198 protein-coding genes, 1 tRNA gene, 1 other RNA gene, 11 pseudogenes and 2 riboswitches (2 of these 213 cut by a window edge) are annotated in these 230686 nt (G+C 41.4%); of the genes and pseudogenes, 156 read left to right on the forward strand and 55 right to left on the reverse strand.

All coding sequences use genetic code 11. The annotated features are described in order from the left end of the window. The 4 genes from RCG24_RS18960 to RCG24_RS18975 form a co-directional block, all read right to left on the reverse strand. On the reverse strand, positions 1 to 115 hold the start of the coding sequence (locus RCG24_RS18960; protein ID WP_308077757.1) for a transglutaminase domain-containing protein. The gene continues 350 nt to the left of window position 1, outside the view; the window shows 115 of its 465 coding nt (coding positions 1-115); its start codon is at positions 113 to 115; its stop codon lies off the left edge, out of view. Positions 116 to 160: 45 nt separating this feature from the next. Further along, a complete protein-coding gene (locus tag RCG24_RS18965) occupies positions 161 to 922 on the reverse strand; it encodes an HTTM domain-containing protein (RefSeq protein WP_308077758.1) in 762 nt (253 codons plus the stop codon). A gap of 159 nt (positions 923 to 1081) precedes the next feature. Beyond that, a complete protein-coding gene (locus tag RCG24_RS18970) occupies positions 1082 to 1738 on the reverse strand; it encodes a DUF5819 family protein (RefSeq protein ID WP_308077759.1) in 657 nt (218 codons plus the stop codon). Positions 1739 to 1810: 72 nt separating this feature from the next. Then, a complete protein-coding gene (locus RCG24_RS18975; RefSeq protein WP_202653117.1) occupies positions 1811 to 2128 on the reverse strand; it encodes a hypothetical protein in 318 nt (105 codons plus the stop codon). Positions 2129 to 3671: 1543 nt separating this feature from the next. Between RCG24_RS18975 and RCG24_RS18980 the strand changes: the two genes are divergently transcribed. The 4 genes and pseudogenes from RCG24_RS18980 to RCG24_RS18995 all read left to right on the forward strand — a co-directional run. Then, positions 3672 to 6452, forward strand: a complete 2781-nt coding sequence (locus tag RCG24_RS18980) for a sigma-54-dependent transcriptional regulator (protein WP_308077760.1) — start codon at positions 3672 to 3674, stop codon at positions 6450 to 6452. A 97-nt stretch (positions 6453 to 6549) separates the two neighbouring features. Beyond that, a complete protein-coding gene (locus tag RCG24_RS18985) occupies positions 6550 to 6969 on the forward strand; it encodes a PTS sugar transporter subunit IIA (RefSeq protein ID WP_202653119.1) in 420 nt (139 codons plus the stop codon). Between the two features lie 17 nt (positions 6970 to 6986). Further along, entirely contained in the window at positions 6987 to 7457 is a 471-nt protein-coding gene (locus tag RCG24_RS18990) for a PTS sugar transporter subunit IIB (RefSeq protein ID WP_308077761.1), read from the forward strand. Between the two features lie 19 nt (positions 7458 to 7476). After that, positions 7477 to 7809: pseudogene (locus tag RCG24_RS18995) on the forward strand (PTS sugar transporter subunit IIC); the annotation flags it as partial. A 394-nt stretch (positions 7810 to 8203) separates the two neighbouring features. Here the strand turns inward: RCG24_RS18995 and RCG24_RS19000 are convergent. Next, on the reverse strand, positions 8204 to 9520 hold the full coding sequence (locus tag RCG24_RS19000; RefSeq protein WP_308077762.1) for an IS1380 family transposase: 1317 nt from the start codon (positions 9518 to 9520) through the stop codon (positions 8204 to 8206). 138 nt (positions 9521 to 9658) lie between these two features. On the opposite strand from RCG24_RS19000, the gene RCG24_RS19005 reads away from it, so the two are divergent. The 7 genes from RCG24_RS19005 to RCG24_RS19035 all read left to right on the forward strand — a co-directional run bounded on the left by RCG24_RS19005 (position 9659) and on the right by RCG24_RS19035 (position 15262). Further along, complete coding sequence (locus RCG24_RS19005) at positions 9659 to 10132, forward strand: PTS sugar transporter subunit IIC (protein WP_308077763.1); 474 nt, start codon at positions 9659 to 9661, stop codon at positions 10130 to 10132. Beyond that, positions 10110 to 10964: a PTS system mannose/fructose/sorbose family transporter subunit IID gene (locus RCG24_RS19010; RefSeq protein WP_235887935.1), complete on the forward strand. Its 855-nt coding sequence runs from the start codon at positions 10110 to 10112 to the stop codon at positions 10962 to 10964. The genes RCG24_RS19005 and RCG24_RS19010 overlap by 23 nt, the downstream gene beginning before the upstream one ends. A 38-nt stretch (positions 10965 to 11002) precedes the next feature. Then, entirely contained in the window at positions 11003 to 12064 is a 1062-nt protein-coding gene (locus RCG24_RS19015) for an SIS domain-containing protein (protein ID WP_308077764.1), read from the forward strand. Positions 12065 to 12260: 196 nt separating this feature from the next. After that, positions 12261 to 13271 (forward strand): SIS domain-containing protein, encoded by a 1011-nt coding sequence (locus tag RCG24_RS19020; RefSeq protein ID WP_308077765.1) that lies wholly within the window; start codon positions 12261 to 12263, stop codon positions 13269 to 13271. Between the two features lie 111 nt (positions 13272 to 13382). Beyond that, positions 13383 to 14033, forward strand: a complete 651-nt coding sequence (locus tag RCG24_RS19025) for an HAD family hydrolase (RefSeq protein ID WP_202651802.1) — start codon at positions 13383 to 13385, stop codon at positions 14031 to 14033. Positions 14034 to 14124: 91 nt separating this feature from the next. Then, positions 14125 to 14370 carry a hypothetical protein gene (locus RCG24_RS19030; protein ID WP_308077766.1) on the forward strand — a complete coding sequence of 82 codons (246 nt, stop codon included), beginning with the start codon at positions 14125 to 14127 and terminating at the stop codon, positions 14368 to 14370. A 46-nt stretch (positions 14371 to 14416) separates the two neighbouring features. Beyond that, a complete protein-coding gene (locus tag RCG24_RS19035; protein ID WP_308077767.1) occupies positions 14417 to 15262 on the forward strand; it encodes a VOC family protein in 846 nt (281 codons plus the stop codon). 137 nt (positions 15263 to 15399) lie between these two features. On the opposite strand, the gene RCG24_RS19040 is transcribed toward RCG24_RS19035, so the two are convergent. Beyond that, positions 15400 to 16119: a metallophosphoesterase family protein gene (locus tag RCG24_RS19040; protein ID WP_308077768.1), complete on the reverse strand. Its 720-nt coding sequence runs from the start codon at positions 16117 to 16119 to the stop codon at positions 15400 to 15402. A 42-nt stretch (positions 16120 to 16161) separates the two neighbouring features. Further along, complete coding sequence (locus RCG24_RS19045) at positions 16162 to 16440, reverse strand: excalibur calcium-binding domain-containing protein (protein ID WP_202651794.1); 279 nt, start codon at positions 16438 to 16440, stop codon at positions 16162 to 16164. A gap of 269 nt (positions 16441 to 16709) precedes the next feature. On the opposite strand from RCG24_RS19045, the gene RCG24_RS19050 reads away from it, so the two are divergent. From RCG24_RS19050 to RCG24_RS19065, 4 genes are all read left to right on the forward strand, one after another. Next, positions 16710 to 18287: a GW dipeptide domain-containing protein gene (locus RCG24_RS19050; RefSeq protein ID WP_202651792.1), complete on the forward strand. Its 1578-nt coding sequence runs from the start codon at positions 16710 to 16712 to the stop codon at positions 18285 to 18287. Positions 18288 to 18603: 316 nt separating this feature from the next. Beyond that, entirely contained in the window at positions 18604 to 20304 is a 1701-nt protein-coding gene (locus RCG24_RS19055; protein WP_202651790.1) for a pyruvate oxidase, read from the forward strand. Positions 20305 to 20416: 112 nt separating this feature from the next. Next, the gene (locus tag RCG24_RS19060; RefSeq protein WP_202651788.1) at positions 20417 to 20572 is read left to right on the forward strand and encodes a hypothetical protein; all 156 of its coding nucleotides are present in this window, start codon (positions 20417 to 20419) and stop codon (positions 20570 to 20572) included. 343 nt (positions 20573 to 20915) lie between these two features. After that, positions 20916 to 21647 (forward strand): polysaccharide deacetylase family protein, encoded by a 732-nt coding sequence (locus tag RCG24_RS19065; RefSeq protein ID WP_202651786.1) that lies wholly within the window; start codon positions 20916 to 20918, stop codon positions 21645 to 21647. A gap of 88 nt (positions 21648 to 21735) precedes the next feature. Here the strand turns inward: RCG24_RS19065 and RCG24_RS19070 are convergent, their stop codons facing one another. The 3 genes from RCG24_RS19070 to RCG24_RS19080 all read right to left on the reverse strand — a co-directional run bounded on the left by RCG24_RS19070 (position 21736) and on the right by RCG24_RS19080 (position 23270). Then, the gene (locus RCG24_RS19070; protein WP_202651784.1) at positions 21736 to 22650 is read right to left on the reverse strand and encodes a DMT family transporter; all 915 of its coding nucleotides are present in this window, start codon (positions 22648 to 22650) and stop codon (positions 21736 to 21738) included. Positions 22651 to 22805: 155 nt separating this feature from the next. After that, a complete protein-coding gene (locus RCG24_RS19075) occupies positions 22806 to 23072 on the reverse strand; it encodes a hypothetical protein (RefSeq protein ID WP_202651783.1) in 267 nt (88 codons plus the stop codon). Between the two features lie 3 nt (positions 23073 to 23075). Further along, entirely contained in the window at positions 23076 to 23270 is a 195-nt protein-coding gene (locus RCG24_RS19080; protein WP_202651781.1) for a hypothetical protein, read from the reverse strand. A 125-nt stretch (positions 23271 to 23395) separates the two neighbouring features. On the opposite strand from RCG24_RS19080, the gene RCG24_RS19085 reads away from it, so the two are divergent. Continuing rightward, positions 23396 to 23692: a hypothetical protein gene (locus tag RCG24_RS19085; RefSeq protein ID WP_308077769.1), complete on the forward strand. Its 297-nt coding sequence runs from the start codon at positions 23396 to 23398 to the stop codon at positions 23690 to 23692. Further along, positions 23689 to 23904 (forward strand): hypothetical protein, encoded by a 216-nt coding sequence (locus RCG24_RS19090; protein ID WP_308077770.1) that lies wholly within the window; start codon positions 23689 to 23691, stop codon positions 23902 to 23904. The genes RCG24_RS19085 and RCG24_RS19090 overlap by 4 nt, the downstream gene beginning before the upstream one ends. Positions 23905 to 24013: 109 nt before the next feature. Here the strand turns inward: RCG24_RS19090 and RCG24_RS19095 are convergent, their stop codons facing one another. Together RCG24_RS19095 and RCG24_RS19100 are read right to left on the reverse strand one after the other, a co-directional pair. After that, positions 24014 to 24409 (reverse strand): hypothetical protein, encoded by a 396-nt coding sequence (locus RCG24_RS19095; RefSeq protein ID WP_202651777.1) that lies wholly within the window; start codon positions 24407 to 24409, stop codon positions 24014 to 24016. A 127-nt stretch (positions 24410 to 24536) separates the two neighbouring features. Then, positions 24537 to 24707 carry a hypothetical protein gene (locus RCG24_RS19100; RefSeq protein ID WP_308077771.1) on the reverse strand — a complete coding sequence of 57 codons (171 nt, stop codon included), beginning with the start codon at positions 24705 to 24707 and terminating at the stop codon, positions 24537 to 24539. A 15-nt stretch (positions 24708 to 24722) separates the two neighbouring features. On the opposite strand from RCG24_RS19100, the gene galU reads away from it, so the two are divergent. Continuing rightward, positions 24723 to 25607 carry a UTP--glucose-1-phosphate uridylyltransferase GalU gene (gene galU / locus RCG24_RS19105; RefSeq protein ID WP_202651775.1) on the forward strand — a complete coding sequence of 295 codons (885 nt, stop codon included), beginning with the start codon at positions 24723 to 24725 and terminating at the stop codon, positions 25605 to 25607. A gap of 101 nt (positions 25608 to 25708) precedes the next feature. On the opposite strand, the gene sdhB is transcribed toward galU, so the two are convergent. From sdhB to RCG24_RS19130, 5 genes and pseudogenes are all read right to left on the reverse strand, one after another. Then, a complete protein-coding gene (gene sdhB / locus RCG24_RS19110; RefSeq protein ID WP_202651773.1) occupies positions 25709 to 26461 on the reverse strand; it encodes a succinate dehydrogenase iron-sulfur subunit in 753 nt (250 codons plus the stop codon). Between the two features lie 2 nt (positions 26462 to 26463). After that, entirely contained in the window at positions 26464 to 28227 is a 1764-nt protein-coding gene (gene sdhA, locus RCG24_RS19115) for a succinate dehydrogenase flavoprotein subunit (protein ID WP_202651772.1), read from the reverse strand. A gap of 24 nt (positions 28228 to 28251) precedes the next feature. Then, positions 28252 to 28866, reverse strand: coding sequence for a succinate dehydrogenase cytochrome b558 subunit (locus RCG24_RS19120; protein ID WP_202651771.1), 615 nt, complete (start codon positions 28864 to 28866; stop codon positions 28252 to 28254). A 191-nt stretch (positions 28867 to 29057) separates the two neighbouring features. Next, a pseudogene (gene aspA / locus RCG24_RS19125) lies at positions 29058 to 30513 on the reverse strand (aspartate ammonia-lyase). Between the two features lie 113 nt (positions 30514 to 30626). Next, positions 30627 to 31940 (reverse strand): anaerobic C4-dicarboxylate transporter, encoded by a 1314-nt coding sequence (locus RCG24_RS19130; RefSeq protein ID WP_308077772.1) that lies wholly within the window; start codon positions 31938 to 31940, stop codon positions 30627 to 30629. Positions 31941 to 32264: 324 nt separating this feature from the next. Here RCG24_RS19130 and RCG24_RS19135 point away from each other — a divergent pair, with 324 nt between their 5' ends. Both RCG24_RS19135 and RCG24_RS19140 read left to right on the forward strand, forming a co-directional pair. Next, on the forward strand, positions 32265 to 33533 hold the full coding sequence (locus RCG24_RS19135; protein WP_202651764.1) for a sensor histidine kinase: 1269 nt from the start codon (positions 32265 to 32267) through the stop codon (positions 33531 to 33533). A gap of 4 nt (positions 33534 to 33537) precedes the next feature. Continuing rightward, positions 33538 to 34458, forward strand: coding sequence for a response regulator (locus RCG24_RS19140; protein WP_308077773.1), 921 nt, complete (start codon positions 33538 to 33540; stop codon positions 34456 to 34458). 85 nt (positions 34459 to 34543) lie between these two features. Here RCG24_RS19140 and RCG24_RS19145 read toward each other — a convergent pair whose 3' ends face one another. The 5 genes from RCG24_RS19145 to RCG24_RS19165 all read right to left on the reverse strand — a co-directional run bounded on the left by RCG24_RS19145 (position 34544) and on the right by RCG24_RS19165 (position 39996). Beyond that, positions 34544 to 35125, reverse strand: coding sequence for a DUF6241 domain-containing protein (locus RCG24_RS19145; protein WP_202651760.1), 582 nt, complete (start codon positions 35123 to 35125; stop codon positions 34544 to 34546). A 342-nt stretch (positions 35126 to 35467) separates the two neighbouring features. Continuing rightward, positions 35468 to 36235: a 2,3-diphosphoglycerate-dependent phosphoglycerate mutase gene (gene gpmA, locus RCG24_RS19150; protein WP_202651810.1), complete on the reverse strand. Its 768-nt coding sequence runs from the start codon at positions 36233 to 36235 to the stop codon at positions 35468 to 35470. Between the two features lie 125 nt (positions 36236 to 36360). Further along, on the reverse strand, positions 36361 to 36516 hold the full coding sequence (locus RCG24_RS19155) for a hypothetical protein (RefSeq protein WP_202651759.1): 156 nt from the start codon (positions 36514 to 36516) through the stop codon (positions 36361 to 36363). A gap of 243 nt (positions 36517 to 36759) precedes the next feature. Beyond that, the gene (locus tag RCG24_RS19160) at positions 36760 to 38061 is read right to left on the reverse strand and encodes an NCS2 family permease (RefSeq protein ID WP_202651757.1); all 1302 of its coding nucleotides are present in this window, start codon (positions 38059 to 38061) and stop codon (positions 36760 to 36762) included. 234 nt (positions 38062 to 38295) lie between these two features. Continuing rightward, the gene (locus tag RCG24_RS19165) at positions 38296 to 39996 is read right to left on the reverse strand and encodes an N-acetylmuramoyl-L-alanine amidase (RefSeq protein ID WP_306792892.1); all 1701 of its coding nucleotides are present in this window, start codon (positions 39994 to 39996) and stop codon (positions 38296 to 38298) included. Between the two features lie 249 nt (positions 39997 to 40245). Between RCG24_RS19165 and galE the strand changes: the two genes are divergently transcribed. Next, positions 40246 to 41217 (forward strand): UDP-glucose 4-epimerase GalE, encoded by a 972-nt coding sequence (gene galE, locus RCG24_RS19170; RefSeq protein WP_202651755.1) that lies wholly within the window; start codon positions 40246 to 40248, stop codon positions 41215 to 41217. Between the two features lie 98 nt (positions 41218 to 41315). Here galE and RCG24_RS19175 read toward each other — a convergent pair whose 3' ends face one another. After that, positions 41316 to 41888: a 3D domain-containing protein gene (locus tag RCG24_RS19175; protein ID WP_202651753.1), complete on the reverse strand. Its 573-nt coding sequence runs from the start codon at positions 41886 to 41888 to the stop codon at positions 41316 to 41318. A 404-nt stretch (positions 41889 to 42292) separates the two neighbouring features. Here RCG24_RS19175 and RCG24_RS19180 point away from each other — a divergent pair, with 404 nt between their 5' ends. The 4 genes from RCG24_RS19180 (at position 42293) to RCG24_RS19195 (ending at position 47630) form a co-directional block, all read left to right on the forward strand. Further along, the gene (locus tag RCG24_RS19180) at positions 42293 to 44308 is read left to right on the forward strand and encodes a bifunctional 2',3'-cyclic-nucleotide 2'-phosphodiesterase/3'-nucleotidase (RefSeq protein WP_308077774.1); all 2016 of its coding nucleotides are present in this window, start codon (positions 42293 to 42295) and stop codon (positions 44306 to 44308) included. Positions 44309 to 44510: 202 nt separating this feature from the next. Then, positions 44511 to 45347, forward strand: a complete 837-nt coding sequence (locus tag RCG24_RS19185; protein ID WP_308077775.1) for a YitT family protein — start codon at positions 44511 to 44513, stop codon at positions 45345 to 45347. Between the two features lie 132 nt (positions 45348 to 45479). Further along, the gene (locus tag RCG24_RS19190) at positions 45480 to 46739 is read left to right on the forward strand and encodes a dicarboxylate/amino acid:cation symporter (protein WP_202651749.1); all 1260 of its coding nucleotides are present in this window, start codon (positions 45480 to 45482) and stop codon (positions 46737 to 46739) included. A 450-nt stretch (positions 46740 to 47189) separates the two neighbouring features. Beyond that, complete coding sequence (locus RCG24_RS19195) at positions 47190 to 47630, forward strand: ferritin-like domain-containing protein (RefSeq protein ID WP_202651747.1); 441 nt, start codon at positions 47190 to 47192, stop codon at positions 47628 to 47630. Between the two features lie 111 nt (positions 47631 to 47741). On the opposite strand, the gene RCG24_RS19200 is transcribed toward RCG24_RS19195, so the two are convergent. Next, complete coding sequence (locus RCG24_RS19200) at positions 47742 to 48020, reverse strand: hypothetical protein (protein WP_308077776.1); 279 nt, start codon at positions 48018 to 48020, stop codon at positions 47742 to 47744. Positions 48021 to 48486: 466 nt separating this feature from the next. On the opposite strand from RCG24_RS19200, the gene RCG24_RS19205 reads away from it, so the two are divergent. Both RCG24_RS19205 and RCG24_RS19210 read left to right on the forward strand, forming a co-directional pair. Continuing rightward, complete coding sequence (locus tag RCG24_RS19205; RefSeq protein ID WP_308079215.1) at positions 48487 to 49050, forward strand: transposase; 564 nt, start codon at positions 48487 to 48489, stop codon at positions 49048 to 49050. Beyond that, positions 49035 to 50573: a YifB family Mg chelatase-like AAA ATPase gene (locus tag RCG24_RS19210; RefSeq protein WP_308077777.1), complete on the forward strand. Its 1539-nt coding sequence runs from the start codon at positions 49035 to 49037 to the stop codon at positions 50571 to 50573. The genes RCG24_RS19205 and RCG24_RS19210 overlap by 16 nt, the downstream gene beginning before the upstream one ends. A gap of 243 nt (positions 50574 to 50816) precedes the next feature. Here RCG24_RS19210 and zupT read toward each other — a convergent pair whose 3' ends face one another. Continuing rightward, on the reverse strand, positions 50817 to 51635 hold the full coding sequence (zupT, locus tag RCG24_RS19215) for a zinc transporter ZupT (RefSeq protein WP_202653244.1): 819 nt from the start codon (positions 51633 to 51635) through the stop codon (positions 50817 to 50819). A gap of 227 nt (positions 51636 to 51862) precedes the next feature. On the opposite strand from zupT, the gene wecB reads away from it, so the two are divergent. The 3 genes from wecB to RCG24_RS19230 all read left to right on the forward strand — a co-directional run bounded on the left by wecB (position 51863) and on the right by RCG24_RS19230 (position 55129). Continuing rightward, positions 51863 to 52999: a non-hydrolyzing UDP-N-acetylglucosamine 2-epimerase gene (wecB, locus tag RCG24_RS19220; protein WP_202653255.1), complete on the forward strand. Its 1137-nt coding sequence runs from the start codon at positions 51863 to 51865 to the stop codon at positions 52997 to 52999. A gap of 292 nt (positions 53000 to 53291) precedes the next feature. Continuing rightward, positions 53292 to 53948, forward strand: coding sequence for a 5-bromo-4-chloroindolyl phosphate hydrolysis family protein (locus RCG24_RS19225; protein WP_202653245.1), 657 nt, complete (start codon positions 53292 to 53294; stop codon positions 53946 to 53948). Continuing rightward, positions 53945 to 55129: a toxic anion resistance protein gene (locus RCG24_RS19230; RefSeq protein WP_202653246.1), complete on the forward strand. Its 1185-nt coding sequence runs from the start codon at positions 53945 to 53947 to the stop codon at positions 55127 to 55129. The genes RCG24_RS19225 and RCG24_RS19230 overlap by 4 nt, the downstream gene beginning before the upstream one ends. A 576-nt stretch (positions 55130 to 55705) precedes the next feature. Here RCG24_RS19230 and RCG24_RS19235 read toward each other — a convergent pair. Further along, the gene (locus RCG24_RS19235; RefSeq protein ID WP_235887948.1) at positions 55706 to 56449 is read right to left on the reverse strand and encodes a M15 family metallopeptidase; all 744 of its coding nucleotides are present in this window, start codon (positions 56447 to 56449) and stop codon (positions 55706 to 55708) included. Between the two features lie 308 nt (positions 56450 to 56757). After that, positions 56758 to 56977, forward strand: a riboswitch (cyclic di-GMP riboswitch). A 59-nt stretch (positions 56978 to 57036) separates the two neighbouring features. Between RCG24_RS19235 and RCG24_RS19240 the strand changes: the two genes are divergently transcribed. Then, positions 57037 to 57201: a hypothetical protein gene (locus RCG24_RS19240; protein ID WP_308077778.1), complete on the forward strand. Its 165-nt coding sequence runs from the start codon at positions 57037 to 57039 to the stop codon at positions 57199 to 57201. Between the two features lie 213 nt (positions 57202 to 57414). On the opposite strand, the gene RCG24_RS19245 is transcribed toward RCG24_RS19240, so the two are convergent. Continuing rightward, positions 57415 to 58470, reverse strand: a complete 1056-nt coding sequence (locus tag RCG24_RS19245; RefSeq protein WP_308077779.1) for a multicopper oxidase domain-containing protein — start codon at positions 58468 to 58470, stop codon at positions 57415 to 57417. A 215-nt stretch (positions 58471 to 58685) separates the two neighbouring features. On the opposite strand from RCG24_RS19245, the gene RCG24_RS19250 reads away from it, so the two are divergent. Both RCG24_RS19250 and RCG24_RS19255 read left to right on the forward strand, forming a co-directional pair. Continuing rightward, positions 58686 to 58817: a hypothetical protein gene (locus RCG24_RS19250; protein WP_308077780.1), complete on the forward strand. Its 132-nt coding sequence runs from the start codon at positions 58686 to 58688 to the stop codon at positions 58815 to 58817. 447 nt (positions 58818 to 59264) lie between these two features. Continuing rightward, the gene (locus tag RCG24_RS19255; protein WP_202653250.1) at positions 59265 to 60545 is read left to right on the forward strand and encodes a UDP-glucose dehydrogenase family protein; all 1281 of its coding nucleotides are present in this window, start codon (positions 59265 to 59267) and stop codon (positions 60543 to 60545) included. A 242-nt stretch (positions 60546 to 60787) separates the two neighbouring features. Here the strand turns inward: RCG24_RS19255 and RCG24_RS19260 are convergent, their stop codons facing one another. Continuing rightward, complete coding sequence (locus RCG24_RS19260; RefSeq protein WP_202653251.1) at positions 60788 to 61411, reverse strand: LysE family translocator; 624 nt, start codon at positions 61409 to 61411, stop codon at positions 60788 to 60790. 398 nt (positions 61412 to 61809) lie between these two features. On the opposite strand from RCG24_RS19260, the gene RCG24_RS19265 reads away from it, so the two are divergent. The 3 genes from RCG24_RS19265 (at position 61810) to RCG24_RS19275 (ending at position 69171) form a co-directional block, all read left to right on the forward strand. Further along, positions 61810 to 64158 carry a 5'-nucleotidase C-terminal domain-containing protein gene (locus RCG24_RS19265; RefSeq protein ID WP_202653252.1) on the forward strand — a complete coding sequence of 783 codons (2349 nt, stop codon included), beginning with the start codon at positions 61810 to 61812 and terminating at the stop codon, positions 64156 to 64158. Positions 64159 to 64419: 261 nt separating this feature from the next. After that, the gene (locus RCG24_RS19270) at positions 64420 to 65976 is read left to right on the forward strand and encodes an Ig-like domain-containing protein (protein WP_308077781.1); all 1557 of its coding nucleotides are present in this window, start codon (positions 64420 to 64422) and stop codon (positions 65974 to 65976) included. A 213-nt stretch (positions 65977 to 66189) separates the two neighbouring features. Beyond that, positions 66190 to 69171, forward strand: a complete 2982-nt coding sequence (locus RCG24_RS19275; protein WP_308077782.1) for a S8 family serine peptidase — start codon at positions 66190 to 66192, stop codon at positions 69169 to 69171. Positions 69172 to 69209: 38 nt separating this feature from the next. On the opposite strand, the gene RCG24_RS19280 is transcribed toward RCG24_RS19275, so the two are convergent. Then, positions 69210 to 70139, reverse strand: a complete 930-nt coding sequence (locus RCG24_RS19280; protein WP_202656312.1) for a polyisoprenyl-teichoic acid--peptidoglycan teichoic acid transferase TagU — start codon at positions 70137 to 70139, stop codon at positions 69210 to 69212. A gap of 228 nt (positions 70140 to 70367) precedes the next feature. On the opposite strand from RCG24_RS19280, the gene RCG24_RS19285 reads away from it, so the two are divergent. From RCG24_RS19285 to RCG24_RS19370, 18 genes and pseudogenes are all read left to right on the forward strand, one after another. Continuing rightward, positions 70368 to 72248 (forward strand): hypothetical protein, encoded by a 1881-nt coding sequence (locus tag RCG24_RS19285; RefSeq protein ID WP_202656311.1) that lies wholly within the window; start codon positions 70368 to 70370, stop codon positions 72246 to 72248. A 261-nt stretch (positions 72249 to 72509) separates the two neighbouring features. Beyond that, positions 72510 to 73190, forward strand: a pseudogene (locus RCG24_RS19290) (serine hydrolase); the annotation flags it as partial. A 489-nt stretch (positions 73191 to 73679) separates the two neighbouring features. Further along, a pseudogene (locus tag RCG24_RS19295) lies at positions 73680 to 74156 on the forward strand (C39 family peptidase); the annotation flags it as partial. Positions 74157 to 74262: 106 nt separating this feature from the next. Next, a complete protein-coding gene (locus RCG24_RS19300; protein ID WP_202656309.1) occupies positions 74263 to 74979 on the forward strand; it encodes a polysaccharide deacetylase family protein in 717 nt (238 codons plus the stop codon). 62 nt (positions 74980 to 75041) lie between these two features. Beyond that, on the forward strand, positions 75042 to 76238 hold the full coding sequence (locus tag RCG24_RS19305) for a right-handed parallel beta-helix repeat-containing protein (protein ID WP_202656308.1): 1197 nt from the start codon (positions 75042 to 75044) through the stop codon (positions 76236 to 76238). Between the two features lie 224 nt (positions 76239 to 76462). Continuing rightward, positions 76463 to 79789, forward strand: a complete 3327-nt coding sequence (locus tag RCG24_RS19310) for a CDP-glycerol glycerophosphotransferase family protein (protein WP_308077783.1) — start codon at positions 76463 to 76465, stop codon at positions 79787 to 79789. Positions 79790 to 80181: 392 nt separating this feature from the next. Next, a complete protein-coding gene (locus RCG24_RS19315) occupies positions 80182 to 82902 on the forward strand; it encodes a CDP-glycerol glycerophosphotransferase family protein (protein ID WP_308077784.1) in 2721 nt (906 codons plus the stop codon). 15 nt (positions 82903 to 82917) lie between these two features. Continuing rightward, the gene (locus tag RCG24_RS19320) at positions 82918 to 84096 is read left to right on the forward strand and encodes a glycosyltransferase family 4 protein (RefSeq protein WP_202656305.1); all 1179 of its coding nucleotides are present in this window, start codon (positions 82918 to 82920) and stop codon (positions 84094 to 84096) included. A 119-nt stretch (positions 84097 to 84215) separates the two neighbouring features. Beyond that, positions 84216 to 85391 (forward strand): annotated as a pseudogene (locus RCG24_RS19325) (CDP-glycerol glycerophosphotransferase family protein); the annotation flags it as partial. A gap of 308 nt (positions 85392 to 85699) precedes the next feature. Further along, a complete protein-coding gene (locus RCG24_RS19330) occupies positions 85700 to 87949 on the forward strand; it encodes a bifunctional glycosyltransferase/CDP-glycerol:glycerophosphate glycerophosphotransferase (RefSeq protein ID WP_308077787.1) in 2250 nt (749 codons plus the stop codon). A gap of 147 nt (positions 87950 to 88096) precedes the next feature. Next, positions 88097 to 91681, forward strand: a complete 3585-nt coding sequence (locus RCG24_RS19335) for a CDP-glycerol glycerophosphotransferase family protein (RefSeq protein ID WP_308077788.1) — start codon at positions 88097 to 88099, stop codon at positions 91679 to 91681. A gap of 367 nt (positions 91682 to 92048) precedes the next feature. Beyond that, on the forward strand, positions 92049 to 93824 hold the full coding sequence (locus RCG24_RS19340) for an SH3 domain-containing protein (protein ID WP_308077789.1): 1776 nt from the start codon (positions 92049 to 92051) through the stop codon (positions 93822 to 93824). A gap of 213 nt (positions 93825 to 94037) precedes the next feature. Next, complete coding sequence (gene tagD / locus RCG24_RS19345; protein WP_202656301.1) at positions 94038 to 94436, forward strand: glycerol-3-phosphate cytidylyltransferase; 399 nt, start codon at positions 94038 to 94040, stop codon at positions 94434 to 94436. Then, positions 94429 to 95637: a CDP-glycerol glycerophosphotransferase family protein gene (locus RCG24_RS19350; protein ID WP_308077790.1), complete on the forward strand. Its 1209-nt coding sequence runs from the start codon at positions 94429 to 94431 to the stop codon at positions 95635 to 95637. The genes tagD and RCG24_RS19350 overlap by 8 nt, the downstream gene beginning before the upstream one ends. A 114-nt stretch (positions 95638 to 95751) precedes the next feature. Next, positions 95752 to 96582 (forward strand): ABC transporter permease, encoded by an 831-nt coding sequence (locus RCG24_RS19355; RefSeq protein ID WP_308077791.1) that lies wholly within the window; start codon positions 95752 to 95754, stop codon positions 96580 to 96582. Between the two features lie 35 nt (positions 96583 to 96617). Then, a pseudogene (tagH, locus tag RCG24_RS19360) lies at positions 96618 to 97403 on the forward strand (teichoic acids export ABC transporter ATP-binding subunit TagH); the annotation flags it as partial. A 110-nt stretch (positions 97404 to 97513) separates the two neighbouring features. Next, positions 97514 to 98245, forward strand: a complete 732-nt coding sequence (locus RCG24_RS19365) for a WecB/TagA/CpsF family glycosyltransferase (RefSeq protein ID WP_308077792.1) — start codon at positions 97514 to 97516, stop codon at positions 98243 to 98245. Positions 98246 to 98435: 190 nt separating this feature from the next. Further along, complete coding sequence (locus RCG24_RS19370) at positions 98436 to 99500, forward strand: glycosyltransferase family 4 protein (protein WP_202656296.1); 1065 nt, start codon at positions 98436 to 98438, stop codon at positions 99498 to 99500. Positions 99501 to 99611: 111 nt separating this feature from the next. Here RCG24_RS19370 and RCG24_RS19375 read toward each other — a convergent pair whose 3' ends face one another. Continuing rightward, positions 99612 to 100610 (reverse strand): LCP family protein, encoded by a 999-nt coding sequence (locus RCG24_RS19375; RefSeq protein WP_202656295.1) that lies wholly within the window; start codon positions 100608 to 100610, stop codon positions 99612 to 99614. Between the two features lie 228 nt (positions 100611 to 100838). After that, on the reverse strand, positions 100839 to 101474 hold the full coding sequence (locus RCG24_RS19380; protein WP_308077793.1) for a YigZ family protein: 636 nt from the start codon (positions 101472 to 101474) through the stop codon (positions 100839 to 100841). 253 nt (positions 101475 to 101727) lie between these two features. Here RCG24_RS19380 and RCG24_RS19385 point away from each other — a divergent pair, with 253 nt between their 5' ends. The 3 genes from RCG24_RS19385 to RCG24_RS19395 all read left to right on the forward strand — a co-directional run bounded on the left by RCG24_RS19385 (position 101728) and on the right by RCG24_RS19395 (position 105539). After that, the gene (locus RCG24_RS19385; RefSeq protein ID WP_202656293.1) at positions 101728 to 102870 is read left to right on the forward strand and encodes a sensor histidine kinase; all 1143 of its coding nucleotides are present in this window, start codon (positions 101728 to 101730) and stop codon (positions 102868 to 102870) included. 125 nt (positions 102871 to 102995) lie between these two features. Continuing rightward, entirely contained in the window at positions 102996 to 103679 is a 684-nt protein-coding gene (locus tag RCG24_RS19390; RefSeq protein WP_308077794.1) for a response regulator transcription factor, read from the forward strand. A 336-nt stretch (positions 103680 to 104015) separates the two neighbouring features. After that, a complete protein-coding gene (locus tag RCG24_RS19395; RefSeq protein ID WP_308077795.1) occupies positions 104016 to 105539 on the forward strand; it encodes an APC family permease in 1524 nt (507 codons plus the stop codon). A gap of 178 nt (positions 105540 to 105717) precedes the next feature. On the opposite strand, the gene RCG24_RS19400 is transcribed toward RCG24_RS19395, so the two are convergent. After that, the gene (locus tag RCG24_RS19400) at positions 105718 to 107586 is read right to left on the reverse strand and encodes a sigma-54 interaction domain-containing protein (RefSeq protein ID WP_308077796.1); all 1869 of its coding nucleotides are present in this window, start codon (positions 107584 to 107586) and stop codon (positions 105718 to 105720) included. A 302-nt stretch (positions 107587 to 107888) separates the two neighbouring features. Here RCG24_RS19400 and RCG24_RS19405 point away from each other — a divergent pair, with 302 nt between their 5' ends. The 7 genes from RCG24_RS19405 (at position 107889) to RCG24_RS19435 (ending at position 115441) form a co-directional block, all read left to right on the forward strand. After that, the gene (locus tag RCG24_RS19405) at positions 107889 to 108875 is read left to right on the forward strand and encodes a heme-dependent oxidative N-demethylase family protein (protein WP_308077797.1); all 987 of its coding nucleotides are present in this window, start codon (positions 107889 to 107891) and stop codon (positions 108873 to 108875) included. 25 nt (positions 108876 to 108900) lie between these two features. Next, on the forward strand, positions 108901 to 109419 hold the full coding sequence (locus RCG24_RS19410; protein ID WP_308077798.1) for a dimethylamine monooxygenase subunit DmmA family protein: 519 nt from the start codon (positions 108901 to 108903) through the stop codon (positions 109417 to 109419). 30 nt (positions 109420 to 109449) lie between these two features. Then, a complete protein-coding gene (locus RCG24_RS19415) occupies positions 109450 to 110424 on the forward strand; it encodes a PDR/VanB family oxidoreductase (protein ID WP_308077799.1) in 975 nt (324 codons plus the stop codon). A gap of 79 nt (positions 110425 to 110503) precedes the next feature. Continuing rightward, positions 110504 to 111997 (forward strand): aldehyde dehydrogenase family protein, encoded by a 1494-nt coding sequence (locus tag RCG24_RS19420; protein WP_308077800.1) that lies wholly within the window; start codon positions 110504 to 110506, stop codon positions 111995 to 111997. A gap of 164 nt (positions 111998 to 112161) precedes the next feature. Then, complete coding sequence (locus tag RCG24_RS19425; RefSeq protein ID WP_202656286.1) at positions 112162 to 113001, forward strand: DegV family protein; 840 nt, start codon at positions 112162 to 112164, stop codon at positions 112999 to 113001. Between the two features lie 166 nt (positions 113002 to 113167). Continuing rightward, a complete protein-coding gene (locus tag RCG24_RS19430) occupies positions 113168 to 114658 on the forward strand; it encodes an ATP-dependent helicase ComFA (RefSeq protein WP_308077801.1) in 1491 nt (496 codons plus the stop codon). 66 nt (positions 114659 to 114724) lie between these two features. Then, positions 114725 to 115441: a ComFC family protein gene (locus tag RCG24_RS19435; RefSeq protein WP_202656282.1), complete on the forward strand. Its 717-nt coding sequence runs from the start codon at positions 114725 to 114727 to the stop codon at positions 115439 to 115441. Positions 115442 to 115623: 182 nt separating this feature from the next. On the opposite strand, the gene RCG24_RS19440 is transcribed toward RCG24_RS19435, so the two are convergent. Continuing rightward, positions 115624 to 116118 (reverse strand): spore coat protein, encoded by a 495-nt coding sequence (locus tag RCG24_RS19440; protein ID WP_202656281.1) that lies wholly within the window; start codon positions 116116 to 116118, stop codon positions 115624 to 115626. 269 nt (positions 116119 to 116387) lie between these two features. On the opposite strand from RCG24_RS19440, the gene hpf reads away from it, so the two are divergent. Continuing rightward, positions 116388 to 116927: a ribosome hibernation-promoting factor, HPF/YfiA family gene (gene hpf, locus RCG24_RS19445; RefSeq protein WP_202656280.1), complete on the forward strand. Its 540-nt coding sequence runs from the start codon at positions 116388 to 116390 to the stop codon at positions 116925 to 116927. Between the two features lie 224 nt (positions 116928 to 117151). On the opposite strand, the pseudogene RCG24_RS19450 reads toward hpf, so the two are convergent. Beyond that, positions 117152 to 117835, reverse strand: a pseudogene (locus RCG24_RS19450) (Tn3 family transposase); the annotation flags it as partial. A 248-nt stretch (positions 117836 to 118083) separates the two neighbouring features. Between RCG24_RS19450 and RCG24_RS19455 the strand changes: the two are divergent. The 7 genes from RCG24_RS19455 to RCG24_RS19485 all read left to right on the forward strand — a co-directional run bounded on the left by RCG24_RS19455 (position 118084) and on the right by RCG24_RS19485 (position 126602). Then, entirely contained in the window at positions 118084 to 118971 is an 888-nt protein-coding gene (locus RCG24_RS19455) for a TetR/AcrR family transcriptional regulator (protein WP_308077802.1), read from the forward strand. A gap of 6 nt (positions 118972 to 118977) precedes the next feature. Beyond that, on the forward strand, positions 118978 to 119565 hold the full coding sequence (locus tag RCG24_RS19460) for a hypothetical protein (RefSeq protein ID WP_308077803.1): 588 nt from the start codon (positions 118978 to 118980) through the stop codon (positions 119563 to 119565). A 217-nt stretch (positions 119566 to 119782) separates the two neighbouring features. After that, positions 119783 to 119932 carry a type A lantibiotic gene (locus RCG24_RS19465; protein WP_308077804.1) on the forward strand — a complete coding sequence of 50 codons (150 nt, stop codon included), beginning with the start codon at positions 119783 to 119785 and terminating at the stop codon, positions 119930 to 119932. Between the two features lie 103 nt (positions 119933 to 120035). Further along, entirely contained in the window at positions 120036 to 123194 is a 3159-nt protein-coding gene (locus RCG24_RS19470) for a lantibiotic dehydratase (protein ID WP_308077805.1), read from the forward strand. A gap of 21 nt (positions 123195 to 123215) precedes the next feature. After that, entirely contained in the window at positions 123216 to 125069 is a 1854-nt protein-coding gene (locus RCG24_RS19475) for an ABC transporter ATP-binding protein (RefSeq protein ID WP_308077806.1), read from the forward strand. 41 nt (positions 125070 to 125110) lie between these two features. Continuing rightward, a complete protein-coding gene (locus tag RCG24_RS19480; protein ID WP_308077807.1) occupies positions 125111 to 126436 on the forward strand; it encodes a lanthionine synthetase C family protein in 1326 nt (441 codons plus the stop codon). Positions 126437 to 126470: 34 nt separating this feature from the next. Then, the gene (locus RCG24_RS19485; protein ID WP_308077808.1) at positions 126471 to 126602 is read left to right on the forward strand and encodes a hypothetical protein; all 132 of its coding nucleotides are present in this window, start codon (positions 126471 to 126473) and stop codon (positions 126600 to 126602) included. 178 nt (positions 126603 to 126780) lie between these two features. On the opposite strand, the gene secA is transcribed toward RCG24_RS19485, so the two are convergent. Next, positions 126781 to 129291, reverse strand: coding sequence for a preprotein translocase subunit SecA (gene secA, locus RCG24_RS19490; RefSeq protein WP_308077809.1), 2511 nt, complete (start codon positions 129289 to 129291; stop codon positions 126781 to 126783). Between the two features lie 331 nt (positions 129292 to 129622). Here secA and prfB point away from each other — a divergent pair. The 10 genes and pseudogenes from prfB to RCG24_RS19545 all read left to right on the forward strand — a co-directional run bounded on the left by prfB (position 129623) and on the right by RCG24_RS19545 (position 139091). Continuing rightward, positions 129623 to 130724 (forward strand): peptide chain release factor 2 gene (gene prfB, locus RCG24_RS19495; protein ID WP_202656266.1). Its coding sequence is split into 2 segments (ribosomal slippage): positions 129623 to 129694 and positions 129696 to 130724, totalling 1101 coding nucleotides; the frame shifts between segments, so codons are not numbered across the junction. A gap of 169 nt (positions 130725 to 130893) precedes the next feature. Continuing rightward, a complete protein-coding gene (locus tag RCG24_RS19500) occupies positions 130894 to 131763 on the forward strand; it encodes a YitT family protein (protein WP_308077810.1) in 870 nt (289 codons plus the stop codon). A gap of 57 nt (positions 131764 to 131820) precedes the next feature. Then, complete coding sequence (gene cccB / locus RCG24_RS19505) at positions 131821 to 132162, forward strand: cytochrome c551 (RefSeq protein ID WP_202656263.1); 342 nt, start codon at positions 131821 to 131823, stop codon at positions 132160 to 132162. A gap of 310 nt (positions 132163 to 132472) precedes the next feature. After that, a complete protein-coding gene (gene ftsE / locus RCG24_RS19510) occupies positions 132473 to 133159 on the forward strand; it encodes a cell division ATP-binding protein FtsE (protein WP_202656261.1) in 687 nt (228 codons plus the stop codon). Further along, positions 133149 to 134042, forward strand: a complete 894-nt coding sequence (ftsX, locus tag RCG24_RS19515; protein ID WP_202656259.1) for a permease-like cell division protein FtsX — start codon at positions 133149 to 133151, stop codon at positions 134040 to 134042. Before ftsE ends, ftsX begins: the two co-directional genes overlap by 11 nt. A 315-nt stretch (positions 134043 to 134357) precedes the next feature. After that, a pseudogene (locus RCG24_RS19525) lies at positions 134358 to 135814 on the forward strand (S41 family peptidase). A 361-nt stretch (positions 135815 to 136175) separates the two neighbouring features. Beyond that, complete coding sequence (locus RCG24_RS19530) at positions 136176 to 137369, forward strand: PDZ domain-containing protein (protein WP_308077812.1); 1194 nt, start codon at positions 136176 to 136178, stop codon at positions 137367 to 137369. 128 nt (positions 137370 to 137497) lie between these two features. Then, positions 137498 to 138526 carry a hypothetical protein gene (locus RCG24_RS19535; protein ID WP_308077813.1) on the forward strand — a complete coding sequence of 343 codons (1029 nt, stop codon included), beginning with the start codon at positions 137498 to 137500 and terminating at the stop codon, positions 138524 to 138526. A gap of 2 nt (positions 138527 to 138528) precedes the next feature. After that, entirely contained in the window at positions 138529 to 138792 is a 264-nt protein-coding gene (locus RCG24_RS19540; RefSeq protein WP_308077814.1) for a hypothetical protein, read from the forward strand. Continuing rightward, a complete protein-coding gene (locus tag RCG24_RS19545) occupies positions 138789 to 139091 on the forward strand; it encodes an EscU/YscU/HrcU family type III secretion system export apparatus switch protein (protein WP_308077815.1) in 303 nt (100 codons plus the stop codon). The genes RCG24_RS19540 and RCG24_RS19545 overlap by 4 nt, the downstream gene beginning before the upstream one ends. 194 nt (positions 139092 to 139285) lie before the next feature. Here RCG24_RS19545 and RCG24_RS19550 read toward each other — a convergent pair whose 3' ends face one another. The 3 genes from RCG24_RS19550 to RCG24_RS19560 form a co-directional block, all read right to left on the reverse strand. Continuing rightward, positions 139286 to 140350, reverse strand: a complete 1065-nt coding sequence (locus RCG24_RS19550) for an ABC transporter permease (protein ID WP_308077816.1) — start codon at positions 140348 to 140350, stop codon at positions 139286 to 139288. After that, entirely contained in the window at positions 140347 to 141072 is a 726-nt protein-coding gene (locus RCG24_RS19555) for an ABC transporter ATP-binding protein (protein ID WP_202656248.1), read from the reverse strand. The genes RCG24_RS19550 and RCG24_RS19555 overlap by 4 nt, the downstream gene beginning before the upstream one ends. A 258-nt stretch (positions 141073 to 141330) precedes the next feature. Continuing rightward, positions 141331 to 141936 carry a TetR/AcrR family transcriptional regulator gene (locus tag RCG24_RS19560; RefSeq protein WP_308077817.1) on the reverse strand — a complete coding sequence of 202 codons (606 nt, stop codon included), beginning with the start codon at positions 141934 to 141936 and terminating at the stop codon, positions 141331 to 141333. 292 nt (positions 141937 to 142228) lie between these two features. Between RCG24_RS19560 and RCG24_RS19565 the strand changes: the two genes are divergently transcribed. From RCG24_RS19565 to RCG24_RS19600, 8 genes are all read left to right on the forward strand, one after another. Next, the gene (locus RCG24_RS19565; protein WP_308079239.1) at positions 142229 to 142396 is read left to right on the forward strand and encodes a hypothetical protein; all 168 of its coding nucleotides are present in this window, start codon (positions 142229 to 142231) and stop codon (positions 142394 to 142396) included. Next, complete coding sequence (locus RCG24_RS19570; protein ID WP_308079216.1) at positions 142350 to 142712, forward strand: RrF2 family transcriptional regulator; 363 nt, start codon at positions 142350 to 142352, stop codon at positions 142710 to 142712. The genes RCG24_RS19565 and RCG24_RS19570 overlap by 47 nt, the downstream gene beginning before the upstream one ends. Position 142713: 1 nt before the next feature. Beyond that, positions 142714 to 142860, forward strand: a complete 147-nt coding sequence (locus tag RCG24_RS19575; protein WP_308079217.1) for a YezD family protein — start codon at positions 142714 to 142716, stop codon at positions 142858 to 142860. 139 nt (positions 142861 to 142999) lie between these two features. Then, a complete protein-coding gene (locus RCG24_RS19580; RefSeq protein WP_308079219.1) occupies positions 143000 to 144022 on the forward strand; it encodes a sulfate ABC transporter substrate-binding protein in 1023 nt (340 codons plus the stop codon). A gap of 21 nt (positions 144023 to 144043) precedes the next feature. Then, the gene (gene cysT / locus RCG24_RS19585) at positions 144044 to 144877 is read left to right on the forward strand and encodes a sulfate ABC transporter permease subunit CysT (RefSeq protein ID WP_308077818.1); all 834 of its coding nucleotides are present in this window, start codon (positions 144044 to 144046) and stop codon (positions 144875 to 144877) included. Between the two features lie 18 nt (positions 144878 to 144895). Beyond that, positions 144896 to 145753, forward strand: coding sequence for a sulfate ABC transporter permease subunit CysW (cysW, locus tag RCG24_RS19590; RefSeq protein WP_308079220.1), 858 nt, complete (start codon positions 144896 to 144898; stop codon positions 145751 to 145753). A gap of 13 nt (positions 145754 to 145766) precedes the next feature. Continuing rightward, on the forward strand, positions 145767 to 146798 hold the full coding sequence (locus RCG24_RS19595) for a sulfate/molybdate ABC transporter ATP-binding protein (RefSeq protein ID WP_308077819.1): 1032 nt from the start codon (positions 145767 to 145769) through the stop codon (positions 146796 to 146798). Between the two features lie 85 nt (positions 146799 to 146883). Continuing rightward, complete coding sequence (locus RCG24_RS19600; RefSeq protein ID WP_308077820.1) at positions 146884 to 147444, forward strand: putative ABC transporter permease; 561 nt, start codon at positions 146884 to 146886, stop codon at positions 147442 to 147444. Positions 147445 to 147489: 45 nt separating this feature from the next. Here RCG24_RS19600 and RCG24_RS19605 read toward each other — a convergent pair whose 3' ends face one another. Further along, positions 147490 to 148167, reverse strand: coding sequence for a YqjF family protein (locus RCG24_RS19605; protein WP_308077821.1), 678 nt, complete (start codon positions 148165 to 148167; stop codon positions 147490 to 147492). 91 nt (positions 148168 to 148258) lie between these two features. Between RCG24_RS19605 and RCG24_RS19610 the strand changes: the two genes are divergently transcribed. The 26 genes from RCG24_RS19610 (at position 148259) to hisIE (ending at position 174196) form a co-directional block, all read left to right on the forward strand. Next, the gene (locus tag RCG24_RS19610; protein WP_308077822.1) at positions 148259 to 148630 is read left to right on the forward strand and encodes an ArsR/SmtB family transcription factor; all 372 of its coding nucleotides are present in this window, start codon (positions 148259 to 148261) and stop codon (positions 148628 to 148630) included. Positions 148631 to 148649: 19 nt separating this feature from the next. Further along, the gene (locus RCG24_RS19615; RefSeq protein WP_308077823.1) at positions 148650 to 150716 is read left to right on the forward strand and encodes a heavy metal translocating P-type ATPase; all 2067 of its coding nucleotides are present in this window, start codon (positions 148650 to 148652) and stop codon (positions 150714 to 150716) included. A gap of 25 nt (positions 150717 to 150741) precedes the next feature. Then, entirely contained in the window at positions 150742 to 150963 is a 222-nt protein-coding gene (locus RCG24_RS19620; RefSeq protein WP_308077824.1) for a hypothetical protein, read from the forward strand. A gap of 119 nt (positions 150964 to 151082) precedes the next feature. Further along, positions 151083 to 151700 (forward strand): class I SAM-dependent methyltransferase, encoded by a 618-nt coding sequence (locus tag RCG24_RS19625; protein ID WP_308077825.1) that lies wholly within the window; start codon positions 151083 to 151085, stop codon positions 151698 to 151700. Positions 151701 to 151763: 63 nt separating this feature from the next. Continuing rightward, entirely contained in the window at positions 151764 to 152675 is a 912-nt protein-coding gene (locus tag RCG24_RS19630; protein ID WP_308077826.1) for a cation diffusion facilitator family transporter, read from the forward strand. A 205-nt stretch (positions 152676 to 152880) separates the two neighbouring features. Continuing rightward, complete coding sequence (locus RCG24_RS19635; protein WP_235888330.1) at positions 152881 to 153171, forward strand: YhdT family protein; 291 nt, start codon at positions 152881 to 152883, stop codon at positions 153169 to 153171. After that, complete coding sequence (panF, locus tag RCG24_RS19640; RefSeq protein ID WP_308077827.1) at positions 153168 to 154619, forward strand: sodium/pantothenate symporter; 1452 nt, start codon at positions 153168 to 153170, stop codon at positions 154617 to 154619. Before RCG24_RS19635 ends, panF begins: the two co-directional genes overlap by 4 nt. Before the next feature lie 301 nt (positions 154620 to 154920). Further along, a complete protein-coding gene (locus tag RCG24_RS19645) occupies positions 154921 to 155154 on the forward strand; it encodes a DUF2198 family protein (protein WP_308079221.1) in 234 nt (77 codons plus the stop codon). Between the two features lie 261 nt (positions 155155 to 155415). Beyond that, positions 155416 to 157392 carry an excinuclease ABC subunit UvrB gene (gene uvrB / locus RCG24_RS19650; RefSeq protein WP_308077828.1) on the forward strand — a complete coding sequence of 659 codons (1977 nt, stop codon included), beginning with the start codon at positions 155416 to 155418 and terminating at the stop codon, positions 157390 to 157392. Positions 157393 to 157593: 201 nt separating this feature from the next. Continuing rightward, positions 157594 to 160467: an excinuclease ABC subunit UvrA gene (gene uvrA / locus RCG24_RS19655; protein WP_308077829.1), complete on the forward strand. Its 2874-nt coding sequence runs from the start codon at positions 157594 to 157596 to the stop codon at positions 160465 to 160467. A gap of 128 nt (positions 160468 to 160595) precedes the next feature. Beyond that, complete coding sequence (locus RCG24_RS19660; protein ID WP_308077830.1) at positions 160596 to 160910, forward strand: magnetosome magnetite crystal formation protein family; 315 nt, start codon at positions 160596 to 160598, stop codon at positions 160908 to 160910. 44 nt (positions 160911 to 160954) lie between these two features. Further along, the gene (locus tag RCG24_RS19665; RefSeq protein ID WP_308077831.1) at positions 160955 to 162064 is read left to right on the forward strand and encodes a DUF4097 family beta strand repeat-containing protein; all 1110 of its coding nucleotides are present in this window, start codon (positions 160955 to 160957) and stop codon (positions 162062 to 162064) included. Between the two features lie 105 nt (positions 162065 to 162169). Next, positions 162170 to 162538, forward strand: coding sequence for a phage holin family protein (locus RCG24_RS19670; RefSeq protein ID WP_308077832.1), 369 nt, complete (start codon positions 162170 to 162172; stop codon positions 162536 to 162538). A 288-nt stretch (positions 162539 to 162826) separates the two neighbouring features. Beyond that, positions 162827 to 163756 carry an HPr(Ser) kinase/phosphatase gene (gene hprK / locus RCG24_RS19675; RefSeq protein ID WP_308077833.1) on the forward strand — a complete coding sequence of 310 codons (930 nt, stop codon included), beginning with the start codon at positions 162827 to 162829 and terminating at the stop codon, positions 163754 to 163756. A 222-nt stretch (positions 163757 to 163978) separates the two neighbouring features. Further along, positions 163979 to 164797 (forward strand): prolipoprotein diacylglyceryl transferase, encoded by an 819-nt coding sequence (gene lgt / locus RCG24_RS19680; RefSeq protein WP_308077834.1) that lies wholly within the window; start codon positions 163979 to 163981, stop codon positions 164795 to 164797. Positions 164798 to 164866: 69 nt separating this feature from the next. After that, positions 164867 to 165811, forward strand: coding sequence for a nucleoside recognition domain-containing protein (locus tag RCG24_RS19685; protein ID WP_308077835.1), 945 nt, complete (start codon positions 164867 to 164869; stop codon positions 165809 to 165811). After that, positions 165804 to 166448 carry a pyrophosphatase PpaX gene (gene ppaX / locus RCG24_RS19690; RefSeq protein ID WP_308077836.1) on the forward strand — a complete coding sequence of 215 codons (645 nt, stop codon included), beginning with the start codon at positions 165804 to 165806 and terminating at the stop codon, positions 166446 to 166448. Before RCG24_RS19685 ends, ppaX begins: the two co-directional genes overlap by 8 nt. A gap of 4 nt (positions 166449 to 166452) precedes the next feature. Beyond that, positions 166453 to 167007, forward strand: a complete 555-nt coding sequence (locus RCG24_RS19695) for an acyltransferase (RefSeq protein WP_308077837.1) — start codon at positions 166453 to 166455, stop codon at positions 167005 to 167007. Between the two features lie 419 nt (positions 167008 to 167426). Continuing rightward, entirely contained in the window at positions 167427 to 168599 is a 1173-nt protein-coding gene (locus RCG24_RS19700) for an ATP phosphoribosyltransferase regulatory subunit (protein ID WP_308077838.1), read from the forward strand. Next, a complete protein-coding gene (gene hisG / locus RCG24_RS19705) occupies positions 168592 to 169230 on the forward strand; it encodes an ATP phosphoribosyltransferase (protein ID WP_308077839.1) in 639 nt (212 codons plus the stop codon). Before RCG24_RS19700 ends, hisG begins: the two co-directional genes overlap by 8 nt. Before the next feature lies 1 nt (position 169231). Beyond that, complete coding sequence (gene hisD, locus RCG24_RS19710; RefSeq protein ID WP_308077840.1) at positions 169232 to 170509, forward strand: histidinol dehydrogenase; 1278 nt, start codon at positions 169232 to 169234, stop codon at positions 170507 to 170509. Positions 170510 to 170771: 262 nt separating this feature from the next. Beyond that, positions 170772 to 171359 carry an imidazoleglycerol-phosphate dehydratase HisB gene (hisB, locus tag RCG24_RS19715; RefSeq protein ID WP_202656221.1) on the forward strand — a complete coding sequence of 196 codons (588 nt, stop codon included), beginning with the start codon at positions 170772 to 170774 and terminating at the stop codon, positions 171357 to 171359. A 95-nt stretch (positions 171360 to 171454) separates the two neighbouring features. Continuing rightward, complete coding sequence (gene hisH, locus RCG24_RS19720; RefSeq protein WP_308077841.1) at positions 171455 to 172081, forward strand: imidazole glycerol phosphate synthase subunit HisH; 627 nt, start codon at positions 171455 to 171457, stop codon at positions 172079 to 172081. Then, positions 172078 to 172809 carry a 1-(5-phosphoribosyl)-5-[(5-phosphoribosylamino)methylideneamino]imidazole-4-carboxamide isomerase gene (gene hisA / locus RCG24_RS19725; RefSeq protein WP_308077842.1) on the forward strand — a complete coding sequence of 244 codons (732 nt, stop codon included), beginning with the start codon at positions 172078 to 172080 and terminating at the stop codon, positions 172807 to 172809. The genes hisH and hisA overlap by 4 nt, the downstream gene beginning before the upstream one ends. Beyond that, the gene (gene hisF, locus RCG24_RS19730; RefSeq protein WP_202656218.1) at positions 172806 to 173567 is read left to right on the forward strand and encodes an imidazole glycerol phosphate synthase subunit HisF; all 762 of its coding nucleotides are present in this window, start codon (positions 172806 to 172808) and stop codon (positions 173565 to 173567) included. Before hisA ends, hisF begins: the two co-directional genes overlap by 4 nt. Continuing rightward, positions 173564 to 174196 carry a bifunctional phosphoribosyl-AMP cyclohydrolase/phosphoribosyl-ATP diphosphatase HisIE gene (hisIE, locus tag RCG24_RS19735; RefSeq protein WP_202656217.1) on the forward strand — a complete coding sequence of 211 codons (633 nt, stop codon included), beginning with the start codon at positions 173564 to 173566 and terminating at the stop codon, positions 174194 to 174196. The genes hisF and hisIE overlap by 4 nt, the downstream gene beginning before the upstream one ends. Positions 174197 to 174276: 80 nt before the next feature. On the opposite strand, the gene RCG24_RS19740 is transcribed toward hisIE, so the two are convergent. Next, positions 174277 to 174432: a hypothetical protein gene (locus RCG24_RS19740; RefSeq protein WP_202656216.1), complete on the reverse strand. Its 156-nt coding sequence runs from the start codon at positions 174430 to 174432 to the stop codon at positions 174277 to 174279. 72 nt (positions 174433 to 174504) lie between these two features. Here RCG24_RS19740 and RCG24_RS19745 point away from each other — a divergent pair, with 72 nt between their 5' ends. The 7 genes from RCG24_RS19745 (at position 174505) to RCG24_RS19775 (ending at position 181100) form a co-directional block, all read left to right on the forward strand. Further along, a complete protein-coding gene (locus RCG24_RS19745; protein WP_202656215.1) occupies positions 174505 to 175998 on the forward strand; it encodes a tetratricopeptide repeat protein in 1494 nt (497 codons plus the stop codon). Positions 175999 to 176141: 143 nt separating this feature from the next. Further along, positions 176142 to 177092 carry a thioredoxin-disulfide reductase gene (gene trxB, locus RCG24_RS19750; RefSeq protein ID WP_202656214.1) on the forward strand — a complete coding sequence of 317 codons (951 nt, stop codon included), beginning with the start codon at positions 176142 to 176144 and terminating at the stop codon, positions 177090 to 177092. A 212-nt stretch (positions 177093 to 177304) separates the two neighbouring features. Continuing rightward, positions 177305 to 177763, forward strand: coding sequence for an 8-oxo-dGTP diphosphatase (locus RCG24_RS19755; protein WP_202656213.1), 459 nt, complete (start codon positions 177305 to 177307; stop codon positions 177761 to 177763). Between the two features lie 11 nt (positions 177764 to 177774). Continuing rightward, positions 177775 to 178668: an RNase adapter RapZ gene (rapZ, locus tag RCG24_RS19760; RefSeq protein ID WP_202656212.1), complete on the forward strand. Its 894-nt coding sequence runs from the start codon at positions 177775 to 177777 to the stop codon at positions 178666 to 178668. Further along, the gene (yvcK, locus tag RCG24_RS19765) at positions 178665 to 179633 is read left to right on the forward strand and encodes a gluconeogenesis factor YvcK family protein (protein WP_202656211.1); all 969 of its coding nucleotides are present in this window, start codon (positions 178665 to 178667) and stop codon (positions 179631 to 179633) included. The genes rapZ and yvcK overlap by 4 nt, the downstream gene beginning before the upstream one ends. A 197-nt stretch (positions 179634 to 179830) precedes the next feature. Then, on the forward strand, positions 179831 to 180790 hold the full coding sequence (whiA, locus tag RCG24_RS19770; protein WP_202656210.1) for a DNA-binding protein WhiA: 960 nt from the start codon (positions 179831 to 179833) through the stop codon (positions 180788 to 180790). A 52-nt stretch (positions 180791 to 180842) separates the two neighbouring features. Next, positions 180843 to 181100: an HPr family phosphocarrier protein gene (locus RCG24_RS19775; protein ID WP_202656209.1), complete on the forward strand. Its 258-nt coding sequence runs from the start codon at positions 180843 to 180845 to the stop codon at positions 181098 to 181100. Positions 181101 to 181290: 190 nt separating this feature from the next. Here the strand turns inward: RCG24_RS19775 and clpP are convergent, their stop codons facing one another. Beyond that, the gene (clpP, locus tag RCG24_RS19780; RefSeq protein WP_202656208.1) at positions 181291 to 181893 is read right to left on the reverse strand and encodes an ATP-dependent Clp endopeptidase proteolytic subunit ClpP; all 603 of its coding nucleotides are present in this window, start codon (positions 181891 to 181893) and stop codon (positions 181291 to 181293) included. Between the two features lie 205 nt (positions 181894 to 182098). Between clpP and RCG24_RS19785 the strand changes: the two genes are divergently transcribed. The 14 genes from RCG24_RS19785 to ssrA all read left to right on the forward strand — a co-directional run bounded on the left by RCG24_RS19785 (position 182099) and on the right by ssrA (position 196452). Continuing rightward, positions 182099 to 182170: transfer RNA gene (locus RCG24_RS19785), tRNA-Arg, on the forward strand. A gap of 176 nt (positions 182171 to 182346) precedes the next feature. Further along, the gene (rpoN, locus tag RCG24_RS19790) at positions 182347 to 183669 is read left to right on the forward strand and encodes an RNA polymerase factor sigma-54 (RefSeq protein ID WP_308077843.1); all 1323 of its coding nucleotides are present in this window, start codon (positions 182347 to 182349) and stop codon (positions 183667 to 183669) included. Between the two features lie 114 nt (positions 183670 to 183783). Further along, positions 183784 to 184035, forward strand: a complete 252-nt coding sequence (locus RCG24_RS19795) for a glutaredoxin family protein (protein WP_308077844.1) — start codon at positions 183784 to 183786, stop codon at positions 184033 to 184035. 132 nt (positions 184036 to 184167) lie between these two features. Next, positions 184168 to 185190: a sugar-binding transcriptional regulator gene (locus RCG24_RS19800; RefSeq protein WP_202656205.1), complete on the forward strand. Its 1023-nt coding sequence runs from the start codon at positions 184168 to 184170 to the stop codon at positions 185188 to 185190. 48 nt (positions 185191 to 185238) lie between these two features. Beyond that, entirely contained in the window at positions 185239 to 186246 is a 1008-nt protein-coding gene (gene gap / locus RCG24_RS19805) for a type I glyceraldehyde-3-phosphate dehydrogenase (RefSeq protein ID WP_202656204.1), read from the forward strand. A gap of 187 nt (positions 186247 to 186433) precedes the next feature. Then, positions 186434 to 187621 (forward strand): phosphoglycerate kinase, encoded by a 1188-nt coding sequence (gene pgk / locus RCG24_RS19810; RefSeq protein WP_202656203.1) that lies wholly within the window; start codon positions 186434 to 186436, stop codon positions 187619 to 187621. 154 nt (positions 187622 to 187775) lie between these two features. Next, complete coding sequence (gene tpiA, locus RCG24_RS19815; RefSeq protein WP_202656202.1) at positions 187776 to 188537, forward strand: triose-phosphate isomerase; 762 nt, start codon at positions 187776 to 187778, stop codon at positions 188535 to 188537. Next, positions 188530 to 190062 carry a 2,3-bisphosphoglycerate-independent phosphoglycerate mutase gene (gene gpmI, locus RCG24_RS19820; protein ID WP_202656201.1) on the forward strand — a complete coding sequence of 511 codons (1533 nt, stop codon included), beginning with the start codon at positions 188530 to 188532 and terminating at the stop codon, positions 190060 to 190062. Before tpiA ends, gpmI begins: the two co-directional genes overlap by 8 nt. Before the next feature lie 43 nt (positions 190063 to 190105). Continuing rightward, positions 190106 to 191404, forward strand: a complete 1299-nt coding sequence (eno, locus tag RCG24_RS19825; protein ID WP_202656200.1) for a phosphopyruvate hydratase — start codon at positions 190106 to 190108, stop codon at positions 191402 to 191404. Between the two features lie 154 nt (positions 191405 to 191558). Next, positions 191559 to 191792, forward strand: coding sequence for a preprotein translocase subunit SecG (secG, locus tag RCG24_RS19830; RefSeq protein WP_202656199.1), 234 nt, complete (start codon positions 191559 to 191561; stop codon positions 191790 to 191792). A 142-nt stretch (positions 191793 to 191934) separates the two neighbouring features. Then, the gene (locus RCG24_RS19835) at positions 191935 to 192681 is read left to right on the forward strand and encodes an alpha/beta hydrolase (protein ID WP_308077845.1); all 747 of its coding nucleotides are present in this window, start codon (positions 191935 to 191937) and stop codon (positions 192679 to 192681) included. A gap of 29 nt (positions 192682 to 192710) precedes the next feature. Further along, complete coding sequence (gene rnr, locus RCG24_RS19840; protein WP_308077846.1) at positions 192711 to 195050, forward strand: ribonuclease R; 2340 nt, start codon at positions 192711 to 192713, stop codon at positions 195048 to 195050. Positions 195051 to 195480: 430 nt separating this feature from the next. Next, positions 195481 to 195948 (forward strand): SsrA-binding protein SmpB, encoded by a 468-nt coding sequence (smpB, locus tag RCG24_RS19845; protein ID WP_202656196.1) that lies wholly within the window; start codon positions 195481 to 195483, stop codon positions 195946 to 195948. Positions 195949 to 196092: 144 nt separating this feature from the next. Further along, positions 196093 to 196452, forward strand: a transfer-messenger RNA (tmRNA) gene (ssrA, locus tag RCG24_RS19850). Between the two features lie 468 nt (positions 196453 to 196920). Here the strand turns inward: ssrA and RCG24_RS19855 are convergent. Next, a pseudogene (locus RCG24_RS19855) lies at positions 196921 to 198276 on the reverse strand (IS1182 family transposase). Between the two features lie 1036 nt (positions 198277 to 199312). On the opposite strand from RCG24_RS19855, the gene RCG24_RS19860 reads away from it, so the two are divergent. The 4 genes from RCG24_RS19860 to RCG24_RS19875 all read left to right on the forward strand — a co-directional run bounded on the left by RCG24_RS19860 (position 199313) and on the right by RCG24_RS19875 (position 204682). Continuing rightward, positions 199313 to 200161, forward strand: a complete 849-nt coding sequence (locus tag RCG24_RS19860; RefSeq protein WP_202656194.1) for a sialate O-acetylesterase — start codon at positions 199313 to 199315, stop codon at positions 200159 to 200161. Positions 200162 to 200461: 300 nt separating this feature from the next. Then, positions 200462 to 201778 (forward strand): IS1380 family transposase, encoded by a 1317-nt coding sequence (locus RCG24_RS19865; protein WP_308077847.1) that lies wholly within the window; start codon positions 200462 to 200464, stop codon positions 201776 to 201778. A gap of 782 nt (positions 201779 to 202560) precedes the next feature. Beyond that, positions 202561 to 203916: an RNA-guided endonuclease TnpB family protein gene (locus RCG24_RS19870; RefSeq protein ID WP_308077848.1), complete on the forward strand. Its 1356-nt coding sequence runs from the start codon at positions 202561 to 202563 to the stop codon at positions 203914 to 203916. 292 nt (positions 203917 to 204208) lie between these two features. Then, positions 204209 to 204682 carry a tetratricopeptide repeat protein gene (locus RCG24_RS19875; protein WP_202656192.1) on the forward strand — a complete coding sequence of 158 codons (474 nt, stop codon included), beginning with the start codon at positions 204209 to 204211 and terminating at the stop codon, positions 204680 to 204682. 160 nt (positions 204683 to 204842) lie between these two features. On the opposite strand, the gene RCG24_RS19880 is transcribed toward RCG24_RS19875, so the two are convergent. From RCG24_RS19880 to modA, 3 genes are all read right to left on the reverse strand, one after another. Beyond that, positions 204843 to 205244: a type II toxin-antitoxin system death-on-curing family toxin gene (locus RCG24_RS19880; RefSeq protein WP_202656191.1), complete on the reverse strand. Its 402-nt coding sequence runs from the start codon at positions 205242 to 205244 to the stop codon at positions 204843 to 204845. Next, positions 205241 to 205492, reverse strand: a complete 252-nt coding sequence (locus tag RCG24_RS19885) for an AbrB/MazE/SpoVT family DNA-binding domain-containing protein (RefSeq protein ID WP_202656190.1) — start codon at positions 205490 to 205492, stop codon at positions 205241 to 205243. Before RCG24_RS19885 ends, RCG24_RS19880 begins: the two co-directional genes overlap by 4 nt. A gap of 347 nt (positions 205493 to 205839) precedes the next feature. Beyond that, positions 205840 to 206652: a molybdate ABC transporter substrate-binding protein gene (modA, locus tag RCG24_RS19890; protein ID WP_202656189.1), complete on the reverse strand. Its 813-nt coding sequence runs from the start codon at positions 206650 to 206652 to the stop codon at positions 205840 to 205842. Positions 206653 to 206807: 155 nt separating this feature from the next. On the opposite strand from modA, the gene RCG24_RS19895 reads away from it, so the two are divergent. After that, positions 206808 to 207743, forward strand: coding sequence for a helix-turn-helix transcriptional regulator (locus RCG24_RS19895; protein WP_202656188.1), 936 nt, complete (start codon positions 206808 to 206810; stop codon positions 207741 to 207743). A gap of 398 nt (positions 207744 to 208141) precedes the next feature. Here the strand turns inward: RCG24_RS19895 and RCG24_RS19900 are convergent, their stop codons facing one another. The 7 genes and pseudogenes from RCG24_RS19900 to RCG24_RS19930 form a co-directional block, all read right to left on the reverse strand. Further along, positions 208142 to 209419, reverse strand: a complete 1278-nt coding sequence (locus RCG24_RS19900; RefSeq protein WP_308079108.1) for an IS110 family RNA-guided transposase — start codon at positions 209417 to 209419, stop codon at positions 208142 to 208144. A gap of 343 nt (positions 209420 to 209762) precedes the next feature. Then, entirely contained in the window at positions 209763 to 210185 is a 423-nt protein-coding gene (locus tag RCG24_RS19905) for a VOC family protein (RefSeq protein WP_308077849.1), read from the reverse strand. 52 nt (positions 210186 to 210237) lie between these two features. Then, entirely contained in the window at positions 210238 to 210945 is a 708-nt protein-coding gene (locus RCG24_RS19910; protein WP_308079223.1) for an ABC transporter ATP-binding protein, read from the reverse strand. Beyond that, positions 210945 to 211172: pseudogene (locus RCG24_RS19915) on the reverse strand (ABC transporter permease); the annotation flags it as partial. The gene RCG24_RS19910 and the pseudogene RCG24_RS19915, both read right to left, overlap by 1 nt. Further along, positions 211172 to 212326 (reverse strand): annotated as a pseudogene (locus RCG24_RS19920) (ribonucleotide reductase N-terminal alpha domain-containing protein); the annotation flags it as partial. The pseudogenes RCG24_RS19920 and RCG24_RS19915, both read right to left, overlap by 1 nt. Further along, on the reverse strand, positions 212323 to 212682 hold the full coding sequence (gene nrdI / locus RCG24_RS19925) for a class Ib ribonucleoside-diphosphate reductase assembly flavoprotein NrdI (protein ID WP_202656186.1): 360 nt from the start codon (positions 212680 to 212682) through the stop codon (positions 212323 to 212325). The gene nrdI and the pseudogene RCG24_RS19920, both read right to left, overlap by 4 nt. Further along, positions 212679 to 212903 carry a glutaredoxin family protein gene (locus RCG24_RS19930; protein ID WP_202656185.1) on the reverse strand — a complete coding sequence of 75 codons (225 nt, stop codon included), beginning with the start codon at positions 212901 to 212903 and terminating at the stop codon, positions 212679 to 212681. Before RCG24_RS19930 ends, nrdI begins: the two co-directional genes overlap by 4 nt. Positions 212904 to 213019: 116 nt before the next feature. Beyond that, a riboswitch (cobalamin riboswitch) is annotated at positions 213020 to 213199 on the reverse strand. 227 nt (positions 213200 to 213426) lie between these two features. Between RCG24_RS19930 and RCG24_RS19935 the strand changes: the two genes are divergently transcribed. The 8 genes from RCG24_RS19935 to RCG24_RS19970 all read left to right on the forward strand — a co-directional run bounded on the left by RCG24_RS19935 (position 213427) and on the right by RCG24_RS19970 (position 221986). Beyond that, on the forward strand, positions 213427 to 213702 hold the full coding sequence (locus RCG24_RS19935) for an AbrB/MazE/SpoVT family DNA-binding domain-containing protein (RefSeq protein WP_202656184.1): 276 nt from the start codon (positions 213427 to 213429) through the stop codon (positions 213700 to 213702). Beyond that, the gene (locus RCG24_RS19940) at positions 213695 to 214117 is read left to right on the forward strand and encodes a type II toxin-antitoxin system VapC family toxin (RefSeq protein ID WP_308079224.1); all 423 of its coding nucleotides are present in this window, start codon (positions 213695 to 213697) and stop codon (positions 214115 to 214117) included. The genes RCG24_RS19935 and RCG24_RS19940 overlap by 8 nt, the downstream gene beginning before the upstream one ends. A 334-nt stretch (positions 214118 to 214451) precedes the next feature. Continuing rightward, entirely contained in the window at positions 214452 to 215201 is a 750-nt protein-coding gene (locus tag RCG24_RS19945) for an SAM-dependent methyltransferase (protein WP_202656182.1), read from the forward strand. 308 nt (positions 215202 to 215509) lie between these two features. After that, positions 215510 to 215755, forward strand: coding sequence for a hypothetical protein (locus RCG24_RS19950; RefSeq protein WP_202656181.1), 246 nt, complete (start codon positions 215510 to 215512; stop codon positions 215753 to 215755). A 299-nt stretch (positions 215756 to 216054) separates the two neighbouring features. After that, positions 216055 to 217224, forward strand: a complete 1170-nt coding sequence (locus RCG24_RS19955; protein ID WP_202656180.1) for a saccharopine dehydrogenase family protein — start codon at positions 216055 to 216057, stop codon at positions 217222 to 217224. 110 nt (positions 217225 to 217334) lie between these two features. Further along, positions 217335 to 218789 carry an aldehyde dehydrogenase family protein gene (locus tag RCG24_RS19960; protein WP_308077850.1) on the forward strand — a complete coding sequence of 485 codons (1455 nt, stop codon included), beginning with the start codon at positions 217335 to 217337 and terminating at the stop codon, positions 218787 to 218789. A 119-nt stretch (positions 218790 to 218908) separates the two neighbouring features. Next, the gene (locus RCG24_RS19965) at positions 218909 to 220609 is read left to right on the forward strand and encodes a sigma-54 interaction domain-containing protein (RefSeq protein WP_308077851.1); all 1701 of its coding nucleotides are present in this window, start codon (positions 218909 to 218911) and stop codon (positions 220607 to 220609) included. A 114-nt stretch (positions 220610 to 220723) separates the two neighbouring features. Beyond that, on the forward strand, positions 220724 to 221986 hold the full coding sequence (locus tag RCG24_RS19970) for an MFS transporter (RefSeq protein WP_202656177.1): 1263 nt from the start codon (positions 220724 to 220726) through the stop codon (positions 221984 to 221986). Positions 221987 to 222135: 149 nt separating this feature from the next. Here RCG24_RS19970 and RCG24_RS19975 read toward each other — a convergent pair whose 3' ends face one another. From RCG24_RS19975 to RCG24_RS19985, 3 genes are read right to left on the reverse strand one after another with little or no spacing between them, the layout of a single operon-like run. After that, positions 222136 to 224118, reverse strand: a complete 1983-nt coding sequence (locus tag RCG24_RS19975) for a methyl-accepting chemotaxis protein (RefSeq protein WP_202656176.1) — start codon at positions 224116 to 224118, stop codon at positions 222136 to 222138. Further along, on the reverse strand, positions 224115 to 224270 hold the full coding sequence (locus RCG24_RS19980; RefSeq protein ID WP_308077852.1) for a hypothetical protein: 156 nt from the start codon (positions 224268 to 224270) through the stop codon (positions 224115 to 224117). Before RCG24_RS19980 ends, RCG24_RS19975 begins: the two co-directional genes overlap by 4 nt. Beyond that, positions 224267 to 224422, reverse strand: a complete 156-nt coding sequence (locus RCG24_RS19985; RefSeq protein WP_308077852.1) for a hypothetical protein — start codon at positions 224420 to 224422, stop codon at positions 224267 to 224269. The genes RCG24_RS19980 and RCG24_RS19985 overlap by 4 nt, the downstream gene beginning before the upstream one ends. Before the next feature lie 530 nt (positions 224423 to 224952). On the opposite strand from RCG24_RS19985, the gene RCG24_RS19990 reads away from it, so the two are divergent. From RCG24_RS19990 to RCG24_RS20015, 6 genes are all read left to right on the forward strand, one after another. Then, positions 224953 to 225729 (forward strand): enoyl-CoA hydratase/isomerase family protein, encoded by a 777-nt coding sequence (locus RCG24_RS19990; protein WP_308077853.1) that lies wholly within the window; start codon positions 224953 to 224955, stop codon positions 225727 to 225729. Positions 225730 to 225876: 147 nt separating this feature from the next. Next, entirely contained in the window at positions 225877 to 226758 is an 882-nt protein-coding gene (locus tag RCG24_RS19995; RefSeq protein ID WP_308077854.1) for a 3-hydroxyacyl-CoA dehydrogenase, read from the forward strand. Between the two features lie 12 nt (positions 226759 to 226770). Next, the gene (locus RCG24_RS20000; protein WP_308077855.1) at positions 226771 to 227964 is read left to right on the forward strand and encodes a thiolase family protein; all 1194 of its coding nucleotides are present in this window, start codon (positions 226771 to 226773) and stop codon (positions 227962 to 227964) included. A 27-nt stretch (positions 227965 to 227991) separates the two neighbouring features. Then, positions 227992 to 228762 (forward strand): electron transfer flavoprotein subunit beta/FixA family protein, encoded by a 771-nt coding sequence (locus RCG24_RS20005; protein ID WP_308079225.1) that lies wholly within the window; start codon positions 227992 to 227994, stop codon positions 228760 to 228762. Between the two features lie 14 nt (positions 228763 to 228776). Further along, on the forward strand, positions 228777 to 229751 hold the full coding sequence (locus tag RCG24_RS20010) for an electron transfer flavoprotein subunit alpha/FixB family protein (protein WP_308077856.1): 975 nt from the start codon (positions 228777 to 228779) through the stop codon (positions 229749 to 229751). A gap of 394 nt (positions 229752 to 230145) precedes the next feature. Continuing rightward, positions 230146 to 230686: the 5' portion of an enoyl-CoA hydratase/isomerase family protein gene (locus tag RCG24_RS20015; protein WP_308077857.1), read on the forward strand. It continues 230 nt past the right edge of the window; only the first 541 of its 771 coding nucleotides appear in the window; it begins with the start codon at positions 230146 to 230148; its stop codon lies beyond the right edge, outside the window.

Consider the following 230686-nt stretch of genomic DNA (forward strand, 5'->3'; position numbering starts at 1 on the left):
CTTGTTTAGGTTTTACTGATTGGTTCATTCCTTCTTTAGGAAGCATCATCCATAATTCTACCTTATCGAATAATGTGTTCTCATACCAATAATCGATATTTATTGATTTCTTCAATCCATTTTCACCCCCATTTAAATTAAATACTTGTTAGTGTTAATTTCAAACTGACTTTGAAATAGGTTCTATGATTGTTTCTTCTTTTTTTCTAAATTTCAACATCTTTTGTCTGGAAAATGAGTATATTTTTTTGTAATCATTATCACTTATAAGTACTGTATCAATCAATACCATAGTCAGTGAGAAACTCACTAATCCCATTACGAATGCTATACCAAAATGCATTAGTACAACAAAAAATAAAGCAATGTATTTTGTTATTCTATTGAATAATAAAAAAGGGAAAGCAACTTGCAATATCACGGTGAAGTAAGTTATAAATACTATCAAAATATCAGAAGAGAGAATTAAATTACTTATCCAAGGTAAATTGAATTCCTTAACTTGTAAAATGTAATAGATAGCAGTACCATTTTGCCATTGTTCACCCATAACCTTATATAAAGATGAATTTAAATATACAACACACAGCTGTACAATTATTGAGAGAATACCCATATTATGAAGTATATTGGAGTAAATATTATCTTTTTTATTCTTCCTCAGGTGTTTATCTATAGACAGATATTCATTGGTCTTAACAAATATTAAATAGATGGATATTATAAGCATAATATTATTTCCACCATCTAGTATAGAACCATTTTGATGGTAGATTGAATATAGGAAAATGAAATTTAATATAGTCATAATTTTTGTTTTAAAGCCCAAAGTAAACAACATTGCTATTACAATTCCTAAATGGAAGATGAATTCAAAGTATATAATGGAGTCACTAAGGCTGAATAGGGTAAACTCTCCCAATTGTTTAGAATAATCCGTATTAGTTAAACCATTAGGCCCCACAAGAACTGTCGTTGTGAATAGTTTATGGCATATGAATAGAGAATTATGATGCCAAATCCTACCCTTAAAATACTAGCACCTATTAAAGATCTTTTAATTGAGGCGAATCTTATTATATTATCTAACACTTACAATTCCTCCTTGCACAGGTTCCCAGTCATATGTAATATAAGATTTTTGTATCTTGTAATTTTTATCATTTCTTTTTGAAAAGGGAATTGGTTCTTCTCTTAACACTCGAATTCTAATTTTGTGAATATTTTGTTTCTTGAATTGTTTTTCTACGTAAAAATATCCAAAATTATACAATTGATGTTTTCCATCCTCTTGATAATGTTTTATCTCTTTATTTACATTATTTTTCTCAACTTTTGATTGCTGATGATCTAATTCCTTCTTTCTTTGCTCAATCTTATCAAGTAACTCATTTGAATGAACAGATTGCATAAATGCGCTAGTTCCTATTCTTACTAGTTTATTTACCGGAGAGAATCTATTAGTATGATTAGCTTCGTATAGAGGAGTAGAAATGTCTATCCATTTTGATTTTTTTCCAGATGGGTCCTTCACTTGTATATAAACGTAGTAATTATTTGATAATGGGTTTGGAGCGAATAACTTCCAATTTTGGGTAAACAGCGGTTCCATGTAAAAGACATTGAGATTATTTAATTTATTTTTAATTGGATTAAATGGAAGTACATAAAGCGCTGTCATAGTGAAATGAAAGAGAAATACTACGCAAACAACTACAAAAAAAATCTTAATTCTCATAATCTATTCCTCTCTAATGTTATAAGAGTAGAGCCTCAATCAAAAGTAATTGAGGCTCCTAGCTTTTTATGATTAATCAAAAGCTAATTCAGAATCTTGTGGTACATCGCTAGATTTGGCCCCTATTCCTGTGATTTTTGAGTATGCATCAGCGCCCGCTGCAGCTGCAAATCCAACTGCCACAGCTTTACCAACTGCTTTTGCGGCTTTTACTCCTGCTTGTGCTACTCTTGCTGCTTGACCAATTGCTGCTAAAGCAGGAAGGTATTGTGGTTCAGCAGATGATAATTCTTGTGCATCCTCGAAGTTTTCGTGTTCTACCATTTTTACATCTGTTGTCGATGCTGAAACAGCAGAGACACTAACAAATGTGGCAAGAACAACAAGCATAAGAATAAGAAACTTTTTTACTGGAAATAATCACCTCCTAATACGATAATTACTAATTAATATACTACATAAATACCTAATAGTAAAGTATTTCCTAAAAAGTTTAAATTTCCCATATAATACTGAACTCTCTAATTTTGAAGCGCCTATAATAATCATATAACTCGAAGCCGTTGATACTATTACTGGTTTCAAGTATTTATTCCCTATCTTTGTCATATTTCAGATATGGATTATTGTGGTAAAATATAAGTATCTATAGTTTTTGTATATCGTGTGGGGGAGATCATATGTTTCTTAGAAAACAAAAAAATAAAAAAACAGGTTGAAAACATATTTGACTATCGTACATAGCTCTCGTGATAATGCCACCCAAAAAACCAGAGCAAAAACAATTGAATCTCTTGGCTACCTAGATGAATTGGAAAAACAATACGATGATCCAATTGCTTTTTTTTGAAGAAAAAGTCAAACAAATGAATGAACAATAGGATATGGATCGTTCGCCTATTACCTTAAGCATCAATAAAGCAGAACTCATTCAAATGAATACATAGATCGAGAAAATTTAGGCTATGCTGGACTGAGCAAAATCTATCACAAACTATATAAAGGGTAAAAAAGAATCCTCAATTAAATTTAAAGGTATTTTAGTTGGACTTGCCTTAATATTATTTCTAGTTTTCTTTAGGGCCGGGCTATTATGCCAAAGCGAATAATGTGCTCTTGCTTTCAAAGATAGACTGGTCGACTTTCCAAATCAATGCTTTGTCTCGCTTGTCATTATAAGGCTATTAGATCGCCACTTGAAAGGAAAGTATTCGGTTACTGACGTGCTTGATATTCTAAGAAAGATCTCCTACAGCCAAATACAGGAAAGTTATTATTTATTTGATCATTATGATGAGGTGCTTTCCGATATAGATATAGAAATGGGCATCGATTTGAAGAAAATTCCAATTATTGGGTGGGATTAAAAATTTTTAGGGGCTGTCAAGGAGGATTTACACTACAACTACCTGACAAATAGAAACAGTCAAGAAACCAGTATTCATGCGGTATCGAGGCTGTTTTGTTTGTTATAATCGCAAAAGTAAGGATGTGAGATGTCCTTTACTAGTGGATTTGGAAGGGTTACCACCTAAAACCTATCGATTATAAAGACTTTTTCTGTGCATAAAACAATAAAATTGAACATTGATAGTATCTTTAATGGTGAAATTATATTAATGAAACATTAGTGTTCAAGTAAGCATGACTTTCTAATCAGGAGATCATTTTTTGTTTGAGTTGGATATGAAAATATTGAATTTTCGGCGGGTAAATTCGTAAAATAGACGGGTAAACTCACATTTTTGACGGGTAAAATTGAAAAACAGACGAGTAAACTCACATTTTAGCTAAAAGCGAAAAAGAGTCAGGCACTAACCAATGGAGTGCCTGGCCTTTTTCTTTAGCACTTGTGCTAAGATAAAATAGACAGTTTAGAATGATCTCTTTAAAAAGTCATACATTACGATTTTCCACTTCCAGGGGTGAAAATATGAACTTAAAAGCGAAGTTACTTGCGTTTTTAGATCAGGAGACGGAAAGCTTTGATATGAACAAACCCTCCGATCGCCTAACAGCGAGTGTCATGTCGGATTACTTTTCTGTCAAGCGCAACACAGTAAGCCATTACATTAATCAATTGGTAGAAGAGGAAAAAGTAATCAAAGTTAATACAAGACCCGTCTATTTTTTAAGCCGAGCCAGCTTTGAACGAAAATTTTTTCCACTCCCAATTCATCATTTTCATAGCTTTCAGGAGATGCTGGAGTTTAAGCCAGAGACAAAGGATGAACAAGATATTTTTGACCGCTTAATTGGTGCGGAAGGCAGTTTGAAGCGAGCCATTGAACAGATTAAAACCTCCATTTATTATCCGGGCAGCGGTCTGCCGTTGATTTTGGTTGGTCCAACAGGGGTTGGCAAAAGCTTTACAGCCGGCCTTATCCATCGTTATTGTGTAGAAAAAGGAATACTTGCGAAAGACGCCCCGTTTATCAGTTTTAATTGTGCCCAATATGCCAACAACCCCGAGCTGATGTCCAGTCATTTATTCGGCTATGTCAAAGGTGCCTTTACCGGTGCTGAAAGAACGAAGGACGGTATGCTTGCAGCGGCTGATGGAGGAATTTTATTTTTGGATGAAGTCCATCGCTTAAACGCAGAAGGGCAGGAAAAATTATTTACCTTTCTTGACCAGGGGGTTTTCCGCCGCATGGGTGAAAGCGAAGGAAATCATCAAGCGAATGTTCGGCTGATTTTTGCAACAACGGAAAATCTAGAAGAGAACTTCTTGCCTACCTTTCTGCGGCGGATTCCGATTCGAATTGTTATTCCAAGCTTGGATGAACGTGGTAAGCAAGAGAAGCGGCAATTTATCTACTTGTTTTTATTAAATGAAGCCAGAAAATTGCGCAAACCGATTAGAATTACCAGCCGCATTCTTGATGCTTTGACCAATTATCATTACTCCGGGAACATGGGGGATTTGAAAAACACGATTCAATATATTGCCGCTTCCTCGTTTGCAAAAAACCGCGAAGCGGAAGAAGTCCAGATCATGTTACAGCATCTGCCGGACCCCATTTTAGAGGAGGCCCTGCACCATACGGATCATAAAGTAAGGCAGAATCATGATATCCTGATTAAACCTGATTCAACCCTTGAGCAATTATATGAGACAAGCCTTACGCAAGTACAATTAATTAAGAAAACCTTTGAACAGATCTTGTGCCTGTATGAGGAATGCCACGCGAAAAAATTACCAGTAACATTTAATGAGCAAAAAATATTTCAAGAAATTCTCATTCTCCTTGATCAACTTATTTTTACCAATAGAAAAGAAGATGCCGGAGTCAGACTGGAACTAACCACCATTAGTGTTCAAGAAATCATTCAATATTTAGAAAATAACTACCAGGTCAAATTTAATGGCAATAGCATCTATGCGATTGCTCATTTTCTCTATTACAAAGGTCATTCCGTGATGAGATGGTCAGAGAAACAAGAGGCGGCCATAAATAAGCTGGCCCACTATATGGATCGGTTTTATAAGGTGGAGCAACAGTTGGCGAAACATTTTGTCCATTTGTTGGAAAGTAAATTGGAGGTAAAGCTGGAGCAAATGGATGAAATCTTTCTATCTTTCTATTTGCGAAGCGTCGCCATTGAACAAACGAACCAGCAGGTGAAGGCGCTTATTTTAGCACACGGCTATGCAACAGCAAGCAGTATTGCCAACGTGGTAAACCGAATGCTAAAGAAAAATGTGTTTGAGGCCTTTGATATGCCGATTGATATATCCGTACAAGAAATTGCAGCGAAAGTATTCAATTATATTGATCATCATGATGTCTCAAAAGGACTCGTTCTGTTAGTCGATATGGGTTCATTGAAGGATATTTATTCTCAATTCAAAAATTATGTCAATGGCCCGATTGCGATTATTAATAATGTTTCTACGCAAATGGCCTTATTTCTCGGCAGTATGCTGGAGAAGGATTTATTTTTGGAAGAAATGATTGAAAAGTTAAGACAGGCGAACCAAACAGAATATAATATTATTTATCCGGAAAAAGAAAAGGAAAAAGTCATTGTCACCACATGTTTAACAGGAATGGGGACGGCAATACAAATCCAGAAATTACTGGAGGACAGTATTCCCAAGGACTTATCGATACAGGTTTCAGCTTACGATTACCACCGCTTAAAGGAACTGGGGACTTCGGAAGCGATCTTTCAAAGGTTTGATGTTCTTACGATTGTAGGAACTGCCAATCCCGGTATAGAAGATGTGCCCTATCTCTCGATAGAGGATATTATTTCCGGAAAAGGCGAAGCGACCATGCGGAAAATCTTCCTGCCGATCATGGAGGAAGGGCGGTTTAAAGAAATCAATGATAACTTGGTCCGTAATTTCTCTCTGCAGCGGGTGATTGAATCGATCACGATACTTGATTCGGAGAAAATTCTCTCCCATGTGGAAGAATTTATTCACCGCTTGGAAATTCGCCTAAACCAACGTTTACCCAATGATAAAAAAGTTGCCCTTTATGTCCATGTGAGCTGTTTGGTTGAAAGGTTAATTCGCCAAGCCCCAATAGAGAATTATAACAATCTTGAGGAATTCGAACAGTGTCAAAAGGAAATGATAAAAATGATAAAAGAAGCGTTTAGTGTCATAGAAAACATTTATAATGTCAAAATTAACACCGCTGAAATCGGATACATTTACGATTATTTAGTTGCAAAATCAAGCCTTCATGAAGATTTTTAAAAAAAATAAAAGCGTGCCACTATGGTTGGCACGCTTTTTGCATTAATAAAAGTGTAGAAAGTAAAATTTATCAATCATACAAAAGGGGGTGAAACAAATGAGATATATTTTGTTGGCCTCACACGGCAGGCTTGCCGAGGGAATGCTTCAGACCGTAGAAATGATCATGGGTGCCCAAAGGGATATTTGGACATTGAATGCTTATGTGGAGGAACAGGTTGATCTTCATTCCCAGATAAGAGAGGCGTTACAGAAACTTGGTGGGGACGACGAACTCATTGTTGTAAGCGATATCTTTGGCGGCAGTGTTAACAATGAATTCATGAACACGCTGGAAGATAAGCGAATTCATTTAATAGCAGGCATGAATTTGCCGTTAGTTATTGAACTAATAACCTTAAAACATATAGAAATGGATACGAAGCAGTTAATCCAAACAGCTTTAAAAAATTCAAAAGCTTCCAATAAATATTGTAATGCAACAGTGGCAGTAGATTTTGAGGATGAGGAATTTTAACGGGAGGATGGATTGAAATGATTAAATTGTTACGTGTAGATCATCGTTTATTGCATGGACAAGTCGCTTTTTCATGGACAAATAACTTAGGGGCTGACTGTATTTTAATTGCCAATGATGATGTACCGGTAAATGAACTGCGAAAAACAACGATTAAGCTGGCAAAACCTCAAGGTGTCCGCTTGGTCATCAAAAATATTGCGGATTCCATCGAAGCGTTAAAGAGTGGTGTGACCGATAAGTACAAGCTATTTATTGTCGTCGAATCCGTAGCTGATGCTGAAAAACTTGTAAGCGCCTTTCCGGAAATTAAACATGTTAATTTAGGTGGTATCAAGGCTAAAGAAGGCACAAGAAATATTTCAAAGGCAGTCAACCTCCTGCCTGAAGAGGAAGAACTTGTGAAAAAGATGATTCAACAAGGCGTTGAAGTTGAAATTCGCCAAGTACCAAGCGATAAAAAAACACTCGCACAAAATGTGTTATAAAAAATTTGTTTAGGGAGGGATCCCCATGTTAATGACTGCATTACTTCTTGGCTTGGTTGCTTTTATTGCTCAAAGTGATTATGCGTTAGGAACAAGCTTGATTACCCGCCCGCTTGTAACAGGGTTACTAGTCGGCCTTGTGATGGGTGATGTTAAAACAGGTGTAATTATGGGCGCGACTTTAGAGTTGGCGTTTATTGGTTCCTTCTCCGTTGGCGCAGCTATTCCGCCTGATGTGGTAACAGGAGGTATTCTCGGGACTGCATTTGCCATCTCCTCAGGGGCAGGAACGGAAACTGCCTTATTATTAGGCTTGCCAATTGCTACCTTAACACTTGTTTTGAAAAATGTTTATTTAGCCTGAATTATTCATACCTGCACATTAGTCAATAAAAAGAAATCTAGAAATTCAATTTGGTGCACAATTGCCATTAATTTATTTGTAAGTTACCTATTCATGGAAATCGCTAAGTGGCATGTCTTAAAATGTTAGGTTTTTGAGCATACTACTCCCTTGGTCTTGAAAGTTGTTTTTAAATATTGGCTGCATTACATTTGTCTGTTGATTTCCGTTCCGGGCGCTTGCTTTCCGCAGGGAGGAAGTCGAGCCTCCTCGGCGTTCCGCCTGTGGGGTCTCGACTTTTCCTCTACATCCCGCAGGAGTCAAGCGCCCTCCACTTCAATCAACAGTGTGTAAAAATCAAAATCGCACATTAACACAGCCCAAATTAGATAGCAGATAAGTTTTATTCCAGCTTTAGCAGTTGAATTCTCTGTAATACTTTCCAAAAGAATTCTTGGTACACAAAACTGGAAGACAACTTAAAGTAAAGTGATCGTCCTGATTTCACTAATTTACTTGCGACCTTTATCAGTCTTGTTCGAATGGTTTCGATTTGTATGCTTTTTTGTCCCTCTGGAAAACAAAGCGTACGAAGCCAATTTGTTAGGTTATATGCCAACAAGCTCAACATCATCTTGGATTCATTTACTTGAAAAGAATGGCTGTTCATTTTATCCAAACCAAATCCATTCTTAGCTTCCTTGATATAGTTTTCCATTGTGCCTCTTTTTTTGTACGCATTCACGATATCCTTCGGGGAAAATGCGTCTATCAAGTTCGTTACAAAAAATGAATTCGTGAAAAACAATTCGCCCGCAGGGCGAACAGATTGGATGATAACTTTTCTAGGCTTAGACCATGATTTTGCTTGATATTCGGTTTCCTCATAATAAATCTCTGGTTTTGTTGTATCGGCTGGAATGGAGGCAGGATGTAGTTCATCAGCGAGACGTTGCAAATTGGCATTTGATTTTAAACGAATCACATAATAAACCGACTCTTCCTCACACAAATCATACAAAGCTGGAACAGCAAAGCCACTATCCCCTCGTAGGAATGGGACAATCGCTGGGAATTTCTCATTATAATGTTCGATAAGAGGCTTGACAAATTCCACGACACCGTTGGAAGTATAGACATTTCCCGGTCTTAGTTGGGCCTTTAAAAAATCACCAGTTATTCCATCAAAAGCAACCAATGGATGGAAACCAACTGTTCCGTAATGAGAATTGTAAGATGTGGATTCCTGTTTTCCATACGTATCGGCATGTGTAGAATCCAAGTCGATAATAAGTGCCTTAGACTCTCTAATTTGATTCACTTTGTCTAAAAGTGCTTGATTAGCTTGATTTAATTGCACAATAGATTCCTTATCAAACCGTGCAAAAAAGCGGGATAAGCTAGGTTGGGAAGCTAATGCTTCTGTTCCAATGATTTGCGTAAACACGGGATCCTTCGTTAATTGATCAGCTGCATCATCTTCGGAATATCCAGCAACGATTTGATAAATCTTTTGACGAAGCAAGTTTTCATTCGAATGAAAAAAGTAGAGTCTTTCGTCTTTTAGTTGTAGGTATTTAGTTAATGTCTCTGAAAACCCTATTTTCTCATCGAATTCTCTAAAAATGAATTCACCGGTATCAGAAGAAAGGGAACCTCCATCATTTGACAATTTAATTTGACGATTGAAATTTAGGGTTAATTGCGGTAAAGTAGCCATTATAAGAATCCTTTCTGTGGTTATTTCGTAGTTGTTTTAACCTTATCAGAAATGGATTCTTTTTTCATTTATTAAGTGCATTAAAAATCGACTGAAAAGCTGATTAAATAGGAGAAAGCAGCCTATTTCAAAAAAACTGTGAATAATTCAGGTTTAGGACTCTTCTTACCTGTTTTATCCCACAAAGCGGATAAATATGCGGAGGAAGGAAATACCCGTGGAATTGAGGCCATGCACTTAATCGGTGGTTTTGGACTTTCCCTTATGCTTGCCATTATTGTAGCCGTTTCATTCTTTGCCGGTAGTGACGCGATTAAACATATCCTGAATGCGATTCCGGACTTTGTTCAAAACGGTTTGCAAATTGCAACAGGCATCCTTCCAGCTCTAGGTTTTGCGATGTTAGCCCGATTATTGATTAACAAAAAAGTTGTCCCATATTTCTTCTTAGGTTTTCTTATTGTTGCGTATTTAAAAGTTCCGATAACGGGTATTGCCCTTCTTGGAGCCATTGTATCAGTAATTATGGTGAATATAATGAATAATCAGAAGGTCAATTTAGCAGCCAATCAAGGAGGAGTGGTGAGTGATGACGACGATGAAGACTTCTAATCAAGAACCAGTTCAGGAAAAGGCAGAAGAAATCGAAATTAGTAAAAAAGACTTGAACCGGATTTTCTGGCGGTCCTTTCAGATGGAATTTTCTTGGAACTACGAACGACAAATGAACATGGCCTATACGTATGCAATGATTCCCATTTTGAAAAAATTATATAAGAAAAAAGAAGATTTAGCGCAAGCATTAAAACGCCATCTAGAGTTCTTTAATACTACTCCGCATATTGTTACGTTTATGCTGGGGATTTCAGCTGCAATGGAGAAACAAAATGCTGAGAATAAGGATTTTGACTCATCATCGATTAATGGTGTCAAGGCCTCTTTAATGGGACCGCTGGCGGGATTAGGTGACTCGTTCTATTGGGGAACATTACGGCTGATCGCAACTGGTATTGGTACTTCACTTGCCCTTCATGGGAATATTCTTGGGCCAATTTTATTCTTGCTTGTTTTTAACGTTCCACACATTTTGCTGCGTTTTATTTTTACGAGACTTGGTTTTAAAATGGGGACTGACTTTTTACAACGTCTCCAACAGAATGGAATGATGGAGAGTTTAACGCTTGGAGCCGCGATTCTTGGGTTAATGGTCATCGGAGGTATGAGTGCTTCGATGATTAGCCTCAGTGTTCCGCTGAAGATCGGCAGTGGGGATGGCGCAACCAAAGTTCAGGAAATATTAAATGGGATTATGCCTGGTCTCTTGCCATTAGCAGCGTTCGGCATCATTTATTGGTTGCTGGGGAAAGGGTATAAGGCCACTACCATCCTAATCGGAATCGCTGTAGTTGGCATATTAGGAGCATGGACTGGGATTTTGGGATAAAAAAAGAATAGAAATAGGTGATGATTTTGCAAGAAACAATGATGACCTATATACATGAAGAGCCACAAGTATGCAGGGAAATAATTCATAATGCCGACAATCGGCTGACCGTGTTCAAACAATTGGTGCAAGCAAAACAGCCGAAGACATGGTTAGTGCTGGCGACCGGGTCCAGCGCCAATGCAATGCAAAGTGCAAAATACTATATGGAAAAAAACGCTGGTGTATCCATTGAAATTCAAGAGCCGTTCAACTTTGTTCATTATGAAAAAGTGAAGCCGTCGATTGATTTCGTTCTTGCTGTTTCCCAAAGTGGCCACAGCTATTCAACGATTGAAGCATTAAAAAAGGTTCATGCTGGGGGAAAAGTACCGACCGCTGTGATGACCTCCAATTTGGACAGCCCGATTACGGCTTATGCCAATACCGTGATTGATATTGGCTGTGGAGTGGAGAAAGTGGGGTTTGTCACGAAGGGATTTACTGCTACAGTTCTTACTTCCATGTTAATGGCGATCTATGCAGGGGCTGCTTTCGGGACATTAAGCACCGAAAAAGTAAGCTTAGAAATTAAAAAACTTAGCAGCTTAATCGAGCACATTCCAACGATCATTGATCAGACGGAAAGCTTTTATACTCAGCATGCTACTGAACTAACTGCCATTCCACGCTTTGCGATAATCGGTTATGGTCCAACTGTCGGGACAGCTAAAGAGGGCGAAACAAAATTTACGGAAACGGTTCGCATCCCTACCCAAGGATTTGAACTGGAGGCCTTCATGCATGGTCCGTATTTAGAAGTGAACCAATCCTATGGACTCATTTTTATAAAAACAAAAAGTCTCTTGGCCGATCGCGCTGAGATGCTAAAGCAGTATTTAAACAGATATACCCCTCATTGTTTTTCGATTTCCACCGATTTGAACAATGTGGATGAAAAGACATTGAACTTAGAGCTGGATGTTGATGAATGGATGAGCTCGTTAATTCTGGCGATTCCATTGCAAATCTTGGCCTATCGAATTGCTTCAGGAAGAGGCATTGATTTAAGCATTCGTATTTTTGATGATTTTGATAAAGTGTTAAAAAGTAAAGTTTGATAGATTGAAAAGCATTAAGGAAAGTACAGCTGTCTTACTCTTCGCCGCGCAAACTCTTCGAAAAAGCTATCGCTTTTCCTTCGGGTGATAGGCGTTCCTGGAAAAGACGATCTCCTTTCCTTAATGCAATGTCCAGGCTGCCGAAGCTTTCCCTGTGGAGCTGGACAAAATGAAGGAAGACTTGGAGGGATTCAACATGTTAAAATTCGATAAAGATATTTATATGGAAAATGGCCGGATTACCTATGAAACCCGTGAACAAATTGAAAGAATTGCTGACGAGATTTCGGCTGAAGGCTTTAAAAATATCTTTTTCATTTCAGTTGGCGGATCGATTTCCATCATGTGGCCAATTCAGGAAATGTTAAAGCAATTGACTGACATTCCGGTCTATACTGAGCAGGCTGGAGAAATAATCTTAACAGGACATAAACAATTGACGAAAGATTCACTTGTCATTATGGCTTCAAAATCCGGCGATACGAAAGAAACGGTAAAAGCAGCGGAATGGTGTAAGGAACAAGGAATTCGTATTGTATCATTAGTGGGCACTCCGGGAACTCCATTGGAAAAGGCAAGCCGCTGGGTGATTCCAAACAAGGCAAAAAACGGCGTTGAATTTGAATATATGCAACTATTTATGCTTGTCTTTAAATTACTCGATAATGCTGGTGATTTTCCGGAGTATAAACGATTTGCTGATCAACTTGGAGCTCTTCCGGAAAATCTATTACTTGCGAAGGAAAAATTTGAGCCACTTGCTGACGAAATTGCCAAGACTTATTATCAAGAACCGTACAATATTTGGGTTGGCGATGGGGAAATGTGGGGCGAAGTCTACTTATTTTCCATGTGCATACTGGAGGAAATGCAATGGGTTCGCACAAAAGCTGTTTCCTCTTCGGAGTTCTTTCATGGTACACTAGAATTAGTCGATAAGGATGTACCCGTATTCTTAGTAAAAGGTGAAGGGAAACGACGGACGCTAAATGAGCGTGTTGAGAAGTTCTGCCGGCAATATACTGATAAACTGGTGATTCTCGACACGAAAGATTACGAGTTAAAAGGAATCGATGAGGAGTTCCGCTGGATTTTGGCACCAACGATTTCTTCTACTCTGTTAGTCGATCGGTTAGCTCGCCATTATGAAAAATATACTGGACATGATTTGGACATGCGCCGCTATTATCGACAATTTGATTATTAATAGGATAGCTACTTTTGATGAAGGTATTCTAAGATTTTGATGCATTGCGCATCATGAAAGAATAGGCAGGGAGTTGATCTCTCTGTCTTTTTTCAACAAGGAGGCTGAAAAATGAAAGATGTAAAATTAGTAATCTTTGACATGGACGGACTGCTGTTTGATACGGAGCGTCCCTCTTATGAAGCGATGAGACGGGTGATGAAAAGACGAGGTTACGAGTTTCCAATCGAACATTATAAGCCCATTATTGGGGTAGCTGATCATGAATGCAATATGATTATGAAAGAAATATACGGCTCGGATTTCTCCTTTCCTGCGATCGTGAAGGATTATCGGCAGGAGTTTGATAACATCCTCCGTGAAGAAGGGCTTCTGATAAAGCCGGGGGCGAAAAACCTATTAGCTGCTCTTGATCGGAAAGGAGTAAAAAAATGCATTGCCTCTTCGAGCAGCAGGGCTACCATAGAATACTATTTATCGCTTACCAGTTTAACAGATCGCTTTGACTATTACGTAAGCGGGGAAGAAGTTGAGAACGGAAAGCCAAATCCTGATATTTTCCTGGAAGCCTGTAAACGCGGAAAAGAGGAAACGGCTGCATCCCTCGTTTTAGAAGATTCACTTAACGGCTTAAGGGCTGCAGTCAGTGCCAAGATTCAGTGCATTATTGTCCCTGATCTGATCGAACCAAATGAGGAAATGAAAACAAATGCCTATCAAATCGCGGACGATTTGAATCAGGTTATTGAGCTGATTAAGTAGGAAAAGTCAGGCAGCAGCCAATAGGATTTGGCAGGCGGCCTGGCTTTTGCTTTTTCTTACAAACTATTTTTCTTGATTTCCTTTTGGTGGTTTGACTGTTGCGATTGCTTTGACTACTTCAGATCTAAAGGAATCTATCCGAGTCTGTGATATTAGCAATACTGCTATACCAGTGATTGGCGTAGTTGACTTGGTTGTTCTAAGTAAGGCAGTCATACCACACTTTGGAACAAATCAGCTTTTAGTCTCTAATTGGAAAAAACAATTAATACTTGTTGCTTTACATTTATCTCAATTTAAAATATTATTAATTCAAGATAATAGTATTTCTTTTTAGTAACTAATATATAATAGTGGAAAACAAAAAGGGGGTAAACAATAGCATGGAGAAGTTTCACCAGAAACCGACTGTTTTTGTTGGTGAGGTTAACATAAACGTGAAAAACCTTGAATCTGCCGTTTCTTTTTATCAACAAATGATTGGCTTTCAAGTATTGGAAAAGTCTCACCATCGCGCCGTTTTAACGGCAGATGGTCAAACTCCGCTGCTGACACTCGAACAGCCGGTAAATGTAATCGCAAAGGAAAAGCGCACGACAGGTTTATATCATTTTGCGATTTTACTGCCTTCACGTACGGACTTTGCGGCATTCTTAAGGCACCTGCTGCAAACCGGGTACCCGCTCGGTGCCGCCGATCACTATGTGAGTGAAGCACTATACCTGAATGATCCGGACGGCAATGGGATTGAGGTATACCGCGATCGCCCATCGCATGAATGGACGTGGAAAAATGGCTTAGTTGAAATGGCCACAGAACAGCTTGACGTCGAGGCGATTTTGGCGGAAAGTAACGGCCAATGGAGCGGCCTGCCGGCTGGAACTGTGATGGGACATATTCATCTTCACGTGGCTGACTTGCCAACAGTGGAGGAATTTTATACTAATGGCCTTGGCTTTAACGTGGTCAGCCACTATCCGCAAGCTGTGTTTCTGTCGAGTGGAGGTTACCATCATCATATCGCCATCAACACCTGGCAGGGTGTCGGCGCCAAGCGGCCAGCGCAAAATAGTATAGGGTTAAATTGGTTTTCGATCATTTATCCAGATGCGGCTGCTAGAGACGCCGTTGTGAAAAAACTACAACAGCTTGGGGCGCCCGTCGAGGAGGAATCCGCTTATTATTTGACCAGCGACCCGTCAGGTAATCGAATCCGGCTTGTCGTATAAATTTTTTTAAAAGTAAAAGCAATGCTGGGGCACTCTTTTAATAATGCCTGGCATTGCTTTCGCTTTTTGTAAAAGGAAGTTGTTTTAATCATACATCGATTATGAACCAGCTAGAGTCGTGGTTGTTGTTTTTTCTATTACAATCTTCCATTGCGAATGACGTTAATCATCATGTCGGTATTGGGATAATCGACTTGCTGGTAAAGTTTGCTGACTTTTTCCGTATCGTAGGAAACGCGTTCAATCGATGTCCGCAAGTTTCCATTGGTAATCTCTACTAAACCGTAAGAGGCCTTGGCTAAGCCGTCGAATGGGAGACCAACGCTGCCGATATTCATGATCATTTTTCCACTAAGGTAACGGATATATGGTGTATGAATATGGGCATACATGTAAACTTGAGCGTCTGCTGCTGCAAAAAATTTCTGCTCCAACTCCTCATCACTTGCATGTGGTGGAACCACCTCAAATAAACTTGAGGGAGTAGCGTGAAACGCGGTTATGTTTACATCATCATACCTAAAGTTTAGCTGTTCGGGCAATTGCTGTAAATAATCGATGTCGGATTGGGTTAGATTTTCAACCGTCCATTGCCGCTCTTTATTCATTAGCTCCAAAGCTTTGTCGGGTACTTCTCCTTCGCGAACGCCGCGGACAACCCATTCGTCGGCGTTTCCTTTGATCACATCAGCATTTAAGGAGCGAACTAATTCCAGGGAACGCTTCGGTTCCGGACCACGATAGCAAATATCACCTAAAACACAGATTTTATCAATTGATTTTTTTCGAATATCCGTGAGCACCGCATCAAGGGCAACGGCGTTCCCATGAATATCGGAAATAAACGCAATTTTCATGAGTCATATGACCTCCTTTGAAAGAATCTATTTACTATGTCCTTAACGCTCACATGCGATACCGTCTTTGTCGCGGTCTTTCGTTATATTGGCATTATAGAGCGCCTTGGAAACAAATGGCCTAAACTTTGTTTTTCCGCCTTTGTTTTTCACCTTGGAAGACTTGGCCACACCGCCTTTATACACCTTGTTCATCTCCTTGCAATTTTGATACTTCACAATCTTCGTTTTCGCCTCAACAACGTGAACAGATTCCGACATACCATAAGATGCCCCGGCAACAACGCCAAAAGCAAGAAAAACTTTTAAAAATCGCTTCATTCCCATCCCCCACCTTATTCATATAATCATGCTATTTCTCCCACCATCATAAATAAAATTTACAATATTTTCAATATGTTTAAATGAAAATTGGTGCCTGACACCACAGAAATACATGATTCCACCCCAGATGGACACTTTGTAAAAAACTTACATAATCTCTGCCGTATGATGCTTTTCGACATTTTTTGATAGAGTCTTACACCATGCCCTTTGTAGTAGTATAATTGTCACTAGAAGTCTATTAAGCTAGTAATGAGGGAGGAAACATGAGGAAGGCGGTCTTCTTAGTTTTGGCCATAATGTTGGTGGGGTTTGTTTTCCCGGCTCAGATGTGGGCTGCTGGAACATCAAGCTTCAAGGTAAATGATTATATAATGGATAATGGTCTGGAATCTGCGAAGGTAGAATATCAACATAAGAGTATTTTTCCAAAGTTTAATTATCGGTACGGGTACGGTGAGGTGGAGGGCATCGTCGCCCATGAAACCGCCAATGATAAGTCCACGATTAACGGTGAAATTTCTTACATGTTGCGAAACTATCGGAGAGCGTTTGTCCATGCCTTTGTCGATGATCGGCATGTAATTGAAATCCATTCCCCAAGTTATGGTGCATGGGGTGCCGGCTCCGTTGCCAACCAGCGTTTTGTCCACGTGGAATTAGTCCGGGTAAAAAAGTCTGAAGAAGCTAAATTTGCCAAATCAATTAATAATTATGCCACGTACATAGCCTCCATACTTTATCGTTATAATTTGCCATTAATTGATGCAGAAATGACAGGCAGCGGTACGTTATGGTCCCATAATGCCGTCAGAAAATTTCTGGGAGGTACAACCCACGAAGATCCTCATCAGTATTTTAGCAGCAGGGGATATAGTTGGGGTCAGTTTGTCCAGTTAGTCAAAGCGAAATATCAGCAGCTACCAGCCAAGACAGCCAATACCAGCCGCTTAGGTCAAATCCGCAGTAGCAGTGTAAAAATTTTGCAAAACTATATGGATAGTCAGTCTGCTGTGGCGGCAGGGGTCGGGCATACCGGAAAGACGTATTTTATAAAAAAAGTAGCCTTTGCTCAAGGACAGATTTATTACCAGCTTAGTGAGCAGCCAAGCAGTACCAACGGAATGGTTGGCTGGGTAAAGGCTGAGGATGTCATTTCCTATCCGAATAGAGTTGTCGATCAAAAAGAAAAAATATTATACTTTACCGGAAAAGGCAGCGCCTATAGCAACGCCTGGGGAGCGAAAAAAGACGTCATTTATGGTTCACTTTCTACCTATAAAGATCGGCAATTTAAGATTAATAGAACGGAAACCGTTGGCAGCGATCTATGGTATTACGGAAGTTTGGACGGGAAAAAGTTTTGGGTTAAATCAACCAATGTAGCAGCTAAAGTAGAGCGAGCGACGAGCCGATTAGCAAAGGTTCGCAACAGCGGAGTTACCATTTTTAAAACGATCGGCAATCCGGCAGGGGCAATTCGGGCCGGCTCGACTTATACTGGTTCGGTTTACTATATTAAAAGACAAGCTGTTTTAGGCAGCTCAACATATTATCTACTTAGTAACCAACCGAGCAGTGTGAAAGGAATCATCGGCTGGGTGAAATCCTCTGATTTAATCAGCTACTCCTACACTAGTGTCGATCATAAAGCCAAAACCATGTTTTTTAACGGCAAGGGCAGTGCCTACAGTAAGCCATGGGGCGGTAACAAAGACGTTGTTTATAAAAAACTCTCAGCGTACAAAAAACGCAAATTTATCGTCCGCCAAACGGTAAAAGTAGGCAACACAAAATGGTACCAAGGCGTCATCAAAGGAAAAACGGTCTGGCTGAAAGGATAAAACCACAGAATTAATAGTGATCTAATAATGTTGTAAATGGTGTTAATAATGGTGCCTGACACCGCTCGTGGACATTTGTCCGTCTGTGGTGGACAGTTTGTGAAAATTTCACATGGTGCCTGACACCACTTGTGGACAAATGTCCATGTGGGGCGGACAGTTTGCGAAAACTCAGGTGGTGCCTGACACCATTCAGCAAAAATTGCTGCAAGACTATTTGTCTTGTGGCTTTTTTTGTGAGATTGGCGGGGGATTTGAGTAATTTTTGCCAAAAAATATAATACTACTGGTATCAGTTGTGAAAAGGGGATGTTCCATGTTTAGGCAGAAAGCTGGGGAGAAATTAATCGAACTATTGGTGGAGTGGGGAGTCGATCATATTTATGGAATGCCGGGAGATTCAATTAATTCCTTCATCGAGCCGCTTCGCAAAGCACAGGATAAAATAAAATTTATTCAAGTACGGCACGAGGAGGCCGGTGCTTTGGCCGCTGCCGCATATGCAAAATTGACCGGCAAATTGGGGGTCTGTACGGCGATTGCCGGACCGGGGGCGATTCACCTGTTAAATGGCTTGTATGACGCCAAGCTTGACAGGGTGCCGGTGCTGGCGCTTGCAGGACAGGTGGAATCGGATCTCCTTGGTACGGATTATTTCCAAGAAGTAAACCTAGAGAGGATGTTTGATGATGTCGCCGTTTACAATCAGCGGGTTATGTCGGCGGAACAACTGCCGGCAGTTGTAAATCAAGCAATCCGAACTGCGTATGTCAAAAAGGGCGTGTCTGTCCTGACGATTCCCGATGACATACCCCGTTTTGAGGTAGGCAAAAAAGCATTGATGACCTCAAATTTTTATGTCAAGCAGGAGGTCCGTCCGCTTGAAGAAGACCTTGAGCGTGCGAAAGAATTACTTAATAATGCCGAGCGGCCGATCATCCTAGCAGGGAAGGGAACACATGGCCTCCGGGAAACATTATTATCTTTTGCCGAAAAAATTGCCGCACCGATCGTACTAACCTTGCCGGCTAAAGGATCGATTCCCGATAAGCATCCATATTGCTTAGGCGGGCTTGGCCTGCTCGGCACGAAGGCAGCCTATGAAGCGATGCAGGATGCCGATCTGCTGCTGCTGATTGGCACCTCCTATCCGTTCACCGGGTTTTTACCAGAAAACACGAAAACTATTCAAATCGACATTGACCCTTATCAAATTGGAAAGCGCTATCCGGTAGATGTTGGCCTGGCAGGGGAAGCCGGTTTCACCATCGAGTGGCTGATTGAAAATGTTCATGATAAACAGCATCGGGAATTTTTAGAAGAATGTCAGCAACGGATGGAGAAGTGGTGGGCGCGGCTCGAGCCCCAGGGAGAGGATGCCTCTGTGCCAATTAAACCGCAGCGGGTGATACGGGCTTTGCAGGAAGTTGCTGCAGACGATGCCATCCTCTCAGTCGATGTTGGCAATGTCACCGCATGGACGGCACGACATTTTTATATGACCAATCAAAAAATGATCCTCTCTAGCTGGCTGGCGACACTTGGCTGCGGGCTGCCAGGGGCAATTGCCGGAAAAATTGCCTATCCGAATAGGCAAGTGTTTGCAATTTGCGGTGACGGCGGCTTTGGCATGACGATGAATGATTTTGTCACCGCTGTGAAATATCGGCTACCGCTCGTCGTTGTCGTGTTAAATAACCACAAAATAGCGATGATTAAGTTTGAGCAGGAGGTCATGGGAAATATTGAATTTGGCACAGATCTCCATAATCCCAATTTCGCCAAATATGCCGAAGCTTGCGGCGGTGTCGGCTATCGTGTCGAGCATCCGAATGAGCTGCAGCCTGCTTTTGAGCAAGCCGTTAAGCAGACGAAACCATGTATTATTGATGTTGTTGTTGATGCAGATGAAGCGCCGATACCTGGCAATATTACTTTCGCCCAAGTGGCCGGATACACGAAACATATGTTGAAGGTATTTTTTGAAGAAGGAAAAATCGATCTGCCGCCAATTTGAGGGCTTTTACCAAAGGAAGGCTACAGCCCATTTTAGGATGAGAACTGCTCATTTATTAGGTCTGTTACATAGTCTGTGGTGTATAGGAAAATAAATGAAAGCAGGTGTCGGTATGCCTCCATTTTACGGCGGTTTTGGTTACCCGATGATGGGATTTGGCTACGGTCCGTTTGGCTATGGCGGATTCGGCGGTTATGGTCCATTTGGGTACGGTGGTTATGGATACCACCACCATCCTTGGCATCATTATCACGGGTATGGCTGGTAAAAAGGCTGCAAGATAATATGTAAACGAAAAATGTCCCATAGAAGATCGCTATGGGACATATTCATGGGTAAGCAGGAAAGAATTGACTCGTAGAAGATGGCTACGGGACATTTTCATGAAAAGCGAGTAAGTTTCACTTTATCCCAAAGAATGCCCTTAACTCTACCTGCTTTGGCAGACCATTATATGGAACTTTTCCCACAACTACTGTGACAGTTTCGGCAGGCAGACAATTGAGGTGGTTCTATACAAAATTCATCCATTATCTCGAAAGGCCATACCACGGCTTAATTTTTGATATTGTGGCATACTACAGACAAAATGACACGAAGGTGGGGAGTGGATGAAAAAGTACCTGTTGCTTTTGTTGATATATATTTTCTGGGGATTCCAATTACCGGCGGCATACGCCGAACGGCCCGTGCTGATTTTAGTATATCACTCGATTGCGGAATATAAGGGAACGGGGTCGAAAGAGTTATATGTCACGCCGGAAAACTTTGAAAAACAAATCAACTATTTACGGGACAATGGATTTACGTTATTAACGTTTGACCGTTGGCAAGACAGGAAGAAAGTAAAGAAGCCGATCTTTTTAACCTTTGATGATGGCTATAAAAACAACGAAAATGTTTATCTGATTTTTAAAAAACTGGCCTCACCCCAGTTTCAACCGACGGGCACGCTTTTTGTCATCTCCGACTTTATCGGCCGGGAGAACCGCTTGACCTCAACCGACTTAAAACGGCTGGCGAAATCGGGGTATTTTTCGATTCAATCCCATACGGCGACCCACGTGGATTTGACGAAGACTAAGGATTTTACCCATGAACTAAGGGATTCTAAAGAAATGATTGGCCGAATTACCGGTAAACCAGTGATTGCCCTAAGCTATCCTTATGGGAACTTTAATGAGAAAGTGGTCGAGGAAACGAAGAAATACTATTCATTTGGCATCACGACAACGCCTGAGCTTTTTTTCGAAAAGGGAACCAAGGACGAGCTTTACTACCTGCCGCGGATATATATCAAATACTCGACAACACTGGCGGAGTTTGCGAGAATCGTCGATTGACATCTATTATTAAAAATAGCCCCTGTGAACTGCCCCCCATTGTTAGTCACACAGCTAGCAATTGGAGGGGCAGTTTACTGAGCGTTGTCTATGGGGCTGCTTTTTCAATCGGAAATGATTCACTTAACTCTGGTTTCTTCTGCTTCTGACTTAAAAATAAAAATACACCTATCAGGACGAGGACACCGCCGGCAAGCTGCCATGAAGTCAGACGCTCGCCCAAAATAAAGAAAGCGAGAACGGAAGCGCCAACCGGTTCTCCCAAAATGCTCATTGAAATCGTGGTGGCGTTAACATAGTTCATCAGCCAGTTGTTGATCACATGGCTGACAGTCGGAACGACAGCAAGCAAGAGAAAAATGCCCCATTCCTTTGCCGGATAGCCGCCCAAATTCACCTTCGTTGTCAGGTTAAAAACAATCAGAAACAGTGTGGCACAGGAAAAGACACAAAAGCTGTAAATCCAGTGTGACAGCTGTTTGACGATCGTTTGCCCAATTAGCAGGTAGCCAACAACGGCAATGACGCTAAAAAAGGAGAACAGATCCCCTAACATCGCGTTTCGGCTCAGCCCGAAGTCTCCCCAGCCGATCATTATCGCACCGATAATCGCGATTCCCATCGTTAAAAGGGTGGAACCGGTTGTTCGCTCTTTAAAAAGAAAAAAACCGCCAATCAGCGAAACAATCGGCTGTAAGGCCAGAATGATCGTCGAACTGGCAACCGTTGTGAATTTCAACGAGCCGAACCAAAGAACAAAATGAAACGCGAGAAACAAGCCGGAAAAAAATAAAAACAGTGCTGTTTTTGGTTTGATTTTTCGCAGCTCCTGCCGGTGTTTCCAAACCATTGGCGTTAATAATAAACTGGCAAAAAACATTCGGTACATGCTCAAAATAGAAGCCGGAGCGTCTGACCATTTCACAAAGATGGATGAAAAGGAAATCGCGATGATGGAAACAGTGAGCGGCAGACCGATCGATCTTGATTTTTCTTGTAACATAATTCTTTCCTTTCCAGATGTAACATTTAACTAAACTATACCATAATTTTAACTGTGGTTAAGCTGAAATGCTCACTCGCTTTTCAGCGATTTCAGGGTATTTTTTGCAGAAGATGTGTCAATTTTCTCTGCCTTTCCAAAAAATAAAACCCTTATCAGCTAAGGGTTTCTCCAGGATCAGGCGGTTGTTCCTGAGGGGGTTTCTTTTGCAGTTCTTGGTCGTGATGATGCGTTAAACCTGTGCTTGAACGGGCGAAGTTGTTGCGGTCACCGTGAATATTACCAAAGCCTTGGCTGTGTTTTTTACTGCTGCGAAAGTCTTCGATAAAATTATTGCCAATACTAAAACAGGAGGCATTTTCAATGCTGTCAATTTTAATTGTGCCGATGTGAAATGTCGGCGATAAAATAGGGGAGGCCATGAATTACTCATCCTTCCTAGTCACTGTTTTCACCCAATAGCCTTGATTGAGTATATTATCCTTACCGGAAATGGAACCAACGACCTCTTCCAAGATGGTATCGCTTTGAAATTGTTTTAGGGTGTTTGTTTCTCCAAAGAAAACCGCGGAGGAATTGCCAATGCTTGAAATGTGAATATTGCCCAGTGATAACTTCATCAAATCAATCCTTTTTCAATATCCTATTCCATTTTTAGGCGATTGCCACCCATTTCTCTCACAGTATCATGAGTGAAAACATAATCTATAGGGTAAACAAGGCTAAGATAACGTGGTGAGATGGAATGACCGATGCTTTTGAATTTCAATTTGCCGGAAATATCAATGTCCAATCAATGGATCGGCAATCAGGCATTTTTATTGGTGAGAACAATAAAGCCATTGGTTGGAGTGCCCATGGAAAAACAAATAATGTAATCGGGAAAATTGGCGGGCAATCCAATCTTATTTATCAAAATCTATTGATTTTAAATGATCCAGATTATATCGACACACCGATTGATGATCGCGATATTAATCTGTCCTTTGAAACCGCCGGGGGGAAGAGACCAAGAATTTTACCGTTGACAACGTTAATGTGAATGCGATGCAGCAAAATTGTGTCGTGGCGATCGGGGAGAGCCGGGTAACAGGGATGGATGCCAACGAAAAAGTGAATCAGTCACATGGCGGCGTTTATGGCAACGGGAACCATTCCATATTAAATCATAATGTGAATATTGATGAGGATGGGTTAGATGCTATAATAGAAGATCGGGATATTAAAATGGCCAATATCCGGAAGAATGATTAAGATGTTATCCAGTTAATTACAATCTTTGTAAAATAGGAGTGGAATTTCGTAAAATTGTCCATGGATTATGTAAAAAAGAGCCCTGATTTTGTTAAATACATTCTTGGAACTAAGAGAAGGTATTGCGAAAACGAAACCCTTTCGCGGTTTTTGTCATGTTTGGTTCATCAGGGGACGCATCAGATGGGGGTTCGTTTTTGGCCCTTTCTTTATCAATCTTTTGAACAAGCGAGGCGGCAAAGTCTCCGGAGCCACTTATATTGGTGCCAATTAATAACTTACCGCTGAGCTCGTCAATTTCGATATTATCAAGGCGAAAAATGATATTTTCCAAATGATCAATTTGGACATGTTCCAGGTGGATGAGTCTTCCCACGGTTTCGGTTCGCGTATCTTTTTGCTGTTTTTCGAGAAGCTCGATGATCTGGTCTAATTTTGATAAAAGAAGTGAGTCTATGTTGTCCTTTTTTTCGGGTTGCTTTTTTTTAAAAGAAAAAAATTTCAAGATAAACTCCCCCCCTTTATGATGCAAAAAGAATCCCCGGTCCCATATTCCTAACTATATGAATTAGCAGTCGTTCTTATTCGAGCGGGCTTTGGCTTGGGGAACCTATCGGATTGGCGCGATTTCCTTAAACTTGATCATACTTTGTGAATTTCTTTCCATAAAATTCGGCTTTATTTGGAAATAATGATAGAATATAGTTGGAGTTACTTGATGGACCATCAGCCGAATAGTTTTCAACTATAGTGTAAAGCAGATCAGGCTGATGTCCCAGTTTGTTGTGAATCATTGGTGACAAGGTAGGGTGAAGTGAATGAAAAAAGTAAGAAAAGCGATTATCCCGGCAGCGGGACTAGGGACACGGTTCCTCCCGGCAACCAAAGCAATGCCAAAGGAAATGCTACCGATCGTCGATAAACCGACAATTCAATATATCGTTGAGGAAGCGGTTGCTTCGGGAATCGAGGATATTATCATTGTTACAGGGAAAGGTAAGCGGGCAATTGAGGACCATTTTGACTTTGCGCCTGAGCTTGAACAAAACCTGTTAGAAAAAGGAAAAACAGATTTATTGGACAAGGTACGTTACTCCACAAATCTTGCTGATATCCACTATATCCGCCAAAAAGAGCCTAAAGGACTTGGGCATGCTGTTTGGTGTGCCCGTAATTTCATCGGCGACGAACCGTTTGCTGTTCTGCTTGGCGATGATATTGTTCAGAGTGAAACCCCTTGCTTAAAACAGCTAATCAATATATTTGAGGAAACTCATTCATCAGTGATTGGCGTACAAAAAGTGCCAATGGGAGAAACCCATCGTTATGGAATCATTGATCCGGCACAGCAAACCGGCAGACGGTATCAAGTCAACAATTTGGTGGAAAAACCAGTACCGGGAACGGCACCATCTGATCTGGCAATTATGGGACGCTACATACTGACACCGGAAATTTTTATGTTTCTCGATAAGCAGCAAACCGGTGCCGGCGGCGAAATTCAGCTGACCGATGCGATTCAGGAACTGAACCATATTCAACGGGTATTTGCTTATGACTTCGAAGGCAAACGTTTTGATGTGGGAGAAAAGATTGGCTTTGTTAAAACAACGATCGACTTCGCGCTGCAGTATGACGAACTACGCGATGAGGTTTTGGACTACTTGAAAGAAATTGTCCGGACAGAAAGCGAGCAAAAATAAGCAAATAGAAAAGGCCGGCTTCATTAAAAGAAGCAGGCCTTTTCTAAGCTAATGCGCCGGAACAGGCTGAGCTTGTTCCGAAGGCGCTTCCGCTTTTCTAATCATCCAAAGAAGTTTCTGAATGATTGCAGGGTTACCTGGCGGTTAACCTGGGCGATCGAAGTGGTAAGCGGAATGCCTTTCGGGCATACTTGGACGCAGTTTTGTGAGTTTCCGCAGGAGGTTATGCCTCCTTCTCCCATAAGCGCTTCGAGCCGCTCTTCCTTATGCATAGCCCCAGTCGGGTGGGCATTGAATAGCCGCACTTGGGAAATAGCGGCAGGGCCAATAAACTTAGATTTTGCATTGACATTTGGACAGGCCTCAAGGCAGCAGCCGCATGTCATGCATTTCGATAATTCGTAAGCCCATTGTCTTGTTTTTTCAGGCATTCTTGGACCAGCACCTAAATCATAGGTTCCGTCAATCGGTACCCATGCTTTAACCCGTTTCAACGCATCGAACATCCGCTGGCGGTCCACCCTTAAGTCGCGGATAACCGGAAAGGTTGTCAGCGGTGCCAGATGGATTGGCTGCGAAATTTTGTCGATCAATGTGGAGCAGGCTTGGCGCGGCTTGCCGTTAATCACCATCGAGCAGGCACCGCAAACCTCCTCTAAACAAACCGATTCCCAAACAACAGGAGTCGTTGTTTCGCCTTTGGCATTCACCGGATTTCGTTGAATTTCAATCAGGGCCGAGATGATATTCATGTTCGGTCGATAGGGAATCAGAAATTCTTCGGTGTACGGATCCGAGTTGGCATCTTTTTGCCGTTTAATGATTAAATGGATTTTTTGAGCAGTTTCCGACATCTTTACTTGGCCCCTTTCTTCGATTTTGTATAATCACGTTTCCGCGGCTTAATCAAAGAGATATCGACTTCTTCATACGAGAGTTCTGGCTGGCCAGTAGCTGGATTATATTTGGCAATGGTTGTTTTCAGCCATTCTTCATCATTTCGGTCAGGGAATTCCGGCTTGTAGTGTGCCCCGCGGCTTTCATTCCGTTGATAAGCACCAAGGGTAATCACTTGAGCGAGATTCATCATCCCTTCCAGCTGACGGACAAAGGAAGCACTGGAGTTGTTCCATTTGCCTGTATCCTCCATATTGATCCGTTTATAGCGCTCTTTGAATTCCTGAAGTTTTTCAAATGTGTCCTTCAATTTCTTATTTTCACGGACAACCGTTACGTTGGCTGTCATTAATTCGCCCATTTCTTTATGGAGTAAATAGGCATTTTCTGTTCCATCCATTGCCAGAATTGATTCGTACTTGCTGACATCTTCCTTGACCTGTTTTTCAAATACCGAAGAGGCCACGGCATCTGCAGATGTTTCCAAACCTTGAATGTATTCCAAAGCTTTTGGACCGGCTGCCATGCCACCGTAAACGGCCGATAATAAGGAGTTGGCTCCAAGGCGGTTGGCACCATGCTGCGAATAATCACACTCGCCAGCTGCAAAAATTCCTTTAATGCTTGTATGCTGTTCGAAATCTACCCATAAGCCGCCCATTGAGTAGTGGACACCAGGGAAGATTTTCATTGGAACTTTTCTTGGGTCATCACCGACAAATTTTTCATAGATTTCCATGATTCCGCCGAGACGGATATCCAATTGTTTCGGATCAATATGGGTCAGGTCAAGGTAAACTTTATTTTCACCATCGACCCCAAGTTTTTGATTGATACAAACATCAAATATTTCACGGGTAGCAATGTCCCTTGGAACTAGGTTGCCGTAGGCTGGATATTTTTCCTCCAAGAAGTACCATGGTTTGCCGTCTTTATACGTCCAAACCCGGCCGCCTTCACCACGGGCCGATTCACTCATTAGCCGGTTTTTGTCGTCTCCTGGTATGGCGGTTGGGTGAATTTGAATGAATTCACCATTGGCAAACAGGGCACCTTGTTGATAAAGCCGGGCCGCGGCATAGCCAGTATTAATAATTGAGTTGGTTGACTTACCAAAAATCATTCCCAGTCCGCCGGTTGCCATGATCACGGCGTCAGCAGGAAATGCCTTGATTTCCATCGTGCGAAGGTCTTGAGCGGTGATACCGCGGCAGACACCATCGGGGTCAATAACCGCTGAGACAAACTCCCAACCTTCATATTTCGTTACCAATCCTTTTACTTCAAAGCTGCGAACCTGTTCATCCAGTGCATAAAGCAGCTGCTGTCCGGTTGTCGCACCGGCAAAAGCGGTTCGGTGATATTGGGTGCCGCCAAAACGGCGGAAATCCAGTAAACCCTCTGGCGTACGGTTAAACATAACGCCCATGCGGTCAAACATATGAATAATTTTTGGGGCTGCTTCACACATCGCTTTAACAGGTGGCTGGTTTGCCAGGAAGTCGCCGCCGTATACGGTGTCATCGAAATGCTCCCAAGTGGAGTCGTTTTCGCCTTTTGTATTTACCGCTCCATTAATCCCGCCTTGGGCACAGACCGAGTGAGAGCGTTTGACTGGAACGACCGAGAATAAGTCTACATGCACATCTTTTTCTGCGATTTTAATAGCGGCCATCAAGCCCGCCAAACCGCCTCCTACGATTACAATTTTTCCTTTGCTCATTTGTTTGTCCTCCCTATCTAGCTCTTAAGCAAATGCCAAGATGGCGCGGATTCCGACGAAGGCCAATCCGAAGAATAAGACGATCGCAATATATTCGGTGATCTTTTGTGATTTGGTTGATGCGGTAATTCCCCAAGTGATCAGGAAAGTCCAAAAGCCATTAATAAAATGGTAAATGCAAGAGAGAATGCCAATGATATAGAGTGTAAGCATCCAGCCATTATCGACAATCCCGGCCATTAAATTATAATTAGCCTCGACTCCGTTAAATTCCACTTGGACTTTCGTTTCCCATACGTGCCAGATTAGAAAAACAAAGGCAATCAAACCAGTGATCCGCTGGAAAAAGAACTTCCAGTTGCGGGCGTAGTGATACTGACCGACATTTTGTTTGGCCTGAAAAGCAATGACCACCCCGTAAATTCCATGGAATAATAACGGTAAAAAGATGACAAATAACTCTAGAAAATATTTAAACGGCAAATTTACCATAAAGCCAGCAGCTTTATTATAGGAGTCGATTCCCCAAACAGCTGAATAGTTTACGAGCAGATGGACGGTCATAAATACTCCGACAGGAATGATTCCCGCAAGTGAGTGCAGTTTACGGAAAAAGTGCTGGTATTTTCCGTGTTCCATATAGTTGTACCTCCTTTGATGTGATGGTAGAAATGTTAATGGTGGTGTGGAAAAAGATTGGTCGTCCTTGATAAAACTTATACATAAAAGAGTTCACTTTGCTCTTTCCAATCTTTTAACATCAATTAATCTTCAAGTCTGTAAAAACAGTCAGGCGCCTGGCCTCAAAGCTAGGCGTCTGCTGGATTATTTTAAACGTGAGCTGTTTCTTTTTGTTGGCGTTTTTTCTCAATTAGTTCTTTAGCAGCGATTCCAGGTTTAGTCATTTCAAATGGATGTAAGATTTGATCTAACTCTTCAGCGGTTAAAACACCTTTTTCGAGAACAATTTCTCTGACTGGACGGCCGGTTGTAATCGCTTCTTTGGCGATTTGAGCAGCCGTTTCATAGCCGACATGCGGGTTAATCGCGGTAATAATGCCAACGCTGTTATTTACGTAAGCTTCCATTCTTTCTTTATTAGGTGTAATGCCGCTTAAGCAATGCTTGCGGAATACGGTAAAGACATTGGTCATAATTCGGATTGATTGCAATAGGTTAAAGGCAATCACAGGTTCCATAACGTTCAATTCAAATTGTCCGGCTTCCGAGGCCATGCTGATCGTTAAATCATTACCGACAACTTGGAAAGCACTTTGGTTCAACACCTCGGCCATGACCGGATTTACCTTACCAGGCATGATGGAGGATCCTGGCTGACGAGGAGGAAGATTGATTTCTCCTAAGCCGCAGCGCGGACCGGAAGTCATCATCCGTAAATCATTGGCAATCTTTAACATATTTAACATGCAGACTTTAAGGGCTGCAGAAACTTCAATGTAAGCGTCGGTATTTTGTGTTCCATCGACAAGATCCTCGACACCGACAATTGGCAGACCGGAAACTTCCGCCAGTTTGACAACAACTTTCTTAATGTATTCAGGGTCGGCATTCAGGCCTGTTCCAACGGCAGTAGCCCCCATATTAACAGCATATAAATGGTTGCGGGTTGCTTTAATGCGCGCGATATCTCTTCTTAATACTCTTGCATAGGCTTCGAATTCCTGGCTGAGCTGAATCGGTACAGCATCTTGCAAGTGGGTCCGGCCCATTTTTAGAATGCCATCAAATTCATTAGCCTTTTTCATAAATTCATGATGGAGTTCATCCATTGCTTCAAGTAAAGTATTTAACGTCATCAATGTTGATAAATGGATACCAGTAGGGAAAGCATCATTTGTTGATTGAGCCATATTGACATGGGAGTTTGGGCTGATAACCTTGTAATTTCCTTTTTTCTCACCAATGATTTCAAGGGCACGGTTAGCAAGAACTTCGTTCGTATTCATATTGATGGAAGTACCTGCACCGCCTTGAATCGGGTCGACGATAAATTGATCGTGAAGTTTTCCTTCAATTACTTCATCGGCAGCAGCCATGATGGCATCGGCAATTTTCCGATCCAATTGTCCGATTTCCGCATTGGCAAAAGCGGCAGCCTTTTTCACCATCGCCATTGCTTTGATTAAAGCCGAGTCAAGAATGATATCCGGTAATTGGAAAGTTTTCTCGGGCACGCATCGTTTGGACGCCATAATAGACATCTGCCGGAACCTCTTTTTCCCCTAGGAAGTCTTTTTCAATACGGAAATTCTTTGAAGTACTCATTCTAGTCATCTCCAATAATATTTTTTTTTTAAAGGCGGGCGCTTTAGGATGCACCCGGGAGTGTCAAGAGACACCCCCCGCACACCTTTGTAAGCAATAGTTTTATGGAATTACTATAGGACTACCATACTTAGCAACATCCCAATGACGACAGCCCCGGCCGTGGCGACAAGGCCCGGCATCATGAAGCTGTGGTTTAATACATACTTCCCAATTCTTGTTGTACCGGTTGTGTCAAAGTTGATCGCAGCGACAACGGTTGGGTAGTTTGGAATAAAGAAGTACCCGTTGACAGCCGGGAACATGGCAACCAACAATGCCGGATTAATACCAAGTGCTACACCAAGTGGCATGAGCGTACGAACCGTTGCTGCCTGGCTGTAGAGCAAAATGGACAGGGCAAATAATGCAAGTGCGAATAACCATGGTGCTGATTTAACCATATCGGAAATGGAACCGGAAATTAAATCAAGGTTTCCTTGGAAGAAAGTGTCACCCATCCAAGCGATACCAAAAATAGCAACAACGGCAGTTGCACCGGCTTTAAACACACTGCCGGAAACAATATCATCAATTTTAGGTTTACAGAAGATAATCATTAAGGCAGCAGCCGTTAGCATAACAATTTCGATTGCAGGCGGCATAGCCATTCTAGTAAACACACCTTCAATTTCCCATCCAGGACGTAAAGCTTCAACGGAACCTAAAATGACGACAAGAAGAGCAGCAGCAAGGAAAAAGATGACAGAAAGCTTTGCTCCTTTTGTGGCTTCAAATGCTTTTTTGTCCTTTTTGATTGGAGCCAATCCCTCTTCCAAACGTTTCAAATACTCTGGATCTTGATTAAGTTCTTTTCCGACTTTGCTGCAGAAAAATGCTGCAATCATGCAGGCGATAAAGGTAGACGGAATACAGATTAACATTATTTGCAGCAGGGAAATTTTAAAATCAGCCAATAACGCCAATAAAGCAACCGTTGCGGCCGATATTGGGCTTGCTGTAATCGCCTGTTGTGAGGCAATAACGGCAATTGACATTGGCCGTTCAGGTCTTACTCCTGATTCCCGTGATACTTCAGCAATAACAGGTAAAACGGAATAGGCAACGTGTCCGGTTCCGGCAAACAATGTAAATAAGTAGGTTACGATTGGTGCAACAAAAGTAATTTGCTTCGGATTTTTCCGCAACGCTTTTTCAGCAAGATAGACAAGGTAATCCATCCCGCCAGCTGCTTGCAGAACCCCAGCAGCTGTGACAACAGCTAAAATCATCAACATGACATCGATTGGTGCTGAAGTTGGTTGTAAGTGGAAGACGAAAACCAAGATGGCCAGTCCAACACCACCCATAACTCCAAGACCGACACCGCCTAATCGTGCCCCGATAAAAATACAGGCCAATACGATTAAAAATTCAATCCAAAACATGGCGATACCCCCAATAGGTAATATGAATTTTTTACTGCAAGGTTAGAAAACAGATACTTTTTCGGACCATTCTCACCCGCTCTCCGGTTTGCGAACGCTTTCGCAATACTTAAAAAGATAAGGACATAAAAATAAGATCTAACTCGAACAAATCCCTTTGTCTTTGTTCTTACTTGAAGCTTATCAAGTGCCCTACAAGAAACTACAAAAAACGACAGTTTGCTTCAAAACTTAATAAATTTGTCATTTTTCCGGGAGAATTTTCGCTGTAAATTGTTTACTATTATAGTAGGGGAAAGAGTTCGGCTGTGGTGGAGTGATAGTGTGCGCGGGAAACTACTTACCTATTTATTTATAATGATCGCTGTTCCAATCGGCGGCGAGTTGAAATTTTATCCGCTAGAGGGTGAAGGACTGCGGGTTAGTTTAGGAACGCCGATATTTTTCTTCATATTATTATGGTCGCGAAAGATCCACCCGCTTATCGCCGGGGTGACTACAGGGGTTTCGGTCGTTCTCTTTCGAATTTGCTTATATAAACTGCAATTTGGCGCAATTGCGTGGAATGACTTATTTTGGATGCATTTTCCGGCCTTTTTTTATTACCTGACATTCGCCTTCTTTTTTTATCTATTTAAAATTCATAGTTTATATGATCGGCCATTATTAATCGGTGTGTACGGTGTTGTGACTGAAGTGATTGCCAGTATTGTGGAAATCTCTGTTCGGAATTTATCATTACAAGTAACAAACACCATTTCCACCTTTCTAACCATCGGCGGCATCGCTATCATCCGCAGTTTCTTTGTTCTTGGCTTTTTCAACATTCTGATAGTGCGGGAAACCAAGCTTGCCGAAGAAGAACAGCGCAAGCGAAATGAGAAAATCCTCCTGCTCATTTCCAACTTATACGTAGAAATGCTACAGTTGAAAAAAACGTTAAAAAATGCAGAGGAGCTGACTGGCTCCTGCTATTCACTGTATCGTGAATTAAAAGCCATCAGCCAGCGGGAAATGGCCCGGACGGCCTTAAAAATTGCCGGAGAGATGCATGAGATCAAAAAGGATAATCAACGGATTTATGCCGGATTGTCGAAGTTAATGACGAAGGAAAACCTCGATGACTATATGGATATCAATGAAATCGCCGATGTCCTGGTTCGGGCAAATAGGACGTATGGAGAAATGCTTGGCAAGACAATCGATTTTCAGGTCTATATTTACGGCAATCATCCTTATTATCATACATTTAAGCTTTTAACCTTCATTAATAATTTATTGGCCAATGCAGTTGAAGCGATTGAAGCCAAAGGCTGGATTAAGCTTTCAGTCACACGGGATGAAGATTTGGTGGAAATAAGAGTAAGTGATAACGGCTCCGGCATTTCCGAGAAAAATAAACCGTTAATTTTTGAAGCTGGTTTCACAACCAAATTTGATGATTTAGGAATCGCCTCCAATGGAATTGGTCTCTATTATCTAAAAAATAATATAGAGGATCTTGGTGGAAAGATCAGTCTTCTCGATTCCACACCGCGAGAGACAACTTTTGTGGTAGAACTTCCTATTGATGCTTTAACAGAAAGAGGATGATCATATGAAGTTTTTTATTGTCGATGATAGCCTAACGGTTAGGGCAATGCTGCGCAATATAATAGAAGAAGAGGGTTTGGGGATTGTTGCTGGTGAAGCAGAAGACGGTTCAGAGGTATATGCTGACGAATTGGCTCTGCAAGAAATTGATATTCTGTTGATCGATTTGCTGATGCCGAATCGTGACGGTATTGAAACAGTCCGGGAAATTGCTCCTCGTTTTCGTGGCAAAATCATCATGATCTCTCAGGTTGAAACGAAGGATATGGTTGGAGAGGCCTATGAGCTTGGGGTAGAACACTATATTACCAAGCCCATTAATCGATTGGAAGTCGTGAATATCATCAAAAGAGTCTCTGAACACCTGCTGCTGGAAAAATCGTTGCATGATATTCAACAATCATTAAGCTTTTTAAATACGCATGCCCAAAAGCCGGATCCCAGGAAAAAATTACGAATTAATCATTATCCGATTATTATGGCCGGGAAAAATATTTTGCTGGAGCTCGGGGTAATTGGCGAAAGCGGAATGAAAGACTTACTCGACGTATTAATGATTTTATCAAAACTGGAGGAGCATGGGATTCGCGAAACACCGCCTTTAAAGGAAATTTATAAGCGGGTCATTGAGAAGCGGCTGGGGCCGGATATTTCAGCGGAAGAAGTGCAAAAGGAAATCAAGGCTGGGGAACAGCGAATCAGAAGAGCGGTTCATCAGGCCTTTAATCATATTGCTTCCATGGGGTTAACAAACTCTAGTAACCCGATATTTGAAAATTATGCAAACAGTTTCTTTGATTACACGCAGGTACGGATGAAAATGCTGGAATTGGAAGGAAAAGTGGAACCCGACCCGGCCCATTCACGGATTAATATCAAAAAATTTATCCAGGCCTTGTATATGGAGGCAAAGCGAATGGTATAGACACCATCCTCAAATGATGGTGTCTATTTTTAAGGACGTCTCTGATTAACTTTAGTGGTGATCATACATTTAGTTAGCAGCACCATTAGTCCTTATTCCCCGGAGCTGACCGCTTGGCAAAATCCTCACCAAAGTTATTGGCGATAAATTCCTTCTCTTCGACACTATCCAGTTTGCCGTACGCTTTACCAATGGTCCCGTCTTGATACCTCCAGAAGTAGTTATGGTCTTCAACTACCTCGCTGAATTGGCCATTTTTCCATTTTTCAAGGATCGCTAGTAAATCGTCCTTTATGTCAAAATCACTATTTCTGACAATCTCGTAAACTTGATTAATCGTATCAGGAATCATTGGAACAGCACCCCATTTTTCCTCGGCTTTTACTTTTTGATGGGTCATTTTATGCATGATATCGATCACTTCATTTTGCGAGCTGTTTTTATCCAGGTCAATCTTATATTGGACGCCGCCAATTTTCTCTGTCTGCTGCTTGTCTAATTCTTCTTCATCTACAGTAACAGAGACTGTTTCAGCTTTTTTCTCTGTCTGAGTAACTGGCTTTTTCGGCGCACTAGGGCTCGTTTTGTCCAATAATTTATAAAAACCAAATATTCCTCCAACTAAAACAACCAAAACAATAGCAGATAGCAGTAATAATTTCTTCAAATTCTTTCCCCCTGTCTTTGTTCTGGATAGTTCAACTTTAACAGAAAACTGGAAATAATTCTAGAGATGAAGCATTTTGTAGAAGCAGTCTAAGTAGGCCAACAGAGGATGATTTCTAAGTTTCGGTCACATAGAAGCAGTCTAGGAGCCCCAACAAAGGATAATTTCTAAGTTTCGGTCACATAGAAGCAGTCTAGGTACCCCAACGGAGGAAATTTTCTAAGTTTCGGTCATGTAGAAACAGTCTAAGTACCCGGGTCACAGAAATTTACCTTTTGGGACATCCTTAGATTGAGTTTCAGTAACAGTACAGGGACAGAGAATTGGCGAGTGAAAAGGTTCTTAACCAATCCACTCAAAATTTTCAGGGTCGTCCATATCGAAATGTCTAGGTATTACTCCTTCGGGGACTTCACCATCATGTCTAAGGTAGTAGTGGCGCACGGGTTTTAAGGACTCGTCTAGTTCGTAGACAAGCGGAGTATTGTTTGGAATATTAAGGCTGACGATGTCTTGGTCTGAGATATTGTCAAGATACTTTACTAGTGCCCGTAATGTATTGCCATGTGCCGAAATAATCACCCGTTTATTCTGCTGCAAATCGGGAACTATTTGCTCATTCCAGTAAACAAGCGTCCGCTTTTCAGTATCGATCAGGCTTTCTGTTAAGGGAATCATTTCGCTCCTGACCACCCTATATTTTGGATCCATTTGATCAGCCTGATGGCCCTCCGGAGAAATCGCAGGAGGGCGGACAGCAGCCGAGCGCCGCCATTCATTTACCTGTTCCTTTCCAAAACGTTCCATTACCTCGTCTTTATCCATACCTTGCAAGGCCCCGTAATGGCGCTCATTTAACCGCCAGCTTTTATGAACCGGAATCCAGACCAAATCCATTTCATGAAGCAAAATCCACAATGTGCGAATCGCCCGTTTTAAAACAGACGTATGGGCGACATCGAAGGTGAAACCATGCTTTTTTAAAATCGCTCCCGCTCCCCTGGCCCCATTATAGCCTTCATCAGTTAAGTCGATATCTCTCCAGCCGGTAAAGCGATTTTCTAGATTATATAGACTTTGACCGTGACGAATAAACACCAATTTTTTCAACATAACCACCTAACAATCTTAGTAAAAAATGGTGTCTGGCAAGGATGTCAGGCACCATTTTTAATAATATTTTTCTTCTTTTCTGAACTGCTTCCTAAATAAAGAGGCTTATAGCTGTTTTCATATTACCAATCATCATCGTATTCGTCATCAAAGTCCATAATCCGGCTTTGCTCCCATTCCTCACGGGTGATCCCGGATGAAAACAGTTCATTTTGAACTTCTTCACTGTTCCATTCTTCATCCCATTGATTGCCACGATAATTTGGATCTAAAAACAACTTGATCACCTCCCAATGTTAGCTTTGCCCATTTTGCAAAATTTAACAGGGAAATTTTATGGCAGCATGAAAAAACCGGCAGACCATGCCGGTTTCTTTAAAAAACATACTTTATTAGCGATTTTTACAGATATATTAGCGAATTTATAGGTTTTATTAGCGAATTCGTGTTATATATTAGCTGATTGAAGGGTTTTATTAGCGATTCAAAAATAGCACAATCTTTAGAAAAAACCTTCATTATTATTTTTGCAAAAATGCCAGCTGAATAAAAAAGAGGACAGCGAACACATACACTAAGGGATGAACATCGCGCCACTTTCTTCTAACTATTTTTAAAAGTGGATAGCTGATAAATCCAAGGGCAATACCTGTTGAGATACTGGATGTCAAGGGCATGCTTAAAATGGTCAGAAAAGCCGGAAAGGCCTCGTCAAGCTCGTCCCAGCGAATTTTGGCAATACTGCCCATCATCAAACTTCCGACAATGATTAAAGCAGGTGCGGTGATCGCCGAAAGTCCGGAAACCGCACTGACAAGCGGCCCGAAGAAAGCAGCGAGAATAAACAGAACACCAATGGTAAGCGATGTCAGCCCGGTCCGGCCGCCAGCGGCAACACCTGATGTCGATTCAATAAAGGCCGTTGTTGGGCTCGTCCCAAACATTGCCCCAACCGCCGTTCCTAATGAGTCGGCAAGTAAAGCATGGCGGGCTCGCGGCAGTTTGTCGCCTTTCATTAAGCCAGCTTGGTTGGCAACACCAACCATTGTTCCGGTCGTATCAAAAATTGTCACCAAAATGAACGAAAATACAACAGCGTAGAGGCTGTGCTGAATGACATCGCCAAAGGCCGAAAGCGGATTGGCAATGATCAAGCCTTCCGGCAAAGACGGAATCCCAATAAAACCTTTGTCAAATGAAAGCTGGCCTGTAAAGTAAGCAATGATACCTGAAATGATCATTCCGAAAAATAACGCTCCATTCACCCGTAACAATAGTAATATCAGGGTAATGGCGAGGCCGACGATCGTTAATATTGCTGACGGTGTGTGCAAGTTCCCGAGACGAACGAGATTATCAGGGTCAGCAGTAATAATTTTGGTTAAGCGTAAGCTGATAAAGGCAATAAATAGGCCAATTCCTGCGGTAATTCCGTACTTCAGATTTTCGGGAATGGCCTCAATCAATTTTTCCCTCAGTGGGGTTAAAGATAAGATAACAAAGATAATTCCGGCAACAAATACAGCAGCGAAAGCTGTTTCGTAGTTAATGTGCTGCGGACCGCCGACGACTGAATAGGCAAAGTAAGCATTGAGCCCCATCCCGGGAGCGATCGCAATTGGATAGTTGGCAAACAGTGCCATCCAAAGGGTTCCGATAACAGAAGCAATGATCGTAGCGGTGAAAACTTGATTAAATGGAACACCGGCATCCGAAAGAATAACCGGGTTCACCACTACGATGTAAACCATGGTAAAAAAGGTAGTAATTCCGGCGATTAACTCAGTTTTAACGTTTGTTCGATTTTCTTTTAGTTTAAACATGCTGTTCCTCCGTAAACACGAACATTTTTTAAAAACAATTAATATATTATTCGTTTTTAAATGGAATTTCAATAGTGAATTTTATTTTTCCCTGAATAATGTCTGTTCATTCCTACCTAATCCAAGCGGAGATTGTCTTTTTTGAAAAAAAACCGAATGGTGCCTGATGCCGAAGGAAAGAAAAAAGACCCGTGCGACAGGTCTTTTCAGCAGTGGCTTGGCAACTCTCGATTGTTAAGGGTTGAGGTTTTGCCGGGTGGTTTCAAGGTGTTGAATCGAGGTGTGAAGCATTCTTTCATATATATCTAAAATGGTTTGCCCGTAATTTCTACCGGGAACAGCCCATTTTCCGTTTAAGGCGATCCATGTTGGAGCAGAGCCTCTTTCAACTAAATGAAAGCGGGGGTCTACGAGTGGATAGCGGCTGGGCAGATTTTTTGTGGTAGCGTAGGCATATAAATGCTGAAGATGTGCGAGTACCCCTTCTTCCGCTGTTTTAAAGCTTGCGCCTCGGGCTTTGGATCCTGTAGCACCTAACCCCGAAAAGTTATTTTGCTCAAGAGTCACATCCCCGGTAAACCGAAAATAGTCTGTTTCAAGTAGGGCTTGTGCAAAAGCCACGTCTCCTCTAATCCCATAGTAATCTCCAAAGGTTAGATAATAACTTCCCAGTTCGGGTGCTTTGGGGTTTATATTTTTGACAAACCGATTCATTTGTTCAGGGGATAGGAAAATCGGTCCTAAAATGGTGAAGCCGGATGGGCTGCCGTTCACCGGGTCGACCGTCGTACTGCCGGCGGAGGAATTGCTGCTTGAGTTTTCACTGGAACTTTCGGTTGCGCTAGTGTTTCCACCATCTTCTCCTGTTTTTTCGCCGGAATTGATGCTGTTCTCGCTGGAATTGGTGCTGCTCCCGCCAGCATTGTTGCTGTTCTCGCCGGAATTAGTGTTGCTCCCGCCAGCATTGTTGCTGTTCTCGCCAGAATTAGTGCTGCTCCCGCCAGAATTGGTGTTGCTCCCTTCGGAATTTGCGATGCTCTTGCCGGAATTTGCACTGGTTCCGCTGGCGGATTTTCCACTTTTATTGTCTGAGGTGCTTTCTTTTTCGATTACAATAAAGGAGTCATTATATCCTACCTTTTCCAGCTTGTTTAACAGTGCCTCCGCTTTTGGGCGGCTTGTAAAAGACCCAGCTTGGACCCGATACCAGGTGGCACCTGATATTTTGGCAGTCACGATCGATGATTTCATGCCGATCTTGCTTAGGGCTGCGACTCTTTCTTGGGCATTTTCCTTTGCTTTAAACGAGCCGACCATGACTTTATAGACTGTTGCCGCATTGCTGTCCGCTGCTTTGGTTGGTTCTTTCGGCTTGGTGGCAGGCGCTTTCTTTTTAAGTTTAAAAGCCTTCGCCAGACCGTTTGCGTGACCTTGGGCGACATCCTGGCGCCAAGAGCCCTGTTTCATTAACGCGGCATCGTGGGCATTATCGATAAAACCGTTCTCGGTTAACAAAGCCGGCATGGCTGACTCCCGAAGCACGTGAAAATTGGCCTTTTTCTCGCCGCGGTCCTGTAACTTGTTCATTTTTAATACTTCGGTGTGAATAATATTTTGATATTTTGCTGTTGTAGAAGTGCTTGCTAAATCGCGATATATATAGTCTTCGTAGCCTTGAGCAGTCTTGCTGTCGGAATTGATATGAATCGCTAAATAAAAGTCTGCTCCCCATTTGTTGGCCTCTGTGGTCCGCTGACTTAAACTAACGGTAGTATCACTTGTACGGCTCATTTTCACGTCGACATTTTCATAGTCATTGAGGAGGATTTTGCGCAGTTTGAGCGCAATATCCAAGGTAATGTCCTTCTCATTCAACCCATTCCCCTGGGCACCAGGATCTTGTCCGCCATGTCCTGGGTCTAAATAAAGCTTCATTTTATCTCCTCCATTCAAATTAAATAGATGTTACATAATATGGTATGGTACACGCGGAAAATCGTTCCAGAATAGACCGTTCCGCCGATCTGAGTACCTCCATAATCTATATATTGAAATAAAAGGATTAAGGACGTGGAGGGTTTTCAGCAGTTTCTAAACTTCCATAACGTATAACAAGCGGATATGTTTTAAAAATGTTATAATACTTAACGTAAGAAGAATCTTATTTTTAAGGAGCAATGTACTATGATTCTCGTTGTCGGCGGAGCTGGCTACATTGGCAGCCATCTTGTGAAGGAATTAGTCGAAAAAGAAGAGGTTGTTGTGTTGGACAACTTGTCAACCGGTCATCGTGAAGCAGTCGATAATCGGGCGATTTTTGTAAAAGGTGACCTTGGTAATGTAGATGATTTATTAATGGTGTTCAGAAGCTATCCAATAAAAGCCGTCATGCATTTCGCAGCAAACAGCCTAGTTGGGGAATCGGTAGTCGACCCTTTAAAATATTACGAAAATAACGTAGCATCCACGATCATGCTGTTAAAAGTAATGATGAGATTCAAGGTGAAAAACTTTATTTTTTCATCGACAGCAGCAACTTACGGTATTCCAAATGTTGATATGATCGATGAAACAACTCCTACTGCACCAATTAATCCGTATGGTCGTTCGAAATTAATGGTTGAGCAGGTGCTTGCTGATTTTTCAAAAGCCTATGGATTGAAGTATGTGGTCCTGCGCTACTTTAATGCGGCAGGTGCTCATAAGTCAGCAGTAATTGGCGAAAGTCATGATCCGGAAACGCATTTGATTCCAATTGTGCTGCAGCATCTCTTAGGACAACGGGACAAGGTTTCGGTGTTTGGCTCGGATTATGAAACAGAGGATGGTACATGTATCCGTGATTATATTCATGTCACCGATTTGGCTTCTGCTCATATTCTCGCCCTTGAGGCGTTATTGTCTGGGGAAAAATCAGCGGAGATTTATAATTTGGGCAATGGACTCGGTTATTCGGTCAAAGAAGTGATTGAGACGTGTGAGCGCGTGACGGGCCTAAAGGCCAATATCGAAATGGCGGACCGTCGCCCGGGCGACCCCGCAAGACTCGTGGCGTCTTCCCAAAAAATCGACGACGAATTAGGCTGGAAAGCGGAAAGAAACTTGGAACAAATTATCGCCGATGCCTGGAAATGGCACCAAAACCAAACATACTAAAAATAGAAAGGTGCATGGAAAATATATTAAGTACTTCGCACCTATAGAAAAGCCCCAGGTGATTTCCCTATCACCTGGGGCTTTTGTGTCTAATAATTTTATTTTAAAATCTTTACTTTTACCGTTTTTCTTCCCCATTGAAGTGCTTTCTTCTTGGATGGAATGAAGACATCAATTTTTTTGCCACGCATGGCACCGCCAGTATCAGCTGCAACGGCATAACCATAGCCTTCCACATATACCTTTGTTCCTAATTTAATTAAGCGCGGGTCGACAGATATTACTTTCAGCTTCGGGTTTTTTCTGAGATTTAAACCGGTAGCTGTAATTCCTGAACAGCGTTTGCAACTGGCTGTGTAGGCAGTTGCCGTAACCGTCATTGATCTGATAACCTTTGATTTCTTCGACTTACTTGTTGAAGCTTTTTGTACTTTCTTAGATGCAGATTTAGTCGAACTGTAGACGGCCAATTTCTGCTTAGGATGAATTATATTTGATTTAAGGTGATTCCATTTTTTTAAATTGTTTACCGAAGTTTTATAGATTTTGGCTATTCGGTAAAGTGAGTCCCCGCTTTTTACGGTATATGTATTGGTAGCGGCTGAAGCTGCGTGATTGCTTCCCAATAAAACAAGACCTGCTAAACCAAATGTTAGGAGGAATTTCTTCATATTCAAACCCCTTTCTATGTTTAAAACGATAACATACTAGTATTACAGGATTATTTCAGTAGTTTACTAGTTTCGTGACAAAATATTTTCAAATCAGTAATAATTTCCATTAATATCTCCGCTGGCTAGAGTAAGAACCCCCCTGCCAGCCCAAACCTCCCCTTAATACGCGCAATAATCCAAGGTATTCAGGCACCATGTGAATTTTTCACATGGTGCCTGACACCACAAAAAGACATTTGCCGCATTTTGTCCACCTGGGGAGGACAATTTTCCATTTTTTGTGTCCGTCTCAGGTGGATTTGTGTCCATGGATGGTGCCTGACACCAAGTTATATTCTCCTGTTTATTACAAATAATAGACTTTGTTTGCATCTTTTTTTATAAAGGGAGGATTTTTAACATTGGAGAAGCAGCTTTTGGTGGTGGTGGTTTTGCTTTTTTTCATAGCGATGCAGTTGGGTCCAACTGAGGTATTAGCGGCTGAGAAGGGTTCTGCCGGACGTGTTGGTTTCGGTAGTGGCAGTGGTAATAAAATCAATGGTGGTGATAGTACGGTGCAGCTGCGCTTGCTGGAGACTTCGGATCTCCATGTATACTTGGCGAATTATGACTATTACCAGACAAAAGAGGATAACAAGGTTGGTTTGGTTAAAACAGCAACTCTCATCAAGCAAGCCAGAAATGAAGTGAAAAACTCTATGTTGTTTGACAATGGCGACCACATTCAAGGCAATCCTCTCGGTGACTATGTAGCCGAAAACAAAGGACTAACAAAGGGCTACGTTCATCCGGTTTACCGCGCATTTAATCTGCTTGGCTATGATGCCATTACTCTAGGTAACCATGAGTTTAATTACGGCCTTGATTTTTTAACTGAGGCACTTAAAGGGGCGCAAATGCCTGTCGTGAATGCTAATATCCTAGATGCCAACGTTCCTCATGGAAAAAATAAACCTTACTTTCCACCATATATCCTGCTGAAAAAGAAAGTCATAGATGAACAGGGAGAACAGCACATCCTTAAGGTAGGAGTAATTGGCTTTACACCGCCGCAAATAAGTGAATGGGATCGAGCGAACCTGGAAGGGAAAGTGATCACAAAATCGATTGTCGAAGCGGCGCAGGAATGGGTTCCAATCATGAAAAAGAACGGGGCCGATGTCATCGTTGCCTTGGCCCATACGGGGATTAGCGCCAAAACCTACCAGCCAGGAATGGAAAACGCTGCGTATTATTTATCAACAATTAAGGATATTGATGCTATTTTAGCAGGCCATCAGCACAATACCTTTCCAGGACCAAAATATAAGGATCTGCCTCACACGGATTTGGAGAAAGGCACGATCAACGGTAAACCAGTGGTGATGCCCGGGGCATTTGGCAGTCATCTGGGAGTGGTCGACTTGCAATTACAGAAGAAACACGGAAAGTGGCAGGTCGTTGACGGGAGCGGTTCATTAAGGCCGATTACTGATGAAAAAGGATACTCTCTAGTAGCGACTGATCAGAAATTAATGAAGGCAATTTTACCAGAGCATAAAGCTACGATTAATTATGTCAATCGGGCTGTCGGCGAAACAACCGCACCAATCTTCAGCTATTTTGCACTTGTTAAAGACGACCCTTCGGTGCAAATTTTGAACAATGCCCAGACCGATTATTTGCAGGAAAAATTGAGGGACCCAGTTTTCAGCCAATATGCCAGTATTCCTGTGTTGTCTGCGGCAGCACCGTTCAAAGCAGGCGGCCGCGGGGGAGCCGATTATTATACGGATATCCCGAAAGGCAGCTTGGCAATTAAAAATGTTGCCGATCTATATGTCTATCCAAATTTGCTTTATGCGGTTTTGGTGAATGGCGCCCAACTGAAAGATTGGCTGGAGATGAGTGCGGGCCAGTTCAATCAAATTGATCCTGGGAAAACAGAGGAGCAGCAATTAATCAATCCTGATTTCCGTTCTTATAATTTTGATGTTATGGATGGGGTAGAATACCAAATTGATGTGACGAAGCCGGCAAAATACGACGTTAATGGCAATGTCCTGAATGTGAATAACACACGAATTGTCAATCTTACCTATCAGGGTAGGGCGGTAACGAGAGAGCAGCGGTTTATTGTGGCGACTAACAACTACCGCGCTTCAAGCACCATTTTTCCTGGAGTTAAGCAGGGAGAGATCATTGTAAAAACACCAGTCGAAAGCCGACAGATTATTGCCAGCTATATCCAGAGGAACAACACGCTCAATCCTTCTGCCGACCAAAACTGGTCGATCGCGAAAATCAAAGGCAGAACAATAACGACATTCTACTCATCACCAAAAGCGCAAAACTATGTCAACCTATACAAAGATATCCAATACCTCGGACCATCAAACAACGGCTTCGCCAAATATTCAATAGACCTTAACCAATAGTCCATGATGAGGAGCCTTCGATGGGTTCCTTTTGAAAGGTGCCTGACACCGTCTGTGGACACAATTCCACCTGGGATGGACACAATAAATGGAAAAGTGTCTTCTCCAGGTGTACAAAATGAGGAAAGTGTCTTTTTGTGGTGCCTGACACCCACAGTTGTTGTATGATATTAGGGAAAAAATATTTTGTATAGGACGGCTTATGATGAAGCGATTGTTGAAGGATATGTTGTTGATTTTTATTGGGGCGCTGGTGTTTGCGCTTGGGGTCAATTTTTTTACCATTCCAAACAGGCTTTCGGAGGGTGGCGTTTTAGGGATTACAATTATTACCCACTATTTATTTCATTGGTCACCAGGGGTGGTGAATTTCGCTTTAAATGCTGCGCTGATTGGACTTGGTTATAAATTTTTTGCCAAAAGAACGTTTGTTTATACGCTGATCTCTCTTGCTGCCTGCTCCCTCTTTTTGTTTTTAACAGAAGGCGCGGGCCGGCGGTTAACAGAAGATACACTGCTAGCCTCAGTGTTTGCCGGCTTATTAGTAGGAATTGGTCTGGGGCTGATTTTTCGCTCCGGGGGAACGTCGGGAGGAACAACAATTTTAGCCCAGCTGGCGAACCAATATTTTGGCTGGAGTATCGCCAAAGCAATGTTAATTCTTGATGTTACTGTGGTAGCAGCTTCTGTGTTGATCATCGGCTTGGAAAAAGCGATGTACACCCTGTTGGTAGTTTATATTGGTGCGAAAGCAATTGATTTCATTGTTGAGGGACTGGATGAACGAGTTGCGGTGTTAATCATTTCTAATGAGCCTGAGCAGGTGCTGACCAATATCACGGAAAAAATGTCACGTGGACTCACTGTTTTAGACGGTCGTGGAGGTTACACCGGTCAAGACAAAAAAGTACTGTATATTGTTATAAATAAACAGGAAATCGTTCAATTGAAACATATTATCCGCGAGATAGACGAGCATGCGTATGTCACTGTCCATAGCGTTCACGAGATGATGGGCAAAGGCTATAAGGCTGTTTAAGTAAAATTGGCTGCCTATGTTATTTTAACAATTTTTCGAAAGCTTTTTCTAGAGGATTTACCTTGTGGTTAATCTCGAGTATGATGTGAATGGTAATAATCAAACATTAGATGTTGAAAGCCGGTGGTATCAATGAAATCATTTTTTAAAAATTACCGTTTCACGATTATTTTGCTCGGGGCAATTGTTATTGGCGGAGCAGCTGGTCTGATTTTTGGAACCAAAACTGCCGTGGTTAAGCCGTTTGGGGACTTATTTCTTAATTTGATGTTTATGATCATTGTCCCTTTGGTGTTTTTCAGCATTGCATCAGCGATTGCCAATATGCATGAAATGAAGCGGCTGGGAAAAATCATGGGCAGTATTTTGCTTGTGTTCCTGGCGACCGCGTTGGTAGCAGCAGTGCTTGGGTTAATCGGCGCTTCCATCATTCACCCGATTCAATCTGCTGATATCGGAGCGATCAAGAAGATCATGACGGATGCAGCTGTAGATGCAAAACAGGAACATGTGCCTGTTCTCAGTCAATTGGTCAACACTTTTACAGTGTCTGATTTTAATCTGTTGTTATCACGAAGCAATATGCTGCAACTTATTGTGTTTGCGCTGCTATTTGGCGTTTCAACAGCGCTTGTTGGTGAGAAGGGAAAACCAGTCGCTAACTTTTTATCATCAGCGACAACCGTCATCATGAAGATGGTCGGCATGGTGATGTACTATGCGCCAATTGGCCTCGGCTGTTACTTTGCTGCTGTAATTGGCGAGCTGGGACCGCAAATTTTGGAGGGCTATGCCCGCTCGTTTGTCTTATATTTAATTTTAACTGTGATTTATTATTTTGGATTTTTTACCCTATACGCCTTTCTAGCTGGCGGCAGGGACGGAGTGAAGATTTTTTGGAAAAATGCTATTACCCCATCCGTCACGGCGATCGCAACTTGTTCAAGTGCAGCTTGTATTCCGGTTAACCTAGCGGCCGTTCGAAAAATGGGGGTTTCCCAGGATATCGCCGAGACGATTATTCCGCTTGGTGCCAACACTCATAAGGACGGCTCTGTCTTCGGCGGTGTACTAAAAATTGTGTTCTTATTTGCCCTGTTTGGCAAAGATATGACCAGCATTTCGAGTATTTTAAGTATCCTTGGGGTTGCCTTTTTGGTTGGGGCCGTCATGGGGGCGATTCCAGGCGGAGGCATGATAGGCGAGATGCTAATTATCAGTGTATACGGCTTCCCGCCGGAAACCCTGCCGATTATCGCAGTCATCAGCACGATCATCGACGCGCCAGCGACTCTCCTCAATTCCACTGGAAACACTGTCACCGCTTTAATGGTAACAAGACTTGTGGAAGGGAAAAAGTGGATAACCAAAGCCATCCAAGGAAGTGCTTAATTGCTTTTGTAGCGCCCACTTTTTAGTGCTTTTTTTGGTGCATTTTTGTAGCTCTTTTGGTGCCTGACACCATTCGTGGACATTTGTTCGCGTACGGTGGACACATTTTTTACCATAATTCTTATAGCTTTAAAAAAATGCTGCAGGACATTAGGTTCTTGCAGCATTTTTTGGTTTGTTTCCAGCAATGGTTCAGATTAGTTGTTTCAAGTTTACAACCTAATCAAGTTGATTTTGCGTTTTTTGAAAGCTGTTTTGCCGAAGGCTGTAAGTTTCCCGGGAAATATCACTATATTTGGAGGCCGTCTTACAGGAATTTTTATATGTAATGAAACTATGAATAATAATAGGCAGTGAAAATGGGGGAGAAATCACTACCGGATTTTTTAGCACAAGTAGGCTGATTCGGCGTATAATACTACGAATCAGAAAAATAGGAGGTGTCGCCTAATGTATCCCTTCACCAATTACTACGATGCTATATACAGGCAAACCAACAAATTTGTCGGTGATATTGAAAAAGCGATCAATGGTGAGTATAGTGCAATTGATTGCTATGCAAAGCTGGCAAATTTAGCTCCTAATCAAAAAGAACGAGAGCGTATTCTCGAGATCCGGCAGGACGAGATTAAACATTATCAGGAGTTTGTCCGGATTTACCGCCAATTGACTGGTAGGCAGCCACAGCCAAAAATTGTCGAGCAATGTCCAGGTCATTATCGTAACGGTTTGGAATTTGCACTCCAAGATGAGCAAAAAACCGTAGATTTTTATATGGAAATTGCGGATGCAGCGACCGATCAATTCATAAAAGGGGCTTTCCACAGGGCAGCAATTGATGAACAAAATCACGCAGTATGGTTCTTATATTTTTTTCAAAAAGCAAAGTGAATCATTTAAAAAAGCCCTTGTTCTGTCGGTTATTTAACCAAACAAGGGCTGTTGACTTTTTGTGAAAAAATAATTGTGTTTACAAATTGTTTAACGTGATAACATTTAAATTCAGTCACTGTCGCCTCCGTAGGAATTACTGCTTCCATCCGAAATTCCGCCTCCATCAGAGTCTTCGTTATCATAGGCTCGCTCATTGTAACCGTCATGAGAATCATTGGTGCTATGTTTGGAGCTTTCCCTTTTGCTAACACTTGGAATTATCAATAATGCCAGGATAATTAATATAGTGCCAAAGAACTCTTGTGTTACAAAAATAAGATAAACTCCACCCGCTAGCAGAAGAACACCGATAATCCGTTGAATCAGTCTAACACTTTTCAGAGACATCCCCCCTCTTTGAAAGCTATACTAATAAATATTAGCGCCAGAGCCTTTTTATACTTCATATAGGTGTTTTGGCTTGGTCGTTTTTTCGTTTCTTGATTGACTGAATTTTGATCAGAAGGCGAAGGCTTTGTGAAAGTTTGTTGAACTTACCATTTTCGAAAGTTTTCCTTGTATAATGATATAAAGTAGAATGGTTAGGCCCCCAGACAAAACTTGAAAAATCCAATGTGCCAACCCGCTTTCACATCTGCCTGTTTTTTTATGTCAATTGGTATCACTCCGTAAACTTACTGTCGGTAATCCTTTCCAGCTGCCTGTTAATTTGTGTCACTCTGCAATTCCGCGACTTTAGCACGGGCAAAATAAATTCACCATACCTTGATGATTCATCCAATATTTTTTAATAAAGGAGTTGTTGACCTTGGTTCGTAATCTTCGAATTTGGTTTGAAGGTGCGAAGTTTCATGTGACATCCAGAGGAATTAGGAGGAGTTCATTGTTTTTAGCGGATCAAGATTATAAAATGTATCTTTCACTGCTGGAAGAAACGATGATGAAACACCCTTTTATTCTCTACAGTTATTGCTTAATGACTAACCACATTCACCTGCAGCTTGAAACAATCGATACCCCGCTCAGCCCCATCATGAAGCATCTCAACACAAAATATGCCAAGTATTTTAATAAAAAATATGATTATTCCGGTCATGTATTCGACAAGCGTTATGGTGCGGAACTGCTCAATTCTCTAGAATACGAGATTGATGTCAGCAAATATATCCACCTCAATCCAGTAGCAGCAGGAATCGTTTCAGCGCCAGAAGATTATCCTTGGAGCAGTTATCGAGCCTACGCTTTTGCCGAAACGATCCCGCTTATTGACCCCAATCGGCTTCTCTCCTCCTTTCCCGATCCGCCTTCCCTGCATTATCAACAATATATGAAAGCCTTGCCGACGGACAGGCTGATTTGGAAAAATAATAAGCTTTATCTGGCAAGTTTGGAGGAACCAATATGTGGGCGCAGGTAAGTAGCATTGGCTTAAAAGGAATGGAAGGCTATCGCCTTCGTGTAGAGGTAAGCACTTGTGTAGGAGCGGATTCGTTTAAAATTGTCGGGCTGCCCGATGCGGCAGTAAAAGAAGCGAAGGAGAGGATAAGGGCTGCTCTCGGTTCCTTGGGCTATGTCATTTCCGGACAAAGAATTATCATAAACCTTTCTCCGCCTGATCAAAAGAAAATGGGTTCATTGTTTGACCTGTCGATGGCGATTGCGCTTTTAATCAGCCTTCATGAGCTGGAAGGAGCAGTCGCGGAAGATACTGGCTTTATCGGGGCATTATCGCTGGACGGATCGCTTCAGCCGGTTGAAGGGATGCTTGCAGCAGTACTTGCGGCGAAAAAGGTAGGTCTCAAAAGGCTTTATCTGCCATTCGATGAAAAATTGCCACCGCTTGATGTTGTAGGGGTAGAACTTATTTTTGCTCACTCATTGCAGGATGTTATCGGGCACTTATCCGGACAGTGGATTCCACCTCATTTTTTAAAACCGAATGCGGTGGAGCAAATGGATGAAAGGGGGGATTATCCCGACTTTCAACAAATTATTGGACATTCCTACGCCAAGTTCGCCTTAGAAGTAGCGGCAGCAGGCGGACATCACGTATTGATGACAGGGCCACCAGGATGTGGAAAAAGCTTGCTGGCCTGGAGTTTGCCGACCATTTTGCCTGCTTTAACCCGAAAAGCCCAGCTTGAAGTAATGAGTCTGTATCAATTAGCACATATAAGCTATTTGTCGACGGCCGTGCCGCCCTTTCGGAATCCGCATCACTCTGCCTCGGGTGTGTCGATTATTGGCGGTGGTCAATATCCAAAACCTGGTGAAATATCGCTTGCCCATCATGGCGTATTATTTTTGGATGAAATAGGCGAGTTCTCGAAAAAAACATTAGATATGCTGCGCCAGCCCTTAGAAAATGGAGACATTACTATCAGTCGAACTCACGCCACGATTACATACCCTGCCTCGTTTATCATGCTGGCAGCCATGAACCCTTGCCCTTGCGGCTATGCCGGGTCTAATTCGCATTATTGCATCTGTTCAGCGAGGCAAGTACTTGCTTATCAAAACAGGATTTCAGGGCCTTTACGGGATCGCTTTGATATCCAACTTTCATTAAAGTCCGTGGATCTGGGGATTGCCGGCGGAGATGGGCGACGGTTGGAAGAGTCGTCCAAGATGGTGCGGAAGCGGGTAGAGGCAGCACGGCAAAGGCAATACGAGCGATTTGGCAGGGAAATTACCAACGGCAGGGTGCCCTATGATGAATTGATAAAAGCAAGTCCCTTGACTCCCGAGCAGCAAAGCATGATACAACAGCTGCTTTATCAAAAAGACTGGAGCAACCGCACCCAAATCAAAATCATCCGCCTCGCCCGCACCATCTCCGACCTCTCCGATGAACGAGGATCGCAAATCAGCGACGAAAGCATCTCTGAAGCAATCAAATTAAATTCGGTGTCAGGCACCGCACGTGGACAAAATCACTAATTTGTCCACGTGGGGCGGACACTTTGGATTTATTTGGATTTTTATATAAGTAGATTCTCATTAAAAGAAAAATCAGTAGCGTTCAAAAGAAAATTGTTTTTCATTAGGTCAAGGATAAACGAACCTGTGAAACAGAGGAAATTGTCTTTAATCAAGCTTTTAAAGGACAAACCAGCCTTGAAATCAGCAAATTGTCTTTAATATGGTTATTAAAGGAAAGCCCCCCGATTCTATTTAACATTTTTAAATAAACAATAATAAACTCAGGGCCATCACGGCCATTCCGCTAATTAAACCATAGATTGATAGATGGGCTTCGTCATATCTTTTTGCAGCGGGCAATAATTCATCGAGCGAGATAAACACCATGATTCCGGCAACGGCCGCAAAAATAACCCCGAACATCACTTCATTTAAAAACGGCATTAAGAACAAATAGGCGGCGAAGGCCCCGATTGGCTCTGATAATCCAGACAAAAATGAAAGTTTAAAAGCTCTTTTTTTATCGCCAGTGGCAAAATAAATAGGAACGGACACGGCAATCCCTTCTGGAATGTTGTGGATGGCAATCGCGACGGCAATGGCAATCCCGAGCTTAGGATCTTGCAGTGCCGAAGTGAATGTGGCGATTCCTTCGGGGAAGTTATGAATGCCGATGGCCAGCGCGGTAAATGTACCCATTTTTAACAGATCCGTCTGTTTATCCGACTTTTCTGTCATACCGGGCGACTTCATATCTTCGACAGTCCGCAGCTCGTGCGGGTTGCTTTGTTTTGGGATGAACTTGTCAATGGTGGCAATCAAAAGCATTCCGGCAAAAAATCCGCCCACAGTTACCCAGTTTCCAGGCCCTGGTCCCAGCGAATGGATGAGGGCATTTTTCGCTTTAACAAAAATCTCAATCATTGATACATAAATCATTACACCCGCGGAAAAACCGAGGGTGACAGAGAGAAATTTCGTATTGGTATGTGAGGTGAAGAAGGCCAGCAAACTGCCAATCCCAGTAGAGAGGCCGGCAAATAATGTTAGTCCAAATGCTAAAAGAAGATTCTCAGACACTTTTATGTCACTCCTTTAAATGCAAAGAAATGAATTGAACGCAATATTGTATTTATATTGTATATGCCTAGAGGTAGAAATGTTTCCTCGGAGAAACATTTTATCAGTAAATTTAGGTATTCCAGCCGCGAATTACTTTTCCCTGCGACTACAGATTTGTTATCATGTTAGTAAGTCTCACCGATATTTTTTTAAAAAAGGAGATTCACTTGGAGGTACTTATGAATATGAACCCGTTAAAAGTAATGACGGTTTTTGGGACGAGGCCGGAAGCGATTAAAATGGCCCCGCTTGTAAAGGAATTAGAAAAATATCCAGATAAAATCAAGTCGATTGTAACCGTGACGGCGCAGCATCGTCAAATGTTAGACCAAGTGCTGGATATTTTTGCGATAACCCCTGATTATGATTTAAATATAATGAAGGAAAGACAGTCACTGGCAGAGATAACAACCCGTTGCCTAGAAGGGCTAAGTGATGTTTTTGCACAGGTAAAACCCGATATTGTGCTGGTTCATGGTGATACTACGACAACGTTTGTGGCCAGCTTAGCGGCGTTTTATCAACAGATCCCAATTGGGCATGTCGAGGCCGGACTTAGAACTCACAACAAATATTCGCCATACCCCGAAGAAATGAACCGGCAGTTGACAGGAGTATTAGCAGAGTTGCATTTTGCGCCAACAGTTCAGGCAAAGCGAAATCTAGTAGAAGAAAATAAGCCAGAAGAAGCCATCTTTATAACTGGAAATACGGCTATCGATGCGTTAAAAACGACCGTGAAGGCACAATACTCACATCCCGTTTTGGAACAGATCGGCAGCGATCGCTTAATCTTGATGACAGCTCACCGCAGAGAAAATCTTGGGGAACCGATGGAAAATATGTTCCGCGCGATCCGGAGGCTGGTAGAAAAGTATCCGGATGCCCAGGTTATCTACCCTGTGCACATGAACCCGGTAGTACGGGAAATTGCCGAACGGGTCCTTGGAAACAATCGTCGAATTCACCTCATAGAACCGTTAGATGTGATTGACTTTCACAATTTTGCCGAAAGAGCTTATTTGATATTAACCGACTCCGGCGGTATTCAGGAGGAGGCACCATCGCTTGGGGTTCCTGTGCTAGTTCTGCGTGACACAACCGAACGTCCCGAAGGAATTGCCGCAGGCACACTGAAACTAGCCGGTACAAATGAAGAAACCATCTTTAGACTTGCGGATGAACTCTTATCCAATCAAGCAACCCATGACCAAATGGCCAAAGCCTCCAACCCGTATGGAGACGGTCATGCCGCTAAACGGATCGTCAACGCCATCCTCTATCACTTTGGTGTTAACAATACAAGACCGAACGACTTCTAAGCATAGGTGCCAGGCACTAGTTTCCATTTTATGTGTCCGTGTGGGGTGGAATTGTGTCCACGGACGGTGTCAGGCACCATGTGAAAAATTCACATAGTGCCTGACGGCAAAATCAGTCTTAAGTCCTAGAATTGTTTCCGTTTGTGGTCTATGGTAAGCAGGAGTTTTTTCGTGTATTGTGGAAGTAAGAATAATAAATGGAAACTATGTTGTGCTGTCGAAATATGAAACATTCATTTGAGTGATTCGTATAAATAGTAAGCTTTATTTAATTTGTTAGGAGTCGATCATTATGAACCCTGTTGCATCGTTCATTTTACGGTCGTTTGTGGCTATTCCCGTGACAGTCTTAACTGGGTTTATCAGCTTTGTTTTCTTTAGGCAAAACTTTCTGCCGTCACTCGGCATCGCGATCGCCTGCGGGATTGTTGTCTATATGATCCTCGCCATTGCTCAGAGCCGCAGTTTTTTAAAAAAGCATCAGCTGACCAGAAAAGAATACCGCTATATTAGAAAAAATTTATCAGAAGCAAATAAAAAAATTAACCGTCTCAATAAATCACTTTTTACCATACGTGATCTATCATCCGTTAAACAAAGAATTGATATTCTTCGTATCACTAAAAAAATCCAAAAAATGGCTGCTAAAGAGCCGAAACGATTTTATCAGGCGGAATCATTTTATTTTTCACATTTGGATTCGATTGTCGAGTTGACAGAGAAATACAGCTTCCTAGCTTCCCAGCCGAAAAAAAATCTGGAAATCAATCAATCCCTCATCGAAACCCGGCAAACTCTAAATGAACTGACTAAAGTGTTAGAGAATGATTTGTTTCAGGTTGTTTCTGATGATGTTGACCATTTAAACTTTGAAATTGATGTAGCAAAGCATACAATAAAAAAACAAAAAGATTCCAAATTTCCCGAGGAGAATAGGTGGTTAAAATGAGCGAAAATACTCCAAATTTAAATAAACAATCCGGTGATTTATTGAATGATATTTTAGCCAATCCGTTTGGCGACGAACTTGAGTTGGCGAAGCAGCCTGCTCCAGCGGTACAAGCGGCTGAGGCAAAGCCAGTTAAATTAATCGATGTCATCCCGGAAGAACACCGGGCTAAGGCCTACCAACTTGCCGCCCAAATTGATCCAACAAACCATCAGGCGATGATTCAATATGGCACGCAAGCACAAGGAAAACTGCTCTCCTTCTCGCAAACGATGCTTGAACATGTGCAGAAAAAAGATCTCGGGGAAATCGGCGACATCATTAATGATCTCATGAAGCACTTAAATCAAGTTAATCCGGACGAATTAAGGGATGAAAAACCATCCTTTTTTGCGCGTATGTTCGGAAAAATTTCCGGATCACTTCAGGAAGCACTATCCAAATATCAAAAAACCGGTGCGCAAATTGACCGCATTACCGTAAAGCTGGAGCGCAGCAAGAATGTTTTGCTTTCCGATATAAAATTGCTTGAACAACTCTATGAAACAAATAAAGAATATTTTCAAGCCCTCAATGTTTATATTGCTGCTGGGGAATTGAAACTGGAGGAAATGCACGAGAAAATTATTCCCGAGTTGAAAAGACAGGCGGAGGCAACCAATGACCAAATGAAATTCCAAGAGGTCAATGACATGATTCAATTTGCCGACCGCTTGGACAAACGTCTCCATGATTTGAAATTAAGCCGTGAAATCACAATTCAAAGTGCACCGCAAATCCGTTTAATTCAGAATACGAACCAGGCGTTAGTGGAAAAAATTCAGTCGTCGATTGTAACGGCGATTCCGTTATGGAAAAATCAAGTGGCCATTGCCTTGACCCTGATTCGTCAGCGGCATGCCGTTGAGGCACAAAAACAAGTGTCTAAAACGACAAATGAGTTGCTGCTGAAAAATGCGGAAATGCTGAAAACCAACACAATTGAAACGGCCAAGGAAAACGAGCGCGGGCTTGTTGATATTGAAACGCTAAAGAAAACGCAGGAAAACTTGATCAGCACTTTGGAAGAAACATTGCGGATTCAGGAAGAAGGACGGCAAAAGCGCCGCCTCGCCGAGCAAGACCTAGCAACGATGGAAAACGAACTGCGGCTAAAGCTATTGGAAATCAAAGGAAATTAAGAGCAAGAAAAGCTCTCGCTAAATCTAGCGGGAGCTTTTTTGACTTCTGCAATATATACAGATGCGCCGCTGAAATAGAATGAATCGCCGATAACCGATACAAATCGCTGATAAACCATAAAGAAGCGCCGATAAATTACCCGAATTCGCTGATAAAAACTATAGATTCAGCGATAACCGGACAATCGTCAGCGCTAGTTACCCCAATCATCGGTTCAATCCGGTTTTCGAGCAACTAGGCCAGTGCTAGTTACCCCAATCATCAGGTCAATCCAGTTTTCGAGCAACTAGGCCAGTGCTAGTTACCCCAATCATCAGGTCAATCCGGTTTTCAAGCAACTAGGCCAGTGCTAGTTACCCCAATCATCAGGTCAATCCGGTTTTCAAGCAACTAGGCCAGTGCTAGTTACCCCAATCATCAGGTCAATCCAGTTTTCGAGCAACTAGACCAGTGCTAGTTACCCCAATCATCGGTTCAATCCGGTTTTCGAGCAACTGGACCAGTGCTAGTTACCCCAATCATCAGGTCTTTTCCCTTTTTAGGCATAAATCGTTAAAAAACCACCATTGGCCCGATTACTTACTTACCGGAATGGCTTTAAAGTATTCTTCCAGGGTCATGCCGCGAGTGGCAATGTCTGCGGCAATTTTTTTGCCCACATAGCGGAGGTGCCATGGTTCGTATTGGTAGCCGGTGATTGCTTCCTTTCCTCTGGGGTAGCGGATGATGAAACCATATTCGGCAGCGTGGTCCTCAAGCCATCTCGCCTCTGGACTGCCGCTAAAGCAGTCCTCTGCGGCGCATTTACCGTCAGCGCCAGTCACATCAATGGCGAGCCCTGTTTCATGTTCGCTTGTCCCCGGGAGGGCACTGTAGGTTTGCGCTGTTTCATAACCGTCTTGACTAACATAATAATGAAACAAAATCTCCTGTGCTGCCCGTGAACGATAGGCTGATACACCAAGAAGAGCGATCCCATCGGCGTGGGCGGCAGCGAATAATTTTTCAATCGCCGTCGCTGCTTCCGCGCGCATTTTTCGCTTTTCCGATTTCTCAGAAAAAATAAAGGAAATATCGGGTTCAACTAAATCGTTGGGCTGGTAGCTTTCCGGCAAGATATTTTCTTTGTTCACGAGGACGGGAATGCTTTCCGGATTGGCAATAACTTTTGCTTCATCATCATGATTTTTAAAGGTGGATTTATTTACCGGAACAACGGCTTCACCGTCGTCAGGGGCCATTTGTTTTTTCTCCAGGCAGCCTGTCAACAAGGTTGCCAATAAGACAACACAGGCAAGTTCCAAGTGAAATTTTACCATCGTAAGCATCCTTTTTAAAAAAATTCATTTATGTTCTCACTATCGACACGTTTGATATTTTTTAAAACCTTTTCATTTCAGAATGCTGGTAATGGAGTAAAAAAAATAAATTTAAATTTGTCTGTTTATCGCTTTTTAATAAAGAAATTAATTTAAGGTGATTAAAGGTTGTATGAAAGACTTTGAATGTAAGCTGCTCCAGAAAGACAGGACGGTAAAAGTTTTCCCAACTTTCCCGGAAGCGAACTAGGACTTTCGGCCCTTTAATTTTACAAACTAGTTTCATATATTTAAGAAAACACATAAATCGTACGAAACGGCAAACTTATTGAAAAATGAGGACGCAAAGCTATAGGGGCTGTAGTCTACAGGGAAAAGGGCGAAGCGGCGCAAAGGCAAACCAATATAAGTCGTGAAATAAATATTTTGTGACTCCAGTGAGAAGCCGGGCTCTGTTCACGCCACCTTTATTGAGAAAGATGGTTCGAATGTCATTCCAGTTTAAGACAATGCTCGCCAGCTGTCGAACACGAATCTCCTGCGGTTTTATGTCAATGGCAGTGATTAAATTTAAGGGAGGGCTTTTTGTGTTGAAATTATTTTTAAAAGGAAAATACTTGTACCATGTCCTGCAAAAGCGTCACAACGAATTGTTGCAGCAGGACTGTCTATGCGAGGAATTAAGATTAAAGTTTAAGGTTAAGGCTACCTACCATCGCAGCAAGGCTGTGGAACTTGGTTCAAGAATATAATTGATGGCTCATCGTTGGCCGAGTCTTGAAGAACGATTCATAGATATCAAAAAAAACAGCGTCGGGATCCAGAGAACCTGAACGCTGTTTTTTAGCTGCTAGAAAAGTATAAAATTTCATCCAATTTTATGCTTTCCTGTGTCGGATTTATTCAACTACGCCTCATGAACCGTTCTAACGGATTCGCCAATCGGCGAGTTTTCATTTTCTGAATTAGTGGGCCATTACTTCGGTGCCATCATCTTTGCCGTCTTTTGTCACTTTCAGGACTCCATTGGCGCCTTTCGTGGCATCGTTGAATTGATGGGTAACAATCGGGTAGCTGCCTTCCTCTGTTACAGTGAATTCCACTACGGCACCGCCGCTCGCCGGCAGCAACACGGTTTGCATGCCTTTTAAGTGATTGTACGGATTTCCATCCATATAGACATCATCAAAGGTGGTTCCGACCACATGGAAGCTAGAAACTTCGTTTGGACCAACGTTTAAGACATAGAATCTCACTTTATCGCCAACTTTTGCAAGCAGAGGATGATCAACTAATGCACCGACGGTTCCGTTTGTATTCATCTGCCCATCTTTAAGCGCTTTTGTAGAAAATACGACATATTTAGGTTTACCATTGGTCATATCATCCATATCATTATATTTGTACCATTCATTTTGAATCACGACGTACTCACGGTCGACTTGAGAATCAGTTGGATAGCCAGTTGTTGGTTTGACAATAATCATTCCGTGCATCCCGTTGGCAATATGCTCAAGCACCGGTTTAGTGCCGCAGTGATACATGAACACTCCCGGGTTATTAGCAGGGTAGCTGAATTTGCCGGTTTTGTCCGGCATGACGTCGGCAAAGTTCTTAGATGGCGCTGTATGAACAGCGTGCATATCCATGCTGTGTGGAATCGCCGGATCCATGTTTTTAAGGTTAAAATTAATTTTGTCCCCTTGATTAACGACAATTACTGGGCCCGGAGCTTCGCCGTTGAATGTCCAAGCTCTATACGTATCGTCTTTGGCAATTTCAATATCGGTTACCTGTGCGGTCATTTCGACATTTACTTCATGTTTGCCAATTCGCTTTATTTTAATCGGAGTTGGTTTTTGATTTACATGTTCATGGGGAGCAAATACCTGTGTCGCAGTTTTCGTTGTTGTTTTTGCCTCAGCCTTTTTCTCAGTAGCGAGCTCAGCCTTGCCACAAGCACTTAAGATCAACACAGAGGTTGTTACCATAACTGCTGCAAACTTTGTCACTTTTCCCATCTTTATTCCCTCCAATTTAACTTTAAAATTTAATTAACTATCATTTACACTTTTATTTTAGTGTTTTTATAATTCATTCCTGTGACTTGAGTCACTATAACACGGGGGGTTGGTGAACATTTTGTGAAGTGATGAGCAAAATGTGGAAAACTTCTGTAGTAGTCAATAATTCGGTATAAATAGGGGAATCCTTTGTGGACAAGGAGGTTTTAGTAATGAAAAAAGACGAGGAACAAACGAGTGAAGGATTAAATCAGATTTTTGAAATAATCAATGCCAAAGGGGACGAAGGCGAGCTGCGGGAGATTGTCGAAAAAACCGGTCGAATAACAGAAACAGAAGAATAGCATGAAAGTGGGAGCTGTCCAGAAAGTCCATTTTTAATTTTCGAGCAGAAAAACCACTTTTCGGAGAGCCCCTAGAACCGGCAGTTCCGGTAAGTAAGCATCATTGTGGATAATATGTGTATAACACCGGAAATCTGTTGATAATCCGTATAAATTTGTGAATAAGAACTTTTATCCCTGTAGATATTCTCAATTAATTTTCAAATATGTGAATAATTATGTGGATACTCCAATGGATTTTGTGGACAACCTCAGAAATAAGTGGATAACTCTTGTGGATAGCAGAATTGCTATAATAGTTATCCACATTCAAAAAAACAACCCTTCCATTTTAAACAAGCTCTGCACCTATGAGCCGCCCAATTACCGCCCTTTCTCAAATTGACAACCTTCCCTGGCATGCTCTTTCGAATAGATTATTACTAGTCGTAAGGGGGGAAGCCAATTGTGAAAATATTAATCATTGGTACTGGTTACGTGGGGACAACTACAGGGCTGATTTTTTGTGAAATGGGTCATCAAGTAACCGGCCTGGACCTTGATGATCGGAAAATTCAAGCATTACAGCGAGGAGAGCTGTATTTTTTTGAACCGGGTCTTGAAGACCTGTTGATAAAACATGTCCAATCGCAACGAATTTCATTTACAAGCAACACAGAAATGGCGATAAAAAGCCATGATGTGATTTTTATTTGTGTCGGAACACCGCAGGACCTAGATGGAAGTGCCGATCTTTTGTACGTAAAAAATGTAGCCGAAGCAATTGGTCAATATATGAACAGCTATAAGGTTATTGTGACCAAGAGTACGGTGCCTGTCGGAACAGCTGAATTAGTGACAAACTGGATTAAACGCCAACAGCCTGTACCCATTCCCTTTGACGTCGTATCCAATCCCGAATTTCTCCGCGAAGGTTCCGCCCTCCAAGACGCCCTCCGTCCAGACCGCATTATTATTGGCACGGAGAGTGAAAAGGCAAGAACAATCATCAAAGAATTATATCAAAATTTCCAATGTCCGATTGTTGAAACGAATTTGAAAGCGTCAGAAATGATTAAGTATGCGGCCAATTCCTTCCTCGCCATGAAAATTTCCTATATCAACGAATTAGCCAGGCTGTGTGATAAGTTAGGGATTAATGTGAACGATGTTTCAACAGGAATTGGCCTTGACCACCGCATTGGTCCGCATTTTCTCCAAGCTGGTATGGGCTACGGCGGCTCTTGCTTTCCCAAGGACGTAAGTGCGTTGCTGCAGACCGCAAGGCAGCATGATAGTCCCCTTTCCATCCTTGAAAAAGTGGTTGAAGTAAATAAAGACCAGTCCGTATATTTTATCGAAAAAATGAACCGTGCCATAGAGGGCGGGGTGAAACATAAAACGATTGCTGTCCTCGGTTTAGCATTTAAAGCCAACACCGATGATACAAGAGAATCCCCAAGCTTGCAGCTGATCGAACATCTTTTACAGGCGCAGGCGGTGATTAGAACCCATGACCCTGTTGTCAACATGGCCTCAAAACTCCCTCAATTTTCAACCATACCAGAAACGGTGTCAGACAGCGATGCTGTAATCATTTGTACGGATTGGGATGACTACAAGACCCTTGATTGGGCGGCTCTTAAACCGTTAATGAAACAGCCGATTGTTTTTGACGGGAGAAATATGTTGAACAGGGCTGAAATGGAAACCCTTGGTTTTTTTTATCATGGGATTGCTAATTATTAGATAATGGTGAAAAAGGGCGGGGTTCCCTCGCTCTTTCGATCATCTCGATACGGCAATCCTTCAAAATGGACAACTCTTCCTGCGTGACAAACTTGGAGATGACTCGTCATCGTAGGAAAGGGGGCTGCCGCAGAATGGGAACCGCTTTGAGATTCAAAACGGGATTATTCGCGAGCAATGCGGCCAAGTAGACGTATGGGAATGATTGGACAAGTGGAAATATACCAATGTCACCGTTTTTCCTATTTTTGACTCTGGAGCACCAACTGCAATCCCAGGCCAATATAAATCGAGCCAACTATTTTTCCCTGCCAGTGGGCCATCCAATTATTTTGATTAGCAAAAAGCTTTTCGCCAATCGAACTGGTCAACAACGCCAGCGTTGTTGTGTATAAAATACTCATCAACACGAACGTCAGACCAAGCGCCAACAGCTGCAGAAAAACCGGTGTTCCATTATGGTGGACAAACTGTGGCAGGAAGGCAAGGAAAAACAACGCTGTTTTTGGATTTAACAATTCAATTAGCAGCGCCTGGCGAAACGATACAGCGTCGGTGATAGTCTTTTTGACGGCAGCTGGTTCCGCATGCTTTTTCGCCTTTTCCAGGAATGATTTCACCCCGATAAAAATTAAATAGGTGGCACCCAAGTATTTCACGATCTCGAAAGCCAAGGCGGAGGTCATTAGGATCGCCGATAGGCCAAGAACAGCAGCTAATGTATGAATCAGGTCGCCAACAGCAATCCCTACACCGGTAAAAATCCCTGCTCTTCTCCCACCCCTCGCTGTTTGCGTCACCGTCAGAATGACCGCCGGACCGGGAATAAGAAACAACACAAGCACAACGAGAATAAATGACAGCATGGCTCTACGCCTCCAAGTAAAGAAGTTTAATATGAATATATTATCATAAAATTAGAAGTAATTAGATTATTATATTTTGAAAAAAGAGACCTTTAGAAAAAATAACAAATACATATATTAACCAATTATTAAGTTGGTTACCACAAATAATATTATATGTAAAGTTTGTTAAATATTGTAGATTAATGTTAGCCTTTATATTAAAATAGACAAGGATAGGTCATTTTTTAGGTGGAGGTGACTATACAAGAAACAAGAGAAAAAGTTATATCTTTCTTTTTTGAGAATCCGTTCATTTGTCGACGCACTCACTTGCTTTAACAGAAAAATCTAGTAAATTAGTAGATTACATTTAAAATCATTACGAGTCTAGGGATAAAAAAAGGAGGTTGTAACCATTGAAGTTGTTTAAGAAGCAACTTTTTATTTTACTCACAGTCGCGACATTTTTTGCCAGCTATGTTTTTCCTCATTTGCCACAAGCAAGTGCAGCTGAGGCAACGACCAATAGTGCGACTGAAACGGATACAACAAAATATATATTTGGTCAATTATCTGCAAGTAACCAGGCTCATTCTGATAACATGAGTAGAGAAATTTTACCACAAGCGTCCAAATCCATAGATATAAGGATTATGCATGTGAACGATACCCATGCAAATGTTGAGCAATATCCGAAGTTAGCAACCGCTGTAAAAGAAGTTCGCGCGGAAAGACCGGACGCCTTGTTAGTCGATGCCGGCGATGTTTTCTCGGGAACGCTTTATTTCAATCAATACCTTGGTAAAGCGGATTTATGGTTCATGAACCAGCTTAAGTACGATGCGATGACATTCGGTAATCATGAGTTTGACAAAGATTCGAAGGTACTGGCTGATTTTATCAGCGAGATGAAATTCCCGCTTCTGAGCGCCAATGTCAATGTAACAAAAGATCCGGCTTTAGGGCCGATGTTTAAAAATGAAATTCCCTCTTCTCCAGAGGGTGGCAAAATTTATCCGGCGATGGTAAAAACAATTAACGGGGAAAAAGTCGGCATGTTTGGCCTGACGACGGAAGATACCACATTCTTAGCCAGTCCTTCTAAAGAGATAGTGTTTGAAAATGCAGTAGAGAAGGCCAAATCCACAGTTGCTGCCCTGAAACAACAAGGGATCAACAAAATTATTGTTCTATCCCACTTAGGCTACGGACCGGACCAAGAGCTGGCGAAAGCAGTCGATGGGATTGACGTTATAGTTGGCGGACATTCACATACGAAGCTCGACAAACCGGTTGTGATTGACAAAGCTGAGCCGACCGTGATTGTTCAGGCAAATGAATATCTGAAATATTTGGGCGTCTTGGATGTAACTTTTGACGCTAATGGAGTTGTAACTGCTCAAGACGGCAAGCTGCTGGATGTGAACACTTATGTCGCGGATGCCGAGGCACAGGCCAAGGTGGACGAATTTAAAACACCGCTGGAAGAGTTGAAAAAGACCGTCATTGGTGCTGCGACAATAGACCTTGATGGAGAACGTGGAAATGTTCGTACGAAAGAAACCAATCTTGGTAACCTGGTTTCCGATGCTATGGCTCAAAAAGCTAATGAGGTCTTGAAAAATGACACTGTGATTGCAATGCAAAATGGCGGTGGTATTCGAGCCTCCATTCCAAAAGGTGATGTTACACTTGGGCATATTCATACCGTTATGCCATTTGCCAACCTGCTGGTGACACTGGACTTAACTGGCCAGGAAATTTGGGACGCACTTGAACATAGCGTCAGCAAGGTGGAAGAAGGGGCCGGTCAGTTTATGCAGGTGTCAGGAATTCAATTCAAGTATGACCCTAAAAAGCCTGCCTATGACAGAGTCTGGGAAGTAAAGGTGAAATCCGCCTCTGGCTATGAGCCAATTGACTTGAAGAAAACATACTCTGTTGCCACCAATGCCTTCGTTGCGGATGGCGGTGATGGCTATACGATGTTCAAAAAGGCTAAAGATGACGGCCGCATCCATGAGCTATTCATTGTCGACTATGAAATCTTAACCGAATATATTGCACAAAACAGTCCTGTTGCTCCTGCTGTTGAAGGCAGAATTACTGCCGGAGAAAAACCTGCAGAAGTAAAAAATGGTTGGGTAGTGGAAGAAGGCCATACTTATTACTATGAAAATGGCAAAAAAGTGACTGGTTGGAAAGTTATTAAAGCCAGTAAATATTACTTCGACAAAGACGGAGCCATGCAAACCGGTTGGCAAACAATAGCCAAGAAAAAATATTACTTCGGTAAAGACGGTGCCATGCGTACGGGCTGGCAAACTATCAACAAGAAGAAATATTACTTCGGTAAAGACGGAGTCATGCAAACCGGCTGGGTAAAAATTGGCAAGAAGAAGTATTACTTCAACAAAGACGGAGTCATGCAAACCGGTTGGGCAAAAATCGGCAAGAAGAAATATTACTTCGATACAGACGGAGCAATGCGCACGGGCTGGCAAACTATCAACAAGAAGAAATATTACTTCGACAAAAACGGAGTCATGCAAACCGGTTGGGCAAAAATCGGCAAGAAGAAGTATTACTTCAACAAAGACGGAGCCATGCGCACGGGCTGGCAAACTATCAACAAGAAGAAGTATTACTTCGATAAAAATGGTGTGATGCAAACCGGCTGGGTAAAAATTCAAGGGAAAATGTATTACTTTAACTCAGACGGAGTATATGCTAGTAATAAAAAGTCAAATGGAAAAGCTGGGTAAGGATTGAAAAATCATAGTTAGAAAAATCTAGTTAAAGACTTTCTCAAATGGTGTCAGGTATCACTAAAATCTAATTAGGATGCCTGACACCATTGTTATTTTAAACAACCTCTTTTTAAAAGGATAGTATTCTATAAAAATGAACCAAGTTGAAATTTGTAACTATTTAGCGAAACTTTTTTGAACAAAAATTATGTTACAATTGTTACAGATGTGGTATTGTTTAAGAATAAATAGAATACTTGCGAGGTGTAACAAAAGGTGTTTCGACGTTTAATAATTGGTTTAATCGTTTTATTCTTAGGATTTATGAGCTTTCCGCAGGCTCCACAAGCGAGTGCAAGCGCCAATCAGCAATTAATTATCATTAATAAAAAGATTAATAAACTTGCTTTCTATGAAAAAGGTAAATTAGTAAAAATATACCCTGTGGCAACCGGGAAGACTCGGAGTCTTACTCCGGAAGGAACTTTCTACATACGTGCAAAACAGAAAAACCGGCCATGGTATAAGGAAAACATCCCGGGAGGCGCCCCGAATAATCCATTAGGGAAGCGCTGGATGGAGCTAAGTAAATGGGAAAATGGTTACCCATATGGAATTCATGGAAACGCTAATGAAAGCTCGATAGGGAAATGGGTTTCACACGGCTGTGTCCGGATGCATAACTGGGATGTCGAAAAGTTATACGATATGGTAAAGGTTGGAGCCAAGGTGAAAATCACTTGGTCATCACAAACATTTAATCAACTGGCGAAGCCATTCTTCAAAAATCTTGATGCAACAGCACCGAAAATTCCAACAGTCAATACCGTTGGTGATAATTCCACAACAGTAACTGGTAAAACGGAAGCGAAAGCAACAGTAACCGTGACTATTGGCTCTAAGAAATATAGTAAAACAGCTAGTTCAAAGGGGAATTTTTCTATTAAAATTCCAAAACAAAAAGCTGGCAAAAAACTTAGCGTTACAGCCACGGATAAAGCCGGAAATGTAAGTAAACCGAGAAGTGTTACCGTCCAAGATAAAACGGCTCCAGTTCTAACTGTTAAACCAGTTTCGGATAAAGACAAAGTTATATATGTAAAAACAGAAAAAGGTGCATCGGTAACGGTTAAGAATGGAACTTGGACATCTAAAGGAACCCAAGCGAAAACAAGTGGATATTTCAAAATAGCATTACCAAATAAGCCAAAAGCTTATTCAAAAGTGACCGTTATCTCTAAAGATAAGGCAAAGAATGCGGTAACGAAGAGTGTCACTGTCGCAGACAAAACGATTCCAACCATCACCGTTAATCCAGTTTCAGATCAATCAAAAACGGTATCTGGAAAAACCGAGGCTGGAGCAACAGTTACACTGAGCTTTGATAAGAACCATCCTGTTAAGGCGGATGGAAATGGGAAGTTTTCATATAAACTTTCGAAAAATCTAAAATCAGGAACGAAATTTACAGTGACTGCTAAAGATAGAGCTGGACATGCGAAATCGGCAACTGTGACTGTTGCTGACAAAACGGCTCCATCGATTTCGGTTGATCCAGTAACAGACCAGTCCACACAAGTAACGGTAAAAACGGAAACGGGTGCAGCCGTTACTGTGTCAATGGGGTCTGGAACTTCGATCACAGCAACAGCGATAGATTCAAATGGAACATACCAAGCCACGATTCCACCGCAAGAGGCTGGTACCATCATTAAAGTAACAGCTAAGGATAAAGCCGGAAATTCAAGTACCGTAACAATTACTGTAACGAAAACTACCAATGACCCTGAAGGTAATCCTGAAGGAACAGACACAGTTACGAATAATCAATAAAAGCTTGTAATCCAGCAAAATATTTACTAGCAGCACTCTGCCATTTTCGGTCAGGGTGCTGATTTTTATATCATGCATAAATTTAATGATGAATACCGTAAATAACATGCTAGAATATAAGTAAATAGATGATGAAATTAAAAGAATAGTAACGGAGGATTACGAGTGAAAGCGATATGGTCTTTAAGCCTTTTTTTTCTAAGTCTGACATTTATGGCATCTACTGCGACTGCAGAGGGAGTAAACGAACAGCCGAGACAAGTTAATCCGGAAGTTCAGTTTCAGGATCAGCAGGAATTTGTGGCTCGGGAATTAATTGTTAAATTTAAACCGGAAGCAACTTCTGAAGAACAAGCAGCCATCCTAAACAAAGTGAATTCGGAGGAAAAATCGCAATTGCTGGATGGTGATTTTTCTGTTGTTAAAGTACCAAGCGGTGCCGATTTAAAGACCATCGCCAAGACTTTGTTAAAGAATAAGCTTGTGGCATTGGTGGAGCCAAATTACAGGTTCACTCAATCCTATCTTCCAAAAGAGCCAAAATATCAGCAGCAATGGTATCTGAATAAAATACAGGCGCCAAAGGCATGGGATAAAACCAAAGGTTCATCAGCGATTACAGTCGCTGTCATTGATGACGGTGTACAGCAGGACCATCCCGAGCTAAAGGGGAAAATTGTCTCGCCCTATAACGCCGTAACCGGAACAACCAAATATAGTCCGCATTTACATGCAACACATGTCGCCGGAATCATTGCCGCCAGCTTTAATCGCAAAGGGATTGCCGGGATTGCCCCGAACGTGAAAATCATGCCGATTAATGTATTTACCGGTGATGAGGCAACAACGGATTCAGTCGTAAGGGCCCTGCAATATGCTGTCGATCATCATGCCGATATTATTAATATGAGTTTGGGTGCTCCAGGATATAATTATGCGATTGATTCCGCAGTAAAATACGCCCGATCAAAAGGAGCAGTACTGATTGCCGCTGCCGGTAATGAAGGGAGTTATCAACCGGAATATCCTGCTGCTAGCGAAGGGGTCCTAGGAGTCAGCGCTACAACACAAGGTGATAAGATTGCCTCATGGTCAAATCGCGGCAGTTATATTGATCTGGCGGCTCCCGGAGATCGTATTTATTCTACGATAACCGGTGGTTCTTATGGTTATGAGAGCGGAACATCCATGGCAACACCGGTTGTTTCCGGAGTTGCAGCGCTTGTCCGCTCAAGAAATCCGTTTTTAAGTTCCGGCCAAGTTGAAACGATTTTAAAAAAATCAACCGTTGACCTTGGCACAAAAGGGCGGGATTCTTTGTACGGCTACGGTAGAATTGATGCCAATAAGGCGGTTTCTAACACGGCCCTGCCAGTTTCCACGATCAGCGTTCCCAAAATCTTTACGGCCAAAGGAACAAATAAAGCGGCCATTTCATTTACTACAGCAGGTACTGGCAAAATTTCGCTATCGGTTAAAAGTTCAAAAGGAACCACCTTAAGAAAGGTCGTTACCGATAAAAGCACCTCCGGCTCGAAGTTTACCCTTTATTGGGACGGGAAAACCGACAGTAAAAAGGTCGTTTCTTCCGGCACATACAAAGTTGAAGTGAAAATGACCAACGGGCGAAAAACGGTCTACAAAAGTACCACGATCAAAGTTAACAATCAAACAAAAGCTGATATCATCGTGTCGGGCATCTATGCCTTCTCGCCAAAAGTAAGCGGAAAAATAAATATCCCGTATGAATTAACGCAACAAGCAAAAATCATGGCCGTGATCAAGGATCAAGCCGGGAAAACCGTGAAAACGATTCTAAACAAAAAGTCCGTGTCAGCCGGTAAGCACTCCGTCATTTGGGATGGAAAGAATTCAACGGGTCTGCCAGTAAAAGATGGAACATATAGCTTGGAAATGTTGATCATCGACAGCCATAATAAAGCGGGAACAGCTAAAAAAGTTCAAATAAAGGTGGATACTATTCGGCCTGTGGCTGGATTCGCATTAAGCCCGCCTGTTTTTAAAATGGATAATCAGACAAACTATACAGCTCAACTGGAAGTAAAAGAAACTGCTACCGTGATTGCTTATGTTAAAAATGACAAGGGGACAATCATCAGGAAATTAATTAATCAGCAATTTAAACCAGGAAAGATAGCGGTAAGCTGGAATGGGAAGAACGATCAAAACACTCCAGTACCTGAAGGGAATTATTATTATGATGTCCAAGCTAAAGACCCGGCAGGAAATACAACAACCATTACCGGCGCTTATTTTTCAGTCGAGGATTGGCGCACACCGGAAATTCAGGCAAGTAAGGATGTTTATTTAAAAGCAACTGGGATGATGAATATTGATTACCTGCTCAGCAAATCCGGAACAGTGACTGTCGGTATCTATCAAGGTGCCAATCTCATGAAGAATATTAAGACGGAAGAGGCAGAGGCAGCCGGGAAACAAACATTCCAATGGGACGGAACTGATCTTGAAGGTAAACAAGTACCAGACGGAGATTACCAATTTAAGATTCAAGTAATTGACAAATATAATCTTTCCCAAACCTTTACAGGAACCGTTCATGTCGAGTTGACTAAAATAGATATTCTTTATCCTTCCATTGTGGCTTTGGACCTTGGGGAAACCCCTGCTGCTGAAGTGTATTACCAACTGTCGCGCGGCGGGAAAGTAACAATAGAAATTCTAAATCAGCGAAATGAAAAGGTGAAGACCATTCAAAAAGACGTACCTATAAATGATGGAACACAATCCTTTCGCTGGGATGGTAAAAATGAAGATGGGTACTATGAGGGTGACGAATTCTATTATTTTGTCATCACAGCGGAAAGTAGCGGCGGACAGAAATTCAGTGTCAAAGGAAAAATGAGCTCGACGGAGAATCCATCTTGGCTAAAAAGCCATGAGGTATCATTTAATGATGTGTCTGACTATAGTTTTTATCATGATAAAATGAACTTGAAAATTCAAACCTCCCAGCAAGTAACGCTGACCCTTTATGTGTATGATGATACCTATGGTACGGCGCGGCTCGACCTAAAAAGCTACACGTTAAAACCGGGAGAAAATACGATTACTTATCAAAAACCTTCGACCGATTACTTGTATTATCAACTTAAATACCAAGATGCATTAGGGAATCAATACTGGTATGATATTGATGAATGGGAATACTTCTAGAAAGAAAAAAGGCTGCCTGTATGGGACAGCCTTTTCATTTATTTATTTATTTCCAATTGCGCCGCTAACTCATCATGCAGACGCTGTTTTTCGGCGTCGGGAACGATATAGTAATAAATTCCGTTGATTTTTGTGCCGCTGCCTTTAATCGTCATTTGCTCGACATTTCCGGCAGCACCTTTGTAGTTCTTTTGAATGTCGATCATTTGATTAAACGTAAGATTGGTTCTGACATTATTTCCAAGTGCAGCAAAAATACTCTGGTATTTGGTCAATGAAGTAAGACTTGCTCCTTCTCGCATAACTCCCTGAATAATTTCACGTTGCCGCAATTGACGTCCAAAATCACCGCGTGGATCATCATGTCTCATCCGGGTAAAAGCCAAAGCTTTTTTACCATCCAAGGTCACCTCGCCTTTAGGAAAATGGTAGCCGCCCTGTGAGAAATCCAGGTCATTGTTCACCGTAATACCGCCAACGGCATCAACGATATCCTTGAAGCCTTCCATGTTGACTTTAATGAAATAATCGATGGGTATGTCTAAGAAATGTTCGACTGTATTCATCGACATTTCTTCATTACCAAAGGCGTAGGCATGGTTAATTTTATCGATTGTGCCTTTTCCAACAATCTCAGTCCGGGTATCACGCGGAATACTTAGCATTTTCACCGAGTTTACCTGTGGATTAACCGCCAACACAATCATCGTATCGGAACGGCCTTTATCTCCCTTCCGCTGGTCGACCCCTAATAATAAAACTGAAAAAGGCTGTTTATCTTTTAAAGATACATCTTCCGAACGTTTATCAGATTTGCGATCTATCGGCTGATGCATCGTTTCAACAGCATTTGTTAATGATTTATATACAGAATAAGCATAACCGCCAATACCAATCAAGAGCACTAAAACAACAATTCCGGTAATCCGGAGCCATTTTCTTTTCTTCTTTCTCCTCTCAGATCTCATTTAACGATCCTCCATCAATAAAAGTATCCGAACATGTAATAGAATAGCAGATTTCGACGAAATTTTATACATATATTTGAAACGGTGTTAAAAAATTATTGGGGAAATTGGAAAAGTTTCTGCGATCCGATTGTACTATTAGATAAAAATGTGACTATTCTCCTAGAAATATGGGAAAAAAAACTCTAGAATATAAATTGGGTAAGTATACTATTAGGGGGTCCACAGGTGAAAAAATTAATTTTACAGAGTATTATTTTCATAGTTGCCTTTGCCTTTTCCGTAAATCCAGCGTTTGCCATGACGGCTAACCAGGAAAAGGTGTTTAAGAAATTATCCAATCCGATTTCAGAGAGCGAGCCTAATGACACGAAGTCAGCAGCCAACCGGGTTAATCTGCGGGATGTGGTCCAAGCAACTTTAGACGATGAAGATGTTGATTACTACGAATTAGTTATTCCAAAAAGAGGAAAATTATCGCTGGCTTCCTATTTAGGAAACGATGAGGATGAAAATGATTACTACTACAATGATTATTCTATTACTCTTTATGATGCGGATGGGAATCAATTAGCTGCAGGGGGCTCGATTGTAGAAGCGGGATCTTATTATTTGGCATTGCAAGCATCCTTGGAAGAAGGGACATATTACATTGCTGTAAAGCCGGATGAGTATTCTTATATGGGAAGTCAAGATTATTATCTTGGGTTTAATTTCGATTATGATGTTGATTTTCAAATTACCAATCTCGCTGCAGATGTAGCGTCACCGCAAACAGAACGGAATCCAGTTACGTTTACAGCAAGTGCCAACAAAGCGGGTCTTGAATACCAGTTTTCCGTCCAAGGAAATGTTGTCAAACAATTTAGCACAGATAATACATACCAATGGACACCAACCGTCCCGGGAACGTACACAGTTAAAGTTGAAGTTCGTGACCCTGCTTTTCCCGATGCCGTAGCACAAAAGGAAATATCCTACACGGTAACAGCATATAAGCCGGATTTCACGATTCAATCATTAACACCTAATGTCAAATCACCTTATCTCGCGGGAAAGACCGTTACATTTGCCACGAAAACGAACAAAACTGGTTTGCAATATCAATATTCGCTTAATGCTAAGGTTGTTCAAGCCTTTGGATCGAAAAATACATATGTTTGGAATCCGGCAAAGCAAGGTAAATATACTATCAAAGTCGAGGTTCGCAACCCACAATATCCAAATCGGATCGTGGCAAAGCAAATTAGCTATCAAATTGTTGATGGAAAAGTTTCCGTTTCTTCGTTAAAGGCCAATTTATCATCACCGCGGCCAACAGCTACTTCGATTAAATGGACGGCAGCTGCAAAAGGTGTAGATCTTGAATATCAATTTAGTGTGTACCAAAATAAAACATGGAAGACGATTCAAAACTATTCTACGAAAAATTATACGTATTGGAAACCGAAAAGTGCCGGGGCCTATAAAGTCATGGTAACCGTCCGCAGCAAGTTATCGAAGAAAACAGCAACGAAAACAGCTGGTTACACGATCTATAAACCTTCATATTTTTCAACACCGACGCTAAAATCTAATAAAAGTGCAAAACAGGCTTCAGGGACGTATTTCCACTTTACGGCAAAATCGTCCGGAAAATACCTTGAATATCGTTTTAGAGTCTATAATGGCTATTATTGGCAGACAATTAAAGATTATTCAAGCAGCAGATCATTATCTTGGTATGTTGGTTATAAAGGAAAATATAAAGTAGCAGTAGATGTACGGCAAAAGGGAACAAAAAAAGTGAAATCAAAAACGTTATCGCTGGATATACGCGAGGCCCCAAATGCAACGTTTAATGCTGACTACAATATTTACTATAATTTTGGCTATTTTAAAGTGTCCAATTATGGCTATAGCAATTTGAAAGTAACCAAGATGCAAATCCTAAATAACGGGAAAGTAATTTACACCTATCAGCCGAAGAACTGGGTAACAATCGGGCGTACTTACCAAACATATTATTTTTATCCGAAAAAATCGATTACCCAATTTTCTTATGACAGCTTGATCAAAGTTTATTATACGTATGATGGATTGACACATACATCCTATTTATATCGATAAAGTGAAAGATCGAAAAGTGAGTATTTCCATGCGTTTCAGCGGGCAAATTAAAGGTATCCAATGAGGATACCTTTTTGTTCTTAACTTTTTAGACAGGGAGATAAGAGAAACTATATAAAAATATGGTTGTATTTGCTAGAATAATAGAGAAAAACTACCAAGAATATCAAAAAAGGATGTGGAAAGGTGAAGGGTGGGTACATATTAAAAGGGATTGTGGCTGCTGTTTTGCTGCTTTCACTGATTTTTCTAGGTGTTAGCATGCGTGCAGAAGCGGCAGCTTCAAGTTTTTCTGCCGATTTATCAAAAGAGCTAAAGAACTACATAAAAAAATCCGGCGGTACAGTGACATTGCAATATAAAGATTTAACATCCGGTGAGGTTTTTCAACTAAACGGAAAAACATCGGGGCGGGCTGCCAGTACGATAAAATTGCCGCTTGCCACCTACGTGATGGAGCAGGCTGCAAAGGGGAAAATCAACTTAAACAAAAAGCTGCAGTATAAAAGCTACCATTATTTTGGTGGCACCGGGATCATCCAAAAGAAAAAGGTCGGAACAAAGTTCACAATCAGACAGCTTGTGAAATATGCCATGGTTTATAGCGATAATATCGCCTTTATCATGCTTAAAGAATACGTCGGTGCTAATAATTTTTACAAATATATGAAAAGCTTGGGCGGCCAATATGCCTATCCGGCAAATGGACTAACGGTCACTTCAGCCAATGACCTCATGATCTATGCCAATAAGCTGTATCAATTTTCGAACAAAAGCAAGTATGGCCAAGAGCTTGTCAGCTATTTGAAAAAAACGGTCTACAATACGACCATTCCTCGCGGGATAAAGGGAGTTTCGATTGCTCATAAGGTTGGGATGATTCCGGCATCACTTATTTATAATGATGTCGCGATTGTGTTCGACAAGCGGCCGTTCGTATTGGCGATTATGACTAGGGGGCTGTCTAACAGTAAGGCCGAAAAAGTCATTGCCGACTTAGCAGCGATGGTTTATAAACATCACAAGGCAAAACCGATTCCTACAGAAACAGTACTTAAAACAGCAGCCAGCGAAGCGAAAGTGATCTATTCTAAAGTCTATTCTGGCGGCAAACTGGTGAAGATCAATCAATCTTACCCGGGTAGTGACCTGATTCAATATAGCTATTACCTGAATATCGATCAGACACTCAGGTATGCCAAACAATTTGAAAAAAAAACACAAAAGGTTTCCAGATATTTTCAATATTATCCAAAAACATCCTTTGGCCAGCGTGGGGAAAATATTAAATTCACCTTTGATGCCAATTCATCAGGATATATCACCAAGGCAACCTTGAAAGAAAAAGGAACAAAGCGGGTTCTGGCCACGTATCAATACAAACCAAAGACGGTTTACGGAAAACATGCCGACCGAATTAGCGGTAAAACATTAAATGTTCCCATCATTAGTCAAAGACCGCAGCTTCCGACAGGCTGTGAGATTACTGCCGTGACGATGATGCTGCAATATAAAGGGGCGAAGGTCGATAAAGTAATGTTAGCCAAGAAAATGCCGTATTCATCAAATCCGAGCAAAGGATACGTTGGCAATCCGTTTACGAGCCACGGCTGGACGATTTATCCGCCTGCTTTAATGAACCTAGTGAAAAAATATGCTGGAAGTTCCATCAATCTAACCGGTAAGAGCCATGCAACGATCGAAAAACAACTGCGAAATAACAAACCAATTGTCGTTTGGGTTTCACCGATGCACGGTTTTACTGTCCATGCCTTGGTTCTAACCGGATATGATCAAAATAATTATTACTTCAATGATTGCTGGACTGGGAAGAAAAATGTCAAAATCAGCAAAAATCAATTTAACCGAATGTGGGGAAATCAACATAAACGGGCTATATCATATTAAATTTGCGCAGGGGGAGGTTCCCCTGCCACTTTTATACATATACATATCGAAGAGTTGAATCAATTTCCAGGTTATAACAGCTTAGATAGATAATGGGGGAGAGGAAATGTTAAAAAAATTATTTTCCGTATTTTTAGCATTGTTGCTTTTGGTTAGTGTGGGCATTGTTCCAGTAAATAGAACCGAGGCAGCCAGCCAAGCGGTGAAGAAAATTGTTTACTTAACGTTTGATGACGGGCCGAACCAATACACACCTAAAGTCTTGGATATTCTAAAACAGAAAAAAGTCCATGCCACCTTTTTCATGATAGAGGGCAATATAAAAAGCCATCCGCAAACAGTCAAACGGATGATTCGGGAAGGCAACTACCCGGCACTCCATAGTGTTTCCCACAGCGTTCAAAAGCTATATCGCGGCAGTTCTCAAAATGTTGCGATCGAAATGGAGAAGACCCGAAAAACACTATTAAAGGTCGCAAACTTTAACAGCAAGCTAACACGGGCACCATATGGCAGCAAGCCCTATATGAAAAAACCGTTCCGCGATGCCTTAGCAAAAAAAGGTTTTAAAATGTGGGACTGGACCATCGATACACTAGATTGGAAGTATAATAGAACCAGTCCAAGCACGATCACCGCAAGGGTCAAATCCGGCCTCAATGGTCAAAACGGTCCCATCGTGATCCTCTTCCACGATTCACGCGGCACAGCCCAGCAGTTGCCGACTATTATTAACTACTTGAAAAAGAACGGTTATACATTAGAAGTGTATAATCCCAAACACCATGTTGTCGTTAATTTTTGGCATGATAAGCGGTTTTAATGAGAGGGCTGCCAAACTATGGCAGCCTTTTGAAGATTAAAGAAACGGAGGACTATTTTAGAATGAAGCTCTACAAATTTCTGGCGGCTTTCCTGCTTGCGATGGCTATTTTCGCCTCTCCTTCAGCGGCGGCGGCTTCTAAAGTATATACAATTTCACCAGGCAGCAAGCCTTACAAAGGCTTAATGACCCATTTTAGCACCTATAATACATACACTAAGCACTATTATCTGCTTCGTTCCTATTTGGAGCAGCTGGAGCACATCGGCGGAGGTACGCTTATTATCGAAAAAGGAACCTACACTATATCCAACACATTATATGTCCCTTCTAATGTTACAATTCGTTTTAAAGATGGAGTGAAGATTATAAAGGGAACTAAAACCGGAACGAAAATGTTTGGTCCCAGTAAAACAGTTTTTCAACTGATAAAGCCCTCTGATTCTTTTAAAAAAGGGGTACGCAGTAAATATAATGGAGAAAAAAATATTTCCTTCATAGGCGAGGGCAAGGCAATCATTGATTTGAGATATATAACGGATGCAATTGCGATTGTAGCTGGACATAATCGTCAGCTAAAAATCGAAAATATCCAATTTGAGAACTTGAAACAAGGACATTTTATTGAAATGGATGCTACTGATACTGCGCTCATTTCAAATAATCGCTTCATTAATTCACAACCATCCGAGAATCGGAATAAAGAAGCGATAAATCTTGATACTCCGGATAAGCTGACAAATGGTTGGCACAATCCATGGAGTACATATGATAAAACACCTAACAAAAATATAACCATCACAAATAATACATTTACTAATCTTGATCGGGCAATCGGCACCCATAAATATTCAGAAGGAAAATACCACGATAAAATCATCATCCGCGGGAATTACATAGAAAAGATGCGCCAAGATGCAATTCGGGTGATGAATTGGACCAATCCTGTCATTGAGAAGAATACGATCAAAGATGTCGCTGACGGAGGAGGAACGTTCCGCGGAATTTTAGCCAGCGGTGTGAAAAATCCAATGTTTTGCTATAATACATTTGAGGATATCGCTCGTCCAATTGGGATCATGCCATGGAAAAACAACGGACCCGGATCGGAATATAAAGTAACATATAATACGATTAACCAACAAAATATTGAAGCATTAAAAACCAACCACATAATAAATACAACAGAAAATTTTGTGAGGATCTATTTGCAGTACAATGTGTTTGACCGCGATAGATTAATAATTCCTCTTCCATAACGACATAACAAAGAGGTTGTCAGTAGACAGACAACCTCTTGTTCTATTATTATTCATTTAGCATTCTCCGTCCATAGCCTTTTTAATGGGTTTAATATTTTCTTCGATTTCAAAATATTTTTTTGAAGTGAAATCTTTTACTTACGGATTTGTATTAGGAAATAAAAACATTTATCATAAGATAGAAGTATTTTTAATTCACGCAAGAATGTATGGTGATTTGCATGTTGTTTCAAAAAAAGAAAAAAAGCAGGTTTCTAAATGAAAAAATCCGCATAGCCCAGCATGATCAGATGATGGAGGTAGACGGTCATTTATCGAACAGCCATTATCAAGTGACGGCATTATGGCTCCATCCCCGTAATGATGAAGAGGCTATAAAAGTTGAGGGGAATTCTTCAGGCGGTGGAGAATTTCATTTTAAGGTGGACCTTCTTCATTTAGTCAAAAAATTGCTTTCCTATGAAGAGGTTAATTTTGATTGGTACCTTCAGGTTAAGGTTTCGATGGATTACTTAGATGAATCGGAACTAGAAAAGATAGGCAAACAAGCAGATTTCATTGAAGAAAATGGAGTGAAATATGCCGAATATTTTGTCCGTCTTGGCCGTTTTCAACACTCCCGGATTGAAGGGTTGGATTATATTTTTATGGCTGAGACAAGGGCGATTTGTTATCTTACCGAGAAGGGAAATTTGTCTCTGGCCCTGAATAAAGAGCCGTTTATTCCGCCTACTGTGCAAATTGATCGTTTAAAGACTGCCCCTAATACCTTAAAAATTGAGGGGAAGATTTTTACAAAAGGTTCAAGAATTGTAGACGGCAGCCTGATTATAAAAGGGAGGGACAGTAAAACAGAATATAATACAGGGGTTTCCTTTATCTGGAACGAGGAAGAAACAGCATTAAAATATGGCCTTAATCGCTACTATTACAAAGCGGAGGTAAATTTTAAAACCCTAACAGGTGATACTAACCTAAAAGAAGATATTTACGATATATTTTTAAAGATCAAATTTCACAACATAAGTGAAGAAAAGTATATTCGTGTCGGTCGCCCAACATTAAGAGCAAAATTATTTATCAAAGAGCTTTATTCGATCGTCGGAAATAACGTTTCCATTATTACACCTTACTATACGTTTAAAGGTTTCAACTTATCGTTGGAAGTGTTTGAATTTGATAAAGAAACCTTTGAATATTTGCAGCGGAAATTAAAAACGGTTTGGTTAGAGCGGTTTTTTAATAAACATAAGGATATTTGGGTTATTGGGGAAAGACCGTATAAGGCGCAGGATACCGGGTATTACTTTTTTAAATATATGCGTGAAAATCATCCCGGTAAAAATGTCTACTATGTGATCGAAAAGGATTCTCCAGAGCGAAAAAACGTGGAGCATCTTGGAAATATTCTTGACTTTCAATCAAAGGAACATATTTGGCATGTGTTGATGGCAATGAGAATTATCGGTTCGCATCATCCTGACTATTTGTATCCAGTTAGAAGCAGGAGATTTAAAAGAGCTGTAAAGGGAATAAAGGTATTTCTCCAGCATGGTGTCATGGGTACGAAAAACATGGTCGCCAACTATGGGAAAAATGCCTCCAGTTTTAAAACGGATGCCTTCCTCGTCAGCTCAGATTTTGAAAAAGAAATGATCGTCAACGACTTCGGATATAATCCGAAAGAGGTATTTATCACGGGGTTATCCCGTTTTGACAGCCTTTTGGCCGATGATGTAGAGGTCAAAAGACAATTATTAATCATTCCAACATGGCGGGATTGGATTACCACTGACGATGTATTTTTAGAAAGTGAATATTTTCAAAGGTATAAAGACCTTGTTTATCATCCTAGACTGCATGCATTGGCGGAAAAATATAACCTGGAAATCATTCTTTGTCTGCATCCCAATATGCAGAAGTTTTCTTTTCATTTTCAAGATGCCCCTGTCAGGGTGATCAATCAAGGGGAAGTGGATGTCCAATATTTGTTAAAAGAAAGTGCGATCATGATTACCGATTATTCAAGTGTTGGTTTTGATTTTAGCTTTTTATATAAACCGATTATTTACTATCAATTCGATAGGGATCGCTTTATCGGGAAGAGACCGTCACATTTGGATTTGGAAAATGATTTGCCGGGAGATATCGTCACGAACTTAGAGGAAATATTAGAACGGCTTCATTACTATGCTAAGAATGATTTTAAAATGTCAGACAGAAATAAACAAAGAGCCGACAAATTCTTAAAATATCGGGATCTTCATTTTTCAAAGAGAATTTATGAAGTGGTCAAAAATCTGCCGGTAAAGAAGACAGTATTGGAAAAGGTAATTGACTCCGACCTCTTCATTCGGGTGGCCAATCGCTTTAGAAGAACGAAATGGTACTTCCCGGTTATGAAATGGTATTATAATTTCGCAAGAAGAATCCTGCCTGTCGATAAAAATCTTATCTTATTTGAAAGCGGCGTAGGCAAGCAGTATGCCGATAGCCCGCGTGCCATTTATGAGGAAATTTCGAAACGGAATCTGCCTTATAAAAAGGTTTGGGTGGTTGACAAGAATATCCGCTTTATGGATTCTAAGACGATAAAGGTAAAACGGTTAAGCCCACAATATTACTACTACCTGGCAAAGGCCGGTTATTGGATTAATAATCAGAACTTCCCAACCTATATCAAGAAAAGGAAAGAGACAACCTATATTCAAACCTGGCATGGAACACCGCTGAAAAAGATGTTATTCGATATTGATCAAGTGCAGGGAAGAGATGAGGGTTATCTTGACAGGGTCTATAGTGCAACACAAACGTGGGATTATTTAATCTCCCCAAGTGACTATGCAACAAATGCTTTCAAAAGTGCCTTCCGTTATCAAGGAAATATTTTGAAGATTGGTTATCCAAGAAACGACCTGTTTTATCAAGATGTTCGAGAGGAAATTTCCAATAAGGTGAGAAACAGCCTGAGGATTCCTGCCAATAAAAAGGTTATCTTATATGCCCCGACATTTAGGGATAATGAGACGAGTGGTAATAACAAATTTGTCTTTAATATCAATATGGATTTAGACAGATTAAAGGAAAAGTTTAGCGACGAGTATATTTTGTTAATGAGAATGCATGTGGTGATCAGTAATAAGCTGACAATTCCTGAAGAGTTGCAGGATTTTGCCATAAACGTTTCAAACTATTCAGATATACAGGAGCTTTTATTAATTAGCGATATTTTGATTACAGATTACTCCTCTGTTATGTTTGATTTTGCCAATACTGGAAGACCGATCATTTTTTATACCTATGATTTAGATACGTATAAAAATGATGTTCGCGGCTTTTATATGGATTTTGAAGAAGAGGCTCCAGGCCCATTGGTGAAAACAAATGATGAATTAATCGATGCCATCCAAAACATTGAGGATATCCAGAAAAAGTATCAGAAAAAATACGATCAATTTTATCACAAATACTGCCCATTAGAAGATGGTTTTGCGGCAAAACGGGTGGTTGATATTGTTTTTCATGAAAAAGAGGAAAATAAAATGTAATTTTTAGGAGGCTGTTAATCAGAGATTTAACAGCCCTTTTTATATTTTTATAAAAAAGACAAATACTAGGAAAAGACTATACCCAAAAGTCTTGAGAAATTTGGTGTAGTTTGTCGAAAACTTGTGGTATAATTTCCTTTGTGAAAAAAAGGTATTTTTTTCCTTGCAAACATCGATATGACTTTGGGTGTAAAATAAACGAGGAAAGAAAAAAGTAATTTTTTTAGAGGTGCAATATGAAGTTTTTTGGGAAACATAGGACATCGATTAAACCACAGTGTTCTTTAAATAATATAAAATATAAAAACGGCAAGGTATTGATCGTTTTAAAATTTGTTTATGCGGAGGCATATTCTGCTATATTTTTCAATTTGCATAAAAGAGACACTCAAGTGTCATTAAAATTTCCAGTAAGTGTTGAAGCTATATCCGAACATTCCTGCTTCTTAAAGTTGGAAGTTTCTATGACAGACTATGCCGAATCGTTGTTACACGGTTTTTGGGATGCCAATTTACTTTTGGAGAATATGGGACAAGAGAGCAAAGTACGAATTGCCAATCACCTGACAAATTCTAACGAACCTCAGCCTTTCTATATAAAGGGTCATGATAAGAATTTTGTACCTTATGCTACTATGAATGGAAATCTATCTTTTAAAAGTGAAGACGCTGCACCAATATTAAAAACACAAACAATTGTCTTGGAGGAAAATGGCACTCTCCGACTGAGCGGTTATTTACTTGTTCCATGGTGGAATGTCCAAAATAACGAAGATGTACAAAAAAGGCTTATTCTCCGTTTTGGAGAAGACGAGCGAGACATCGTCATGACTGATGTATTGCGGACTGATATGACCACATATTATCAGCAGGAAGATCAAGCATATGAGTGGACTGGATTCGCTGTTGAATTTAACTTCCCTAATTCTACATACGGATTGCCCGATGGAGCTCCTGCGGATTTATTGTTGGAATATGAATATAACCATTCAAGCATCACCTTACCAATCACTTTTCCGTCTTCTGGGGTTTTGAACAGGACTTCTACCTTTCAATCCTTCGATGGCATTCAGCAACTTGCCATTAAGAAAAGGATGAAAACGAATGGAATAGTCTTGTTATTAACAAAGGAAGAATTGCATGCAGAAGTCGATGAGATATACTCCGAGGGGGGGCAAATCTCTATTCATGGCAGGATCATTACGATAAACAAGGGAGAACGGGTTTCGTTTGAAGACACCTTTATTATTATAAAAAATCGCACTTCAAAAGCGGAGTATTCATTTAAAGTAAAAATCGACTCATTTCACTTCAACTATACATTCGATTTATCAAGTCTTGTGAAAAACGAAGATATTTTTAGCGAAGGATTGTGGGATTTGTTTTTGCAGGTTGATGGTGTCATGTATCGGCTTGTGACTCGCCTTGATGGGATTAAAAATAAACAAAATAGAATCTCATTTCCTCCCTATAAACTAGCCAATAAAGATGGGGAAATTATCGTAATTAAACCCTATTACACATTAAAAGACGAATTGTCGATCATGACAAAACCATATATTGCTGCCAAATCAATCAGTAAAGCTGAAATTCATAACAGTATCTTTTTGATTGACGGCAAGTTGCATGTGCAAATTCCAAATAAAGATCTGCCAGAAATTTCTCAAGGGCATATCATGATAAAAGGACAATTTGGTAAAAACTATGACATCCCTGTCAGCTGGAAGTTGCAAAAAACGGAGAATACTAAGAACGAATTTCACTTTACACTTTCGGCGGATTTAAAGGCGGCAGGGTTATTAGAAGAACGTGATGTCTTACTAAGAGATATAAATTTTGATCTTATTTATTGTGAAATAGACTTTGAAGATGGAAAAGCAATTTTCACGATGAATGTTACACCAGAAAAAGTAGTTTTAACACTAGAGGATCGGTTAAAGCAAAACGATAAATATAAGGCTTTGTTATCAAAATGGGGGCTCTTGGTTTATAAACTTTGTTTTAAGTTTCTCCCGGTCAACCGAAAGGCTGTTGTATTCCAAAGTTTTTACGGGAAAAGTTATTCTGATAATCCAAAAGCCCTCTATGAGGAAATGCTTGCTCAGCATCGTGATATGAAGGCTGTATGGGTAATAAATAACCTTAAAGCAGATATTCCTGGGAATCCAATTCTGGTAAGACCTCGTTCTTTTAAGTATTACTACTATATGGCGATAAGTACCTATTTTGTGAATAACGGGAATTTTCCTGACTTTTTCCAAAAACGAAAGGGAATGACCTTTTTACAGACATGGCACGGGACACCCTTAAAGAAACTGGGCTTTGATGTTGATCCAAAAGCATTAGCTTATGAAGAAAATACCTCTCCCGCTTTACTTAAACGGATAGAAAAATGGGATTATTTAATTGGTCCTAATCTGTATACAGCCGAAATTCTAAAAAGGGCATACAAGTATAAAAAGAAGATGCTAAATGTCGGTTATCCGCGCAATGATATTTTTTATAAAGAAAATATCAGGACAAAAATTATAGATATCAAGAAAAAGCTAAATATTCCTTTAAATAAAAAAGTAATCTTATATGCTCCAACATGGAGAGACTATGAATATCAAAATGGAAATCAGCATAGGGCATATGAGTTTAAGTTCGATTTGAAAACATTCAAGGAGAAGTTTGGGGAAGAGTATATTTTACTTTTGCGACTTCATTATTTTGATGCCAGTCGGATCAGACTTCATCGTTCTGATGACTTTATTTATAATGTTTCCAGCTATGATGACATTGGCGAATTATACTTAATTTCTGATTTAATGATTACTGATTACTCTTCTGTGATGTTTGATTATGCCAATTTGAACAGACCGATGATATTTTTTACCTATGATTTGAAACGCTATGGTTCTCAGGTCCGCGGATTTTATTTTAACTTTGTGGGGGAAGCTCCCGGTCCCTTTGTTACAGATCAAGAACAATTATTTGATGCGATAGAACATATTGATCGGTTACAGAGTGAGCACCAAATAAAATATGATCAATTTAAAGATAGATTTTGCCATTGGGAAGATGGACAGGCTTCCAAGCGTACAATTGAAGCCGTGTTTAAAAATTTATAAGAAAGGAGAATGACTGTGAAGATTTACTTTTTAGTATTTGATATTTTTGGGATGGGCGGAACAGTAAGAACGGTGTTAAATGTAACGAACTATTTGGCACAGTCAGGTTACGACATTGAAATTATTAGCGTTTTTCGCTATCGGGAATCTCCTTTCTTTGAAATTGACCCACGAATTAAAATTCAAGTACTGCACGATGTTGTAAATAGAAAAACAGATAACATCGGCTTTAAAAGCACGATTGTAAAAAAATTATCCAAGATGAAGAGCAGACTAATTCATCCTGATGATGAAGCATACGACTTCTTTTCCTTACTGACGGATATGAAAATGTTTAATGCTATTAAGGAAATTACTTCTGGAATTTTGGTGACAACTCGTCCAAGCTTCAATATATTTGCAAGTAAATATCGAAATAAAGGTGTTTACATTATTGGGCAGGAGCATCTGAATTTTGCCATTTACCCAGAGCGAATGAAAAACTCCATCTTAAAGCACTATAAAAATTTAGATTATTTAGCAACGTTAACAAATGATGATACGGAAGATTACAAACGGCTCCTTGAAGCGAACAGCAAAAAAGTAAAAGTAAAAAAAATTACGAATTCTATTCCTAAGCTGCAAGGGGTTACTTCATCGCTGGAAAGTAAAACGATCATTGCCGCAGGGCGTTTAGCCCCTCAGAAAGGGTTCGATTTATTAATAGAGGCATTCAAGATTGTCCACCCCAAATTTCCCGATTGGAAGTTACGAATTTACGGTTATGGCAGGGAAAAGAATAACCTTCAAGCAATGATTGAGGACAATAAACTGTATAATCATGCGATTTTAATGGGGCCTACACAGCATATTGAGACGGAATTATTAAATGCTTCTATTTATGCCTTAAGTTCCCGGTTTGAAGGGTTTGGAATGGTTATCGTGGAAGCAATGCAATGTGGTGTGCCGGTTGTAAGTTTTGATTGTCCTAAGGGACCCAGTGAAATTATTTCAAACAATGTTGATGGAATTCTTGTGGAAGATGGGAATGTAGAGGAATTTGCTAAGGCCTTAATGGAACTTATGGGCAATCCCGAGAAAAGAAAGCAGTTTGGAAAAAAGGCAGTTGAAAATGTGAAACAATATGAAATTGAAAACATAGGGAAAATATGGCGGGATACGATTGATGAAATATCTCAAAGAAGCGGGCTTTAGAAATGATAAAAACGGGAGGATGTACAAGGGGAAAAATGCTTTGAATCATGCATTTTCTTTAGTCGATGGTATTCATTCAAATTATAGTGAGGAGAGCGGTTCTTTTGTTGTCAGCCATAAAAAAATCGCCGGTGGTCAAGTTCGTTTATAAGTTTTTATTTCAAGTTGTTTCCTTGCTGCCTGCGAAAAAAAACTTAATCATATTTGAAAGCTTTCTTGGCAAGCAATATAGCGATAATCCAAGAGCCATTTATGAGTACTTAAAAAAACATCATCATGAATATGAAATGGTATGGAGTGCGGATCCCCGATTTGAAAAAGGATTTCTTGAGAATGGAGTTCCTTATGTCAAACGTTTCTCTGTTAAGTGGCTGTTTTTGATGGCTAGGGCAAGATTTTGGGTGACCAATAGCCGGATGCCATTGTGGATACCAAAGCCAAAACACACGATTTACTTGCAAACTTGGCATGGAACCCCATTGAAAAGATTGGTTTTTGATATGAAAGAAGTATTAATGCCGGGAACAACAACAGAAGCCTATAAAGAGCATTTTTATCAAGAATCAAGAAATTGGGATTACTTAATTTCCCCGAACCGTTATTCAACCGAGATTTTTAAACGGGCATTTAAATTTGAAAAAGAAGTAATTGAATCTGGGTATCCAAGGAATGATATTTTTTATAAACCAGAGCGGATCGAAATCGCCAGGAAATTCAAGGAAACCCATCAATTGCCGATGGATAAAAAGGTTATTCTCTATGCCCCGACTTGGCGGGACAACCAGTACTATCAAATAGGGAAATACAAGCTGGATTTACATTTGGATCTAGGTAAACTGAAAAAAGAATTGGGGGATGAATACATCATCATTCTCCGCATGCACTATTTAGTGGCAGAGAATTTTAACCTGGACAGTTATAAAGGTTTTGCCTATAATTTTTCGAGACACGAAGACATTCAGGAACTGTATCTTATCAGTGATGTGCTCATTACGGACTATTCCTCTGTATTTTTTGACTACGCCAATTTAAAGCGGCCAATGATTTTCTTTGCCTACGATATTGATGAATATAAAGAAGATATACGGGGCTTTTATTTTGATTTTGAAAAAAATGCCCCGGGACCGATTGTGAAAACGACGGATGAAGTCATTGAGGCGATAAAAAAATTATCGGAACCAAATCAATTCACCAGGAAATTGAATGAATTTTATCAACAGTTTTGTTACCTTGAGGATGGTCATGCAGCCAGCAGGGTTGTAAAAGAGGTTATTTTAGCTAACAGGAAGCTATAAGATTCAACTACGCCTCATGAACCGTCTCTGAGGACTTGTCAATCGGTGAGTTTTCATTTAAAAAAATTTAAAATCATCACCGTCTGCTTGGTGGTGATTTTTGATTTTGAACGAACCATTAAAGATATATCAATATAGTATTTTAGAAGAGGTTTTAATATTTTTATATTTGGTAAATTATCCCATTTTGCTATAAATTCAGATTGATAAAAAAATAGAAACAGTGTATAGTACTGTATAATGTGTTTTTACTGAGATCATAACTCCAATAGAGTCCCAGTAATTTTGGGGAGTGTGAAACAAGTCAAATGATTGATTTACATACAGGAAAGGTATCCATTATCATTCCTTATTATAATTCTAATGAATTTATCAAAGAGTGTTTGGATTCTATTTTTCAACAAAGTTATCCAAACTTAGAAATTATCATTATAAATGATGGATCGTATGCAGAACATACAGCGTATCTTGAGTCCTTATTAACGGATGATCGGATTATTTATGTAAAAAATGAGAAAAATAGGGGAGTGGCCTTTTCACGAAACAAAGGCTTGGAGCTTGCCACAGGAGAGTATGTTTACTTCCTTGACAGTGATGATGCTCTAACCCATGATGCGATCGAAGTTCTCGTTCATCATATTCAAGAATTTCCGGTTATTTCAGGCCGAAAAAAACGATTAGTAAGATCATCGGATTACGTTCCACTGCCGTCAGCCAAATCTGCTGATACCGATGATGCTGAGGCCGACAACGATGACGAAACGATTTCAGATGATGAGTTTGCACTTGGAACCATGCCAGAATCTGAAGATGTAAAGATTAAATATAAGCAGACGTTTTCTTCGAGAGAGCGAAGTATTCTTAATCTATTAATGAAACGGGAATTTATTGAAGAAAACCAGATTAGATTTTATGAGGGTACGAGGGGATATACAGATATCTCTGGATTAGTGCAGATCTTTTCAGCCATTGACGCGCTGCCGCAGATTAAAGTAAGAACCTATTATAAGCGCATTGGCATTGCTCCCATTATGAAACCAGCACTTATTCAAAGGCCAATTGAGGAAAGGACTATTGACTTTATTCAACTGTACCTGGATCTGAATAAGCAGTATCGGGAAAACGAACAAGCAAAAAACTATCTTGATAAATTATTATTAGGCTTTTACCGTAGATCCGCCATCTTTATTTTTCGTGAGCCCCATAATTTTGACAAGTTCTTCCAACTTATAGCCGGAGCGCTCGATTGCTTTAACTGGCAGCTTCTGGCCTCACAGCCACGTCATATTCGGATTGAATTTGGGTATCTAAAACAGAAAGATAGAAATAAGTTCAGGAAAACGATGCAATTTCATATTGCTGCAAGGGAAATGAGAAATGCGATTAAAAGACCAGCAACGCTAAAAAGGTATGTTTATAAAAAAACGTTTCAATTTGTGTCGAAAAGGCAGACGGATCCAAAGCTGATTATGTTTGAGAGTTTTCTTGGGAAGCAGTATAGTGACAATCCACGGGCAATTTATCAATATTTGAAGGAAAATTATCCTGATTATAAGATGTATTGGAGTATCGATCCACGCTTTCGCAGTGCCTTTCCTGACAAGGGTGTCCCTCTTGTTAAACGGTTTTCGCTTAAATGGCTATTTTTAATGGCAAGAGCAAGGTTTTGGGTGACGAATAGCCGCATGCCTCTTTGGCTTCCAAAGCCGGAGAACACCATTTATTTACAAACGTGGCATGGGACACCGCTGAAAAGACTTGCGCAAGATCAAAAAGAAGTGCTAATGCCGGGAACGACAACTGATAAATATAAGAAAAACTTTTATAAGGAATCAAGAAACTGGGATTACCTCGTTTCGCCTAATCAATACTCAACGGAAATTTTTAGACGGGCCTTTCAATTTGATAAAACGATTGTCGAATCTGGATACCCAAGAAATGATGTCTTTTATCGTCCGGACCTGGCAGAAAGGGCCATGACGTTTAAGAAAAAGCATCGGCTTCCGTTGAATAAAAAAGTGATACTTTATGCACCTACTTGGAGAGATAATCAATTTCATCAAGTAGGGAAATATAAAATGGATTTGCAGCTGGATTTAACAAAACTTCAGCAGGAATTAGGATCGGAATACATTATTATTCTTCGGATGCATTATTTGGTTGCCGAAAACTTTGAACTTGGACCATATGAAGGCTTTGCTTATGATTTTTCGAACCATGAGGATATTCAAGATTTATATATTATTAGTGATTTATTGATTACTGACTATTCTTCCGTGTTTTTTGATTATGCCAATTTAAAGCGGCCGATGATTTTCTTTACCTATGACATCGATGAATACAAGGGAGATATCAGAGGATTTTACTTGGATTTTGAAGAAAAAGCCCCGGGTTCGATAGTGAAGACGACTGAAGAAGTAATCGAAGCGGTCAAGTTCTTGTCGCAAGGGAATATTCCAAATGAAAAATTGAATGAATTTTACCAGCGCTTCTGTTCCTTAGAAGACGGACATGCTTCGGAAAGAGTGGTTAAGGAAGTCATTTTAAAAAATGAATAATTGTTAAAGTGGTACATGGAAGATCCGGGAACTAGGTCTACCATGTACCTTTTTAAATGGCCCTCATGTATACCTGACTGATTTGTGGGAAGAAATGTATGGTGTAGACCAGACACAATTAAACAGGTATAAGGGAGCTGTAGAGTTTTGATTAACAAAAAGGTGTTAAAGAGGCGGGTTAAGTTTGTTGTTGACCCGTTATATCAGTATCTGAGAAAGGAAAGCCAGCGCCGAAATTATCAATACATACGATACTTTGAAAAATGTAAGGTGTGTGATCACACGATATTTTATGAAAGCAGAGATGGAAAGAGTATTTCTGATAGTCCATATGCGATTTTTCAATATTTATTGCATCATCCTGAATTCAAGGATTACCAGCATATTTGGTCGGTGTCCAGCCTAAATGGTTTAGAACACGTCATAAGGCAATATAAGCAGAGGAAAAATGTATTATTCGTCCGGCGTCATTCCAAGGAATATGTTAAAAGACTGACGACTTCTCAGTATCTTATCAACAATTCGACCTTTCCGTCGTATTTCACCCCAAAAGACGAGCAAATTTATATTAACACTTGGCATGGGACACCACTAAAAAAAATGGGCTTTGATATTCCCGGAAATCCATCGCTGTCACAGAATGTCGTTCGTAATTTTCTAAGTGCCGATTATTTGTTAAGCCCAAATGAACATACGACAAGGATGTTTCTTGAAAGTTATAAGTTGAAGGGAATCTATCATGGTGAAATCCTTCAAGAAGGGTATCCAAGGATTGACCTTACGTATCAAAGCAATCCCGAGAAAGTGAAAGGCTATTTATCACAATTAGGGTTAGCCATTGACGTGAACAAACAGACGATTTTGTACGCTCCGACGTGGAAGGGGAGCAATATCGCAAAAGCTAAAAATGATATGCTCCAAATTATCGCCGATATCGCCTATCTGCAGAACATGGTAGGAGATAGCTATAATTTACTCATCAAGGTGCATCCTTTTTTATATGATACAGCCAAAAATTATCCCGAAATTAAGGATATTCTCATCCCCGATTATATTGACACAAACGAACTATTAAGTATGGCAGATGTATTAATCACCGATTATTCCAGCATCTTTTTTGATTTTTTGGTAACCAATAAACCGATTCTTTTTTATGTTTGGGACTATGATGATTATAACGAAGAAAGAGGCCGCTATTTACGCGATGATGAATTACCGGGTCCAACCTTGTTTACCATTCAAGAAGTGGCAACGGCTATTCGGGAGATCGACCAAATAAAGGATGAGTACCAAGAAGTTTATCAACAGGCCAAAAAGAGATTTACCAAACATGATGATGGAAATGTAACCGAACGAATTGTTAACTATATATTTAAGCAAGCAGAGACCGTATTGAATGTCATTAAACCGTTGGCAGAGGAAAAGAAAAAAGTTCTTATCTATCCCGGTGGAATGCGAAACAATGGGATCACTACTTCATTTATCAATTTGATGGATAATATCGATTTTCAGCAGTTTGATGTCAGTATATTTATGCAGCCAGCGAATTCAAAAGAAGTATTAAATAATATCGCTAAGGTCAATAAAAACGCCCGCTTTTTGTTTCGCACAGGGCAGCCGGCCTATAGCTTTGCGGAGGTATACCGCGATAAATGGATTCATAACCGTGGAGCCCATACTCGTTTTACCAAAAGGCTTTATCCGGAGAAGGCCTATAAACGGGATTTCCAACGTCTTTTTGGGCGTGCGCAATTTGATTATGTGATCGATTTCAGCGGCTATAGCTTATATTGGGCAAAATACATCCTTGCCGCTGATGCCAAGAAAAAAATCTGTTATATGCATAATAATCTATTGGCTGACAGCGAGCGGACGATTAATGGTCGCAAACCGCATCGGATTAATTTGAGAGGGCTGTTTTCTGTTTATCATCGGTTTGATAAACTGGTCAGTGTTTCTCCGGGAACAATGGAGGTCAATAAACAAAACTTAGGCCAATACGCGGATGAAGAAAAATTTGATTATGTCATGAATTCCATCAATTATGAAAAAATCTTACGTTTAGCGGATGACAATCCGTCCGTTCAGCCGGAAGAACAAGGAACTGCTCCATCCGCTTCGACCATTAGTCAAGTGGTTTTCAAGTCTCCGGCCATGATTAGGATGGGGAAAGACCATTTTGTCTGGAATCGCCCTCCTGGAATTAGCGGTGCCAAGAAGATCGCCTCAGCTAACGATTTTTTGCAAAAAGAGGCAACGATTACACGGAAAGCTCATGCCGGGGAAAAAATTTATTATAAATTTTCGATTGGAGACCGAATTGTTGGCTGGCTGGATCAAGAATGTTTCGAGCTTTTACCTGACCGAATCCTCTCTGAAATGAAAGTGAATAAATTAGCGATCATCAGTTATGTACTAGGTCAGGACATTTGGAATCAGCCGTACAAAACGGATGGAATCAAAAAAATATCTGCCGCTAAAGAATATCAAGGAAAACTGGTTAAGGTTGATAGGGAGGCACGAACCTTTCACGGTGTTTATAGCAGGTTTTCTCTCAATGGTACGGTCATTGGCTGGATTGAATCTTCCGCATTATCTAACTTGCAAGAAACAGCTTTAGCCAGCTTGAAAACGACGGTCTATCAACTGCTTACTTATAAGAAACATCAAACCCTTGTCTCCAATCGGATATTGGAAGAAAGAAATTTATATGAGCTTGCGGCGATAACAGATCCGGGGAAATTCACCATTTGGTCAAAACCTTATCCCAATCCCGGCTGTAAAAAGGTGATGGAGGCCATTGAACTTCTGGATGCAAAAGTGATTGTCACAAATAGTGCCAGGACGGCGAAAGGAACCTATTACTTTTTCTACAATAACGGAAAAAAAATTGGCTGGCTTGATCAAAGAGCCTTTACGATCATTACTGAGCCGATTTTCTTTACCACAAAGGAAGTGAAAAAAACAGCCGTGATTCGATTAGTGGATGATGATGTCATCTGGGACACTCTTCCTGATTCCGCCTCTGCAAAAGTATTGCCTGAATTCGGAGCCTATAATGGAAAAAGCGTAACCGTTGATCGGGAGGCAAGAAATATCGATGATGTGTATTTCCATTTCAGTTATGAAAATAAACCTGTTGGCTGGTTGAAGAAACGATCATTCGAACATATCATGACCTTGGGAATACACCAAGGAAACCGGTTTATTCCTGCCCCGACAAGCGATAATTATAACTTTATGAATATGGGGAGGCTTTCACCGGAAAAAGGCCAAGATAATTTGATTAGAGCTTTTGCCCGTTTTCGTCAAGACGTAAGGAATGCAAAGCTTTATATTTTAGGTGAAGGCCCGCTTAGGAATGATTTGGAAGCTTTAATATTAGAACTGGGGCTTGAGAATGATGTGTATTTGACCGGACAGGTTGAAAATCCGTTCCATCTGATGAAACAATGTGATTGCTTTGTTTTGTCCTCACATTATGAAGGACAGCCAATGGTTTTGCTTGAGGCAATGACCCATGGAATGAAAATCATCGCAACGGACATTGTTGCCAACCGAACCGTTCTTGAAGATGGGCGTTATGGTCTTTTAGTTGAAAATAGCATAGATGGTCTTGAAACCGGCTTACGGCAGATGGCTGATAAAGAATCTCATTATAACATGGATGTATTTGTCCCAAGTGAATACAATCATCGAGCAATGGGGACGTTTTATAAGATTTTCGAATAACAAGACGGATTCCGCTTTCAGATAAGAAGGTATAAAACTTTATCACACCACAGTTCATTGATACTGTGGTATTTTTTTGAGTTATTTTACCAGTTCGAATGGTTAGACGGGTAAATCCGCAAAACAGACAGGTAAACCCTTATGAGCTGTTCTTACGGACTTGCCAATCGGCGAGTCTACATTTATATATAGGAAAAAGCACCTATTTTCCCGACTTGATGGCACTAATTCCAAGCGATCTATTTAATTTTTTTACGTAATACGAGATAATAAGAGTTAATTCGCGGTATTTTTCCATTGTTCATTTACTAGAATTGTAGATTCCTGTAGAAAGGTAGAGAAATAGAGAGAAAAGGAAGTGATTTCATTGAAAAACATTGGCAAAGTGGCGGTTTTGTCAACAAGTCTTTTAATTGGCAGTTACAGCACTTGTACGACAATACCGCATCTATTCAAAAGTATCGACCATGCCGAAGCTGCAAGCCTGGTTAAGTTTAGTAAAACTTCTTATCAAACAACTGCTAACTTACGCTTGCGAACAAGTCCAAGTACGAAGAGCAAAACGGTTCTTACGATTCCAAAAGGAAAAACAGTTACTTCATCGCAAAAACAGGGTAGCTGGTATAAAGTATCTTATACATATAAATCAAAAGGGAAAAATATCACGAAATCCGGCTGGGTCAGCGGGGACTATATCAAAGAATATAATGTTTATACAAAAACTCTAGGTACTTATTATTCTACGAAAAAGACAGCCAAACTTTATGCAGCGCCAAATACAAAAAAGGCAATGGTAACGGTTCCAAGTAAAACTGTTTTATACTCGACACAGCGAGTTTTGAACAGCAACAGCCAGACTTGGTATCGCGTTTCTTATAAAAATAAATACTACTATGTCTATGGCAGTGATGTCAGTAAGACCACGAAACCTAATGACACACCTGCTGAAACGCCAAAGGAAGAAAAAACGCATTTGGTGACGGCCAATTTAAATTTGCGTGAATCTCCAGAAGGAACCAGCGTGTTGATTACAATTCCTAAAGGAACCACTGTAAAGTCTTCCGAGATATTAAATGGAGACTGGTATAAGGTAACGTATCGCGGAAAAACCGGTTATGTTTATTATCAGTATTTAAAGCAATATGACTTAACTGACTATCGTTTTATTGATTTGAGGACGAAATCAACGGTAACAGCGCAGCAGATCAATGCCTACATTGCGGCGAATTATAAACGTTATGGGTCTAAAAGCGTCCTGCTTAATAAAGGGCAGGCATTTATCAATGCCGGAAATACCTATGGTGTCAACGCTCTGTATTTAGCGGCTCATGCCATCCATGAAAGTGCATTCGGTACATCTAACATCTCAATTGGAAAAAATAATCTGTTTGGCTATGGGGCCTATGATGCCACGCCATTTGTCGGTGCTTATCGGTTTTCCTCCGTGGAACAATGCATAAATTATGTTGCCCAAAAAATGAAAGCTGATTATTTAAATCCAAACGGGACCCATTTTGAAGGGGCGATGCTTGGCTATAAGACGAAGGATTCTAAGGGAAAGACGATTGCCAGCAAGAGCATCGGGATGAACTATTGGTATGCCAGTGACGAAAATTGGGGAAATAAGATTGCTGCCCATATGCAAAAAATCATGGCATTTAATAAAAAAACGTATGAAAATCCGAAAATCAATACAAATTATCCTGCCATACCGGCAATTCCGTCTGGCAGTGATAAATTCCCTGCAGGAATTCAAGCGATTGCCAAAAAAGATTTATCCAGCACCATTAAAAAGGGAAAAATTTTTACATTGCTTGAAAAGACAAATAATTTTCAGGTGAAAGTGGATTACAACCAAAAAACGTACACACTTTCGAATATTAGTTTTTCATCATACAAAAATTATATTTCCGTCTATAACTTAGGAAGAGTTGTCAATGCATCATCCTTAAATATTCGTTCCACCCCTTCAACAACTGGCGAAGATATTGGTGACTTTAAATTAAATCAATATGTTTCGTTAGCATTAGACAAAGAACATAAGCTGATTGAGGATGCAACGAAAAAATGGTACAAGGTGAATATGTCTAATGGTAAAACAGGCTGGGTAAGTAAATCGTACATTAAGAGAGAACTTCCTTAATCGGGGAATTCAGGCACCGTGTTTCACATGGTGCCTGATTCTTTTTCTGGAGGAGCTTCCTGATTATAATTGGGTATTTATTGGGAAAGAAAGGATTGAAATTTAAGAGTGGTAGTTTTATAATAGTGTGGTGACAATTGACAGAACAAAATTCGACTTTTATTGAATAAATAACGGATTATTTCCAACAATAATATTAGGAGGAAATCTCTAATGAAAAAAGTAATAACGTACGGAACATACGATTTGCTTCATTTTGGTCATGTTAACTTATTGAGACGTGCTAGAGAGTTAGGCGACTATTTGATTGTCGGTCTGTCGACTGATGAATTTAATAAAGGGAAGCATAAAGAAGCCTATCACAGTTATGAAAATCGAAAGTTGATCCTTGAATCGATCCGCTATGTGGATGAAGTGATTCCAGAACAAACCTGGGACCAAAAGATTCAAGATGTCATTAAACACAATGTTGATATCTTCGTCATGGGCGATGATTGGGAAGGAAAATTTGATTTCCTCAAAGATTATTGTGAAGTGATTTACTTACCAAGAACAGTCGGCATTTCCACCACCAAAATTAAAACAGATTTGAACATGGTAAAGAATGGCTAGAGAACTAGCCATTTCTTTGTATTTGTTTGTCTTTAAGTGCGTATTTTCACTCTTTCATCACCTGCCGCTTAAAGATAAAACAACTTTTGTTATCAGCTTCGGCGATAACAGTTATTATGTCTTTAAGGAAATGCAACGGCAAAACATCCACACAGAAGTAGTATTTCTGTGCAAAGGAAAAGCGATTGAAAAATTTAGGGAATACCAGGGTGTAACAACGATTCCGTTGGAAACAGCGAATGTATTGGACTGGTGCAGGTCCATTTATCATTTGGCGACTTCACGATATATTTTAATCGATAATTATTTTGGCTTTTTAGCTTCTGTCCGCTTTAAACCGGAAGTGGAGTGTATTCAGTTATGGCATGCTTCAGGCGCGTTAAAAAAATTCGGACTTGAAGATGAATCGGTAAAATATCGCAGCAAGCGGGCCAATCGACGCTTTCGGCAAGTGTACAACCGGTTTGATAAGGTGGTGGTTGGTTCGGATGTAATGGCTGAGACCTTTATCAGAGCTTTTGGGCTGAATGAAAACCATATTTTGAGAACCGGCGTTCCAAGAACCGATTTCTTTTTCAACGAAGCGGCAAAACAACGGGTCATGGAAACTCTATTGAGTAAATTTCCTGAATGGGCCGGAAAAAAACTAATTCTTTATGCTCCGACCTATCGTGATACGGAGTTGAATGAATTCTCACTGCATTTGGATATAAAAAAAATGCGTCAGAAGCTGGGTAATGATTTTATTTTAATGTTAAGGCTGCATCCGGCTGTGAGAACTTCGTTACATTCGGATGATTTTATGCCAGATTTTATATATGATTTTTCATCTGATGAATATGAAATCAATGAGCTGCTGTTGGTTGCTGATATATTAATTACCGACTATTCGTCGATCCCGTTTGAGTTTTCTTTGTTGCATCGTCCGATGATCTTTTTTACGTATGATTTGGAGGAGTATAAAGCGAAACGCGGGCTCCTAGACGAATTTCCAGCAAACTTGCCAGGTCCGATCGTGAAAGATACTGATTCCATTATTAACCTAATTAAGGAAAATAACTTTAACTTTAATAAAATCGACCAATATGCCAAGCAATGGAATAAATACTCCAATGGCCATTCAAGCGCCAACTTGGTTCGCTACTTATTTCAAGAAAAAAGCAGCCCTCAAGCATATGAAAAATTGCACGATTACAGTTGAACAGAAGCTTCGAGATTGTTCATTGCTCGAAGCTTTGTTATTTATAATGCTCATTTGGAGAAATTAATGTATAATGAACAAGGTTATACTTGTTAAAGGAAGGACTAATTTTTCATGAAGTCAATGATCACTATCATAAAGGAGCAAATTAGTTCCTTTTATCTGATCTTAAGATTGTCTGCTTTTGAAATGAAAAGTGCCAATGTCAACAATTATTTAGGAAGGTTCTGGGAAATATTAAACCCTGCGATCCAGTTGGCCATTTATTGGTTTGTCTTTGGAATCGGAATTCGTGGCGGGCAAAAAATCCCCTTGGAAAATGGGGTTCAAGCGCCGTTTTTTATTTGGATGGCGACAGGGATGGTCGTGTGGTTTTTTGTGAATCCGATGATCACCAGCACTTCCAGATCAATTTATTCAAGACTGCAGTTAATTGCCAAAATGAGTTTCCCGATGAGTGCCATTCCTTCCTATGTCATTATGGCTGGGTTTTATTCGCATTTAATGCTCGTTGCTTTGGTCACGATTATTTTACAATTTACCCAGTTTAAAATATCGGCCTATTTTATTCAACTGCCTTATTTTATGCTGGCAACGCTCATTTTCCTGTTGGCGCTTGCACTTATTACGTCAACGCTGGCAACTATTATTAGAGATGTACAGCAAATTATTCAATCGATTACAAAAATGCTGCTTTATTTTACACCGCTGCTATGGCATACGGACAAATTGGAATTTCATCATGTCGATTTGACTTTTTTATTAAAATTAAATCCGCTATATTATATTGTTGAGGGGTATCGGGCGTCATTATTGGGGACATCCTGGTATATTTGGAAATACCCTTCCATGACCTTATATTTCTGGGGAATTACACTTGTCTTTTTCATCATTGGCTCGGTGCTGCATTTGAAATTTAGAAATCGGTTTGTCGATTATTTGTAGAAGCTTGCTTGTGCTTAAAATTGAGGTGATTCTTAATGACTGAATCCGTAATTGTCAAGAATGTCTATAAAAAATATAAGATGCATACAAAGCCAACGGAGAAATTGCTCGATTTAATCTTGCCGGGCGGTTATGGAGAAGATTTCTATGCTCTGCAGAATATTTCTTTTACCGCCAAACAAGGTGACGTCGTTGGTTTAGTTGGGGTGAATGGTTCAGGAAAGTCCACTTTATCGAATATCATTGCCGGTGTCATCCCCCCTACCACAGGGACAGTCGAAACCGTTGGACAAACATCGATTATTGCAATTTCATCGGGGCTGAATAACCAATTAACAGGGCGGGAAAACATTGAATTAAAATGCTTAATGCTCGGCTTTAAAAAGAAGGAAATTCAGGCGATGGAGCCGGAAATTATTGAATTTGCCGATATTGGCAAATTTATTGATCAACCGGTAAAAAAATATTCCAGCGGGATGAAGTCACGACTCGGTTTTGCCATTTCTGTTACCGTTAATCCAGATATTCTGATTATTGACGAGGCCTTGTCCGTAGGGGATCAGGTTTTTGCTCAGAAGTCCCAAAATAAAATGTTCGAGTTTAAAGAAAAAGGAAAAACGATTTTCTTTGTTAGCCATTCCATGACGCAAATTAAAGAATTTTGTGAAACGGCTATTTGGCTGGAATACGGCGAAATTAAACAATATGGTCCTGTTCCAGAGGTGATTCCGCAATACGAGAAGTTCCTAAAGAAATATAAATCGATGTCGAAAGATGAGCAAAAGAAATTCCGCGAAAAAGTGATGCAAAAACAAAGAGGGCTGGCCACCATTTAACGCTTATTGACCCAGATAATATCATAACCTAAATGGCCGTGCTGTTTAGGTTTTCTTTTTGGACAATGAAATTCAGATAAAGAGGTTTTTTCGTAATGGAAACAAATATAGTCCCGATATTAGGAATTCACTTTGTCAATAAATCGTTTGATGACGTCGTGGCTCAGCTTGAGGAGTATATTAAAAGCCAACAGAAAGCATTTATCGTCACCGCTAATCCGGAAATTGTCATGTACGCTGACGGGCATCCTGAGTATAAGTCGATTGTTCAAGCTGCCGACCTGGTAGTTCCAGATGGTATCGGTATTGTGATCGCCTCCAAGATCCTAAATAACCCGATTCAAGAACGTGTGGCCGGATTTGACTTAACGGTGCGCCTGCTGGAGCTTGGCAATAAGCGGAAGTGGCGGATTTATCTTCTTGGCGGCAAGCCGGAGACCAATCAAAAGGCGGTCGAGAATATTCGCAGCAACTATCCGCAGCTGCAGATTGCTGGAAGCCATCATGGCTTCTTTGATTGGCAGGATCCTACTGTTACAGAGGAAATAAAGGCTGCGAACCCGAATATTGTGTTCGTTGCCTTGGGTTTTCCGAAACAGGAAAAATGGATTTTTGAAAATTTACCGCAGTTTTCAAAAGGACTGTTTATTGGGGTTGGTGGCAGTATTGATGTGTTGGCGGGGGAAGTAAAGCGGGCACCGTTATTTTGGCGGAGATTAAATTTGGAATGGTTTTATCGGTTGCTGATGCAGCCGACAAGATGGAAAAGAATGCTGGCGCTGCCGAAATTTTTAGGAAAAATGATTAAAATAAAATTGTCGAAATAAGTGAAACTTTAGCAGATTAAATCCGTCTATCCTTATGGGTCTCAAAAATATATTACTGAAATAAAACGATAATGGCTATGTTTTATCCCAAAATGAAAAATGTGTGCTATAATATGAACGTTATATGTAGAAATATGTGCCTGTTTCGAAGTGACCCTAGAGGGGCACCATATCCGTAAGGAGGATCTACATGCTGTACCTGACCTTTATATTATGTTTTTTATGCTCCATTCTTATTACTCCTTTCGTAAAAAAACTTGCTTTTAAAATTGGAGCTACCGACCAACCAAATCAACGCAAGGTACATCATAAAGTTATGCCCCGGTTAGGCGGGTTGGCTATTTTTATCAGCTTTCTGTTAGGAATATTGATCTTGCAGCCGGAAAGTCCTTATGATGCAGCTCATCCAGCGATTGTGGCTGGCGGCTTCATTATCTTGGTGACAGGGATTTTGGATGATATTTTTGATCTTTCTGCCAGGGTAAAGTTTTTATTACAAATTGTTGCCGCGCTTGTGGTTGTCTTTTGGGGTGGAGTGGATGTAGAGTTCATTAATCTGCCATTTAACGGGCGCATTGATTTCGGTATCTTTACCATTCCCATTACGGTGCTTTGGATTGTCGGTGTCACCAATGCGATCAATTTAATTGACGGTTTGGACGGATTGGCAGCTGGTGTATCATCCATCGCTTTAATTACGATAACAGGTATGGCGGTTGTGATGGGAAATGCCTATGTGGTTGCCATGGGCATCGTTCTCATTGCCAGTACCGTTGGGTTTTTAAAATATAATTTCTATCCGGCCAAGATTTTCATGGGAGATTCTGGTGCGCTGTTTTTAGGCTATATGATTTCCGTTTTGGCCCTCCTTGGATTTAAAAATATTGCGGTCATTTCGTTTGTCGTGCCGATCCTTATTTTGGGTGTTCCCATTTCAGATACATTGTTTGCGATTATTCGCCGGCTATATAATAAAAATCCATTGTCGGCTCCGGATAAATCACATCTCCATCATTGCATTTTGAAGCTGGGTTACAGCCATCGGGAAACGGTATTATTGATCTACGCGATGAGTGCAATGTTTGGACTGGCAGCTGTTATTTTTACAATGACCACTGTTTGGGGCTCGATTATTTTTATTACGATCCTTCTTTTAGCGATTGAAATATTTGTCGAGAACATTGGTTTAATCAATAAAAATTATCGTCCATTGCTTCGGATCATGGGAATGATAAAAACAGAACGAAACCGATAGTGAGCATGAATTCGCATGCTGGCTGTCGGTTTTTGTTTTGCTAGAGTGTTCGGATGCAGCAATATGTTATGCTGTTTACCGCAAACAAAAAACCCGGAAGTGTGTTCCGGGTTAATTGGTAGTAGAAGTTGTATTGTTGTTGGTGAGCTGTAATTGATTCTGTAAAATTTGTTTAGTTTCTGCCAATTTGGCTTGATCTAATTGATAATAGTAAATTCCATCGATATAAGAGTCGGAACCGGCTAGACTGAGCGTTTCAATATTCAGGCTGTTTCCAGCTTGGAGGTAACCGAGGAAGGATTTCATTTGATCAAAAGTTAAATCCGTTTCCATATTTTTTCCGACTGCATTCATAACGTCTGCGTAATTAGCCAGCGACTTCACGGAAGCTGCCTTCGTCATGATGGCCTTGAGAATTTGTTGCTGTCTCTGGCCCCGTTGGATATCACTGTCTTTTTTCCTTGTGCGGGCCAGGGCCAGGGCTTGTTCACCATTTAATGTTTGGACACCTTTTTCCAGCGTAATCGCTTTAGGATGGTCTTTTGAGTCTTGTTCTGAGAAAGTATAGGGAACATCGACGGTAATTCCATCAAGTGCATCGACGACATCGATAAAGGCATTGAAATTCATTTTTACATAGTAATCAACTGGGATATCGAGCAGTTCCTCGACTGTTTCCAGTGTCAGCTTGACACCGCCATAAGCATGGGCATGGTTGATTTTTGTATAAATATTTTTTTCCGGAATGTGAACATAGGAATCACGCGGAATGCTCAGCAGCTTAACAGATTTTTCAGTTTTATTAAAAGTGGCAAGCATTAGGGCATCAGAACGGCCTGGACCATTCTTTTTCCGTTTTTCGCTGTCATCGACACCAATAAATAAAATCGAGGTTTTGTCAATCGTCAGCGGCTTTGCCCGGGCACTGTCGCGGTCAATCGGCTTATACGACTTATTCATGACCGATTCCGCCTTATGGTACAATGTTCCGGCGTAAACACCCGCACCTACAAGCAATAATAATATTGGTGTCAAGATCCAGAACCAAATGCGTCTCCACTTTTTTTTCTTTTTTTGACTTTTTTTATAAGATTGTCTATCAATAGACATGCCGTTCCTCCTCAACGTAGAAAAATGTCTAATTCTGGCTAAAAAACTTGAATACTAAACTTTATTTTATAATAGATTACCAGATTGGTAAAATATTTTTTTGCAGACGCCGCAACCCCTATGTTTGGGCCCTAAACGAAAACCAAACTTTTTGCGATGGCGTGATTTTTTTCCCAATTGTCATTTTATGCAAGTGCCAATATAATCATTATCAAAGATGAACCTTTTTTATCCAACGTTTTCCTCTAAATAAACGGTTTCTCCCTGGCGGATGGTGCATTGTCCGTTGGTTAATTCAATCATCCATTCTCTGAAGCTTGGAACCAGGCCTTCATCGACGTATGTTTCGATTTCAACCTTGTCTAAATAATGAATTTCTTTTATTTTATGTTCTGAGACCCGCAGTTCCTTTTCGATTTTCCCAAGCCATGTGTAGTCGATCGTCGTATGAATTACTTGTTTCAATATTCGCTCGACAATGCCAATCGTATCCAGTCCTTCAGAGGTTGCTTTGCCGTAAGCGCGGATTAAACCGCCGGCACCTAATTTAATCCCACCAAAGTAACGGGTCACAACGACGACGGTATCTTTAAGGTTTCTTTTCTTCAACACTTCGAGCATCGGGACACCGGCTGTTCCCCCCGGCTCACCATCGTCATTGGCTTTCTGAATTTGATCATGTTCTCCGATAAGATAGGCTGAACAGTTATGAGTGGCGTTCCAATGCTTTTTCTTAACTTCTTGAATAAACGCTTGAGCTTCAGTTTCCGTTTCAGCACGTTTGATTTGTGCAATAAAGCGAGACTTTTGGATGATAATTTCATGTTCACCATATTCTTTCACGGTAAAGTAGCGCGACAGCATCAAAATTTTTCCTTTCTTTTTAAAAAAATTAATGAAATATACCTTTAATATTGGTGTAAAGTTCGAATGTTATAATATACAGGTGACGGCTGGCAAGTGAAATTTGCCTGCTATTCATTTATTATACTATTTTTTTAGGGATTTGCGGGTCTTTAGGGCGATTGGAAGGGGTTTTTAATAGGGTTTCGCCGCATCTATCGGTAAAACGTGATAAAAGACCTAAAGGGAAATGATAACCCTGGAGGAAATGAGAATGAAACTTGAACAAATACAGGTAAAATCAATTGATGAGATTCGTCAAGAAATGCTCGAAACCGTAACTTGCAGTAAGAGTGATATTTTTCAAATCAGTGAGCAATGTCGTCAAGATTACAATAAATTAACAAATGAATTGGCAGAAATCAAGTTGACCATGGCCAAGCTGCTGGAAGAAGGTGAACAGCTGCGGTCACAGGTTCAGAAGGCGCGAAACAAGCTGTCAAAAGTCAGCAGAAATTTTAAAAACTTTACGGAACAGGAAATCCGTAAAGCGTATGAACAGGCGCATCAGTTGCAAATGGATCTCTCAATAAATGACCAGCTTAAGAAGCAACTGCTTGAAAAAAGCAATGACCTGGAGTATCGGCTGATTGGCCTGACTGAGACGATCGAACGGGCAGACCAGTTGATTTCGCAAATCTCAGTGGTGATGAATTATTTGCAAAGTGATTTGAAACAGTTTGGTGAAGCCTATGAACACGCAAAAGCAAAGCAGGACTTTGGCTTGAAAATTATCGAGGCCCAGGAAGAAGAACGGAAACGCCTGTCACGGGAAATCCATGATGGACCCGCGCAAATGCTTGCCAATGTCATTGTCCGCTCTGATTTAATTGAACGTGTGTATCGTGAGGAGGGGCCAGAAGCCTCGCTAGTTGAGATTCAAAGCTTTAAAAAAATGATTCGCTCGGCGCTTTACGAAGTCCGCCGGATTATCTATGACCTTCGTCCCATGGCCCTTGATGATTTAGGCTTAGTCCCTACCCTCAGAAAATACTTACAAACGATCGAAGAATATCATAACCACTCACGTATTGAATTTGAAATGATCGGGCACGAACTAAGACTGCCGCCAAAGTATGAGGTTGCCCTTTTTCGTCTGATTCAGGAATCGGTACAGAATGCCTTGAAACATGCTAATGCCGGCCAAATTAAAGTAAGATTGGAACTCTCTACTACCGCAGTGTTGGTGATGATTAAGGACAATGGGGTTGGCTTCGATATGAATCAGAAAAAGCCGGAGTCCTTCGGGATGATCGGTATGAAAGAACGGGTCGATCTGCTAAATGGCGAAATCACCTTTGATTCAAAAATGGGTAAAGGTACCACAGTATCCATTCGTGTTCCATTAATCAACTAGTGTTACTTTAAGAAATGGGTTATCGAACGATCTTTCGGTTATAGGGTGGAAATAAATTTAGCTGAGCTTCGTACACACTACCTTTATTTTCTAAAAGAGTAAAAAGGATCAGGAGGGGTACATAAATGACTACAAAAATAATTATTATTGATGACCACCAGTTGTTTAGGGAAGGTGTTAAAAGAATATTAGAGTTTGAAAAATCGTTTCAAGTGGTTGCTGAAGGGGATGATGGGACTGAAGCATTAACGCTTGTCGAAGAGTACCGCCCGGATGTCGTGATCATGGATATCAACATGCCGCAAATGAATGGTGTCGAAGCAACTCGCAAACTGGTTGAAAAATACCCGAAAACAAAAGTCATCATTTTATCGATCCATGATGATGAAAATTATGTGGCCCATGCGCTGCAAACCGGGGCAATGGGCTATCTATTAAAGGAAATGGATGCCGATGCCCTGATTGAAGCGGTCCGCGTTGTTGCTGACGGCGGCTCATATCTGCATCCAAAGGTGACGCATAATTTGGTGAAGGAGTATCGCAAGCTTGCGGCCGGTGTCTCTCGCGGCGGTTCTTATCTGCCGGCAACTGAAATTCGCCGTCCGCTGCATTTATTAACGCGCCGCGAATGTGAAGTGCTGCAAATGCTGACCGATGGAAAAAGCAATCGTGGCATCGGCGAGGCCTTATATATCAGTGAAAAAACGGTCAAAAACCACGTCAGCAATATTTTGCAAAAAATGAACGTCAATGACCGCACGCAAGCCGTCGTTTCCGCCATCAAAAATGGCTGGGTGGAAGTCCGGTAAGAATGAACGGAAAATGAATAGCTTTATCAAAAGCACGCAGGCCGCTGCGTGTTTTTTCATGGAGCTCCTCTAGTGCCTTTCTTTATTTTGCACCGAAATGATAGATATGTCAGGGGCCTCTTATCTTTCTACTCCATAAAGAATATGTATTTTCAATTTCACTCCACTAATTAAAATGAGATTCATAAATGAATACAAATTTCATAATTGAAATTGACATTATAAAATCTATCTTTACCTAAATCTGAATTTACTGAAAATTATAGTAATTTACCATTGGCACAAGATTTGCATGGATTACTCTATATTACTACCACTTTAAGGAGGCGTAAAAATATGCAAGAATATCCGAACAAAAAAATAGGCGTTCCTACTTCAGAACATCTTGATAGTGATGCTGCACACTTGGCTTCACTAGGATATGAATCTGAATTTCGCCGCGATATGAGTCCTTGGGCAAACTTTTCACTAGGATTCACTTATCTTTCCCCAGTTGTAGGTGTGTACACGTTATTTGCGTACGCACTTGCGCAAGGTGGTCCGCCAATGATTTGGAGCCTTATCATCTGCGGTCTCGGACAATTACTAGTTGCCCTTGTCTTTAGTGAGATTGTTGCACAATTCCCGGTTGCAGGAGGGGTTTATCCTTGGGCCCGAAGATTATGGGGACGCAAATTTGCGTGGATGACCGGCTGGATTTATTTAATTGCTTTGTTTGTAACCATTTCTAGTGTTGTATATGGAGCCGGGCCATTTCTGGCACAGATTTTAGGTTTTGAAATATCCGTGAACTCAACCATTGTTTGTGCAATCGTTATTCTTATACTTTCGACTATCATTAATTTTTTGGGCACAAAAGTTCTTGCAGCTGCAGCAGTCATTGGTTTTTCTGCTGAGCTTATCGGTGCCCTTGTAGTTGGTTTTTGGCTGCTTGCCACAGAAAGACATCATGGTCTCGGGGTGTTATTTGATTCTTTTGGTGCCGGGGGCGGCCATAACTACTTTTATGCATTTGCCGCAGCTGGATTAATTGGAACTTTTCTATATTTTGGGTTCGAGGCTTGTGGTGATGTGGCAGAAGAAGTACCCAATCCAGGTGTTCTGATCCCAAAGGCCATGCGCCGGACGATATATATTGGCGGGGCTGCCGCAGTTTTTGTTAGCCTTGCTTTAGTGCTTTCCGTTGCTGATATTCCAGCAGTTATCTCTGGTAAAGACGTTACACCAGTTGATACATTGTTAACAAATGCATTTGGTAAAGTTGGTGCAAAGATCGTTCTAGGGATTGTCTTGATTTCTTTCCTTTCATGTGCAATCAGCTTACAAGCGGCAGCCAGCAGACTAGCCTATTCATATGGACGTGATGATATGATTGTCGGCAGCCGATTCTTAAAAAAGTTTTCACCTGCTCGTCACATTCCACCTTATTCGTTGCTTCTTGCAGCTATTGTTCCAGCAATCATTGTTCTTGGCTCAAAAGTGTCTGAAGATGCACTCACAAAGATCATTAGTTTTGCATCATTTGGCATTTATATTGGATTCCAAATGGTTGTTCTTGCTGCACTTCGAGCTAGACTAAAAGGTTGGAAGCCAAGCGGGAAGTATCAATTGGGCAAGTGGGGACTGCCTGTGAATATCGGTGCGCTTATCTACGGAATCATCGCAATGATCAACATGTGCTGGCCCAGAACACCGGAGGCACCTTGGTATGACAACTATATCGTGCTCATTTCAGGGGTCATTGTTATTGGTCTCGGATTACTTTATATGATGATTCATCGCAGCTACGGACATAGTGACATGCCGTATGATGATGCGATACCAAAAAAATATGTCTCTCCGCATAAACAAGCGCAGTGATCTATCATATTTCAAATGGTGTTAATAGAGAAATGAAAAAAGAGGGTGCTTCCAAAAACTTTTGTAAAGTGGCACTCTCTTTTTTTGGCGCTAGTAGCTATTGGATCCTTCGTATTTCCAAGAGGCTTTTCCACATTCAACCCCCCATACTTTTTTTGGCTAATGTTGAGCAAATCTCCTAATGCGTTTTTAACATATTCTCTATTTTCTTTAATTCTGTTTCAATATACGATCTCGTATGGTCAAACCCAATAATGGCTAAAACTTTTCCAGTATGATCCGTTAAAGGAGCAAAACTTGTTTTCCATTCTCCATAAATATCTTTATATAAAGGGGTTACTCCTGGCTTCCCATTCATCGCCTCAAATGCAACTTTCATCATTTCCGACGGACCTTCATATGTATGTCCCACTGGAATGATAAAATCTTCATCGGCAACAATCGTAAGAAATTTGTTATAATCTACCGGTTTAAAAATGTAGACCCACTCAATGATTCCTTCTTGTTCTCGTATTTTGGTTAGTTTTTCTTGAACCTTTTTATAAGTGGGGGTGGATGTTGAAATACTAGAATTATTCACTAATTCAGTGATTTCTTCCGGAAGAATGACAGCTGAAGTAACAATCGCCATAGATCGTAATTGTTTATTTAAATGTTGCTCTAGTATTTGTCTTTTATTGGAAGGAGAAAGAACTGCCTGTTGTAATTTCTCACGAATTTTTTTATACTTTCTGCTCATTGTAGGTTGACTAATATCGAGTACTTTTGCTGCAAGTTTAACCGATTTATATTTTTCCATAGCCATATTAATCAGCTGTTCTTCAATCAAATCAACTGCTTCTTGCAGTGGCATTATTTGATGAACAATCGGCGGTTCTTCAATTTCAGTCTTTTTCCATGGAAGATAATGGTGAATTAGTTTTGAATCCACGTTTAATTCTTTGCTCGTGACGACAATTCGTTCAATCGTATTCTCTAGTTGCCGAACATTCCCCGGCCAATCGTAAATACAAAATAAATCAATCGCATCTGGTAAAATATGAATGTTTCGCTGATATAACGTATTATACTTAGCTATGAAATGATAGATTAAGTACGGGATCTCCTCTGTTCTCTCCCTTAAAGATGGGATTTCAATTGGTACGACATTTAACCGATAATATAAATCTTGTCTGAATCGTCCTTCTCTGACCATTTTTTCTAATGATTGATTTGTTGCAGCAATAATCTGGACATCAACATGAATCGGTTTTGAGCTTCCTAATGGGGTAACTTCTTTTTCTTGTAAAACTCGAAGTAACTTTACTTGCAAGTTCAGTGGCATTTCGGCAACTTCATCGAGAAAAATGATCCCTTCATTTGCTAGTTCAAATTTTCCGGGAGCCCCATTTTTGTTAGCACCGCTAAATGCTCCGCCGACGTAACCGAATAATTCACTTTCTAATAAATTCTCGGGAATGGCGCCGCAGTTAACGGCAATAAACGGTTTAGAGCTTCGATTTCCTAATTGATGAATGGTTTTCGCGATCATTTCTTTTCCGACACCGGATTCCCCTAATAAAAGAACGGTTGTAGATACTTTTGAAACCATTTCGATCGTGTGAAGTACCTCTTTCATTTTTGGACTATGGACGACAATCGGGGAAGTTTGTTGGGTATTTGTGTCATCGGATAGTTCCATTGGCTCTATGACATGATCGGAAATACTTTTTAATCCCCATATGATTAATTCTTCACCCGCATGATTGGATGTAAATACGGTAATGAGAATATGACTGCCATTCCATGCCTTTAATTGAAGAGAATGTACCTCGCTTTTTAATAATTTTAAAATGGGATCACCAAAGAATGAAATTTCCTCGAGCTCGGTAAACATTCTTCCTTGCAAGGAGGTCGTGTTTGTAGACCAAAAGTTTTGCAGTTTTCCGCTCCGAAATAAAATCATTCCCTGTTTATCTGTTACAATAATTTCATTGTAAATGGATAGAATAATTGATTGATAGGCTTGAAGTAATTGTTCATTCGCTAAAATCATGGACACTCCCATCGAACACTTCCTTTTCAGTAGTTTGAATTTTTCTACTATTCTAAATAAATTATTTCATATTTGAATCGAAGTTTCAAATATGAATTTGTGGAATATAGGAAATGGATATGGTAAGGATTTCAATATTGAATGAATATTTTGTAAATGAAATTTTAACAATATTGCAAAGGTATAAAAACTTAGGAAATCAATATTTTAAAATTGGCACAGTTATTGCATTACTAGTGAAGTAAATAATATAATTTTCTGATAATTTATCCGAAAAATTATATTATGATCCAAAATCAAAGGAGGAATTTAGTGTGTACGAATCAACTAATCTCGATCTATTTCCCTACCCTTTTCATAATATTAAAGAAGGTTCTAACTATCGGTATTCCAACGACTTAAGAAAACTTGAAAAGGACCATACAAATTGTGTTGTCATCACACCAGAATATGAAAAACAAATCAAAAGAAAAAGAGAATTACTGAAAGAACAGCCTGCAGTAAGATTCCAATCCTATCCACATACGATGGAAATGCAATGGGAAGTAGTAGAAATGCTGATTGAAATGGCGGTTGAACGCTATCCGGAGCACTTCCAGGTGGAAAAGAACGGTAATCATTGGACTTTCCATAACTACATCTTAAATGAAACGGAATCGTTTATTTTTGGAGATGCATCAAGTATCGAGCTTGAGCCGCTTGATTTAATTGGCCGTCACTTCACCACGGACTTCGTTTTAATGGTTCACAGAGATGGTAATCTATATTTGGAAGTCGCCCAAGAATCTTATGCCGCTTTATTCTCACCTCACTGGAATAAAGGAATGACCTTTGACGAAATTCACGCACCGGTGCCGTTTGTGTCACGCACGGGTGTGCCGCTGGCTGAAAGAGTTCGCAATTTCTTAATTCGCAATGTTTTACCAGGCGAACCTTGGACGAGAATTAACTGGAACTTGATGGCGAATCGTTGGGATGTAAACTATGAAACCTTTGATACTTGGGGGCCAACACGCTTTTTGGTCACTCCTGAAAATGCCGGCGATCTCGTAAGACTACGTGTAGAAGAACAATTTTTCTATCGTATGCCAAGAAGTAATGCGATTTTGTTCGTGTTAAATACGCAGTTCCTGGCAATGAAAGATTTAGTATTAAGGCCAGAATGGCTGAAGCAAACCTACTCGATTCTATCAGACATTCCAAAACCAATGGCTGATTATAAAGGGTTTACGCCATTTATTGAGCCTACAGTAGAATATTTGAAAAACTTAGTCGAAAAACTGGAATGGCAAGTAAACTAAGTCTTAATGATTGGGGGTATGAAAAGTGGTATATAGCAGCCCGGTATTATTCGATCAATCGGTAACCATTGTAGAAAAATTTACAGTAAGACAGAATGGCAGAAAAATACTGATTATTTCTGCTGAACCAAAAGAAGCAGACGCCATCCAACAATTGATTGACGAAATAAATGGTCAAATAGAATATGAGCTCATTGAGGTTAATGATGAAATCCAACTGAGCCATGTTAATGAAATATTAGATCGGCAAAAAATGGGAACGCAACTTTATATTTCAGCTAAATGGGAGGATGCTGTATCTATTTTTGCAGCGGCCATTGAGGCCGGCTTTTCAGAAGGTGAAATTCAGACACTAATTTCTGGCAAGAAGAAACGTTATGTTTATTGTTTAAAATGCTATCATTTGCAAGAAGCAGCAGAAGAAGAAACGGATATCATCTGCAGCCATTGCCAAATCAGCCTGGAAATTGGCCCTTTCTTCTCAAGAGAGCGCAAAGGATATATTGGCTATCCTTACAACCCTGCTTTTGCAACGACAAATTAACGGAAGGACATAACGATGGGAGTGATTTTGATGAAAGCATTCGGAAAGATTGAAGTATATGTAGGAAAAATAGTTCAGGAAACAAAACTTATAAAGCGCTTCCACTTGTATCCAGCTGATCGGGAATTACTGCCTGCCTTTACCGGGGGATCCCATATTGCCACTTATGTAAAAAATGGCGCTGAGACCATTGAAAGGAACTACTCACTTGTTAGTCATCCAACCGACCGTACCCAATATGCGATTGCTATTCGGAAAGACGACCATTCAAGAGGCGGTTCTGTTTATTGGCATGATGAAATCAAAGTGGGAGATCGGTTAGAAATCAGTTGGCCAAAAAACCATTTCCCACTGGCTTTTAAAGCAGCAAAACATCACGTGTTTTATGCAGCTGGAATCGGGATTACTCCATTTATGACAATGATGGAAGATTTAACAGCTGAAGGTAAATCCTTCGAATTGCATTATGCAGCAAGAACAAAAGCGGATTGCGCGTTTTATGATTATTTAATGGCAAAATATCCTGGAAAATGTCATTTCTATTTCTCTAGAACAAAGATTCCGAAAAAAATGACACCTGTTACACTGGCTGAACATCGAATTGGCTCACATGTCTATTTCTGTGGACCCGCTTCAATGGTAAAAGAGTTTCGAGAAGCCGCTGAAAGCTATGGTTACCCAAGCCATGCGATTCATTTTGAATTATTTGCTATTGCTGATGAAAGACCCAAAAATCCTTTTGTTGTAAAATTGACGAACAGCAATAAGAAAGTGGCAGTTTCTGAAAAGGAAACGTTATTAGAAGCGCTATTAAAGGCTGGGGTTCAGGCTCCCCATTCTTGTAGAGTAGGCGGATGTGGAAGCTGCGAAGTGCAGGTGGTGGAAGGAGAAGTGGATCATCGTGACCACTTCTACAAAGATCATGAAAGGGGGTTAAAGAAAGTTATTTTAACTTGTTGCTCCAGAGCCAAAGAATCCGAAAAGGAGCTTGTTCTGGAACTGTAACTTTTTTAATAGATTCATATTTTATGCCAATTGTACCACGCTCTTGAAGAGCTATTTAATATAATCGGAGGCGATCGTTATGACAACAACCACTCAAGTAATCGAATTAAAAATGTATATTAATGGGGAATGGCGGCTTTCCAGTAATCAAGATACCAATAAGGTGATGAATCCAGCAAATGGTGAATTAATTGCGATCGCTCCCAGAGCAACCGTTGAAGAAACGGAGGAAGCCATTAAAGCGGCAAAGGAAGCTTTTAATAGCGGTATTTGGTCTAAGATCAGTGCACAAGAACGTGCGGAATACCTCCTGAAAATTGCCGATAAAATCGATGAAAAACATGATGAGCTAGTAGAACTTGAAGTAAAAGATAATGGAAAAATTAAAGCGGAGGCCGATATTGATATCCATGATGCTGCATCTTGTTTCCGCTATTATGCAGGTCTGATTAGAACTCCGGATGGAGAAACGTACCATGTTGCCGATCCGGTACAAGCAATGGTTATTCGTGAACCAATTGGGGTTACAGGACTAATTGTACCATGGAACTTTCCATTCTTAATGAGTGTGTGGAAATTTGCTCCGGCATTAGCAGCTGGAAACACTATTGTCTATAAGCCTGCTGAGGTAACTCCAGTAACAGCGACGAAACTGGTTGAAATCATTGAAGAGGTTGGGGTTCCTAAAGGTGTCGTGAATCTGGTATTAGGAAAAGGTTCTGTAATTGGTGAGGTAATAGCGGCTAGCCCAGATGTCGATATGGTTTCATTTACCGGAAGCACTGAAGTTGGTAGAAGCATTATGCGCAATGCTGCAGGCAATTTGAAAAAAATCTCGCTTGAACTGGGTGGCAAGTCACCAAATATTATTTTTGCCGATGCCGATTTCGAAGCTGCTGTTGATAATGCCTTAGTTGGTATTTTCTTTGGTTCCGGTCAAGTATGTTCTGCGGGAAGCCGAATTATTGTCGAAGACAGCATTTATGATCAATTTGTTGAGGAGTTCGTCAGACGCGCTAAAAATATCAAAGTGGGACCAGGATTAGAAGAAGGCTCTGAAATGGGGGCCATTGTTAGTGAAGCACAATTGAATACCATTTTAGAATATATTGAAATTGGCAAACAAGAAGGTGCTACGCTCGCTTGCGGCGGTAACCGTCTGACGGAAAATGGGTTAGACAAAGGATTTTTTGTTGAACCAACTGTGTTCATCGATGTAACTCCGGAGATGCGAATTGTAAGAGAAGAAATCTTCGGGCCTGTTGCCGTGATTCAAAAATTTAAAGATGAGGAAGAAGCCATTAAACTGGCAAATGACACGATCTATGGCCTTGCAGGTGGTGTATTCACATCAGATGGTGCCAAAGCAATGCGGGTAATAAAGGAAGTACGGGCTGGTATTACTTGGATTAATACGTATGGCCCAACCTATAATGAAGCACCATGGCATGGATATAAACAAAGTGGTATAGGTTCAAGTCTTGGAACCTTTGGGCTGGAAGAGTTCCAAGAAGTAAAACAAATTAACATTAATCTGGCGGTAGCACCAACAGGCTGGTTTTCAAACAAATAATAAGGAATGAGAAAAGAGGTTGGTTTAAAGATAGCAGCTGTCTTTGAATCAACCTCTTTTTAGTTATTAACTGTTTTCGCGTTAATTAATGCAATTTCTCTCCTTTTCGGATAAAATATTAACTATGTAGATAGTTAGTAGAAAAAGATAAGGATGGTTGCGATATGAAAACGGCAGTAGTAACCGATAGTACCGCGTACATTCCAAAGGAAATGCGAAAAAAAGCGAATATACATATGATCCCGTTGAATGTAATTTTTGGGGATGAGGTCTATCAAGAAGAAATCGATATCACCTGGGACCAGTTCTATGAAGAGGTCAAGACGAAGGAACTGCCTACTACATCACAACCGCCAATTGGCCAATTTGTCGAGTTATTTGAGAATTTAGCTGAAGATTACGACGCAGTTATCAGCGTCCACCTGTCCAGCGGTATTAGTGGCACATACCAAGGGGCAATTACAGCAGGTACGATGGTGGAAGGGATAAAGGTATATGCGTTTGACTCTGAAATTAGCTGCATGGTTCAAGGTTTTTATGCTTTAGAAGCTGCGGAATGGGCTGAACGGGGCGAGGACCCTGAGGTGATTATCGCCCGCTTGGAGGAATTGAAAGCAACAGCACGTGCTTATTTTATGGTAGATGATTTATCACACCTGCAGCGCGGCGGCCGTCTGTCGGGAGCTGCAGCCTTCTTTGGAAGTTTGTTACAGGTAAAACCGCTGCTGCATTTTGAAAATAAGGTTATCGTTCCGTTTGAAAAAATTCGAACACGGAAAAAGGCTTTAAAGCGAATTGCCGATTTGTTGGGAGAAGACGCTGCTAAAGGCGGGCAATATCGCGCCGTGATCATTCACGCTAACCGTGAACAAGAAGCGCTGGAATGGCGTGATGAGCTGGCTGCCATGTATCCCAACGTTGAATTCTCGATTAGCTATTTCGGCGCAGTCATCGGCACCCACCTTGGCGAAGGCTCGATGGGGATGGGGTGGATGAAGAAATAAAACCGAAATTGAATTTGCTGCCATTCCGGTCTTGCTGGAATGGTTTTTCTTAATCGTTAAAGTTCAAACAAATTTAACAATATCATTCACTTTTGGGGAGGGATTTTGACATTCTATGTCAAAGCAATTCAAAGGTATTTAAATTATTCCAAAAGAAGGTGCCGCTATGCGTTTTCTCCTAAAAGATGGCAGGCTGACGTTCCAGAAAAGTTTTTCAAAGGACTCTCAGCGCATTTCGGAAATCCCAGATATCCCTCAGCCTCCGCTAAATCCCAATTTTCCATTCGACCCCAAACTCCAGCTATTCTTAACCGGAAAACAACTCCTATTAGATGATCTCCCGTTCTCACTCGCAGAAATCCAAGCCCATTATGACAATGGTTACATAACCTGCCGCAAAGGAATTGAATACGACGGAAAAAAGCTGTTATGTGCCAGGTGCGGCAATCAGGAGCCACACTGGTTCGCGACTTTCCCATGTGCCCGCTGTGGTGAAATCTGCCGCTATTGCCGGCATTGTCTGATGATGGGGCGAATCAGTGAATGTACACCGTTAATTGGCTGGAATGGCCCGGTTCCTGACACCGGCTCACCACAAAATATATTGGATTGGCAAGGGGCACTTTCCGAAGGTCAATTGGAAGCCTCCAATCGGGTGACTGAAGCGATATTGCAAGAGAAAGAGTGGTTAATTTGGGCAGTTTGCGGAGCGGGGAAGACAGAGGTGCTGTTTGCCGGGATTGAGGCCGGGATTGCAGCCGGCAAAAGAATTTGTATTGCAACCCCAAGAACAGATGTCGTGCTTGAACTTACTCCCCGGATAAGAGCAGCATTTCCGAAGATAGAGGTTGCTTCACTTTATGGTGGCAGCCAGGACCGCCATACGTACGCCCCGCTGACGATCGCAACTACCCACCAGCTGCTGCGTTTTTATCATGCCTTTGATGCGCTCATTTTAGATGAGGTTGATGCCTTTCCTTATACAGTGGAGGAATCGCTTCAATATGCAGCGGTTCAGGCACGCAAACCGGAGTCGGCGATTGTTTACTTAACGGCTACCCCGAATGTCAAATGGCAAAAGGAATGCCTTTCCGGAAAAAGAGCATTTACCGTCATCCCCGCTAGGTTCCATCGCCATCCTCTGCCTGTCCCTGAATTCGTCTGGTGCGGAAATTGGCAAAAGCAGCTTCAGCAAAATAAACTCCCGACAAATCTACTCAAATGGATTCAAAAACGGCTGGAGGTCGGCAAACAGGCGCTAGTCTTTTTTCCACATATTCCGCTAATGGAAAAAGCCCTCCACATTCTAAGAAAGTTTGTCCCCAATATTGAAGCAGTTCATGCCGAAGATCCTGAACGGAAAGAAAAAGTATTAAGAATGCGCTCCAAGGAAATCGCGTTGCTGCTGACGACTACGATTCTCGAGCGGGGCGTTACTTTCCCTAATATCGATGTTGCGGTTGTCGGAGCGGAGGATGACATTTTTAGCGAAAGTGCCCTGGTACAAATCGCTGGTCGAGCCGGCAGGAGTAAGGACTTCCCTGATGGGGTGGTGACCTTTTTCCACTATGGAAAAACTGAGGCAATGGTAAGTGCGCAGCGGCAAATTGTATCCATGAACAAAGAAGGTGTTAAGCGCAAGTTGATTGATCTGTAACACTCCCACGGCTAAAGCCAGTGGGATTCTAAGACTAATACACCTGTAAGAAAGGGGATATTTCAAATGGTTCTTTTTCCAGAAAATTATTGTCTGATTTGTCATCAGCGGATGATGCCGGAGATTGGCTGGAGAGCAATTTTTTCAGTAGAAAAAGAACGGCTGATTTGCACCGAATGTAAAGGGAAGCTGGAGAAAATCTCCGGGGAAACATGCCGAATCTGTGGCCGCCCATTATGTTTGGTTGAAGAGAAATTTCGCGATGGCGATCTCTGTCACGATTGTTTCCGTTGGGAGGAGGATGGGCAATGGCAGGGGTTTTTGACAAAAAACTACTCGTTATTTCTTTACAATGAGTTTGTAAAAGAAGTGATTGCTAAGTATAAATTTCGCGGCGATTATGCACTTGCCAGAGTGTTTGCTGCTTATTTAAAGGAGGTCATAAAGAACCTGGAAGCTGATTTATTTGTCCCGATACCTTTAAGCGAAGTAAGGCTGTATGAGCGCGGCTTTAATCAAGCGTCTGCACTGTTGGTGGAAGCGGGTCTGCCTTCTTCGGAAATCCTCACCCGCATCCATTCAGAGAAACAATCAAAAAAGTCAAGATTAGAACGGATCCACCATCCCCAAGTATTCAAGCTCATCCCCGAAGCAGATATCCAAGATAAAAAGATTCTTCTCATCGATGATGTCTACACCACCGGCTCAACCGTAAGGCACGCAGCAAAACTGCTCAAACAAGCAGGAGCCCAAAGCATCCAATCGGTAACGCTTGCCCGATAATCGTGTCAATAGTGGTGCGTTACAATAGTGGTGTCAACAATAGTGGTGTCAGGCACCACAAAAAGACAAAAACGCCATTTTGTCCACTGGAGATGGACACATTTTTTGCCAAAGTGTCCATCCCATACGGACAAATGTCCACGAGTGGTGTCAGGCACCAGTGAAGGAACCATCAAGATATTTCAATAGCGCATTTTTAGGGCTTTGTTGGCGTTTTCGATGTCGTGGCCGAGTAGGCGGCCTAAGTCGTAGGCCGGATAGTAGCCGTGTTTGTGCATGTAGTTGAATACTCTTTCATGGCCATGGATGGCGCCTGTAAGCTGACGGGTTAGAACCTTACGCAATGAAGGTGTTGCTGTTTCCGTAATCGCCGCCGCAAGATTTCGCACCAAACTTTTGGAAAGGGCGAGCAAGTCAGCAGCGAAAAAGCCCAAGTCTTCACGAGCATCATTGTCACGCGATTGATAGCCTTGCGCCTGTGGGTAAAATTTAAGCAGTTCATTCAAATTTGTTTCAAGATCATGAATACCTTTTCGATAAAGCTCCTTTAATTCATTATCGGTTACTTTATTAATTGACATTTTTAACTTCATTAATCCGGTTGCTTGGAAAGCAACTAATTCATGCAGCTCCAATGTTTCGTGCCAGGCAAGCAGTCTTCTCTCTTCTTGAGTCATCACGGGGCCCTCCTTAATTTTTACATCAATTTACCTTATTCATGGCCCTTTTTACTGGAAAGTTGTCCCTTGTAATATTAAAATATAATTGAGCCGTTGCTCAGGTATAAAATTACCTTCCCAGGAAAAGGTGGTGTTGAAGCATTGTCACTATTTACCCAATGTTTTTGTCAATAATTCGACAAATAATTTCTTCCTAATTAGCAGGAGAATCATAGGGTAAAATAGAAATGTAACTACATAGCCTTAAAAAAAGGAGGAATCCACAGATGAACTATAACGTACGTGGTGAAAACATTGAGGTAACTCCAGCAATTAGAGAATATGTTGAAAAGAAAATTTCTAAATTGGAGCGTTATTTTACTGAAGCACCCGATGCAAAAGTAAATGTTAATCTTAGATTCAATCCAGATAAAACATCAAAGGTTGAGATCACCATTCCGCTGCAAAATTTAGTTTTACGTGCGGAAGAGACCAATTCTGATATGTATGCGGCGATTGACTTGATTGGTGACAAACTAGAGCGTCAAATTCGGAAACATAAAACAAAAATTAACCGCAAATTCCGTGAGAAAGGGACCGTTCCTTTCCAATTTACTAATACAAATAACGATGTTCATGACGATGATGAACTAGAGCTAGTCCGTACAAAACGCTTTGATCTAAAGCCAATGGACAGTGAAGAAGCGATTCTGCAAATGAACCTGTTAGGTCATAACTTCTATGTATTTACTAACGCTGAAACAAACCGCACTAACGTGGTTTACAAGCGTAAAGACGGCCGCTATGGCTTAATTGAAGCACAATAATTAGAGTTCTCAAAAAACGCTGCCCCTGTTTCCAGGCAGCGTTTTTTGGCTAATAAATAAGCAGGAATTGCTTGCGGATAGGCAGTCGTTACTTGCGCCGGCTTAATTCCCTGCTAACCCAATATGGGGTACCGCCAACATTTCGGAAATTTTGAACGCTAAACAAAATTCAACATAAAAAAGCCAAGAACCTGTACGCAATGGGATTTGGCTTTTGTTATTGATTAATTATTTTTCAAAGGTCTAGCATCTAGCATGTTAGCAGGTATTTTATTTGAATCAAACTTGTATTCCCCCAAGAAGATTAATATGTTCCCAGCTCAGTGGTGAAATATGTGGGAGTAATTCCTCCTTCAGGGCATGATTCTTCTTAAATTCTTTTGTTGCTTCTCCTAAAAACTCCGTGTTCCAAACGCTTATCGCATTGATTATATATTTAAAGCACTTGCCCTTTGTAGTTGATTCTGTACACCACGCTCTCTTAATTCCCCACGCTTACCAAAAAATAGGGCACCGGCTAGTCCATTCATGGCTTCTCCCTTATTTAACCCAAGATGTCTTCTTCTTAATGTTTCATTCGTAATGTAGTCAAGAATAAAAATTGTCTTTTCAATTCTTCCAATTTCCCGAAGTGCTGTTGCAATGTTGCTTTGTCTTGCATATGAGCCTAGTTTTCCCATCATTAATGACCCAGAAGCCCTTCCTTCCCTAATTGAATGTGCCAGCCTTAATACATCATCAAAATTTTCATTAATGACCTTCGTGTTAATCTTGCCTCGTAATATGCCTTTTATATTTGGAAAGTCATTAGGCGAAGAAATGGTATATAACTTTGCGTCACTTATATCTCTTAGCATTGGTGCGAAACGGAATCCCAATAAATGACTTAACCCAAAAACTTGATCCGTAGCCGACTGCCTTCAACCTAAACATCACCAGAACGGATATGGTTTTTGAGTTCTGTTAAGGCCGCCATTTCATAATATTGACGAATAGTTTTTTACTTTGCATATAAGAAATAGTGATGCTTTTGTTTTTTTTTCCAATTAACCATAAATATATATTGATTATTTATCCATTTAAGTATAAAATTTGCATCGACTAGACTGTTCAGTTCAATTATTAAAATAGACTATCTATTATTGGGGTGTTGACAATGAGGGAGAAAATTATCCAAGCAGCCTTAAAACTATTTTCGGAAAAAGGTTATCATTTGACTAATGTTCAAGAAATAGCAAATTGTACAGGAATCGCACGGGGGACTCTTTATACCCACTTTTCCTCAAAGAAGAGCATCCTTGTAGCTATTTATGAACATTACCTAGATTGTCTTTATAAAAGTTTGGGTAAGGAACCCCCCCATGTAAAAGGAACGTTTGACCAGAGAATAGATTATTTGCACGGCGTTTTAAAGAGCTATTTGTCGGTTGCTTTAGAACATGAAGATTTCCTTATCATGCAAATGAAGGAACAGAATATAAATGATGAATCAGTAATCGGGTTTATTCAAGATAAACGGAATAAAATCTACCGTAGATTTCAAGAACTGATGAAATATGTTGGTGGAAAAGAATTGAATCATTGTGTATTAGATATGGCTATTATTCTAAATAGTCTGATTGAGGAATACTCTGCAGTTGTCATCCTGGATGGCGCCGATATTTCTATTGATGATTTGGTTGGTTTTATATCAGACACGATTGTTTGTGTATTTAATGGATTCAAAAGCAAAGAGATAGAACCAATTTTAAGCGAAAACTATTTGCAGAGAGTAGAGGCAAATGATAAAAACATTTACATCGGTGAAATCTACGAAAAGCTCTGCTCTATTAATAAAATTATTCAAAGCGTTTATCTGTCCCCAGATTCCATTCGCGAAGTAGAATCATCGCTTATTTTAATCAATAGTGAAATGAAGAAAAAGAACCCAGATATCATCATCGTAAAAGGGATGTTACGAAATATCGCCCAGGTTAATGAAGTGAAATTCATTGCGGAGAATTTACTTGAAGTTTTTGAAAAACTTGAAAATAATAAGAGGTGAATTTAAATGTTGGGTGAACTAATCGAGGTTGTAAAATTTTTAATAGAAATTTTTAAGGGAAATATACCAGGAACTCAATTATACGTTATGTTAGGAATTATAATCATTGTTGTTGCTGCTGAAATAATATATGAAATTAGAAAAAAACAATATAAAATATTGAATCTGATTGTAGAACGTTTCTTTTTAAATACAATAGGAATAATTTTTTATTTGAGCTTTTATATGTTTAGCTTAAAGTTGATCATGAAGGTATTGCCTTCACTGATTCCTGATTATTCCATTGAATTAGGGAGTTGGCTGGCTATTATATCTTATACAAGTATGATCATATTAGCTCCCCTTGCTATATATGCAGCTAAGCATAAGAATCCGATAGTTAAGGTTATCGGGGCAACCATTCACACAATCATAATTGGGCTTTTAATTAATTTGATGAATTCCTATTGGAAACCAAATATTGAATTTCCAATTCTTCTGTTAATTCTTAACATGTTCGTTAATACTGCATTAAGCTTTGTGATTATCATATATGGTACAGCAATTGACAATAAAGAGAAAATTAAGCCAAAATCTAAAACGACTTCCTCTTGAGGGAGTCGTTTTCTTATATATGTAAATGAACAGAAAAGTCAAGAACAAAGCAATAATGTTAGAAGAATGTAATACAAGTAAAGTTTTAGAAATACAAAATTCCACCATAAAATATTGTTAATATATTCTTAAAATGGGAGAAGTTGACATACATGAGGTTGATATACTAAATTTTTAATTGTGATCGATCGCAATTAAAAATATTGGAGGAATAGAAATGGAAAAGAAATTTGATTTAGACATTCAAAAAAACGCAGTTAAACTCCAAGGAGAAATACAGCCAAATACAATTGGAACAATTATTAGGCAGTCTCTTCGCCGTTGTCCAACTGCTATCTGCATCTCTTTTGGATGCGGGAACAAATAATATCTAAAATAGCGATGAATTGAACAGTCTAAGTTAAGGTTCATCCCGTATGTATGGTACGGGATGAACTATTCTTTTATATTTCAGAAAGGAAACTTTAGTGATGCATAATCGATATAGGAATGAGCCTAATGGCAGTCAAGGATTTTTCGAGATTATTGATCAATTTATGGTTCGTACTCCTATTTTGCCCGTGAATTTCTTTTATAAACATCTAGTAAAAACATTTAACAACAACTCTTCAATAGATACACAGCTTTCTTATTATAAAAATTTAGTTAATGAAAATAAAATGATTAGAGAAGCTATAGCAGTATCAAGTTTAACACTTCTCGAATCCATAGACACAATCACTTTGGAAAGTAGGGAAAAAAGTAAGAAGAATGTAATTAAAGGGATTTTTAGATATTTAAATCGTCTTTCAACCCGTCCAACACCATTTGGGTTATGTGCAAGTGTCGGTCTGGGAGAATTTTCGAATATGGATAACGGAATAAATAAGACTACTGGATCTTTTAAAAAGCAAGTTCGGGCGGACAGAGAGTGGATTGGAAAGCTGATAAGATTGCTAGAAGCTGAAAAACAGGTTTTAAATGGAATAAAAGTCGCTGTTAACCAGGGAATTCTCATTAATGGGAATAGAGCAAAATTAAATTGCACGACAGAGATGATTAATGAGCAATCAAAAGATAAAGAATTGATAGCTACTTCAATTAATTATAACGAAATAACTGAAGTGGTTTTCAAGATGGCGAAAACTCCCATTTTATATAAAGAGCTTGTTTCAAGTATACATAGAAAATACAAAGAGGTTAGTTTGGAAGTCGTAGAGAATTATATTGTTCAATTAATTCAGCAAGAATTTCTTACTACCGAATTACTGCCTCCCAACTCAAAAAATTGTTTAACCCATGTCTTAGAGATACTTATTAGAGAAAATGAAGATCTTCCTATAACAAGTTTGCTGATCGAGATTGAGACACTTATTAAAAAGTATGAACAAACTGAACTAGGGGAAGGACTGGATCTCTATTCAGAAATTATTGAGAAGATGAACAGTATAGTAAAAACAAGGTCTCCTCTAAAAATAGACTTAATTACAAAGGGCACTCCTTATCAATTAGCTAGTGAACATAAAAAGGATCTTGAAGAGGTTGCTGACCTCCTGTGCCATTTGAATGCATATAATGGCGGTTATAAAAACCATGAGCTAAAAGAATATCATTCAAAATTCTTGCAGAGTTATGGACTGGAAAGAGAAGTGCCGGTATTAGAACTATTGGAAGAAGGTATAGGTTTGGGGCCTCCTGGTGATTATCAATATCCTCCTGCTAAAAACCGAATTAGCAGTAATAGTAAAACAGTTGGGTTGGGAGAGATAGATAAATTTTTTCTGGACTTAATAATAGAATGTAATTTAAATGGTTCTCTGGAGCTTTCGCTAAATGAACATCATTTAGAAAAAATAAAAGTAAATAGGTCTGTAAAAGAGATGGATTTCCCAATTTCTATGGATATGTATTTTTTAGAGGTGAATGAAGGAAACGGTAAAATAAAGTTCCTTTTGAGCCATAATCCTTATGCAGCAGGAGCAGGAAATACATTAGGGAGATTTACTCCTTACTTAGAGAACGAAGAAAAAATAATTTGGAAAGAAATTGCTAAAAAAGAACAAGAACATTTTGCTGATAGCATTTTGGCAGAAGTAATTCCTGCGCCAATTAGTGAAAGAAACCTTAATATATGCCAAACTGATGAAAGAAGAGAGTATTCAATTAATATTACTAACAAGATAAATTCTCAAAATAATATCGATTTAGAAGATATTGCGGTAGGAGCTACTCATGACGGACTTTATCTAAAATCAATATCCATGGGGAAGGAACTGATACCTTTAGCAAGTCATATGCTAAACCCTTCCTTGTGTTCAAACATTTATCGATTTCTATTCGAAATGGGGGAACAAAGAACAGGAAGTAATTACCCGTATTTTTTTAATAATATCACTAATTTAGGGCTTCCATTTATCCCGAGAATTGCATATAAAAACTTTATTTTATCACCTGCGAAGTGGAATATAAGGTCAAGTACCTTTCAAGACTGCGGTTCAGAAGAATCGTTCATCGAAAAATTTAGTCAATATAGAGAAAAATACAGTATAGATCAGTATGTATTTTTAGTGTATTTTGATAACAAAATCTTATTTAACTTGGATAATCATGAACACTTGAGAGACCTTTTCAAAGAAGTCAGCAAGTTAAAGGGTTCCACTATATTAACATTGACAGAGAATCTAGAAGCTCTGCCTACCAATGAAATATGCAGAGAAAATGTCTTTTCTTTTTTTAATAAGAATATTAGAGATAAAGCGTCTGTTGTAATTCGGAATACAAATAAGTTTCTTCCACTTATAAATCAGAAGAGGAGGATGGAATACCCCTTTGAAAATTGGATTTATCTTAAGCTCTATTGCCCTGAAGACCGTCAAAATGAATTAATTGGTACTGGCTTGTATGAATTTATACAAAATCACGAGTGGTTTGATTCATTTTTTTTCATGCGGTATAGGGATCCCGATTTCCACCTTAGAATTCGATTCAGGGCGCCTTCAGATATGTTAATTCATCAAGGACTACCTACATTAGTTAAATGGTTAAAGAAGCTAAAGGAAACAGGGATTGTTTATAAGGCTAACTTTGATACTTATGACCCTGAAATTGAGAGGTATGGGGGTCCAGTTCTTATAGAACAGGCTGAGGATATATTTTATTACGATAGCCTTATTGCACTAGAATTAATTAAAAAGATGCGTTTTGAGGGTATGCCTGTTTCTACCGACATTATTGCATTTATGAATATCAATCATTATATGAAATGCTTTGGCTTTGAACCTTTAGATCAATTGGAGTGGTTAAACCAGCGGGTTAGTTATAAAGAGTGGCTGGCTGAATATCGAAAAAATAAAAAGGTATATGCTGATTTTTTTGATAGGTTTGTGGTCCGAAATTCAGAACAATCACCCTTGGATAATAGCTTGGAAGAATTACTGTCTTTACGTGAAGTGCCATTACATTTTTATTCAAATTCCATTACAAAATATATTAAGAGCGACTTATATTCCACAAAAGCGGACATTTTAGACAGTCTAATTCACTTACACCTCAATCGCCTAATAGGCATAGACCGAGAATATGAAACAAAGATCTTAACTTTATACCGTCATGCTATTAAGAGCTTTTCCCAGCAATTTATAACGGTTTAATAGGTTTATAGGGAGGTCTCCATGCAAGCTTCAACTCAATCTGAAAAAACGGTTAGTTTAAGAAATATTGTGTTTGCATTTTCCTATTGGCCAAGAATTTTTAAAATTTTATGGAATGCTAATCCCTTACATTTCTTATTGATTTTGATTTTTAATATAACGAGTGGCCTAATTCCTGCCTTACTCCTTTTGGCTTCTCAAAATATTGTAAATACAATCGTGAAAATGCAGGAAACAGATAGTTTTTTTCCTATAGCTAATGCTGTAGCTATTTTTGTTGGAATAACACTACTGAACGAGATTATCGCAATATTCAATACACATAGTAAATCTATTTATCAAACCTATATTTCAAACTTTGTAAATGTGGAAATTTTTAATAAAGTAGGCAACATGAGTTTGGCAAACTTTGAAAATGCCTACATACAGGATCAGCTGCAAAGATCTCAGCAAGAAGCAAACTATAGACCTTACGAGATTTTCGAACAAATTCTTGGAATATTAACTGGGTTTGTTACCCTATTTTCATCGGCAGCGATCTTAATAACATGGAACTGGATTATTGCGTTATCACTCGGTTTAATTCCTGTGTTATTCTTTTTTGCTTATTTGCATTTGGGGAAAAAAGAATTTCTGATTCATTACTCAAGGATTCCACGCCACAGGAAAGCTTGGTATTTGACATTCTTATTAACAAGAGATTCCAGTTTTAAAGAAGCAAAGTTATATCAACTACATGCTCATTTTTTAAGTGAGTATCAATCAATCATTAACGGTTTCTTAAAGGAAGATAAAAGTCTTGCTAATAAAAGGACAGGAATATCACTGTTTTCCCAATTGATTAGCAATATCTTAATAAGCGCTATCATCATGTATATTGCCTATTCAGCATTTACCGGTGAAATCAATATTGGTAATTTTGTTGCCTATATTTCTGCAGTAACTTTAACATTTACTAATTCACAAAATATCGTATTTAATATAGTAGATATTTGCAAAAATAATTTGTATGTGGAACAACTCTTCAATTTTTTGGATTACCCACGCGCAATAAATATGAAGGAGGCTGTAAATCATTCCGAATCTAACAAAAAGATATCATCCGGTCAAAAAATTAGGTCAATCGAATTTAGAAATGTTTCCTTTAAGTATCCAGGTACAGATTTTTATGTATTAAGAGACATTTCATTCAAATTAGAACAAGGAGAAACACTTGCGATTGTTGGAAAAAACGGGTCAGGTAAATCTACGCTTGTCAAACTGATTACACTTCTTTATTCAGACTATGAGGGAGATATACTAATCAACGGTGGGAACATTAAATCTTTTACCGAAAATCAATTGTATAAAGAAATTGGAATGGTCTTTCAAGATTTTGTTCACTATGAAATGTTGCTCAGAAACAACGTGGGATTCGGGGATATTAAAAATATTGAAAATGACTTTGAAATTAATAAAGCTCTCGAAAATGCGGGACTTGCCAGCCTTACATGCCAATTACCCCGCTATTTAGACACACAACTTGGTAAGTACTTCCAAGATGGGTATCAGTTAAGCGGCGGACAGTGGCAAAGAATTGCTATTTCCAGAGCATTTATGAGAGATGCGTCTTTGTATATCCTGGATGAACCAAGTGCAGCCCTAGATCCTGAGGCTGAAAAAGATATATTTAAGAGGTTTAACAATCTGGTAAATGACCGAATTGGCATTTTTATCTCGCACCGTTATACAACTATTCGATATGCTCATAAGATACTTGTTCTCGATGGAGGAAAAATTGTGGAAATGGGTACACATAAAGAACTTATGGAAAAGGATGAAATATATGCGGAACTGTACAATATGCAGATCGAGCAATTTCAAACCGCTCATTAGAAAACTTTTTCCCAACTCCATTAATAGAAGGGTAGGTTAGTATGATCATGCAGGTAATTGAAACGGACTTGAATCAAAGTATTAATCGGATCATATCAAATTTCACAGATAAACTAATTATGGATTTAAAAGAGCCTGAGATTCTTATTGCAACTTTAAAACAAGTGGAAAATGCTCAAACTTTGGATGTGGACTATACACTTGCTTCCGGAATATCAGGTTTAATTTCTTTCCATTCGCAAATTAATAGCAACAGTTCTGTTTTAGAAGAGTACGGATATAAGATGTTGGTGCTGTTAAATCAAACCATATCAGAGGGGAAAGTAAACAATTTATCACTGTGGGGAGGACTCACTGGAATTGCCGCTTCCGTTTATTTGCTATCAGATGGAAAGAATTATTCAAGCTTTGTCAGTCAATTAAATGATTTAATACTTGAAAATATAAGCCTTTATATACAGATTGCAACTAAAAATCTGAATGAAGGCCAAACCACAAGTTTGGATTTTGAAACGGTTTATGGATTAGCTGGAATAGCCAGATATCTTTTAATTTTAAAGGAAAATAACCAAGCGGAAATTTCCATTAAAAATATCTTAGAATATTTTATTCGATTAAATGAAACTGTTAACTATAAAGGAAACAGAATCCCCAGATATTTTATTACCATGAAAAATCAACTTAATAATGATTCGGAAAATTATCCCGGAGGACATTTAGATTTGGGGATGGCCCATGGGATATGCGGCCCCCTATCGATCATGGCTCTAGCCATAGAACAAGGGTATGAGCTTGTTAATTTGTCCGAAACCCTTCAGGATATGGCAGATGAGTTAGTATCTTGGGTTCAGAAGGATGAATTTGGAATTTGGTGGCCTTCGAAAGTAAATTATGATGAATATGTAAATAAATCTTTATCGGATAATCAAAAAGGAGCTAATGGATGGTGTTATGGAACACCGGGCGTAGCGAGGGCTTTATGGATTTGTGGAAGGGCTTTAAAAAATGAGAAGTATAAAAAAATGGCTGTAACTGCTTATAGATCATTGAGTAATAGAAACTTTGAAGATTTAAACATTATAAGCCCTACCTTCTGTCATGGGCTTGCAGGACTTATTCATTTAACACATTTAATGTATATAGAAACATTAGATGATGACCTATCAGTATTCAAAAACCAATTAATCACCAGACTGCTTAATGAACTAGATGAAGATAGTTTACTAGGCTTCGAGGATGTATCTTTTGACGGGGTAAAAAGGACTTCAATTGGCTCATTGGACGGAATCAGTGGAATCTACATGGTGCTACAATCCATTTTAATCAAACAAAAGCCTACTTGGTCATTCATATATTTAACAGATTAGTAACTTTGAAGTTCGAATAATAGGAGGTCGGCATATGGCAGATAAAGAGAAGAACAAATCATCAATAGTAGTTGCGGCTGGCGTTTTTGTATTAATTATAATAATTGCTGTAAAATTCCTATTAGGGAATAGTATAGTATATTACTTAAGAAGTTTGTTTAGCTGAAAAGGCATTTTAATAAAAATTAATTGATAATGAAAGCCAAATCCCTTAACGTACAGGTTTTTGGCTTTTTTCGTGTCGAATTTTGCTTAGCGTACAAAATTTCCGAAATGTTGGCGGTACCCCAATATGAAAAAAAGAGCACCGACTCCATCAATAGCCGGTGCTCTTAGCCTATCTTTTATACTGCTGCTCCATGGCAGTTTTTGTATTTTTTACCGCTGCCGCATGGGCATGGATCGTTACGTCCGATCCGCTGTTTGTTTACTTTCGGCTTCCGCTTGACGGTTTCGCCGTCTTCCTTCGGATTTACCGCATGTCCATGAGCAACCTCTTGGCGCTCAAGGTTATTACGGATTTCCGCCTTCATAATATACATCGCGGTTTCATCCTCAATCGATTCAATCATCGCCTCGAACATCGCAAAGCCTTCGTGCTGATATTCGCGAAGCGGGTCAGTTTGTCCGTATGCACGCAAATGAATTCCTTGACGAAGCTGATCCATTGCATCGATATGATCGATCCACTTGGAATCGACAGCCCGCAGTGTAACAACTTTTTCAAACTCACGCATTTGTTCCGGTTCGAGAAGCTGTTCTTTTTCCTCATAACGTTGCTTCACTTTGGCAAAAATCGCTTCGACCATTTCTTCCGGATCCTTTCCTTCCAGATCGGATAAGGTGATATCGCCTTCCGGAAGCAGGTTGGCATGGACATAGTCAACAATAGCTTGCAGGTTCCATTCCTCTTCATCCACATGAGCAGGTGCCAGTGCGTTAATATGGCGTTCAAGCGATCGTAAAATCATATTTTGGACAATGTCGCTTAGGCTTTCAGATTCTAAAACTTCGTCCCGCTGCTTGTAAATAATTTCCCGCTGTTGGCGAAGAACATCATCATATTGCAGTAATTGTTTACGAGCATCAAAGTTGTTGCCTTCAACCCGTTTTTGCGCTGATTCAACAGCCCGTGAGACAATTTTGCTTTGAATCGGCTGAGTGTCATCCATTCCGAGTTTTTGCATTCTGTTTTTCATCGCATCAGAACCGAAACGACGCATCAACTCGTCTTCCATCGATAGATAAAACTGTGTCACCCCAGGATCGCCTTGACGTCCGGAACGTCCGCGCAGCTGGTTGTCAATCCGGCGGCTTTCGTGACGCTCTGTACCGATAACGGCAAGTCCTCCAAGCTCGACCACACCCTCACCGAGCTTGATGTCGGTACCACGGCCGGCCATGTTAGTGGCAATCGTTACCGCACCTTTTTGGCCGGCTTCGGCGATAATTTCCGCTTCTCGGGCATGGTTTTTCGCGTTTAGGACATTATGGCGGATGCCTTTTTTCGTCAGCATTTTTGACACAAGTTCAGATGTTTCAATGGCCACCGTACCGACAAGCACTGGCTGTCCTTTTTTGTGACGTTCAGCGATGTCCTCGACTACAGCACGGAACTTGCCTTCCATCGAGACGTAAATTAAGTCAGGGCGATCTTCACGAATAACCGGTCTATTTGTTGGGATTACAATAACATTCATATTATAAATGTTTCGGAACTCTTCTTCTTCCGTTTTCGCGGTACCGGTCATACCGGCTAATTTTTGATACATTCGGAAGTAGTTTTGGAATGTAATCGTCGCCATGGTCATGCTTTCGTTTTGAATTTCGACGCCTTCCTTGGCTTCAATCGCTTGGTGCAAGCCTTCAGAATAGCGGCGTCCCTTCATTAGACGGCCGGTAAATTGGTCAACAATCACAATTTCACCGTCTTGGACAACATAGTCGACATCCAGGTGCATCGAGACATTTGCCTTTAAAGCCTGGTTAATATGATGGTTTAAGGTAACATGGGAAATGTCAAATAGATTGTCAATTCCAAAGGCTTTCTCGGCTTTGCTGATGCCTTCCTCGGTCAGCATGACTGCTTTTGTTTTTTCATCATACGTATAATCGACATCTTTAGACAGCGTCCGCACAAAGGCATTCGCCTGAATATAAAGAGTGGTTGACTTCTGTGCTGAACCGGAGATAATCAGCGGTGTCCGCGCTTCGTCAATTAAAATCGAGTCAACCTCGTCAATGACCGCAAAATAAAGCGGGCGCTGCACTTTTTGCTCTTTATAAAGAACCATATTATCACGCAAATAGTCGAAGCCAAATTCGTTGTTGGTCCCGTAGGTGATATCGCAATTATAGGCTGCCTGCTTCTCTTGGCTGTCCATGCTGTTTAGGTTTAAGCCAACTGTTAAACCTAGGAATTCATACAACTGCCCCATCTCGGTAGCGTCCCGGCTTGCCAAGTATTCGTTGACGGTCACGACATGAACGCCTTTACCGGAAAGAGCGTTCAAATAAACCGGCATCGTCGCGGTTAAGGTTTTCCCTTCACCGGTTTTCATCTCGGAAATATTCCCTTCATGGAGGGCAATCCCCCCCATTAATTGCACGTGAAACGGATATAGACCGAGCACGCGGCGGGAACCTTCACGGACAACGGCGAATGCTTCGACAAGCAGGTCGTCAAGTGTTTCTCCTTTTTGATAGCGTGCCTTAAGTTCTGCTGTCTTTTCGCGAAGCTGTTCGTCGCTGAGTCTTTCCATTTCCCCAGCAAGTGCGTCAATTTTTACGGCAAGCTTGTCCAACCGCTTTAACTCGCGCTTGTTCAGATCAAAGACTTTATTTAAAATCCCCATAGTTGAAGAACGCTCCTTTTTTACTTAAAAAGCATTTTTTTAAAATAAGACTGGTTACTTCCGATAATTTTCCTTTTATATATTACCACTTAAACAACAGCAGTGACAACAATGATCCATTGCGGCAAATTTTGCTATCCTATTATTATACCTCCGGCTATTCCTCCGCTTCAAGCAAATAAACAGTGCTCCCAGCTAAAACTAATGTTTATCGGAATATTTGTGTTTTGAATTTTTCCCAAGTCTTACGTTATAATGGAAAATGGAAAAGTGCATGCAAGCAATCTGCAGGGATATTTGGAACGATATTTATTTTATAGAGGTGGAAAAAATGGAATTAGCAGAAATTCGCAATACCCTTGAAAAAATGGCTGCCACGTTAGCGGACTTTAGGGGGTCTCTTTGACCTTGAAAATAAGGAGGCCAGGATTGCAGAACTGGATGATATGATGCTGCATCCAGACTTCTGGAATGACCAGGAGCAGGCCCAGAAAGTTATAAATGAGGCAAATGCCTTAAAGGATCAAGTCAATGAATTTAAGGAAATGAATGAGTTATATGAGAATCTGGAACTCACCTACGAGCTGGTGAAGGAGGAAAATGATGCTGAGCTGCAGGCCGAACTTGAAACCGAGCTGGAGAAACTTACGAACCGGCTCGACCAATATGAGCTGCAGTTGCTTTTAAGCGATGAGTATGATAAAAATAATGCGATTCTGGAGCTTCACCCGGGAGCAGGGGGAACAGAGTCTCAAGACTGGGGTTCGATGCTTTTAAGAATGTATACTCGCTGGGCCGAAAGCAAGGGCTTTAAGGTGGAAACGCTCGATTATCTGCCGGGTGATGAAGCCGGGATTAAGAGTGTGACGTTAGGCATCAAAGGCCATAATGCTTATGGCTATTTGAAAGCGGAAAAGGGCGTTCATCGCCTTGTCAGGATTTCGCCGTTTGATTCCTCGGGCCGCCGCCATACCTCCTTCGTTTCCTGTGACGTGATGCCGGAATTTAATGATGATATTGAAGTGGAAATTCGTCCCGAGGATCTGCGGATAGATACGTACCGTTCGAGCGGTGCCGGTGGTCAGCATATTAATAAGACGGAATCGGCTGTCAGGATTACCCACCTGCCGACTGGGATTGTTGTCTCCTGCCAAACGGAACGTTCCCAGATCCAAAACCGCGAGCGGGCGATGAATATGTTAAAATCAAAACTCTATCAAAGGGAACTGGAAGAGAAAGAAAAGGCTTTGGCGGAAATCCGCGGCGAGCAAAAGGAGATTGGCTGGGGCAGCCAAATCCGCTCCTATGTCTTCCACCCATATTCGATGGTGAAAGACCATCGTACCGGTGTTGAAACTGGTAATGTCCAAGCGGTCATGGATGGTGACCTCGATCCATTTATCAATGCTTATCTTCGTTCGAGAATTTCATAATGTCATTCAAAAAGCCTTTGCCGGTATTGTTTGGCAAAGGCTTTATTATTTCAAAGCTGGTCGAATAAAGTAATTTTACTGCTTTACCACGGCAACTTAATGCCATTTACACTATTTTTTACCCATGCTATACTCACTGCGAAAAGTTTGCTTTTAAAGGGGACATATCATGACTAGACTAGGTAATTTGGCCGACAGAAATCCGAAAATCCGCATGGTTAGCGACTATTTGCTGGTGCTCATCGGCTCGGCCATCATTGCAATTTCGTTTAATGTATTCCTCCTGCCAAATAGAGTTGCTTCAGGAGGGGTTAGCGGGATCAGTACGATTTTAAAATCTGTCTGGGGACTCGAACCTGCTTATGTCCAATGGGCGTTTAATATTCCGTTATTTATCGCCGGGGTGATTTTATTAGGCGGGAAACAATATGGGGTAAAAACGCTTGTCGGGACCATTTTTCTCCCGTTCATTGTGTTTCTAACAAAAAGCTGGGAGCCGTGGACCCATGATGCACTGCTTGGAGCGTTGTTTGGCGGCATTGGTGTCGGCCTAGGGCTGGGTATCGTGTTTCGTGGCCAGGCCTCAACGGGGGGAACCGATTTAGCGGCCCAGATTATTAATAAATATTCCGGCATTACATTGGGAAAATGTGTCGCCCTGATCGACGGGTTGATTGTCCTAACCGCGGCGATTGTGTTTGATATTGAAAAAGCGTTATATGCCTTAATTGGCCTGTATGTTACCAGCAAAACGATTGACCTGATTCAGGTCGGATTCGGCAGTTCGAAGATGGCGATGATCATCACCAATAATCATGAGGAAGTCCGATCGGGAATTTTGAAAAAAATTGACCGCGGTGTCACAAAATTATCAGCTTATGGTGGATTCACCGATCATGAGCGGCCGGTTTTGATGTGTGTTGTCGATCAAACGGAGTTCACAAAATTGAAACAATTAGTGAAAAGCCTTGACCCGTCTGCATTTGTCGTTGTTATGGATGCCTCAGAGGTACTTGGAGAGGGTTTCAAACGCGCCTGATATTGGTATAATAAAGAAATGATGGCATTATTTACACATGTAGGGGGAGTGGCAATAATGAAGAAAAAAATCGTCACATTTTTACTAGGCTCATCTTTAGTGTTAGGCCTTGCAGCCTGCGGCGGCGGTTCCGATAGTGGTAGCGGTTCTGATGGAGGCAAAGATACCGCTTCAGCAGGGGAAAAGATTTATAATCAAAAATGCTCCAGCTGTCATGGCGGCGACCTAAAAGGCGGTGTCGGTCCGGATTTAACAAAAGTTGGGGCCAAATACAAAAAAGCTGAAATCCTCGATATCATTAATAAAGGAAAAAATGGTAGTATCGGTTCTATGCCGGCAGGCCTTGCTGCTGGTGACGAAGCCGATCAAGTAGCTGAATGGCTGGCAGCAAAAAAATAATCGTTTCATGGAGCGCTCTGTCTAAAGTGGACAGAGCGTTTTTTGTCGAAAAATTTTTTAGGATCATTCGACATAATGAGCATGATCATCCGAAAAAATATCGCCGTAAAGCCTTATTCCTGCCAATAATTTACTTCTTTGAAATGAAACTGTAATATTTTTAAAGCTTTTTTTGATACTTTTTGATGTTATAATAAAAACAATGCAAAACTTTGCACTCCATGTTTGTGATTGCGGTCCATTTTGTCGAAATGATAAGAATGATGTCGATGATGCTTTATCTTAACTATGAAACTACGGGTGATTACTGATGATAGAAATGCAAGATGTGTATAAGAAGTACCCGAATGGCGTAACCGCTCTTAACGGGATAAATGTTCGCATTAATCAAGGAGAGTTTGTTTATATCGTCGGTCCTAGCGGTGCTGGTAAATCGACTTTTATTAAGTTGATTTACCGTGAAGAAGTGCCGACTTCCGGTACGATCCTGATGAATGGCGTCAATTTGGCAAAATTAAGACCCAAAAAAGTACCGCATTACCGTCGTAATATCGGTGTGGTCTTCCAGGACTATAAGCTTCTCCCGACACTGACAGTCTATGAAAATGTTGCTTTTGCTTTAGAAGTTATTGAGGCACAGCCGAAATATATTAAAAAGAGAGTGATGGAGGTACTTGACCTTGTTGGCTTAAAGCATAAGGCAAGAATGCTTCCTAATGAGCTTTCCGGCGGGGAACAGCAGCGTATATCGATTGCTCGTTCGATCGTGAACTCACCTAAAGTGGTGATTGCCGACGAGCCGACTGGTAACCTTGATCCCGAAACGACATGGGAAATTATGAAGATATTTGAAGAGATTAATAATCGCGGGACAACCCTTGTAATGGCAACTCATAATAGGGATATCGTGAATACGCTGAAGCGGCGTGTTATTGCCATAGAGAGCGGAAAAATTGTCCGTGATGAGCAAAGAGGTGAATACGGTTATGAAAATTAGAACGATTGGCCGTCATGCCCGTGAGAGCCTTAAGAGTCTAAGCAGAAACGGCTGGATGACCTTTGCCTCTGTCAGTGCCGTAACCGTGACATTAATATTAGTGGGTGTCTTTTTTGTGATTATGATGAACCTCAACCGAGTTGCGCAAACGGTAGAGGAGGATGTCCAGATCCGCGTTCATATTGATGTGGCTGCAAGCAAGCAAGACCAGGATTTATTGAAGTCAGAGATCCAAGCTATTCCTGAAGTCAAAACGGTCACCTTCTCACCTAAGGAAAAGGAACTAAATGATTTAGTTAAAAGGATGGGTGACGAAGGAAAGGCCTTTAAGCTGTATAAACAAGACAATCCATTAAATGATGTGTTCATCGTTAAAACGGTCCATCCAACCGATACGATGAAGACTGCGAAAAAAATTGAAAAACTTAAATTTGTTGCTAAAGTAAAATATGGCCAGGATAAAGTTGAAAAACTGTTTAAGTTTATTAAGGCAAGCCGAAATGTTGGCGTTGTCCTTATTATTGGCCTGTTCCTAACAGCCGTTTTCCTCATCTCGAATACGATTAAAATAACGATTATTGCCCGACGCCGGGAAATTAAAATTATGAAATTAGTCGGGGCGACGAATTCGTTTATCCGTTGGCCATTTTTCCTCGAGGGACTATGGCTTGGTATTTTGGGGGCCATTTTACCGATTGTTCTGATTTCTATCGCCTATTACCGGGCCTATGATTATATCAATCCGAAACTTGCTGGCACATTTATTAAGCTGCTGCCATTTGATCCATTTATGTATCAAGTTTCCGGTATCCTGTTGTTAATGGGAGCTTTGATTGGAGTATGGGGCAGTGTGATGTCCGTAAGAAAGTTCTTAAAAGTGTAATCTCAGGTCAGGATGGGACTGTCTGTTTGTCCCTCCTGATTTCTTTTTTTTCAGGCCTGCCACTATGGGAAGCACTGACCACTTTACTGATTAGCCTCTCCAGTTGAACTCTACAAAGAGCGCTGGCAATATCAATCCAATGGGAATCGTACCATTGTAAAAGGGTGAAGCGATTATGCTTCGCTCTTTTTTCATCTTTCTTCTTATGGTGTCAGGCACCGAAAAATTCATAACTCGTCCATTTTTTACATAACTATTATTAGTCAGGCAGTTTGCCAAGCAGAAACGTCAGGCATTTTTATAAGGAGGGTTTCGATGAATCGTAAAGCGGTTGCCTTATTGATGACACTTTCGCTTTTAACCGGTGCCGGGGGAACATATGCCGGTCTACACTTTTTTGAAAAAAACAAGCGAGATCCGCAATGGAAGAAGCCATCATTCCGAAAAGTATTTCGGTTACAACTAGCGGAGCCGTGAGTGATGACCTCGAAAAGGTCGAACAGGCGTATGAGCTCATCTTAAATCGTTATGTCGAAAGGGTGGATGAAGGAAAGCTGGTTGAAGGCGCAATCCAAGGAATGCTTTCAGTGTTAAAGGACCCCTACTCCGTTTATATGGATAAGGAGACAAGCCGGCAATTCACCCAGACACTGGAATCCTCGTTCGAAGGGATCGGTGCCGAAGTCGGCATGGTTGATGGGAAAATGGTGATTATCTCGCCATTCAAAAATTCACCGGCGGAAAAAGCCGGCATCAAACCTAATGATCAAATATTAAAGGTGAATGGAAACAGTGTTGATGGCCTGGATCTGAATCAAGCGACGATGAAAATCCGGGGAAAAAAAGGGACGTTCGTTACCTTGGAGATTGCCCGATCAGGCTTGAAGGAGCCGCTGGAAATTAAAGTCAAGCGCGATGAAATTCCGCTTGAAACCGTTCATAGCGACGTAAAAAAACAAGACGGCAAAAAAATTGGTTATTTGGAAATTACCTCTTTTTCAGAAAATACCGCAGAGGACTTTAAAAGGGAATTAAAGGTCTTGGAAAATGATCATATTAACGGACTGATCATTGATGTTCGCGGTAATCCCGGGGGGCTGCTGATGAGCGTCGAGGAGATTTTAAAAGAATTGGTCCCGAATGATAAGCCATATGTGCAAATTCAAGAGCGTAATGGCGAAAAGAGACGTTTCTTTTCAAGTATTTCCGAGAAAAAAGACTATCCGATCGTCGTTTTGGCGAATAAAGGCAGCGCCTCTGCTTCGGAAATTCTAGCTGGTGCCTTACAGGAAGCAGCTGGCTGCAAGGTTGTCGGAGAAACAACCTTTGGCAAAGGAACCGTGCAGCAGGCTTTGGAAATGAATGATGGCAGTAATGTGAAGTTAACGTTATTCAAGTGGTTGACACCAGATGGTAATTGGATTCACAAAAAGGGAATTAAGCCTGACGTCGAAGTGGCCCAGCCTGCGATATTTACCACCCATCCGCTGCAAATTAAGGAGCCGCTGGTAGTCGATATGAACAATGAACAGGTAAAGAATGCTCAAGAAATTTTAGCCGGTTTGGGCTTTGCTCCGGGACGAACTGATGGTTACTTCAGCTCTGAAACAGCCACTGCGGTTAAAGGCTTCCAACAGTACAATGACCTGGCGGTAACCGGGGAAATTGATGAGGTAACTGCCACCAAGTTGGAAGAAGCCGCCATCGAGGAAATGAAAAAGCCGAAAAATGACCTGCAGCTGCAAACTGCATTGCGATTAATTGTAAAATAATAGTTTTGCTTGAACCTCTCAGCTTGGGAGGTTCGTTTTTTTCAGAGAATACTTGGGATATGCCAAACAAGTGTCGCTTATGGGGGAAGCATGGCGAATTTCCTCGGAAATAAAACGCCATTTTCCAAGGAGTCATTTTTCAAGGTCTGCGCGATGTATCCCACTCTCATGGCCCCAATCCCTTAACATGACATAGTTTCGGGTAGGAGTTTGATGGAAAATGGACCACCCAATAAAATTCTACGATTTTTTCCCTTTTTTCTATAAACTAGCAATATGTTTTGCCATCCTAATTTGGTAAAATAAAGAGTAAGAGTCTACTAAAATATAGTTGAAATTTTTTATTGAGGCGGTGGCAGGTATGGTGCAAATATGGCTTGTGGAGTTTCTAAAGGGAGCAGGCAAGTTATTTCTTCATCCTGTTTTATACTATCTGGTGGTCTTATCGGGTATTTTGGGCGTCATGCGAGTAAAACGGGAGCGGAAAAATTTCCATATTAGGGCGCAGGATGCTTATTTCGAACTGCGGCAATTGATTCCGTTGGGGCTATTCCTCGGGCTGATCCTTTCGCTTATGGTTGTTGGCACAGGGCTAACCGTGCCATTTGCAGCCATCGTTTTGATTGCCGGGTTTACTGTTTTATGGTCACTGACAACCAATATTCGCTGGATGTCACCGGCTTATACCGTCAGTGCCACTTTTTTTGCTATCATCTTGATTGCTCATAACAACTGGTCGTTCTCTCTTTTTCCCAAGGCATTTGCAGCCTTAGATGAGCTGGTCTATCCATCCATCGTCATCATTCTCGGACTGTTGCTCATTGCGGAAGGCATTCTGATTGTGAAAAATGCTACGAAAGGCACATCTCCAAAACTGGTAAAAAGTAAACGCGGGCAGGTAGTTGGCGTGCATGAGGTAAAACGTCTCTGGCTGGTGCCGCTATTTATGCTCGTCCCAGGCAGCGCTCTTGATCTTCCATTTAGCTGGTGGCCGGTTTTTCATCTGGGGGCCAACGAGTATGCGCTGTTTCTTGTTCCGTTTGCAGTAGGCTTTCAACAGCAAATTAAAGGGATGTTGCCGGCGGAAGCGATCGGGCAGCATGGTCGTCAGGTTGTTGGCTTGGGCATTGCTATCACGCTGATCGCTATTGCCGGTTATTGGTACCCGATTGTTTCGATTGTGGCTGCTACGCTGGCTCTTATCGGTCGCGAAGCATTGGCTTATATTGCTCATATTCGAGATGTGAACCAGCCGTTTTATTTTTCGAAAAAAAATAATGGTCTGATGATTATTGGAATTATTCCGGATTCGCCTGCCAGCAAAATGGAGCTTAAGGTGGGAGAGGTTATTGTTAAAGCAAATGGAATCGCCATCAGCGATGAAAAGGCCTTTTACGAGGCATTGCAAAAAAATCGTGCTCATTGCAAGCTGGATGTCCTCGATACGAATGGCGAAATTCGCTTTGTCCAACGCGCGCTATTTGAAGGTGATCACCATGAACTCGGGCTCCTCTTCGTCCAAGATGGGCACAAGTTTGGCAAAAAGACGGGGTAATAAAGGATATGAATGAGCAAACACGCCTTGAGGGATCCTCCTTTAAGGCGTTTCGTTTGACAGGTATTGCTAAAGAAATGTTATTCGTCCTGCTTGTAAAAAAGACCAACCAATGGAGGAACAGACAGATGAGTCCTATCCAAATGTTGCCATTATTGTTTCAAAAAGATAGTATCCCAAAAGCGGAGGTACCTCCTTTAAGGACGGGGCAGGTATTATTTGGCCGGGTAGAGGAATTGTATCACAATGAAACAGCATTAGTTCGGCTGGGGAATTTCCAGGTGCAGGCCCAGCTCCAGGCACCGCTGGCGGCTGGGAGCAGTTATTGGTTTCAAGTCCAGTCAAGCGGCGGCGACGATCTTCAATTAAGGGTCATCGTCAAACCTGAGCAGAATAAACGTGCGGCGGAATCGATCTTAAGACAGTTTCAACTGCCTGATACAAAATCTAACCGGCAGCTGCTGCATTTTTTTTTAGAAAGGAATTTGCCGATTACACCGGACACGTTCAAGCAGGCAGCGGAGTGGATTGGCTCTAAAACAGACCCTACTAAAGGGCTAAACGCATTAGAATTCATCTTCAACCGAAATTTGCCGTTTACGAAGGAAACCTTTCAAGCCTTAGTGGCTGTTCAAGAATCGACGTCGTTTTTTCAGGAACTAAAGCAGCTGCAGCAATTTTTAGCGGAACCGCAGTTTGCTTCCTTGAAAACGATTGCGCCCTTGAAACAATTGGTAGCGGATATCCTCAGGGATGGATCTGCTGACTCAGGGATTGTAAGGTTTGATAGCGGTGAAGCAGTCAAGCAGCTGCTGCAGGAAATCATTCACAAACTGGGACTTACCTATGAAAAGGAAGTAGGCGTATGGTCGCTGGCAGGAAAAGACAGCATGAAACCGCTGGATACGTTCAAACCGCTGCTCATGAGTGCGATGGCGGAACTTGGAGCAGCCGGAGAGAAGTTGGAACCGCTTTTGCAGCGGCTTACAGGGATGCAAATCATCGCGCAGGACCCGGCGGCGCCAATGCAGCAACTAGTGATGCAGCTGCCAATTTCATTTGGACATGCGCAATCAGACGTGACGATTCAATGGAACGGAAGGAAAAAAGATAACGGACAAATTGACCCGATTTTTGCCGGATTTTATTCTATTTAGATTTGCAGCATCTGCGGCAGACGATGCTTGATATGGTGGTACAAAACAAGGTGGTTCATATTACCGTCGTCAACGATACGGAGGGAATCGAGCCGATTGTTACGATATGGAAGCCTGTGTTGAAGGAAAAGCTGGAGGGCCTTGGATATCAGCTTTCTTTCATTAACGTGAAACCTTTTTTCAAGGAACAAATGACCGAATTTCAGGAGAGGCAATCAGTTTCGCTGCCTAAGGAACTTTATCAAGGGGTGGATATTAAAATATGAGCGGGCCTAATCAACCTAAACCAATGAAGGCGGTAGCCCTGTCGTATAAGGCAAACGAACAGGCAGCACCTTCAGTGGCCGCCAAAGGAAACGGACTCGTGGCCAAAAAAATCATCGAAAAAGCCCAAGAGCACAACATTCCGATCCAACAGGATACATCCCTGGTTGAGCTCCTCAGCCAGCTTGAAATCAACGAAACCATCCCTGAGGAACTCTACCAGGCCGTCGCTGAAGTCTTCGCCTTCATCTACCATGTCGACCGGCATCGCGGTGAACACGAAAGTGACCAACAGGGGTAAACATTACGGTGACTATTATGGTGCCTGACACCACTCGTGGACATTTGTCCATCTGGAGTGGACACTTTTCAGGTTGGATAATTTAGGAAAAGTGTCCGTCCCAGGTAGACAAATTGGGGATTTTGTCTTTTTTGGGTGTCAGGCACCAAAAAGGCACCAAAAAAGGAGGGGAAGTTCCCTCCTTTGTGAGCGGTTTAGAGTGTTCGGTATTTTTTTAAGGCAAGGATGTTTAGTACGATAAAGATGGCTGCGAAGATCATTAGGGCGATGAGGTCGCCGCTGATTTCACCCAGTCCCATGCCTTTATACATGACTGCTTTTAGGGCGTCGCCGGCATAATACATCGGCATTATTTTGGCGATGGCCTGAAGCCAGTTAGCCATCCCATCAAGTGGAAAGATCCCGGCAAAAAATACTTGCGGAACCACGGCAATCGGAATAAATTGCATCATTTGAAATTCCGAGGCCGCAAAAGTCGATAATAAAATGCCTAAGGAGAGAGCGACTAAGGCTAGCAGCAAATTAATCAAAATCACATGAAAGATAGAACCGACCAATACAATATCAAGAATTGTGATCGAAAACGTCACGACGATGATGGTCTGAATGACGGCAAAGATCCCATAGCCGGTCAAATAAGCAGTAACAATTTCCCAGCGGCGGATTGGCGTTGACATCAGCCGTTCCAAGGTCCCCGTTGTCCGCTCGCGCAAAAGTCCGATTCCGGAAATGATAAATACGAAAAAGAATACAAAAAAGCCAACTAAAATCGGACTCAATACATCAAAAAAGACGGTATCTTTATCACCGTAAACATATGTTGTGTTCATTTTAGCGGCTATCAAGTTCGCGGCTCCGGCAGGATTTTGCTGAATCAGTTTTGCCTGCACCTGGGCAGCAGCGACTTGGCTTATTTTCATTTGCAACGCTTTGGCCTTACTTGGGTCGTCATTTTGCAGGGTTAAGGTCATTTTCCCGGTGGTGGCATCCACCTGTAGCAAACCATCCAGATGATCATCTACAACGGTGTTTTTCGTAGCTTTTTCATATTCTTTAACCTTTATATCAACCTTTTCCAACCCCTGTACTAGGCCGTGATCAACTCCGACAACGCCTAATTTCGGGTCAACTGTATTGCCATTAAATAAAAAGTACATCAAGGTCAAAATAAGCAGCGGGGCCACAAACATTAACGCTAGTGTTCGTTTATCACGCAGCAATTGCCGGCTGATTCTTTTAATTAACGCTGAAATTCTCATGCTTGGTTCACCCCTGCCTTTAAGAAGACTTCATCCAAGCTGCCCACATGATAACTGTCCTTAAGCTCTGTTGGTGTGCCGCTCGCTAAAATCCGGCCGTTCCGCACCATCGCCACAACATCGCAGCGTTCCGCTTCGTCCATGACATGAGTCGTAACGATAATCGTTTTGCCCTCTTCATTTTTCAGCCTTAATAGCTCATTCCAAATCGATAGCTTTAATTCCGGGTCAATCCCGACGGTTGGTTCATCCAGGATTAACAGCTTTGGATCCTGCACCAGCGCAATCGCCAGTGAAAGCCGCCGCTTCATTCCCCCAGAATAGGCGGAAACCCTTTTCTTCAAGTCTGGGGTCAAATTCACTAAATCGGCTGCGTAGGCGATCCGTTGCTTTTGTGCGCTCTTACTCAATTTAAAAAGTGAGGCAAAAAACTTCAGATTTTCTTCACCGGTCAGTTCTGCATAAAGGGCATCCGACTGCGCCATATAGCCGATTTCTTGGAGAATCGCGAGGTTCGGCATTTTTTTATCCAAGACATGAATGGAGCCCGCATCTGACTTCTCCATCCCGACAATCATTTTGACTAATGTAGTTTTTCCAGCTCCCGAGGGCCCAATCAATCCATATAACTGCCCCGATTCAATCGTTACATTGATCTCATTTAATACGGGCTTTTTTCCGAAGCTTTTTGTCACATTTTCTACTACTATGGTTGGATTCATCTAATCCCTCCTCAAAGCCGTTACGGCAATGAACACCGTGTTGACTATTTCTATATCAACATCTTAAAATGCGAAGCAGAGAATTACAATGAACAATTAGCGGCAATGTGTTCATTTTATTAGAATCGCTAATAAACGGTTGAGATTCGCTAATAAACTCTAATAATTCGCTAATAAAAGATATAGAATCGCTAATAAGCACTAAAGAATCGCTAATAAGGAGTTCGAAGTCGCCTATAAATTCAAAACTGTCCCTGATTATTTTTTCAATCCTGTCACATAACCAGGCCCCAAGAGAGTCATTTTTGCTAAAATTAATGTCATTTCCTGTGGCGTTTGTTTCATTCCTGTTTCCAGCCAGTGCTGAATCACGCCAACGTGAGCCGAACTGACATAAGAAATCAAAAATTCCTCAGGAACAAGCATATCTTTATTTCCTATCACCTTAGCAATTTTTTGCAGAAAAGTCTGTTTAATTATTTCCTTAAGTTTCACTTGAAACGCGGCATCACCCTTTGGACCAAGGACGACTCTCATGAAACCGGCATTCTCCTTAAAGAATTCAAACAGCCTCAGGATGATCGGAAAGGGTTCACCTTGACTTGTATAGGCTATAGCATCCTGAGGCTTGATTTCCTTGACAATTTGTTTAATCCCCTCAATAATTTCGTCTTCGCTTTGCTCCAGAAGATCGTACTTGTCGCGGTAATGCAAATAGAAAGTGCCGCGATTGATCTTCGCCTGATCAGCGATATCCCGTACCGTTACCCCTTCAAAACCCTTTTCCTCCATCAGCTCGGTAAGCGTATCGCGAATCAGCCTCTTCGTGCGGGCAGTCTTTTGCTCTGCTATGCGTTCAGACATGGCTCAATCTCCTTTTAAGGATTCTTATATTCATTATACAGCCAATTCTATCTAAATTTTTCAAAAATATGGTTGATTTTATCTCGCATCCATAATATGATAGAAAACAAGTAATCCAATCTAAATACTCAGAAATACCTATTGGTGGCTGATCAGACAAACTGAAGGGCACTTATCTATGAAGCTGGATAAGTGCCCTTTTTGTGTTTCTATGCATAATGAATTATGCGCTAAAATTTATCGTCAACCCCAAATCTTGACTGAAATACTCAACATTGAAAGGAGGACGAAGATGAAAGTATCGAGCAAAGGGGAATATGCGCTGCGAGCTTTACTCCTGCTGGGAAATCACCAAGGAAAAGTTCTGGGAATTCAGGAAATTGCAGATCAGAACATTGGTAACAACCAATTATTTGGAGCAGATCCTCCTCCAGCTCAAAAAGCTGGGCTATTGTCTTAGTAAACGAGGGGCCAGGGGCGGCTACATGCTGCAAAGGAATCCGGAAGACATCAATATTGGTGAAGTGATCCGCCAGTTGGAAGGTCCGCTGTCGCCAATGGGCTGTGCTTCCATCAGCAAATATGAACCATGCCCGCTAGAGGAGGGATGCCAGTTAAAGCCGTTATGGTCATTAGTCAGAGACACGATAGCTTATGTGCTTGAGCGAACAACCCTTGATGATTTACTGCAAAATCGAATTAATACTTTAAAAGGAGAGGATTTCGTTGCCATTAAAAGGACGTCTGGATTTGCAAGTGATCGAAAAAATAGCTAATATGCTGGAAGGCTTGGAGTTCGGGATGGTGCAAATCACTGTCCATGATTCCCAGGTAACCCAAGTCGACCGACTGGAAAAGCACCGCTTTCCACTGCAGAAAAGATCAAGTCCTCAGCATCCTAACCAGATGAGGAACCGGTATTAAAAATGAATATCCGCCGATCGGACGCCCGAAGGCCCTTTAGTTCTGCCGTACATGAGTAGGTACGGATGAAAACTATAGGGGCTTTTTTAATGAAAAAAGCTCTCTAAAATGAGGAGGATAAAGAGTGAAGAAACTTTCAATGCTACTGTTAACTTTCATGATTCTTTTAGGAGCTGCCGGGTGTTCAAAACAATCGGCGAATCATGAGGCAAAGGGTGATACAGCTAAAAAGGAGATTGAACTGTTAAATGTTTCATATGATCCGACAAGGGAGTTATACGAACAATTTAATCAAAGTTTTGCCGCCCACTATGAAAAACAGACTGGCCAAAAGGTAACAATTAAGCAATCACACGGCGGTTCCGGCAAACAGTCGCGTTCGGTCATTGATGGTCTTGAAGCGGACGTCGTGACATTAGCTTTAGCCTATGATATCGATGCAATTGCCGCGACGGGGAAGATCGCAAAAGACTGGCAATCGAGATTAGCAGATAATAGTTCACCATATACGTCAACGATCGTCTTTCTTGTCCGTAAAGGCAACCCAAAGGGAATTAAGGACTGGAGTGATTTAGTCAAAAAGGGAGTCTCCGTGATTACACCGAACCCGAAAACCTCCGGCGGGGCCAGATGGAATTATTTAGCGGCTTGGGGGTATGCGCTAAAACAGAATCACAACGACGACCAAAAGGCAAGGGATTTTGTCACCAAGCTTTTTAGGAATGTTCCCGTATTGGATTCCGGTGCCCGCGGTGCCACAACGACATTCGTCGAAAGAGGAATTGGTGATGTCTTGCTGGCTTGGGAAAATGAAGCCTATCTAGCAATCAATGAACTTGGTAAGGATAAATTCGAAATTGTCAATCCATCTGTCAGTATCCTTGCCGAGCCGCCGGTCGCCGTAGTCGACCAAGTGTCCAAGAAACATGGTACAGAAAAAGTGGCAAAAGCGTATCTCGACTATCTCTATTCAGAAGAAGGTCAGGAAATTGCCGCAAAAAATTACTACCGTCCGCGTTCAAAAGAAGTGGCAGAAAAATATCGAAGCCAGTTCCCGGAGATCAATTTATTTACCGTTGATGAACTTTTTGGCGGTTGGAGCAAAGCGCAAAAGACGCATTTTACTGACGGCGGCGTCTTTGACCAAATCTACAAACCATAGGATGAGGAGTGTGTTTCTGTAGTGAAACCATTTAAACACCATCGAGTTCTTCCCGGATTCGGGATCTCGATGGGCTTTACCCTTGTTTATCTTAGCTTAATAGTCTTACTTCCGCTCGCTGTTCTTTTTTTAAAAGCAGCAACATTGAGCTTTGCTGACTTTTGGCAGACGGTCACCAATGAGCGGGTCATCGCTGCCTTTCGCTTAACCTTTTATACGTCATTCGCGGCGGCGCTGGTGAATGCTGTGTTCGGTACACTGATTGCCTGGGTGATCGTCCGCTATGAATTTTTGGGAAAAAGAATTGTCGATGCCCTCGTCGATTTGCCGTTTGCCATTCCGACTGCTGTTGCCGGGATTGCCCTGACGACACTCTACGCACCGAATGGATGGTTTGGCCAATTTTTTACGTCGCTGGGAATGAAGATTTCCTTTACCCCAGCAGGGATAATGATTGCTCTAATCTTTATTGGCCTGCCCTTTGTCGTCCGCTCTGTTCAGCCTGTTTTGCAGGATATGGAGAAGCAGTATGAGGAGGCGGCAGCAACGCTTGGAGCCAATTCGCGGCAAATTTTTCACAAGGTTATCCTTCCAGCAATCTCCCCGGCGATTCTTAGCGGATTTGCTCTGGCATTTGCCCGGGCATTAGGCGAATATGGCTCGGTTGTGTTCATTGCCGGAAATATGCCGATGAAAACGGAGATTGTCCCGCTGTTAATTATTACGAAGCTGGAGCAATTTGATTATGCCGGGGCTGCTGCAGTGGCCGCTGTGATGCTCCTGATTTCCTTCATACTTTTACTGTTGATTAATCTCTGGCAATGGCGGACAGCCAAGAAACATCAAGTGATATAGAGGGGAGAAGCAATGATAATGCTTGATGCTGTAAATAATGTGACCGGAAAGAGAGCCTCCCGCCTTGCCTTGGTGGGAAAGTATTTATTGATTGGGATCGCTCTTGTCTTTCTGGGAATATTCTTGTTTGTGCCATTGGCTGCTGTGCTGACGGAAGCACTCAAGAAGGGAATAGCGTTGTATGTTACCGCCTTAACTGAGCCGGATGCCCTTGCGGCGATTAAGCTGACACTGCTGACGGCTGCGATTGCCGTGCCGCTCAATACGCTATTTGGCGTCATGGCCGCCTGGGTAATTACGAAATTTAGTTTTAGGGGGAAAAATATATTACTCACCCTGATTGATATTCCATTTGCGGTTTCCCCGGTTATTGCCGGATTGGTGTTTGTCCTGTTATTTGGTTCCCAAGGTCTGCTGGGGCCGCTCATCGAGTCCTATCACATCAAGATTATTTTCGCCATCCCCGGAATTATTCTCGCGACTATTTTCGTTACATTTCCCTTTGTCGTTAAGGAACTGATACCGATGATGCAAGAGCAGGGCAATGAAGAAGAGCAAGCGGCGCTAACACTAGGTGCGAACTGCTGGCATATGTTTTTCCGCGTTACCCTGCCAAATATCAAATGGGGCCTGCTATATGGCATTCTCCTTTGTAATGCCCGGGCAATGGGGGAATTTGGCGCTGTTTCAGTTGTCTCCGGCCATATCAGAGGGGAAACAAACACGCTCCCGCTGCATATTGAAATTTTGTATAACGAGTACCAGTTTTCCGCAGCTTTTGCGGTCGCTTCTTTGCTGGCCCTGCTGGCGCTGGTGACATTGACGCTGAAAAGTTTTATTGAGTGGAGAGCAGGTAGGAGTAAGTTTAAAGTATAGGAGGATATCAGACATGTCGATTACGATTGATCAAGTCACTAAAGATTTTGGTGAATTTTCCGCAGTTAAACAAGTGAGCCTGGAAATTTCGACGGGAGATTTTGTTGCTTTATTAGGTCCTTCCGGTTCTGGCAAAACAACTTTGCTGCGGCTCATCGCCGGTTTGGAAAGGGTTGATTCAGGCAGAATCTTATTTAATGGAGTTGATTATTCTAATAAGTCAGTGAAGGAGCGCAAGGTTGGATTTGTATTTCAGCATTATGCCTTATTTAAGCACATGACGATTTTTGAAAATGTGGCCTTTGGGCTGAAGGTGAAAACGCGAAAGCTGCGCCCCTCCAACAAGGAGATTAAGGAGAGAGTGTTGGCGTTATTGAAGCTGGTCAAATTGGAAGGAACAGCCAGACGCTACCCAGAACAGCTTTCCGGTGGTCAGCGTCAGCGGGTGGCTTTGGCTAGAGCACTAGCCGTTGAACCGGAAGTGCTCCTCCTTGATGAACCATTTGGGGCACTGGATTCCAAGGTACGCCAAGAATTGCGGTACTGGCTGCGGGAAATTCACCAACAGCTAAATATTACCACTGTGTTTGTGACCCATGACCAAGAAGAAGCACTGGAAATGGCCGATACGGTCGTGGTGATGAATCAGGGAAAGATTGAACAGATTGGATCACCTGCAGAAGTCTACCAGAACCCTGTGAATGCCTTCGTCTACAGCTTTTTAGGCAGGGTGAATGAATTCCGCGGCGCAGCATTGGCAGGGAAGGATAAGGAACTGGAAAAATCAATCGGCTATATCCGGCCGCATGAAATTGTTTTAACGCGAACGGCTAAGGAAAATAGTATTGCGGCGGAAGTCACTCACTGCAATATGGTCGGCTCGACCGTGAGGGTAGATTTAAAACGGCTTGATACTGGTGATTTATTTGAAGTAGAAATCACATCAGAGCAGTACGAGGAGCTCGGACCGCTAAAAAAAGCCGACCGGCTCTACGCAGAATTTAAGAGAATTATGATTTTTCGTCATGAGGGAGTAGGTGCCTGACACTAGTGTCAGGCATTTCTGCATATTTTTGCACTGTCGGGTTCACTCTAATAATTGGAAAATATCGGACGAAGGGTGGGCTATCATGTTTAGTCTTTCAGAATATCTTGCAGTAGATGGGATGTCGGCAATCCTCTTTTATTTTGCCGTTTACTCCTACTTGGGGTGGCTATTGGAAAACAGCTATAATTTGATCGTCAATCATAAGTTTTTTAAAGCCAATTTTCTCTTTGGTCCTTTTAAACCGATGTATGGCATTGCACCTGTTTTGCTAATTTTTTTCATTTCGTCGGAAACCCATTGGGGTGTTGTCCTGTTGCTCTGTTTTATCATCCCCACCATGGTGGAATATTGGTCAGGAGTTGTGCTGCAAAAGTTTTTTGGACAGCGGTACTGGGATTATTCGGATACACCGCTGCAGTTCCAGGGTCATATTTGTTTGCCGTTTTCCGCCTGCTGGCTTGTGTTATCCTGGGTTTGCCTAAAATGGATTCACCCGCAACTTGTTGATATGTATAGGGCTGTTGCACCTTTTTGGGGCTGGGGTGCCTATGCGATGGCACTTTATTTTATGACTGATGTCTTTTTTACGATAAAAAAACATACAACAAGACAGCTTGTCAAAGAGGTGCCTGATATTCCATAAATGTGAAAAAGGAAGGGGGAAGCGTGAAATTGTTCATCTCCATTCTTACCCCTTCACTATTTTCAACGGAAAAATAAACGCCTCTTTTCTGGGCGAGAAGTGAACAAGCTGCGGCTCACCTGCCGTGGCGACCGGAGAAATTGAATTTGCCAGGATTTTGATAGTTGCCCCGCAAACACGCCAACTTTCATGGCTGATTCGGCCCTGTAATAATAACGGTCCCAGTTTTGTGAATAAATAGTAGCGCTCTAACAGCCAATGATCCAGACTCCCCAATTCAGTCGCCGCAGCCGGGCCGCCAACCGGTTCATAAAGCACCGAAAACTCCCCGTTGCCAAACACTTGCTGGCAATAAAAAGCAAACTGCTGATCTTGCTCAATCATGGATATCCTCGCGAGCCGATACGGCAGTGAGGCTATTCGTGCCCCTAAAACGCTGGGCAAATGATTGGCATCAAGCGAGAAAAAGTACACCCCTGCTTTCCCCCGATGCTTGACATATGTCCTCACGTTTAACTCCAAATAGCGATTTAAAAAGGGGATTTCTGGCAGAAAGCGAAACCGCTGATGGCTCACCTTAAATGGCAGCATTGTCAGCCAGGCCTTTCCGTCGAACAAATCTAACTCTAACTCGGCCGGAATAAGATCCCGCACTTGCTCCGGCTTCAAATTCCAATGACTAAATAATACATATTCCCACGTTTGCTTCATAATCCAGTCCATTTTTAACATAATCCTCCTAAATAATTGACATTCAAACCGACATTTGAATATAATATAGTCAAATGAACATTTGAATGAAGAAGGTGACGCAATGAAAGAACGCGATGTTTGTGAGATTACTTGTATCCATAGTGAAAAAACAGATCACGTTAAGCGGGAGCTTTCAAAAACTCAGCATCTTTTTGAAGTGACGAAGCTTTTTAAAGCATTATCTGATGAAACACGGCTAAAAATTGCTTATGCGCTGACACTGGAAGACGAGCTTTGCGTTTGCGACGTCGCCCATATTGTCGGGGCAACGACAGCTACGGCTTCCCACCATTTAAGACATTTACGCAGTTTAGGGTTGGCCAAATACCGTAAAGAGGGTAAGCTCGTTTATTATTCCCTTGATGATGACCATGTTAAACAATTAATTCATATCGCCTTTGAACACCAGCAAGAGGTGGCAGAGCGGCAGTAAGTCAAAGGAGGGGGCGTCCATGGGTAACGCACTTGAAAAACATGTCTACCGTGTGCAGGGTTTTTCTTGAGCAAACTGTGCCGCCAAGTTCGAAAAGAACGTTCAGCACCTGGATGGTGTTGTTGCTGCACAAGTGAATTTTGGAGCTTCCAAGCTGACGGTCTATGGAAACACCAGTCTGGAAAAATTGCAGGAAGCCGGAGCTTTTGAAAAATTAACGATTTATCCAGAAAAAGAACGTCCAGCAGCCATCCCGAAGGAATCATTTTGGAAACGATATGCTCCTCTAGGGGTATCACTGTTGTTGCTGTTGGCCGGGTACCTTTTTTCTACCAATCTTCTTTTTGCCGCGGCCATCATCGCCGGAGGTTTTCCGCTTTTTAGAACCGGTGTGAAAAATCTGCTCCGGCTGGAATTTGATATGCGGACCTTGATGACAATTGCGATCATCGGTGCGGCGATCATCGGAGAGTGGAGTGAAGCCGCCGTTGTCGTGATTTTATTTGCCATCAGCGAAGTGCTTGAAGGTTATTCCATGGATAAAGCAAGAGACTCGATTCGGTCATTGATGGAAATGGCACCGACGGAGGCCCTGATCGTCCGTAACGGCCGGGAGATGCTGGTGAAAGCGGAGGATATTGAAATCGGCGATCTGATGCTGGTCAAACCAGGGCAGATGATTGCAATGGATGGGATGATTGTCGAAGGAGCCTCATCCGTGAATCAAGCGGCGATTACCGGTGAATCAGTTCCTATAGAAAAAAGGCTAAATGATGAAGTGTTTGCCGGGAGTTTGAACAGAGAGGGCTTTCTAAAAATCAAAGTGATCAAACTGGCTGATGATACGACGATTGCAAAAATCATTCAATTAGTCGAGGATGCCCAAGCCGAAAAAGCTCCGTCGCAGCAGTTTGTCGACCGCTTCGCTAAATATTACACACCGGTAATTATCGGAGTTGCTGCACTTGTGGCCATCGTCCCGCCGCTATTTTTCGGAGCCTCCTGGCAGGAGTGGATTTATCAAGGTCTGGCGGTTCTTGTAGTAGGCTGTCCGTGTGCACTGGTCATTTCGACGCCAGTTTCGATTGTCACCGCCATCGGCAATGCCGCCCGCCATGGGGTATTAATCAAGGGAGGCAGCTATTTGGAGGAGCTTGGTGCATTAAAGGCGATCGCTTTTGATAAAACCGGCACGTTGACAAATGGCACTCCGGTTGTCACGGACTATATCAATCTTTCAAATGACGCCGATCTGCTTGGAAAAATTGCCGCGCTGGAAAGCCTGTCTCAGCATCCGCTTGCCGCGGCCATTGTCCAAAAAGCTGGATCTGCTGCCAAGGATTATGAGGTTACGAACTTTACCACACTAACAGGAAAAGGCATAAAAGGGACAATTGCCGGTGTAGAATATCAAATTGGCAACAGGAAACTATTTACCTCCATTCCTGCTGACATGATCGATCAGATTACCGCGCTCCAAAATGAAGGAAAAACGGTGATGATCACCGGGACGGATACAGAAATTCTCGCATTGTTGGCCGTTGCAGATGAAGTGCGGGAGAGCAGCCGCTCGGTGATTGAACGTCTCCATCAGCTCGGAATACAACAGACGATTTTACTTACAGGGGATAATCAGAAAACGGCCGAGGCAATTGGCCGCAGCACAGGTATTACTAGTATTGAAGCAGAGCTCCTGCCAGCGGATAAATTGAATTTTATCAAAAAATTACTCGACCGGTTTGGTCGTGTCGGCATGGTGGGAGATGGTGTCAATGACGCCCCGGCACTGGCAGCGGCAACGGTCGGTATCGCGATGGGCGGCGCCGGAACGGATACAGCACTTGAAACGGCAGATGTTGCCTTAATGAACGATAATTTGAACAAATTGCCGTTCACGATCCAATTAAGCCGCAAAACGCTTAGGATTATTAAACAAAATATTACGCTGTCACTTGTCGTAAAGCTGGCGGCACTCCTGCTCGTTGTTCCCGGCTGGCTGACACTGTGGATCGCCATTTTTGCCGACATGGGCATGACGTTAATTGTCACATTAAACGGGCTGCGGCTTTTACAGGTAAAAGAGTAACCCCGCGCCAGTTGGAGAGGGCTTTGTGCCAATTGGAGGGCGTCTTTCGCCAATTGACCCTGCTTTTCCGCCAGTTGGAGGGCGTCTTTCGCCAATTGATTCTGCTTTTCCGCCAGTTGGAGAGGGCTTTGCGCCAATTGGAGAGGGCTTTCCGCCAATTGGAGGGCGTCTTTCGCCAATTGATTCTGCTTTTCCGTCAATTGGAGAGGGCTTTCCGCCAATTGGAGGGCGTCTCTCTATTAATTAAATCGTGTGTTTCGCCGCCAATCGATTTGAATTCGCCGATAACACGCAGGCATCTCCGATAAAAGAGAGAGTAGAACAGGTAATGGAGGATCAACTGGAGGAAGCTGGGGGTAGCAACCGTTGAACAATCATTGGAACAAATGGATATATCGATTGTGGTCGCCGGTCTATGATTATTTTTTTAATAGAGGGCCTTTCCTAAAGGCAAGGCGTAAAGTGTTCGACGGTGTTGACTTCCGACCCGGTGACAAGGTTTTATTCATTGGCGTTGGTACTGGGGCGGATCTGGAACTAATCCACTTTGAAGAGCTTGATATCACTGCGATTGACTATTCAGAAGAAATGCTGCGGCAGGCGAAAAAGAAATTCCCGCCCGGAACCATCAGCTTCCGGCAAATGGACGCTCAAGATTTGCATCTGCCGGATAACGCGTTCGACTATGTGATCGCAAGCTTAATCCTTTCCGTTGTCCCAAATAGCAATAGGGCATTTGCGGAAATGATTCGGGTAACAAAGAAAAATGGACAAATGATCATTTTTGATAAATTTGCCGCAAAGCCGTCATTCGTGAAAAAACTGCTGCGGCCAATCATAAAAGTTCTCGGTACCGACATTGGCCTTTCTTTTGAAAAATTAGTTAAAAAACATGAAGGTTCAACGATAACAATTGTCGAAGACCATCCTGTTATGCTTGACGGGATGTATCGAAAAATATTGATTCGAAAAGGTAAACCTTAATTGCAATGTTCTTACTTTAAAAAATAAAGGGCCACCTTCGTTTTGGCTCTTGGAGGGATAAACATGGGTCACCATCATGGGCATTCGCACGGCCACTCACATACAGCTAATAAAACTGCATTGCTCAGTGCCTTTCTTTTAATCGCTGCGTTTATGATTGTGGAAGTCATCGGCGGTGTCATTACCAACAGTTTGGCATTGCTTTCAGATGCTGGTCATATGCTGAGTGATGCGGCCGCGTTAGGACTAAGTTTTTTTGCCATAAAGCTGGGGGAAAAATCGGTTTCGCAGGAAAAGACATACGGCTATAAACGGTTTGAAATTATTGCCGCAGCGCTTAATGGGTTAGCGCTGATCGTGATTTCGTTGATTATCTTTTATGAAGCGATCCAGCGTTTCTTTGCACCGCCGGAAGTACAGAGTACCGGCATGCTGATTATTTCTGTCATTGGCTTAGTGGTCAACATTGTTGCGGCCTGGATTCTCATGAAGGGCGATAAGGATGAAAACTTGAATGTCAGAAGTGCCTTTTTACATGTGATTGGCGATATGCTCGGCTCGGTCGGGGCGATCATTGCCGCACTGTTGATTATGTTTTTCGGCTGGGGGATCGCCGACCCGATTGCCAGTGTCATCGTGGCTGGGTTAATCTTGGTCAGCGGCGGGCGGGTAACCAAAGATTCGTTTCATATATTAATGGAAGGATCACCAACGGAAATCGATGCTAACGAGGTTAAAGCGGCATTGGGGCAAATCCCACTCGTCAGGGAAGTTCACGACTTGCACATTTGGACGATTACCTCCGGATACCCGGTTTTAAGCTGCCATATCACGATTGCAGATGAAGGCGTTCATGACGAAATCCTCGCCCAATCGCAAAAAATCTTACATGACCACTTCGACATCGAACACAGCACCGTCCAAATCGAAAAAGAAACAAACGGCTGCCCCAGCCCGCACGGAACATGCAATTAAACAGGGGGATACTGCTCCAAAGTTGGTGCCTGACACCATCCGTGGACATTTGTCCGTCTGGGGTGGACAGTCGATCAATAAAAAATAGTGAAAACCTTATTTTCAAGTGGTACGATAGTCCATGGGAATAAGGTTTTTGTTGTTTCTTTGGCTTTCGGGAACAATAGACCTAGCTAGATTTTACCTATTTAAGGAGGAGTCCTTTTTGAAAAAGCCATTTAATTCGAAGGACAAGCGCTTTAAGGTAGCCCATCGCGAGGCGTTGATCGGTGTCGTTCTCGTGATCATCAACTTTATTTGGTGGTATGGGTTTGCTTATGGACTTGGTTCGGACAAGGTTGAAAATTATACATACATATGGGGACTGCCGGCTTGGTTCTTTTATAGCTGCATTGCCGGCTTTATTGTGATGATCGTGATCGTCAGCCTCACCGTAAAATTTTTATTTACAGATGTCCCCTTTGAGGATGAAGAGGAGGGGCACGAACACAAATGAATTGGCCTGTCATCACTCCGTTGGTTATTTTCTTACTGATTATTTTTGCAGTTGGCTTTTGGTCACATAAATTTGTTTTTCAAACGCATTCCTTCCTGGAGGAGTATTTTTTAGGCGAGCGGCAAATGGGCGGTTTCATCCTGGCAATGACGATGGTTGCTACATACGGCAGCGCCTCAAGCTTCATCGGCGGTCCCGGGGTTGCCTATACGCAAGGGCTCGGCTGGGTGCTGCTGGCGATGGCTCAGTTGGCAACTGGTTATTTCACACTGATGGTTCTGGGGAAAAAGTTTGCGATTGTGGCAAGGCAGTACAAGGCAATTACGTTAATTGATTTTTTAAAAGAAAGGTACCAGAGCAAAACGGTTGTGTTACTCTCGGCGGCAAGTATTGTGATTTTCCTGTTCTCCTCGATGACGGCCCAGTGGATTGGCGGCGCCCGACTTGTCGAGAGCTTAACCGGCTTGCCCTACACGACAGCCTTATTAATCTTTGCCTTTTCCGTGCTGATCTTTGTCATTGTCGGCGGCTTTCGCGCAGTAGCCTTAACTGATGCCGTCCAAGGAGTGGTTATGTTCACGGGGACGTTAATTTTGCTGGTTGCGACGATTAAGGCTGGCGGGGGGATTCCAAAAATTATCCATGACCTCGCGGCTGAAAATCCCAATTTGATCTCTCCGTTTGGTGCGGAACGGACGCTGACACCTGCCTATGTATCCTCCTATTGGATTTTAGTAGGGATTGGGGTGGTTGGCTTGCCACAAATTACCGTCCGGGCCATGTCCTATAAAAATTCCAAAGCAATGCACAGCGCGATTATCATCGGTACGATTGTCGTCGGCTTTATCATGCTCGGCATGCACCTGATCGGCGTTTTTGCCAGACCAGTCCTTCCTGGTGTCAAAATTGGTGACACGGTGATGCCGTTGTTATCAATGAAAGTGCTGCCGCCGTTTGCTGCCGGCATCGTTCTGGCGGCTCCAATGGCAGCGATTATGTCAACCGTCGATGCCCTGCTAATTCTCGTCAGCTCCGCATTGGTCAAAGACGTGTATTTAAACTACATCAAACCAACAGCCGGCGACAGTCATGTGAAAAAAATCAGCTTCAGCGTAACCGCGATTATCGGCCTTATTGTCATCATTTTGGCATTAAGTCCGCCTAATCTCATTATTTGGCTGAATTTGTTCTCCTTTGGCGGCTTGGAGTCGGTGTTTATCTGGCCGGTTATTTTCGGTCTGTACTGGATGAAGGGCAATAAATACGGAGCGATTGCTTCGATGGTATTAGGAATGAGTTCGTATATTTTGTTCGATCGCTTCTATCCAAATGCACTTGGAGTTCACACGGTTGTGTTGCCGATTCTCATATCGATGCTGGGGTTTGTTGTGATAAGCTTGTTAACCCAGCAGCGTAACGGTTTAGAAAAAACTTATCAGCGGATTTGAGTGACTTATCAGCGATTCTGGGTGCTTTATCAGCGGATTTGAGTGACTTATCAGCGATTCCGGGTGCTTTATCAGCGAATTGCGGTCACATATCAGCGGATGGCGGTAAGTGTATCGGCGATTCGAAAAAACGACCGAAAATTAGGCAGAATAATCACAGAAAAAGGGTGCTCTCTCAGTTTCAAGGAACCCCCGCCTTATAGCCTTTATCAGCAACACATTTTTGTTGCATTTTTGTCGATAAATTTCTAGAATAAGTTAACAGAAATTATTTAAAATGAGGTGCACTCATTTGGAATTTATTGTGATTAGATATTTGGCGGGGCTCACTTTGCCAGGGTTGCTGGTCTTGTTGTTCACCCGGGTTACTTACAACCGGTTTATTGGTCTTGTGTTAACGGTTGCCTTGATTGCGGGTTCGGTTTACAAAGGATATACGAATACATTTATTTTAATTGTCGTCGATGCTTTTTCATTGACAGTCGGCTTCTGGCTGGCGGCAAAAATGAAGCCACGTTCTGTGAAAAAGGGTTAGTTTTGAGTAGTCTGTCTGTTGAGGACAGGCTTTTTTGTCAATACGAAGGTATTTCCATTTGGTATGTAGCTCAGCTTGGCTCAAATTTTTATTTCCGAATATTAGTTCGCATATTATTGGTTTGTTTTTGGGGTAATGTGGTAGAATGTTATTATTGAATGGATCCATCACACTTTTCGGCACCATCCCGGTCCATAACATGGTTCTTATGCTGTTAAGTGCTATGAACGACTCGAATTTTTAACACGGGAGGGAGACTTTGTGGAGAACCAATTTGAATTGGTATCAAAATATTCACCCCAGGGAGATCAGCCGGAGGCGATTAAGCAATTAGTCGAAGGTATCAAGCAAAACAAGCGCTATCAGACACTTCTTGGGGCAACGGGTACAGGGAAAACTTTCACGATTTCTAACGTGATTAAAGAGGTAAATAAACCAACATTGGTCATTGCCCATAATAAAACCTTGGCCGGCCAGCTATATAGCGAGTTTAAGGAATTTTTTCCAAACAATGCGGTTGAGTATTTTGTTAGCTACTATGATTACTATCAGCCGGAGGCTTATGTGCCGCAGACGGATACGTTTATTGAAAAGGACGCCAGCATTAACGATGAGATCGATAAATTGCGCCACTCGGCAACATCGTCATTATTTGAGCGCAACGATGTGATCATCATTGCCAGTGTTTCCTGTATATATGGTCTCGGTAATCCGGAAGAATACCGTGAGATGGTGATTTCTCTCCGAACGGGAATGGAGATTGACCGCAACCAGCTGCTGCGCCGCCTTGTCGATATTCAATATGAACGAAATGATATTGATTTTAAACGGGGGACCTTCCGTGTCCGCGGTGATGTCGTCGAGATTTTCCCTGCTTCCCGCGATGAACATTGCATTCGCGTCGAATTTTTCGGCGATGAAATAGACCGGATTCGTGAAGTCGATGCCTTGACTGGGGAAATTATCGGCGAGCGCGAGCATGTGGCCATATTTCCGGCCTCCCACTTCGTAACGCGAGAAGAAAAGATGCGCAAAGCGGTGGAGAATATCGAACAGGAGCTGGAGGAGCGGCTTGCGGTTTTAAAAGCGGAAAATAAATTATTGGAGGCGCAGCGGCTCGAGCAGCGGACCCGCTATGACCTCGAAATGATGCGGGAAATGGGCTTCTGCTCGGGGATTGAAAACTATTCCCGTCACCTGACACTAAGACCGCCGGGTTCAACGCCGTACACATTACTCGATTATTTTCCTGAGGATTTTCTGATTGTCATCGATGAGTCCCATGTGACGCTGCCGCAAATCCGCGGAATGTACAACGGCGACAGGGCGCGCAAGGAAGTGCTGGTCAATTATGGTTTCCGACTGCCGTCCGCACTCGATAACCGCCCGCTGATGTTTGATGAGTTTGAAAAACATATCCATAATATTGTCTTTGTTTCAGCCACCCCGGGTCCGTATGAATTGGAACACACACCGACGATGGTTGAGCAGATTATCCGCCCAACCGGCCTGCTTGATCCACTCATAGATGTCCGGCCGATTGAAGGGCAAATTGACGACCTTATTGGAGAAATCCAAGATCGCGTGAAACGCAATGAACGTGTCCTGGTGACAACCCTAACGAAAAAAATGTCCGAGGACTTAACAGACTATCTGAAGGAAATCGGAATTAAAGTCCAGTACCTGCATTCCGAAGTGAAGACGCTCGAACGGATTGAAATTATCCGCGAGCTGCGCTTGGGCACGTATGATGTGCTGGTCGGGATCAACCTGCTCCGGGAAGGTCTGGACATTCCGGAAGTATCGCTTGTGGCGATTCTTGATGCCGATAAAGAAGGCTTCCTGCGTTCGGAGCGTTCGCTGATTCAAACCATTGGTCGGGCAGCCCGGAATGCCAATGGTAAAGTCATTATGTACGCCGACCGAATGACTGATTCGATGGAAAAAGCGATCAGTGAAACAAAGCGGCGCCGTTCGATTCAAGAGGAATACAACCGGAAGCATGGAATTACGCCGCAAACGATTCAGAAGGATATCCGCGATGTTATCCGGGCGACACATGCCGCGGAAGAGACGGAAGAATACAAACCAGCAGCATCGTTTGCCAAAATGACAAAGAAGGAAAAAGACAAACTGATTGCCGGTATGGAAAAAGAGATGAAAGCCGCGGCCAAAGCGCTCGACTTCGAACGTGCCGCCGAGTTGCGTGACTTGATTTTGGAACTAAAAGCGGAATGACAACAGGTGCATAGAATTTAATGCAGATATCGTTTAAAAAAATGCAGATATCTGCGCCAAATTACAGATAAAAATTTTAACCTGCAGATATCTTGCAAAACCTGCAGAGATAGTTAAAAACTGACCAGATGAAGAGCCGCTGCTTGAAATTTCCAAGCGGCAGCTCAATCTATTTATTTAAAGCGGAAGGATGACTAATTCATGGCGATGGAAAATCTTATTATTAAAGGCGCCAGAGCCCATAATTTAAAAAATATTGATGTCACCATTCCGAGAGATCAGCTTGTGGTGTTGACGGGACTTTCCGGGTCGGGAAAGTCCTCGCTGGCGTTTGATACGATTTATGCCGAGGGGCAGCGCCGTTACGTGGAATCGCTCTCGGCCTATGCCCGGCAATTCCTCGGACAAATGGATAAACCGGACGTTGATGCGATTGAAGGACTGTCCCCGGCGATTTCCATCGATCAAAAAACGACAAGCCGCAACCCGCGTTCGACGGTCGGAACGGTGACGGAAATCTATGATTATTTACGTCTATTATTTGCCAGGGTTGGACATCCGACCTGTCCCAACCATCATATCGAAATCTCCTCACAAACGATTGAACAGATGGTCGACCGGATTATGGAATACCCGGAGCGGACGAAGATGCAAATCCTTGCTCCGGTCGTTTCCGGCCGCAAAGGGATGCATGCCAAAGTCCTAGAAGACATTAAAAAGCAAGGATTTGTCCGCGTCCGCGTTGACGGGGAAATGCTCGACCTTAGCGAGGACATTGAGTTGGAGAAAAATAAGAAACACTCCATTGAGGTCGTCGTCGACCGAATTGTCGTAAAGGAAGGAATCTCAACCCGGGTGGCCGATTCCCTAGAAACGGCTCTCCGTCTCGGTGAAGGAAAGGTCATCGTCGATGTCATTGGCGAAGAAGAGTTGATGTTCAGTGAAAACCACGCATGTCCTATTTGCGGTTTTTCCATCGGAGAACTGGAACCGCGGATGTTTTCCTTTAATAGCCCGTTTGGCGCCTGCCCAGATTGTGATGGCCTTGGTTCCAAACTGGAAGTCGATCTCGATTTGGTGATTCCTAACAAGGACCTCACCCTCAAACAGCACGCGCTTGCCCCGTGGGAGCCAACGAGCTCACAGTATTACCCGCAGCTCTTGGAGGCAGTCTGCAATCATTACGGCATCGATATGGATGTCCCGGTAAAGGATATTCCAGAGCATCTAATGGAAAAAATCCTCTACGGTTCCGATGGCGAAAAAATTTACTTCCGCTATGAGAACGATTTTGGGCAGCTGCGTGAGGGCTATATCGAATTTGAAGGGGTCATCCGCAATGTTGAGCGCCGGTTTAGAGAAACAAGCTCCGATTATATTCGTGAGCAAATGCAAAAATATATGGCCGAACAGCCATGCCCGACATGTAAAGGACAGCGCCTGAAAAAGGAATCGCTGGCCGTTCTGATCAACGGACATCATATTGCCGAAGTGACCGACCTTTCGATTGAAGAGGCGCGGGAGTTTTTTGCAAACCTGGAACTGACGGAAAAAGAAACCCAGATTGCCAGATTGATTTTACGGGAAATTAACGAGCGGCTTGGTTTTTTAGTGAATGTCGGCCTTGATTATTTAACGCTAAGCCGCCAAGCGGGAACCTTATCTGGCGGCGAGGCCCAGCGGATCCGCTTGGCCACGCAAATCGGTTCACGCCTAACCGGTGTTCTATATATATTAGACGAACCGTCAATTGGACTGCATCAGCGGGATAATGACCGCTTGATTGGCACGCTGAAGAACATGCGCGATATTGGCAACACGTTGATTGTAGTCGAGCATGATGAAGATACGATGCTTGCCGCTGATTATTTGATTGATATCGGTCCCGGCGCCGGGGTTTCCGGCGGCGAGGTGGTCTCCGCCGGAACACCGGCAGAGGTAATGGCGGATCCCCACTCGTTAACCGGCCAATATTTGTCAGGGCAGAAGTTCATTCCACTGCCATTAGAACGCCGCATACCGGATGGTCGCTATGTGGAAATCAAAGGGGCAGCTGAAAATAATTTGAAAAATGTCAATGTCAAGATTCCGCTCGGAATGTTTATTGCTGTCACGGGTGTTTCCGGATCGGGGAAAAGTACCTTGATCAATGAAATCTTGTTAAAATCGCTGGCGCAAAAATTGAATCGCGCAAAAACAAGGCCAGGAAAGCATAAGAGCATTAAAGGAATTGAACATTTGGAAAAAGTCATTGATATTGATCAGTCGCCGATTGGCCGAACACCGCGTTCGAACCCGGCAACCTATACCGGCGTGTTTGATGATATTCGCGATGTGTTCGCCGCGACCAATGAGGCGAAGGTGCGCGGCTATAAAAAAGGCCGCTTCAGCTTTAATGTCAAAGGCGGACGCTGTGAAGCCTGCCGTGGTGATGGGATTATTAAAATTGAAATGCACTTTTTGCCTGATGTTTATGTTCCTTGCGAGGTCTGTCATGGACAACGCTATAACCGCGAAACATTGGAAGTAAAGTACAAAGGCAAGAGCATTGCCGATGTCCTGGATATGACCGTTGAAGATGCCTTGAAATTTTTCGAAAACATTCCAAAAATCAGCCGTAAACTGCAGACGATTTATGATGTCGGGCTCGGCTATGTCAAGCTCGGACAGCCGGCAACCACGCTTTCCGGCGGAGAAGCCCAACGCGTCAAGCTTGCATCCGAGCTGCACCGTCGTTCAAACGGAAAATCCTTCTACATTTTGGATGAACCGACAACTGGTCTGCATGTCGATGATATTTCCCGTTTGCTCGTCGTCCTGCAGCGTTTGGTTGAAAACGGCGATACTGTATTGGTGATTGAGCATAATCTTGACGTTATTAAAGCCGCCGATTATATTATCGATCTCGGTCCTGAGGGCGGCGATAAAGGCGGCACGATTATTGCCACGGGAACCCCCGAGAAGGTCGCAGAAACTCCAGGGTCGTACACCGGCAAATATTTAAAGCCGATTCTCGACCGCGACCGCGAGCGAATGAAACAGCAAATAGAAGACAAAAGCGCGATTAACGCTTAAATCAAAGAGCTGAGACCCAAGCCTTGTGGTTTCAGCTCTTTTCGTCTGCAGAAATTTCCAATTGCTCGATAAAAGTACGAAACTTTCAGCGTTTTGAAACGTACATATAGGATAGGAGGGTGGACAAGATGGAAACAAGAAAGGTGCTTTCCGGTTTGTGTTATTTTAGTATCTTTTTCGCGGGGTTTATTTTTCCGCTTATTGTTTTATTGGCGAGCAGTGATATAGAGACAAAACAGCATGCGAAAAAAGCCATGCTTTCGCATCTGATCCCGGTGATTCCAATGATTTTCATGGTGTTTGCGATTATCTATGAAGCGATCAATATCCAGGCGAAACTGCCGGTATGGACGATTATCAGCATTGTCATAACAGCGATTGTTTGGATTGTGGTAGTGATTTGGAACATTATTAAAGGAGTAAAGGTATTGATTGCCGAATAGGAAAATAGAATAGGATAGGAAAATAATGAAATATTGAGGTGGAAATGATGAAAGAGGAGCGTAAGCGGATTTTACAGCTGGTCGAGGCGGGAAAGCTGACAGTTGATGAGGCCTTAACCTTAATTGAAGAGCTCGACAAGGCGGAACAAACGGCTGAACAGAAAAAGGAACAAATGGTCAATGAACTTTCGACAATGGTGCAATTTGAAGAGGCGAAAAAGGAAGATCCGTTTCAGACGAAGTATCAATCTACAAAAGATAAGATTTTGGAGTTTGTTGATTCGGCTCTAAAGAAAATAAAAGAATTTGATTTCGATTTAAATTTCGGGCAGTCTGTCGACCTGTCGCATATATTCCATCATGGCGATGTGACCCTGAATGATATCGATATCGATGTCGCCAATGGTTCAGTAAAAATAGCTGCCTGGGACCAGCCGGATGTTAGGATTGAATGTCAGGCAAAAGTATACCGGGTCGAAAACCAGGACGAGGCGCGGAAAAACTTTTTACGCGATGTCGTTTTTGCTGTTGAGGGGCAGAAGCTTAAGTTTATCACCCAGCAGAAATGGATGAAGGTTGAAGCGGTGATATTTGTACCAAAGGCCCAAATGAATCGTGTCCGGATTCGCTTGTTTAATGGTTCCATCACTGGCAGTGATTTGAACGTGGACGATCTCCGCGCCAAAACGGCCAATGGCAAAATCGAACTTGACCGTATTCAGGGAAAACGGGGAGAAATGGAAACGGCGAATGGAAGAATTCATGTTCTCGCGAGCCAAATTGATGAGCTGGAGGCAGAAACAATCAATGGTGCGATTAAGCTGGAGGGAGATTACAAAAAGTCAGAAGCCCAGTCTTTCAATGGTAATATTCATTATGAGTTACGTGGCAATCGTTGTGAGTGGATCCATGCCAAGACGACATCGGGAGCAGTGGATTTATTTGTTCCCGAAAACTTGCCGCTGAACGGAGAACTGAAGACGAATCTTGGCGGCTTTAATCTCAAGCTTGTCGGGGTTCAGATTCTCGAGGAGAAAAGCGAAATGATTCAAAAATTGCTTCGCTTTCAGTCCGTCGATCACCCGGATCAAATGCTAAAAATCTACGCAGAAACAAAGACCGGTTCCATTAGTCTGCAAAAAGCGACGGTGTAATTTTTTAAGCTAAAAGGAAGCATAAATTCAACTGCGCCTCATGAACCGGCATTATGGACTCGTCAGTCGGCGAGTTTTCATTTAAAAATAATAGGGGATTAGTTTATGAGATGGCTGATTGGGTGTTTGATTAATGCTGTATTATTTATGGCGCTGGCGGGATATTTTCATGAGAGTTTTTATCTCTCGGGGTTTTCAGCGGCCCTTCAGGCGAGTATTTTATTATCGATTTTAAACGTGCTGGTGCGGCCGCTGTTGATCTTATTGACCTTACCGGTGACCGTTTTAACAATGGGGTTGTTTCTGTTTGTGATCAATGCCATGACATTGGAGCTGACCGATTATCTTATGGGAGATTCCTTTGATATCGACGGTTTTCCAATGGCGTTGTTTTTTGCGGTGTTGATGTCGCTCGTGAACGTGGTCATTCAAAAAACAATCTTGGAGCCATCGCGCTCTTCCAGAAAGAAATAGGAAAAGGTGTGTGTCCCGGCAATGGGGTATGCACCTTTTTTCGTCCTTGGCCGCTGGGAAAGTATAAAAACTTTCCCATTCGGCATAAGCGCACTAAGGAAAGCTTCGTAAGCATAGGCATCGCAACCAAAAGTTAGTCTTTTGGGCGAACTACGCCTCATGAACCGTCCTTAAAGGCTTGTCAATCAGCGAGTTTTCTTAAAGGTATGGTTCTTGAGCGAAAAAATGGTAAAATAGAAAAAATGAATTTGTTTGCCAAATTGCAGCTTGTTAAGGAGGAACACTTTCTTGCCAAAAGTTCGCACGAAAGATATATTGGAAAAATTTAATCTGGAATTAATCAGCGGTGAAGAGGGAATCAATCGTCCCATTACGATGAGCGATATTTCCCGTCCCGGGATTGAAATGGCCGGGTATTTCGAATATTATCCCGCTGAACGGGTTCAGTTATTAGGGAAGACGGAGTTGTCCTTTTACTCCGGACTCTCATCACGGGATAAGGCATCGAGGATGGAACGGTTGTGTACCGACATTACTCCGGGAATTATAGTAACACGGGGGCTGGAGGTTCCCCCGGAGTTAATCGAAGCATCGGAGCGGGAAGCGGTTCCTGTGCTGCGAACAAACATGAAAACGACGCGATTCTTCAGCCGTCTGACGAATTATTTAGAAAGCATGCTGGCGCCAACAACGGCGGTACATGGAGTTTTGGTGGATGTTTATGGCATCGGTGTGCTGATCACGGGTAAAAGCGGTGTCGGGAAAAGCGAGACCGCGCTCGAACTTGTCAAGCGCGGCCATCGGCTTGTTGCTGACGACTGTGTAGAAATTCGTCAGGAAGACCAGGATACCCTAGTCGGGACCTCGCCGGAATTAATTGAACATTTGTTGGAAATTCGCGGCTTAGGAATTATCAATGTCATGACATTATTTGGTGCTGGTGCGGTACGAAGCAACAAGCGGATTACACTGGTCATCAACCTGGAGCTATGGGATCCGAAAAAGCAATATGACCGTTTGGGTTTAGATGAAGAAAAGGTGAAAATCATTGATACCGAGGTCACCAAGCTGACGGTTCCGGTTCGTCCCGGACGAAATCTTGCCGTTATCATTGAAGTAGCGGCGATGAATTATCGCTTGAAAAGAATGGGAGTCAATGCAGCACAGCAATTTACCGCGCGTCTTTCGGACGTAATTGAGGACGCTGAGCATGACTAATACGGGTTGTCACTTTATTCAGCAGAAGTCCCTCCACTCCAATAAGTGGTGGAATGAATGCGAGTACGAGTAAACCATTCAGCGGGGGATCCAAGCCCAGCTGAATAAAGTTAAGCCTCCGGCGGATGCCTCAGATTTTTAAAGGAACGTTTTCGAGCTAGCGCGAAAAAAATCTGGGCACAAATACGTCAAGGCGCATTTGATTAGGAAGAGGGGATGAGAATGAACGAAACAATCCAACCACTCAACCCGATTGCTTTTCACCTTGGTCCGATTCCGGTTCATTGGTACGGGGTGATTATCGGTTCGGGTTTGGCACTAGGGCTCTATATCGCCATCCGGGAAGGGAATCGCCGCAAGCTGCCGCAGGATACGTTTGCGGACTTAATGCTATGGGCGATTCCGATTGCGATTATTTGTGCAAGAATCTATTACGTTATGTTTGAATGGGATTATTACTCACAGCATCCCGCTGATATCCCGAAAATTTGGGGCGGCGGGATTGCGATTCACGGAGCATTGATTGGTTCGGTATTAACGGCCTACTTTTTTACAAAAAAGCGGGGAATTTCGTTCTGGAAACTGGCCGATATTGCCGCCCCGAGTATTATCCTCGGACAGGCGATCGGACGCTGGGGAAATTTCATGAATCAGGAGGCCCATGGCGGCGAAGTGTCGCGGACCTTTCTCGAAAACTTGCATTTACCGGATTTCATTATTAATCAGATGTATATTAATGGTGTTTATTACCAGCCGACATTCCTCTATGAGTCGGTTTGGGATTTCGTCGGTTTTATCTTGTTAATGTTATTGCGCCGGGTAAATTTGCGCCGGGGAGAAATGTTTCTCTCCTATGTAATCTGGTACTCTGTCGGCCGCTTCTTTGTAGAAGGCATGCGGACAGACAGCCTGATGCTCGGGAGTTTAAGGATGGCACAGACGATTTCAATTGCTTTAATCATTGTCGCGGTGATGATTCTGATCTATCGCCGCAAAAAAGGATTGGCAGAGGCGCGTTATTTGGATGAGAGTAATACTTAATGATCACCGCTGCTTAGTCTTTGCGGTTATCACAACAGTAAAATATGAGAAAGAGGAGAATTGGGGGAAATGCTTCTTAGTTCAATAAAAAAAGGGTTTCTGGTTGGTTTAAAAACAACCTGGACGTTGGGGAAAATTATTTTTCCAGTCACGCTGATGGTTGCGGTTCTGCAATATACACCGGTTTTGCCATGGATTATCAAGCTTTTGACCCCAGTGATGAAACTGATTGGCTTGTCAGGAGATGCCGCGATCCCGCTTGTCTTAGGTAATTTCTTGAACCTTTATGCCGGGATTGGGGCCATCTTATCACTTCATTTTTCCGTAAAAGAAGTTTTTATTCTAGCAGTTATGATGTCCTTTTCCCATAATTTATTGATTGAATCCGGCGTTGCCATGAAAGCGGGGGTAAAGCTGTGGGTGATTCTCACAACCAGACTTGGCTTAGCGTTTATTTCAGCGGCTGTGATCAATCTGGTCTGGCATGGCGGCGGCGAGCCGGCAAAATATGGCTTGATTGAGGGGCAAACGCAATCTGCTTCCAGCTTCGCGGAAATTCTCCTGCAGGGCTTGGAAAAAGCGGGACTGGGAATCCTACAGCTGGCGATAATTGTCATCCCCTTAATGCTGGTGATACAAATTTTAAAAGACCTGGAATGGCTGCAAAAATTTTCAAAGGTGATGGGACCGATGACCCGCTCACTGGGGATGAAGGAGAACACCTCAACGACCATGGCGGCAGGGCTGATTTTTGGGCTGGCTTATGGTGCCGGTGTAATGATTCAGGCAGTGCAAGAGGATGGGGTCAGTAAAAAGGATATCACATTAGCGTTTATCTTTCTCGTTGCCTGCCATGCGGTTATTGAAGATACGTTAATCTTTGTTCCGCTCGGCATACCGGTATGGCCGTTATTTATCATCAGGCTTGGAGTCGCGATCATGTTAACCTTGATCGTCGGGACCATTTGGAAACGTTCGGGTATGGTGACAAGAAAGGAAGCGTCATATGACTAACAATATCAACACATTACTATTTGATTTGGATGGAACTTTAATCAATACAAATGAATTAATTATCTCCAGCTATTTACATACACTCGAAAAGTATTTTCCTGGTAAATATCAGCGTGATGATGTGCTGCCGTTCATGGGGCCGACCCTTCATCAGGCATTTGCTAGCGTCGACCCGGAGCGGGTGGAGGAAATGGTTGCTGACTACCGAGCCTTTAATATTGCTCAGCATGATGCTCTCGTTAAGGAATTTCCCGGTGTTTATCAAACCATGCAAACCTTAACGGAAAAAGGGTATAAACTTGGTGTTGTGACGACCAAAAAGTTTGATGTGGCGATGAAGGGGCTGAGCTTGATGAAGCTGGATCCTTTTTTTGAGGTGGTTATTGCTATGGATCATGTCAAAAAATTCAAGCCTGAACCGGAACCGATTTTGATGGCGCTGGAACAATTCGGTTCGACACCTGCGGAAGCGATCATGGTCGGGGATAATTATCATGATATTCTAGGTGGAAAAAATGCTGGCACCTCGACGGCTGGTGTGGCCTGGTCGATTAAAGGCCGCGACTATATTGCCCAATATGAGCCGGATTACATTTTAGAGCAGATGCCAGATTTATTAACGATCCTCGGGGTGTGACGAGATGAGGAAGACAACCCGCTATCCTGTGGAGGGCGCTAACTCCCTCTGGCATGTTTATAAAACGGTCCCATTTTGGAAGGTAGTAAAGAATTTTATGATCATTCAGCTTGCCCGCTACACCCCCTTCTTGGGGATGAAAAATTGGCTTTATCGCACGTTTCTGCGGATGAAGGTCGGCGAACAGACCTCGTTCGCATTAATGGTCATGCTTGATGTAATGTTTCCGGAAAAAATTTCGGTAGGTCGCAATACGGTTATTGGCTACAATACAACGATTCTCGCGCACGAGTATTTGATTAAGGAATATCGGCTTGGAGAAGTGGTCATTGGCGATGAAGTGATGATCGGTGCCAACTCGATAATCATGCCCGGTGTTACCATTGGGAACGGCGCTATCATCTCTGCTGGCACGCTTGTCCATAAGGATGTCCCGCCTGGCTGCTTCGTCGGGGGCAACCCGATGCGGATCATTTACACAAAAGAACAGCTAGCCGAACGCTGGGCGGATGATCCAATCTATAGAAATAAAGAAAGAAGTCTGGACTTTGATAGCTGACTAGGAAAATTTCGCCACACCGCAGTCCTTGATACTGTGGTATTTTTTTTGATTATTTCCTAGTTTGAATGGTTAGACGGGTAAATTCAGAAAACAGACGGGTAAAATGACCATTTTGACGGGTAAAGTCAACCATTAGACGGGTAGTTCGCCATTTTCGACGGGTAAATCCGCAAAACAGACGGGTAAATCCCAAGTGGGAAGGAGAGCCACCGCAACAGTAGTGGAAGGCTGTTGCAAATTAACTGAATTTTTACATATGTTAGTGAAATTGTAAAAGTCCATTAAATCAAATTAAATGAAAAGAATAGTCACACTTTTTCATTGACGAAAGCGATCACGAGGAGTACACTACTAATTAATTAACTTTAACTCTCTAATATATTAGTAGACTAAAGCAAATGAAAAGGATGAACAATATGAGCCGCTTGTTTATGTTTGAAAAGCCGTTAGGGATGCGTGATACACTGCCAGAATTATATGAAAAAAAATACCACATCCGTACGTGCATGGCGGAGACGTTTAAACGATGGGGCTATCAGTTTATGGAAACTCCTACGCTGGAATATTATGAAACGGTCGGCGCGGCATCGGCGATTCATGATGCCCAGCTGTTTAAGTTACTTGATAAAGAAGGCCATACGCTGGTGCTGCGTCCGGAAATGACGACACCGATTGCCCGGGTTGCCGCCTCAAAGTTATTGGAAGAGGACCTTCCCATCCGCCTAGCCTATTGTGCGAACGTCTTCCGCTCCCAGCAGCGAGAAGGAGGAAGGCCGGCGGAGTTTGAGCAGATTGGGATTGAATGTATGAATGAAGATACCGTTGCCGCGGATGGCGAAGTAATCGCATTATTGATTTCTTCTTTAAAAAAAGCAGGGCTTGGTCAATTTCAAATTTCCGTCGGACATGCTGGATTTGCCCAGGAATTATTCGTGCAAATTTTAGGAACAAATGGCCGGGCCACGGCCTTAAGGAAATTTTTATACGAAAAAAATTATGTTGGCTACCGCGAACACGTGAACGCATTAAACCTCTCGTCGATTGATAAGCAACGGCTGCTCAAGCTGCTGCAACTGAGAGGCGGCGAAGAGGTCATGGATGCTGCCGCCGATATGATTGAGCAGGGCAAAGGCAAACAAGCCATCTCTGAATTAACACAGCTTTGGTCGGTGATCAAAGACTACAGTGTTGAAGATCATGTAAAGTTTGATTTCTCCATTGTCAGCCATATGAGCTACTATTCTGGAATTTTATATGAAGTTTATGCCGGAAATGTTGGCTTTCCGATCGGTAACGGCGGCCGCTACCATTTACTAGAGAAGTTTGGCAAAAAAGCAAGCGCAACCGGATTTGCCGTCAGGCTCGACATGTTGCTGGAGGCTTTGGGCAGCGTTCCCTACGAAACTGATACACATTGTATTTTTTTCAGCCAAGAACGGCGCAGGGAGGCTTTTCAACTGGCGCAAAAGCTGCGGGAACAGGGAAAAAAGACCGTTCTCCAAAATATTACCGGGGTCAAAAATCTCGATGCCTTTACCAAACGATTCATCGATACTACCTACCTGATTGGAGGGCGATCGAATGAATGATTTTTTAACCATGGCGATGCCGAAGGGGCGGATTTTTGAAGAAGCAGTGGAATTGCTGCGGAAAGCTGGCTATAAGCTGCCCCCGGAATTTGACGACTCCAGAAAACTGATACTCGATGTTCCGGAGGAAAGCTTAAGGTTTATTTTAGCCAAACCGATGGATGTCGCTACCTATGTTGAGCACGGTGTTGCCGATGTCGGCATTGCCGGCAAGGATGTGCTGCTTGAAGAGGAGCGAGATGTTTACGAGCTCCTGGACTTAAAAATCAGTCCCTGCTATCTGGCGGTTGCCGGCCTTCCCAATACGAAAATGAACGATGTGGCACCAAGGGTGGCGACTAAGTATCCGAATGTGGCCGAAGCCTATTTCCGTGAACAAGGGGAACAGGTAGAAATCATTAAATTAAACGGTTCGATTGAGCTGGCCCCGATCATCGGCTTATCAGACCGGATCGTCGATATTGTCTCAACAGGCCGAACGATGAAGGAAAACGGACTTGTGGAATATGAAAGAATTGTCGATGTAACATCGAGGCTAATTGTCAATCCCGTCAGCTACCGGATAAAAGACGGGCAGATTGATGAGCTTGTCAGACGGCTTCATAACGTTGTTGCAGTGGAGGAATTTTAACATGAAAATCGTAAAGGTAAATGATCTCGTTTCGATCAAGCGGTCGGTAGAAGCAGGAACATTGGAACAGGAGGCTGCCGTCAAGGCCATTATTGCCGCTGTCCGGGCCCGTGGCGATGAGGCAGTCCGAGAGCTGACGGAAAAATTTGACCAGGTGCGGTTGGCTGCTTTTGCGGTCACGGAAACAGAAATCGAAGCCGCCTACGGGCAAGTTTCCGCGGAATTTGTCGGCATTGTCCGGGAAGCTGCGGGAAATATCCGTGCCTTTCACGAAAAACAGCTGCGCCCTTCCTGGATGACAACCGAAGAAAACGGGACGGTTTTAGGGCAAAAAATAACTCCGCTTGATTCAGTCGGCGTGTACGTGCCAGGTGGGACAGCTGCCTACCCGTCATCAGTACTGATGAATGTGCTTCCGGCAAAGGTTGCCGGTGTGAAAAGAATTGTCATGGTTTCACCGCCCGACCGTGCCGGACGTTTGCCGGCGGCCGTGCTGGTAGCGGCAAAAGAGGCGGGGGTCGAAGAAATTTATAAAGTCGGCGGGGCGCAGGCAATTGCTGCCCTTGCCTATGGAACGGAATCGATTTCCCCGGTTGATAAAATTACCGGCCCGGGCAATATATTTGTTGCCCTTGCGAAACGCGAGGTCTTCGGAGATGTTGATATTGATATGATTGCCGGTCCAAGCGAGATTGCGATTTTAGCAGATGAGACGGCACTTGCTGATGAAATCGCCGCCGATCTGTTGTCGCAGGCGGAGCATGACCCGCGGGCCTGCAGTGTTCTCGTCACGCCTTCATTGGCGCTGGCCGAAGCCGTTTCGGTCGAGGTGGAGCGGCAGCTTGCGGTGCTTCCACGCTGTGGAATTGCTGAGCGGTCGATAACCGATTACGGCGCCATCTATGTTACCGCGGATCTTGATGAAGCAGCAGAGGTTGTGAACGAGCTGGCCCCGGAACATCTGGAGTTGATGACTGCGGATCCAATCGAACTGCTTGGGAGGATTCGCCACGCCGGCGCGATATTTATTGGACGATACAGTTCAGAGCCCGTTGGCGACTATTTTGCCGGGCCCAACCACGTATTGCCGACAAATGGCACAGCCCGGTTTTCCAGTCCGCTAAACGTTGATGATTTTCAAAAGAAATCCAGCGTGATAATCTACAGTAAGAAGGCTTTTATGGAAAATGCCGGGAAAATTGCTGCGTTTGCCCGAATCGAAGGACTGGAAGCCCACGCCCGCGCAGTGGAGACCCGTCTCAAAAATAAAAAAGATTAGACTGTCGCCATTGGGACAAAACACCGTGAAAAAATAGTGAAACCGTCTTTCAGAAGGCTTCCAAAGGACAAAACGCATCGAAAAAATAGTCAAACTGTCTTTAATAAGGTTTCTAAAGGACAAAACGTATTAGAATAACTATGAAACTGTCTTTAATAGAAACGCTAAAGGACAAAGAGCCCTATGAAAAAGGCAATATGGTCTTTCATCAAGATAAAAACTTACTAAAGCGCACCATCCAAATCAAGGAGGCATGAACCTCATGGAAAGAATGGCAAGTATCGAACGCAAGACAAACGAAACCAATATTCAATTAACATTAGCAATTGACGGGGAAGGCCGCGCCAACCTTGAAACCGGCGTTCCTTTTCTGACCCATATGCTTGACCTGTTTACCAAGCACGGCCAATTCAATTTAACCGTTGACGCCAAAGGCGATACCGAAGTGGATGACCACCACACAACCGAGGATATTGGCATCTGCCTGGGACAGGCACTGCGTGAGGCGCTGGGGAACAAGCGGGGCATCAAGCGATACGGTAACGCTTTTGTCCCGATGGATGAGGCGTTAGCCCAGGTGGTGGTTGACCTCAGCAACCGCCCTCACTTTGAAATGCGCGGTGAGCTTCCGGCCCAAAAGGTGGGCACATTTGATACGGAGCTTGTCCATGAATTTCTCTGGAAGCTGGCGTTGGAAGCCCGGATGAATCTCCACGTAATCATTCATTATGGAAAAAATACACATCATATGATTGAAGCCGTTTTTAAAGCTCTGGCGCGCGCTCTCGACGAGGCAACCACTGTGGACCCGCGGATCAAAGGGGTTCCTTCGACAAAAGGGATGCTATAAAAGAACCAGTATCGCAACGCAAAGACACAATTTAAAAATAACAAGTATTTCAGCGCAAAGACACAATATAAAAATTTCGGGTGGTGGTAGCCACGATGATAGGAATTGTAGACTATGGCATGGGAAATCTGTTCAGTGTCAGCAAGGCATTGGAACGGCTCCACGCCGACTATTTAATAACTTCTGATAAACACAAATTGCTGGCAGCTGATGCCTTGATTCTTCCCGGGGTTGGCGCCTTTCGTGATGCGATGGATCAGCTGCCCGCCGATACAATACAACAATTTGCGGCTAGCGGGAAACCGCTTCTCGGTATTTGCCTCGGTATGCAGCTGCTGTTCGAAAGTAGTGAGGAGAACGGTTTTACCAAAGGCCTCGGTCTGCTTCCGGGCAGTGTTCGCCGTTTTCCAGGAAAAACAAATGACGGGACAGCTTACAAAGTACCGCACATGGGGTGGAATCGGCTGGAGTTTATCCAGGATTCGCCGCTATTAACCAACCTGGAAGAGGATTATGTTTATTTCGTCCATTCTTACTTAGTCAGTGCAAAAAACTCACCGGTTACCCTGGCAAAAACCGACTACCATGAGCAGGTGGCTGCGGTTGTTGGTCGAGACCATATTTTTGGCATGCAGTTCCATCCGGAGAAAAGCAGCAAGCTAGGCATGGCGTTGCTAGGCAATTTTTTAAAAATAGCTGCGGAAAGGAAAGCGGTTCGATGAGGTTTACGATTTATCCGGCGATTGATATGCGGGGCGGAAAATGTGTCCGTCTCTTGCAGGGAGATTATGATAAGGAAACGATATACGCTGATTCCCCTTTTGGTATGGCAAGCCAGTTTGCAGCCGAGGGAGCGGAGTGGATTCACATGGTTGATCTTGATGGGGCCAAGGATGGCAAGCGGGTTAACAATAACTTTGTGATCAAAGCGGCAAAAAAGCTGCCAAAGGTAAAAATTCAAATTGGCGGCGGAATCCGTACCGAGGCCGATATTGTTCATTATCTGGACAACAAGATAGACCGCGTGATTATCGGCAGCATCGCCGTCTCCAACCCGGAGTTTGCTATCGAAATGATTAAAAAATACGGCTCACACATTGCGATTGGCATCGATGCGAAAAACGGCTATGTTGCTACCCATGGCTGGCTTGAAACTTCGGCAGTAAAGGCAATGGAGCTGGGCAAGCGCTTTGCGGACGCCGGTGCGGAGACATTTATTTTTACCGATATTGCCACTGATGGGATGTTGTCGGGACCTAATATAGCGGCTGTCAGCGAAATGGCCGAGGTTACCGGCAAAAACGTAATTGCTTCAGGCGGGGTTAGCAGTCTCACAGATCTCAAGGCATTAGCAAAAGCCCAAACGATCAGCGGTGTCATTATCGGAAAAGCATTATATGAAAAACGCTTTACACTAGAGGAAGCGTTGAAAGAGGTGGGCTCCCAATGACCCTTACCAAAAGGATTATTCCGTGCCTCGATGTAAAAGATGGACGCGTTGTCAAGGGAATTCAATTTGTGCAGCTACGTGATGCCGGCGATCCGGTCGAGCTGGCTCGCTTTTATGATCAGCAGGGAGCGGATGAGCTGGTGTTTTTAGATATTTCTGCTTCAGTTGAAGGCAGAAAAACAATGGTGGAGGTTGTCAAAGCCGTCGCTTCGCAGCTGGCGATTCCGTTTACGGTCGGCGGCGGGATAAACACCCTTGAGGATATGAAAAAAATTCTCCGTGCCGGAGCCGATAAGGTGTCGCTTAACACAGCTGCCGTCGAAAATCCCGGACTAATAAAACAGGGCGCCGACTTTTTCGGCTCGCAATGTATCGTGGTGGCAATTGATGCCAAGTTTGACCCGGACATCGATACATGGCGGGTCTATACTCACGGCGGCCGGAAAGCGACCGAGAAAACGGTGCTCGACTGGGCACGGGAGGCAGCGGAGCTTGGCGCCGGAGAAATTTTGCTAACAAGCATGGACAGTGATGGTGAAAAAAATGGCTTTGACCTCAAATTGACAAAGGCAGTTAGTGAGGCGGTAACCATTCCGGTCATTGCCTCGGGCGGTGCTGGAAACGCCGAACATTTTGCTCAGGCCTTTGAAAAAGGCAAGGCAGATGCAGCCTTGGCGGCTTCGATTTTTCACTATAAAGAAACCTCAGTGCAAGAAGTGAAAAGCTATTTGCGGGAAAAGGGAGTGACGGTTCGATGAATTCGAACGAAATCAAATTTGATGAAAAAGGACTTGTTCCGGCGATTATCCAAGATGCGCAAACCTTGGCAGTCTTAACGCTGGCCTATATGAATAAGGAATCGCTTGAAAAAACGCTTGCCACCGGTGAAACCTGGTTCTTCAGCCGTTCCCGCCAAGAGCTGTGGCATAAAGGGGAAACAAGCGGCAACACGCAGACCGTTGTCGACATTCAGTACGATTGTGACCAAGATGCGCTGCTCGTCCTCGTAAATCCAAAAGGGCCGGCCTGCCACACCGGTGCCGTTAGCTGTTTTGCCCAAGGAGTGGCGGAACGAAAAACCAATCTGGGTGATTATCAGATTCTCCAAACGCTGGAACAAATCATCCAACAACGCGAGCAGGAGCGTCCCGAAGGTGCCTATACCACCTATTTGTTTGAAAAAGGTGTCGATAAAATTTTGAAAAAAGTCGGGGAAGAATCGGCCGAAGTGATTATCGCCGCGAAAAACCGCAGTCATGAGGAGCTGAAGTGGGAAGCGGCAGATCTTTTGTACCACTTGCAGGTGTTGTTGGTCGAGCAAGGCCTGCCCTTCACTGAAATATTAAAAACATTAGAAGAAAGACACCATCAAAAAGACCGGTCCTAACCGTGTAAAAAGATAAGGATAAAATTTTGTCACACCACAGTCCTTGATACTGTGGTGTTTTTTCGGATTATTTTACCAGTTTAAATGGTTAGACGGATAAAATCACAAAACAGACGGGTAAAATGACCATTTTGACGGGTAAATTCAACAATTAGACGGGTAAATCTCCATTTTCGACGGGTAAATCTGTAAAACAGACGAGTAAACCCAGCCAAAACATTTTCCAGAAACAGCATTCGGAATCCCTTCTCGTTTGCCATCCAAATATGTTATACTTCATAGGGTATGAAAGGATGATGGAGGACTTCATGAGTAAAAACGCAAAAGCAACAATTCATAAAGGAAAAATTGTTTCATTTATTCCGACGGGGGAATATTACTTTAAAAAGGGAATCAAGGCATATCATCGACGTGATTTTTTAAACGCAAAAAAATATCTGGAACGGGCGCTTCAGCTTGAGCCGGGTGAACCGATGATTGCCTGCCAGTTGGCGATTGTGTCAACAGAACTGGGCGAATTTGAACATTCCAATCGGCTGTTACACCTCATCCTTGAAGATCTTGATCACGAAATGGTGGAATGTCACTACTTTTTAGCGAATAATTATGCCCATCTAGGATTTTTTAAAGATGCCTATCACCATGCGATGCTGTATTTACAAGCAGACCCCGATGGTGATTTTTCTGAAGATGCCGAGGAATTGCTTGAACTGCTTTCGTTTGAAGCAGGCGAGCTTGAAGATGAATTTTACCAGCAGGATGATCTGATCGTGAAACAGGAACAGGCACGCGACCTCCTGGAATCGGGCTACCTGCCCAAAGCGATTGAGATCCTTAAGGAAGTCATCGAAGAGTACCCTGAGTATTGGTCGGCTTACAACAACCTGGCGCTGGCTTATTTTTATCTAGGCAAACCTGAAAAGGCCGAAGCCATTTTAAATGAAGTGTTGGAGCGAAATCCGGGAAATCTTCATGCCCTCTGCAACAAGATGATATTTGCCCACTATCAGGGACGCTTTAAATATGTCGAGCAATGCATGGCCTCGTTAAAAAAAATTCAGCCGCTCTTAAGCGAGCATCAATTTAAGCTGGGGACCTCGTTTGCCTTGGTAGGCGAATATGAACTGGCCTATGTTTGGCTGAAAAAATTATATAAAACCGGTTATGATGGCGACGGTCCATTCTATTATTGGCTCTCGTACTCAGCCTTCCATACCGGTCATGAAACGTTTGCCAAAGCCATTTGGAATAAGCTGCTGGAACTAAATCCGGAAAAAGAAGGCAGTGAACCTTGGAATGACAATCAGGACCAAATCAGTGGGTTAGAGAATATGTCAGGCTCCATTTTTCAAAAGATGGAAAGTGACTATGTGGAAGAACGGTTATTTGCCTTGTTTCTGACGACTGTTTCAAATAAAAAAGAGGAGATTATCACCTCGAAAAAATTGTTTCAAAATCATAAGTTTACCGCTTTGGAAAAGGAATATATCTCTTGGATTCGCTCCGGCAAACCATCCCGGACAGCGGACGCACAAGAAATAGCAGAACTTTTTTATGAGAATTACCAGCCGATCGGAACCATCGAAGCAGGTCTTTACTTGATGTGGTTTTCGGTGTTTGCCGAAGCATCTAAAGCAGGCGTCCGTTTGAAAAATAAACGCGCCTGGGCAGGTGCAGTGGAATATACCTGGCACAAGCTGCGCAGCGAAAAAGTATCGCAGCAGGAAATGGCCAAACGCTATGATATTTCGACTGCAACAATTGGCAAATATGTGAAATTGGTTCAGGAGTTTTTACGCTAAAAGCAAGCAGATTTTTGGACTCTATTTGAAATATTTATTACGATTAAGTAGGGAATACTAATGCTTAATCGTTTTTTTTTGTAATTTATAGTTTGGCACATATTGTAAATGTTCTAGCTTTTTTATAAGGAGTGAAATTAAAAATGACAGAAGAAAAAATTTATGATGTCATTATCGCTGGTGCTGGTCCAGCGGGGATGACTGCAGCTGTTTATACATCGCGTGCTAATCTGTCAACGCTGATGATCGAGCGGGGCATGCCAGGCGGGCAGATGGCCAATACCGAAGAGGTGGAAAACTATCCGGGCTATGAGAGCATTCTTGGTCCTGATTTATCGACAAAAATGTTTGAGCATGCGAAGAAATTCGGGGCTGAATATGCTTATGGTGATATAAAAGAGATTATCGACTACGGGGACTACAAACTGGTCAAAGCCGGTTCAAAGCAATATAAAGCGTATGCCGTTATCATTGCTACCGGTGCAGAGTATAAAAAAATTGGCGTTCCCGGTGAGCAGGAGCTCGGCGGCCGCGGCGTTTCTTATTGTGCCGTGTGCGATGGGGCCTTTTTCAAAGGGAAAGAGCTCTATGTGATAGGAGGCGGTGACTCCGCGGTTGAAGAGGGAGTGTATTTAACCCGCTTCGCTTCGAAGGTAACGATTGTTCACCGCCGCGATCAGCTGCGGGCACAAAAAATCCTTCAAGATCGTGCCTTTGCGAATGAGAAAGTTGATTTTATCTGGAATCATACGGTGAAGTCGATCAACGAAAAGGACGGAAAAGTGGGCAGTATCACGCTTGTATCAACAAAAACCGGCGAAGAACAGGAACTGCCGGCAGACGGTGTGTTTATTTATATTGGCATGGTCCCGCTGACAAAGCCATTTCAAGCACTGGGAATAACCAATGAAAATGGTTATATTGAAACAAATGAAAATATGGAAACGAAGATACCTGGGATTTTCGCTGCTGGGGATGTTCGTGAAAAAACACTGCGCCAAATTGTTACAGCAACAGGTGACGGGAGTATTGCCGCGCAAACGGCTCAACACTATGTGGAAGAATTGAAAGAAGCAATGAAATTAAAGAAATAAAATAGTAATTTGATTATCACTCAACTGTAACAACTGTGAAATATTGTTAGGGTATGATAAGAGTAATTGACCCCCTTTAAGAATATATTTTTTCGTGCGCAGGACCAGCAGCCTGTGCTTTTTTTTACGCTGCCAAAATAGTATAATGAAATGAACAAAATTTTTTTGGAGTTTGAAGCACTCAACGCTTTTTCAAAGAGAAGGTGAGTAGAATGCAGCGGGTCACCAATTGTGTACTGATTAAAGACAAAAAGGTATTATTGCTGCAAAAGCCGCGTCGCGGTTGGTGGGTGGCTCCCGGTGGCAAGATGGAGCCGGGTGAATCGGTTCGCGACTCCTGCATCCGGGAATTTCGTGAGGAAACCGGAGTATACTTAAAAAACCCTCAGTTAAAAGGGATTTTTACGATGATTATGAAAGAAGGAGACCAGCTTCTTTCGGAATGGATGATGTTTACGTTCGTGGCAACCGAATCAGATGGGGTGGATCTCGACGAATCTGAGGAAGGAAAGCTCGAATGGCATTCAATTGAATCGATCAAAGCGTTGCCGATGGCTGCCGGTGATTATCACATCATTGATTACATGATTCACGGCAAAGGAATCATCTATGGCACTTTTACCTATACAAAAGACTTTCAGCTCATTAATTATCGATTAGATCCAAGTTAGGGGGAAAAACAATGAGTACCGGTTCGACAAGTGATATCCAAATGGTGATCATTACCGGAATGTCCGGCGCTGGGAAAACTGTTGCGATTCAAAGTTTTGAAGATCTGGGGTTTTTCTGTGTTGATAATTTGCCTCCTACGCTGCTTCCGAAATTTCTTGAACTTATGAAGGAATCCGGGAATAAAATGAATAAAGTGGCCCTTGTCATGGATCTTCGGGGCAGGGAATTTTTTGACCATCTGTTTAAGGCTTTGGATGATTTGGCGGAAACCTCATGGGTGACCCCACAGATCCTATTTTTAGATGCTGATGATGCCACATTAGTCCGCAGATACAAGGAGACAAGAAGGTCGCATCCGCTTGCCAAATCAGGACTTCCGCTTGAAGGAATAACCCTTGAAAGAGAGCTCTTGGAAGAGTTAAAGGGAAGGGCCCAGTTAATTTACAACACTTCCCAGATGAAACCGCGAGAATTACGGGAGAAGATTGTAACGGAATTTACCGCAAATAAGCAATCCATTTTTACCGTCAATGTCATGTCATTTGGCTTTAAATATGGACTTCCGATTGACGCTGACCTCGTGTTTGATGTACGCTTCTTGCCCAATCCCCATTATATTGAGCATATGCGGCCCAAGACAGGACTGGATGAGGAAGTATCCAGCTATGTTCTGAAATGGAATGAAACGCAGCGATTTCTTGAAAAAGTGACAGACTTGCTGGGGTTCATGCTCCCACATTATAAACGTGAGGGGAAGGCTCAGCTCGTTATTGCGGTTGGCTGTACCGGCGGGCAGCATCGGTCCGTCGCCTTAGCTGAGTATATCGGTCACTATTTTGAAAAGGATTACAAAACCGTTATTTCACACCGTGACATTGAGAAGAGAAAGGAAAAAACTACATGAGTGATTATGAGAAGCCCAGAATTGTTGTCATCGGCGGAGGAACAGGGCTGCCGGTCTTGTTAAGAGGCCTAAAGCAATATCCTGTTGAAATAACCGCTATTGTAACGGTTGCCGATGATGGCGGCAGTTCAGGCAAAATTCGCGAAGACCTGAATATTCCACCGCCGGGGGATGTCCGCAACGTACTGGCGGCATTGGCGGATGTGGAACCACTAGTTGAGGAAATGTTTCAACATCGGTTTAAAACAACGAATCAACTTTCAGGACATTCACTTGGCAATCTCATTTTAGCAGCCATGACCTCGATTACCGGTAATTTTGTATATGCGATTCAGGAAATGAGTAAGGTCTTGAATGTTCGCGGCAGAGTCTTGCCCGCGGCCAACCAAAGTGTAGTATTACATGCTGAAATGGAAGATGGCACCATTATTTCGGGGGAATCAAAGATCCCTTATTCCGGGAAAAAAATCAACCGGGTGTTTTTGACGCCTGAAAATATTCTTCCGTTACCGGAAACCCTTCAGGCCATTCATCAGGCTGATTTAATTATTATCGGCCCTGGCAGTCTCTATACGAGTATTTTGCCAAATCTACTAGTCCCCGGATTAGGGGATGCTGTCTGTCACGCAGCGGCAAAAAAAGTGTATATTTGTAATTTAATGACCCAAGCCGGAGAAACCTACGGCTTTGCCGCAAGCGACCATGTGAAGGCGATTTATCATCATATGAATTGTGCGTTTATCAATACCATTCTGGTCAATAACAGAGAAATCCCGCAGGATGTGCAGCTTCGTTATAAGGAAGAACTGGCCAGCCCGGTACGATATGATTTACCGCAATTATATGAACTGGGAATCGAGGTCGTCCATGCCGATATTGCCAACCTTGAAAATGGAGCATTACGGCATGATCCCAAAAAAGTGGCAAAAATTTTATATAATTTGCTCATTAATGAAACTATATAACGGTATGAAGCGTAAATAAATTATATAGTATGGGAAAGAGCAAAGGGAGCACTTTTTAAGGACCCCCGCAAGGAATTTTTCAGTTGAAAATGGATGTTTTTTTAGTGTCTGAGGAAATAAGGAAATAGTCTCTGAATTAAATTCTACAGTATATGGCGGTGGGGAATACCATATCTATTTTTAATGGAGGTGAGGGAATGTCTTTCGCTTCGGAAACGAAAAAGGAATTAACCAATCTGGAAGTGAAAAGCTGCTGTATTCGTGCGGAGCTGTCGGCTCTTATTCGCATGAATGGTTCCCTTTCCTTTTCCAATCGTGGGGTAGTTGTTGACATCCAAACGGAAAATGCGGCCATTGCCAGGAGAATTTATACTTTATTAAAAAAAAGATACGACGTCCAAGTTGAATTGCTGGTACGAAAGAAAATGCGCTTGAAAAAGAATAATGTCTACATTGTCCGCTTAATGCAACAAGCAAGAGAAATTTTGGAAGATACGATGATCTTAGGTGAAGGCTTTACATTTATTCATGACATCTCACCTGAACTTGTAAAGAAGAAATGCTGCAGGCGTTCCTATTTGCGCGGTGCTTTTCTGGCTGGGGGTTCAGTGAATAATCCGGAAACATCATCCTATCATTTGGAAATTTCCTCCCTTTACAAGGAACATAATGATTCTTTATGTGAATTGATGAATTCCTTTAGGCTCAACAGTAAGACACTCGAGCGGAAAAAGGGCTTTATTACGTACTTAAAGGAAGCGGAGAAAATTACCGAGTTCTTAAACATTATTGGTGCACATAATGCCTTACTCCGTTTTGAGGATATCAGGATCGTCAGAGACATGCGTAATTCTGTTAACCGGCTGGTAAATTGTGAAACCGCTAACCTCAATAAGACGATCGGGGCGTCAATTAGGCAGGTCGAAAATATCCGTTATATTGATCAAACCGTAGGTCTGCAGATTTTGCCCGATAAGCTGCGGGAAATTGCTGAGCTTCGCCTGCAATATACCGATGTTACGCTGAAAGAACTGGGCGAGCTGGTGACGGGAGGGGCAATTAGCAAATCCGGAATCAATCATCGCTTAAGGAAAATTGATGAGATTGCCGAAAAGCTGCGTGCCGGGGATCTGCCCACGAAGGATAAACAGATTTAAGTTTGTGAAAAAATAAACAAGAATAGAGAGAATTTGAGGAGGAATTTGGATTATGTTAGAGAAACAAGTGGAAGTAAAACTGAAAACGGGGCTACAAGCGCGGCCGGCAGCTCTGTTTGTGCAGGAAGCCAATCATTTCTCGGCTGATATTTTTTTAGAAAAGGATGGCAAAAGGGTGAATGCCAAAAGTATTATGGGGCTAATGAGCCTGGCAGTCGGTTCCGGTGTCGAAATTACGATCATTGCTGACGGGGAAGACGAAGAGACTGCGATTCAAACGTTAACTGATTTTATCGAAAAGGATCACTAAACATAAACAAGCGGGCTGGCCAATGGGTTAGCCCTTTTTATTGTAAAAAAGAACAACCAACAGGTTAACGCTGGTTGTTCTTTGAAAATTGTCTAGCACCACAAGGAAAGCTTCGTCAGCATTGGCATCGCACGAAGGAAAAGCGATGGCTTTTTCGAGGGGCTAACCAAGGCGCTTGCGCTTTTTGTTTTTATTTATCTTTTTTGTCCAAGATATTGCGGGAAATGATGTTGTCAATCAAACCGTATTCCTTTGCTCTCTCAGCTGTCATGAAGTTATCGCGGTCAGTATCGCGCTGAATCACTTCAATCGGCTGACCGGTGCGTTCGGCTAAAATACCGTTTAATTTTTCGCGCAAGAAAAGGATGCGTTTAGCAGCAATTTCGATTTCCGTTGCCTGCCCTTGGGCACCGCCTAAAGGTTGGTGAATCATGACTTCGGCATTTGGTAAGGCAAACCGTTTTCCTTTTTCACCAGCTGCCAGCAAAAATGCTCCCATGGAGGCCGCCATCCCAATGCAGACCGTCGATACGTCCGGCTTAATATACTGCATCGTATCATAAATGGCCATACCGGCAGTGATACTGCCGCCTGGGCTGTTAATATAAAGGGTAATATCTTTTTCTGGGTTTTCCGCTTCCAGGAATAGCAGTTGTGCGACAATACTATTGGCGACGTTATCATCGATGGCACTTCCAAGCATGATGATCCGGTCTTTTAACAGACGGGAATAAATATCATACGCTCTTTCACCGCGATTTGTTTGTTCAATGACTGTAGGAATTAGATTCATTTTTCTTTCCTCCTTTAATTAAAAGGCTTAAAACTATGTATTGTTATCATACACTAATGGTCAATAAAGGTCAAACAATATACCCTTCATTTTTTTCGCCATCTTTCCTTCAATCAGCTTAACCAATTAGGCTGCAATTTAAAACAAAATTTGCACTTGCAAAGTGAAGCAAAGTGACTTATAATATGTAAGTCGCTAATATTAAGCCCTCGTGGTGTAACGGATAACACGCAAGATTCCGGTTCTTGTACTGGGGGTTCGATTCCCTCCGAGGGCGCTAGGGTACACTCAAGGAAACCTTCTTATCTGTGTGATAGGAGGTTTTTTCTTTTAATAAGCGATTTTTTGTTATTTGTATTTTCTGACAATTGAAAACAAAAATTGAAGATTGAACAATTTTCCATACACCAAAGCTCTTGTTTCATGTAAAATAACCTTAAGGAGGGGAGTGTTATGAATTTAAAAGCAGGTTTATGGCAGCAGCAAACACTGAAGCTCACAATGACTCAAGAGTTGTCACAGGCAATTGCTTTGTTGCAATATTCTACGCAAGAGCTGACGGAGTTTTTGGAGAATAAGGCACTTGAAAATCCTTTAATCCAAATTGACCAAGTGAATGTGCAGCCGATGAATCCCCTAATAGACCGAAATCGTCGGAAGCATCAAAAAGTGGAAAAGGACTGGATTGAACAAATTGCTGCCAAACCATTTTCACTAGAAGAACAATTAATATCGCAACTTAATATAAAAGCGTTATCAGATGACCAATTACGCGTGATTCGCCATTTAATTTATAACTTGGATGAAAACGGTTACTTTACCGGAGATTTGGCTGAAATTGCAGTAAAGCTGCAAGTAAACCAAGAATTGGTTGAAGCTTGCTTGATGATGATTCAGTCGCTGGAACCGATTGGAATTGGAGCACGAAATCTGCAAGAATGCTTGCTTATCCAAGTGGAATATGAATATCCCGATAATGAACTGGCCAAGAAAATCATTTCCGATTATTTTGTCCCCTTTGCGGAAAAGAAATGGAAGCAAATTGCCAAGGAACTGCAGGTAACGCTAAAGGATATCCAGGATGTTTTTGATGAAATTCAACTATTGGATCCAAAGCCGGGTGCTGTATTGGGGAGTGAAACTTCCGCTTATATCATTCCGGACGTGATTGTCGAACAAACTCCTGAAGGCTTAACGGTTCGAATGTTCGACGATATGCTCCCGAAAATCAGCTTTAATCAGCAGTACTATAACCAATTTAAGAATCAGGATCAGCAGGTTAACCGCTTCTTACAAGATAAGGTTCAGGATTATCAATGGATTCAGAAAAGCATTGAACAGCGCCGTGAAACATTGACAAGGGTTGTCACCAAAATCGTTGAAAAGCAAACCGCTTTCTTTGAAAATGGCCCTGAAAGCTTGGTGCCTATGACGATGAAGGAGCTGGCAGCCGAACTGGATATTCATGAATCAACGGTCAGCCGGGCTGTCCGCGAGAAATATGTGCAAACACCGATCGGCACTTTTACCTTAAAATCATTTTTTACCAGCACGATCCAAACGGTTGGCGGCGATGAACAAACCTCTTCTGCCCAAGTTAAAAAGGCCATCACCCGCTTAGTCGAAAAGGAAGACAAAGCAAAACCACTGTCCGACCAAGACATCGTGGAACAATTAAAAATAACCGAAGGAATCATCGTGTCACGCAGAACCATCGCCAAATACCGTGACCAACTAGGCATCCCATCCTCATCCAAGAGAAAAAGATTTAACTAATTTGGTGTCTTTAATTTGGTGCCTGACACCATCCGTGGACATTTGTCCGTCTGGAGTGGACAAAATACCAAGTATTACCACGCAAACGCAAGTTTAGAAAGGAATTCTAATAATATGCCAAGACGAGTCGTAACGATATATTCGAGGAAACGTTGTCCGTTATGTGATAAAGCGAAGGTTGTTTTGCTCGAGTTGAGGGAAGAATATCATTTTACGTTGGAGGAAGTGGATATTGAGACAAGTGACGAACTCACCGAGCGCTATGGTTTGATGATTCCGGTCGTCCATATCGACGGTGAAGAGGTTGCTTATGGAATTGTTAATAAAATTGACATAAGTAACCGCTTGCAAAATGGAGCAAAATGATTGAAATTGGCCATCACTACTGCTACAATAAAAAACGTAGACGGGGTGATTTTTTTGCAGCAGGCGGGACATAATATGTCTATGATGGACATTTTTTGACCAACTGCATATAATAATAAAGGAGAAGCAAAGATGCAGTCTTTTATTGATATTACCAAAAGACTATTACCTGATTTCCTGCCAGTGTTGCAAAAACGCTATGCGATCCTTCGTTCTATCAGATATTTGCAGCCTGTGGGAAGAAGAAGTTTAGCCGGCAGTCTTGATCTAACGGAGAGAATTCTCCGTAGTGAAGTAGACTTCCTCAAAGATCAAAATCTTATTACCGTCAGTAATACGGGAATGAGATTAACTCAGGAAGGAAAAAACCTCCTTGAGGATTTAGAAGGGTTGATGCGCGAATTAAAAGGGATTGATGTCCTGGAGCTGGAACTCAAGCATCGCTTAGGCATCAAAAAAGTCATCATCGTACCGGGAAATGCGGATGAGTCCCCTTTTGTGAAAAGTGAACTGGGCAAAGCAGCAGCAGCCTGTATGAAAAAGCTTTTGCAAGGGGAAAATATCATCGCCATTACTGGCGGTTCAACAATGGCGGCTGTGGCAGAGAAGTTAACACCGGAAACGGAGGAAAAGAAATTGCTATTTGTGCCAGCTCGCGGCGGAATCGGTGAAGATGTTCAAAATCAAGCCAACACGATTTGTGCGATAATGGCCAGAAACACAAATGGCAAACATCGGGTATTTTATGTGCCTGACCAGGTGAGTACAGAAATCTATCAATCCTTGATTAAAGAGCCGGATATCGAAGAAAATTTACATTTAATAAAGTCAGCTAACATGATCCTTCATGGGATTGGAGATGCTATTACAATGGCCAAGCGCCGGAAAAGCACTCCCGAGCTGCTTTCGCGGCTTGCTGACAACCAGGCTGTGGGGGAGGCATTTGGCTACTATTTTAATGAGGCTGGCGAAATTGTTCATAAGGTGCTAACACTCGGAATTCAGCTTGAGGACCTCGAGGATATCCCCCATGTTTTAGCAGTTGCTGGAGGAGCTTCAAAGGCAAAGGCAATCAAAGCCTACATGAAAAAAGCACCCGCATCGACGATTCTGATCACCGATGAAGGGGCTGCAGAATGGTTAATAAAAGGGTAATCCCTTTTTAATAATTTATCCTTATCCAAATAAAGGAGGAACTATATCATGACAGTAAAAGTTGGTATTAATGGATTTGGTCGTATTGGACGTAACGTTTTTCGAGCAGCATTAAACAATAGCAATGTTGAAATTGTGGCAATCAACGATTTAACAGATGCTAATATGTTGGCTCACCTTTTAAAATTCGACTCTGTTCATGGAACACTAAAAGAAGATGTTACCGTTGATGGCGAATACCTCGTTGTTGGCGGCCATAAAGTAAAAGTGCTTGCTGAACGTGATCCTGCACAACTTGGCTGGGGCGACCTTGGTGTTGAAGTTGTCATCGAATCAACTGGCCGTTTTACAAAACGTGAAGATGCTGCAAAACATCTTGAAGCAGGTGCAAAAAAAGTTATTATTTCTGCACCAGGTAAAAACGAAGATATCACCATTGTTATGGGTGTTAACGAAGATAAATATGATCCGGCAAACCACCATGTTGTTTCCAACGCCTCTTGTACAACAAACTGCTTGGCACCATTTGCAAAAGTATTGAATGACCATTTCGGTATCAAACGCGGTATGATGACAACGGTTCACTCTTATACCAATGACCAGCAAATTCTTGACTTGCCGCACAAGGATTACCGTCGTGCCCGTGCTGCTGCTGAAAGTATGATCCCAACGACAACGGGTGCAGCAAAAGCAGTTGCGCTTGTATTACCGGAATTAAAAGGTAAATTAAATGGTATGGCCATGCGCGTGCCAACTCCAAACGTGTCAGTAGTAGACTTGGTCGCGGAACTTGAAAAAGATGTTACCGTCGAAGAAGTCAACGGAGCATTAAAAGCAGCTGCTGAAGGACCATTAAAAGGAATTTTAGCTTACTCTGAACTTCCACTGGTTTCTCGTGACTATAACGGAACAACTGTTTCTTCAACGATTGATGCTCTTTCAACGATGGTACTAGAAGGCAACATGGTGAAAGTATTATCCTGGTACGATAACGAAGTAGGTTATTCAAACCGCGTCGTTGACCTTGTTGACTACATTGCCAAAAAAGGACTTTAATTCTTTTTTGGTTATGAATGGTATTTTTATCACAAACTGTTTATAATAATTATGGTATTCCATGGGGAGCGGGGAGTTTGCTTTAACGAGCCCCCGCTCCTTTTTATGTAAATGGCGCCTTTTTGACCGGTAACCATTTTTCAAAAGGCGTTTGTACAAAAAGCCAAATACATAGGAGGTCTTTTTGATGAACAAGAAAACGGTAAAAGATGTCGATCTCAAAGGAAAACGGGTTTTTTGCCGGGTCGACTTCAACGTGCCAATGCAAGATGGGAAAATTACCGATGAAACCCGGATTCGTGCAGCTTTACCAACGATTCAGTATTTGGTAGAACAAGGTGCCAAAGTGATTTTAGCGAGCCATCTTGGTCGTCCAAAGGGTAAAGTGGTGGAGGAAATGCGTTTGACTCCGGTAGCGGTTCGACTATCCGAGCTTCTAGGGCAAGAGGTGAAAAAAGCAGATGAAGCTTGCGGCGATTCTGTCAAAGCCATGATTGCCACGATGAACGATGGCGACGTATTGCTGCTTGAAAACGTGCGTTTTTATCCTGGCGAGGAAAAGAATGATCCTGATCTTGCCAAAGCTTTTGCCGAGCTGGCCGACCTTTATGTTAACGATGCTTTTGGTGCGGCACACCGGGCTCATGCCTCAACAGAAGGGATTGCCCACTATCTGCCGGCTGTCAGCGGCTTTTTAATGCAAAAAGAACTTGATGTCCTCGGTAAGGCACTGTCCAATCCGGAACGTCCATTTACCGCAATCATTGGCGGGGCCAAGGTAAAAGACAAAATTGGAGTCATTGAGAACTTGCTTGAATTAGTCGACAATCTCATTATTGGCGGCGGCCTTGCCTATACGTTCGTTAAGGCACAAGGCCACGAAATCGGCCAATCACTGCTTGAAGAAGACAAAATTGACCTAGCTAAGTCGTTTATGGAAAAGGCAAAGGAAAAAGGTGTACATTTCTATATGCCAGTTGATGCGGTAGTTGCTGATGAATTTTCAGCAGATGCTAACACCAAGGTAGTTGCCATTGAAGATATTCCTGCTGACTGGCAGGCGCTTGATATCGGTCCAAAGACAGCGTCCATTTATCGTGATGTCATTGAAAAATCGAAGCTTGTCATATGGAATGGACCAATGGGTGTGTTTGAAATGGACAAATTTGCCGGCGGTACGAAAGCAGTTGCTGAAGCACTTGCAGAGGCTAAAGATACCTATTCCGTCATTGGCGGCGGTGACTCTGCAGCCGCAGTTGAAAAATTTGGCTTAGCCGATAAAATGAGCCACATCTCAACAGGCGGCGGTGCGTCCTTAGAGTTTATGGAAGGAAAAGCACTGCCAGGCGTCGTTGCATTGAATGACAAGGAATAAGTTGTTATTTCTAATGGTGGATATCTACTTGAAATGTGGTCATATTGATTTCAGGTGAAATCTACATTTCTTAAGTAGATTCCAACACAAATTATGACGATATCTACCCATTTTACTTTTTTACAACCAAAGAATAAGAAGGGGATGTACCAGCATGCGGAAACCGATTATTGCAGGTAACTGGAAAATGCATAAGACACTTTCTGAAGCAAAAAGCTTTACTGAGGAAGTAAAAGATCAAGTACCAGCTTCAGAAGAGATGGATTCAGTCATTTGCGCCCCAGCATTATTTTTACAAAGCCTTGTGGAAGCAGCCAAAGGGACTAGAGTAAAAATTGGAGCACAAAACATGCACTTTGAAGAAAGCGGTGCGTTCACCGGAGAAATCAGCCCGAAAGCACTAGCTGATCTTGGCGTTGAGTACGTTATTATCGGCCATTCGGAACGCCGGGAAATGTTTAATGAAACCGATGAATCAGTCAACAAAAAGGTTCATGCTGCGTTTAAATACAATTTAACACCAATTGTTTGCTGCGGCGAAACATTGGCCCAGCGAGAACACGGTGAAACAATGGATTTTGTTGGCGGTCAAATCCAAAAGGCATTAGCCGGATTAACCGCTGAACAAGTGAAACAAACAGTCATTGCGTACGAGCCAATCTGGGCGATTGGAACGGGTAAATCGTCTACTTCTACCGATGCCAATGAAGTTTGCGCCCATATTCGCAAGACCATTGCCGAACAATTTACCCAAGATGTAGCTGATGAAGTCCGGATTCAATATGGCGGCAGTGTAAAGCCAGGTAATATAAAGGAATATATGGCTGAGTCTGACATTGATGGTGCGTTAGTTGGCGGGGCCAGCCTCGAACCACAATCATTTTTACAATTATTGGAGGCAGGCAAACATGAGTAAAGCTCCTGTAGCCCTTATTATCTTAGATGGTTTTGGTTGTCGGAATGAAGTGAAAGGAAATGCCGTTGCTCAAGCCAAGAAACCCAACTTTGATCGGCTTTGGAACACCTATCCGCATTCTCATTTAGGAGCAAGCGGTGAATCTGTTGGTCTTCCAGATGGACAAATGGGCAACTCCGAAGTCGGCCACTTAAATATCGGTGCCGGCCGGATTGTTTATCAAAGTTTAACCCGGGTTAACATAGCCATCCGCGAGCATGAATTTGAGAAAAATGAAACGTTCCTTGGCGCTATGGAGCATGTGAAGAAATACGGTACCAGCCTCCATTTATTTGGATTGCTTTCTGACGGCGGCGTGCACAGCCATATTGACCATATGTTTGCTCTCTTAAGGTTGGCAAAACAAGAAGGCGTCGAAAAGGTGTATGTCCATGCCTTCCTTGACGGTCGTGACGTTGGCCCGCAAACGGCAAAGACCTATATTCAGGAAACGCTGGATAAAATGAAGGAATATGGAGTTGGTGAATTCGCCACCATTTCCGGTCGCTATTATTCAATGGATCGTGACAAGCGCTGGGAGCGTGTGGAAAAATCCTACCGGGCTATGGTTTATGGCGAAGGTCCAACCTACACCAATCCAATAGAGCTTGTAGATGATTCTTATGCTCACGGAATTTTTGATGAGTTCGTGATTCCATCTGTAATGGTGAAAGAAGACGGTTCACCTGTCGCCACCATTCAAGATCATGATGCCGTGATTTTCTATAACTTCCGTCCGGACCGGGCGATTCAAATTTCTAATACCTTTACGAACAAAGATTTCCGTTCGTTTGACCGTGGACCCAAGCATCCACATGATTTATATTTCGTCTGTTTAACTCACTTCAGTGAAACAGTCGATGGCTATGTTGCCTTCAAACCAACCAATCTTGACAATACCTTAGGGGAAGTCCTGTCACAGCATCATTTGAAGCAGCTGCGGATTGCCGAAACGGAAAAATATCCGCACGTCACTTATTTTATGAGCGGCGGCCGCGAGGAAAAATTCCCTGGTGAAGAACGGATATTAATTAACTCACCGAAGGTTGCAACCTATGACCTGAAACCGGAAATGAGTGCTTACGAAGTAACCGATGCGTTGCTGAAAGAAATCCAGGATGATAAATTTGATGCGATTATTCTAAATTACGCAAACCCTGATATGGTGGGCCACTCAGGGATGCTGGAACCAACGATTAAAGCAGTGGAAACGGTCGACGAATGTCTCGGGAAAGTGATCGATTTAATCCTTGAAAAAGGCGGCGCTGCCATTATCACAGCCGACCATGGAAATGCTGAAGAAGTGGTTACCCTTGAAGGCAAACCGATGACGTCGCACACAACCAATATTGTCCCGGTCATTGTCACCAAGAAGGGGATTGAGTTACGCGACGACGGGATTCTTGGGGATCTGGCACCAACGATGCTCGATCTGTTAAATATTGAAAAACCTGCCGAAATGACAGGAACATCGATCATAAAGTAAATCTGTTGCTGTGTAAAATTATATTTTATAAGGAGAGATTGACATGCCATTTATTACTGAAGTTTATGCACGTGAAGTTTTGGATTCCCGCGGTAACCCTACAGTGGAAGTTGAAGTTTATACTGAATCCGGTGCTTTTGGCCGCGCCCTGGTACCTAGCGGTGCTTCTACCGGAGAATACGAAGCCGTGGAACTGCGCGACGGCGACAAGAGCCGCTACCTTGGCAAGGGCGTTCTCAAGGCTGTTGAAAATGTAAATGATATTATTGCACCAGCGCTGATCAGCGAAGAGTTCAGTGTTCTTGACCAAGTGGGTGTTGACCAAGCCTTAATCGAATTAGATGGAACGGAAAATAAAGGTAAATTAGGTGCAAACGCCATTCTTGGTGTGTCTATGGCTGTAGCCCGTGCTGCTGCTGACTACCTTGGTGTTCCTTTATACCAATATCTTGGCGGCTTCAATGCCAAACAGCTTCCAGTACCAATGATGAACATCTTAAATGGCGGCGCTCACGCTGACAACAACGTTGACATTCAAGAATTCATGATCATGCCTGTTGGTGCTCCTAACTTTAGAGAAGCACTTCGCATGGGCGCAGAAATTTTCCATAACTTAAAAACCGTCTTAAAAGGTAAAGGCTACAACACGGCGGTTGGTGACGAGGGCGGCTTTGCGCCAAACTTAAAATCAAACGAAGAAGCGCTGCAAACGATTATTGAGGCAATTGAAAAAGCCGGCTACAAGCCTGGTGAAGAAGTCATGCTGGCCATGGACGTTGCTTCATCTGAAATCTATAGTAAGGAAGATGGAAAATACCATCTTGAAGGCGAAGGTAAAGTGAAAACGTCTGAAGAAATGGTTGATTGGTATGAGGAACTATGCTCTAAATACCCAATTATCTCCATTGAAGACGGTCTTGATGAAAACGACTGGAACGGCTTCAAGCTGTTAACGGAACGCCTTGGCAAAAAAGTTCAATTAGTTGGTGACGACCTATTCGTAACCAATACGAAGAAGCTTGCGGAAGGAATTGAAAAAGGCATTGCCAACTCCATCCTGATCAAGGTAAACCAAATCGGTACTTTAACGGAAACTTTCGATGCGATTGAAATGGCAAAACGTGCTGGCTACACAGCCGTTGTCTCCCACCGTTCCGGTGAAACAGAAGACAGCACGATCGCGGACATTGCCGTTGCAACGAATGCCGGTCAAATCAAAACAGGTGCGCCATCCCGTACCGACCGGATTGCTAAGTATAACCAACTGCTTCGCATCGAAGATTTATTAGGCGAAACAGCACAGTTTAATGGGATTAAATCTTTCTATAACTTGAATAAGTAATCTCATTACAGACCAAGGCAGCCATTTCAATCATGGCTGTCTTTCTATGTAAATCGCACCTATAACCGAGCACCCGGATAACAGGTATTGTGAAATGGCCGCTAATGTGGTAAATTTAAAATACTGTGAAGTACGTCTACAGGAGGTTACCTTCATGCATACATTTTTTGTCGTCTTATTAGTGATCGTAAGTATCGCCCTTATCGCTGTTGTTTTACTACAATCGGGCAAAAGCGCTGGTTTGTCCGGTGCCATTTCCGGCGGTGCGGAATCCCTTTTCGGTAAGCAAAAGGCACGAGGAATTGATTTAATCCTGCACCGGATTACCGTTGTTTTATCCGTCCTATTCTTTTTACTTACACTTGCCGTTACTTACTTTAAAATCTAATAGGAAACGATCAAAACCCGGTCACTGTAACCGGGTTTTTTGCTATGTTGGGGAATCATAAGTCTTTTTTCTGGATTGTTATAAGCGGCTGTGCTTAAACTAAAGAATAGTGAGACTTTATTGCATCGAAGGAGTTTTTTATATGAAATTGACAATGCCAAAACCATTTACCTTTGAGAGCGGAAAACGAGCGGTTCTGTTGCTGCATGGCTTTACCGGAAATTCAGCCGATGTCCGGATGCTTGGGCGCTACCTTGAAAAAAGGGGCTATACCTGCCATGCCCCGCATTACAAAGGTCATGGGGTGCCGCCGGAGGAACTCGTCCACACTGGTCCGGAAGATTGGTGGCAGGACGTGATGAACGGATATCATTTTTTAAAAAATAGTGGTCATAAGGAAATCGCTGTGGCAGGACTTTCCTTAGGTGGCGTATTTTCCTTGAAATTAGGTTACACTGTACCTATAAAAGGAATTGTACCGATGTGTGCACCTATGTATATCAAAAGCGAACAGGTCATGTACGAAGGCGTTCTTGAATACGCCCGGGAATTTAAAAAGCGGGAAGGAAAATCGGAAGAGCAAATCGAATTGGAAATGAATGAGTTTAAAAAAACGCCAATGAACACATTAAAGGCGTTGCAAGAGCTCATTGCCGATGTCAGGGAAAATGTTGATACAATTTTTGCCCCTACATTCGTTGTTCAGGCCCGACATGACAAGATGATTAATACCGAGAGTGCCAATATTATTTATGAAAATATTATGTCACCGATTAAACAAATCAAGTGGTACGAAGAATCGGGTCATGTGATTACGCTAGATAAGGAACGCGACAAGTTGCATGAGGATGTATATGACTTTTTAGAAAGCCTGGTTTGGCACGATTAAAATTCCAATTTAAAGGAGGGATTGCCGTCATGGAAGATAACATAAAAAAACAGATCGACCGGTTGCTGCAATATATGAAAGAAGAAACCTATAAACCGCTCACGGTTCAAGAACTGGAATCCGCTTTTGGAATCCAGGATTCAAGTGATTTCAAGGATTTTGTCAAAGCATTGGTCAAAATGGAGGAAAAGGGATTAGTGGTCCGTACCCGTGCCAATCGCTACGGTCTCCCGGAAAAAATGAACCTTGTTCGCGGTAAGCTGACAGGCCACGCCAAAGGGTTTGCCTTTGTGGTGCCTGATGAGCCAGGGATGGATGATATTTTTATCCCGCCAACCGAAACCCATAATGCGATGCACGGTGACACCGTATTAGTCCGCGTCTCCTCTGCAAGCTCCGGACAGCGCCGTGAAGGCAGCATCATCCGGATTATCGAACGCGGTGTCGAGCAAATTGTCGGGACTTACGTGGAAAGCAAAAATTTTGGTTTTGTTATTCCCGATGATAAAAAATTTGCCAATGATATTTTTATCCCAAAGGAGGCCTCCAAAGGGGCGGTTGAAGGACATAAGGTTGTTGTTAAGCTGACCACATATCCCGAAGGAAGAAAAAGTGCCGAGGGGGAAGTCGTGACGATTCTGGGGCATAAAAACGATCCCGGCGTAGACATTCTCTCCATCATACATAAACATGGACTGCCGATTGCTTTTCCGGATGAAGTCTTGCAGCAGGCCAATGCGGTGCCTGACACCATTGATGAGAGTGAACTGGTGAATCGCCGCGATCTTCGCGGGGAGACGATTGTCACGATCGATGGGGCCGATGCGAAGGACCTTGATGATGCGGTGACAGTGACCAGATTAGCGAACGGCAACTACAAGCTAGGTGTGCATATTGCCGATGTCAGCTATTATGTGAAGGAAGGATCGCCCATCGACCGGGAGGCAGCCGAGAGGGCAACGAGTGTGTATTTGGTTGATCGTGTCATTCCGATGATTCCGCATCGCCTGTCCAATGGGATTTGTTCGTTAAATCCACGGGCGGACCGGCTGGTGTTGTCCTGTGAGATGGAAATTGACGGGGAAGGCCATGTGGTTTCCCATGAAATTTTTCAAAGTGTGATCAAAACAACCGAGCGGATGACGTACCATGATGTGAACCGAATCCTTGTCGATCAGGACGAGGAAACACGAGCCCGCTATGAGACCCTCGTGCCGATGTTTGAATTAATGGAGGAGCTGGCGGCGATTCTTCGTGAAAAAAGAATGAAACGCGGTGCCATCGATTTTGATTTCAAAGAGTCAAAGGTTTTGGTTGATGAAAATGGCAAGCCGACCGATGTTGTCTTACGCGAACGTTCCGTGGCAGAGCGGCTGATTGAGGAATTCATGCTCGCTGCCAACGAGACCGTCGCCGAGCATTTTCATTGGCTCGATGTTCCGTTCATTTACCGGATTCACGAGGATCCGAAGGAAGACAAGCTGCGCAAGTTTTTCGAGTTTATCACCAACTTCGGCTATATTGTCAAAGGAACCGCGAATCAAGTTCATCCTAGGGCACTGCAGGAAATCATTGAAGAGGTTCAAGGGAAGCCTGAGGAAATGGTCGTGTCAACCGTAATGCTGCGCTCGATGCAACAGGCAAAATATGATCCGGAATGCCTCGGGCACTTCGGATTATCAACACAGTTTTACACTCATTTTACATCGCCAATCCGCCGCTATCCGGATACGATCGTTCATCGTCTAATTCGTACTTATTTAATTGAAGGAAAGCTTGATGAAGCGACCCGGGAAAAATGGAATGCCCAGCTGCCCGAGATTGCCGAGCATTCTTCAAAAATGGAGCGGCGCGCGGTTGATGCTGAGCGGGATACGGATGAATTGAAGAAAGCCGAGTATATGGAGGATAAGATTGGCGAAGAGTATGACGGCATCATTAGTTCGGTCACCAATTTCGGGATGTTTGTTGAACTGGGGAATACGATTGAAGGTCTTGTTCATGTCAGCTATATGACCGACGACTATTATCGTTTTGATGAACGCCATTACGCGATGATTGGCGAGCGCACGGGGAATGTCTACCGGATTGGCGATGAAATCACCGTCCGCGTGGTTAAAGTAAATAAGGACGAGCACTCGATTGATTTTGAAATCGTTGGCATGAAAGGTACGCGCCGCCGCGAACGTTCGGAAGCGCCAAAAGTGTTTAAAACCGGCAGTGGGACCCACAAACCACGCCGTAATAAACAGGATGGGAAAAATCAAAAGACTGCTGTGGCTGGAGAAGGGAAAAAGCCGAAAAAGAAACGGAAATTTTACGAAAACGTCCCGGTCTCCAAAAGCACCAAACGGAAAAAGAAAAGATAAACCTGGTCTATGTACCCCCAACAAGGACGAAAAAAGCAGATCAAGGTCACGTAGAAGATGTCTACGTGACCTTATGCTTGGCAGCACAACAAATTCGGGCAACTAGAGTCATTCTAGTTGCCCGAATGAATGGGGCTTCATACATTTCAGGCAGTTAGAACCAGTCTAGTTGCCCGAACGCGTGGGATCACATACACTTCAGGCAGTTAGAACCAGTCTAGTTGCCCGAACGCGTGGGATTTCATACATTTCGGGCAGTTAGAACCATGCTAGTTGCCCGAACGCATGGGATTTCATACATTTCGGGCAGTTAGAGTCATTCTATTTGGTCAAAAACTCGGCAGGGACCGGGACAAATGCCAAAACAGCTAAGAATTGTGGAGGGCAAGCATTTTTGTTAAAATAAAGGCCTAAAGAGGAGGTGAAATAAATGCCAAGAGGAGAAGGAAAGACTGTCGCGCAAAATAAAAAAGCGTATCATGACTATTTTATCGAAGAAACGTATGAGGCCGGAATCGTTCTGCAAGGGACTGAAATTAAGTCGATTCGCGCCGGTCGCGTGAATTTAAAGGATGCTTATGTAAGGATTCAAAACGGCGAAGCGGTGATTTTTGGGATGCATATCAGCCCGTACGAACAGGGAAACCGCTATAACCATGATCCACTGCGGACACGTAAGCTGCTGCTTCATAAGCGCGAAATTAACAAGCTATATGGTGAAGCCAAGGAAACAGGTTATGCCTTAATTCCCTTGAAACTATATTTAAAAAATGGTTTTTGCAAGGTTCTCATTGGACTTGCCAAAGGTAAGAAGAACTACGATAAACGGGAAGACTTAAAGCGCAAAGAAGCGAAACGCGAAATTGAACGTGCCTTCCGGGAGCGTCAAAAAATGTAATCTGGTACGTCTTACAAATACTTACAATTGAAAAATTCATTGAGTATGTTATAATAAATATGTCGTTGAGATAGCGATAAAAACTTTTGCTCTTACAACTTGCCAGTTTCCTAACGTTCTTGCTAGTATATAGCATTTTTATATGGGGACGCTACGGATTCGACAGGGGTAGTTCGAGCTTGAGTTGCGAGTCGAGGGGATCGGCCTCGTAAAAACGTCAAAGCCAATAACTGGCAAAACTAACAACAACTTCGCTTTAGCTGCCTAATAAGCACTAAGCGGTTCGCCCCTCCATCGCCTGTGTGGTAGGGTAGCGGACTCAACTTTAGCAGGCTACGCCGGATTCCACCGCCTGAGGATGAAGGAAGAGAACAACCAGGCTAGCTGACCGGACGCCTGTCGATAGGCAAAAGGCTCAGCGAATCGCCAATATATCGACTACACTCGTAGAAACTTAAGTGCCGATATCTTTGGACGTGGGTTCGATTCCCACCGTCTCCACCAAATACATATTTGGTGGTTTTTTATTTATTATGTGACGTAAAGCATAAAATTTCCGTTTGGAAACTTTATGCTTTATTTTTTTTTAGGAAATTTTATGCTTGATTTTTTGCATGAATTGATAAGTTTATTACGTTTTAAAATGATAAATGAATCAATTTCATAAATCCCTATTTTAAAGAAACACAGACCTACAGAATATTGGTTGTAAAAAAATTTTTTTGTTTTACTTCATCAACATTGTGTTGATTTCCGTTTCAGGCGGACGCTTTCCGCGGGCGGGCCGTGAGCCTCCTCGTCACTTCGCTCCTGCGGGGTCTCACCAGGCCACGCTTTTCCCGCAGGACACTGAATTACTTCTTGAACAGCCCACGCACGAAGGAAATGCCTTAGCATTTTCGAGGAGTCGCCGCCTTCCACTCCAATCAACAGGTTTGGAAATGAAAACAACTATTATATACTGCCTAGATTTTAAGCAACTTGTTGTTGATTTAACGATGCATTGATACGATCTACAGCTAATTTTGAAGCATTATAAACTAAGGTTACGAGGTCAAAATGAACCTTGGCACGTTTTCCGGTACGATAACGGACATTGTCTAATTGAAAGTATAACTTGAGATAAGCATTCACCCGTTCCACTGCGGTACGGCGTTTAAAGATGGTTTTCCAAGCTTTAGAGCCTCGGGCTGGTGCGGTATATTTCCGAAGATCTGTCGTGATTTTCACTTTATAGATCTTTTGACAAATACCTTCATTTGCCAAAGGACAATCTTTACATTCCTTTGGGCGTGTATATTTAAGCGTTTCGTATTTTTGATCAAAACTATCATATCGGTAGGAGTGTTCACGAAAACAAGTCGGAGCGAAATGTTTATCAAACCCTTCGGGTTCAGGTTCATTACGCTTATTATAGGCAATAACCGATTGTTGACCCATTTTGTGTATCTGTTCATAAATCGGTTCATAGTCATAACCAGCATCCATCGTTTGATAACGTAAAGTTGAAAGTTGAACACGCTCATGGATTCCTTTTAACAAAGGGATCGCTGCCTTTCCGTCATTCAAATTTCCGGAAGAAAAGAGAGATTGAAGAATATATTGGCTTTTTGTTCCCACCGCTAAATGCGCCTTATAGCCATACCAAAAAACATTCTTTCCTTCGCTGTTTTTCTTCACACCCCACTCCGGATTTTGAGGAATTTCAGCACGAAGTTGATCTAACGGAACGTTTAATTGGTTTTCTATCTTCTTTTCAAAAATAGGTAGGTTGGCTTCGCGTTCAGCTTTTTCAATTAATCATTGTTCTCTTTCTTCTTTTGATTTTCGCCCACGTTTCTTGGGTTCGGTTTTTGATTTTTCTCCCTTTGGAGGTGCTTGATCCTTGGCTTCAAAGTGTGTGGCATCTATAGCCACCGTATCATCGGTGATAAACCCTTCTGTCATGGCTTGATATAGAATCGTTTCTTTAACCTCTTCAAGAACATTAGATTCGCTAAGAATGGTCACCATTCTTGAATAAGCTGCTTCAGATGGGACAGTATCAGATACTAAAAAGCCGCAGTCTAGTCGGAATATCATGTCGTTTTTTAATCGTTTTACCAAATCTTTAATAAATGGAATTCGTTCCGTTAATCGAGCAACTAAAGAGTAAATCATCGCTGCATAATTCAGATCGACAGGCCTACCAAAACGAGATTTCTTCGTTACCACAGCGAAGATGGGCTCAATGTCGATAGCTGAAAAAACAGCTTCAAAACGATGGGTAGGTTCTAAATCATATAATTCTTGTAGCCCAAACAGGCTTCCTTGCCTTATAATAGTCATAGGGAGTCTTCCTCCAGTCTTATAAGTTTGTGTCGTGCTTACTTATTTCGACATTTTGGGGAGGTACTCCTTTTTTTAGTGTTTAAAAGCCTTGAGCCCGTAGGGCTCATAATTATGAAATTGATTCAATTGAAAAAAATATGATAATTTAAGGAAGAATATTTTATTATCTTTAGGGTATGAAATGTAATTTTTGAATATTTATTTTAAAAAATCCCCTACTGTTATTTATGTGAATACAGGTGTTGGGGATTTTGTTTATTTAATGGAAATTTTGCCAATTTTAAAGGAAGGATCTTTATTAAAAAAGGTCATAAATCCGGAGAAATTACGATAAACCATAAAATTCCCTAGATCAAAAAAATAAAGCATAAAGTTTCATAGAACAAAAATATAAAGCATAAAGCTTCCCAAAGTTATACATATACTGATGAATAACTTAATTTTTGGGAGTTAGCAAAATTGATTTAGATTTTCTGAAAGCCAAGTGGCTCTAAGCGTGGAAGGTTTATGCTTTATTTGGTGGAAAAGTAATGGTTTATGTCACAATTATTGTCTTACCCTATTGGGTAAGTGGATTGAAATCACCATATGTAAGGTGGATAACAAGACTAGCAGTATTGTGACAGGAACCATAAAATTTCCGTTTGGGAACTTTATGGTTCCTATTTATTATGTTATATTTTTGGGCGATTACCATTTTTAGATCATACAATCAAAGATAATTTAAGGTTGCTATTACAACAAGAATATGCTGGTAGCTTAAAAATGATTGCTCAACTATAGTTTGTTTAAAATCATCTCTATTCTCTAAAGATTTTTAGAGAATGGAGATGATTTTTTTATTAGAGAGTCGCTAATTCTTATAGAAGTAAAGGAGGTAAGTTAGTGGAAGAGTCCAAGATATACATATACAATCGGGCCATTTAGTTGAATAAAGACAAAATCGACTTGACTAAAAAAGTCTAATTAAGCTATACTCTTAATCCCGTTTAGTCTAATTAGACCTATGTAAACAAAGAAAGAAGGTTTTTCTATGAAATCTATATTATTAATCGGACAATCAAATATGGCAGGTAGAGGATTTATTGAGGATGTAGCGCCGATTTATAATGAGCATATAAATGTGTTGCGAAACGGTAGATGGCAAATGATGGCAGAGCCGCTTAATTTTGATCGCCACGTATCTGGTGTTGGGCCAGCAGCCTCTTTTGCTCAGGCTTGGACGGAGGATCATCCGGGTGAGTCCATTGGGTTGATCCCATGTGCTGAAGGAGGAAGCTCTATTGATGAGTGGACAATTGATGGACTATTAACAAGACATGCGATTTCTGAAGCAAAATTCGCGATGGAAACAAGTGAAATCGTGGGAATTCTGTGGCATCAAGGAGAAAGCGACAGTTACGGGGAACGTTATAAGACGTATGAAGAAAAGTTGCTTTCATTATTTAAACATTTGAGAGAAGAATTGAATGCACCAGATATCCCGATTATTATCGGTGAGTTGGGACATTATCTTGGAAAAGTCGGATTTGGAAAAAGCGCAGTAGAATATAAACAAATCAACCAGATATTATCTAAAGTTGCTCATACCGAAAAAAATTGCTATTTTGTAACATCAAAAGGCTTAACAGCAAATCCAGATGGCATTCATATTAATGCTATCTCCCAAAGAAAATTTGGATTAAGATACTATGAAGCTTTTTCAAAACAAAAGCATGTTTTAGATATTTTAGACATAGAGGATGAATGGATTGAAAAGGTAGCAAAACGTGACCTAACTAAAAATGAACGTATATTTGTTCAAAGTACGAAATTTGCTTTAGGACAATTGAGTTTTGGGGAGTTTTCTATTAATATCTCCAATATTAATGAAAGTAGGTAAAACAAAATTGTTAAATAATCGGGCGCTTTCCTGTAACAAGGATGAGCGCCTGTTTTCATTTTAGGGCCATTTAATTGAATAAATTACAATGATTGTGAATGGATGAACTTAAACTGACGGGGCAGTTTAGTTCAACTAAATATTGTATCCTGAATTATTCACAGTTTTTTTGAAATAGGCTGCTTTCTCCTATTTAATCAGCTTTTCAGTCGATTTTTAATGCACTTAATAAATGAAAAAAGAATCCATTTCTGATAAGGTTAAAACAACTACGAAATAACCACAGAAAGGATTCTTATAATGGCTACTTTACCGCAATTAACCCTAAATTTCAATCGTCAAATTAAATTGTCAAATGATGGAGGTTCCCTTTCTTCTGATACCGGTGAATTCATTTTTAGAGAATTCGATGAGAAAATAGGGTTTTCAGAGACATTAACTAAATACCTACAACTAAAAGACGAAAGACTCTACTTTTTTCATTCGAATGAAAACTTGCTTCGTCAAAAGATTTATCAAATCGTTGCTGGATATTCCGAAGATGATGCAGCTGATCAATTAACGAAGGATCCCGTGTTTACGCAAATCATTGGAACAGAAGCATTAGCTTCCCAACCTAGCTTATCCCGCTTTTTTGCACGGTTTGATAAGGAATCTATTGTGCAATTAAATCAAGCTAATCAAGAACTTTTAGACAAAGTGAATCAAATTAGAGAGTCTAAGGCACTTATTATCGACTTGGATTCTACACATGCCGATACGTATGGAAAACAGGAATCCACATCTTACAATTCTCATTACGGAACAGTTGGTTTCCATCCATTGGTTGCTTTTGATGGAATAACTGGTGATTTTTTAAAAGCCCAACTAAGACCGGGAAATGTCTATACTTCCAACGGTGTCGTGGAATTTGTCAAGCCTCTTATCGAACATTATAATGAGAAATTCCCAGCGATTGTCCCATTCCTACGAGGGGATAGTGGCTTTGCTGTTCCAGCTTTGTATGATTTGTGTGAGGAAGAGTCGGTTTATTATGTGATTCGTTTAAAATCAAATGCCAATTTGCAACGTCTCGCTGATGAACTACATCCTGCCTCCATTCCAGCCGATACAACAAAACCAGAGATTTATTATGAGGAAACCGAATATCAAGCAAAATCATGGTCTAAGCCTAGAAAAGTGATCATCCAATCTGTTCGCCCCGCGGGCGAATTGTTTTTCACGAATTCATTTTTTGTAACGAACTTGATAGACGCATTTTCCTCGAAGGATATCGTGAATGCGTACAAAAAAAGAGGCACAATGGAAAACTATATCAAGGAAGCTAAGAATGGATTTGGTTTGGATAAAATGAACAGTCATTCTTTTCAAGTAAATGAATCCAAGATGATGTTGAGCTTGTTGGCATATAACCTAACAAATTGGCTTCGTACGCTTTGTTTTCCGGAGGGACAAAAAAGCATACAAATCGAAACCATTCGAACAAGACTGATAAAGGTCGCAAGTAAATTAGTGAAATCAGGACGATCGCTTTACTTTAAGTTGTCTTCCAGTTTTGTGTACCAAGAATTCTTTTGGAAAGTATTACAGAGAATTCAACTGCTAAAGCTGGAATAAAACCAGTCTTCTATCTAATGATCGGGCTGTGTTAATGGGCCATTTTGATTTTTACACACTGTTGATTGAAGTGGAGGGCGCTTGACTCCTGCGGGATGTAGAGGAAAAGTCGAGACCCCACAGGCGGAACGCCGAGGAGGCTCGACTTCCTCCCTGCGGAAAGCAAGCGCCCGGAACGGAAATCAACAGACAAATGTAATGCAGCCAATATTTAAAAACAACTTTCAAGACCAAGGGAGTAGTATGCTCAAAAACCTAACACTTTAAGACATGCCACTTAGCGATTTTCATGAATAGGTAACTTACAAATAAATTAATGGCAATTGTGCACCAAATTGAATTTCTAGATTTCTTTTTATTGACTAATGTGCAGGTATGAATAATTCAGGGTATATAATTTTGGATAATTACAATGGAATTGGGGGATTCCGGATGTTAATAAGAGAGATACAACCCGTAGATGCCGAAAATTTTATCCTTTTCGGCAAGAAGACTCCATCTGATTTCTGTTACGGGCGAAAGCCCAACAATTCAGGTGGAGATGAATTGCCGTCAGACGATAGGCTGAACTTTTTTACGAGTTTTCTATAAATTCTCTTACCTTAAAGCGAACAAATATTCGCCAATTTTTTTGTCCTATGGTATAATTAGTCGTAGATGGGAAGTGAATGAATATAATATTTTACTACAGGTGGTGCACCTATCGAAATCATTCGCCAATATATTGAGTCGCAAGGAATGAAATAATCCTATATGATTCATTGAGAAAGGTGGTGAACACCATGACTAGGAAGAACCCAGTTAAAGTATTGCGTAAACAAAAGAAAACAGAAAACATTCAACGTTTCACTCAAAAACAGAATATCGGACGTAATATCCTTACAGCTAAAGAATTTCGTCTGCTTCAACGTATGTCACATAGCTCAAAGGCATTGCGAAATGTTGGATTGTATACGATTAAACAGAGCCTCTTGAACAAGGGCAAGATGGCTACTGTAAAAGAAGTTGATGCTGCCATGAAGGCAGATGTTAATTATTGGGGCGTTCAATCAAACTCTGCTCAAGCCATTCGCCGAGCATTGTTTTCTGATGTAAAGAGCTTTTTTAAAGCATTAGAACAGTGGAAGAAAAGCCCAGAAAAATTCACTGGTCGTCCTAAGTTTCCAAAGTATTCTCGTTCTACTGAAAAACGAATCATCGAAATCTATCAAGTTCCGAAAGTTGATAACGATGGATACTGGATGATTCCAATGAATGTTGAATTTAGAAAACGGTTTGGTTCTATCAAAATCCGAATGCCTAAAAACTTGTTAAATAAAAAAATAGCCTACATTGAAATTGTACCCAAACAAAAAGGTCGGTTCTTTGAGGTGCATTACACTTATGAAATGCAAATCTCTCAAATGAAGAAGCAGCGGGCGACCACAACGAATGCTTTGAGTTGTGATTTAGGTGTAGACCGATTGCTGAGTTGTGCAACAAATAAAGGGGATACATTCTTAATGGATGGCAAAAAACTAAAATCCATCAACCAATACTTCAACAAAACGATTAGCCACCTGCAACAGAAAAATATCGACAACGGGATTTCAAAAAGGATCATGACGAACTCTATCGCAAAGCTTTGGAAAAAGCGTGAAAACCAAATCAACGGTTATATCTCGCAAACTGTAGGTTTACTGTTCAAAAAAGTAAGCGAATTCAACATTGATACGATAGTTATCGGCTATAATGCCGGATGGAAACAAGAGTCTGATATGGGTAAAAAGAACAATCAGAAGTTTGTTCAAATTCCCTTCCATAAACTGATTTCTGCCATCGAAAACAAATGTTTGAAAGAGGGTATTCGTTTTGTAAAGCAGGAGGAAAGTTACACATCAAAGGCTAGTTTCCTAGACAAAGATGCGATTCCTGTTTGGTCAAAAAATGACCCTTTCAATTACTCCTTTAGCGGCAAACGAATCCATCGTGGACTATATCGAAGTAAAACAGGACAATGTATTCATGCTGACATTAATGGCGCATTGAATATTTTGAGAAAATCTGAAGTTGTGGAAATGGGCGGATATCTCCAAGTGAACACTCCAATCAAATTAGAGGTGCAAAAACGTAAGGCTGTTGCTTTGCGCATAGCTTAGTGGGTGCGTCAACCATCCATGTGTACTCGACTTTTTGTCGGGGCTTGTATGGCTCTTTTTCGAAAGGGTGGTGCAAGTGGGAAAACGATCGTTCGTCGCCAGTACCGACCAAAAACAGTGCTTTGGGGAGTACTGAACAGTGCTTGCCACTCAGAGCGTCACTCGTCTCAGACGAAAAGACCTGAGTGGCTAACTCAAGCCCCCACTGAAACAGGCACCATAAGGTTCTCAGTGGGGGTACGTTGACTTTGACACCAATGATTACCTTAGAGAAAAGTCCTCAAATGAGTTGATGATGAAAAATATTATTATGGAAGGTGAAAAATTATTAACACAAAATAATAATGATAATGATTTGTATTTTCTTTATGGAACATTGGGGAATCTATATAGAATTATTGAGCAACCCCAAAAGGCTTTAGCATTTCTTAATTCTTGTCTTGACTTTGCACAAAAGAATGGGAATATACAGAAAGAAGTAATTACCTTAATACGAATTGGAGAAGCATTGAAGTATGATAATCAACATCTAATGGCAATAAGAGCTTTTAATGAAGCTATACATAAATGTAAAGACCTCGAAATTTACGAAGATTTCATTTTACAACATAAAGGGAAATGTTTAATGGAGTTAGGAAAGTTAGAAGAAGCTGAGCGATGTTTGTTAAAATCTTTAAAATTAAGAAAAATTAAAAATGATTCTTCCTTAATAGACTCAACCCAAAAAGCAATAGATTATGTATATCGATTGAAAAATATACTTTAATGAGTGGTTAAGAATGTAAAAAAAATACTAAAACAAAAGGGGGAACTTCGTAAGATGAGAATGGTAAAGGAAGCAGAAATAATAGAAAGGGCCTTACCTCGATGTCATTACAAAATGCTGATAATAGTGAAACGCCTTCCTTAAGCATGTAAGAAAGGCTCTACAGCTCCTCTGTATTTTCTTTAATCGTATCGACAATTTCTTCAAATGTGTATTTATGATTCACAACATCCACAGTAAAGTCTTGTTCTTCCTGTATTCCCATTGTCCATCTATAATGATTAATTTTTAAGAATATAATAAGTGAAGCGAGAGCTGTTCGTTTATTTGCGTTGTGGAAAGCGTGATTTTTAGCAATAGATTCAAATAGGGCAGCAGCTTTTTCATAAATTGATGGATAAGCATCATTACCAAATACCGTTTGCTTGGGGCGGTTTATTGCTGAGTCGAGTAGACCCGGATCTTTTACTCCAACCGGTTCTTGTGGTGAGTATAAACGAATTTGTACCGTATTAATTGCAATCACTTGATTGGTTGTTAAATAAACGATTTCATCCATCATCTGTCCACTAGCCCTTTAAATGCTTTATCATGCTCCTTAATTACATCGTTAAGAATTTCCATAAATTCAGCATCTACTCCATCTGGAAGTTGTAAATGCTCTTTTTTTCGTAAAATGATCTTTCCATCTTTTACTACTACTTGTACGTCATCTCCTTGAGATATCCCTACTTGCTTTAAAACTTCTGGAGGTAGCGTGATTCCAATACTGTTCCCAATTTTGGTCACTTTTCTTTCAATTTGTTCCACACTTTTCACATCCTTGTTATTACTGTTATAACGATTATAACATTTGCTCACCTGCACTTCAAATGATGGATACATGAACAACCGGAGCAGGGACTTCCTGGATGTGAACATTTTGGAAGTCTATAAATAATGAATCTGTATCATCTATTATGATTTGTATTTTTGCACAAAAAATCAAATGAAAATGTTGATAATTTTTTATTTGATATTCCTGATATGAATGCAGTCTCAATAGATAGTCTAACAGGGGACCAAAAGCTAGTTGCCATTTCTTAGTTAATAGGAAGTATAAATTCAACTACGCCTCATGAACCGTCTTACGGACTCGCCAGTCGGCGAGTTTACATTTATTGTTTCATACCCTTGAAACCATACTTTTTAAATGTCTTCATTGATTTATCATTTTGAAGATACTCGTAGAATCGTTCTGCCTCTTTAGGGTGGGTACTGGTTTTAATCACACCAATGGGATAAATAATCGGATCGTGTGTGTATTCGTTTGCGGTTGCAACAATGTTCACCTTATTAGAAGTTAATGCATCGGTCTTGTAGACAATGCCTCCATCAACATTATTTGTCTCAACGTATGTAAGCACTTGACGGACATCCTTGGCATATACCACTTTTCCTTCAACTGAATTCCAAATGTTTAACTTTTCTAATGTCCCTTTTCCATATTGTCCTGCTGGTACCGATTCCGGAGTACCAAGGGCAATTTTATCAGCTTTGGTGAGGTCTTCGAAGGATTTGATTCCTTTGTTTGAACCTTTCGGAACCACCAACACAAGTTCATTGCCTAATAGATCTGTTCCATTTTTCTTTTCAATGAGTCCGTCTTGTTCTAATTTTTGAAACTTATCTTTAGCAGCAGAAAAGAATAGATCGACAGGCGCTCCCTGAGAGATTTGTTGTTGCAATGCCCCTGAAGCGCCAAAATTATAAGCTATTTTTACATTTGGATATTCCTTTTCAAAAGAGGCTTTTATGTCAGTTAAAGCATCCTGTAAACTGGCTGCTGCTGAAACCGTCAATTCCACCTTTTTATTAGATGATGTTTGTTTCTGTCCGTTTGTTGATTTCGATTGTTCATTGTTGGAACACCCAGCCACTGCTAGTAAAAAGATCATGAACGAGAAACACAAGAGAGAAACTTTTTTCATTATCTACCCTTCCTTTCAAATTAGTTATAATTAGTTATAACTAGTTATAACTAATTATAATATATATAGGTACTGGAGTGTCATATTTTTTTATCGTTTACTCAAATTATATTTTTCTTAGGGAATAAGCTAAAATAAATGGTGGAGGGATGCAAATGTCAAAGGAGCTTTCCTATACGATTGAAGAAGTGTCGCAGCTTTTAAAAGTATCTAAATTAACACTTTATGACCTTGTAAAAAAAGGGGAACTTCCTGCTTTCCGAGTAGGAAGACAGATGAGAATTGACGCAAAAGATTTGGATATTTATATTAACAGCCAGAAGGTTAATCAAAATACAAAATTTTATGCATCTGAACAGGAAAACCACAGGAATCATACAAAGGATCCTTATAATATTGTCATTAGTGGACAAGATCTAGTGTTAGATATTCTTGGAAAATATATTGAGAAGTCCTCACCCTATAAGCCATTACGTTCTTTTACAGGAAGTTTAAATAGTCTGATTTCTATGTACAATGGAGAATGCGATATTGTTAGCTTGCATTTGTTTGATGGAGAAACAAGGGACTATAATCTGCCCTACATAAAAAAAATTTTAGTGGGTCATGAATATATTTTACTTAACTTACTCTCTCGAAAAGCTGGTTTTTACGTTCGTAAGGGAAATCCGCTAAAGCTCACAGCTTGGTCCGATTTAAATCGTAAGGATATAAAAATGGTGAATAGAGAAAAAGGTTCAGGGGCAAGGGTTCTCCTTGATGAGCAACTTCGAATCAACAATATTTCTTCAAGAGAGATTAAAGGATATGACCATGAAGAATCTTCCCATTTAAGTGTGGCTTCCGCTGTATCTTCTGGATTGGCCGATGTAGGAGTTGGAATTGAAAAGGCTGCAAAAATTGTCGGGGTCGATTTTGTTCCATTAGTAACAGAACGTTATGACTTGGTTATTCTCAAAACCCCCCAATCTGAACAGCTAATTGGGGCAGTAAAGGATATTTTATCATCCAAGCAGTTCCAGGCAGAGATTCATTCTCTGGGAGATTACGACATATCGCAAACAGGAAAAATCATATATGAGACATACTAGTAGGAGGCTGCTTCAGTACCTCCCTCTATAAATGTTGATGTACCAAGGGTTTGAGCCGTTGGTACGGTGTCAAAAAAATATTTTTCGACAAAGTTACCTGAAGTATTTTCATAATATGTGAAACTATTCCAACAGGTGGGTACGCTACGCGGTCACTACTGGATAATGGTGGAAAGTAGTGATAGGGAATTATGCGATGCACAATGGATCTCTGCGTAGCTTATGATGACGTACCCTCCCATGTCTCTGGGCATCAGTGTGCCTACATTCCTTCGTTCGGTCTAGTCATAAGGCAGAGGCTAGCGAAGCTCCTTTAGGGACTCGAGGTCGAATGGAAAAAATAGTGCCAGCTTCTCCGTGTCATCCTGTTGTCTAGGTCTTTTAAGGGGATGTAGGGCTTACATAGCCTCTGCGAGACTAGGAATATCCTTCATCATTCGCTGTGCGTCAAACGCTTTGTGCTTTGTGCTAATTCCATGTAATACTTTTAATAGCTTTCCGCATAGAACCACGATGGATTGCTTCTTGCGTAACGGGTTAACCTGACGGTTTGTGTAATACTCATGTAGTTTTCTAAAGGCTTCGTTGTGGCGAATCATCGGCATCATTACTCGGAACAGGAGGGCACGCAGCTTTCTTCTGCCTCGTTTGGAGATGCGTTTTTGTCCTTTGTGCTGTCCGGAGGAATTTTCACGTAACGTTAATCCCGCGAGTTTGATTAGTTGGCGTGGATCTTGGTAGTGCGAAAAGCTTCCGATTTCAGCTAACAGATCGACAATGGTTGTATCTCCAAGCCCTTGAACCGTTGAGAGCCATTTGTATTCTACGGTCGTTTTTACAAGCTCAACTAAGTGTTGAGTAATGCTTTCGATATCTTGTTCTAGCTGGTGGTAACGGCGGACTAGTGTGGCGATTTCGATACGGGCCATCTCACGTCCTTCTGTTACTCCGATTGAGTTGGCAGCGACTTCTATAAGACGCACTGCTTTTGGTCTCTGGGGGGATTTGAGCCCCTCGACCTTGCGATAAAGTGATAACACCTCATCGGGTTGTTTCTGGTGAAGATCACTTGGAAATGGTGTGCATTCAAGTACAGCTAATGCCATTTTTCCGAATGACGGAAACACCTGAGTGAATTCAGGAAAATAGCGATCTAGCCAGCGGATCATCATGTTTTTGACAGCACCAAGTTCCTCTGTCAGCTTACTTCTAAAGGATGAACCGACACGCAGTTCGGCCTCCATGCCTTTAAGGATACGAGGGTAGCTGAAGCGTCCATCTTTTACAAGACGGGCAATTACCAGTGCATCTTTGCGGTCATGTTTGGTTGGTAGATTGTCGTCTAACTCTTTTGAACGCTTGACATGCATGGGGTTAACCATAGCTAATGGAATGCCTCGCTCCTCTAGGAAGTAGGCCAAATTGAGCCAGTAATGGCCAGTAGGTTCAATCCCGACAATGACTTCTGTTTTTTCGTTTTCTTTCATGGCTGCCAATACACGTTGATAGAATAGCTCGAATCCACCTCCATCCTGTTGTACGGAGAATGATTTTTGGAGCACCCGGCCGCGGTCATCCACAAAGCAAGCGTAGTGTGTCTGCTTGGCAATATCGATCCCTACAACGAGCGTTTTATCGGTGACTTGATTTATTTTTTGGTTTTGTTTAAAATCCATTATGGAGTCCTCCTTGGTTAACAAATTAGGGGTCAATTCGTCGACGCTTTGACACCCCGTATCATACCAAGAGGGCTCTTTTTATTTCAAGTCCCCTAAAATCCTTCTAACAGGAATGCTCCTTTTTATTTTTAGATAATCAGGATCCTATTTTCTCTAAACTGATGTTCAATCAGCCTTGCTCCAAAACTTGTTTGATTAAATTTAAAAGGAACTCCTGAAGAAGGGGATATGGGTTGGGCGACCTCCCCTCACGTTCAGAGAGCTCCGGAAGTAGACGTATTTTAAATCGATGCAAATTTTTCAACTAACACTCCCATTGAAGATGAAAATATACTTAACCTTATTCTGTAAATTCCCAAGCGGGATTCCAAACAACTTCCCACAAATGTCCGTCCGGGTCTTGGAAGTATCCAGAATACCCTCCCCAAAAGGTATCGTGTGCTGGAACTGTAATAATTGCACCAGCCTTCCTTGCCTGTTCCATTATCATATCAACCTCTTCTTTACTGCCGACATTATGGCCAATCGTAAATTCTGTTGGACTTATTGGTGTCTGGTCTATCCTTGTGTCATGTGCTATATCCTTACGATTCCAAATGGCAAGTTTTAAACCTAATTGTAAATCGAAAAATGCAACGGCCCCATGCTCAAATTCTTGACCTACGATTCCTTGTGTAGGTAGCCCAAGTCCATCCTTGTAGAATTTAAAAGACCTTTCCAAATTGTCTACACCCAATGTTATAACTGAAATTCGTGGTTTCATCTAATACCTCCTAACAAATTTATCCCGTAACAGAGACCTTTGATTAGTACGGTTATAATATAGTTTTTGAAAAAATTGATGCGTTTTTAAACTGTTGGGAAATTTTTCCATCTACTAATTCAATGATTCTATTACATTTTTTTGCAACCTCAATATCATGAGTTACAACAATGATAGTTTTTCCTTCCTTATTTAATTGCAGTAGTAAATTAATAATCTCCTCGCCCGTTCTTCTATCTAGGTTCCCAGTTGGTTCATCAGCTAAAATTAATTCCGGTTCACCTACTAAAGCTCTTGCGATTGCTACCCTTTGTTGCTGGCCTCCTGATAATTCATCTGGTGTTTTATGTACTTGCTCCTTTAAACCTACTTTTTCTAAATATGATTTGGCTTTATTTATTCTCTCTTTATGGCCTAATTTTCTATAGGTTAATGGCAATACAACATTATCAAGAACCGTATAATCTTTTAATAATGCAAAATACTGAAAAACGAATCCAATCATATCATTTCTTGTCTTATGGATTTTGTTTTTTCTGATTTCTTTTAATGACTTACCCTTAAAAAAATATTCGCCTTCAGTGGGAGTATCAATTAATCCTAATACGTTTAATAGAGTACTTTTACCTGAACCTGAAGGACCCATTATGGAAATTAATTCACCTTGCTGAATATTTAGGTTTATGCCGTTTAACGCAAAAGTATTATTATTTCGATTGCTATATATCTTTTTAATATCTTTTAGTGTGATAAGTTCCATCATTCCATTCCTCCTATCAATGACTTTGACTCCATTTTTCTAATAAACAAGAATACAAAAAAGTTTGATAAGAAAATAATGAGCAATAAAACCAAAAATACCGCAAATAAGATAGGTGAATTAAACTTAAAATCTAATACACTTGCCATATTCATTTCACTTGAAAATTTCAAAAGTCCATTATATTTCCAGGCAAAATGAGCTAGTGATAAACCCATACCAACTATAATTGGAAAATTTCGGTGCATAAGTTAGACATTTTCACCCGGCCAATGTTTTTGAGCGGATGAACAACGTTGACATTATCATCAAAGATTTCAAATGGATAGCCTGATTCAAATTGGGCCTTTTTTATTTCTGTATAAAGCTTTCTGGCATTAAGTCGCTTCATTTTTCGGATATTAGGATTATCCAGTAGCTCGTAATACATCTCTGTCATCGAAATTTCCGACATGCGTTTGCCATATTCTTTAAAAATATCGTAGGGACTAAACAACACCATATCTTTATCTCGTTTCATTAGTTCAAAGAAGATCGTTGGAATAATGATCCCTATGGATAGAGTGGCCAGTCGAATTTTATCATCGGCATTTGGTTTTTTCGATGAAAGAAAGTTTTCTATGTCCGCATGAAAAATATGTAAATAGGCAACACCAGATCCATTTCGTTGTCCAAGCTGATTAGAATAGCTAAATGAGTTTTCTAACAGCTTTGCGACTGGTATGACACCACTTGCACGGTTTAAAATTCCTTTAATCGGATCACCTAATGGACGCAAATCGGTTAAGTTTACCCCAACACCGCCGCCAAGACGTGATAATTCCAGACAATATCCGATATTTTCGGCAATGCTATTCATCGTGTCATCCATGGATAATTGATAGCAGCTAACTAACTCGCCGCGTGCTTTCTTCCCGCTATTTAAAGCAGTGGGTGTAGCAGGTTGATAAGACTCCATCATCGCTTCCACTGCCTGTTCTGCTAGTTCCGTATTGCCTTGTGCTAAATACAAGGCAATAATGACAATCCGATCTTCATATTTTTCTAGAATTTCTTTACCGTCGCGGCTTTTCAGGCAATAGCTATCGTAAAACTTGCTGGCACTCATAAAAGATGGGAAACGGAAGTGATACTCATAAGCTTTTTTGTACATTCTTTTAATAAATTCCATATCGTACATGTCAATAAACTCTTTTTCATAGTAGCCTTCATCGACTAAATAACGAATTTTTTCTTCTATATCCATAAAGTAATGCAGGCGTACATTTACATATTCTAAAAAGTAACGGCGCGTTGCTTCTCGGTCTTTTTCCAATTCTAATTGTCTTGTTGTACTATAACGATTTAGGACATCATTATTTAGTTTTTAATACGTTTTCATTCCTTCACCCTCGTTTCATAAAACTTTTGAATGGCTTCATAATCGGCTTGATATCCTCGTAAATCTAGTTTGCGCACTAGGGGGATATGATAAGTCGCTGCAATTTTCTCACCAGCACCGCCAAATACTGTATGACCGAAGTTGCTATTGCCACTAACAACGACACCTTTGCAAAATTTGGCATTTTGTTCTAAAAAACGGATCACCTTTGCAGGAATATCACCTAACCCATCTGTGTATGTTATTAATAGGTAGGGCTTATTCACCATTAATTCTTTAGAAATCTCAATCGGATCCGCCGTTAATTTGGAGGCAATATATCGGACATTGCCAGTGCGGCTGGTATAAACAATCATTGTGCAATCAGCTCAATTTGGGAAATAACTTCCTTTACATCACCGATAAACTTCCCTTCATATTCAAGAACAGGAACACTTAAAAAGCCTGCTTCCATGATGGTTTGCTTTGCTTGTTCATCGAGATCAATGTTAATGATGTCTGCTCTAAGCCTGGCACGTTGTAATTCGGATTTTACCCAGAGGCATTTAGGGCAGATTGTTTTCGTATAAAGTTTCATGTCATCCCTCTTTTCGTCATATAAAAAGGCTATCTCTGCGAGTGAGATAGCCTAAAATGGAAACGTTCAGCAATAAAAAATAGTTACGTCTCCATTTCTCAATCCCCGAAGAAATGATCAATCTATTTTATATAGGCAGGTCTCCTGGCTTTGCTTCATTCTCCGATTCCCTTCCCATGCGAATGCATAGTGGTATTGAATCATTGTCAGCTTTACAGTTGCGGGGACAGCGTCGGTATTGCACCGAACTTCCCTATTAAACTACATCTAGTAGTACCTATATAAAATTTACACCATATATTGTTTTGATAGTTTTAAGTTTAGCACGCTTAGAATGAAATGTAAATCGTTAAAAGAACACGATAAATATTCTCCGTTTGCTAATTGTGATGTTGAAATAGTTGTGAATTGATTGATGAAAGAGAAAAATACGAAGAAGCATTAATTTTTTCATTGTTCTATTGAATTGTCAAAAAGTATTACTTATAATAAAAGTAATACTTGGATGTGAGGAGGGGATAGAATGGAATTAATGAGTGGAAAAATGACAAGCAAAGGACAAATCACTATTCCAAAAGAACTCCGAGAGTTGTTACGTGTTAAAGAAGGCGACCAGCTCCTCTTTTTAGTGGAGAAGGACACAATCAAAATTGAACCTGTCAAAAAGAATTTGTTAAGTCATGTCATAGGTCGTGTGGAAGTAAGTGAACCTATTGATGTAGAGCATATGCGACAAGTTACTCAAAAACAAGTCGCCCAAAAGATTTATCGAGAGGAAATTGGTGAGTCAAATGAATAAGTTTTTTGTCGATACCAATGTTCTTATTCGATTGATTGTGAAAGATAATAATGATAAATTTCGTACCATGTTGGAATTAGCTAAGAAAGTTGAAAATCATGAATTATCATTAATTATTCCTACGGTAGTAATAGCCGAGTGCTGCTGGTTATTAAAGTCCTTTTATCAGTTAGAAAAATCGTTAATAAAAGAATATTTAACGGACATCCTTCAATCAGTCAATGTAGAACCTGAAGAAGAAACGGTAATAGAAGCCTTACGGTTATATGCCGAAAAAAACGTAGATTTTGCGGATGCTTTGTTAAGTGTCAAATCTTCGAGTACCTTGCCTGTTTTAACATGGGATAAAAAAGATTTTAAGAGGTTGAATTGCGAATATTTCAGTCCAACCGAGTTAATCCAAATGGAAAAATAAAGAGTAAAAATAACGATAAAAAGCAGAGTAACCTATATGCCTATTCAGTATAGGAATCATCTTCTAGCTGCTTAATCTCTTTTTTTATTGTGTCCTTGACATGGGTGCCACTTTACTTCTGTCTGGTCCCCTTTATATAGAGAGAATCTGCCGCAATCGTACGCAATTCCGAAGCAAATTGCGATCTTTCTTTAAGTTAAGGACCGGTTTGTTCAATAACATCCTTAATTGCCATTTTCCCAAGTTGCATTAAATTAATATAACCATTAACATTTGATTTAGGGACAAATTAAATAATTTGATGCCATTATCAATAGAATAAGGAGATTGACAATTGGATAGAAACAGATTTTCAGCCATTGCCCATCGTAATCATGCATTTAGTAATCCAATTAATGAAGCTAAAATTATGAAGATGATTGACATGGTATTATTAAAGTCAGAAGATAAAGTGATAGATATTGGGGCGGGAAAATGTGAATTGCTGATTCGTCTTGTAGAAAAGTACAATATTTCAGGCACTGCTATAGAATTGTACGGCGGAGCTATCGAAGAAGCAAAGAAAAATGCTGGAGGCAGAATTCCCGAAGGCAGCATAGAGTTTATTATTGACGATGCCAACGTGGCGATTGAGAAATTTGAACATGATGAATTTGATTTAGGCATATGCATAGGCTCTACTCATGCTTTAGGTGGACTAGATACTACACTAAAGAAGATGAGACGTCTTGTAAACAAAAGCGGCTACATTCTAATAGGTGAGGGCTACTGGAAACAGCGTCCAAGTCACGATTACTTACAAGCTCTTGGCGGTGCAAAAGAGGCTGATTTAAAATATCATGATGAGAATGTAAGAGTTGCCGAGGAATTGGGGTTAGTTCCGCTTTGGTCATATGTGGCTAATGAAGATGACTGGGATGAATATGAATGGCTCTATTCCTCATCGATTGAAAATTATTGTCACGAAAATCCCAATGATCCAGATTGTATTGTCATGCTGGAACGAATCCGGGCATGGAGAAGGACTTACTTACAATGGGGCCGGGATACCTTAGGATTTGGATTGTATTTGTTCCGTAATTAACACTCAAATCCTATTTATGGTTCAACATGAAAAGAAAGTAATCTAGGCGTTGCTTAGCAACTCCTCAGGCTGTCGGAAAACATTCGGCAGTCTATTATTTTATCTATTATCCTTAATAATTCACTTCTTCATCCTGCATGAAATACTCCTAAAAATCCCCTCTTTCTTTCATTGATCTTTACTCTTTTATTTTCCAGCGGAATTTTTGTCATAAAACCTTCACAAGTTTATCGAACCATCATGTCCCTTTGCTCCCTTTAACCATATATAAACTATGGAAGATATTTTTATAGTAGAAAGGATCGTGGTTGAGGGTAGTATGTTGCGGCAGGTATCCGAAAAAAAAAGAAATTCGCGACCTTTTTGAATCTTTTTGTGAACAGAATAAGACCTATCCCGATTTAGAAATGATCGATCCAGATGAACATGATACATATATGGATCCCGAAGCGGTTGACGAGTCGTTGGCATGTCGTCGTACGATAGGTGGGCAAAAAGAGATTTTTATGTCAACTTTAACATATTTCTTCCTCCCGGTTCTCTTTCTTCAATAAAATAATATTTTTAATGATATTCTACTAAAAATTGATATAATTGGTTCATAATATATTCATTATAGTGAAAATTTAGAAAATTAAATAATTATCACAAGCATAAACAATTTTTTATCAATCTATTACCTTAGATATCCTGATGCTATTAAGCATCAAATTTGATGCTAGATGCCATCTATTTCACAATGGCGGGTCAGTTGAGCCGTGTTGTAAGCGCTTTACAGGTTGGCACGAATCTTGCTTTATATTTTAGTGAGTATGTTAAAAACATACAAATACAATTGAAAGGAGGCTGGGTCTTGAAGGAAGTTATTGTATTAGGGGCAGCCGGAACGATTGGAAATGTAATTATGAGAGATCTTGTTGAAAGCGGGGTGGAAGTAATTGGAGCCGACATGGATATAAACCGGCTTCAACAACTAAAAAATGAGCTAAATGCCAAAAATTTGGCTGTTTACTCTCTTGATATTAGAGATCATCAGAAAACGACAGAATTATTACAAAAAGCAAAAGTATGCGTAAATGCTACCAACTATATTTTTAACATGGATGTCATGAAAATGGCAGCTAATGCAAAAGTAGATGTACTTGATTTAGGTGGACTCTATAATGTAACGAAAGAACAACTTAAATATGATGATTTCATGAAAGAGGCTGGAGTTCTTTCCATTCCGGGAATGGGGTCTGACCCGGGCATTTCCAATGTGCTAAGCCGATATGGAGTGGAACAATTGGATACCGCCGAAGAAATCCATATTCGCTATGGGTCCACAACTACTGGTGCAACCTTTCCCTTTGCGATTGATACCATCATAGACGAGGCAACCAAAAGTGCTATGGTGGTGAGAAATGGCCATTTATATGAAATCCCACCTCTGAGTGAGGAAGAAGATACCATTTTTCATGAAAAGCTTGGTGTGCAAAGAACCTATTCCATACTTCATTCTGAGTTAGCTACATTACCTCTAAGTTTTCCTCAAGTAAAAGAAATAACTTATAAAGATACATGGGATCCTTCAACAATTGAGAAAATTAACATGCTGGAACAATTTGGGCTGTTAAATAATCACCGTCATAATAACTCTCTCTCGGCCAGACAAAAGCTAGTGTCTTTACTTAAAGAAACAATTTCTGAAGACCCCAAGTGGGGAACAGACGAACTGATGGTCGAAGTAAAAGGAACGAAAGCTGGAAAAAAAGCCTCGATCAAATTGGAATTATTATGCGGCTGGCAGGAAAAGTGGAATATCAATGCATTGGCATATGTTACCAGTATGCCGGCATCCATCGTCGCTCAAATGCTATTAAATAAAGAAATCGAAGGAACAGGTGTAAAACCGCCTGAACAATGTATTGACCCATCAAAGTTTATTTCATACTTAACGCAAAAGAATATCACACTGCTCTCTACTTATTGTGAAACAGAACAAATTCAAAAAAATCCACAAACGATTTTATCTAATATATGAAATTTATAGTGTAATAGAACCTTTTATTCTATTAAAATGTTTGTTTTAAAACTGATCAAGGCATCAATTAAAATTCAAATACCCATAAAAATGAAAAAGGAGTTGTCACTATGCAAACAAAAACGGCTGTATTGAGGAATTTTATTAATGGGGAGTGGAAAGAGTCCGCTAGTATAAACGTACGTGAAATCGTGTCTCCTGTTACAGGTGAAATCATTTACCGAGCTCCAGATTCCACTGAAGAAGAAATTGCTGCAGCGGTTGCAGCCGCAAAAAAAGCCCAAGTCCCCTGGGAAGCTGCTACTGCATGGGAACGTGGCCGCGTTTGTTATGCCATCGCTGATGCCATCGATCGGAATAAAGAAAAATTAAGTCGCGCCCTCACGCTGGAACAGGGCAAACCATATGAAGCGGAAGCATTACCAGATATTGAGGAATCAGCAGAACTATTTAGAATTGCCGCAGAAGATGCAAAACGGATGGAAACAGCGATTATCCCTTCACTAGATAAAAATAAACGAATTTTCACCTTCCGCAAAGCAAATGGTGTTTATGGAATTATTATACCGTGGAACTTCCCAACACTGATGCTGGCAGAATTTGTCGCTCCGGCCATTGCAGCGGGAAATACCATCGTTCTTAAACCTTCAGAGTATACGCCGGGAATCATCAGTCTCTTTACCGAAATCATGCACGAAGCTGACATCCCGCCGGGCGTGCTTAACATCATCTATGGTGATGGAAAGGTCGGACAGCAGCTGATTGAACATCCAGGTGTTGATGCCATCGGATTTATTGGCTCTCATACGACTGCTGAAAAAATCGTCCGTGCTGCCGGGTTAAAACCGTTGATTATTGAAGCAAGCGGTAATGGTCCAACGATTGTTTGCGAAGATGCTGATCTGGATGCAGCTGCCAAAGGATCTGTTCATGGAGGATTCTTCAATGCAGGGCAAGTGTGCTGCGCTACAGCACGTGTCCTTGTTCATGAAAAGGTTCACGATGCATTCGTAGAACGTGTAGTGGAAGAAGCAGAAAAATGGCCATTAGGAGATCCATTTGATGTGGCAACGAAAGTTGGGCCAATGAACAATGAAGCGACAGCCTCCAAAATGGAATCACATGTACAAGATGCGCTTGCAAAAGGTTCAGAAGTTCTTTTAGGAGGCAGGAGACAAACAAATTGTCCAACCAATCTTTATTTCCAACCAACCGTTATTGATAAAGTTGGCTTAGATACGTTCATTAATAAGCACGAGACTTTTGGGCCAATTGTGCCAATCATTACGGTCAAGAGTGATGAAGAGGCTATTGAAATCGCGAACGATTCCTATTTAGGATTACAGTCTGCTGTGTATACAAAAAGCTCTGCACGTGCCTTCAAATACATGAATAGCTTAAAAACGGGCAATACCATTATCAATGAACACGGAGGTTATTGGGAACCACATGTACCGTTTGGAGGCGCAGCTGGGACTCGTACTGGCTGGGGACGTATTGGCGGCAGATACACAATGCTGGATATGACACATCTTCGCACGGTTACTTGGGATTTCTCTATTTAAGCTTAGCATCTGGTTGTAAAAATATGGTTGCGAGCATAAATGTTCGCAACCATATAGGTAACCGTCTCCATTTCTAAATGAAGCACCTAACAAATTTTAGATTTTTTAGGAGTAAAAATATGGATAATGGAAAATATCATATTTACAACGCTGTTTATATTTCGTGGCCAACTACCATTGAGGCAATTCTTTTAAAAGCGTTAGAACTAGATTGTCAGTGGTTTATTTTGCAAGAAAATGATCAGACCATAGGCTATATAAACCGGTCTACTTTATCTAAAAAAGTAAAAGAGCTCGGTTTCAATCATATTTTAAAATTTCCTTTAGAAAAACTTGTGATGAAACCTATACTTAGTGATGGAGAAGTAAAATCATCAGAAGCGATTAATAATGCCTTTTTGTTAAAAACAGAATTTGAAAAAATAGAAAGTGTTATTGATTGGAAGATTGGTAACCGAATAAGTAATCATATTGCTTCAGATAAATGGGTACTTAAAGAATTAGAGACAATCTTCTATAATTTTTTCCACAATATACTCATTACCGATGGATATGGAAATATCACATTTGCTACCGCTGAAGATGACCAGCAATATTTAGGGAAAAATGTATTTGATTTAGAAAGACAAAAAGAATTTTATCCCTCAGTTACTGCGAAAGTACTTAGTACCGGAAAAAGAGAAAAAGGATTGCAATATACAAAATCTGGAGAAGTTTTTGAAATTGAATCCGTTCCAATAAAGGATAAAAACGGGAAAATTGTGCGGGTTATCTCGATAACCAAAGATTCATCAGAGGTTACTGAGTTAAAAGAAAAGATTCATGAGGTCAAAAACCTTTTAACTAGTTATCAAAATGAAGTGATCAGCATGCAGCAAGAGCATTCGGGTACAAAACCTTTTATTTACGCCAGTAAGGAAATGGAAAATCTAAGTGATCTTATTAAATCTGTCGCATCTTATGATACCACGGTTCTTATTTTAGGTGAAACAGGTGTTGGCAAGGAAGTGGTTGCCAATAGAATCCATAGCTTAAGTAATCGATATGACAAACCATTTATTGCCGTAAACTGTGGTGCTATTCCTGAGACCCTGATGGAATCAGAATTATTTGGCTATGAGGATGGATCATTTTCTGGAGCTCGGAAGGGAGGAAAAATCGGAGTTTTTGAATTAGCTAACAATGGCACAGTATTTTTGGACGAAATAGGTGAGATGCCTTTACACCTTCAAGTCAAACTTCTTAGAGTTTTACAAGAAAAAAAGCTAAAAAGAATCGGTGGACTACAAGAAAAACCTGTAGATATGCGTATTATAGCAGCTACAAATCAAGACCTAGCAAAAATGGTAAAAGAAAAAACCTTTAGAGAAGATCTCTATTATCGACTGAATGTCGTTCCCATTACTATTCCCCCACTTAGAGCAAGAAAAGAAGACATAGAGGCCTTAACATTTTATTATCTGCAATTTTATAACCAAAAATATAATAAGAGTGTTGAAATAAATGAATTAATGTTAGAAAGATTAAAAAGGTACTCGTGGCCAGGTAATGTTCGTGAACTTCAAAATGTCATTGAAAGATTTGTTATTACTGGTCAAGAGGTTTCCTTTACTGCTGATCAACCTTTATCACCGTTATCAAACGGAGTGATTATGAGTGCGAATAGGAAGTTTCCACAATTATTTGATTATCTTGATAAAGTGGAGCAACAACTATTATTGGAAGCAAAAACAAAATCCAAAAACACAAGGGAAATGGCTAATCTCTTAGGTGTTAATCAATCGACAATTGTTAGAAAGTTAAAAAAGTATAATTTATAAGTGATTTTCCACAATCATTAATGATGAGATAATTTATCTGAATATTATTTATTTTCAAATTAATATTTGTGTTTTATAAGATTCGTTTTTCAATCATTTAGGAGGTGCTAAACGATGGAGAATACAAAAGTAAAAGGTCAATGGACAATGCTCTGGTTATCATATTTGGCGTTAGTAGGTTGTTTCCTTCCTTATATTGGATACTCGACTCAAATAACTCAAATTATGAAAGACACATCCATTACTTACGCTCAGACCGGGATGTTGGCTTCCGCGACTGCTTTAGTTGGAGGTTTAACTTTACCCTTTGTTGGGGTGCTGGTAGATAAGTGGGGGGCTCGAAATGTTATATTGTGGGGACTATTGATTAGTGCGGTAGGGCAAATTCTTTTCGCTTATATGCCAAGTTATGCAACACTAGTTTTTTCTAGGGCACTTATTGGTTTAGGTGTAGGCTTATTGTTTGTCGGACCTTACACGATGGCAGCCCAATGGTTTGAAAGATCAAATGGTGTTGGTTCTGCAATGGGGGTCATGTTTACATCTGACGGGATTGGTACAGTGTTTTCTCTTTACTTATTTTCATATGTTCTTACAGCCGTCGGATGGAAAAATGGATCGGCTCTTGGAGGTATATTCCTCATTGTTATTTTAATTATTTCTTTCTTAGTATTAAAGAATCCTCCTCATATCACGGATCGTCAAAATTCTGTAAAAGAATCAGGGGAAAAATTTAATTTGAAAGACTATCTAAAAGTGATCGGAGATAGAAATGTCATTGTGGCGTCCGCCTTTTTCATTGGTGAATGGGGCTTGTATGCGGTTATTGCCTATTGGGTACCGACGATTCTTATCGAAGATGCTGGTTGGTCCGAAGGCCTTGCAGGATTTTTAACGTCCTTATATGTCCTAGTTGGTATAGTTCCTTCTATTATTCTTGGATTAGTATCAGATAAAATGGGAAAAAGAAAGCCGTTTATCATACTTGCAGGCCTATGGATGACTCTTACTGTAATCATTCTCACAATAGCATTAGCCAATGGCAGTTATGGCCTCGTTGCCTTTATGATGCCACTTGTTGGCATTGGAGTATATTCGGGAATGCCAGTAGCATTAGCTTCAGCAGTGGAATCCGTGGGAACTAAGTATGTTGCTACTGCCAATGGATTTATTTTAGGAATTGGATTTTTAGTAGGTGGGTTTTTGTACCCATATATAATGGGCTATATTAAAGACGCGACCGGGGCCTATACAATAGGATTTATTGGCATTATAGTGGCTACCTTTATCCTGAATTTTGCTGCTGGATTAGTAGGTAGGGATCCGAAAAAAAACGAAAACATGAAAACAACTGATGATGTAGTAATCCAAAGTTAACATAATTCATCGACAAAAAGATGGATTAGAGCCTATCGATGGTTTTAAAAAATTTCTTAGCTGATGGATAAAAAAATTGCAGATTTCAATACATTTTTCAGATAAAAAGCGGGCTGTTGCTGTAAAGGTAACAGTCCGCTTTAATTACGTTATCTTTCATATTTAAATTGCTGTGACATTTTCTTTAATTCTTCCACCATCGATGATAATAAGTGGGCTGATGATGAAATTTCCCGCATGGAGGCCAATTGTTCCTTTGCGGATGTCGCAACTTCTTCAGAAGTGGAAGCATTCTTCTGAGCAATCTCTACCATTTCATTGGTTGTCGCAGTTACTTCTTGAATCGAAGCTGCTATTTGTTGAGCCATGGTTGAAACCTCTTGCATTTGTGGCGTGATCTCTTTTGTACTTTGAAGAATGATGGTAAACTTCTTGATCGCTTCATTGGAAATATCGACACCATTTTTAACATCATTTGTTACACGAGTCATGATATTGACGCTATTTTCCGATTCCTTTTGAATTTTTTGCACAATCTCATGAATTTCTTTTGCGGAGCTTTGCGATTGTTCCGCCAGTTTACGTACTTCGTCGGCCACTACGGCAAACCCTTTCCCATGTTCTCCGGCTCTTGCCGCTTCAATCGCGGCATTTAAAGCAAGCAGGTTGGTTTGGTCGGCGATCCCGGTGATGACATCCAAGATAGAGGTCACTTCTTTAAGACTTTCAAACAGCGATTTCATCGTGGTATTTGATTCCAGTACGGACTCATGGATCGATTCCATTTGCGAAACGGTATTTGCAACGGCTTGTTCGCCTTCACTGGCTTGATTCATTGTGTCGCTGGTCAGCTCTGCAACCTGCTGCGAGTGATGGGCAATACTAGTAACAGTGGCCGCTACTTCACTTAAGGAATCAGCCGCCTTATCCACTTGATCTGTTTGTTTTTCCGCATTATCGGATACTTTTTGCATTGAAGAAGAGACTTGGGCTGTTACGGCACTATTTTCTTCCGCACTTGCGGATAGCTGTTCGGCTGATGCCGCCACCTGGATCGCGCTTTGTTCCACTTTTTCAATAATCATTTGCAGCTTTTTCTGCATTTCGTTAAAGGCGACTCCCAGTTGGCCAATGATATCATTCGTTTTTACCTCAACATGCTTGGTCAAATCTCCTTGACTGACAGTGATCGCTGTATTTTTTAACTCTTTCAGCGGTTTAATAATCGATTTCATAATGAAAAATACGCAGATTGCACCAATTAAAATGAAAAGGACATTAATCAGCAGCGTATGTTGAATGATAGGTGCTGCTGTCTGGTCCACCTCTGAAGAATTTAACGTGCCGGCAAGCTTCCAACCGGTAGTCTTATTCGTTACAAAACTGAGCATTTTGTCTTTACCGCCAAGTTGATAGGCAAATTGTCCTTTTTCTTGGTTATATAATTTTTGATAAAAGCTATCTTTCACCTGGGTTCCCAAATCTTCTGTAGGATGGGAAATGACCATTTTATTTCGATCGAGAATAAAGGTATACCCTTTTTCTCCGATTTTAATTTTGTTGGCTAAAGTCGTTAATTGCGATAAGTTGATATCTACCGCCACAACACCGGAATCGTCATCCAATGTTTTCGATACGGTAATGACCATCTGACCGGTTGTAGAAGAGACATAAGGTTCGGAAATAACAGTGGTTCCTTTATTTTCTAAGGCACTTTTATACCAAGGTCGTTCTCTTGGGTCATACCCCTTTTTCTTCGCCACATTTGGCTCGCGAATAAACAAGCCATCTTTCGTTCCGACATAGACGGCTTCTGCCTCCGGATGTGTTTGTTCATACATATTCAATACTTTTCGTACCGCTGGGCTCTGTTCACCTTTATATTGGTCTGACTTGATCGATTTTGCGTAGATGGTCATATCGTTTAATTTAGGCTCAATAAAAGTATTAATTGATACATCTAATAACTCGATGTTTTCATCAATACTGGACAATATTTGTTTTTCAACCGCCTTTTTAGCGCTATCATATGATAAGATCCCAACAAGTACTGAGGGAATGATTAAAATTAAGGCATAGGAAAGAACTAATTTTACATTTAAATTTTTGAATATTTTTAGAACATTTTTCATTTGGCTAGCCCCTCTTTATATGTATTGAAAAAGCAAACAACCTGTATGGCAACAAAAATTGTAATTTTTATACCGCTTCCAATTCTTAATCTTAACACAATTGTTTTAGCCAAAGTATTTAAATTTTTGAATATTTTTAGAACATTTTTCATTTGGCTAGCCCCTCTTTATATGTATTGAAAAAGCAAACAACCTGTATGGCAACAAAAATTGTAATTTTTATACCGCTTCCAATTCTTAATCTTAACACAATTGTTTTAGCCAAAGTATTTAAATTTTTGAATATTTTTAGAACATTTTTCATTTGGCTAGCCCCTCTTTATATGTATTGAAAAAGCAAACAACCTGTATGGCAACAAAAATTGTAATTTTTATACCGCTTCCAATTCTTAATCTTAACACAATTGTTTTAGCCAAAGTAGGAACGGAATCACTTTTGTGATACGTTTCACATAATTTTCACTTTTTTTAACAAACGTATTTCCCTTGGTTTTGATATAGCTGATCGATTTTGTGTGCAATCAAATAGTGGAAAACAGAGGGGCTGCCAATTTGGACAGCCCCTCTTGTTTTAGCTATTAAATTTCCTCTGAAGAACTTTTACTTTCTAAACAACCTAGGACAGTAGGCTATTTTAGTATCTTAGTTTATCAATCTCTTATTGAGGAGTTAGAAAGAAGTACATATTATTGGGGATTGACAAAATTTTCCGAGGTTTCCCCTCTAATTTAGAGAACAAGAACACTGTTTTCTTTTGAAGGAATAGTTACAATTTTGGCCCGATACTTGCATTAGTTATTTGCAAAACAACTACATTCGTTTGGAGGGGATGTTATGGACTATAAAAATATTTTAGTTTATCAAGAGGAAGGAATTGGAGTTATTAAGATGAATAGGCCTGAGGTTAGAAATGCACTTGATGCCAGGTCACATCGTGAAATTGAAGATGCACTTAATCAGTGGGAAGAACAAGAAGAAATACAAGCAATCGCATTTATTGGAGAGGGTGAAAAGTCATTTGCAGCTGGTGCTGATATAAGGCAACTTAAGCTAAAGGATGCACATGATGCCCTTTTACCAGGTCTATCAGGAGTATGTCAAAAGATTGAAAACAGCAGTAAAGTAACGATTGCAGCAATCAATGGTTTTGCCTTAGGAGGAGGGTGTGAACTTGCTCTCTCCTGTGATATTCGTATTGCCGCTGAGCATGCAAAGATTGGCCTCCCAGAACTAAATTTATCAATTATTCCAGGAGGGGGAGGAACACAGCGCCTTGCCAGAATCGTTGGAAAAGGCAGAGCCCTTCATATGATCTTGACTGGAGAGATTGTAACAGCTCAAAAAGCGGAACTAATTGGTCTAGTTTCAACTGTTGTTCCGATGGAAGAACTGTGGAAAACAGTAGTGGAATATGTAAATAAAATTGCAAGAAAAGGACCACTTGCTCTTAAACTTGCAAAAATGGTTGTCAACCAGGGCTTTGATACAGATTTAAAGACAGCTTTGATGTTGGAGAAATTTGCACAAGCCATTCTATTTAACTCGGAAGATAAGAAAGAAGGAGTGGAGGCTTTCCTGGAAAAGCGGGAACCAGTCTTTAAAGGGAAGTAAGAAAAATAAACACATATGTTCAATATTTTAACAAATAGGTGTCGTATCCTTAAGAAGATATTTAGGAATTGCGGGTATATCAATGAAAAAACTTGGCACGATTCATGCTAGTAAATAAAGTGATTAATCAAAATATATCATTTCAAAATGATCACAAATGAAATGGGGAAGTTTACTATGAAGAAAATTGCAGTGATCGGTGGAGGAATAATGGGCAGAGGAATCGCATACGCCGCTACAGTAGCAGGTTTCCAGGTTCACCTTCATGATCTTTATCCGGAAGCTTTAGAAAAAGCTAAGACATATCTTGAAACGGAATTGAGAAAATCAGTACATCACGGGTTTATAAGACCTGGTGAAGATGAGGCAAGCTTGAATCGAATTACTTTTACCACAAATATGGAGGAAGCTGCCGTAGAAGCTGATTTAGTCATTGAAGCTGTTCTTGAAAAAATGGAAATTAAAGTGGACGTCTTTAAGAAATTGGATAAGATCTGTCCTTCGCAGACAATACTTGCGACAAATACTTCAACAATGAGCCCGACCGAAATTGGGGCACAAACATCCCGCCCAGAAAGGTGCATCGCGATGCATTTCTTTAATCCAGTTCACAAAATGAAACTGATAGAGATTGTCAGGGGGCTTGATACTTCAGATGAAACGTTTAGAATTGCAAAAAAAGCCGCCGAAGCCATGAATAAAGAGGTGGTTGAAGTCAATGAGTTTCCTGGGTTTGTCACAAGCAGAATGAACTGTTTAATTGGAAATGAAGCAATGAATATGCTAATGGAGGGTGTTGCCTCCGCTGAAGATATCGATAAAGCAATGAAATTAGGATTGAATCATCCAATGGGGCCGCTTGAGTTAGCTGATTTAGTCGGTCTGGATACACGCCTGCGAAATATGGAATATCTCTATCAAACATTAGGAGAAAAATATCGTCCGTGCCCATTATTAATAAAATACGTGAAGGCTGGAAGATTAGGAAGAAAATCTGGTGCGGGTTTCTATAAATATGATAAAGAGTAGGAGTGATTTTTTTTGCATCGGGCTGTAATTGTTGATTCAGTAAGAACGGGTATTGGTAAATTAGGCGGAAGTTTAAAAAATATAGAAGTTGATTTTTTAGCATCAAAGGTGATTGATGAGATTATTGCAAGGACGGGAATTGAAAAAAACATCATTGATGAAGTGATCATGGGACAAGGAAAACAGAGTACGGACTCTCCTAACATGGCAAGGATTGCTTTATTAAGAGCAGGCCTTCCAGTTGAAGTACCCGCCTATACGATTCATCGTCAATGCGGATCAGGTCTTCAGGCCATAAATAATGCGGTTCAACAAATTCAATGTGGCTTGTCAGATATTATTATTGCTGGCGGGGCTGAAAGCATGAGCACAGCACCATATTATTTACGAGGAGCCCGATTCGGTTATGGAGCTGGTAATGGAGAATTATTAGATCCTAATACAGAAAGTCAGCCCCGGTCCCAGCCAATCAACCAATACGGTTCATTAACGATGGGAATGACGGCTGAAAACTTAGCAGAAAAATATCATATTTCTCGTGAGGAGCAAGATGAATTCGCTTTAAGAAGCCAAATCTTGGCTCTTCAGGCGATTGAAAGCGGAAAGTTCAAAAAAGAAATCGTAAGCTATGAAATTCGAAATCGAAAAGAAACGATTATATTTGATACTGATGAGCATCCAAGGAGAACAACTTTAGAAAAACTCGCTGCATTAAAGCCTGTTTTTAAGAAAGATGGTACTGTTACAGCAGGAAACAGCAGTGGAAGAAACGATGGAGCAGCAGCATTATTAGTGATGTCAGAAGAAGCTGTAATGAGGTATGCAATGAAACCAAAGGCAAAAATTATTGCACAGGCATCAGCAGGGGTTTCGCCTGAAATCATGGGAATCGGTCCTGTACCTGCAACGAAGAAAGCGCTACAAATTGCTGGACTTACACTAAATGACATCGGACTAATTGAGCTCAATGAAGCTTTTTCAGCACAATCTTTAGCGGTGATGAGAGAATGGAGAACGGATATAAGCAAGATAAATGTTAATGGGGGAGCTATTGCTTTAGGACATCCAATCGGTGCGTCAGGAGCCATTCTTATGACAAAGCTTCTTCATGAAATGGAACGTCGTGGAGAAAAATATGGCCTTGTAACATTATGTATTGCCGGTGGAATGGGGATTTCAACCATTGTTGAGAATTTGCAAGTTTAATAATTGGTGAAAGAGGTAGATATTGAAATGAATATTTTTGTTGTCATGAAACGCACCTTCGATACTGAAGAAAAAATAGTATTTGAAGATGGAAAAATCAATAATGATGGGGCAGAGTTCATTGTGAACCCATACGATGAATATGCGATTGAAGAAGCTTTGAAATTACGTGAAAAACATGGTGGAGAAGTTACTATTGTAACAATAGGTGAAGAAGAGGCAGAAAAAGAGCTCCGTACAGCTTTGGCAATGGGTGCAGATAAAGCTGTATTAATTGAAAATGAGGATCTTGATGATTGGGATGCGTTTTCTACAGCAAAGATATTATCTACATATCTCAAGGACAAGGAAGTTGACATTGTTTTAGCAGGAAATGTAACGGTTGACGGCGGCTCCGGCCAGGTAGGTCCACGACTGGCAGAAGAATTAGGGATTTCTGCAGTTACTACAGTGACAAAGCTCTCAGTCGATAATGATAAAGCAACAATTGAACGGGATGTAGAAGGGGATAGTGAAATTTTAGAAGTTTCACTTCCATTATTAATTACTTGCCAACAAGGATTAAATGAACCTCGATATCCATCATTGCCTGGAATAATGAAGGCCAAGAGGAAACCGATTGAGACAGTGGATATGAATGATCTCCATTTAGAAGAAGATGAAGTAAGAGCAAAAACAAGCATCGTAGAAATTTTCCTCCCACTAGTAAAGAAAGCAGGAAAGATACTTGAGGGAGAAATTTCTGAACAAGTTAAAGAATTGGCGTCTTTATTAAAGACTGAAGCAAAAGTCATATAACAGGAGGGATAAACTTGGCAAGAAAATTATTAGTTTTAGGAGAAATAAGAGAAGGGGTATTACGTAATGTTTCTTTTGAAGCCATTGCTGCAGCAAAGCAAATAGCCGATGGAGGAGAAGTAGTAGGTTTGCTATTAGGTGGCAGGATTAAAGAACTGGCTTATACGATGATTCATCATGGTGCTGACCGTGTTGTGGTCGTTGAAAACAGCAATTTACAAGATTATACGCCTGAGGCATATTCACAAGCGATTATGCAGGTTATCGATGCCGAAAAGCCGGATGGATTTATATTAGGTCATACAGCGATTGGTAAGGACATTTCACCCAGAATTGCTTCCAAAATTAAGTCAGGATTAATTTCTGATACTGTAAAAGTGGACATAATAGGGGATGAAGTTATCTTTACACGTCCGATTTATTCTGGAAAGGCCTTTGAAAAGAGAGCAATTCAAGAAGGGATTATATTTGCGACCATTCGTCCCAATAATATCCTACCATTGGAAAAGGATGTATCACGTTCAGGGGAGATATCTTCCATTGATGTTCAAATAAAAGATTTGCGTACAATTGTTAAAGAAGTAGTAAAAAAAGCCTCAGGGGGAATAGATCTATCAGAGGCAAAAGTTATTGTTGCTGGTGGACGAGGAGTAAAAAGCAAGGATGGTTTTAAACCACTTGAAGAATTAGCAAAGGTACTTGGCGGAGCAGTAGGGGCATCACGTGGAGCTTGTGATGCAGAATTCTGTGATTACTCGTTACAAATCGGGCAAACTGGAAAAGTGGTAACACCTGATCTGTATATTGCTTGCGGAATTTCAGGTGCAATTCAACATATTGCAGGAATGTCCAACTCAAAGGTTATTGTTGCTATTAACAAAGATCCTGAAGCAAACATCTTCAGCATTGCTGATTATGGAATTGTTGGGGACTTATTTGAAGTCGTGCCCCTATTAATTGAGGAATTTAAAAGTGTAGCCGTAACCTAATTTTTATTAGCATTCTTTAAAACTGTTTAAATATTATCTGAGTTTATAGGGTCTTGAATTTACGACTAAATTTTAAAGTTTAAATTAAAAATACGATAAAACTGACGCTCAGTGCACTGAGCGTTTTATTTAGCTACTAGGAAAGAATAAAATCTCATCCAATTTTCCTATTTCGCATAAATTCAACTACGCCTCATGAACCGTCCTAATAGACTCGTCAATCGGCAAGTTTCCATTTATATTAGATGATCAATCAAATTCGTGCTAGGAATTCTATTTTAATAAATTGAAAAAATAATTCATTTTTAAGATTCAAATGATTCTTCTATTATTTTGGTACAAAATTTGCATAATTTCCAAATAATAAAAACTTTGGAGGGATTTATTTTGAATTATGAAAAAATTATTGCTTATAAAGATGGAGGAATGGGAATCATCAGAGATGAATAACCCCGAATGTGAAAATGTCCTCGATTCAATAGCTCTTCAGGAAATGCACAACGTTATTAAGCAATGGGAACATCATGATGGAATCAAATTGATTGTTATTACAGGCGAAGGTGAAAAAACATTTGCATCAGGACCCGATATTAACCAGTTGCTAGATAAGCGAGCAAAAGATGCCTTCATTCCAGGTCTTCAAGACATTTGCCATACAATTGAAAGCAGCAGTAAGGTAACGGTTGCTGCCCTAAACGGCTATGCTCTTGGGGCTGGCTGCGAATTGGCGCTGGCATGTGATATTCGAATTGCTGCTAATCATGTCAAAATGGGCTTCCCTGAATTGGATTTATCAATCCTTCCAGGTGGTGGTGGTACTCAGCGTTTAGCTCGTATTGTTGGTAAGGGGAGAGCGATTGATATGATTTTCACGGGAGAAATGATTTCCGCCCAAAAGGCAGAACAAATTGGCCTTGTTTCGACTATTGTCCCAT

It is taken from the genome of Neobacillus sp. OS1-32, assembly GCF_030915425.1.
GTDB classification, from domain to species: domain Bacteria; phylum Bacillota; class Bacilli; order Bacillales; family Cytobacillaceae; genus Neobacillus; species Neobacillus paridis.

Bases quoted from the DNA above. Each gene is read 5' to 3' on its own strand.
- RCG24_RS18975 (WP_202653117.1), bottom strand. From the start codon at position 2,128: ATGCTTGTTGTTCTTGCCACATTTGTTAGTGTCTCTGCTGTTTCAGCA.
- RCG24_RS19565 (WP_308079239.1), top strand. From the start codon at position 142,229: ATGAAAGTATCGAGCAAAGGGGAATATGCGCTGCGAGCTTTACTCCTG.
- RCG24_RS19660 (WP_308077830.1), top strand. From the start codon at position 160,596: ATGGAAACAAGAAAGGTGCTTTCCGGTTTGTGTTATTTTAGTATCTTT.
- RCG24_RS19860 (WP_202656194.1), top strand. From the start codon at position 199,313: ATGAAATCTATATTATTAATCGGACAATCAAATATGGCAGGTAGAGGA.
- tpiA (WP_202656202.1), top strand. From the start codon at position 187,776: ATGCGGAAACCGATTATTGCAGGTAACTGGAAAATGCATAAGACACTT.
- clpP (WP_202656208.1), bottom strand. From the start codon at position 181,893: ATGAATCTAATTCCTACAGTCATTGAACAAACAAATCGCGGTGAAAGA.
- RCG24_RS19600 (WP_308077820.1), top strand. From the start codon at position 146,884: ATGTTTAGTCTTTCAGAATATCTTGCAGTAGATGGGATGTCGGCAATC.
- RCG24_RS19480 (WP_308077807.1), top strand. From the start codon at position 125,111: ATGATCATGCAGGTAATTGAAACGGACTTGAATCAAAGTATTAATCGG.
- ftsE (WP_202656261.1), top strand. From the start codon at position 132,473: ATGATAGAAATGCAAGATGTGTATAAGAAGTACCCGAATGGCGTAACC.
- RCG24_RS19745 (WP_202656215.1), top strand. From the start codon at position 174,505: ATGAGTAAAAACGCAAAAGCAACAATTCATAAAGGAAAAATTGTTTCA.
- modA (WP_202656189.1), bottom strand. From the start codon at position 206,652: ATGAAAAAAGTTTCTCTCTTGTGTTTCTCGTTCATGATCTTTTTACTA.
- RCG24_RS19980 (WP_308077852.1), bottom strand. From the start codon at position 224,270: ATGAAAAATGTTCTAAAAATATTCAAAAATTTAAATACTTTGGCTAAA.
- RCG24_RS19990 (WP_308077853.1), top strand. From the start codon at position 224,953: ATGGACTATAAAAATATTTTAGTTTATCAAGAGGAAGGAATTGGAGTT.
- RCG24_RS19165 (WP_306792892.1), bottom strand. From the start codon at position 39,996: ATGAAGCTTTATTTAGACCCAGGACATGGCGGACAAGATCCTGGTGCC.
- pgk (WP_202656203.1), top strand. From the start codon at position 186,434: ATGAACAAGAAAACGGTAAAAGATGTCGATCTCAAAGGAAAACGGGTT.
- RCG24_RS19530 (WP_308077812.1), top strand. From the start codon at position 136,176: ATGGTGCAAATATGGCTTGTGGAGTTTCTAAAGGGAGCAGGCAAGTTA.
- cysW (WP_308079220.1), top strand. From the start codon at position 144,896: ATGCTTGATGCTGTAAATAATGTGACCGGAAAGAGAGCCTCCCGCCTT.
- RCG24_RS19185 (WP_308077775.1), top strand. From the start codon at position 44,511: ATGATGAAGCGATTGTTGAAGGATATGTTGTTGATTTTTATTGGGGCG.
- RCG24_RS19595 (WP_308077819.1), top strand. From the start codon at position 145,767: ATGTCGATTACGATTGATCAAGTCACTAAAGATTTTGGTGAATTTTCC.
- smpB (WP_202656196.1), top strand. From the start codon at position 195,481: ATGCCAAGAGGAGAAGGAAAGACTGTCGCGCAAAATAAAAAAGCGTAT.
- RCG24_RS19195 (WP_202651747.1), top strand. From the start codon at position 47,190: ATGTATCCCTTCACCAATTACTACGATGCTATATACAGGCAAACCAAC.
- RCG24_RS19415 (WP_308077799.1), top strand. From the start codon at position 109,450: ATGAAAGCATTCGGAAAGATTGAAGTATATGTAGGAAAAATAGTTCAG.
- trxB (WP_202656214.1), top strand. From the start codon at position 176,142: ATGACAGAAGAAAAAATTTATGATGTCATTATCGCTGGTGCTGGTCCA.
- RCG24_RS19465 (WP_308077804.1), top strand. From the start codon at position 119,783: ATGGAAAAGAAATTTGATTTAGACATTCAAAAAAACGCAGTTAAACTC.
- RCG24_RS19040 (WP_308077768.1), bottom strand. From the start codon at position 16,119: ATGAAAATTGCGTTTATTTCCGATATTCATGGGAACGCCGTTGCCCTT.
- RCG24_RS19470 (WP_308077805.1), top strand. From the start codon at position 120,036: ATGCATAATCGATATAGGAATGAGCCTAATGGCAGTCAAGGATTTTTC.
- hisA (WP_308077842.1), top strand. From the start codon at position 172,078: ATGAGGTTTACGATTTATCCGGCGATTGATATGCGGGGCGGAAAATGT.
- RCG24_RS19280 (WP_202656312.1), bottom strand. From the start codon at position 70,139: ATGAGATCTGAGAGGAGAAAGAAGAAAAGAAAATGGCTCCGGATTACC.
- RCG24_RS19175 (WP_202651753.1), bottom strand. From the start codon at position 41,888: ATGAAGAAATTCCTCCTAACATTTGGTTTAGCAGGTCTTGTTTTATTG.
- RCG24_RS19430 (WP_308077801.1), top strand. From the start codon at position 113,168: ATGCGTTTTCTCCTAAAAGATGGCAGGCTGACGTTCCAGAAAAGTTTT.
- RCG24_RS19700 (WP_308077838.1), top strand. From the start codon at position 167,427: ATGAGCCGCTTGTTTATGTTTGAAAAGCCGTTAGGGATGCGTGATACA.
- RCG24_RS19355 (WP_308077791.1), top strand. From the start codon at position 95,752: ATGAAGTCAATGATCACTATCATAAAGGAGCAAATTAGTTCCTTTTAT.
- rnr (WP_308077846.1), top strand. From the start codon at position 192,711: ATGGAAGATAACATAAAAAAACAGATCGACCGGTTGCTGCAATATATG.
- RCG24_RS19085 (WP_308077769.1), top strand. From the start codon at position 23,396: ATGACCGATGCTTTTGAATTTCAATTTGCCGGAAATATCAATGTCCAA.
- RCG24_RS19305 (WP_202656308.1), top strand. From the start codon at position 75,042: ATGAAGCTCTACAAATTTCTGGCGGCTTTCCTGCTTGCGATGGCTATT.
- RCG24_RS19080 (WP_202651781.1), bottom strand. From the start codon at position 23,270: ATGAAGTTATCACTGGGCAATATTCACATTTCAAGCATTGGCAATTCC.
- hisIE (WP_202656217.1), top strand. From the start codon at position 173,564: ATGAATTCGAACGAAATCAAATTTGATGAAAAAGGACTTGTTCCGGCG.
- RCG24_RS19610 (WP_308077822.1), top strand. From the start codon at position 148,259: ATGAAAGAACGCGATGTTTGTGAGATTACTTGTATCCATAGTGAAAAA.
- RCG24_RS19835 (WP_308077845.1), top strand. From the start codon at position 191,935: ATGAAATTGACAATGCCAAAACCATTTACCTTTGAGAGCGGAAAACGA.
- RCG24_RS19010 (WP_235887935.1), top strand. From the start codon at position 10,110: ATGACGACGATGAAGACTTCTAATCAAGAACCAGTTCAGGAAAAGGCA.
- hisB (WP_202656221.1), top strand. From the start codon at position 170,772: ATGGAAAGAATGGCAAGTATCGAACGCAAGACAAACGAAACCAATATT.
- uvrA (WP_308077829.1), top strand. From the start codon at position 157,594: ATGGCGATGGAAAATCTTATTATTAAAGGCGCCAGAGCCCATAATTTA.
- RCG24_RS19775 (WP_202656209.1), top strand. From the start codon at position 180,843: ATGTTAGAGAAACAAGTGGAAGTAAAACTGAAAACGGGGCTACAAGCG.
- gpmI (WP_202656201.1), top strand. From the start codon at position 188,530: ATGAGTAAAGCTCCTGTAGCCCTTATTATCTTAGATGGTTTTGGTTGT.
- RCG24_RS18985 (WP_202653119.1), top strand. From the start codon at position 6,550: ATGAGATATATTTTGTTGGCCTCACACGGCAGGCTTGCCGAGGGAATG.
- RCG24_RS19975 (WP_202656176.1), bottom strand. From the start codon at position 224,118: ATGAAAAATGTTCTAAAAATATTCAAAAATTTAAATGTAAAATTAGTT.
- RCG24_RS19560 (WP_308077817.1), bottom strand. From the start codon at position 141,936: ATGTCTGAACGCATAGCAGAGCAAAAGACTGCCCGCACGAAGAGGCTG.
- RCG24_RS19350 (WP_308077790.1), top strand. From the start codon at position 94,429: ATGGCTAGAGAACTAGCCATTTCTTTGTATTTGTTTGTCTTTAAGTGC.
- RCG24_RS19970 (WP_202656177.1), top strand. From the start codon at position 220,724: ATGGAGAATACAAAAGTAAAAGGTCAATGGACAATGCTCTGGTTATCA.
- RCG24_RS19300 (WP_202656309.1), top strand. From the start codon at position 74,263: ATGTTAAAAAAATTATTTTCCGTATTTTTAGCATTGTTGCTTTTGGTT.
- galU (WP_202651775.1), top strand. From the start codon at position 24,723: ATGAAAAAAGTAAGAAAAGCGATTATCCCGGCAGCGGGACTAGGGACA.
- RCG24_RS19500 (WP_308077810.1), top strand. From the start codon at position 130,894: ATGACTAGACTAGGTAATTTGGCCGACAGAAATCCGAAAATCCGCATG.
- gap (WP_202656204.1), top strand. From the start codon at position 185,239: ATGACAGTAAAAGTTGGTATTAATGGATTTGGTCGTATTGGACGTAAC.
- RCG24_RS19000 (WP_308077762.1), bottom strand. From the start codon at position 9,520: ATGGCTACTTTACCGCAATTAACCCTAAATTTCAATCGTCAAATTAAA.
- RCG24_RS19910 (WP_308079223.1), bottom strand. From the start codon at position 210,945: ATGGAACTTATCACACTAAAAGATATTAAAAAGATATATAGCAATCGA.
- RCG24_RS19695 (WP_308077837.1), top strand. From the start codon at position 166,453: ATGAGGAAGACAACCCGCTATCCTGTGGAGGGCGCTAACTCCCTCTGG.
- cccB (WP_202656263.1), top strand. From the start codon at position 131,821: ATGAAGAAAAAAATCGTCACATTTTTACTAGGCTCATCTTTAGTGTTA.
- RCG24_RS19875 (WP_202656192.1), top strand. From the start codon at position 204,209: ATGATGAAAAATATTATTATGGAAGGTGAAAAATTATTAACACAAAAT.
- RCG24_RS19035 (WP_308077767.1), top strand. From the start codon at position 14,417: ATGGAGAAGTTTCACCAGAAACCGACTGTTTTTGTTGGTGAGGTTAAC.
- RCG24_RS19460 (WP_308077803.1), top strand. From the start codon at position 118,978: ATGTTGGGTGAACTAATCGAGGTTGTAAAATTTTTAATAGAAATTTTT.
- RCG24_RS19535 (WP_308077813.1), top strand. From the start codon at position 137,498: ATGAGTCCTATCCAAATGTTGCCATTATTGTTTCAAAAAGATAGTATC.
- RCG24_RS19475 (WP_308077806.1), top strand. From the start codon at position 123,216: ATGCAAGCTTCAACTCAATCTGAAAAAACGGTTAGTTTAAGAAATATT.
- RCG24_RS19965 (WP_308077851.1), top strand. From the start codon at position 218,909: ATGGATAATGGAAAATATCATATTTACAACGCTGTTTATATTTCGTGG.
- panF (WP_308077827.1), top strand. From the start codon at position 153,168: ATGAATTGGCCTGTCATCACTCCGTTGGTTATTTTCTTACTGATTATT.
- rapZ (WP_202656212.1), top strand. From the start codon at position 177,775: ATGAGTACCGGTTCGACAAGTGATATCCAAATGGTGATCATTACCGGA.
- RCG24_RS19555 (WP_202656248.1), bottom strand. From the start codon at position 141,072: ATGAATCCAACCATAGTAGTAGAAAATGTGACAAAAAGCTTCGGAAAA.
- RCG24_RS19200 (WP_308077776.1), bottom strand. From the start codon at position 48,020: ATGTCTCTGAAAAGTGTTAGACTGATTCAACGGATTATCGGTGTTCTT.
- RCG24_RS19235 (WP_235887948.1), bottom strand. From the start codon at position 56,449: ATGGTAAAATTTCACTTGGAACTTGCCTGTGTTGTCTTATTGGCAACC.
- RCG24_RS19895 (WP_202656188.1), top strand. From the start codon at position 206,808: ATGTCAAAGGAGCTTTCCTATACGATTGAAGAAGTGTCGCAGCTTTTA.
- RCG24_RS19065 (WP_202651786.1), top strand. From the start codon at position 20,916: ATGAAAAAGTACCTGTTGCTTTTGTTGATATATATTTTCTGGGGATTC.
- hisH (WP_308077841.1), top strand. From the start codon at position 171,455: ATGATAGGAATTGTAGACTATGGCATGGGAAATCTGTTCAGTGTCAGC.
- eno (WP_202656200.1), top strand. From the start codon at position 190,106: ATGCCATTTATTACTGAAGTTTATGCACGTGAAGTTTTGGATTCCCGC.
- galE (WP_202651755.1), top strand. From the start codon at position 40,246: ATGATTCTCGTTGTCGGCGGAGCTGGCTACATTGGCAGCCATCTTGTG.
- RCG24_RS19905 (WP_308077849.1), bottom strand. From the start codon at position 210,185: ATGAAACCACGAATTTCAGTTATAACATTGGGTGTAGACAATTTGGAA.
- RCG24_RS19930 (WP_202656185.1), bottom strand. From the start codon at position 212,903: ATGAAACTTTATACGAAAACAATCTGCCCTAAATGCCTCTGGGTAAAA.
- RCG24_RS19130 (WP_308077772.1), bottom strand. From the start codon at position 31,940: ATGTTTTGGATTGAATTTTTAATCGTATTGGCCTGTATTTTTATCGGG.
- RCG24_RS19025 (WP_202651802.1), top strand. From the start codon at position 13,383: ATGAAAGATGTAAAATTAGTAATCTTTGACATGGACGGACTGCTGTTT.
- RCG24_RS19045 (WP_202651794.1), bottom strand. From the start codon at position 16,440: ATGAAGCGATTTTTAAAAGTTTTTCTTGCTTTTGGCGTTGTTGCCGGG.
- RCG24_RS19230 (WP_202653246.1), top strand. From the start codon at position 53,945: ATGAGCGAAAATACTCCAAATTTAAATAAACAATCCGGTGATTTATTG.
- RCG24_RS19960 (WP_308077850.1), top strand. From the start codon at position 217,335: ATGCAAACAAAAACGGCTGTATTGAGGAATTTTATTAATGGGGAGTGG.
- nrdI (WP_202656186.1), bottom strand. From the start codon at position 212,682: ATGATTGTTTATACCAGCCGCACTGGCAATGTCCGATATATTGCCTCC.
- RCG24_RS19795 (WP_308077844.1), top strand. From the start codon at position 183,784: ATGCCAAGACGAGTCGTAACGATATATTCGAGGAAACGTTGTCCGTTA.
- RCG24_RS19400 (WP_308077796.1), bottom strand. From the start codon at position 107,586: ATGGGAGTGTCCATGATTTTAGCGAATGAACAATTACTTCAAGCCTAT.
- RCG24_RS19260 (WP_202653251.1), bottom strand. From the start codon at position 61,411: ATGCTGTCATTTATTCTCGTTGTGCTTGTGTTGTTTCTTATTCCCGGT.
- RCG24_RS19440 (WP_202656281.1), bottom strand. From the start codon at position 116,118: ATGACTCAAGAAGAGAGAAGACTGCTTGCCTGGCACGAAACATTGGAG.
- RCG24_RS19900 (WP_308079108.1), bottom strand. From the start codon at position 209,419: ATGGATTTTAAACAAAACCAAAAAATAAATCAAGTCACCGATAAAACG.
- RCG24_RS19865 (WP_308077847.1), top strand. From the start codon at position 200,462: ATGGCTACTTTACCGCAATTAACCCTAAATTTCAATCGTCAAATTAAA.
- RCG24_RS19310 (WP_308077783.1), top strand. From the start codon at position 76,463: ATGTTGTTTCAAAAAAAGAAAAAAAGCAGGTTTCTAAATGAAAAAATC.
- RCG24_RS19685 (WP_308077835.1), top strand. From the start codon at position 164,867: ATGCTTCTTAGTTCAATAAAAAAAGGGTTTCTGGTTGGTTTAAAAACA.
- hisD (WP_308077840.1), top strand. From the start codon at position 169,232: ATGAAAATCGTAAAGGTAAATGATCTCGTTTCGATCAAGCGGTCGGTA.
- sdhA (WP_202651772.1), bottom strand. From the start codon at position 28,227: ATGAGCAAAGGAAAAATTGTAATCGTAGGAGGCGGTTTGGCGGGCTTG.
- RCG24_RS19550 (WP_308077816.1), bottom strand. From the start codon at position 140,350: ATGAGAATTTCAGCGTTAATTAAAAGAATCAGCCGGCAATTGCTGCGT.
- hisF (WP_202656218.1), top strand. From the start codon at position 172,806: ATGACCCTTACCAAAAGGATTATTCCGTGCCTCGATGTAAAAGATGGA.
- yvcK (WP_202656211.1), top strand. From the start codon at position 178,665: ATGAGTGATTATGAGAAGCCCAGAATTGTTGTCATCGGCGGAGGAACA.
- lgt (WP_308077834.1), top strand. From the start codon at position 163,979: ATGAACGAAACAATCCAACCACTCAACCCGATTGCTTTTCACCTTGGT.
- RCG24_RS19485 (WP_308077808.1), top strand. From the start codon at position 126,471: ATGGCAGATAAAGAGAAGAACAAATCATCAATAGTAGTTGCGGCTGGC.
- RCG24_RS19395 (WP_308077795.1), top strand. From the start codon at position 104,016: ATGCAAGAATATCCGAACAAAAAAATAGGCGTTCCTACTTCAGAACAT.
- RCG24_RS19385 (WP_202656293.1), top strand. From the start codon at position 101,728: ATGAAACTTGAACAAATACAGGTAAAATCAATTGATGAGATTCGTCAA.
- RCG24_RS19250 (WP_308077780.1), top strand. From the start codon at position 58,686: ATGAAAAAAGACGAGGAACAAACGAGTGAAGGATTAAATCAGATTTTT.
- RCG24_RS19435 (WP_202656282.1), top strand. From the start codon at position 114,725: ATGGTTCTTTTTCCAGAAAATTATTGTCTGATTTGTCATCAGCGGATG.
- RCG24_RS19580 (WP_308079219.1), top strand. From the start codon at position 143,000: ATGCTACTGTTAACTTTCATGATTCTTTTAGGAGCTGCCGGGTGTTCA.
- RCG24_RS19380 (WP_308077793.1), bottom strand. From the start codon at position 101,474: ATGCTGTCGCGCTACTTTACCGTGAAAGAATATGGTGAACATGAAATT.
- RCG24_RS19935 (WP_202656184.1), top strand. From the start codon at position 213,427: ATGGAATTAATGAGTGGAAAAATGACAAGCAAAGGACAAATCACTATT.
- RCG24_RS19630 (WP_308077826.1), top strand. From the start codon at position 151,764: ATGGGTCACCATCATGGGCATTCGCACGGCCACTCACATACAGCTAAT.
- RCG24_RS18980 (WP_308077760.1), top strand. From the start codon at position 3,672: ATGAACTTAAAAGCGAAGTTACTTGCGTTTTTAGATCAGGAGACGGAA.
- RCG24_RS19120 (WP_202651771.1), bottom strand. From the start codon at position 28,866: ATGGAACACGGAAAATACCAGCACTTTTTCCGTAAACTGCACTCACTT.
- RCG24_RS19245 (WP_308077779.1), bottom strand. From the start codon at position 58,470: ATGGGAAAAGTGACAAAGTTTGCAGCAGTTATGGTAACAACCTCTGTG.
- RCG24_RS19995 (WP_308077854.1), top strand. From the start codon at position 225,877: ATGATCACAAATGAAATGGGGAAGTTTACTATGAAGAAAATTGCAGTG.
- RCG24_RS19050 (WP_202651792.1), top strand. From the start codon at position 16,710: ATGAGGAAGGCGGTCTTCTTAGTTTTGGCCATAATGTTGGTGGGGTTT.
- RCG24_RS19140 (WP_308077773.1), top strand. From the start codon at position 33,538: ATGAAGTTTTTTATTGTCGATGATAGCCTAACGGTTAGGGCAATGCTG.
- hisG (WP_308077839.1), top strand. From the start codon at position 168,592: ATGAATGATTTTTTAACCATGGCGATGCCGAAGGGGCGGATTTTTGAA.
- RCG24_RS19800 (WP_202656205.1), top strand. From the start codon at position 184,168: ATGCAGTCTTTTATTGATATTACCAAAAGACTATTACCTGATTTCCTG.
- RCG24_RS19210 (WP_308077777.1), top strand. From the start codon at position 49,035: ATGTGGGCGCAGGTAAGTAGCATTGGCTTAAAAGGAATGGAAGGCTAT.
- ftsX (WP_202656259.1), top strand. From the start codon at position 133,149: ATGAAAATTAGAACGATTGGCCGTCATGCCCGTGAGAGCCTTAAGAGT.
- RCG24_RS19015 (WP_308077764.1), top strand. From the start codon at position 11,003: ATGATGACCTATATACATGAAGAGCCACAAGTATGCAGGGAAATAATT.
- RCG24_RS19985 (WP_308077852.1), bottom strand. From the start codon at position 224,422: ATGAAAAATGTTCTAAAAATATTCAAAAATTTAAATACTTTGGCTAAA.
- RCG24_RS19020 (WP_308077765.1), top strand. From the start codon at position 12,261: ATGTTAAAATTCGATAAAGATATTTATATGGAAAATGGCCGGATTACC.
- RCG24_RS19055 (WP_202651790.1), top strand. From the start codon at position 18,604: ATGTTTAGGCAGAAAGCTGGGGAGAAATTAATCGAACTATTGGTGGAG.
- RCG24_RS19420 (WP_308077800.1), top strand. From the start codon at position 110,504: ATGACAACAACCACTCAAGTAATCGAATTAAAAATGTATATTAATGGG.
- rpoN (WP_308077843.1), top strand. From the start codon at position 182,347: ATGAATTTAAAAGCAGGTTTATGGCAGCAGCAAACACTGAAGCTCACA.
- RCG24_RS19425 (WP_202656286.1), top strand. From the start codon at position 112,162: ATGAAAACGGCAGTAGTAACCGATAGTACCGCGTACATTCCAAAGGAA.
- RCG24_RS19070 (WP_202651784.1), bottom strand. From the start codon at position 22,650: ATGTTACAAGAAAAATCAAGATCGATCGGTCTGCCGCTCACTGTTTCC.
- wecB (WP_202653255.1), top strand. From the start codon at position 51,863: ATGAACCCGTTAAAAGTAATGACGGTTTTTGGGACGAGGCCGGAAGCG.
- whiA (WP_202656210.1), top strand. From the start codon at position 179,831: ATGTCTTTCGCTTCGGAAACGAAAAAGGAATTAACCAATCTGGAAGTG.
- sdhB (WP_202651773.1), bottom strand. From the start codon at position 26,461: ATGTCGGAAACTGCTCAAAAAATCCATTTAATCATTAAACGGCAAAAA.
- secG (WP_202656199.1), top strand. From the start codon at position 191,559: ATGCATACATTTTTTGTCGTCTTATTAGTGATCGTAAGTATCGCCCTT.
- RCG24_RS18990 (WP_308077761.1), top strand. From the start codon at position 6,987: ATGATTAAATTGTTACGTGTAGATCATCGTTTATTGCATGGACAAGTC.
- RCG24_RS19390 (WP_308077794.1), top strand. From the start codon at position 102,996: ATGACTACAAAAATAATTATTATTGATGACCACCAGTTGTTTAGGGAA.
- ppaX (WP_308077836.1), top strand. From the start codon at position 165,804: ATGACTAACAATATCAACACATTACTATTTGATTTGGATGGAACTTTA.
- RCG24_RS19575 (WP_308079217.1), top strand. From the start codon at position 142,714: ATGCTGGAAGGCTTGGAGTTCGGGATGGTGCAAATCACTGTCCATGAT.
- RCG24_RS19545 (WP_308077815.1), top strand. From the start codon at position 138,789: ATGAGCGGGCCTAATCAACCTAAACCAATGAAGGCGGTAGCCCTGTCG.
- RCG24_RS19605 (WP_308077821.1), bottom strand. From the start codon at position 148,167: ATGGACTGGATTATGAAGCAAACGTGGGAATATGTATTATTTAGTCAT.
- RCG24_RS19190 (WP_202651749.1), top strand. From the start codon at position 45,480: ATGAAATCATTTTTTAAAAATTACCGTTTCACGATTATTTTGCTCGGG.
- RCG24_RS18970 (WP_308077759.1), bottom strand. From the start codon at position 1,738: ATGAGAATTAAGATTTTTTTTGTAGTTGTTTGCGTAGTATTTCTCTTT.
- RCG24_RS19225 (WP_202653245.1), top strand. From the start codon at position 53,292: ATGAACCCTGTTGCATCGTTCATTTTACGGTCGTTTGTGGCTATTCCC.
- RCG24_RS19940 (WP_308079224.1), top strand. From the start codon at position 213,695: ATGAATAAGTTTTTTGTCGATACCAATGTTCTTATTCGATTGATTGTG.
- tagD (WP_202656301.1), top strand. From the start codon at position 94,038: ATGAAAAAAGTAATAACGTACGGAACATACGATTTGCTTCATTTTGGT.
- RCG24_RS19160 (WP_202651757.1), bottom strand. From the start codon at position 38,061: ATGTTTAAACTAAAAGAAAATCGAACAAACGTTAAAACTGAGTTAATC.
- RCG24_RS19670 (WP_308077832.1), top strand. From the start codon at position 162,170: ATGAGATGGCTGATTGGGTGTTTGATTAATGCTGTATTATTTATGGCG.
- RCG24_RS19455 (WP_308077802.1), top strand. From the start codon at position 118,084: ATGAGGGAGAAAATTATCCAAGCAGCCTTAAAACTATTTTCGGAAAAA.
- secA (WP_308077809.1), bottom strand. From the start codon at position 129,291: ATGGGGATTTTAAATAAAGTCTTTGATCTGAACAAGCGCGAGTTAAAG.
- RCG24_RS19275 (WP_308077782.1), top strand. From the start codon at position 66,190: ATGGCATCTACTGCGACTGCAGAGGGAGTAAACGAACAGCCGAGACAA.
- RCG24_RS19060 (WP_202651788.1), top strand. From the start codon at position 20,417: ATGCCTCCATTTTACGGCGGTTTTGGTTACCCGATGATGGGATTTGGC.
- RCG24_RS19375 (WP_202656295.1), bottom strand. From the start codon at position 100,610: ATGTCTATTGATAGACAATCTTATAAAAAAAGTCAAAAAAAGAAAAAA.
- RCG24_RS19665 (WP_308077831.1), top strand. From the start codon at position 160,955: ATGATGAAAGAGGAGCGTAAGCGGATTTTACAGCTGGTCGAGGCGGGA.
- RCG24_RS19755 (WP_202656213.1), top strand. From the start codon at position 177,305: ATGCAGCGGGTCACCAATTGTGTACTGATTAAAGACAAAAAGGTATTA.
- RCG24_RS19880 (WP_202656191.1), bottom strand. From the start codon at position 205,244: ATGATGGATGAAATCGTTTATTTAACAACCAATCAAGTGATTGCAATT.
- RCG24_RS20005 (WP_308079225.1), top strand. From the start codon at position 227,992: ATGAATATTTTTGTTGTCATGAAACGCACCTTCGATACTGAAGAAAAA.
- RCG24_RS19740 (WP_202656216.1), bottom strand. From the start codon at position 174,432: ATGCTGTTTCTGGAAAATGTTTTGGCTGGGTTTACTCGTCTGTTTTAC.
- RCG24_RS19075 (WP_202651783.1), bottom strand. From the start codon at position 23,072: ATGGCCTCCCCTATTTTATCGCCGACATTTCACATCGGCACAATTAAA.
- RCG24_RS19870 (WP_308077848.1), top strand. From the start codon at position 202,561: ATGACTAGGAAGAACCCAGTTAAAGTATTGCGTAAACAAAAGAAAACA.
- RCG24_RS19365 (WP_308077792.1), top strand. From the start codon at position 97,514: ATGGAAACAAATATAGTCCCGATATTAGGAATTCACTTTGTCAATAAA.
- RCG24_RS19330 (WP_308077787.1), top strand. From the start codon at position 85,700: ATGATTGATTTACATACAGGAAAGGTATCCATTATCATTCCTTATTAT.
- RCG24_RS19370 (WP_202656296.1), top strand. From the start codon at position 98,436: ATGCTGTACCTGACCTTTATATTATGTTTTTTATGCTCCATTCTTATT.
- hpf (WP_202656280.1), top strand. From the start codon at position 116,388: ATGAACTATAACGTACGTGGTGAAAACATTGAGGTAACTCCAGCAATT.